Origin of the sequence: Vreelandella hamiltonii, assembly GCF_014651795.1 — a bacterium.
GTDB lineage: Bacteria > Pseudomonadota > Gammaproteobacteria > Pseudomonadales > Halomonadaceae > Vreelandella > Vreelandella hamiltonii.
The window spans coordinates 1-168227 of record NZ_BMXO01000008.1; the positions used below are offsets into that span (position 1 = coordinate 1).

A 168227-nucleotide genomic window follows, 5' to 3' on the forward strand; every position below is an offset into this window, starting at 1 on the left:
ACAAAGCAACAACAGCGGCGCCAGTTACCCACTCACTGTAAGCATTCCTCCTCTGACATCGGAGAAACAGCGTTACATTCGTCTTGGTATGAGTGCCCATGTGCACATCACGACCTACAGGAGCGACGTTGCCATGGTGGTGCCCCCAGAAGCGATCCGTCAAGACGAAAATGGCACCTATGTCGAATACCGTGCCTCTTCACAAGACGGACCCCAGAGAGTTGATATAGAAGTCGGCCAAACCACGCTCGGTGGCATCGAGGTCTTCGGCCTGCCGCAGGGGCTTGTCAGACTATGACCAAAATCAAATAAGAATGTACTCAATCGGAAGTGGTCCAATTGGAGCTGACACCCCGATAAGCCTCATAATGGGGGCAGTGGAAGTGTCCACTAGGCGCGAGGGCAACATTGCCACCGAGTCCGGGCCAACCTGGGTCGAGCAGAGGAAGCGGACAGGTCTCCCACGCCACTCGGTCGAATGCTTGCACGGAAAAATGTTTATGCTCGTGCTTAAGCCGACTCAATTCTTCTTTTGAAAGTCGCCTTTTCCTCTGTTGTTATCCCACGCGAGAGTGCATCCAGGTAGTCGGCATACCACTGCATCATGAAGCGGCGCTTCTCCAGATAGGCCGCCTGATTGTAGACACCGGCGATACCTTCTTCTTTGTGGGCAAGCTGCGCCTCGACGTGATCCTTTGGCCAGCTGTGCTCGCGAAGCAGTGTGCTCGCCGTATGGCGCGACCCGTGGCCCGTCAGCTTACCCTTGTAGCCCACCAGAGCGATGGCCTTGTTGATCGTGCCCTCACTCAGCACTGGATTCTTCGGACCCTGGCCAGGAAACACAAGCTGCTGCCGCCCGGTTTGCTGGCGGATTTCGCGAAGTGATTCTACTGTCTGTGTGGACAGCGGCACGATATGGTCTCGGCGTGCCTTCATCTTCTCCGCTGGGATGGTCCAAGTGGCCCCTTCAATGTCAATCTCAGACCACTGTGCATAGCGCACCATGCCTGGCCGTGATGCCGTGCGCAGCACCATCCAGACGGCCGCTTGAGTGATTTGGCGGCTGCGTGATCGTTGCAGAGCGCGAAGGAACCCAGGTAGCTCTGGCTCTAGCAGGTGTGGGTAGTGTGTGGTTTTCGGCGCTGCGGCAGCGACATGGCGCAATTCGCTAGCGGGATTCAGCTCACATTTCCCCTCTGCGATTGCCAGAGAGAACATCTGGCTAACCCACCCGCGCACTTTCTTCGCTATGTTGTGAGCGGCACGCTCCTCAAGACGCTTTTGCAGTTCAGTACAGTCCTGGCGTGTTATTTCATCCAGGGATTTTCGCCCCAGGGCGGGCAAAATATCCTTGTCGAGGTACAAGCGCATCTGTCTAGTGGTCCCGCCAGCACGGCCTGCATTGATCTTGCGCTGATACCAATCCTCGGCGACGTCGCGGAACAGGTAGCGCGGCTTTGCATTCTGGTCCACCGTGGATAAATCCACACCATCAGCAATGAGCCTTCGAAGGTCTTCGGCCTCGCGTCGTGCTCGCTTGCCGCTGACACCAGGGAATCCGCCGAGCCCTTTCCACGTCCAGCGACCATTTGGTCGCTTGTATCGCAGTTCCCAGGACTTTGCGCCATTGCGCTTTACACGGAAGTAGAGACCGGCGCTATCCAGTTCCCGATAATCCTTATCTTCGGGCTCCAGAGAAACCAGTACAGTGTCGGCGAGAGGTCGCCGTTTGATTTGTGAGCGCTTCATCGCCTGCCTGCTCCCTGAACGTGTATGCCTCCAACTACGGCATACACCGTTGAGCGAGTTGGAGGGGGTATTCTAGGTTACGTCAGGTGATAGAGTGGCGATAAAAGCCACTCGTAGCAAGGCTTGGATCACTGCGTGGAATACTCAAGGGGATTGAGTATGGTGCGGATGGGGAGACTCGAACTCCCACACCTTGCGGCACTAGAACCTAAATCTAGCGTGTCTACCAATTCCACCACATCCGCAGAAGACGCTGCGTATACTACCAATAAACGTATGAATGTCAATGCAATCATCCTGTTTTAAACCAGTTGGCAGAGGAGGTGGCTATGCGAATGGTTCAGTACGTGAACCAGTGGTTGTCGCGCCAATTACCGGGCTACTGTGCGTTTTGCCTATCGGCGGATTGCGGTGAGCAGGGGTGGTGCGCGCAGTGCTTCCGGGAGCTGCCCTGGAACACGTCGGCATGCCCGCAATGTGCCGAACCCTTGCCCGCTGGTGGGGGTGGACGCTGTGGCCACTGCCTGGTAGCGCCCCCTGCCTTTACGCATACAACGGCGGCACTCCGCTACCAGGAGTGCGTGGCAGAACTGGTGCATGACTTCAAATTTCATGGTTCCGCGCGAGCGGGAACGCTGCTGGTCGAGCTGATGCTCTCGACGCCTCCAGTGCAACTGGGGGGCGCGTTGCTGCCGGTGCCCATGCATCCTTCCAAGGCGCGCGAGCGAGGCTTCAACCAGGCCCAGTGGCTGGCCAGGCAATTGGGCAAGCGGCTATGCCTACCGATGCTGGGGGCTGAGTGTCACAAGCGGCTACCCTCGCAACGGTCACTGAATCGAGCCGAGCGTCAGCGTAACCTCGCAGGAGCCTACCGCGTGGCGGGTCCACTGCCAGAATGGGTCATCATCATCGATGACGTTGTCACGACGGGTGCCACGGGGCATGCTCTGGCGTTGGCGGCTCTGGCGGCGGGTGCCACGCGCGTGGACGTGTGGGCGGCGTCTCGCACGCCGCTGGAGAAGAGTTGATATACTGGCTGGCCCAATGAAAGGAGTGATCCATGGCGCACCCGTTTAGCAGCCTGTCGCCCGACCTGGTGATGTCGGCCATCGAGTCGGTGGGTATCTGGCCCGCAGGCGAGCCCTTTGCCTTGAACAGTTATGAAAATCGCGTGCTGATGTTTCGCGATGAAGAGGGCGAGCGCTGGGTGGTCAAGTTTTATCGCCCCGAACGTTGGGTGGATGCCGCGATTCAGGAAGAGCATGACTTCCTGAGGGAGCTGGCGCTGGCCGGTGTCCCTGTGATCGCGCCATGGTGCTCAGCTGATGGCGTTTCATTGCATCACTACCAAACTTTCCGCTTTTCGCTTTTCCCCCAATGTGCAGGCCAGGCGCCAGAGCTCGATAACCCGGCACACCTGTTTGCCTTGGGAAATGTCTTGGGGCGCTTGCATGACGTTGCCGCTCGCCAGCGGTTTCAGCATCGGGAGAGTTTGTCGCTCACGGATGGCGTTACCGATGCCGCGCAGCGAGTCCTGGCAAGCCCGCATTTGGATAAGTACCAGTCCCGGGCATACCAGACCGTGGTGGAAAAGTTGATGGAGCAGTTGGCGCGCGTGTCGCTAAGCCCCGACGCCTATCTGCGGGCTCATGGTGACTGCCATCTGGGTAATATTTTGGGGCGGGATGATGACTTTACGCTGGTGGATTTCGATGATTGCCTGATGGCGCCCGCCATCCAGGATGTCTGGATGCTGCTGCCTGTAGACGACCCTGAGCTTTGGCGTGGGCAGTTGGATGAGTTGATCGAAGGGTATGAAGAGGTGAGGGCATTCCCCGAGCTTGAGTTGGTGTTGATCGAACCATTGCGCGCCTATCGCTTGATTCGTCACGCGGCCTGGCTGGTATCTCGCTGGGATGATCCGGCTTTTCCTGCTGCTTTTCCCTGGGTGGCAGAACGGGGGTACTGGGATCAGCACATTCGTCTGCTCGAACAGCAGAGCCTGCAGCTGGAATCGCCTGTATGGCTTGCTGGCGGCAATCGTTAAGCTGGCCTGGCACCGCCAGGCCAGCCTGTTCACTCCGTTGCTAATGTCAGCTTATTGATTGCTTGTGGGCGCCTGGTCAGGGTCGGGGCGCTCGCTGGGGATAGGGTTGGCGACGCCATCCCCGTTGGCCTGCCTGCGCGTTGCATTGATTTCGGCGGAGGGGTTGTCCTGCGCATCGATACTGACGTTTTCATCCAGGGTCAGTAGAAAGGCCTCGCCTGGGGAGAGTTCACAGTTACCCGACGGGCACTCTATCCCGTATTGCCCATCCATCGCGTAGGCGCTGGCGGCAAACGTTCCCGAATAGATGGCGCTTTCACTGCCTTCGGTCTCGATGCAAGTAGCATCTTGCGTGGTGATACGTATCCGCTCGCCGCTCAGTTGGGCAGTAGCCACCATCAGGCAATACTCTGGCAGCTCGTGCGAGCTACCGTCGACTTGGGCAGGGTGTAGCAGAATATCATTGTGACGAGCATGCTGGCTGTCAAAACGCAGAGTCTCGATCACTTCTACACCCAGGTTGGCACCACTGGGCAGCGTCAGTTTGGGTTCTGCCGCTTGCAAAGGGCTGATGAATGCTGTGCCAAGCAAGGCCGTTAGCCAGTAGGCTGATGATTTAAATGACATAATGAGATCTCGATATAGTGCACCCGCCTGCCTGGCAGGAAATTGTGCCTTCATCATAGCACAGCACCGATAGGCACGAAGGGGGGAGCGTGTCACTCTGCCACAGCCACTTCATGTGCGTTAGAATACGTAACTGTATCGCTCTTGTTGTACATAAATTATTTTAGAGTATATTTCTTGTATAAGTTAGGGCTTTCGGCTTGCAAGACGATAAAGCGCCGCCCAGCACAGGGTGAGCCAACAATGAAGTGGTATGGCCGAGATTGACGTCACCATGCCGCACAAGACACATCAGTGTTCATGTCATGCCAGTTTCTTGCATGGCAGGTTGCACAAGGCGATCCAGTAAAAGCGAACACGTACCGAATATGAGGCCTACCATGACCGACGATATCGCCCAACATTACCGTCAAATTATCACCGCCCTGGGAGAGAACCCTGATCGCGAGGGGCTCCGCGATACACCCAAGCGCGCCGCAAAGGCCATGCAGTTCTTGACCGCAGGTTACAAACAGTCGCTGGAAGAGCTGGTAAATGGGGCCGTCTTCGAATCGCAAACCGACGAAATGGTGCTGGTCAAGAATATCGAGCTCTACTCCATGTGTGAGCACCATCTGCTGCCCTTCATTGGCAAGTGTCATATTGCCTACCTGCCCAGCGGCAAGGTTCTGGGCTTGTCCAAATTTGCGCGTATCGTCGACATGTATGCACGTCGCATGCAGATTCAGGAGAATCTGACCCGTGAAATTGCCGAGGCAGTGCAGCAGGTCACGCAAGCCAAAGGGGTGGCCGTCGTGATCGAGGCGCGCCATCTGTGCATGATGATGCGTGGCGTGGAGAAGCAGAACTCCAGCATGACGTCGTCGGTCATGTTGGGAGGCTTCCGTACCAACCAGGCAACGCGCCAAGAGTTTCTGACGCTGATCAGTTAAGGCCGACACGCACTCAGTTAAGGTACGATACGTACAAGGATTCCTGACGAGAACTTGGTCAAGACTGCCATTTCGTCTTAGCATGAAGAGGTCAATGAGCCTGAAAGGCCATCCTCTGGTCAGGAGTTTGTCATGGAAGCGCTGAGAGAAACACAGCTTTACTGCCCATTTGCCTATATCGACGGCAGTTGGGTAGCCGCCGACAGTGGCGAGCAAATCAAGGTGGTGAACCCCGCCACGGGTGAGCTCGTAGGGGATATGCCCAAGCTGGGCAAGGCAGAAACCGAGCGTGCCATCGATGCTGCGTACGCTGCACTGCCTGCCTGGCGCGGCATGACGGCGCAAGAGCGTGCCGACGTGTTGATGAAATGGCACGATCTGATGATGGAGCATCAGCAGGATCTCGCCATGCTGATGACCTATGAGCAGGGCAAGCCGATCAAGGAAGCCGCCGGCGAGATTGCCTATGCGGCCAGTTTTCTACGCTGGTTTGCCGAAGAGGCACGTCGAGTCTACGGCGAAACCATTCCTGCAGCCAAAGCCAATCAGCGTATCGTGGTGACCAAGCAGCCCGTGGGCGTTGTCGGTGCCATTACGCCGTGGAATTTTCCGGCGGCCATGATCACTCGTAAAGCAGGCGCCGCCTTGGCGGCGGGCTGTACCATCGTCGTGAAGCCTGCCAGCCAGACGCCGTTCTCGGCGACCGCCTTGGCGCTGTTGGCAGAACGGGCGGGCGTGCCGCGCGGTGTGTTCAACGTCGTGCCTGGGCGTGCGGCGGATATTGCCGAGGCGCTCACTCACTCTTCCAAGGTGCGCAAGATCACCTTTACAGGCTCGACCGAGGTGGGCAGCCAGTTGATGGCTCAAGCCGCTGAGCACGTTCAGAAGATTTCCCTGGAATTAGGTGGCAACGCGCCCTTTATCGTGTTTGAAGACGCCGACCTGGACGCTGCCGTCGAAGGCGCCATGGCTGCCAAGTTCCGTAATGCGGGGCAGACGTGTGTCTGTACCAACCGCTTTCTGGTGCAGTCCAGCGTCATCAATGCGTTCTGCGAGAAGCTGGCCGTGGCCATGAACAGCGAGCTGAAAGTCGGTGACGGGACGCGAGAAGGGATCAATATTGGCCCGCTGATCGATGAAAATGGCGTCAAAAAAGTCAGTGAACACGTTCAGGACGCCATCGACAAGGGCGCCGAGCTGTTGTTGGGGGGCCACCCACATCCATTGGGGGGGAATTTCTTCACGCCCACGTTGGTCAGCTTTGCCAACGACAGCATGAAAGTGGCCCAGGAAGAGACGTTCGGCCCCTTGGCAGCGGTGTTTCCTTTCGACGAAGAGGAGACGGCGGTCGAAATGGCCAACGATACGCAGTATGGTCTGGCCGCGTATTTTTATTCGCGTGATCTGGCCAGGGTGTGGCGCGTGGCCGAAGCGCTCGAGTATGGCATGGTGGGGATCAATACCGGGCTGATTTCAAACGCTGCAGCGCCCTTTGGTGGCGTCAAGGCATCCGGCCTGGGGCGTGAAGGGGGGCATCAGGGGCTGGAGGAGTACCTGGAAACCAAGTACCTGTGCATCGATCTGGGGTGACCCTCAAAAAAACCCCCTGCGAAGTGCTTCGCAGGGGGTTTTTAAAGGCTTAGTGGCGGAAGTGGCGCATGCCGGTGAAGACCATGGCAATGCCCGCTTCGTTGGCCGCATCGATGACTTCCTGGTCACGCATTGACCCACCAGGCTGAATCACCGCAGTGATGCCAGCCGCCGCGGCGGCATCGATGCCATCGCGGAACGGGAAAAAGGCATCCGACGCCATGACGGAGCCAGGAACCGTGAGCCCTTCATCGGCAGCCTTGATACCCGCAATTTTGGCGGAGTAGACGCGGCTCATCTGACCCGCCCCCACGCCAATCGTCTGACCAGCCTTGGCATACACGATCGCGTTGGACTTGACGAACTTGGCCACGCGCCAGGCAAACGCCAGATCACGCAACTCTTGCTCGGTGGGCGCACGCTCGCTGACCACCGTCAGCTCCGCTTCACTGACCATACCCTCGTCGCGCTCCTGGACCAACAGCCCGCCATTGACGCGCTTGAAGTCGTAGGCAGCCTGCGGTTGGCCTGGCCAATGTGCGCTGACATCCAGCAGGCGCACGTTCTGTTTTTCAGCCACGATAGCGGCCGCTTCATCGCTTACCCCGGGGGCAATGATGACTTCCACGAACTGACGATCAACGATGGCGCGGGCGGTGGCGGCATCCAGGGCGACGTTGAAGGCGATAATACCGCCAAAGGCGCTGGTAGGATCGGTGGCAAACGCTTTGTCGTACGCTTCCAGGGCGTTGGCGCCCACCGCTACTCCGCAGGGGTTGGCGTGCTTGACGATGACGCAGGCGGTGTCATCGAAAGCCTTGACGCACTCGAAGGCAGCATCGGTATCGGCCACGTTGTTGAAAGAGAGCGGCTTGCCTTGAAGCATGCGAGCGGTAGACACGCTGGGCTCGCTGGCCTCGGGGTCAACGTAGAAAGCTGCCTGCTGGTGCGGGTTTTCACCGTAGCGCATGTCCTGCTTCTTGTGCAGTTGCAGGTTGAACGTGCGCGAGAATGTGGTTTCTTCGCTGGCCACTTTGCGGCCCAGGTAGTCGGCAATGGCGCCGTCATAACCCGCCGTGTGTTCGAATGCCTTGACGGCCAGGTCGAAACGCGTCGGCTGAGTCACCTGGCCGCCATGCCTGGACAGCTCGTTCAACACGCGGGAGTAGTCGTCCGCGTTGACGACGATAGTGGTGTAGGCATGGTTCTTGGCGCAGGCGCGCACCATGGTAGGGCCACCAATGTCGATGTTCTCGATGGCATCTTCCAGCGTGCAATCCGGTTTGGCGATGGTGGCCGCGAACGGGTAGAGGTTCACCACGACCATGTCGATGGGGCTGATATCGTTATCGGCCATCACGGCGTCGTCCTGACCGCGACGGGCCAGAATGCCACCATGGATTTTGGGGTGCAGGGTCTTGACCCGGCCGTCCATGATTTCTGGAAAACCGGTATGTTCGGAGACTTCGGTCACGGGGACGTCGTTCTCTTGCAACAGTCGGTAGGTGCCGCCGGTCGAGAGCAGTTCGACGCCATGTTTCACGAGGCCCTGTGCGAACTCGACAATGCCGGTTTTATCGGAGACGCTCAGCAGGGCGCGGCGGACGGGGGTAGCGGTGCTATCAGCCATGGGAGTGCTCATGTATCAGGTCTAGGGTTGGAACAGCCAGGTTTAAAAACGGCAACGCCCCTTAAGGGGCGTCACGATCGATCAGTCCATACAGCTTGAGCTTTTTGCGCAGCGTGCCGCGGTTCAGGCCCAGCACGTCGGCGGCACGGGTCTGGTTGCCGTCGGTGTGCTCCAGCACGCAGGCCAGTAACGGCGCCTCCACTTCGGCCATCACCATGGCATACAGGTCCGATGCCTGACCTCCATCAAGGTGCTCGAAATAGCGACGCATGGCCGTTTCGACAGCTTCCCGCAGCGGTTGAGGCTGGGCCGTGGTCGCCGGGTCCGCCAGGGTGCCCGCCAGTGGTGATGAACTTTCGCTTGAGAGCAGGTCGCGTTCAGTCATGCGGCATGGGTTCCTTTGGCTAGCAAATGCTGGGAGGCGCTATGGGTCATGGCGTCATCAATCCATTGAAACTGCGCATCGGGTGATGCGAGTGCATTGAACTGCTGCTTCAAGCGGCGCTGCTCGGTTTGGGTAAAGCGTGTATCTTCATCGAGGTACCAGCCCACATGTTTGCGTGCAATGCGCACGCCCATGGTGTCGCCGTAGAACGAGTGCAGGGCGTGCAGGTGCTCGGTCAACACTTGGCGGCGCTCTGCCAGCTCAGGGGCGGGCAAGTGCTCGCCATGGGTCAGGTAGTGAGTGATCTGCTGGAAGATCCACGGGTTGCCCTGGGCACCACGACCAATCATGACCGCATCGGCACCGGTATGGCGCAGCACGCGGGCCGCCTTCTCTGGCGAAGTGATGTCGCCATTGGCAATGACGGGAATGGAGAGTCGTGACTTGATCTCGGCGATGGTGTCGTATTCGGCTTCGCCCGTGTAGCGCTGCTGGCGGTGGCGTCCATGGACGGCCAGCGCCTGTATGCCTGCCGACTCGGCCAGTTGGGCAATCCGCAGGCCATTGTTGGAGTCGGCGCACCAGCCCGTGCGGATCTTGAGCGTCACGGGAATATCGACGGCACTGACCACCGCATCGAGAATCTCGGCCACCAGGGCTTCATCGCGCAGCAGCGCTGAACCAGCGGCCTTGTTGCACACTTTCTTGGCGGGGCAGCCCATGTTGATGTCGATGATCTGCGCGCCCAGTTCGGCATTCAGGCGAGCTGCTTCGGCCAGCATCTGCGCATCGCCACCGGCAATTTGTACTACCCGAGGCGCCGGTTCGCCTTGATGATCCATACGCAGCTGCGATTTGCGCGTGTGCCAGAGCGAAGGATCAGACGTGACCATTTCACCCACCACCCAGCCCGCCCCCAGGCGCCGACACAGCTGCCGGAAAGGGCGATCGGTGACACCTGCCATGGGCGCAAGTATCACGGGGTTGGGCAGTTGATAAGGCCCAATCGCAGGGGGCTGGATAGTCATCATGGTCATGGCGGTGCACTTTGATAGGCATGAAAACGACGAATAGCGCGTTTCAAGGGAGCGTATGATACGCCTACTCGCCGCAGTAATGAAGGAAAGCGCAGCAAATTATGCGGGTCTCCAGCCGGTCAAGCGTACCCAGCCTTCACGCAGGGTTGGCTCTTCCATGATAAGTCCTTGGGCTTCATATGCTTCCAGCACATCGTTGGCCTGCTTGGCAAGAATGCCCGAGAGCGCAATGTGGCCTCCGGGTGCCACGTGGCTGGCAATCATGCCCGACAGTTCGACCAGCGGGCCGGCCAGAATGTTGGCCGTCACGATAGGGTAGGTCTGGTCATCGGCCAGTTGCTCAGGGTAGTAAAGTGACAAGGCCTGTTCGGCAATACCGTTGCGCTCCGCATTGTCGCGACTGGCTTGCAGCGCCTGCGGATCGATGTCGGTTCCGTCGGCGCTGGACGCCCCCAGTTTCAGGGCAGCAATGGCCAGAATGCCTGAGCCGCAGCCCACGTCCAGCACGCGCTGGTTGGTCAGAACGCCTTGCACGGCCAGGTGGTCGAGCCATTCCAGGCAGAGTGCGGTGGTGGGGTGCGTGCCGGTACCAAAGGCCAGGCCAGGGTCCAGGATCAGGTTGACCGCCTCTGCTTTGGGGGGCTCCAGCCAGCTGGGCACGATCCACAGCCGCTGGCCCATGCGCAGGGGAGTGAAGTCATCCATCCATTCCCGCTCCCAATCCCGGTCGGCCAGCAGCTCGTACTCGATGGTGGGGCAGGGTTCGCCGGGCATGTGTTCTGCCCAGGCGGCCTCGATACGCTCCAGCATCTCGCTGATGCCATCGAGGTCATCATACAGTCCCGTCAATACGGTATCTTGCCAGAGTGGCGTGGTGCCTCGTTCTGGTTCGAAGACAGGGTCGTCGTGGGCATCCTGGAGGCCGATGGCCGTAGCACCCTCGTCCAGCAGCAGCTCTTCAAGAAGCTCGGCCTGCTCAGGAGCAACGTGCGCTTTTAATTGCAGCCAGGGCATGAGAAGTCTCCACGGGGTCAGTGAATGGTCATGAAACGCTCACGGGGTGGCAATCGCCACCCCGCGTAGACAACCTGGCGTTACTCCGATGAGGAGGCGTCAGGTTTGCAAGCATCAGGTCACTACCTAGCTGCTCAGCTTCTTTTCCAGGTAATGGATGTTGACGCCACCTTGGCGGAAGTAGCTGTCTCGAACCAGGTCTTTCTGCAGGTCGATATTGGTCTTGATGCCTTCCACCAGCAGTTCGTCCAGCGCATTGCGCATGCGGGTCAGCGCGATGTCGCGATCGGCGCCCCATGTGATCAGCTTGCCGATCAGCGAATCGTAATGCGGTGGAACGGTGTAGCCCGTGTAAAGATGCGAGTCCATGCGAACGCCCAGGCCGCCGGGAGCGTGGAACAGCGTCACTTTGCCGGGAGACGGCATGAACGTACGTGCGTCTTCGGCATTGATACGGCATTCGAAGGCGTGCCCATTGAGCTGAACATCTTCCTGGCGAATCGACAGCGGCATGCCGGCGGCGATGCGCAGCTGCTCCTTGACGATATCCACGCCGGTGACCATCTCGGTCACGGGATGCTCCACCTGAACCCGAGTGTTCATCTCGATGAAGAAGAACTCACCCTCTTCGTAGAGGAACTCGAAGGTGCCGGCGCCACGATAGTTGATCTCGATACAGGCCTGACGGCAGGCTTCCAGAACCTTGGCGCGTGCCTCGGGGTCGAGGCCTGGCGCTGGGGCCTCTTCGAGCACCTTTTGGTGGCGGCGCTGCAGGGAGCAGTCCCTGTCGAACAGGTGAATCGCGTTACCTTGGCCATCGGCAAGTACTTGCACTTCGACATGGCGAGGCTTCTCGAGAAACTTCTCCATATAGACCGTGCCGTCACCAAAAGCAGCATGCGCTTCGGTGCGGGTCACGGTAATGGCAGACAGCAGGTGCCCTTCGGTATGCACCACACGCATGCCACGCCCGCCGCCGCCCGCCGCGGCCTTGATGATCACCGGGTAGCCAATGCGGCGCGCAGTGGCCATGTTGGTGGCATCGTCATCGCCCAGAGGGCCATCCGAACCAGGGACGGTCGGTACGCCTGCTGCCTTCATGGCCTCGATGGCGCTGACCTTGTCGCCCATCAGGCGAATGGTCTCTGCACGGGGGCCGATAAAGGTGAAGCCTGAGCGTTCTACCTGCTCGGCGAAGTTGGCGTTCTCGGAAAGGAAGCCATAGCCCGGGTGAATCGCGCTCGAATCCGTCACCTCGGCGGCGCTGATCAAGGCTGGGATGTTCAAGTAGGATTGCGCGGAAGCAGCAGGGCCGATGCAGACGGCTTCGTCTGCCAGGCGAACGTGCATCAGCTCGCGGTCGGCTTTGGAGTGAACCGCTACGGTCTTGATGCCTAGCTCTTTACACGCTCGCAAGATGCGTAGGGCTATCTCGCCGCGGTTCGCGATAAGTACCTTGTCCAGCATGGGAGAGTCCACCCGTATCGTAATGAAAGATTAAGCGAGGACGATCATGGGCTGATCGAATTCCACCGGCTCGCCATCTTCCACCAGAATGGCTTCAACCACGCCATCACGGTCGGCTTCGATCTGGTTCATCATTTTCATGGCTTCGACGATGCACACGGTGTCGCCTTGCTTCACGGTGTCGCCAACTTCAACGAAGGCCTTGGCGCCTGGGGCCGGACTGCGGTAGAAAGTGCCGACCATGGGGGAGTTGACGGCTTCACCGCGATAGCTGGCACCTTGGGGTTCCGCTTCGGCGCTGGGGGCGCTTGGCGCGGCAGCCTGTGGCGCGTATGCGGGCTGGGCGTATTGCGGCATTGGCTGTGGCTGCCAGCTGACTCCATTCGGATGGCGGCTGATACGAACCGATTCTTCGCCTTCCTGAATTTCGATTTCGCTGATGTTGGACTCTTCCAGCAGCTCGATCAGCTTTTTGACCTTACGAATATCCATCTATATAGCCCCAAACGTTAATCAATAAAACACAACGCAGCAGGTCGAACCTGCCTGCTTGCGTGCGGCGCAGTAAACCTGATTTTAAAACGAGGAGAACGCTGCACGATGGCGAACGTTACCCTTGTGTAAACGCTAAAAGATGAGCTTTTTAGCAAATATGGCTGCGGAGTTTGCCGAAAAAGTAGCGCACTGTCCAGTGATCGCCTCAGCCGTGACGAATTTTGCGACTTAAACGACCGTTTGACGACGTTGGCGACATAGCCTTAAAAAAATGGCCAGCGCACCGTACCGCGCTGGCCATGTCATTCAGACTAGTGCAAGGCTAACCTTGCTGCCACCGCTTGAGTGAATCGAGGTGCTGTGCCAATGCTTGTGCCGTAACTTCGCCTTGTATACGTGCGTCGCGCACTTCTTCGCCTTGGTGAAAGAACAGCAGGCTGGGCGGTCCAAACAGGTCGAAGTGATTCAGTAACGCCCTGCTGTCTGCGTTGGTGTTGGTAACATCGACCGCGACGCGTTGAAAATCGTTCAATTGCGCGGCCACCTGCGGGTTGGGATAGACGTCTCGTTCCATCAACTTGCAGGATATGCACCAATCGGCAGTGAAGTGCACGAATACCGGCTGGTCGGATTGAGCTGCTTGTTCCAGTTGGGATTGTAGTTCGCTCAGCGTACTGACCGTTTCAAAGGCCAGTGGCGTTTCGGCTGACGAGGTCGAGCTGCTGCCTAGCATCAATGGGCGTAGCGGATTGGTGCCGCCCTGAGCCGCTCCCAGCACCAGGGCTATCCCCCAGGCCAGCAGCATCAGGCCCAGGGTCTGGCGCGCCTTGGCCCAGCCCGAGGTGTGCTGGAGTGTCAAGGCGCCCAGCGTCAGGGCGGTACCGATGGCCAGGGCTGCCCAGAGTAGCAGGGCAAGAGAGGGGGCAACAAGACGTTCGATCATCCAGATGGCGACCCCCAGCATCAGCAGGCCAAACGCGACCTTGACGCCGTTCATCCAGGCGCCCGAACGCGGTAGCAGCGTCGTGCCAAAGGTGCCTACCAGCAGGAGCGGCACGCCCATGCCAAGGCCTAGTGCAAAGAGAGCTACGCCCCCCAACATGGCATCACCGGTGGATGATATGAACACCAGGGCGCCCGCCAGTGGCGCGGTGACGCACGGTGAAACCACCAGCACCGAAAGGGCTCCCGCCAGGGCCAGGCCTGCCGGGCCGCTGCGTTGGGCACGCGCCTGCCAGGCGTCGACGGTATTGGCGACTCGAGGAGAAACGCGCAGATCGAAAGCGCCGAACATGGCCAAGGCAAACAGAGTGAACAGTAGTGCAAACGTGATGAGCACCGGCGCCGACTGAAGGTGTGCCTGCAGGTTCAAGCCTGCGCCGAACAGGCCCATCAATACGCCTACCAACGCATAGGTGCTGGCCATGCCCAGCACGTAGCTGGCTGACAGCACGAAAGCCCGGGGTCTGGTCGGGTTTTGCCCTACCACGATGGAGGAAAGAATAGGAATCATGGGCAGGACGCAGGGCGTAAAAGTCAAACCGATTCCTGCCACAAAGAACAGCCCGAGCATCAAGGGCAGGCTGGCCTCACTCATCAGGTTGCGAAAACGGCTGTCCTCGCTTTGCGGAGCAGTAAAGCCGGAGGGTTGAGCGATGGAAGATTGAGCATCGTCTGTAAGCGCGGTATTGACGGGATCAGCCGCCCCTTGGCGTTCACTCCATTGTGCGAACTGGGCAGGTGGCGACGCTTGCGGAGCCTCCAGAGTGACCCGTTCGGGCGGGTAACAAAGTCCGGCATCGGCACACCCCTGAAACGTCAGCTCGATATGGGCCGGGCCAGAATGGGGCGCGGAAAAGGGTACTTCGAACACCAGGCTGTCGCGAAAGATATACACGTCACCCATGAACTCATCGTTGGTGAACGTTCCTTCGGCGATGATGGGGGCTTCCAGGCTGAGATCTTCTTGCAGGCTGGTGACCGCGAGCTGGTGTCGATAAAGATAATATTCGTCGGCAATGTCGATGCCGATATAGAGCATCTCTTCGTCATGCCAGGCGGTAGGTTGAAACGCCTCCATGACAGGCAGAAAATCGTTTTGATTACTGGACGAAAACCATTGGCCTTGCGCCAGCAACGGCAAGCAGGCAAGCAGGCAAAAAAGAGAGAAGCGTTTGAGCAGTAACACGAGGTTTCCTTACGCAGCGGTGTCTAGCCAACAATAGCACGCAGGATAGCGTAACCGTTCGCCCGGGCGTAGCGGCTGCGGTGACATGACGCGCTACTTCATGTTCGCTTAACCCAGTATGCAAAAGGCCGCCCGAAGGCGGCCTTGGACGAATCATGGCAGAACGTTTGCCACTTGAACGTCGACTCAGGACTTCTTGTAAGCCGCCACGGATTTTTCGATGGCCTTGCGAGCGGCTTCAACCCCTTCCCACGACTCTACCTTGACCCACTTGCCTTTCTCCAGGTCCTTGTAGTTCTCGAAGAAGTGGGCAATCTGTTGGCGCAGCAGTTCCGGCAGGTCGGTGACTTCCTGAACGTCGTCATAGAGCGAGGAGAGCTTGGCGTGAGGAACACATACCAGCTTGGCGTCTTCACCTGCTTCGTCGGTCATGTTCAGGATGCCTACCGGACGGGCGCGGATGACGCTGCCGGGGGCGACCGGGTAGGGAGTCACCACGAGTGCATCGAGGGGGTCGCCATCATCTGCCAAGGTGTGCGGAATGAAACCGTAGTTGGCCGGGTAAAACATCGGAGTGGCCATGAAACGGTCAACCAACAGTGCGCCCATGTCCTTGTCGATTTCATACTTGATAGGCGCGTGGTTGGCAGGAATTTCGATCGCCACATAGATATCGTTGGGCAGATCCTTTCCAGCGGGGATGTTATCGAAGTTCATCTTGAGTTCCTTGGCTTGGCTTATCTATTGCGATTGAGGCAGATGTCACACAATTGATGCATTGCATTAATAGGGCAGAATTATACGAACATGACTGCCAGATTACCAATGCGACATAGGTGTTTGACGTTGACCAAGGCAGCGGGTGGGGTGCTCTTTGATGGCCGACGCGACGTTTGGTGGGCATCGTTTCGGCGTCTCAGCGTGTATCATGTCGCCGAGTGATCGTGGCAAGGACCTTTATGTCCAGGAGGATGAGTTGGCGCACGCCCAGTTGCTAATCAGTTATGGTCAGGCTTTCGTTGCCCCGCAGCGCCGTCAGCATCGCAGCTCCATGTCGGTACGCCTGCCGGATGAGCCCGTATTGAAGGCGAAGGGCGGCTGTGCCGTCATCAGTGACTCGCTGTCGCGCAATACCATGGCCAAGCAGGCAGGCGATCTGAGCGTTCGTGGATTCCTGGCCGATTATTACTCGACCCCCGAGCACTGGGATACCAAGACCTCTGCCACGCGGGTCTTGAGAGCGCTCAACAGCTGGTGTTACAGCCAGAGCCAGCACGTCAAGGAAGGCGGTTTTGTATCATCGATGTCTGCGCTGGTGTTTCTGGGCCGCGAGGGGCATCTGTTTCATATGGGAGATACGCTGGTTTTTCGCCTGCGAGGGGCCGAGTTCGAACAGTTGACCCGTGACCATGTGACCGACGTGGGAGGCTATCGCTATCCCTCTCGGGCCTTGGGCATGGATGGCAGCCTGGATATCGATTACACCCACCTGCCGCTCAAACAGGGTGATTTTTTCGTCTTTACCACCCAAGCCGTGCGCGGCACGCTCATGCCGTCTGACTATGTGCGCTTGATTCGTGAAGATGCCAGTGATCTCGATGCAGCCTGTGAGCGCCTGGCCAGCGAGGCCAAGCAGCGCGCCCAGGAGCGAGGTTATGGGGGAGAGCAGTTCTGTTTTCAGATTCTGCGTGTCGATGAGCTGCCGGAAGAGCCCAGTGATACGCCCAGCATGCTGTATGGGGACTTGCCCATCCCCCCGGAACTGGCGGTAGGCGAGCGGCTGGATGGCCTCGAAATACAGGCGGTACTGTCGCGAAACGCGCAGTCCAGGGTCTACCGCGTACGCGATGTGCACAGCGACCGGATCATGGTCATGAAGGCGCCAAGCCCGGAGCTTTCGCTGCGCAATGCCTATCTGGAACACTTCCTGCTGCAGCAGTGGGTAGTCGAGCGGGTCAACTCCCCCTTCGTGGTCAAGGTCATGGAGCTGTCGCGTCCTCGCCGCTATCTGTACTATCTCATGCAGAACGTGGAAGGCGAGACGCTGCGTGAGTGGGCGCAGCGCCACCCTCAAGCCAGCTTGAACCAGCGTCTGGACATTGCCAACCAGCTGGGCAAGGCGGTACAGGCGCTGCACCACCGAGATATCATTCATCAGCAAATAAACCCGGATAACGTATTGATCGACCAGCACGGTAAAGTCGTGCTGACCGACTTCAGCGCCTGCCACATGCGCGAGGTGGATGGTCATCGCCAATCCGGCGACCTGCTGCGGCAGGTGGGGCTTTGCGAGCATACGGCGCCTGAGTATGCGCTGGGCGACACCATTGGCCGCCGCAGCGATCAGTATTCGCTGGCTTCGACCGTTTACTGGTTACTGACCGGCGAGCTGCCGTACCTGTTGACGCCTAACCGCCTGCGCAGCCATACCGATCTTGAAGAGCTGGCCTATCGCAGCGCGCGTACCACCAATCCTGAGATTACCCCGGAGCTGGATGAGGCGCTGCGTCGAGCCCTGGACCCCCAGCGAGCGCTGCGTTTTCGTCGCATGTCGGAGTTTCTCTACGCACTGCGTGTGCCCTTGGGGCGTTTGCCGGTACGCGAAGAGTCGCGCCCAGAAGCTCGGCGGTTCTGGCAGGGGGTGGCGGGTATTTTGCTGCTGTTGTTGGTGCTCTCCTGGCTGTTGCGCTAGATCAGAACGCAGAAGGGATGGCTTGGGCCATCCCTTCTATCTATCGCTACTGCGGGCCGTTCAGGCCGTATTACAGCGTGAATTTGGGCAGTTTCTGTGCCACTTTCGCCAGCTTCAGCTTGGCGACTTTGGGCAGGCCATTTTCGAAGGGCGGGAAGTCTTCGCCTTGAATCAGCGGGGAGAGGTAGTCGCGGCACTGCTGAGTGATGTCGAAGCCACTTTCGCTGATGAAGTCACGTGGCATGAACTTTTCCTGGTTGGCAATTTGCGCCAGGGGAGCAGAAATCACGTCCCATTGGTACGGGGTCTGAGAGATACGACGAATCGCGGGCATCATGGAGTTTTTGCCTGCCAGCGCGAGCGTCACGGCCTCGCGGCCCACGGCATAAGCCTGTTCCACATCGGTTTTGGAGGCCAGGTGGCGCGCCGCGCGCTGCAGGTAGTCGGCCACGGCCCAGTGGTACTTGTAACCCAGGTCCTGCTTGATCATGCCCGCCAAGGTGGGCGCTACGCCGCCTAGTTGGCGATGGCCAAAGGCGTCGGTATTGCCTGCGTCGGCCAGGAAAGTGCCGTCTTCGTAGCGCGCCCCTTCGGATACCACGATGACGCAGTAGCCGTACTTCTTGACGCTCTCATCGACCCTGGCCATGACCGCTTTGCGGTTGAATGCCACCTCGGGGAAGATAATGAGGTGAGGCGGTTCACCTTCGTCTTCCCCGGCCAGACCACCCGCCGCCGCAATCCAGCCCGCATGACGCCCCATGACTTCGAGCACGAACACCTTGGTAGAGGTGGCGCACATCGAGGCGATGTCCAGAGACGCTTCGCGGGTAGAAGTGGCAATGTACTTGGCCACGCTACCAAAGCCTGGGCTGTTGTCGGTGATGGGCAAATCGTTGTCGACGGTTTTCGGTACGTGAATCGCGGTCAGCGGGTAGCCCATTTTTTCGGATAGCTGAGACACCTTGAGACACGTGTCGGCGCTATCACCTCCGCCGTTGTAGAAGAAGTAGCGGATGTCGTGGGCCTTGAAGACCTCGATCAAGCGCTCGTACTGGGTGCGATGAGTATCGATATCCTTGAGCTTGTAGCGACATGAGCCAAAAGCACCGCCCGGCGTATGACGCAGGGCAGCAATGGCGTCGTCGCTCTCCTGGCTGACGTCGATCAGGTCTTCGGTCAGGGCGCCGATGATGCCGTTATGGCCGGCATACACCTTGCCGATCTGGTCGGGGGCTTGCCGACACGCTTCGATCACGCCGCAGGCGCTGGCATTGATGACGGCGGTAACGCCACCGGACTGGGCGTAAAAGGCATTGTGCAGGGCCATGGAACGTTTCATCTCCTGAACGAGTATCGTGTGACTAGCTAAATGAGCTTTCGGGTTTATCAATAAATGCTGCGGAGTTTAGCCTAAAGCCGTTGCCACTGCATTACACGCAGGGCAAGGCTGCTGGAGCTACTCCTCGCCTGCGTCCATGGCTTGCTCTTTCAAAGCCAGCCGCCAGCCGCCCAGATCCTTGTAGCGATTGACCATGGCGCAGAACAGTTCGGCGGTGCGCTCGGTATCATAACGGGCGGAGTGAGCCGATTTGTTGTCGAATTCGATACCCGCCGCCCGGCAGGCGCGTGCCAGCACGGTCTGGCCGTAAACGAAACCTGCCAGGGTCGCCGTATCGAAGCTCGAGAACGGGTGAAACGGATTGCGCTTGACACCGCACCGATTGGCGGCTGCGTTCAGAAACCCTTGATCGAAAGCCGCGTTGTGGCCGACCAGGATGGCGCGAGAGCAGCCATGCGCCTTGATGGACTTGCGGATGGGGCGAAAGATTTCTCCCAGCGCCTCGGACTCGCTCAAGGCGACCTGGCGGCGCAGCGGGTCATCCAGGTTGATACCTGTGAAATCGAGAGCCGATTGCTCCACATTGGCCCCTTCGAAGGGGTGAATGTGGTACGCATAGGTGGCGTCGGGCAGTAGATTGCCTTCCGGGTCCATGGTGAGCGTCACAGCGGCAATTTCCAGTACGGCATCCGTCTGGGCATTGAACCCGCCCGTTTCCAGGTCAATGACCACCGGCAGGTAACTGCGAAAACGCTGGGCCATCAGATCGCGGGCAATTGCCTCGCTCATGCAGCTCTCCTTAGTAAAGCGAGTAATCGAACACAGTGGCGGTCATGAGGAGTCGCCACGAATGTGCTGATTCTAGCAGCTTTGGGCCCGAGGCGTCGTTGACGGTATTCGCTGGGCATCGAGAGCGCTATACTGGACGCCAGGTGTAATGGATAGCGCCCGAGCGTGCTGTCGATTCTGGTGAACTGTGTTCTTATTCAAGAGGAGCAAAGAATGTCCGATGTCAAAAAGGTTGTGCTGGCATATTCAGGCGGCCTGGACACATCCGTTATCGTCAAGTGGTTGCAAGAGACCTACAACTGCGAGGTAGTGACCTTCACTGCCGACATCGGTCAAGGTGAGGAAGTCGAGCCCGCGCGTGCCAAGGCCCAGGCGCTGGGCGTCAAGGAAATCTACATCGAAGACCTGCGTGAAGAGTTCGTGCGCGATTACGTCTTCCCCATGTTCCGTGCCAACACCATCTACGAAGGCGAGTACCTGCTGGGTACCTCCATTGCTCGCCCGCTGATTGCCAAGCGGTTGATCGAAATCGCCAACGAAACCGGCGCCGACGCCATTTCCCACGGTGCGACCGGCAAGGGCAACGATCAGGTGCGTTTCGAGCTGGGCGGCTATGCGCTCAAGCCGGGCGTCAAGGTCATCGCGCCTTGGCGCGAGTGGGACCTCACTTCCCGCGAGAAGCTGATGGCCTACTGCGAAGAGCACAATATCCCGGTGGATTTCTCTAACAAGAAGAAGAAATCTCCGTACTCCATGGATGCCAACCTGCTGCACATTTCCTACGAAGGCGGCATTCTGGAAGATCCGTGGGCCGAAGCCGAAGAAGACATGTGGCGCTGGAGCGTTTCACCGGAAGCCGCCCCTGAACAGCCCACCTACGTCGAGCTGACCTTCGAGCAAGGCGATATCGTGGCCATCGACGGCGAGACGTTGAAGCCCCACGAAGTCCTCGAAAAGCTTAACAAGCTGGGCGGCGACAACGGTATCGGTCGTCTGGATATCGTCGAAAACCGCTATGTGGGCATGAAGTCGCGCGGCTGCTACGAAACTCCCGGAGGCACGATCATGCTGCGTGCCCACCGTGCCATCGAGTCGCTGACGCTGGACCGTGAAGAAGCACACCTGAAAGATCAGCTGATGCCCAAGTACGCCGAAGTGATCTACAACGGCTACTGGTGGAGCCCCGAGCGTCGCATGCTGCAGGCGGCCATTGACGAAACGCAGAAAAACGTCTCAGGCGTCGTGCGCATGAAGCTCTACAAGGGCAATGCCACGGTGGTGGGTCGCAAATCCGAGCAGTCGCTGTTCGACGAGTCCATTGCCACGTTCGAAGACGATGCCGGTGCCTACAATCAGAAAGATGCCGAAGGCTTCATCAAGCTGAACGCACTGCGCCTGCGCATTGCGGCCGGCAAAGGTCGCCAGCAAAGCTAGTCTCTTCCCTTGTGACCAGCCCCGGTGGGTTGGTCACTCTTTCCTGGAGTGGTCATGTTTAAAAAACTACTTGCGGGCCTGTTTGGGTCAAGCGATGAGCGTAAAAGCGTGTCGGGCACCAAGGCGGCAGAGCCTGTCGCCTACAAAGAGTACCTGATCATTTCACAGCCGGATGACCAGAGTGGCCAGTACCGTGTCAGCGGTGTGATTCGTAAAGCCATTGCGGATGATAGCGTTCAAGAGCACCGCTTCGAGCGTTCCGACATGCTGCCGGGGCGTGATGCCTGCGACGCGCTGATGGTCAGCAAGGCGCAGCGCTTCATCGATGAGGTGGGGGAGGCGATGTTCGAACCGGACCCCCGTCGTGAAAGCGGTACCCCTAGCTAAGCTGTGAATCCATCAAGGCACGCGCTTCAGCGGCCGCTTTCAGCATGAACTCTGCGGGCACGCTCGTCAGGACGGCGCCCTGCTCACAGGCCGCTATATCCACCAGCAGTTGCCCCAGTGCGCCGGCATAGCTTGCCAGCGCCTTGTGTATGCTCTGGCTCAGGGGCAGCTCCTGCAGCATGACCTCCAGTTCAATCCCCAGAATGACCGGCATGCGCGAAAACAGCCCGACGATAAAGGCTTCTTCTGCGTCCAGCCCACGCTGCTCCGCCAAGGCCTCACAGGCAAAGGCACGCGTCAGCCCATTGATCAGGTTGACCTTGCTGGCCGGATTGTTGCCCGCCAGCATGACGATCGATACCAGGGTGCGCAGCTCCTTCAACCCGATGATGTGAACACAATCCAGTAGCTTGTAGGCGGGACGCTGTGCGGCCTTTCCTGCGGAATTGGCGCGCTTGAATACCGCATTGAGCAGGTAGGGGTCGCGGGCAATCAGCGTGCTCAGCGCAGGCAGGCGAACTCGGTCGCTGTAAAGCTGCGCCAGTAGCTGCATCTGATTGGCGCGCGACGTGCTGTGGCGCTGGGTTCTGGTGGTCTGAATTTGTGGGCGTTGGTAAAAGTAGCCCTGGAACAGGCTGAAGCCCAGCGCTTTGCACTGCTCGAATTCATCATGGGTTTCGACCCGCTCCGCCAGCAAGGTGTAGCCTTGACGATGGAGAGACGTAATCATGTCGATGGGCAATCCCACCGAGATATCGAATTTGACGATATCGGCAAAGGGCATCAGCCCTTGATTGGCTGAGTTGGGCTCCACATCATCCAGCGCCAGTCGATAGCCCTGCTTTTTCAGCCGCCTGAGAGCGTCGGTCAAGGGTTCGCTGGGCTGCGTGTCTTCCAGAATTTCGATGACGATTTGATCCGCAGGCAGGCCAGCCAGATCGGGGTTCAGCAGCCAGTCATGGGAAGCGTTGATGAACAGCTGGCGTTGGCCGCAGAGCTTATCGAGACCGATTTCGTAGATGGCCACCGCGCAGGCGCGAGCCGTCGCCTGTACGGCGTCTAGAATCACGGCGTTACCTGCGCTGGCGTTTCCCCGATACAGCAATTCATCCGCGACATGCTGCAACTGCACGTTGACGATGGGCTGAATGGCGATCGTGTATTGGTCGCTCTCGACATCGTTAAGTTCTGACCCGCTCAACATGATACAGCTCCAGCATGGCGATATGACGGTGTACAAGGATCCAAAGAATAACGTACAAACACAGGAACATACCAGTTACATCGCAGCACAGTGCGTTGACAAAAAGGAGGAGTCATTTAAACGGTAGGGCGGGCAGTTCGATCCACATTCGCGTGCCCCCCAGGTCGGAAGCGTCTGCCCACAGCTTCCCTCCCAGGTGTTGAACGATGGCGCGACTGATCGGTAGCCCAAGCCCGCTGCCTTTTGGGCGTTGGGCATGAGGCTGTCCGCTACGCTGCAGCTGGTAGAATTTTTCGAAGACGTGCTCCCTTTCTTCCTCGGGAATACCAGGCCCGTTATCTTCCACACTCAAGCGAAACTGATCTCCGTGGGCCTCGACACGTAGCACTATCTCGGGATGGGTATGATGCGCAAACTTGCGCGCATTTTCCAGCAGGTTGATGATCACTTGTTCCAGCCGGTCGGGGTCGGCTTCCACCATGGCAGTCTCGGATTGCACCTCCAGCCGGAAGGTCAAGGCTGCTTCTTGATGCAAGCGGGCCAGTGCGTCGCTGCTTTGTCTGGCCAATGCCACCAGGTCGACGGGTTTCGGCGACATGGTCAGACGACCGCTTTCCAAGCGTGCCAAGTCGAGTATTTCCTCGATCAGCCGGGAAAGTCGTTCGCTTTCCTGCACCATGATGGCCAAGAATTGATGGCGCTTGTCATCGCTGATATCCGGCGTGTCGCGCAATATTTCGGCAAACGAGCGAATCGACGTCAGCGGTGTTCGCAGCTCATGGCTGACCATGGCCACGAACTCATCTTTCATCCGGTCCAGCTCGCGCAGCCGCTCATTGGCACTGCGCAATTCCTGGCCCACGCGGGCCAACTCCTGGGATTTCTGCTCGAGGCGACGGTTGTACTCCAGCGTCTGTGACGTGGTATCCAGAATGCTCAGCACCGAGGCGACGTCCAGCGCTTCACCGCGCAGCACCGAATTGATCAACACGCTGGCGGAGGCACTGCCCAGGGAGCCTGCCAGCGCCTGCTCGGCCCGCGTGATCAGCCCGCTGGAAGCAGGCTGTGTTTTGTTCAGCGGCTCATGTTGGGTAAACACGCGTTCGGTGGCCGTACTGCCCAGGTAGCGGATGAGCAGGGCATGTAGTGCCCCTTCGGTGGTTTCGCCTCGCCATAGAGAGGTCGTGTGCAGGCCCGGGTGCATGGCGCCGGTGAAGAGCGCTGCCTGGGTCTGTTCCAGCGGTGTGGGCCGGGTAAACAGCGATACACCTACCAGCAGTCCCACATTGCACAGCATGCTCCAGAACAGTGAGTGGGTATAAATATCCCAGCCAGTCAGGCCCAGCAGGGCATAGGGCGACAGCCACGATAGCCCCCATGGTCCTTGGGTGATCAGCGTGCCATCCAGCCATCCCGATTGGGCAAAGCCCGGCAGCAGCAGGGTGTAGAACCAGACGATAAAGCCTGCTACCAGAGCCGCGGCCGCCCCTTGGCGGGTGGCGCCGCGCCAGTAAAGGCCAATCAGCAGCGCGGGGGCAAATTGAGCGACGCCCGCAAACGAGACCAGCCCGATGGTGACCAGGCTGTAAGTGTCGCCAATCAGCGCGTGGTAGAGATACCCCATCAGCAGAATCACGAGGATGGCGATTCGGCGTATCCCCAGCAGCCAATCGGCCAGCTTGCCGTGGCTGCCGATATAGAGCCCTTTGACCTTGAGCAACAGCGGCATGACCAGCTGGTTGCTCACCATGGTAGAGAGCGCGATGGTTTCCACGATCACCATCCCCGTGGCCGCGGACAGCCCACCGATGAACACCAGCAAGGGCAGGCCCTCGAGACCTGCGGAGAGAGGCAGCGTCAGCACGAAGCTGTCCGGGTCTCCGGCATCCAGCAGCAGCCCCGCCAGGGCAATGGGAATCACGAACAGGTTGATCAGCAGCATGTAGAGCGGAAAAAGCCAGCTGGCGCGAATCAGGTGCTGCTCATCGACGTTCTCGACGACCAGTACCTGGAACTGACGTGGCAGGGTCAAAAAAGCCAGAAACGCGAGCAGCAGCATGCCCACCCAGCCGGTGGCCCCGCCGGGTACGCTCTCCAGGCGCATGGCGTTGGTCAGCTCCGGCATGGCCGCGGCCTGCGCGAACAGGGCGGCAGGCCCCTCGAACAGCACGAAGGTGACGAAGATACCCACCGCCAGAAACGCCACCAGCTTGACCAGCGACTCGACTGCAATGGCCGCGACCATGCCCTCGTGGCGCTCGCTGGCATCCAGATGGCGAGTGCCGAACAGAATGATGAACACGGCCAGTACCATGGCGATCCAGAACGAACGATCACTCCAGAATCGCTCGGTGGCCAGGGTCGCGTCGGCACTCAACGGGTAATTCATCAGCACCGCATGGCTGACCGTGATCGCCTTGAGCTGCAGCGCGATATAAGGCGTGATGGTGATCAAGGCCATAAGGGCCACCAGGGCACCCAGCAAAGAGCTCTTTCCGTAACGGGCACTGATAAAGTCGGCAATGGAGGTGATCCGCTGCTGAGCCGCAATGCGCACCATCTTGCGCAGCGTGAAAGGCGCCAACAGCATGGCCAGCGTGGGCCCCAGATAGATGAGCAAGAAGCTAGGGCCAAACTGCGCGGCCCGGCCCACGCTGCCGTAAAAGGTCCAGGCGGTACAGTAGACCGCAATGGAGAGCGCATACACCGTGGGCGAGCCAATCAGCGAGCGCCCCTGTTCGGCGCGGCGGTCTCCCCAGGCGGCCACCATGAACAGCAGCGCCAAGTAGCTGAAGGCAGCCCCAATCACCACCAGGTCGGTACGCATGCTCATCGTCGTCCGGGCGTTTCCACCAGCCAGGCGGTCATGCCGATCAGCGCGCCCCAGACCACGAACAGGTAGAGCGGCAGCCAACCCAATGAGGAGGGCAAACGGTCCATGATCAGCAGGGCGGGCGGACAAAACAGCAGCAAGGCCAGTATGATCAAGGCGATCAATCTTTCCTGACGTCGGGAGAGCGGGCGGGAGGTTTTCATGAGGCGCTGGCATCCTCACGGTCGAAGGCATTGGCCTGCAGGGCTAGCAGTTCCTCGAGGGTATCGATGCCTCTTGCCTCCAGTCGGGGCAGCAGCGCCAACCACAGCTCCGCCGTGACGCGGGCATCGCCCAGCGCCGTATGCCGCGTGCCGGGGGGGAAGTGCAGATCGTAGCGCTTGGCAAGGGTATCCAGGTCGTGACCATCCAGCGCTTCGTCCAGTGCTCTGGATATCAACAGCGTATCGAGCACCGGCATGTCAAAGCGAACGCCATGGCCGCTGATGGCCAGCATGTCGAAGGCGGCGTTGTGGGCCAGCAAGACGGCATTGTCCACATAGGCGCTGAACAAGGTCAGCACGCTGTCCAGTGTGGCAGCACCTGCAACATCGGCATCGGTAATGCCGTGGATGACCGTACTGGCCGCCGGTATGGGGCGTTGGGGGTCGACGTAATGGTTGAAAGCGTCACTGGCCAACAGCCGCCCATTGACGATACGGCACGCCCCCAGGCTGATCACCGTGTCGCCTCGACGCAGCTCCAGGCCGGTGGTTTCCGTGTCGAAGGAAACGATATCCAGGTTGCGCAGCCGACGACTGGCCAGCGCATCATCCGGGGCGGGCAACTGGGCAATGCCGAAGTCGTGGAATTCGGGCCGTGGCGGGGCGGGTTCACGGGGAGCGTCGGTACGCTCCAGGGTAGGTAGCGGCATGCGCAAACGCGCGTGGCGCTTGTCGCTGTCGGCAACGCTCCAGATATCGGCGGCGTGCTGGCGCAAGATGTCGGCCACCGATGGCCCCAGCGGCAGCGCCGTCAGCCGCTCTTCACGCCAGCGTACCAGCTCGCTCTCGGGCACGGGAGCACCTTGCCAGATCAGGTCGACGTAAACGCGTTTCTGATGATGGCTCAGCTCGCCCTCGAAGCCGCCGCTGGGCAAGTGGCTGTGTAAATAGCGCACCAGGGAGTCGAACAGCTCGATCAGGGCGGGAGCATCGCCCTTGAACCAGGCAGGCATGCCAATGGGGGTAATCAGCCGATGGGCAGGGTCCAGTCGCTCATCCAGGGATTGCCAGAAGTCATTGGACCACATGGGCCGCAAGCGCTCGCCGTGGTACTGCATGTCCTCGAGAAGCGTGGCCATTCTGGCGACCTGCTGGTTCAGGCCATGGCTCTCTTCCTGAATGACCTGCTCCAGGCGTTCTCGGAGTGCAGGGTCCTGGGGCAGGGTGGCCAGTTGCCGCATGACGTCCGCTGCACTGCCCAGGCTGGCAGAGTGCTGGCGTAGCGATGGCAGCAGACTACCCAGGTCGGCGCGCACGCCCATCTCGTTGTTCCAAGCCGTGGTGGCATCGCTGCACGTCACAAGGGTTTCTTTTTCGCTGCCGGGCACGCGTCGGATCACCACTTTCAGCCAGCGCTGTTCGCAGGGGGCCAGCAGTTCCCTGGGAGAGCCATCGTCCGGCAACTGGGCCAGGGCATGTTCAAGGCCAACGGTGGGCAGCAGCGTGTCGAGGCGTTTGCCAAGCCCCAGCCCCGTGTGCCCGGCAAAAAAATCCTCGGCGGCCTGGTTGAACAGCATGACCCGGCGATGACGGTCGCAGAGCAGCAGCGGCGTTTCCAGCACCTGCAGCAGTGTTTCCAGCTCCTGACGTATGCGGGTGGCGCTACGCGCACCCTCTGCATGAGCGGTGGCCAACCGCCCTCGGTCGGCGCGCCAGCTCTGGCTGAGGCGCCGCAAATCGGGGCCGAGCCCCTTCAGCCAGCCTTCGGGGGTGTTTTCGTCCTGGGCATCCGGATTGGCTACCCAGCGTGCCAACTGGGCCTGAAGGTGGCGCAGCGGGGTGAACAGCATGCGTTCGAGCAGCAGCCCAACCAGAAAAATCGTCATGCCGCCAGAGAAGCTGCCCAACCACAGCGCGGCGCGGGCAATTCCCGACAGGCCCAGCTGAGCATCGAGCCAGGCGGCAAAAATAGCCCCGCCAAGCAGGCTGATGCCGCTCAACAGCAGCCATACGCCCATGAGGCGCTGGCGTTTGGGTAACCCTTTGCCGGTCATGGCGTTCGCTCACCCAACAGGGATTTGACCTTTTCCATCAGTTGCTGAGTGGAAAAGGGTTTGGTCACGTAGTCGTCTGCTCCCAGCGCCAGGCCTTTCTCACGCTCTACTTCGCGGCCGTGGGCGGTCAGCATGATGACCGGCAGCCGCTGGGTCGTTGCTTGTTGTTCACGCTGGCGCAGCTGCTCGAGCACTTCGAAGCCGCTGATGCCGGGCAGGCTGATATCTAATAACAGCAGGTCGGGGGAGGCATCTTCCAGACGTAAAAGTGCGCTTTCTCCATCCTCGGCAGTCACTACTTCGAGTCCGGCATGGGACATCAAGAACTCCAGAGACAGGACAATATTGGGTTCATCGTCGACCACTAAGACTTTGGCCATGGAGGGCTCCTGATAACGCAACGTTATTATTGGTTCTTGAAGAAGTTTAGGTAGCCAAGCCGAGCCCGCCAAGACGACCTTCGATGAGTATGGCCATGACGTCTACAACTTTCGCAGTGGTTTAAAGCCATAAAAGGGCTTTTTCATGGACTTGCCAGACGTCTCATACCACTATGAAAACGCTCGAAGTGAGCAAGCGAGTAAGCCCAACAATAAAGCATCACCATTAAAGGAGCTGCGCTTATGAGTGCTATTTTCTTGCTGGTGGTGGGTCTTGGTGCAATGGCATTGGGGTACTTTATTTACTCCAAGTTCGTTGCTCAAAAGATCTACCAACTAGATCCTGACTTTAAAACCCCTGCCCATGAGTTCGAAGATGGCGTCGATTATGTGCCTACCAATCGGTTCGTGCTGTGGGGGCACCACTTTACCTCGGTGGCGGGTGCCGCACCCATCGTCGGGCCGGCCATCGCGGTGATCTGGGGCTGGGCACCGGCCTTCATGTGGGTGGTGTTCGGCACGATATTCTTTGCCGGGATTCATGATTTCGGCGCCATCTGGGCCAGTGTGCGCAACAAGGCAAAATCGGTGGGGGCGCTCACTGGAGATGTCGTTGGCAAGCGTGCCCGCAGTATCTTCATGATCGTCATCTTTCTGGTGCTGCTCATGGTCAACGCGGTGTTCGCGGTGGTCATTGCCGGTCTCATGATGAATTTCTCCAGCGCGGTCGTGCCGGTGTGGGGAGCCATCCTCGTGGCACTGATCATCGGCCAGTTGATCTACCGTCGGATCATGAGCTTGCCCGTTGTATCGGTACTGGGGGTCATTGCGCTCTATGCCCTGATCTTCATTGGCCCTTCGGTGCCGATCCAGATGCCCTCGGAAGTGGCGGGTATGTCCGGTAACGCGGTGTGGATCCTGATCCTGTTTGCCTACGCCGCCATCGCCTCCTTGCTGCCCGTCTGGATGCTGCTGCAACCCCGTGACTATATCAATGGTCTGCAGCTGTTCATCGGTCTGCTGGTGCTGTACGGCGCCCTGGTGTTGCTGAACCCGACTCTGGTAGCACCGGCGTTCAACAGCGATGTGCCTGCGGGTACGCCATCGCTCATTCCTTTGTTGTTCGTGACCATTGCCTGTGGGGCAATCTCTGGCTTCCATGGGTTGGTGTCTTCGGGGACCACCTCCAAACAGCTCAACAAGGAGACCGACGCGCGGTTCGTGGGCTATTTCGGCGCGGTAGGCGAAGGCATGTTGGCCCTGGCGGCGATTCTGGCGGCCACGGCAGGCTTTGCAACGCTGGGTGACTGGCAGGCCATGTACAGTGCCTTTGGCCAGGGGGGCGTCAACGCCTTCGTGGAGGGCGGAGCCTACATCATCCATAACGGCCTGGGGCTGCCTGAAGTGACGGCGGCGACGCTGCTGACGGTCATGGCGGCGCTGTTTGCCGGGACCACCATGGATACCGGGCTGCGGTTGCAGCGCTATATTTTCCAGGAGTGGGGCGATATCTATCAGCAGCCGTGGATGAAGAAACCTGCCATTGCCACCGGCCTGGCCGTGGGTAGCTGCCTGTTGCTGGCGTTTGGCGCCGGTGGGGCCGACGGCTCGGGTGGGCTGATCATCTGGCCGCTGTTTGGGACCACCAACCAGTTGCTGGCAGGCCTGACATTGCTGGTGATCACCGTGATGCTGGTGCGCCTGAAACGGCCCATGTGGTACACCCTGGCACCGCTGTGCTTCCTGCTGGTGATGACGATCCTGGCGCTGCTGCTGCAGCTGCGCACTTTCTGGAATCAGGGCAACATGTTCCTGCTGGTACTGGACATCGTCGTCCTGATTGCGGCCATCATGGTGGCCATGGAGTGTGCGGCCGCGCTGAAGCGCTCGCGTTCCGAAGTCGCCGAGCAGCAGCCTTAGCCGCTGCATAACCCTGGAGAAACCCCATGAGCGATGATCTGCATTCCGGGTCGTCGCGTCGAGAAACGCTCAGGGCCTGGCTCGACCAGGCCCGCTTCTTTACCGAAGAGGTGTACAGCGCCCGCTACCGGGGCGCCATCGCCAGAGCGCGACGCGATGAAGACGACCTGTTCATGCTGCTGGTGTTTGCCGAAATGATGGGCCTGCAGAATCCTGCTGCTTATTACACGCTTGAGCTGCAGCCATTGCTGCTCGAACGCTTCCATGACTGGCATCGACGCATGGGCATGGAGCACTCCCCACTGGATCACTTCCGCTGCTGTTGAGGCATTTGCCCAGCGGTAGCCCGCACATCAGGACAGACCATGCACGCTGTATTGAATCGACGCCTGCTATGGGTAGGTGGCAAAGGGGGCGTTGGCAAGACCACCGTGGCGGCCTCATTGGCCGTGCTGGCCGCCAGCCGAGGCAAACGGGTGCTGGTGGTCTCCACCGACCCGGCCCATAGCCTGGGCGATGTGTTCGACAGGCAGTTGGGCGATACGCCTCGCCGCCTGTTGCCCAACCTGGATGCCATGGAGATCGACCCCGACCGTGAAGTGGAAGCACACCTTGCCCGCGTCGTGGCCCAGATGCGGCGTTATGCAGCGCCAGAAATGATGCAGGAGCTGGAGCGGCAGATGCGCCTGACACGTCAGTCTCCCGGCACTCAGGAGGCCGCCTTGCTGGAGCGGTTGGCTCGTCTGATGGTGGACGATGAGGCCCCCTATGACGTGATCATTTTCGATACGGCGCCCACGGGGCATACCCTAAGGCTGCTGACCCTGCCCGAGGCCATGGCCGCGTGGACCGACGGGCTGCTGGCCCATAACCGCAAATCCGCCGAGTTGGGCAAGGTGCTGGAGCATCTGACCCCCAAGCGAGGCAGGGACGTGGCCACGCCCTTTGACGACCCCACCCAGGACCCGCTGGAAGACCTGGATGAACGCACCCGCGACGTGGCCAGCACGCTGATCGAGCGCCGCCGCCTGTTTCACCAGGCACGACGACGTATCGAGGATAAAAGCGCCTGCAGCTTCTTGTTCGTCATGACCCCCGAGCGGCTGCCGATCCTGGAAACCGATCGTGCGGTGAAAGCGCTGGAGGAAGTGCGTATCCCGGTGGCGGGGGTGCTCATCAATCGGGTGATTCCCGCAGACGCCGACGGCGAGTTCCTGGCAGCCAGGCGGCAGCAGGAGGCTACTTATCTGGCGCGCATCGAACAACATTTTCGCCACCTGCCGCGCCCCGTGCTACCTTGGCTGCCGACAGATGTACAAGGTATTGAGGTGCTGGAGCAGTTGGCTGCCCAGCTTGAACAGCAAGGATTTTGATGCGGGTATTACTGCTCTCCGCCTACGAGGCGGTCAGCCATCGTTACTGGGCAAACAGTTTGATGGCTGAACTGACGGATGTGGAATGGACATTGCTGAGCTTGCCACCGCGCCATTTTGCCTGGCGCATACGCGGTAATCCGCTGAGCTGGTGGTTGAAGGAACACGCTACCCTCAGCCAGCGCTTCGATGTGGTGCTGGCCACCTCCATGGTGGACATGGCCACGCTGGTGGGACTGTTTCCGCACCTGGGCCAGGCCCGCAAAATCGTCTATTTTCACGAGAACCAGTTTGCCTACCCGGAGTCCAGCGAACAGGTGCCCCAGGTCGAAGCCAAAATGGTCAATCTCTATGCGGCCTTGGCGGCGGATACCCTGGTATTCAACACCGCCTATAACCGCGACTCCTTTTTTACTGGCGTCCGGCAATTTCTGAAAAAAATGCCCGAGAACCTGCCGGCCGCCGCGCCGCTGGAGCGGCTGAGGCGTTCGGCAAAAGTGTTGCCGGTGCCCTTGCAGCCGCTGGCGCAGGGGCCCGACGTTGCACCGCCACCTCGCCGCATCGTCTGGAACCACCGTTGGGAGTACGACAAGAACCCCGAGGACTTCTTTGCGGTGTTGTTCAGGCTGAGTGAGGAGGGCGTGCCTTTCGAACTTGCCGTCATGGGCCAACGGTTTCGCGACGAGCCCGCCATCTTTGCTGAGGCGCAGGTGCGGCTGGCGCAGCATCTCGTCTGTTGGGGGCCTCAGCCAGAGGAGCAGTATCAGGCGCTGTTGAACGGCGGTGGTATCGTCGTGTCGACCACCTGGCATGAGTTTCAGGGGCTGGCCATCATGGAGGCTGCCCAGCGTGGCGCGTGGCCGCTGGTGCCGGACAGACTCTGCTTTCCGGAACTCTATCCTGACGCCTACCGTTACGATGGGACACGGGAGGGGCTCTATCAGCGCCTTGCCGCGTGGCTACAAGGCACGATGACCGCTCCTGAGCGGCTGGATACGTCGCCCTGGGAGTGGCCCCAGTGGCGTGAGGCGTATCGTCAGTTGCTGGGCTGAAGCAGGTCCAGACGCCTGGTAGGCCAGTGCACCACGGCCGTGTGAGGTCGCATCTTGCTGGCCAGCTCAGGATGACGCTGGCCGATCACCTGTGCGGCAAAGCGCGACAGGAACTGCGATTTCAGCTCTGCCCGCGCGCGATCGACGCCGCTGTGTTGATAAGGGGTCGAGGCCAGTAGCATGAAACCGTCGTCTGGAATGCGGCCATGGAGCATGTTGGCGGCGATGATATCCGCCGCCGTACCAATGGGTTCTGCCAGGTCGGGCCCGTAGGGGCCGATGATCAGTGCGGTATTGGGCAGGTGAAGAAAATCGAAACCTCGGCCAATGCAAATGACCCACTCGCGGTGTTCGATATCCAGCGCCCGGGCGGTGCCATACAGGCTAGTGACATGGGCCAGGTTACCTTCCAGTAGCGGTAGCAGGTCACGGCGTATGTCGTCAGGCATATCCGGGCAGACGGTGGCTAGGCGGATGGCCAGGGCCTCTGCCGGTTGGCCTACCCAGTCGCGAATGTCCAGGACCGCTCCTGCCTTGCCATGAATCACCAGCGCGTCGCTATCCGTTTCAAAGCCACACACCAGCGGGTACACCTGCTGGTGGTCTTTGCCAAACAGTTTGCCCGCCTGCTCGGCAATGCCGTATGCGTGAGCCCGGGCGGCCGCCGTATCGCAGCCGAAGCCTGCACAGCCCCGCTGTGGCTGTCCGGCGGAGTAGTGATAAGTAATGCACATCAAGGTGCCGCGCCCCTGCTGCGCTGCCGCCAGCACCGAATCGGTGAGCAGCTCACCCAGGTAAGGCCAGCCCAGGTCGAAAATACCCCCCAGGTTGCGAAACGGCGTGATGATGCCCAGCGGGGTGCGGGTGGCATGGGGAAGGTGGATACGGCCATCCATGCACTTCATCACCAGAAGTGAAGTAGGGTGCTGCGCCAGATAGCGCTGCCGTGCCAGCCACGCGTCAGGACTGCAGAAGTGCTCTGCGTGCTGGCGGGAGAGAGCCAGCAGCGCGTCGATTCGCTCGTGGATAGGGCGCTGGTGAAGCCTTGTGGCAGAGCTGTTGCTGGTACTTGAGATGGTACTTGAGATGGTACTTGAGATGGTACTGTGATCAGTGCTGGGCATGGGCAGCTCCCTGGGGCGGCCCAAACGTTCAGGCCAGCTCGGTTTTGTCTTTATAGTCGCAGAGATCCTCGATAATACAGCTACCGCAGCGTGGCTTGCGAGCGATACAGGTATAGCGGCCATGCAGGATCAGCCAGTGATGGGCGTCCTGCTTGAAAGCCTTGGGCACATGGCGCAACAGCTTCTGCTCCACTTCGACCACGTCCTTGCCCTTGGCGATGCCCGTCCGGTTGGAGACTCGGAAGATATGCGTGTCCACGGCGATGGTGGGCTGCCCAAAGGCGGTATTGAGAATGACGTTGGCGGTCTTGCGCCCGACACCCGGCAAGGCTTCCAGCGCCTGGCGGGTTTGCGGCACGTCGCTACCATGCTGGTTCACCAGAATATGGCAGGTCTTCATCAGGTTTTCAGCCTTGGTGTTGAACAGGCCGATGGTCTTGATGTACTCCTTGAGTCCCTCGATGCCCAGCGCGATGATTGCTTCGGGGGTGTTGGCCACCGGAAACAGTCGGTCGGTGGCTTTGTTGACGCCCACGTCGGTGGCCTGTGCCGAGAGCAGTACCGCAGCCAGCAGCTCGAAGGGGGTGCTCCAGTTCAGCTCGGTGGTGGGGTGCGGATTTTCCGCCTGCAGGCGGGCAAAAATCTCCTGCCGTTTCTGGGCATTCATGAACGTTTCTCCAGACTATTTGATGATGCCAGTGACCCGGACGCGGCGTTCGCTGCGCTCGTGGGTGGGGGAGGGCTGTGCCTTGCGCTGGCGCTGGTCGAGGACATTCTTGAGCGCGATCAGCAGGCCCGCAACGAAAAAGGCCCCTGGCGGCAACATGAAAAACAGAAACTGATAGTCGTCCATCACCGTTATCTGCCACTCGGCGGCCCTGGGGCCCAGCAGCAGATGCATGTTGTGGAACAGCGTCCCTTGGCCCAGCAGTTCTCTGATCGCTCCCAGCAAGACCAGCACCCAGCCGAACCCGAGCCCCATCATGAACCCGTCCAGCGCCGCAGGAAGTACCGGCTGGCGCGAGGCAAACGCATCGGCACGTCCCAGGATGGCGCAGTTGGTCACGATCAATGGGATGAAAATGCCCAGAATTTGATAGAGCGAATAGGCAAAGGCAGCCATCAACAGCTCGGCGCAGGTCACGAAGGCGGCAATGATCATCACGAAGGCGGGTAGCCGCACCGCGCTGGGCACCTGATAGCGAATCAGCGAGATAGTCGTACTCGCCCCGACCATGACCAGCAGGGTGGCCAGCGCCAGCCCTAGTGCGTTGACCACGCTGGCGCTCACGGCCAGCAGCGGGCAGAGCCCCAGTAGTTGCACCAGGGCCGGGTTGTTGCGCCAGAGCCCGTCCTGGGTCAGCTGTTGCCATGGGGTCATGTCTCGGGCTCCTCGATGGTGATGGGCAAACGGACCTCATGGGCATAGCGCAGGGCATCGTGAACGGCATTGATGACCGCGCTTGGGGTGATGGTGGCCCCGGTGAAGCCATCGAACGCGCCGCCCTGTTGTCGCACCGCCCAGCTTTCTGGGGGCAGACTGTGACGTGTCAAGCCATCGAAGCGAGTGATCCAGTCGCTGCGCTGGCGTTCGATGGCATCGCCTAGCCCTGGCGTTTCCTGGTGCCGAGTGACCCGAACGCCGCTGATACGGCCCTCATGGTCAATCCCCACCAGCAGGTGAATGGCTCCGCTGTAGCCCTGGTGGGTGATGACCGGCAGAACGACGGCAGCCTCGTCTGCGTGGTGAACATACCAGCCGTGTGTGGGCGCGCGGTGGCCCAGCCGCTCGGGCTCAGGCAGCTCGAAGGTGTCTTCCAGCAGCGATGCCTGTGAGTCCGTGACCAGCGAAGCTGGCAGCACTGCCTGCAGCTGGCGATATTGATAGGCCAGCTGGTGCTGCTCGATACGCTCGGCGGTCAGCGCCCGAGTCAATGCCACGCTGCCTGCCGTTACCAGCGCAAAGGTGCCCAGCGCCAGCGCCCCACGCCACATGGATTGATAGAGCGTCATGGGCGCTTCGCCTGGGGGCGGTGCCCTGTGGGACGATGCCCTGTAGGAACAGGAGCGCTGTAAAGATCCAGCAGCGGCACGCACAGGTTCATCAGCAGCACGGCAAAGGCGACGGCATCGGGATAGCCGCCGAAGGTGCGGATGATCATGACCAACACCCCGATGCCGATGCCGAACAACAGCTTGCCGCGCCGACTGGTCGCCGCCGATACCGGGTCCGTGGCAATGAAGAAGGCACCAAACAGGGTAGCCCCCATGGTCAGATGAAACAGCGGAGAAGCATACTGGTCGCTGTCCAGGCCGTAGAGCAGTGCCGCGATCAGTGCCATGCTACCCAGCATGGCAACCGGAATATGCCAACTGATCACTCGTTTGAACAACAGCAGCAACCCGCCTGCCAGCCACGCCAGCGCGATCATGCGCCAGGCCTGTACCGTGTCTTCCAGCGCAGCCGCCGCCCAGAACTCATCTGCCCCTGTCAGTCCTTTATGCTTGAAGGCATCCAATGGCGTGGCACCACTCAGCGCGTCCAGCTCGGCAGCGGAGAGGGTGCCGCTGACCTGGGCCCAGAGTGTCGCCATCGAACCTGCCTGGTGCGGCACTGGCCACAGCGTCATGTAGGTTGGAAACGATACCAGCAGCAGGGCGTAACCCACCATGGCCGGATTGAAGGGGTTGTGCCCCAGCCCTCCATACAGCTGCTTGGCGACCACCACCGCGGCGATGGCCCCTACCGCCAGCAGCCACCAGGGGCTACCGGGGGGCAGCGAGGCGCCCAGCAGAACGCCCGTCAGCAGGGCGCTGCCGTCGGTCAAGGTAGCGACCACGCGGCGACGGCGCAGGGCGAGTATGGCGGCCTCTGCCAGCATGGCAACGCCGGCGGCCACTGCCACGTTGGTCAGCACCCCCAGCCCAAAATAGAAGGTCATGGCCAGTAGCCCCGGCAGGGTCGCCAAAATGACCCAGCGCATGATCGATGCCGAGGAAGGGGCAAGGCCCAGCGTCGAGGCCTGGAGCATGCTCATGGTGTCGTTTGCTCCCGTTCGCGGGCTCTGGCATCGGCCAGTCGGGCATCCGCGGCGAGCAGGTTTTCCTGGGCAGTGGCCAGCTGCATCTCCAGATCCTCCTGGGATTGTTGAGGGTCTTCTGCCACGGCGCGAGCCAGCGCTTTCTCGGCTTTTTTGACCGCCGCCCTGGCCGCGGTCTGTGCGATGCGCAAGCTGCGCAGGTCAACGGCTGGCAGCTCTGCGGCGCGGGGCTCGGCACCCGATGACGACGGCTGACGCTGCTGGGCAAGCCGCGCCTGGCGGCGAGCCTGCTTCTCCGCCTCTTCCCGGGCCAGCCTGGCCTGGCGGAACTCGAAGCGGTGGCGAGCGTGCTCTGCCTTGGCGGTTTCGATGCGCTTCAAGCGGATCCGCTGTTTGGCCGTGCGGTATTCCGCCACCAGCGGGATATGGCTGGGGCATACGAAACTGCAGGCGCCGCATTCGATGCAGTCGAACAGGTGCTGTTTTTCCAGAGCCGCGTCATGGCCACTTTGCGCGTGCCAATGCAGCTGCTGGGGCAGCAGCTGCACCGGGCAGACGGTTTCGCAGGCACCGCAGCGAATACAGGGGGAAGCGTCTGGCGCCGGGGGCAGTTCCTGGCGGGTGGCGGCAATCAGGCAGTTGGTGGTTTTGATGACGGGAACGTCCAGCGATGCCAGCGCTTTCCCCATCATGGGCCCACCCACCACTACTTGATGCAGGGCATCCGGCGCCAGCCCCGCCTGCTGAAGCAGACCCTCTATCGGGGTGCCCAGACGTACCCAGTAGTTGCCTGGCCGTTCGATGGCCTCCCCTGTCAGGGTGACGATGCGCTCGACCAACGGTGTGCCCTCACAGATGGCCTGCTGTGCCGCCAGCAGCGTCCCCGGGTTGTGACACAGAACGCCCACATCCACTGGCAGGCCGCCGCTGGGTACGTCTCTGCCCAGCAGCTTTTTGATCAGCTGTCGCTCGCCCCCGCTGGGGTAGCGGGTTTCGATCACCTCGAGCGTCACCGGAATCGGTGATGGCACCTGGGGCAGCGCCGCCTGCAGGGCTTGGCATGCCTCGGGCTTGTTATCCTCGATACCCACGACGATACGCGACGCGTCACACAGGGTGGCCAAAATTGCTGCGCCTTCCAGCACCTGGGCGGCATAGTGGCGCAGCGTCATGTCGTCGGCGGTGATGTAGGGCTCGCACTCGGCGGCATTGACCACCAGCGTATCGATGGGGTGCTGCAGGCTGACCTGCGCTTTGACGTGAGTCGGAAAGCCCGCGCCACCCAGACCTGCCAGGCCGCTATCGTCCAAGCGTGCCACCAGCGCTGAAGGCTCCGCCCGCCGCCAGTCGAGCGGGGCCAGCCGCTGCCACTCATCGTCGCCGTCGCCTACGATCGTCACCGACTGAGGGCTGACCTCACGCACGGTGCCGCTCAGGCTGGCATGCACATTGGCCGATACCAGCCCACCTTTACGGGCCACCACAGTGCCCACCTTAACGCGCTCGCCTGCGGCCACGCAGGGCAGGGCGGGCTTGCCGACATGTTGATCGAGGGGCAACACCACTTGAGCAGGCAGCGGGGCCACCCTCAGCGGCGCGGTGAGTGAGCGCTGCTTGCGCTCGGGCGGATAAATGCCGCCGGGAAAATCATGACGGGACATGAGCACTCCCTGGCGTTGCGCGGTCGCTGATAATGGGCTCCCACTGACTCAACGGCTTGCGTCGTGGCAGCATGTCGATGCAGTCCACCGGGCAAGGGGCGACGCATAAATCGCAGCCGGTACATTCGTCTTCGATGACCGTGTGCATCTGTTTGGCCGCGCCGATGATGGCATCCACCGGGCAGGCCTGAATGCATTTGGTGCAGCCAATGCACTCGGCTTCGCGGATGAAGGCCACACGATCTTCGCTGGGGGCTTCGCCATCCAGGGGCGCTGGTTCGCGACCCAGCAGCTCGGCCAGGGCCACTACCGTGGCGTCTCCGCCGGGCGGGCACTTGTTGATGGCATCGCCCTGGTTGATCGCTTCGGCGTAAGGGCGGCAGCCGGGGTAGCCGCACTGGCCACACTGGGTTTGTGGCAGCAGCGCATCGATTTGCTCCACCAGGGGATTTTCATCCCCCTTGAAGCGCGCGCTGGCCAAACCCAGCAGCGCCCCGAACAGCAGGCCCAGAGTGGTCAATGCGCCCACGGCGCTGGCGACCCCCCACCATGACAATGATTCGCCCATTACGATGCCCCCTGCACCAGGCCGGAAAAGCCCAGAAACGCCAGCGACATCAGGCTGGCGGTCACCATGGCAATGGCGGCGCCCTGGAACGGCTTTGGTATATCGGCACCGGCCAGCCGCTCACGCATGGCGGCGAACAGCACCAGCACCAGCGAGAAACCTGCTGCCGCGCCCAGGCCATAGAGGGTGGTGTGGAAGAAGCTCAGTTCGCGGTTGAGCGACAGCAGCGCCACTCCGAGTACGGCGCAGTTGGTGGTGATCAGGGGCAGGAAAATACCCAGCACTTGATGCAGCAGCGGGCTCAGCTGGCGCACCATGATCTCGGTGAACTGTACGACGGCAGCAATGACCACGATAAAACTGATCGTTCGCAGGTAGGTAATGTCCAGCGGTACCAGCAGGCCGTGGTACACCACGTAGCTGGCCGCGGAGGCCAGGGTAAGCACGAAGGTGGTGGCCAGAGACATGCCCATGGCAGACTCCAGCTTGTTGGAGACACCCATGAAAGGACATAAGCCAAGAAACTGGACCAACACGAAATTATTGACCAGCGCGGTGCTGATCAGGATGACAAACAGTTCGTTCATGGCGGCGTATTGTGCGTGGAACTGGCGTCGCTGGCTAGCGGAGATGCAAATCGAACGGCGCGGTGTCTGCCTTGCGCCTTGGCCAGGTACAGCGCCTGGTCGGCGGTGCTCATGACGGCGCTTGGCTGAGCCGTCTGGCTATCCTGCAGCGAGCCAACGCCCACGCTGATGGTGACATGATGGCAGACGGGCGATGTTGCATGGGGTAGTGCAAGTTGGTCGATGGCCGCGATGATGTCCTGGCCAAGTTGCAGAGCTTGCGAAGGTTCCGTGGTGAGCAGCAAGGCGCTGAACTCTTCGCCACCGGTGCGGGCAATCAGATAGCCACGCCCAGCGGCACAGCGCTCGAATACCTGCCCAACTTGTTCAAGGCATCTATCGCCCTGCACATGCCCGTAATGGTCGTTGTAGAGTTTGAAATGATCGATATCCAGCATCATGACGGCCACCGGGTGTTGCTGGGCATCTGAGATGGCAGCCTCCAGGCGCTGGTCGAACAGCCGCCGATTGGGCAGGCCTGTCAGCGGATCATGGGTGGAGAGTGTCAGTAGCTCGGCGTTCAACCGATGTTGGCAGTCCAGCTGGTGGTGAAAGGCTCGTGACAAGGTGCCGATCTCATCTCGCCGCTCTACCAGGGTGAGCGTTGCCGCCTCTGCTGGCGCCAACTGTTGGGTGAAGTGGGTCAACTGGCGCAAGGGCGTCAGTACCAGCCGCTCCAGCACCAGCAGCACCAGTCCGATGACCAGGGACATCAGCACGGCCGTCCATATCAGAACGTAGTTGAAGGTCGTCAAACTGCTTAGATAGCCATGGCGATTGAGCTCGATTCCCAAGGCTAGCTGGCTGTCATTGCCTAGCGTCGGGAAGTATTGTTCGGCATAGGCCGTGTCGTCGGAGAAGGTCAACTGTGCTTCCGGCGGATGTGTTGCGTCCGTCACCGACAGTGCGATGGGCAGCCCTGTGTAATCCGCCATGAGGGCTTGCCATGAGTCGTTCAGCGCACGTATCTTGAACAGCCACCCCACGGCGGGGCCACTCTCGTCGGTTTGCAGGATAGGGCTACCCGCCAGCAAGGCTGGCCACCCTTCGATGGCGATGTGGACCTCGTTGGCATGGCCCTCCTCGATGGCCAGTTGCATGGTCTGAGTCCAAGGCGCCATCCAGGCGCACTCGCCGGTGGCTGAGGTACAGGTGCTGAACTGGCCTGTTTGCGGGTCGATGCCCGATAGCAGATACAGCTCACCGTCGAGAGTAAAAAGCACCATGAGCTGATAGCGCATGTCCTCGAACATTTGCGCGCTAAAATTCACCTCGGTGAAGCCTGGGTAATCCCCTTGCAGGAAACGATAGGTATCGTCCCAGTGTGCCCAGTCACGTACTTGTGCATGCAGCTGCTGTTGGCTCAAGACCAGGCCACGGGCGGTACGATCCAGCTCGCGGTGAGCGGCGTCCCTTTCTTCTGCCTGCAGAGCAGGAAAGATCAGCCAGTGACTCAGCGCCCCCAGTGCCAGCATGGCGCACAGCAATACGCTGCCCAGCAGGGCAAGAAAGCGAAAACGCAATGACAAAGGCCAGCGTTGAACCATGGGTGCACTCAGTCCTGTTGTCGCGATGAAGGTAGCGTCGTGAAGCCCCTTCACTCTCCTTGACTTTCATTTTCCTCAAACAGCAAGGGGCAGGCGGTTGGCTATGCCCCTTGCTGGCGTCTGCTGCGCGACTGATCAGGCCAGGCTCAGGTGACTCGCTGACCGGGCTCCGCGCCAGAGTCGGGAGACAGCAGATAGATGCCATCGTTATTGGCGGAAGCCAACACCATACCTTCTGACAGGCCGAAGCGCATTTTTCTCGGAGCCAGGTTGGCGACCATGACGGTCAGTCGTCCTTCCAGCGCTTCTGGAGAATAGGCCGAGCGAATGCCGGAAAAGACGTTGCGGGTCTCGCCGCCCAGGTCGAGGGTCAACTGCAGCAGCTTGTCTGCGCCTTCCACGTACTGTGCCTTGGCGATACGCGCAATCCGCAGGTCGACTTTGGCGAAATCGTCGAAGCTGATCTCGGCGGCGATGGGATCCTCGGCCAGCGGGCCTTTGGGCGTATTCTTGAGTTTCTGCTCTTCCACCAGATCCTCCTTGGAAGCGTCGATCATGGCGTCGATTCTGTCTCGCTCTACCCGAGTCATCAGCGGTTTGAATTTGTTGATAGCGTGGTTCACCAGAACGTTACCACGACTCTCCCAATTCAAAGTGTCAACATTTATAAACTCACGCGCTTGCTCTGCCATGCTCGGCACCACCGGCGCCAGATAGACCATCAGCTGGCGGAACAGGTTGATGCCCACCGAGCAGATTTCCAGCACTTCCTGTTCGCGTCCGTCCTGCTTGGCCAGTGCCCAGGGCGCTTTGTCAGCGATGTAGGTATTGGCTTCATCGGCCAGCTCCATGATCTTGCGCATGGCGCGGCTGAATTCCCGCGCTTCGAAATCGGCAGCGATATCCTCACCGGCCGAGATGAAGCGGGCAACCATGGCCGGTTCAGCGCAATGTTCGGAGAGCGTTCCGCCGCCGAGCTTTTTGACGAAGCCTGCACAGCGGCTGGCGATGTTCACGACCTTGCCGACCAGATCCGAGTTCACGCGCGCGGCAAAGTCATCGAGGTTCAGGTCGAGGTCGTCGACCTTGGAGGTCAGCTTGGCGGCAAAGTAGTAGCGCAGATACTCGGGGTTGAGGTGCTCGGCATAGGTGGCGGCCTTGATGAAGGTGCCACGGGACTTGGACATCTTGGCACCATCCACGGTCAGGAAGCCGTGACAGTTGACCGCCGTGGGCGTACGGAACTCTGCCCCATGGAGCATGGCCGGCCAGAACAGGGCGTGGAAGTAGACGATATCCTTGCCGATGAAATGGTAGACCTCCGCGTTGGAGTTCGGCTGCCAGAAGCTGTCGAAGTCGATGCCTTGGCGGTCACACAGGTTCTTGAAGCTGGCCAGGTAGCCGATGGGGGCATCCAGCCAGACGTAGAAATATTTGCCGGGCGCATCCGGGATCTCAAAGCCGAAATAGGGCGCGTCCCGAGAAATGTCCCACTCATTGAAGCCGGATTCGAACCACTCCATCAGCTTGTTGCGAATCTGGGGCTGAACGTGACCGTCGTTGATCCACTGTTGCAAGAACTCGGCGAAGTCCGGCAGCTTGAAGAAGTAGTGGGTCGAGCTACGCACCTCGGGCGTGGCGCCGGAAATGGCGGACACCGGATTGATCAAATCAGCGGGGGTATAAGTAGCGCCGCACTTCTCGCAGTTATCCCCGTACTGATCGTCAGCATGGCATTTGGGGCAGGTGCCCTTGATGAACCGATCCGCGAGGAACAGGCCTTTCTGGGGATCGTACATCTGCTCGATGTCGCGGGTCGCAATATGGCCCTTGTCGCGCAGGCGCTTGTAGATCAGTTCGCTGTAGTGACGGTTCTCTTCGGAGTGGGTGGAGTGGTAGTTGTCAAAGCCTACGCCAAAGCGAGCAAAGTCTTCCTGATGGTCCTGAGAGACTCTTTCGATCAGCGCTTCCGGGGAGATGCCTTCCTGCTCGGCCCGCAGCATGATGGCCGTACCATGGGCGTCGTCGGCGCATACGTAGTAGCACTGCTGGCCACGGCTTTTCTGAAAACGTACCCAGATGTCGGTCTGGATGTACTCAAGCAGATGACCCAGGTGGATGGCACCGTTGGCATAGGGCAGTGCGCTGGTCACCAGAATGTTGCGTGGAGCAGTGTTGGACATGGTGAAGGTTGATTCCGTCTAGGCAAAACAAAAATAGAGTGACAAAAGGGTGCGCTGTCGCTTGGCCGTCAGCCAGCGAACACTAATACAGCGCCTGCTCTTCCTGAACCACTTCGCGCAGCAGTTCCAGAAACAGTTTGTCGGCGTCGGAGTGCTCGGCCGGGTCTTCAGGGATATGCACGCTGGTGGTGTCGGAAATTTCGTTGGCAATGCGCGCCATGACGGCAGGGCTGCTACCTTCCGCAAGCTGCTGGCGGGCAATGGCCAGCGACTGCTCGAGGATTTTGGGATCCTGGAGAAGCTTGCGAATGAACCCACGCAGTTCGTTGATAATGCGCGTTTTTTGGATTTCTGATGCGGACATGGGAGTCTCCTTAAGACCACGCCAGGGCAGGTGCCCTGGTGGGACCAATGAATGCCTTGACCATAGCACTTTTTTGCATGTTGAGCATGCAAAGTCGCATGGCCTGCCCAACGCGATCAATGACTAACCGGGTTACAGGCTCAGCCTGCCGGCCTTGTGCTTGACGGGGTTGGCATACTGCTCCAGCCAATAGGGGCGTAGTGCTTCCGGTACTTCGGCAAGCCGCGCCTTGAAGCGCTCGCGGTCCTGGCGGGTGATCGACTTACGTGCCACCAGCTCCGGTGATTCACCCAGTGCTTCCAGGGCTAGGTAATGGCTCGGGAAAAGCCGATAGCCCCCGATGACCTGGCGGTCGATCTCGGCGGCGACTTCATCAGGGGTCTCCATGTCCGAGCCTACCGGGCTGCCAAAGCGCAGCTGAACGCGGCCTTTGGAGCCGGTGATGCCGGAGACGATGGAGCGAATGTCTTCGAATTCGCTTTTGGCATAGCGACCGTGGGTAGCGATGTCGTGCAGCTCCTGGGCTTTTTGCACGTCACAAGGGTCGTATTCATAGCTGATGGAAACGGGCACCAGCTTGAGTTCCGCTACTGCTTCACCAAAGACGATGTCGCGCTCGGCAAGGCGTTTGGCCATGATCAGCATCTTGATGATGGCGGGGTCGGTGCGGTCGATGCCGTTCTTGGCGCGACCTTCCCGCTGGGCCATCCAGATGGAGTGGTTGTCGTCGGTGATCGAGTGACGAATGTAGCCTGACAGCTGCTGGTAGGCAGCCAGCATGGCACGTTTGCCCCTGGCGCTGCGCGGCACGATGAAACTCTTGTTCAGGCGCATCAGGTCCGTGACGTAAGGCTTCTTCAGCAGGTTGTCGCCAATCGCGATACGCACGGTATCACGACCCGCCTGGTAGAGCGCATAGTTGACGAACGCCGGGTCCAGCGAAATGTCGCGGTGATTGCCGATGAAGAGATAAGCACTGTGCTCATCGAGCTTGTCCAGGCCTGAAACGTCAAAAGCCGTCGTGGTGGTGCGAATCATTCGCTCCATGTAACGGGCAATGCGCATCTGAAATTCATGCACGCTGGTCACGCCCTTGACCTCGCGACGTACTGCGTGACCGGCCAGCGCCCTGGCCAGCGGCGGTGCCCACTTGGCCATGCGTGGCAGGCGAAAGCGGGTCAGCGCATCCAGCAGCTCTGTGTCGTGAGAAAGTCGAGCAATAACTTCAGGAACCTCATGATCCATATAGGGGCGAATATCGGCCCAGGGGTCACTCGTGGTGTCTGCGTGAGGAGCGTTATTGTGTTGAGTCATGCGATCCGTAACGTGTCAGCAAGTAAGTGATCGATTCACCGAGAAGGTTGGGCGTGCCCATCTTGGGTGCCGGAGAGCGCACTTGGTTCCCGCTCAGTTTCACCGCCCAGCCACGCCATGAGGCGGCGAATGTCCTCGGACAGCGACTGTGCCATCAAAATGAAATCAGTTTCCAGGCGTGCCAGGGCGTCGTCGCCATCATCGGCGTGGTCGGCCTCTTCGATCAGCGCATCGCCAAAGCGTAGAGATTTCAGAGCAAGGTCGTCATGCAGTACGAAGCTCAAGCGGCCCTCTATCTGCATGGCCAGCTTGCTGGCCTGACGGCCGCTTTCGAGCAGCTGCTGTATTTCGTCGCTATCCAGGTCCACCTGGCGGGCGCGCAGTACGCCGTCATCGCCTTTCGCCTTCAGCTCTACCTGGTCACCCAACTGCAGGTCGGCGGGGCGGCTGGCGGGGTCACCCAGCCAGGTCGTCATGGCGCGTATCGGCAACGTCTGGCTGCTGAGCGGCGTTGCCTTGAGGCTGCCCAGGGTTTCCCGCAGCAAGTCCAGCACGTCTTCAGCGCGGGTGCGCGAGCTGGCGTTGATGCCGATCAGCTGATGCTGGGTGTCCCACCAGAGGTCGATTTTCTGGCTGCGCACGAAGGCGCGAGGCATCAGCTCTTCGGTGACCTGCTCCTTGAGAGCCGTCTTTTCCTTGCGCGTCACCTTGCGTCCTTCGCTGGCTTCGATGTCGGCGACTTTCTCATCGACCTCTTCCTTGACCACCGAGGCAGGCAGCAGACGTTCCTGGCGCAGTGCCGACAGCAGCCGATGTCCCTGAATCTCGTGCAGGCGCTGCCCGCCGCCCAGACGGCCTGCGGGCGCGGTCCAGCCTAGTCGGCGAGCATCCGCATTGCCCAATGGCTTGGCGGCGTGTTCATCCAGCGCGTTGGCCAGGGTGTGGCTGTCGAGCTCGGGCGCGCCGTGCAGGCGATATAGATGCAGGTGCTTGAACCACATGTCACCAATCCTGTTTAAAAGGTGGCACATTATGTCGAAAGCAGGCCTTTCCTGCCAGCACTCTGGTGTGCCGTCATGCTGTTGCACTAGTTTTAAACTTGTGTTTGATTTGTGTGGGGCATGTTGCCTGTCGCTGGCAGGTGCCTGCGCCTGCTGATCACTGTCATCAATAAAAGAGGTTGTCATGTCTGAAGCGATTTCCAGCGTTACCATGCGCGTGCGGGGCTACCACCTGGACGGCTATGGCCACGTCAACAATGCGCGCTACCTGGAGTTCATGGAGGAGGGGCGTTGGGCATTTTTCGATGAGCACCCGCAATTGATGAAGCAGCTACATCAGGCGAAGCGGGCGTTCGTCGTGGTGAATCTGAATATCGATTACCGTGCGGCAGCCTTGCAAGGGGACGATCTCACGGTGCAGACCGGCATCATCGATGTGAATGAGCGCAGCGCGCTTTGCCATCACCGCATCGTGCGTCAGGATGGCAGCGTGGTCGCTCAGGCGGATCTGACCTTCGTGCTGCTGGACATGCAGCAAAATCGCGCGGCGACCATCGAAGGCGACGTGCGTGAAGCGCTCATGGGGCTGCAGGTCGGCAAAGAGGCCTTTTTGGCTTAAATAGCAATGGAGGTGTCACCGACTGCCCTTGATGCGTATGCAGTGGTATGATGTGAGCGACTCTGCGCGCCGCCTTGCTGGTTAGCTAAAGGCGGCATTTTCAAGCGCTTTCAACTCTCGCAGTGCCAATGCAGTGCAAAGGATCTGACTTTCATGGGTGACATCGCCAGAGAAATCTTGCCCGTCAATATTGAAGACGAGCTCAAGCAGTCGTACCTCGACTATGCGATGAGTGTCATTATTGGTCGTGCGCTCCCCGATGTGCGCGACGGCCTCAAGCCGGTTCATCGCCGTGTGCTGTTTGCCATGCATGAGCTGGGGAATGACTGGAACAAACCGTACAAGAAGTCGGCGCGTGTCGTTGGCGATGTCATCGGTAAGTATCACCCGCATGGTGACATTGCAGTGTATGACACCATCGTTCGCATGGCACAGCACTTCTCCATGCGTCACGTGCTGGTCGATGGTCAGGGTAACTTTGGTTCCATCGACGGCGACAACGCGGCTGCCATGCGTTACACCGAGGTGCGCATGGCGCGCCTGGCCCACGAGCTGCTGGCGGATCTCGAAAAAGATACCGTCGATTGGGTCGATAACTACGACGGCACCGAACGTATCCCCGAAGTGCTGCCCACCAAAGTGCCGAACCTGCTGATCAACGGTTCCTCGGGCATTGCCGTGGGCATGGCCACCAACATTCCTCCCCATAACATGCGGGAAGTGATCGATGGTTGCCTGGCGCTGATCGACGACTACACCCTGACCGTCGATGACCTCATGCAGTACATCCCCGGGCCTGATTTCCCCACCGGCGGCATCATCAATGGCCGTGCCGGCATTCTGGATGCCTACCGCACCGGGCGTGGCCGTATCTACGTGCGCGCTTGTCACACCATCGAACACGATGACAAGACCGGGCGTGATCACATCATCGTCACCGAACTGCCTTATCAGGTGAACAAGGCGCGGCTGATCGAGAAGATCGCCGAGCTGGTCAAAGAGAAAAAGATCGAGGGCATTGCCGAGCTGCGCGACGAGTCCGACAAGGATGGCTTGCGTGTGGTGATCGAAGTCAAGCGCGGTGAGTCTGGCGAGGTCGTGGTCAATAACCTGTTTGCCCAGACCCAGCTTCAGAACGTCTTCGGTATCAACATGGTGGCGCTGGAAAATGGCCAGCCGCGCACGCTCAATCTGAAAGAGATGCTCGAGGCGTTCATCCGCCATCGTCGGGAAGTCGTCACGCGGCGCACCCTGTTCGAACTCAAGAAAGCGCGTGAGCGCGGCCATCTGCTGGAAGGCCTGGCCGTCGCTATCTCGAACATCGATGAGGTCATCGAGCTGATCAAGGCATCGCCCAATGCCGCCGAAGCCCGCGAAAAGCTGCTGGACAAGGTATGGCAGCCGGGCCAGGTGACGGCCATGCTGGAGCGTGCCGGAGCCACTTCCTGCAAGCCCGAAGACCTGGATGAAGGGTTTGGACTAAACCCCTCGGCCACCGAGTACCGCCTTTCGCCTGCTCAGGCTCAGGCGATTCTGGAACTGCGTCTGCACCGCTTGACCGGCCTCGAAACCGAAAAGCTGCTGGATGAGTACCTGTCGATTCTCGAAAAGATTGCCGAGTTCACAGAAATTCTTGCCTCTGCCGACCGCCTCATGGAAGTGATTCGGGAAGAGCTGCATGCGGTGCGCGACCAGTTCGGCGACGACCGTCGTACGGAAATTCAGGCCAGCCACCTGGACCTGTCCATCGAAGACCTGATTGCCGAAGAAGACATGGTGGTCACGGTGTCGCGTTCGGGCTACGCCAAGACGCAGCCGCTTTCGGACTATCAGGCCCAGCGTCGGGGTGGTCGCGGCAAGTCCGCCACGGCCATGAAGGACGAGGACGTCATCGAACACCTGCTGGTTGCCTCGACCCATGACACGGTGCTGCTGTTCTCCAACCGGGGCAAGGTGTATTGGCTGAAGGTGTACGAGATGCCCAACGCCAGCCGTGGTTCACGCGGCAAGCCGTTGGTGAACATGCTGCCGCTGGAAGAGGGCGAGTCGGTCAACGCCATCCTGCCTGTGCGTGACTACGACCCCGAGCACTATATTTTCTTCGCCACCGCCAACGGTACCGTCAAGCGCACCAGTCTCGAGCAGTTCTCTCGCCCGCGCAGCGTGGGCTTGATTGCCATCGATCTGGAAGAGGGCGACCGCCTGGTGGGGGCTGCGATTACCTCGGGCAGCGACCACGTCATGCTGCTCTCCTCCAATGGCAAGGCGATCCGTTTCGAGGAAAGCAACGTGCGCGCCATGGGCCGTACCGCTCGCGGTGTGCGCGGCATGCGCCTGCTGGACGACGCGGAAGTGATCAGCCTGATCATTCCCAAGAGCCAGCAAATTGATGCCGAAGCGGACGCCGATGCCGAGCAGGAAGCCCCGGCAGATGCCGCCGAGCTAGCGCAGAGTGATGGTCAGATCTACATCCTCACCGCCAGTGTGAAGGGCTATGGCAAGCGCACCCGCCTGGAAGAGTTCCCGCTGCGTGGTCGCGGTGGACAGGGCGTGATTGCCATGCAGACCAGTGAGCGCAATGGCGCCCTGGTGGCGGCCATGCAAGTGTATGACAGCGATGAAATGATGCTGATCACCGACCGTGGCACCCTGGTGCGCACGCGGGTGGAAGAAGTGTCGATCACGTCGCGTAATACCCAGGGCGTGATGCTGATTCGCCTGGGCAAAGAAGAGCGGCTGGTGAAAACCGTGCGTGTCGATGAGCCCGAAGATACGGGAGCGCCCGAGGCGGTCGAGCCAGACGAACAAGACAATGGCGCACAGGAACCGGGAACCGATGACACGTCATTATAATTTTTGCGCAGGGCCCGCGGCCCTGCCTGTTGCCGTACTGGAGCGCGCTCGCAGTGAGCTGCTCGACTATCAGGGGCGCGGTTTGTCGGTGATGGAAATGAGTCATCGCAGCGATGAGTTCATTGCCATTGCCGAGCAGGCAGAAGCCGATCTGCGGTCACTGCTGGGCATCCCTGATCAGTACAAGGTGCTGTTTCTTCAGGGCGGTGCCAGCATGCAGTTTGCCATGCTCCCCATGAATCTGCTGGGTGGGAGCGGTAGTGCCAACTTCATCCAGACGGGCATTTGGGGCAAGAAGGCGCTGAGCGAAGCCAAACGGCTCGGTTTTGCCTGCCATGTGGCGGCCAGCAGCGAGTCCAATGGGTATCTGGCGGTGCCTGACGAAGCTTCCCTGTCGCTCAGCAGCGACGCGGCCTACCTGCATTACACCTCCAATGAAACCATTGGCGGGCTGGAGTTCGACTACGTGCCAGACGTCACCCGTGCCGATGGCAGTGACGTGCCCCTGGTATGCGACATGTCCTCCAATATCCTGTCGGGGCCTATCGATGTCAGCGACTTCGGGGTGATTTATGCCGGGGCGCAGAAGAACATCGGTCCGGCGGGATTGACCATCGTGATCGTCCGCGATGATCTGCTGGGCAAGGCGCCTGCAAGCGTCCCTTCACTGTTCGACTACCAGATGCTGGCTGACGCAGGCTCGATGGTGAATACCCCGCCTACCTACGCCTGGTACCTCTCGGGCCTGGTGTTTCAGTGGTTGAAAAACGACATTGGCGGGCTGGACGCCATGGACCGCATGAACCAGCGCAAGGCGCAAAAACTTTACGCGGCCATCGATGGCAGTGACTTCTACAGCAACCCCATCGCCACAGCCAATCGGTCGCGCATGAACGTGCCGTTCGTGCTGGCGGATGACCGGCTGGACGGGGCCTTCCTCAAGGAGGCCGACGAGGCCGGGCTGCTGAATCTCAAGGGTCACCGTAGCGTCGGCGGCATGCGTGCCAGCTTGTATAACGCGGTGCCGGAAGATGCGGTGGATGCGTTAATTGCCTTCATGGCAGATTTCGAACAACGAAGAGGCTAACCCCCATGTCCGATACGCCGATCAATCTCGACGACTTGCGTCAACGTATCGACCAGCTGGATGGCGATATTCTGCGTTTGATCAGTGAGCGGGCCAACTGTGCCCAGCAGGTGGCTCACGTCAAGCTGGCTCAGGACAAGGATGCGGTGTTCTACCGTCCGGAGCGCGAAGCCCAGGTGCTGCGTCGTATCATGGCGTTGAACAAGGGGCCTTTGGACTCCGAAGAAATGGCGCGGCTGTTTCGCGAAATCATGTCTGCCTGCCTGGCGCTGGAGCAGCCGGTCAAGGTGGCTTATCTCGGGCCTGAAGGCACCTTCACCCAGCAGGCCGCGTTGAAGCATTTCGGTGAAAGCGCCGTCAGCCTCCCCATGGCGGCCATCGATGAAGTGTTTCGGGAAGTGGAGGCGGGGGCCGTCAACTATGGCGTCGTTCCCGTCGAGAACTCCACCGAAGGGGTGGTCAATCACACCCTCGACACGTTCATGGACTCTTCCATCAGGATTTGTGGTGAAGTGGTGCTACGCATTCACCACCATCTCTTGATCGGCGAGACCACGCGTCAGGAGAAAGTGTCACGCATCTATTCGCACCCTCAGTCGTTCGGTCAGTGCCGCAAGTGGCTGGATGCTCACTACCCTCATGCCGAGCGGGTGCCGGTCTCTTCCAACGCCGAAGCCGCCAAGCTAGTTAAAACCGAGTGGCACAGCGCCGCGATTGCCGGCGACATGGCCGCCAAGCTGTATGGCCTGGAGCGCATTGCCGACAAAATCGAAGATCGGCCGGACAACTCCACGCGCTTCCTGATCATTGGCAATCAGGACGTGCCCATGTCGGGCGAAGACAAGACTTCCATCGTCGTGGCAATGCGTAACCAGCCCGGTGCGCTGCACGATTTGCTGGAGCCCTTCCACCGCCACAGGATCGATCTGACGCGTATCGAAACGCGGCCCTCGCGTACCGGTGTGTGGAACTACGTCTTCTTCATCGACTTCAAGGGCCACCGTGACGAGCCCCAGGTGGCTGCGGTGCTGGAAGAAGTTCGCCTGCGCGCCTCTGAGCTGCGGGTGCTGGGTTCCTACCCTCAGGGTGTGCTGTGACGGTTCCACCTTCTCTTGCACCTCGGGTGGCGTGTGTCGAGCCGCGCATTCTGATTGTCGGCCTTGGCCTGATTGGCGGCTCGTTGGCCGCCGCATTGCGTGCCTCGGGCTACGCTGGCCAGATCATCGCCTGCGACCCCAATGAGCAGGAAGTGGCATTGGGCATCGAGCTGGGCCTGGTGGATGCCGGCGGTGTCGAACTCGCCAACTGCTTGAAGGACGTTTCCATGGTCGTGCTGGCGGTGCCGGTGCTGGCCATGGAGAGCGTGATGAGCAAGCTGTCGCGTTCTCTCGATCAGGCGGCTCCCGATGTCGTGATGACCGACGTAGGCAGTACCAAGGCCACCATACGTGACTGCGCCGAGCGCGTATTCGGCCGTGTCATGCCCAATATCGTGCTGGGTCATCCTATTGCGGGCTCCGAGAAAAGCGGTGTGGCAGCTGCCAATCCATCGCTGTACGTCAATCACAAAGTGATTCTGACGCCGGAGCCGGATGTCGACCCGGTAGCGCTGGCGCGGGTAGAAACCCTGTGGAGAGCCTGCGGCGCCGACGTGCTGCAAATGAGCGTCGAGCGCCATGATCAGGTGCTGGCGCGCACCAGTCACTTACCCCACTTGCTGGCATTTTCACTGGTGGACACGCTGGCGCGGCAGGACGAGCGGCTGGATATCTTCCGCTATGCCGCGGGTGGGTTTCGTGATTTTACCCGTATTGCAGGCAGTGACCCGGTCATGTGGCGCGACATTTTCGTGGCCAATCGTGACGCAGTGCTTTCTTCTCTGGATGATTTCGAAGCGGGGCTCAAGCGGCTGCGCCAAGCGGTGGAAAGTGCCGACAGCGATGCGATGATTGCCACCTTCGATCGGGCCAGTCATGCTCGCCACTATTTTGATACGTTATTGAATAAAACCAGTTATCAGGCGGAATATCATATGCAACCACACGGTCAAGTGACTTATCGCGTGCAGCCAGGCGGCCAGGCGCAGGGGCGTTTGCGGGTGCCGGGCGATAAATCCATGTCTCACCGCTCGATCATGCTTGGCGCGTTGGCCGAAGGGGTGACCGAGGTCAAGGGCTTCCTGGAGGGCGAAGATAGTCTGGCCACCTTACAGGCCTTTCGTGAAATGGGGGTAGCCATCGAAGGCCCGCACCAGGGGCGTGTGACCATTCATGGTGTTGGCATGCACGGCCTCAAGGCGCCGGCAGGCCCGCTGTATGTAGGTAACTCTGGCACTGCCATGCGCCTGTTTGCCGGGCTGCTGGCGGGTCAGGCGTTCGATAGCGAATTGACCGGTGATGAGTCACTCACCAAGCGCCCCATGGGGCGTGTGGCAGACCCGCTGCGCCTGATGGGAGCGACCATCGACACGGCAGAGGGTGGTCGTCCGCCATTGAAAATTCATGGCGGCGCTGCGCTGAAAGGCATTCATTATGATATGCCCATGGCCAGTGCTCAGGTGAAGTCGTGCCTGCTGCTGGCAGGGCTCTACGCCGAGGGAGAGACCCGCGTGCGCGAGCCAGCGCCGACTCGCGATCATACCGAACGGATGCTCAACGGGTTTGGCTACGCCGTTTCTCGCGAGGGCGACACCTGCTGGCTGCAGGGAGGCGGTCAACTGACGGCGGGGCCGATTGACGTGCCCTCCGATATCTCTTCGGCTACCTTCTTCCTGGTCGCCGCGGCCATTACCCCTGGTTCCGACATCACGCTGGAGCACGTGGGCATCAACCCGACGCGTATCGGTGTCATCAATATTCTGACCCTGATGGGCGCTGACCTGACGCTTGAAAACCAGCGCGAGGTAGGCGGTGAGCCCGTGGCCGACATCCGTATTCGCTATGCGCCGCTGAAGGGTATCGATATTCCTGTCGATCAAGTGCCGCTCGCCATCGATGAATTCCCGGCGCTGTTCATTGCGGCGGCCAATGCACAAGGCACCACGCGGCTGCGCGGAGCTGAAGAGCTGCGCGTCAAAGAGTCGGACCGTATTCAGGCCATGGCAGATGGTTTGGCGATTCTGGGTGTCGAGCATACGGTCGTGGAAGACGGCATCGACATCATCGGTAACGGTGACGAGAGCATGCCGAGTTACGGCGGTGGCCGCATCGATAGCCTCGGCGATCACCGCATTGCCATGGCGTTTGCGATTGCCTCCCTGCGCGCGGGTGCTGAGATCGTCATCGACGATTGCGCCAACGTGGCAACGTCCTTCCCTGGCTTCGTGACGCTGGCTCAGCGTATCGGTATGCGTGTCGATGTGGAGGACGTCCATGACCGCTAACGCTCCTGTGCTGACCATCGATGGCCCCGGCGGTGCCGGTAAAGGCACGATCAGCAGCCTGGTGGCTGAACGGCTGGGCTGGCATTTGCTGGATAGCGGTGCGCTCTATCGGTTGACGGCCCAGGCGGCCGTCAAGCATCACGTGGCGTTGGATGACGAAGCGGCGCTGGCCGATATCGCAGCAACCCTGGACGTTGCTTTCCCGGTGGAAGAGGGTCAGCCACGCACGCTGCTGGAAGGCGAAGACGTCAGTCGGCTCATTCGTACCGAGCAAGCGGGCGAGCGTGCTTCCCAGGTGGCCGCATTGCCAAAGGTACGCGCTGCGCTGCTGCAGCGACAGCGTGATTTTTGCCAGTTCCCTGGCCTGGTGGCGGATGGACGCGATATGGGCACAGTGGTGTTTCCAGAGGCGCCGCTGAAGATTTTTTTGACTGCCAGTGCCGAGGAAAGGGCGCGTAGACGGCATCTGCAGTTGCAGGAAGCAGGGGTGGATGCTAGTCTGTCGAGTCTTTTGAAGGAGATTCAGGCACGCGATGCACGCGACACGCAGCGCAGTGTGGCTCCGCTCAAGCCGGCAGATGATGCCATCACGCTTGACACCACGCGCCTGAGTATACCGGAAGTGGTTGATCGGCTAACCGAGCTGCTTGCCCAACGGGGCATGTTTGACGGCGCTTGATTCTCCCTTGCGGCGTTTTTGGAAAGGTGTCACGACGTGGCAGGGCGACAGTAATATCTTAGTGAGCCCGGTCAGGTCCAACCAGCGCTAACGCCTCCAGAAGCTGAATGACATTAGGCCCGTACTCGCTGGTGGTACGGAGAAGGCAGTTATGCCTCAACAACGTTGATCACGTAGGAAAACCATGAGTGAAAGCTTTGCTGAACTGTTTGAACAGTCCCTTAACGACATCAACATGGAGCCGGGCGCCATCGTTGCGGCTCAAGTTGTCGACATCGACGGTGACTGGGTTACCGTCAACGCTGGTCTGAAATCCGAAGGTCAGATCCCTGCGGCACAATTCCGTGACGAGAATGGTGAGCTGACCATCGCGATCGGTGACGATGTGCACGTTGCGCTGGAAGCCGTAGAAGATGGCTTCGGCGAAACTCGCCTGTCCCGTGAAAAAGCCAAGCGCGCAGAAGCTTGGAAGATTCTGGAAGCGGCCTTCGAGAAAGACGAAATCATCAAAGGCGTGATCAACGGTAAAGTCAAAGGCGGCTTCACTGTCGACGTCGACTCCATCCGTGCCTTCCTGCCGGGCTCTCTGGTTGACGTTCGTCCGGTTCGCGACACTGCGCACCTGGAAAACAAAGAGCTGGACTTCAAAGTCATCAAGCTGGATCCGAAGCGTAACAACGTCGTTGTATCGCGTCGTGCCGTGCTTGAAGCCGAAAACAGCGCCGAGCGTGAAGCGCTGCTGGCCACGCTGCAAGAAGGTCAGCAAATCAAGGGTATCGTCAAGAACCTGACCGACTACGGTGCTTTCGTAGATCTGGGCGGTGTCGATGGCCTGCTGCACATCACCGACATGGCGTGGAAGCGTATCAAGCATCCATCTGAAATCGTTGCCGTTGGCGACGAGATCAACGTCAAAGTGCTGAAATTCGACCGTGAGCGCAACCGCGTTTCTCTGGGTCTGAAGCAGCTGGGTGAAGATCCGTGGGTCAACATCAAAGACCGTTACCCGGAAGGCATGAAAGTGCAAGCAGTGGTCACTAACCTGACCGATTACGGCTGCTTCGCTGAGCTGGAAGAGGGTGTCGAAGGTCTGGTTCACGTGTCTGAAATGGACTGGACCAACAAGAACATCCATCCGTCTAAAGTCGTTCAAGTGGGCGACGATGTTGACGTCATGGTGCTCGATATCGACGAAGAGCGTCGTCGTATCTCCCTGGGTATCAAGCAGTGCACTGCTAACCCGTGGGAAACCTTCAACGCCGAGTACAACAAGGGCGACCGCGTTTCTGGTACCATCAAGTCCATCACAGACTTCGGTATCTTCATCGGCCTGGAAGGCGGTATCGACGGTCTGGTTCACCTGTCCGACATCTCCTGGACGGAAACCGGTGAAGAAGCGGTTCGCAACTTCAAGAAAGGCGACGAGGCAGAAGCCGTTATCCTGTCTATCGACCCTGAGCGTGAGCGCATCTCTCTGGGCATCAAGCAGATGGATTCCGACCCGGTTGCCGAATACCTGTCTGTCAACGACAAGGGCAGCATCGTGACGGGTCGCGTCGTGGAAGTTGACGCCAAGGAAGCTCACATCGAGCTGGCTACCGACGTCATCGCGATTCTGAAAGCCTCTGAAATCAGTGCTGACCGCGTTGAAGACGCACGTAACGTACTGAGCGAAGGCGACAGCGTCGAAGCGCGTATCGTCAGCGTTGACCGCAAGAGCCGTCAGATTGCTCTGTCCGTCAAGGCCAAAGAGCAGGACGACACGCGTCAGAACCTGAAGAAACTGCGTGAGCAAGAGCCGGAAGCTGCCGGTGGTCCGACCACGATCGGTGATCTGATCAAGCAGCAGATGGGCCAGGACTAATACTAGTCTTGTCTCGGAAAACGCCGCCCTTTGGGGCGGCGTTTTTGTTTCTGTCTGCTTGAAATAGGTTGTTGTTAAGGGGGTGCAAGCGTTGCTATAAGTGGTATGCGCAATTGTCACATCGCCTTTAATGGCATTAGAGTGTATAAAATTGTTTAGTAAAGGCGCTAAAATCAACTAGACTATTGTCAATCAGTGGATTTAAGGCAATAATGTGTCCGCATTCTGAAATAGTCGGTGTTGAGTTTCCCGGCTCAGTGCCAAGGTAGTTATCTTCACTCTAAAAGGACCTCCCATGTCTCTGTTAAATGATTACATCCAAAAAGAACAGCAGCTTAAGCAGCTTCAGGAAGAACTGCAGCGCTTGGAAAACGACCAGCGTCTGAAAAGTGAGCTCGAGTTTAAAGCCAAGCTGGAAGCGTTAATGACCGAGTTCGGCAAGCGCCCTGGTGATGTCATCGCTCTGCTGGACCCCGCTGCTGACCAGCGTGGCGCTCCCAAGGCACCGGCTGCTGCTACTCGCCGCAAGCGCCGCCTGAAGATCTACAAGAACCCGAACACGGGTGAAGTGATCGAAACCCGCGGTGGTAACCACAAAGGCCTGCGTAGCTGGAAAGACGAGCACGGCGATGACACCGTCGAATCCTGGCTCGTGCGCCTGGAAGATTAAGTGAACAACCGGCATTTCTCCCCAGAAGTGCCGGTTTTGTTTTAGCAGTATCAAAGTGTTGCCACCCCGGCCAGGTAATGCTCTCCACAATTTCCCAGCCTTCTCCCTGTATTGAGCAGTGATTATGTCAGGCGTTGCAACGGTACTTTGAGTTCCAGACGTCCCTTGCGCCACAGCACATGGGGTGTGTCCCCGCTAATGTGATAAAGGCTCTGGTGGTAGTGCAGTTGGCACAGTGTTGCCGTCAGCGCATCCGAGAGCTCGCTAAAGTCATCAAACAGCGTTACCGCATAGTGTTGTGAGGGAATGTCGATACGCCGATATTCAACCGGTAAAGCCACACTGTCGGTGCTCGCCTGGTTTTCGATATGCAGCCCGATATCGGTGCGTAGTTTATACTGCTTGGTCGTGCTGTCGAGTGCCAATACTTTGTCTGCTAGCAGGTCAGGGAGGGCCACGGCGGGGGTAGAACCGCCGAGTTGAGCTTCCAGGCATGCGAGATGGTTGGTATGGCGCTTATGATTACCCAAGCCGCTGATGGCGTGTGCCGCCTTGTAGATACGCATATAGACGGCTTGGCGGGGGCCGCCTTGCTTTATATCCGTGGTAAATGACTTTAGTGGCGGCTTCAGGTGATGCCTATCGTTGAGAGCCTGGCGATAATGCCTGGGCGACAGCTGGTAGCGTCGCTGGAAGGCGCGTGAAAAGGATGAGTGATTTACATAGCCGCACTGCGCGGCGATATGCGCTATATTTTGCTGGGTCAGCGATAGCAGTACAGCGGCACGCTCCAGTCTGCGCTGCTCCCGGTATGCTCGGGGTGACATGTTAAAGCACTGGCGGAACTGTCGCCGTACCTGTGAGGCTGAATATCCCAACTGCCTGGCGAGATCTTCGATACTCAGCGGTTGATCAAGCGAATCTTGTAGCCAGATTTCAGCTCGTGACATTGCATTGAACACTATCTGGCCTCCTATGCGGGTTCAACAGGTAGCTTGCGACTGACCTGCCTGTGCACTCTCCCGGTGCGTTTGGTGACTCATGACCTGGTAGGCCATCTCTGGTGGCAGTGCGTGCCGGGGCATGGAAATAGACAGAGTGGCCGTACCTTGCCAGCGATGACGTAAAAGGTATTAGCATAAATCACCTGTTCGGTTAGTCATTGTTACCGATGGTGAGATCATCGCGTTGCTGTCTTTATGCTTCCAAGCGGTAGCAAAGGCAAGTTTGCTCTTAAAGAATACGCGTTTGTGCACAGTTTTTGATTAAAATGGCCTGTTGCTCAGGCATGTCGACCATTTTCAGTAGGGTGTAGATGAAACATCAATGAAATATCACAAGGTTTCTAAACAGCTGGATGAGCGTGAAAAGCTACGCAAGTTTCGTGAGCTGGATGACGCCTTTGCCCAGGCGCTGCGTCAATTGGAAGACCCTGACAGTGATTTCGATATTCCCACCGGGCCGCCAGTGCGCTCTCTGGCAGAGCTAGAGGCAGAAGATCAGGCGGACCAACAGAAGCGGCGTGATGAGCTGTTCGGCGAGCGCCTGCATGCGCTGATGGCCGAGTACGACCAATCGGCAGGGGCGTTGCGCGAGTTGATCGATACGTTGCTCAAGTACAATGTGTGGGCGTTGGAGGACATACCCGGTGAGTGAAGGGGGCTGCTAACGGTAGCGGAAGACCCGCAGGCTGGGCAGAAACACCTCGCTCTCCAGCTTTTCATCCCGTCGCTTTGCGCGGGTGCGGGCTATGGGCGCTGTTTGTGGTGGCGTTTTGATATCGGGTAGACGCCCCTCTGGCGCAGGGACCACAAGGGGCATGGCCACGTTGAGCGCTCGACGCGTGTGGCCATCTGCCAGCGGTTCGGTGTAGAAAAGGTTGGCGCGCATCAGCGGGGCCTGGTTCTGTACCTGGGCCAGCACTTCCTGACTGGGGAGGCTGGCTAACTTGTGCAACTGGATGCGTACATGAGGCGCGTCGGTGTCCAGTTGCAGTAGCTTCTGCTCCGCTTCCTGAACGCTTATGCGTTTGATGGAGCGGCCGCTGGTGTACCAGGCAAAGCGAATTCTGGCGACAGGGGCTTCGGCGAGAGGGATCAGTCGCCAGCACTGCTTCAAATGTAGCCTGGCCAACCCGCTTTGACGCAGCACGCTGTCCAGGTCAGGGTGACGGCGAGGGAGCCGCTGCCTGGCTTCGCTCAATGCAGTAGGGTGGGCCTGTTTGATGTGCCTGAGCCAGTCACTGATCGCCTGCTTGGCATGATTGACGTCATGAAAGGCCTCCAGTAGTGCTTCGTCCGCCGCGATGACTCCAATGTAATTGCGCGTTTCACGCCCATCCTGGGCTTGCTGATGCCACATGTCCAGCAGCGCACGGCGTAGCCAGCCGGGATCGCTGAGGCCATCGAAGCGCCACATGGGCAACGGCTGGGTTTCATAAAGCGAAACGGCTTGTTCAATGGCTTGCATCAACCGATCGAAACGGTCATCCAGTTCATGCAGTAGGCGGTAGGCGGGCGAGGACGACATCGTGGGTCAGGCCTCAGGAGAGTGGGGCATCGCGATCCGCCTGGGCCAGCAGAGCGTCCATATCCGCTTCATCCATGGCCGACTCGCCGGAAATACGGTGTGACTCATCGGCCCAGGCACCCAGGTCGAGTAGTTGGCAACGCTGGCTGCAAAACGGTCGATAGGTGCTCTGTGTGCTCCACACCACCGGCGCGGCACACTGTGGGCAGGCGACTTCCAGGGGGGCGTCATTAGCAGCGCTCTTCATGCATCTCTCCTCTCATGGCTCAATCGTGCATTACTCAATCGTGCGCTATCGTGCAGTAGCGTCGATGCAGCGTGACGACCTGATGCTGCAGGTGTTCCAGGCTGCCGCTGTTATCGATCACGTCATGGGCACGGCCGAGCCGTTCCTGGCGCGATAGCTGGGCGGCGAGGATAGCACGCACCTGGGCTTCACTCACCCCGTCGCGCGCTAAAGTGCGCGATAGCTGCAGCTCCTCCGGTACATCGACCACCAGTGTGCGTTGCGCCAGCGCATCCTGGCCCGACTCGAACAGCAGTGGCGATACCAACAGAACATAAGGCGAGTTCAGAGCAAGCTCCTTTAGCCGCAACTGCAGGCGTTCACGAATGCGCGGATGGGTTTCGCTTTCCAGCCAACGGCGCTGTTCGGGGTCGCTGAAAACGATCTGACGCAGCGCGGCGCGGTTCAGGCCACCATCGGCATCGAGTATCTGTTGGCCAAAACGTTGTGCAATCGCTGCCAGTGCGGGCTCTCCGGGCATGACCACTTCGCGGGCGATATCGTCGGCATCTACCCAGCCCACCTCTAGTTCGCCAAATGCGCGTGCCACGGTGGACTTGCCGGAGCCGATACCGCCTGTCAATCCGATGATCATCATCGCCTCCGGTCAGAAGAGTGAGAGATAAAGGGCCATCAGCTCATTGCCCGCCAAAAGCCCTAACCAGCCCGCCAGGGCGAGAAACGGCCCGAAGGGCATCGGTTGGCCACGCAGTCTGGGCATCGTCGCTTGAAGCGTCAGCCCGATGATCGCGCCCAGGCCAGCTGAGACGATCAGTAGTAGAGGCAGCATTTCCCAACCCAGCCAGGCACCCAGCGCTGCCAGTAGCTTGAAGTCGCCAAACCCCATGCCTTCCTTGCCGGTGAGTAGTTTGAACAGCCAGTAGAAGCTCCAAAGGATCAAGTAACCCGCCATGGCGCCAATCACGGCACTGGGCAGCATCAGCGGTTGAAACAGCAGCTGGTACAGTAGCCCCATCCACAGCAGGGGTAGGGTGAGAATGTCCGGCAGCAGATAGGTGCGCAGGTCGATGACCGCCAGTACCAGCAGCGTCAAGCAGGCCGCGTACAGAAACAGGCTGGTCAGCGTTGGGCCATGCAGCTGCATGACGGCTACCGCCAGCAGCCCACCCATGAGTTCCACGACCGGGTACTGGGGGCTGATTCGTGTGCGGCAGTTGGCGCAGCGTCCACGGCGTTTCAACCAGCCCAGCAGGGGCAGGTTATCATGCCAGGCAATGGCGTGCTGGCATGAAGGGCACAGTGAAGCAGGGTATGCCAGGTTGAAGCGGGGGTGCGCTTCGGCTGGCTGTTCCAGCGCGACCAGGGCTTCGTTGCGCCACTGGCGCATCAGCATGACGGGCAGCCGGGTGATGACGACGTTCAAGAAGCTGCCGAAGCACAGCCCCAGCATCAGCGAGATAGCGAGCAGTAAGGTTGGCGATAAACCCATGGAGATCCTGAAGTGAAATAAGCGTGTCGATGGCCGAGCGATTAAAGCGCCGTGCCGATTTCGAAAATGGGCAGATACATGGAGACCACGACACCGCCTACCAGGGCGCCCAGGACCACGATGATAAGCGGCTCCATCAGCGATGTCAGTGCATCGACCTTGTTATCGACTTCTTCTTCATAATAGTCGGCCACTCGGTTGAGCATGGCATCCAGTGAGCCCGCCTCTTCACCAATGCTCACCATCTGCACTGCCAGCGCAGGGAAGCGATTGGTCATGCGCATGGCAAAGTGCAGCTGCTGGCCGGTAGTCACGTCCTGACGCACTTCGTTGATGGCCTTTATGTAAACACGATTATCGGCGGCACCCGCCGCCGTTTCCAGCCCTTCTACCAGCGGCACCCCGGAAGCAAAGGTCGTTGCCAGCGTCCGGGTAAAACGAGACACCGCGGACTTGTGCATGATGTCCCCGATCACCGGCAGCTTGAGCAGCAGGCCATCCAGCCGATAGGCGAGTTTTGGAGAGCGCCGGGCTGCCGCCTTGAGCAGCATCACACTGCCCACCAGGCCGCCGATGGCATGCAGCCAGTAGCGCTGGGCCATATCAGAGAGGTTGACGGTAAACTGCGTCAGCGCTGGCAACTCGGCACCAAACCCCTGGAACATGCTCTCGAACTCGGGAACCACCTTGATCAGCAGCAACATGGTCACCCCAACCCCAATGGCCATGACCGCCGTGGGATACCAGAGCGCTTTCTTGACACGATTTTTCAGCGATTCGACCTTTTCCTTGTAGCTGGCAATACGCTCCAGCATCTGGTCCAGCGCACCGGCCTGTTCACCAGCATCCACCAGGTTGACGAACAGACGGTCGAACTGCTTTGGATGCTTGGCCATGGCCGTGGAGAGGCTGTCGCCGGAAGAGACGTCTTCCATGATCTGCTGAGTCAGCGCCACCATGGCGGGCTTCTTGAGGCTCTCGGAGACCGCTTGAAGGGCCTGAAGGATGGGGATGCCTGCGCGTACCATGGTAGCCATTTGCCGTGCAAACACCATGATATCGACATTGTTGACCTTGCCCCGGCCGCTAAAGCTGCTGCGTTTTTGGATCTTGCCGGCGACGATCCGTTGCCTGGCGAGCTGATCGACGATATCGGCCTTGGTTCTGCCGATCAGCTCCCCCTTCATTGGGCGGTCCTGGGGGCCTTTCCCCGACCACTTCCAGCGGTGCAACGGGGCCGGTTTGGCGCGGCGCGCCTTGGCTTTGGCCATGCGAGGGGTCACTCCTTGCTGATACGGTTAACTTCGTCGAGGCTGGTACTGCCATCCAGCACGCGGCCGAGGCAACTTTGGTAGAGGCTGGGATGACCTTCGCGCCTGGCCTGCTGATCGATCTCGATGGCGTTGCCGTCGCGCATGATCAACTGGCGCATGTCGTCGCTGATGGGTACGACTTCGTACACCCCGATCCGGCCCTTGTAGCCTTGGGTACACTGCTTGCAGCCCACCGCATGATGAATGGTGGCATGGCGAATGTCCTGCTGGCTAAAGCCCGCCTTGCGCAGCGCTTCTGCGGGAATGTCGGCAGGTGCTTTGCATTGGTTGCATAGCTTGCGCGCCAGCCGCTGGGCGATGATCAGGCTCACCGAGCTGGCAATGTTGTACGTGGCCACCCCCATGTTGGCGAGGCGCGTCAAGGTTTCGGCGGCGGAGTTGGTATGCACGGTGGAGAGCACCAGGTGGCCGGTTTGTGCAGCCTTGACGGCGATTTCCGCCGTTTCCAGATCGCGGATCTCACCGACCATCACCACGTCCGGGTCCTGGCGAAGGAAGGCGCGTAGGGCGCTGGCGAAATTGAGCCCGATCTTGGGCAATACGTTGACCTGATTGATGCCGGATACCTTGATTTCCACCGGGTCTTCCGCCGTACAGATATTGCGCTGCACCTGATTCAGGATATTGATGCCGGTATACAGGGTCACGGTTTTACCGCTACCGGTAGGGCCGGTGACCAGGATCATTCCCTGGGGTTTTTTGAGCGCACTCTCGTAGGCGGTTTGCTGTTCTGGGGTGAACCCCAACTGGTCGATCCCCAACTGAGCAGACGTGGGGTCGAGAATCCGCAGTACGACCTTCTCGCCCCAGACGGTGGGCAGCGAGTTGACGCGGAAATCGATCGAGCGGGTGCGTGACAGCTGCAGCTTCAACGCGCCATCCTGGGGGAGGCGGCGCTCGGAGATATCGAGCCGTGACATGATCTTCAAGCGCGCAGCAATGCGATGTCGAAGGGCAAACGGTGGCCGAGCAATCTCCACCAGCATGCCGTCGATGCGAAACCGCACGCGATACTGCGTCTCGTAAGGTTCGAAGTGAATATCCGAAGCGCCCCGGCTGATGGCATCCAGCAGGATTTTATTGACGAACTTGACGACTGGCGCGTCTTCGCCGCTTTGGGTCGCCTTGTCCAGCGTGGTCTCGCTACCATCTTCGTGCTGGATGATGTTGAGCTCACTGACGGCATCATCCACATCTTCCAGCTCATCCAGCATGCTGCGTTCGTTTTGCGCCAGGTACTGCACCAGCGTGTCGCGCAGCTGATCCGCTGGCGCCAGTACGCCGTCCACACTGAGCCCCGTGGCAAACTGCAGCTCGTCCAGCTGGGTCAGCGTGGCGGGGTAAGGCACCGCCACGGTGAGGCGATGGCCGTGACGTGCCAGCGGTAGAATGCCCAGTCGCTCCAGAATCTTGACGGGGTAATCGTTGGCGGCAGGCAGGGCGGTGACGCGCAGGGCTTCCAGGTTCACCACTGGCAGGCCGTACTCCCAGGCGGCGGCGACGGCGGCCTCGTCGGCGGGGACCAAGCCACTATCGACCACATGCTGCAGCAGCGAAATCTGGAGTTCGGCAGCAGTACTTTCTGCAATGGTTGCCTGGGCATCCGTAAGCAGGCCGTGCTTGACCAGCCGTTTGGCGATGCCCCGCAACCCCCCGTTCAGGGCAGCATGGCTCAGCGTAGACTCAGGGGCAGGTTGGCTCATGGCATACTCGGCAGCGGGCAAATGAAACGGAATGCAATGCTGAGGGTTGTACCATATTTACTGTTCCTGAGGTACCAGCCACGTACAGGTTCCATACCATGAAATAAGCCGATTATCGGGGCATGTCAGGAGGATAAAGCTGGTTGCCAAGGGGGGGTGGGTAAGCTAATGTAATCAGCAAGCAAGGCTGATGTTCAGTAAGCTTTGGCCTGATGACTCCTACACTGCAAGGGAACCTCGCAATGCAAACGACCCAACCCAACCAACCCCGCCGCTTCAAGCAGCAGGGCTTTACCCTCATAGAGCTGCTGATTGTGGTGGCTATTATTGGCGTGCTTGCTGCTGTGGGTGTGCCTCAGTATGGTAATTATTTGGATCGCTCAGCTGTAGGTGCATGTACCGGAGAGCTATCTTCTTATCGAAGTGCAGTCATGTCTGAGTCTGCTCTATCAAATGATGATGCCTCAGCACTAGCAAGTAGAGTTGCTTTTGATTTTCAGGCTTGTGATCTTAATGACACGGGAGACCGCGAAGACGTGGTAGAGGCTTTTATCTCAGATGGCACCTCAGATCCGATTGAAACTCAGCGTGACCGTGGTAATGCGAGTGAGGTAGTTATCAGGATTCAAAGTGGACGTATTTTTGCAGGTGCGCCAGCTGATGCAAATGCCGGCACTTAAGGTGGTTAATTAATAATTATTTTGCGTTATGTTATGTATCAGGCCGCTTTTTCAGGAGCGGCCTTTTATTTGGCTCTACTATATGAAAACAGTATGCGAACCCTAGCCAGCGGTTTTAGTCTGATTGAATTGTTAATCGTGATAGCGGTGATAGCCCTTTTGTCAGGAATGAGCCTGCCCGCTTACTTGGCTTACCTGGACCGTTCCGCCTTCAGCGCCTGTCAGCAAGAGCTAAGCACCTTTAAAACACGCGTATTGGCAACGGATCACCTGGATGAGGTCCTTGAACCATACCACTTCGCAGCCTGTTCCGTAGGCGAAAGCGACCAGCCAACTCAGTTGGCTGTCGCCGATGCTTTGCGCGGCGTATTCGATGGCGATGGCACTTCCCTTGTGCTGAATACCCAGCGTCCAAACGTTCAGGCCCGCATCACGAGCCAAGGGATGGTCGAGCGCGTCATGGCACCTGAGTGAAGTAAGCCGTCTTATCACTTTACTTGCATACAAGTTCGCGAATTTTACACACTCCCTGCGTAATTCCCTCATACACTAGTGGCTTCTTCAGGCAACAATACTTCCGGGAGCCCATCATGAAACCACTTTCTCTTGCCGTGCTCCTTGGCACGCTGTGCTGGCACGGCCTGGCGAGTGCTCAGCCTGCGCATGCCCCCGCCCATGGTGCCCGCGGCCACCAGGAGCAGCAGGTGGGCCAGGGCGGGCGTGAGCATCGTCAGGAATATCAGCGGGAGCATCGCCATGAATATCGCCGTGATCGCGAGCATCGCTCGGAGCGCTATATCGATCTGCCGCGTATCAACGAGCGGGAGCTGCTCGGCCTGCTGCGCCAGTACGAAGCCCCCCGCGCCGAGCCGCTGCCGCCCGGCATACAACGCCAGCTGGAGCGGGGCAAGCCGCTACCGCCGGGGATCGCCAAGCGCTTCGATGGCCCCATTGCACAGCAACTGCCACGCTACCCAGGCTATGAGTGGGAGCGCGTCGGGGCAGACGTGGTGCTCATCGAAGCCGCTACACGGGTGGTGGTAGATATATTGGTGGACGCGCTGCGTTAACGAGCTTTTGGGGCGTGTTGAGGTCAGTCGCTTGAGCGAGCGTTCATGGTAATGCCATCGGCTAGCGCTTATGCTGATCTCTCTATTGACTCATCCATCGTTCGTTAGAAGAGGCAACCTGATGGCAGCGTATACCCTGGAAGCGCGCCTGGCGCTGGCAATTACCATCGCCGAAGAGGCGGGGCAGATGATCCGCGAGGCGCGCGAACAGCAGAACTTCGCCCAACGGCTTAAAGACGGCATGGAGCTGGTCACCGATGTCGATGTCGCTGTCGACCAGCGAATCAGCCAGCGCCTGGAAGAGCACTTTCCCGGTGAGGCAAGGCTTAGCGAAGAGCTGAGCCCCGAACAGGCGCTCTATCATCCCGCCGAGCAACTATGGGTCGTGGACCCTATCGATGGCACGGTGAACTTTGCCCAGGGCCAGCGCCATGTGGCGGTGTCCATTGGCTGGATCGAGCAGGGCGTGGGCAAGGTGGGCGTCGTTCACGCACCGTTTCTGAATGAAACCTTTAGCGCTGCCCAGGGGCTGGGGGCCTACTGCAACCAGCGGCCTATCCAGCCCAGCGGTGCCGAAACGCTGGCCAGCACGCTGGTCGGTACTGGGTTTCCCTACGACAAGCAGGCCCGCAAGGCTCTGCTGCCGCGTTTCGAAGCCGTACTGACCCACTGCCAGGACATCCGGCGCAACGGAGCGGCGGCGCTGGATATCTGCGACATCGCCTGTGGGCGCCTGGATGCCTATTACGAAACCGTATCCCCCTGGGATTTTGTGGCAGGTTGGGTGATCGCCCGGGAAGCCGGTGCACGCGTGGGGCATTTGGTCGAGGTGCCGGAAGGCATTCCTGCCGACCTTTTCCCTGAGCAGCTGTTGGTAACCGCCCCCGGCGTGTACGATGCCATGGCGACGCTGCTGGCAAGCGCGGATCGCTAGCCTGATGGGTGCTTTTCAGCGCAGCACGGCAAGCATTTGAAAAGAAAGCGCAAAAAGGGCTTTTCATTTGGCTGATAAAGCGCTAGTATACGCACCGTCCTGAAGCGAAAGCCAACGGGCATCGGAGTGTGGCGCAGCTTGGTAGCGCGTTGCAATGGGGTTGCAAAGGTCGCAGGTTCGAATCCTGTCACTCCGACCAATATCGAAAAAGCCGCTGCATTCATTGCAGCGGCTTTTTTCGTTGGTTCACTTTTTCTTCTTTCGATCATGGCGCATGAAGGGCAGTATTTTGGCCATGGTATCGGCCATCACCTGATCCAGCGGCTTATGGTCCACGCTGATGGCGGCGCGGGCCGCGGTATAGGTGCCTTTGTACTCACGCACAATGTCGCTGTCGCTCATGCTGTCGGGTAGGCCTTCCTTCTCTCGAATGATGTCGATGACCGCTTTCTCCATGCAGCACCTCCTCTGTGTGGCAATCCTTTGACGTACTCTGTGGGATGTGGCGCCGTCGGCGTTTGCTGTTGGGCTGCGTGACAGTCTAGTACAGCACTTTGCCAGGTTGCATGATGCAGATTAAATAGGCTGGCGTTTGGGTGCTCTTGATGCAAGTCAAGCTTTTAGCGGTGGGAGGCATCCTGCGTAGCTGGGTACGGTATGCTCTGGTGCAAGGTGAGATACCTACTCGAGAGCATCGACCAGGAGGCAGGGATGAGTCGCACAGGCAAGCAGGCTGCAACGCCCGAGGCATGGCATTGGCTATCGGTAGACGAAGCGTTGGCGCAGCAGTCGGCGACCCGTGAAGGCTTGAGCCGCGAAGAAGCAGCGGCGCGTTTGGCTCAGTATGGAGAAAACCGCCTGGAGCAGGCCCAGGGGCGCCCCTGGTACAAGCGGTTGCTGGCGCAGTTTGCCAATATCCTGATGCTGATTCTGGTGGTCGCGGCGGTGGCCAGCTCTCTGCTGGGCCACGTGATTGATGCGGCCGCCATCGTGGGCGTGGTGTTGATCATTGCCTTGATCGGCTTTTTCCAGGAAGGCAAGGCCGAGCAGGCGCTGGACAGTATTCGCAACATGCTGTCTCCCCAGGCAAACGTGCTGCGCGATGGCCAGCGTACCACGGTGCCCGCCGAAGCGCTGGTGCCGGGGGATATCGTGCTGTTCGAGAGCGGGGATCGCGTGCCTGCGGATGTTCGGCTGCTGGAAGTACGGCGCTTGAAAACCGATGAGGCTGCCCTGACCGGTGAGTCGGTGCCCGTCGATAAGCAGCCCGCGCCGCTGGCCCACGATACCGAGCTGGCCGAGCGTTCGAACATGGCGTTTGCCAGCACGCTGGTCGTGCAGGGGAATGCCCGTGGCCTGGTGGTGGCGACCGGAGGGCGCTCGGAAATTGGCAAGATTTCCGAGCTGCTGCGCAGTGTCGAGCAGATCAAGACGCCATTGCTACAGCAGTTGGATAGAGCTGGCCGAGTGCTGGCGGTGTTTATCCTGCTGGCCGCTGGGATCACGGCGCTGCTGGGTACCTGGCTGCATCAGCAGCCCTTGGGCGAGATGTTCATGGCGGCCGTGGGCCTGGCGGTAGCGGCCATTCCCGAAGGCCTGCCTGCGATTGTAACCATTGGCCTGGCGCTGGGCGTTCAGCGCATGGCCAGGCGGCGGGCCATCATCCGGCGGCTGCCCGCCGTGGAAACGCTGGGTTCGATTTCCACCATTTTCTCCGACAAGACCGGCACGCTGACCCGTAATGAGATGACAGCCCAGGCCATCTGGCTGCAGGATGCCCGTTTCACGCTCGAGGGTATCGGCTTTGCCCCGCATGGCAAGCTATGCCGGGAAGGAGCGGCCGCCGAGGAGCAGTGCAATGGACTGGCCCATGAGCCTGCCTTGCAGCGTTGCCTGTTGGCCAGCGTGCTGTGCAACGATGCCGAGTTGCACCAGGAAGATGAACGCTATCGCATCTTTGGCGACCCCACCGAAGGCGCGCTGGTGGTGGCTGCCGAGAAAGCGGGGCTCGACCACCTGGCGTTGCGCCAGCAGTACCCGCGTCTCGATGCGATTCCTTTTGAATCAGAGCACAAGTACATGGCCACGCTGCATGACCTTGAGGGTGGGCGGCGGCTGCTGGTCAAGGGCGCGCCGGATCGCATTATCGAAATGAGCAGCCATGTGATCACCGATGCAGGCGAAGCCCCGCTGGTGGCCAGCGAGTGGGAGGCGCATATCGAAGCGCTGTCATCGAGAGGCTTGCGGGTGCTGGCGATTGCCGAGAAGGCAATGGAAGAAGACGCTGAGCTCGACCACCCTCATGTGCAGTCGGGGTTGCGCCTGCTGGGGTTGATAGGGCTGTTGGACCCGCCCCGTGAAGAGGCCATCGAGGCGGTGAAACGCTGCCAGCGCGCCGGTATTCGCCCGGTGATGATCACCGGAGACCATGCTGCCACCGCCCTGGCCATTGCCCGGCAGTTGGGATTTCAGCACACCGAGCGGGCCTTGACCGGGCGTGAAATGGAGGCCATGACCGATGAGCAGCTCGAAGCGATCATTCTGGAGGTGGATGTGTTTGCTCGGGCGTCGCCAGAGCACAAGCTGCGGCTGGTCAAGGCCATGCAGGCGCGTGGAGGCGTGTGCGCCATGACGGGTGATGGGGTCAACGATGGCCCGGCGCTCAAACGGGCAGATGTGGGTGTCGCCATGGGCATTCAAGGAACGGAAGCGGCCAAGGATGCCTCTCAAATGGTGCTGGCCGACGACAACTTCGCCACCATCGTCCACGCCATCGAAGAAGGGCGTAAGGTTTACGACAATATCCGCAAGACGATTACCTTCATTCTGCCCACCAATGGTGCCCAGGGGCTGGCCATCATGCTGGCCGTGCTGGCGGGCACGAGCCTGCCGGTGACTCCGCTGCAGGCGCTCTGGGTGAACATGGTGGTGGCCATTACGCTGGGCCTGGCATTGGCGTTCGAATCTGGCGAGAAGGATCTGATGCAGCGCCCGCCCCGGGACCCAAAGGCGCCGCTGCTGGATCTCTTTCTGCTTTGGCGGGTGGTGTTCGTATCGCTACTGCTGCTGGTGGGCGTATTCGGTATGTTCAACTGGATTCTGGGGCAGGGGGGTAGCGAAGCGTTGGCTCGCACGGGCGCGGTCAACATGCTGGTGGCGGGCAGTGCCGCTTACCTGATCAACAGCCGCTATTTGCTCAACAGCACGCTGACCTGGAAAGGCGTGTTTGGCAGTCGGCCGGTGTGGGTTGCCATCGGGTTGGTCCTGCTGCTGCAACTGGGGTTCACCTACTTACCCTTCATGCAGTTCGTGCTGGTCAGCGAGGGGCTGGCTGCTCACCACTGGCTTGCCATTCTGGTGGGAAGCATGGCCGTGTATGGCGTGGTCGAGGTGGAGAAAAGCATCTTGCGCCGGAGGAGGTGAGTGCCACCGCCTGCCATGGGCAGGCAGCGGCAACGTCAGAGCGTTAAGAGGTGTTCAGTCACTCTGGGCTTTATGGTCGGCAAGGGCCGCTGTCACGGCTTCTTGCCACTGTCCTTCGGTAATGCCCCAGTGGTCGGCCTGGTCCTTGTCAGGACTGCCCGCCGCCGCCGCGTTCAGTTCTTCCGGGGAATAGCTTTCAAAACAGTGTTTGGCAAAGGCTTTGGCCTTGCCATCGCTCAACTGGTTGATCATTTCCATGGGTCGCTCCTTTCCTTGGTGCTGAAGTCAGAGATAAAGAGTCAAGAAGTATACATGACATGAATGCCGAGTACGGTTCGGCCGCGATCATGCCCTAGTATAGACTAGGCCATCAATGCATCCACGACGATCTTGATGGCAATCGTGGCCAACAGGCACATGATGAGCCTGTCGAACCAGCGATGCGGCAGGCGTTTGCCCAGCCTGGCGCCCAGGGGCATGGCTGCCAGAATGACCAGCAGGGCAGCCAGGCTGTACAACGAGCGCTCCCAGGTGAGAATCCCGGCGCTGAGCAGAGCCGGGATCTGTACCAGCGTGATCGCCACGAAGAACACCGAAATCGAGCCGATGAACACCGGGCGCTCCAGGCGCATCGCGTTAAGAAAGGTCACCGACGCCGGGGCGGACATGCCCGCCGCACCTTGCAGCACGCCTGCCACTAGCCCCACCGGCAACACGATGCGCTGCGCCAGTGGGAAAGGCAGCGTAAAGCTGCGGTTGGCCAGCTTGATGGCCAGGTAGAGCACGATGGCAGCCGCCACGCCCAGCGACAGCAGCGTGGGCGACAGCACCACCAGCCCCCAGGTGCCGATCACGATGCCCAGCCCACCGGAGAGGCCGAACCAGAGCAGAAAGCGATGCGGCAGCAGATGGTGGCGGTACTGCCAGACCTGCAGGGCATTGCTGAACAGGTTCGGGGCCACCAGCACGGCAATGGCCAGCTTGACGTCGTACAGCATGGTCAGCACGGGAATGACGATGACCGGTACGCCAGAGCCGATGGCACCCTTGATGATCCCCGCGGCCATCAGCGTCAGGAAAGCGACGATCATGCGGCGTTACTTAGATTACTTGAGTACATGGGCTTATGTGAGCACATAGCAGGGCGTGTAGGGCTGCCCGTCCAGTTTCATGCGGCCCTGGGCCACGAAAGAGCCGAGCAGGTCGTCCAGGCGCTGCATCAGCTCGGGCTCTGCGGTCAGTTCGAAAGGCCCGTGAGCCTCGATGGCCCGAATGCCCGGCTCTTTCACGTTGCCTGCCACGATGCCCGAAAAAGCGCGGCGCAGGTTGGCTGCCAGCTCGTGGGTGGGCTGCTGGCGGTGCAGCGCCAGGCTGCGCATGGCTTCGTGGGTAGGCTCGAAGGGTGCCTGGAACTCGCGGGCAATGGTCAGGCGCCAGTTGTAGTAGAACGCATCCTGGTGCTGGCGGCGGAACTCGCTGACCTGGTGGATGCCATCGCGCATTTTGCGCGCCACGGCCGCCGGGTCCCCGGTGATGATGGTGTAGAAGCGGCGGATCTCTTCACCCAGGGTGTAGACCAGAAACTCGTCGATCTTCTCGAAGTACGCGGCGGAACTGGCGGGGCCGGTGAAGATCAGCGGGAAGGGAGTGTCCTGGTTGCCGGGGTGCAATAGAATGCCCAGCAGGTAAAGGATCTCTTCGGCGGTACCCACGCCACCGGGGAACACGATGATGCCATGGCCCAGGCGCACGAAGGCTTCCAGGCGCTTTTCGATGTCCGGCATCACCACCAGCTCATTGACGATCGGGTTGGGAGCTTCAGCAGCGATGATGCCAGGCTCGGAAATGCCCAGGTAGCGGCCTTCCTTGCGGCGCTGCTTGGCATGCGCGACGTTGGCACCTTTCATGGGGCCTTTCATGGCCCCCGGGCCGCAGCCGGTGCAAATGTCCAGATCGCGAAGACCCAGGTGATAGCCGACGTCCTTGGTGTATTCGTACTCTTCACGGGAGATCGAGTGGCCGCCCCAGCACACTACCAGGCTCGGGTCGCGGCCCGGCTTCAGCGTGCCCGCCTTGCGCAGAATGTGAAACACGGCATTGGTGGTGCCTTCGCCAGTGCTGAGATCGAAGCGATTATGATGCTGGATCTCGTTATAGACGTAGACGATGTCGCGGATGATCGACGACAGGTGCTCACGAATGCCGCGTATCATGCGTCCGTCAACGAAGGCTTCCGCTGGCGCGTTGGTGAGCTTCAGGCGTATGCCGCGATCCTGCTGCAGCACTTCGATGTCGAAATCCTTGTAGGCTTCGAGAAGGGCCAGGCTGTCATCGGTAGGGCTGCCGCAGTTGAGCACGGCGAGGGCGCAGCGGCGCAACAAGTCATGCAACCCACTTTTCGAGGTGCTCTTGAGGCGATTGACCTCATGCTGAGACAGTACTTCCAGGCTGCCTTCGGGAGAAATAATGCTGGAAATGGTGGCGCGGGGTGCTGAAGGTTGCGTCATTGTATGGACTATCCCTGAGTATGATCATGACCAATCGGCATACTAGCATGCTGCTCTCTCACGTTCAGCTGCCTTGCCCTGCTACGGGCACCCGTGCCCGAGGCGGTCGTTTTTTATGCTAGGCTAGAGGCTTGGCGCCGGTAGGCATCCATTCCAGGCGCCCTGGTGATCCTCACTGTGACAGTGACCGTTAATGATGAAGTTGCCGGGAATCCATGTTCAACGCTCAATACTTTCGTACCTTTATCACGCTGGTGGAGACGGGCAGTTTCACGCGCACCGCACGACGCCTTGAAATGACGCAGCCAGGCGTCAGCCAGCATGTCAGAAAGCTGGAAACCTATCTGGATAAAGCGCTGATCGAGCGTCACGGGCGCAGTTTCACGCTGACCGAGTCTGGTCGTCGCGCCTATGACTACGCGCTGAAGCTGTTTGCCGAGCATGAACAGTTCAGGCATGGGCTGGACGATGATTCGCTGGATAGCGGCGAGTGCCGCATTGCCTCCCCGGGCAGCGTTGGGCTGATGTTCTACCCGTATATCCTGGGGCAGCAGCAGATGCACCCCAGCCTGACCGTCAACTACAGCTTTGCCTTCAATCATGAGATCGTCAACGACCTGTTGGAAGGGCGTTACGATATTGGCATCGTCACCGAGCAGGTCAACCATACCGAGCTTGCCTGCACCGTCTGGCACAAGGAGCCCCTGTGCCTGGTGGTGCCCGCCGACTTCGCGGGCAGTTCCTCGGCCGAACTGATGGGGTTGGGCTTCATCAATTACTACGATGGCATTAACCATGCCAACGCGCTGCTACGGGCCAATTTCCCCGACGAGTTCCGCTCCATGACGCATTTTCGCCACCAGGGGTTTACCAACGAAGTCAGCATGGTGCTGGACGCTGTGGCTCGGGGGTTGGGCTTTACCGTTGTGTCACGGCTGGTATTGGAAACTTCTCCCTGGCAGCGCCAGGTGAAGCCGCTGGCACTGCCGCAGGTCATTCACGAAGTGCTCTATCTGCTGCGGCGCAAGGATTCCGTGTTGCCCAAGCGTTACGAGAAGCTGCTCAAGGGTTTCCATGACCAGCGGCTACAAGAAACGACGCCTCTGGAACCCTGAACAGGGCCCCAGAGGCGCGAGGGGAGGCTTACCTAGAGGCGATATTCGTCAATGCTGGGGCACGAGCACACCAGTTGGCGATCACCAAAGACGTTATCCACTCGGTTGACCGATGGCCAGTACTTGGCGGCGGCGACGGCTTCGCTGGGGAAAGCCCCCAATTGGCGGTCATAGGGGCGCTGCCAGTCGCTGTCCATGACGTCGGCCTGGGTATGCGGCGCATTGACCAGCGGGTTGTTGTCCAGCGGCCACTCTCCATTCTCGATGCGCGCGATCTCTTCACGAATGGCAATCATCGCGTCGCAGAAGCGGTCGATCTCGTAGAGTGATTCGGACTCGGTAGGCTCGATCATCAGCGTGCCGGGTACCGGGAACGACATGGTCGGCGCATGGAAGCCATAGTCCATCAGTCGCTTGGCGATATCTTCTTCACTGATACCCGAGGCGCTCTTGAGCGGGCGGATGTCGATGATGCACTCGTGGGCCACATAGCCGTTCTGGCCGCGATAGAGAATCGGGTAGGACGGCGCCAGCCGTTTGGCGATGTAGTTGGCGTTGAGAATGGCGATCTCCGTTGCCTCGCGCAGCCCCCGCGCGCCCATCATTTTGATGTACGCCCAGGAGATGGGCAGGATCGAGGCGCTGCCAAAGGCGGCAGCAGACACTGCGCCACCGGGCTGTACGCCATCGATGGGCGTGACCACGTGGTTGGAAACGTAAGGAGCCAGATGCGCCTTGACGCCAATGGGGCCCATGCCTGGACCGCCACCCCCGTGAGGAATGCAGAAGGTCTTGTGCAGGTTGAGGTGCGATACATCCCCGCCGAAGTCGCCTGGGCGTGTCAGCCCCACCTGGGCGTTCATGTTGGCGCCGTCCACGTAGACCTGGCCACCGTGCTGGTGAATCACCTCACACACCTGACGAACGTGGGACTCGAACACGCCGTGGGTAGACGGGTAGGTGATCATCACCGCCGAGAGCCGCTCGCTGTACTGCTCGGCCTTATGGGTCAGGTCGGCCAGGTCGATGTTGCCGTTGGCGTCGCACTCGACCACCACCACCTCCATGCTCAGCATGGCGGCAGATGCCGGGTTGGTACCGTGGGCAGAGCTGGGAATCAGGCACACATCCCGGTGGGCTTCCCCTTGGGCGGCCTGGTAGCGGCGAATGGCCAGCAGGCCGGCATATTCGCCCTGAGCGCCAGAGTTGGGCTGCATGGAGATATGATCATAGCCGGTCACTTCCACCAGGAAAGCGGCCAGCTCGTCGATCATCTGATGATAGCCCGCCACCTGGTCGCGAGGCGCGAAGGGGTGCAGGTGCGCGAAGGCAGGCCAAGAGACCGGAAGCATCTCGCTGGTGGCGTTGAGCTTCATGGTGCATGAGCCCAGCGGAATCATGGCATGGGCCAGTGAGAGGTCCTTGTTCTCCAGGCGTTTCAGGTAGCGCAGCATTTCGGTTTCGCTGCGGTAGCGCGTGAACGTTGGATGGCTCAGGAAGTCGCTTTCCCGCTGGTACTCTGCCGGAATGCCTGTCAGCTTGCCTTGCACCACTTGCTCGTCGAGGGCGGCGACGGAAAGACCGTGCTCATCGCCGAGCAGCACATCGAACAGGGTCGCGACGTCATGGGCCGTCGTGGTTTCGTCGAGGCTGATGCCGACATCGCCATTGGCGAAATAGTGCAGGTTGATGTCATGGGTCATGGCGCGGCCATGGATCTTGCCTGCATCGACCTGGGTAAGGCGCAGCGTATCGAACCAGCTATCGTTGGCCAGCTGCACACCCGCCTGTTGCAGGCCGGTGGCCAGCAGGGTGGTCAGACGGTGAACGCGGCCAGCAATTTTGCGCAGCCCCTCGGCACCGTGATAAGTGGCATAGAAACCGGCAATGTTGGCCAGCAGCGCCTGGGCGGTACAGATGTTGGAGGTGGCCTTCTCGCGACGAATGTGCTGTTCGCGGGTCTGCATGGCCATGCGCAGCGCGGTCTTGCCACGGCTGTCTTTTGAAACGCCGATGATGCGGCCCGGAATGGAGCGCTTGAGCTTGTCGGAGGTGGCAAAAAACGCCGCGTGGGGGCCACCGAAGCCCATGGGTACGCCAAAGCGCTGCGAGCTGCCCACCACGATGTCGGCACCAAAGATACCGGGCTCTTTCAGCAGTACCAGGCTCAGCAGATCCGTGGCGACACAGGTCATGACGCCCTTTTCCTGGGCCTTGGCGAGCAGCGGCGCGAGGTCGGTGATGTTGCCGCTGGCGGACGGGTACTGAACCAGCGCGCCGAACACCTCCTCGTCTGCCAGTTGCTCCGCCGGTGCAATCTTCAGTTCGAAGCCAAAGAATTCCGCGCGGGTCTTGATGACGTCCAGGGTTTGCGGGAAGACGTCTTCAGCAACGAAAAAGGTGTTGGACTTGCTCTTCTTGTTGCCGCGCTTGCACAGTGCCATGGCCTCGGCGGCGGCGGTGGCCTCATCGAGCAGGGAGGCGTTGGCAAGCTCCATCCCGGTGAGATCCATGACCACCTGCTGGAAATTCAGCAGACCTTCCAGGCGCCCTTGAGAAATTTCGGGCTGGTAAGGCGTGTAGGCGGTATACCAGCCGGGGTTTTCCAGCACGTTGCGCTGAATCACGGCGGGCATGTGGGTATTGTAATAACCTTGGCCAATGTAGCTTTTGGCCACGCGGTTCTGGCGTGCCAGCTGGCTCAGGTAATCCAGGGCTTCTGCTTCACTACGGGGGGGGGCCAGTGCCAGTTCGCGGCCCAAGCGAATGTCGCTTGGCACGGTTTGCTCGATCAGATCTTCCATGCGCTGCAAATCGAGCGCTTTTAGCATGGTGGCGACATCGTCGGGGCTAGGCCCGTTATGGCGTTTGATAAAAGCATCGTGGTCGGCCAGTTCGGCCAAACGGCGTGTTTCAAAAGGCATGGGAAGGTTCCGAACGTGATGAGTAAACCGTGGGGTCTCAGGGCAGCCGGTTCAGCGTGGCTACGGTGCAGCGTGTCCAACCCGCCAAGGGGTAGGCGGCCGCGTGATGCATCAGGGTGTTAACGTGAACGCCTGCACGGAGGCAGGCGTTCGGGTAAAGCTTATCAATCGTCGGCGCTGAGCGACGCCTGATAGGCATCGGCGTCCAGCAGGCCTTCGAGGGCCTGGCCTTCGACGCGCACCTTCATGATCCAGCCGCCTTCGTAAGGGGCTTCATTGACCGTTTCAGGCGCATCTTCCAGCGCTTCATTGACCTCGATCACTTCGCCATCCACCGGCGAGTAGAGATCAGAAGCAGCCTTGACCGATTCGATCACGCCAAACTCTTTGCCCTTGCTGAGGCTCTGACCGACCTCCGGCAGCTCGACGAAGACCACATCGCCCAGCGCTTGTTGGGCGTGGTCGGTGATGCCGACGGTAACGGTGCCGTCCTGATGATCCAGTACCCATTCGTGGCTGGCAGCGTAGCGCAAATTAGCTGGAAGATTGCTCATGAAGGTTCCCTTGTTAAACAGTGGAGTGAACGACAGCATACTAGCGTCTGTCGGTCAGCTTGGCGACTGTTGGGCACGGGTTGTCTAGTGTGCCATGTGCTTATGGTACCTTGTTTCCAATTGGAAACAAGTTTCTCATCAGTGGCAAAAAGAGAAAAAATTGGACGCCATTCACTTTGGGGCGACGCGCGTTTGATTTTCCAAAAAAAGAGGCTTTCTCTGCTGTTTGGCGACATGACCATGGATGTTCACCAGTAAGATGGTATAAAACATGCCAATCTTGCGTTTTTTCAGCGTGCAGTAGACGCTATGGTAGGCAGGCGTAGGAGCTTCTTCCCTGAGCGTCATGGGGGAAGCGTGACCGGACCTTTATAATAAACTTGCTAATCCTTCGGTTAAGGAGAGTCGTGTGGAAATGTTAACGAACCTATTAGGGGCCATTAACGGCGTGGTGTGGGGGCCGTTGATGCTGGTGCTGCTGCTGGGGGTGGGTATCTACCTGCAAATTGGCTTGAAACTGATGCCGATACGCAAGCTCGGCATGGGTTTCAAGCTAATGTGGCAAGGCCGCGATGTAAAACCTGCTGACAAGAGCGCATCGAAAGCCAGCAGTGATGGGGAAATTTCGCCGTTCAACGCGTTGATGACGGCGCTGTCCGCGACGATTGGCACGGGCAACATTGCCGGTGTCGCCACGGCCATCGCGCTGGGCGGGCCAGGTGCTGTGTTCTGGATGTGGATCACCGCGTTAGTGGGCATGGCAACGAAATTTGCCGAGGCGGTCCTGGCGGTGCGTTACCGTGAAACCGACAGCACGGGCAACCACATCGGTGGGCCGATGTTCTACATCAAGAACGGCCTGGGCAAGAAGTGGCTATGGCTGGGTGGTCTGTTTTCATTCTTTGGCGCCGTGGCCGCCTTTGGTATCGGTAATACCGTACAGTCCAACTCGGTGGCGGATGCCATGGATGCCACCTTTGGCGTTCCCCATTGGCTGACGGGGGTGATCATCATGGTGCTGGCCGGGGCAGTGATTCTCGGTGGTATCAAGCGTATTGCCAAGGTGGCCGGTAAGCTGGTGCCCATCATGGGCATTGCCTATGTGGTGGCTGGGCTGCTGGTGCTGATCGTCAACGCGGGGCAAATTGGCGAGGCCTTTGGGCTGATCTTCTACTACGCCTTCAACCCGATTGCCGCTGCCGGTGGCTTTGCCGGTGCTGCCGTCATGGCGGCCATTCGTTTTGGTGTGGCCCGGGGTATCTTCTCCAACGAAGCGGGCCTCGGCAGCGCGCCCATCGCTCATGCGGCGGCGCAGACCCGGAACCCGGTTCGTCAGGGCTTGATCGCCATGCTGGGCACGTTCATCGACACGATCATCGTATGTACCATCACCGCGCTGGTCATTCTGACCTCTACGGTGTGGATCGATGGCGAAGCAGGGGCCTCTCTGACCGCGCTCTCCTTCGATGCGGCCTTGCCGGGCTTTGGTAATCAGATCGTGGCCGTGGCGCTGGCCGTCTTCGCCTTTACCACCATTCTGGGCTGGTCGTTCTACGGTGAGAAGTGCTGTCAGTTCCTGTTTGGCACGCGCTCCATCATGCTGTACCGCGTACTATTCGTATTGGCCATCCCACTGGGTGCCATCGCGCAGCTGGGCTTCATCTGGCTGATGGCCGATACCTTCAACGCGATGATGGCCATTCCCAACCTGATTGCGCTGGCGCTGCTGTCGCCGGTTGTGTTTAAACTCACTCGGGATTATTTTGCCGGTAAGGACATCCTGCCGGGTGAAGCCCTGGATCACGATAAATAAGCGTCTTTCACAGGCGGGAAGATAAGATCCACCAGAGCCGGGAAGCCTTTAAGGCTTCCCGTTTCTCTTTTGACCATTGAGGAAACCCATGACCGATCTTAAACGTACGCCGCTGCATGCACTGCACACTCAGCTAGGCGCGAAAATGGTGCCCTTTGCAGGCTATGAGATGCCCGTGCAGTACCCGTTGGGTGTGAAAAAGGAGCACGAGCATACGCGCCAGCAGTGCGGTCTGTTTGACGTGTCGCACATGGGGCAGATTCTGGTGTCCGGCGACGATGTGGCAGAAGCGCTGGAGACATTGATTCCCGCCGATCTGGTGGGGCTGAAGGTCGGCCAGCAGCGCTATGGCCTGTTTACCGGGACCGAGGGCGGAATCATCGATGACCTGATGGTGGTGAACGCTGGAGATCACTTCTACCTGGTGGTCAATGCGGCCTGCAAGGATCAGGATATTGCTCATCTACGCACCAACCTGGGTTCTACTCACCAGATCGACGTGCTGGACCGAGGTTTGCTGGCGCTGCAAGGGCCCCAGGCGCGTGATGTCATGCAGCGCCTGTGCCCCGCGGCCTGCGACATGACGTTCATGCAGCATGGTCGTTTCAGCCTGGTCGGTCACGAGGTGTGGATCAGCCGCAGCGGTTATACCGGAGAGGATGGCTTCGAGATTTCCGTGGCCGCAGAAGCGAGCCAGGCGTTGGCCGAAGCGCTACTCGCCGAACCGGAAGTGGAGGCGATTGGCCTGGGGGCGCGGGATTCCCTGCGTCTTGAGGCGGGACTGTGCCTTTACGGCCACGACATGGACATGACCACCACGCCGGTAGAGGCCAGCTTGATCTGGGCCATCGGCAAGCCGCGCCGCCATGGGGGAGAGCGCCCGGCAGGTTTCCCGGGGGCGGATATCATTCTGCATCAGGTGGATGCCAAGGTCCATACCCGCAAGCGGGTCGGTCTGGTGGGGGAAGGGCGTGCCCCGGTACGTGAAGGCGTCACGCTGGTGGATGAGTCAGGCCAGGAGATCGGTCAGGTAACCTCCGGCGGGTTTGGCCCCAGCGTCGGTAAACCCGTGGCCATGGGCTACGTGGAACGGCAATGGGAAGCGCCGGGCACGACGGTGTTTGCGCTGGTTCGGGGTAAGTCGCTGCCCATGACCGTTACGCCAATGCCTTTCGTGGAGCCTGGCTACTATCGAGGGTGAGGTACTTCTGTGCAAGCCCCCAAAAGCGGGGGCTTGCTCGATACCTTCTATCTCAACACCTGTCGCGGGTCGATGGGCTTGCCGCCCTGGCGCAGGTCGAAGAGCAGGTCATAGCGCTGCGTCGAGGCGCTTTGGCCGACTTCGCACAGGGCATCGCCAGCGCTCACCTGCTGGCCGACGTTGACCAGCAGTCGCTCGCAGAGCGCATATACGCTTTGCAGGTTGTCGGCATGATGCACGATCACCACCTCACCCAGCTGGCGCATGCCATCGGCAAAGCGCACTTCTCCAGGCGCCACGGCCTTGGCCTTGGCACCGGCCTGGGTGGCCAGCAACATCGGCTGTAGCGTGCCACGGCTATCGGCACCAAAGCGCCTCACGACCCGATAATCTTCCAGCGGCCAGGGCCAGCGGCGTGCCGACGCGGGCAGGCTGGCGCTGGGCGTTGTCGCAGGCGTCGCGGGTGCTGCCGATGAGCCGCTCGACCCGCCACTGCTGGCTGCGACGGCTCTGCCGCTGCCACTCAAGGGTACGCTGATGATTTGGCCCACCCGCAGTGCGGTGGCGGGGGTGCCAGGGTTGGCGCTTTGTATCCTGCCTGTGGTCGTGCCGAAATGGCGTGCAATGCCAGAGTAGGTATCACCCGCGCGTACCTGATAGCGGTAAGGCCCGCCTGAGGGGGCACGCTCCTGCTGGGTGGGAATCAATAGCCGTTGGCCGACGTTCAGGCGCTGAGCATTGACGCCCGGATTGAAACGCTCCAGACGCTCGATGGGCACATTGGCGCGAGCTGCCAACTGCCCCAAGGTGTCTCCTCGGCCTACCTCGATCCAGCCACCGCTCAATGCGCTGGCACTGCTGCTTTCCGAAGTGCGTTGGCTGGTCGCCGGTGTCGAGCTGGCACAGCCCGCCAGCAGGCTGACGACCAGGCAAGCGCTCAGCCAAAGCCCTAGTCGTGATCGCTGAGAGTGTCCAGCAGCGCGTCTTTTTCCTGCCACAGTGAATTGATCCATGCGTGGAAGCGTTCCTTGTGCTGCGAATCTTCGTGGTAGTTGGCATCCTGCATCCACTCCGGGATGGCAATCTGCCGGGCTTCGAGGGTAATGGGGGCTTCTTTGCCACATAGAAAGCCCATGAAGGTTGGCGTCGGATTGGCATAGCTGATGGTGACATCAAGGATACCATCCAATTGGTTGCCCAGCAGGCTAAGTACTTGTCCGATGCCGCCCGCCTTGGGGCGTAACAGATGACGGTAAGGGCTCTGCTGAGCGTCACGCTTGAGCGGCGTGAAGCGAGTACCTTCCACAAAATTGAAAATCGAAATGGGGGCGTGCCGTGCACGGCGGCAAGTTCGCTCGGTGGATTCTCTGTCGATCGTGGCCAGCTTTGGGTTTCTGGCAATCTGCTCGCGGGTAAAACGTCGCATGAAGGGGAATTCCAGTGCCCAAAAGGCCAGTCCGACAATCGGAATCCAGATCAGCTGATGCTTGAGAAAAAAGCGCGGCATTGGGATGCGGCGGTGCAGCGCCATGAACAGAATGAAAATATCGGTCCAGCTGCGGTGATTGGAGATGACCAGCCACCACTGCTCAGGCGTTAGGTTGTCAGGCACCTGAATGGACACCTGAGGCTTCAACCACAGGCGCATCCACCAGAGGTTCACGCCGATCCAGTTCAAGGCCACCGCGCACAGTCCTTTCAGCAGCCACTCCTTGGCTTTACGGCCGGGAGTGATGACCTTGAGCAGCGTCAAAATAATCAGGGGCACACCCCAAACCAGTGTGTTCAGCGTCAGCAGCAAGATGCTGACAGCCCCTTTGATGATTGGCATACCGCGGTCCTCGATCTACTGATGCTACGCACAGAGCGGCTGCCAGGGCTCCCTGAGGGAAGGCGCGCCAGGAGCACTCTGCGCCTGTAGGGACAAATGCTAATGGAACAAGCGCAGACTGCCCAGCATAACTTTGCCGTGCGTGGCGTGATCAGTGGCGCGCCAGTCCGGGAGTTTTAATGTTTTCGATGAGTACGTTACGTAACGCATGGGCGGCCACCGAGAGCTCCTGGTGAGTCAATATGCCCACTCGACAGGCAATGCCGGGCTCGGTCAGCGGCAGGCAGTGGGCGCCTAGCTCGTCCATTTGTTGAATGCACATGGAGGGCACGGCGCTGACGCCTAGCCCCGCCGCGACCATGCGCCCTACGGTCGAGAGCTGATGGCTTTCGAAAGCCACGGGAAGCTCGATACCTTGCCTTGCCAACTCCTGCTCCAGCAAGCGCCTTACCATGGAGGGGCGTTGCAGTGTGATCATGTCGTGGCGCAGCAGCGCTTGCCAATCCAGGCTTTGCCGATGGGCCAGCGGGGAGTCGAGGGGGACGACGGCCACGAACTGATCTTCGAAGAGTGGCGTAAAGCTCAAGCTGCCAGCGCCCTCGGGGGCGAACGCGATGCCCAGCTCGACCTGTCTGGAGCGCACCATGTCCATGACTTCCTCATTGATGACATCGTGCACGGTGACGTTGATTTTGGGATAGCGCTGGCGAAACTTGACCAGCGCTCCGGGTAGCAGATTACAGGCAAATGAGGGCATGGCGGCCACGCTCAGGCGGCCCAGCTGTAGCGTGAAGCGCTGGCGCAAGCGCTCTTCGGTATTGTCCCACTGGGCCAGCAGGTGCTTGGCCAACGGAAACAGTGACTCGCCTTCAGGGGTGAGGCGAACGCTACGCGTGCTGCGAATCAGCAGCTTGCCGCCCAGTGAGTCTTCGAGCCCCTTGATGGCCAGGCTAAGTGCGGGTTGGGAAAGATGCAGGCGTTCGCATGCCTGAGTAAAGCTGAGTGTTTGGGCCACGGCCAGAAAGGCCCTGAGCTGCTTGACGGTCATGAGGACTCTTTATAAGTTATTAAAATAAATTGATAAGAAAAACAAACTTAACAAATATATCATCAAGCACAACACTGACTCTATCGAAGCAACTGCATCCAGCGCGCAGCTTTTGTGCCAGACTGGTCAGCAACCACGTAACGAACAATATCCGATAACGTTTTACCAACCACGTGAGGCAACACAATGGCAGGATTCGACAAGCGTGTATCTTCCTATGAAGAAGCGATGGAAGGCCTGGAAAGCGGCATGACCGTGATTGCAGGTGGCTTTGGCCTGTGTGGCATTCCCGAAAACCTGATTGCTGAAATCAAGCGCCGTGGGGTCAGCGACCTGACCGTGGTGTCCAATAACTGCGGTGTCGACGGTTTTGGGCTGGGCATCCTGCTCGAAGACCGCCAGATCAGCAAGATCATTGCCTCTTATGTAGGCGAGAACGCGCTGTTCGAGCGGCAGATGCTGAATGATGAAATCGAAGTGGTGCTGACGCCGCAGGGGACGTTGGCGGAAAAGATGCGCGCAGCTGGCGCAGGTATCCCGGCGTTCTTCACGGCCACCGGGTACGGCACGCCGATTGGTGAAGGCAAGGAAGTGCGTGAGTTCGACGGTCGTCACTATATCCTCGAAGAGGCCATCAAGGGTGACTTCGCCATCGTCAAAGGGTGGAAAGCCGATCGTTACGGCAACGTCGTGTACCGTCACACTGCCCAGAACTTCAATCCCATGGCCGCCACTGCTGGCAAGATTACCGTGGTAGAAGTAGAGGAGATCGTTGAGCCAGGCGAACTGGAGCCCAGTCAGATCCATACTCCCGGCATTTATGTGGATCGCATCATTCAGGGCACGTTCGAGAAACGTATCGAGCAGCGCACCGTGCGCAGCTAATCAGTTTGCCTATTTTCCATTACTGCTCAACGACAAGAGGTGGCACCATGGCTTTGACACGCGAACAAATGGCACAGCGAGTGGCTCGTGAACTCCAGGACGGGTTCTATGTGAATCTGGGAATCGGCATTCCCACGCTGGTGGCCAACTATATCCCCGACGGCATGGATGTCATGCTGCAGTCGGAAAACGGCTTGCTGGGCATGGGGCGCTTTCCTACCGAGGAAGAAGTCGACCCTGACATGATCAATGCGGGCAAGCAGACCGTGACGGCGCGTCCCGGCGCGGCCATTTTCTCGTCAGCCGAATCCTTCGCCATGATTCGTGGTGGGCATGTGGACTTGACCGTGCTCGGCGCTTTCGAAGTGGACCAGGAGGGCAATATTGCGTCCTGGATGATTCCCGGCAAGCTCATCAAGGGCATGGGCGGCGCCATGGATCTGGTGGCGGGCGCAGAGAACATCATCTGCACCATGACTCACGCTTCCAAGCATGGTGAGTCCAAGCTACTGGAAAAATGCTCGCTGCCGCTGACCGGTGCTGGCTGTATCAACCGTGTTCTGACCGACCTGGCTTATCTTGAAATCAAGGACGGCGCGTTCATTCTCAAGGAGCGTGCGCCTGGGGTCAGCGTCGAGGAGATCGTCGAAAAGACCGCGGGCAAGCTGATCGTCCCCGACCATGTGCCAGAAATGACCTTCGACGCATGACGTGGGTGGCGTGGGTCAACGCGACTCACGCCATTTCGCAGCGGGCATGGAACGGCAGCAGAATTTCCGCTAGCCGTTTGTGATCATCTTCCACGTGGCGTTGTGTCAGTGAAAGCCCCCCGAGGCAAAGGCGGTGCTCATCGCCTTCGCTGAAGACGATTTTCTGCGGCATGGCGGGATAGAAGCGATGATCCAGCAGGCTGGACACCGAAAATACCCCGTTTTGTTGGCTATCGAGGGCATGCAGCCCCACGTGTTCCAGCTGTAGGCCCAGTGCGTCCAGCGAGGCATCCAGCGTGGCGCAATCGAATCCGGCATGATGCAGGCGTGGTCCCATGACGGCCAGCCAGGCAGCCAATGGGTGTGCCGTATACAGCTGTTGATAGAGTGCCCAGCTTGGCATGGGCCACGGACGCCCTCGGCACAGCAGGTTGTGGCCCTTGCAGTCGGCAGGGTGGCTCTGCTGTATCAGAGCGGTCAGGGCTTCTCTGGGTGTTCTGGAGAGCGCCCCGACCTGCAGCTCCGCCAGCACCAGCCAGCTACTGTCATCGTTGGGTGCCAGCAGGTGAATCAGTAACCCTTTGTCAGCCATGGCGTAGTGGCCAACGGAACGATAGCCCATTCTGGCCAAGGGGGCGCTAAGCGCACTGGTAGCGAAAGGGCCATGGTTTAGCGTTACCAGCGTCAGGTATTCTGCGCTGGTGCTGATGGGCCATAGCCTGAGTGCACCGATATCCGGATGATTGTGGATATAGTCCAGCCAAAGCTGTTGTAAAAACTCCTCGCGCTGCATCGGTATTCCTCGCCGCCTACTGGCCTGGGTAAAACGAACACGGTTATCGAACGCTTAGTATAGGCAAGCGAGCCTTGGCGGCTTCAACGCGAATCGATGGAGGTTTTAACGCCGGATGATCAGGCAGGGTCAGGAGGCAAGCAGCTGCTTGTCGCGAACGAACTGGTCGAACTCGGTGTAACCGCCCACGTGCTGCTGGTCGATGAAGACTTGCGGCACGGTGTGGATGGGCTTGCCAGCCGTTTTGGCAATATCTTCCTTGGTAACGCCTTCGGAAGGCATGTCGACGTAGCGATAGCCTTCGATCTTGCCACTGTTTTCCAGATGCTCGGCAAGCTGTTTGGCGCGTACACAGAAGGGGCAGGACATACGCCCAAAAATAACCACGAACATGGTAATGACTCCGTTGAATGAGGTATGACTTGTACAGTAGCGCCCATTGTGGCGTAGCCCGGCGTGTTTCGCCAATAGCAGCACACTACGCTATCCATAAAGCTCTACAATGGACGTCACGCGATTGGTGCATTTACAGGAGCATGCTTATGCAAGTCTTGCAGGCCCGCGACTATGGCTATCTGGCCGAGTTGGCGATCAGCTATCGAGACGCATCGTTAGCGGCGCTGAAAAAGGAGGCCCATTACAACCCTCGATTGAGCGTCGATGCGCTGTGTTTTCAATACGGCGAGGTGCGAATCAACGGCGCCAGCACCCTGGTCGGTGCGCTGATTACCCCATGTGCATTATGGATGCTGGTGGTGCCCGAACAGGCAACGCTGTCGGCCCCCCTGGAAGAGAGCCTGGTGGTGTCCTTGCCGTCTGGCCGTTATCGGATGACGCTCGAGCGCTTGCCGAACGGTATCGAATTCTATCAGCGATGCATTCTGAACGACCTGAGCGAGCTGGAGAGCCTGCAAGAGGCGTCTCGGCTTGCCCAGCGCATGATGGAGCAGTTGATGTCACCTGCTACTCTCTGAGTTTACTCGGTAGAAGGCAGAAGCCCGAGACTGCACCTATAATTTTAAGCGTTTATACCTTCATTTCAGTCGATTCGATAAAAGGAAGCCTGCATGTCAGCAGATAAAGCGTCAACGCCCCGTGTTGCAGTCGTCACCGGTACCAGCAGCGGTATTGGTGCCGCCGTGGTCCAGCATTTTTGCGAGCAGGGTCACCAGGTCTTGGCAGTGGATTTCAATGAGGCAGGTCAGGAGGTGGCCGATCAGGCCGGTGCGGCGTTCTACAAGGCCGATTTGACCGACCCGGACGCCTGCCGTGGTGCCATTGCCGACGCCGTGAAGCGCTTTGGTGGCGTGGATATCCTGGTGAACAATGCCGGTATTCAGCACGTGGCGGCCATCGAGTCTTTTCCAGAGGAGAAGTGGCGGCAAATCATCGACCTGATGCTCACCGCGCCTTTCCTGCTGACTCAGGCGGCCTGGCCGCACATGCGTCAGAAAGGGTGGGGGCGAGTCATCAATATCGCCTCTATCCATGCTCAGGTGGCGTCACCCGGCAAGGCCGCCTACATCAGTGCCAAGCACGGCATGATCGGTCTGACCAAGACGGCGGCCCTCGAAGGGGGTGAGCAGGGCATCACGGCCAATGCCATTTGTCCGGCCTACGTCAAGACGCCGCTGGTCGACAATCAGATTGCCGACCAGGCAAAGCTCAATAATATGGGTGAGCAGGAAGTGATCGAGAAGATCATGCTGAAAAACGCCGCGGTAAAACGCCTGATCGAGCCTTCCGAAGTGGCCCAGCTAGTCGCCTATCTGGCGTCGGATGCTGCGGGCGCAGTGACCGGTGCCAGCTGGAACATCGACCTGGGCTGGACCGCCCACTAACGGCGTACCGGGCGCTTCTGCAGCTTGCGCTGAAGCGTCCGGCGATGCATGCCAAGGGCTCTTGCCGTGGCCGAAATGTTGCCATCGTGCTCCTGTAGCACTTTCTGGATGTGTTCCCAGGTAATGCGGTTGATCGAGGGCGGGTTGTCGGCCAGCTCCACGTTGGGGTCGGCTTCCGGGTGCTCGAAGGCCGCCATGACGTCATCGGCGTCGGCGGGTTTGCACAAGTAGTTGATGGCTCCCAGCTTGATGGCTTCGACGGCGGTGGCAATGCTGGAGTAGCCGGTGAGTACGACGATACGGCAGCCCGGCACGGTGTTGAGCAGCTCGGGCAGCAGTTTGAGCCCCGAGCTGTGCTCGAGCTTCAAATCCAGTGTGGCCATGGTGGGCAGGAACTGCGCGGCGGTCGCCATGGCTTGGTCGGCGTCATGGGCCACCATCACCTCGAAGCCACGGCGCGTCAACGCGCGGCTCAGTACGTGACAGAGCATTTCATCATCATCCACGATCAACAGGCGCTGGTCTTGGTTCTGCATGGCATCCTCGATGGTCTGACTTGGCACTGATGGCAGGCTAGCCCGGTGCGGAGCAGCGTGGCAGCGTCACTTCCGTCAGTGTTCCCCCTTCCGGGTGATTATACAGGCTGACACCGCCACCAAACCGATTGATCGTGGCGTGCGTCAAAAAAAGCCCGATGCCCATTCCCTTGCTCTTGGTCGACACGAAGGTGTCGCCCAGCTGGTCGGCAATCGACATGGCGATACCGGGGCCATGGTCGCGGATATCGATCACGACGCTTTCCTCGTGCCAATCCAGGCGAATGGCGATGTGCTCGGGGTTGGCGTCGGCGGCGTTGTTGAGCAGGTTGGTGAGCGCCTGATCGAGGGTGGCGTCCACGGCAATCCACGGCCGTCCCCGCCGCTCGGCCACGTCGAAATGGTGGTTGACGTCAGGACGAATCACCAGCCAGCGCTGAACCACGCCGGCCAGCCATATCTCGGCATCGAGGATTTCCGGTTCGGCCATGCGGCGTCGGTCGGCGTTGTTGACCAGGTGCTGCAGCCGGGATTTGCAGATATCCACCTGCTGACGCAGCAGTGCGATGTCATCGGCGAGCGCAGAGCCTTGCGCTACATCGGTCTGCATCTCCTTCAACAGCACGGCCATGGTCGACAGCGGCGTGCCCAGCTCATGGGCGGTGCCAGCGGCCTGAGTGGCCACTGCCAGCACCTGCTCGTTGCGTAGCGCGGCTTCCCGGGTGCGTGACAGTGCCTTGTCGCGGCTGCGTAGGGCATGGGCCATCTTGTAGATGAAAAAAGTCACGAGCCCTGCCGACAGGCCAAAATTGAGCCACATGCCCAGCACGTGCAGGCTTAAAGGGCCGTCACTGCTGATATGACCTAGCTGCGGAATGGGGTGGTAGAAAAACATCAGGAAGGTATAGCCGCCCATGGCACAGGCAGCAATGATCCAGGCATGTCGCCACGGCAGCGTGGCAGCGGCAATGGTCACCGGCACCAGGTAGTAGGTGATGAAAGGGTTGGTAGACCCCCCGGAAAAATAGAACAGCAGCGTCAGGCCGGTAATGTCTGCCAGCAGGTGGGCCAGATACTCGATATGGGTGACCGCCCTGGGGCGGCCCAGCCGCCACCAGGTGGCAATGTTCAGCATGCCCATGGCAATGACTACGCTGACCACCGCCGTGACCGGCAGATTGAACGCCAGCAGCTCGATGCCGACGATGATCGCCATCAGAAAGCCCGTCCAGGTAATCCCCCGGACGATGGTCAGCCGGACCAGATTGCGGTTGGGCGTGGAGAGCGGTAGGGGCAGGGCGGTAGCCATGGACGATTACTTGTTCGATGTCTTGACGCTATGAATCACGAACTTGATGAATAGCGTCATGACGAAGGTTAACCAACCCGCCGATGCCAGCAGGTTGAACAGCAATATCTTGGGTGGCAGCCAGGCACTCCCCAACAGCGTTTCCAGCAGGATATGGAAAAACATGGCCAGCAACAGGGGCAGGGCCAGGGTATGCATCCACATGTCGGTGCGCCGCTTGCGGATATGGTAACGCATCAGCAGGTAGCGCAGCGGTCGGTGTGCCCAACTGAACAGCAGCAGCGCGCCTACCACGAACAACATGGCCAGCGTCGGCTCGGTACTTTGTTGATACATGGAAATGGAGATCGACCAGGCAAGGCCTAGCCACACCAACCCCTCTATGCTGGCAATGACATCCGCATAGCGTCGTACGTTCTGCATAAACAACAGCATCCTTGGTCTTACAACGTGGCGTCATGATACGACACTTGGCTGGGCCTGTGGGGGTCGTGTGCAGATTTATCCCGCGGGGCGATTGGGTATACTGTGCAGCCGTGACACCCCTCTTTCACTTTCAAGACAGGACTTGCCGTGGACGCTATCACGATCACTCGCCCCGACGATTGGCACCTTCACCTTCGCGACGACGAGGCGCTGAATGCGGTGGTAGGCCATACCGCAGCCCAGATGGGGCGGGCCATCATCATGCCCAACCTCAAACCGCCGGTGACCACGACCGAGCAGGCCATGGCCTATCGTGAACGTATCCTGGCGGCCTTGCCGGCGGGTAGTGCGTTCGAGCCGCTGATGGTGCTATACCTCACCGATACGACGCCCGCAGAAGAGATCGAACGGGCTGTCGCCAGCGGTGTGGTCAAAGCGGTCAAGCTCTATCCGGCGGGGGCAACGACCAACTCGGCTTCCGGCGTCACCAATATCGCTCATTGCGACGCGGCCATTGCCACCATGGCGCGGCTGGGAATGCCGTTGCTGGTCCATGGCGAAGTGACCGACCATGATATCGACATCTTCGACCGTGAAGCCGTGTTCATCGAGCGCGTCATGAAACCTCTGTTGGCTCGTCACCCGACGTTGAAGGTCGTGTTCGAACACATTACGACGCAGCAGGCCGCTGAATTCGTCGCTGACGCGTCGGACAATGTCGCAGCGACCATCACCGCTCACCACCTATTGTTCAATCGTAACCAGATGCTGGCCGGGGGCATTCGTCCTCACTACTACTGCCTGCCAATCCTGAAACGTGAGCAGCATCGTCAAGCGCTGTTGAAAGCGGCCACCAGCGGCAGTGCGAAATTCTTCCTGGGAACCGACAGTGCTCCTCACGCCAAGGGTGATAAGGAGTCAAGCTGTGGCTGCGCCGGCGCCTATACGGCACCTGCCGCTATCGAGCTTTACGCCATGGCGTTCGAGTCGGTTGGGGCACTGGACAAGCTGGAGGCCTTTGCCAGCCTGAATGGGCCGCGTTTTTATGGGCTGGCGCCCAATGGCGACACGATTACGTTGGTGCGCCGTGATTGGCAACTGCCGGAAAGCTACCCTTATACCGCAGGGCAGACCATCGTGCCTTTGCAGGCGGGTGAAACCCTGGCGTGGCAGATGGAGGCGTAAGAGGTCAGTCCCCATCGCCTGGCGGCGATGGGGGTTTCAGAGTCATTCGCTGGCCAGCTTCGACAGCATCTGGTTGACCATGCGTGAAGAGTGGTCGGCGGCCACTTCGAGGAACTGCTCGAAAGAGAGGTGGTTGTCACCGCTGCCCGGGATGTCGGACAGGGCGCGAATCACCACGAAGGGGCAGCCATACAGATGACAGGTCTGGGCAATGGCGGCACCCTCCATCTCGACCGCCAGCATGGTGGGGAACTGGGCGCGGGTCCTGGCTACCCGCTCCGGGTCGGCCATGAATGAATCGCCGGTGGCGACCATGCCTTCTCGCACCGTCACTTCGCCCAGGGCTGCAATGGCGCTGCGTGCCACGCTGCGCAGGTGTTCGCTGGCCGGGTAAGCCTCGGGCATGCCGGGCACCTGTCCCAGGGCATAGCCAAAGACCGTGGCATCTACGTCATGGTGGCGCACTTCGTCCGAAATGATCACATCGCCAATGGCCAGGTCTGTGGCAAACCCGCCTGCAGACCCGGTGTTGATGATGGCGTCTGGCTGGTAGCGTTCCAGCAGAATGGCGGTTCCCACAGCGGCGTTCACCTTGCCGATGCCGGATTGGAGAATGACCACCTCCAGGCCATGCAGCGTGCCGGTATGAAACACGAAGCCTGCATGCTCGGCACGCTCAGCGCTCGCCAGTTGGCTCGCCAGAATGTTCACTTCTTGCGCCATGGCGCCAATGATACCAATACGTTGCACCGTGATATTCTCCGCGGGTCGGTGGGGATAAGGCGTTCGTTGCCGGGTTCAATGCTGCTGATCGTGTCGCTCAGCGGCTTCCAGCGTGTTTTCGAGCAGAGTGGCTACCGTCATGGGGCCTACGCCGCCGGGCACGGGAGTAATGTAGCTGGCGCGCTCGACCGCTGCGGTAAAGTCCACGTCGCCAATCAGACGGCCATCGTCCTGGCGGTTGATGCCCACATCGATGACGACCGCGCCGGGTTTGATCCATTCACCCTTCACGATACCCGGTTTTCCGACGGCGACCACCACCAGGTCTGCACGGCTGACGTGGCTTGCCAGGTCGCGTGTAAAACGGTGGCAGACCGTCGTTGTGCAGCCTGCCAGCATAAGTTCTAGCGCCATGGGGCGACCGACGATATTGGAGGCGCCGACGACCGTGGCATCCATGCCGCGTACGGCAATGCCGCTTTGCGTCAGCAGGGTCATGATGCCCTTGGGTGTGCAGGGGCGTAGAGAAGGCAGCCGCTGGGCCAGGCGGCCAAGGTTGTAGGGGTGGAAGCCATCTACGTCCTTGTCGGGCCGGATGCGCTCCAGAATGGGGCCGGCATCGAGATGTGCCGGCAAAGGGAGCTGCACCAGGATGCCGTCGACGCTGGGGTCGGCGTTGAGTTCGTCTACCAGCGCTTCGAGGGCGGATTGTGAGGTATCCGAGGGCAGGGCGTGTTGGAAAGAGAGAATGCCTGCCTGCTCACAGGCGCGGTGCTTGTTATTGACATAGACATGTGAGGCTGGGTCCTCGCCGACCACGACCACGGCTAGTCCGGGCGCACGCACACCTTCCTGCTGACGTGCCTGAATGCGGGCGGCAACGCGTTGACGGACATGAGCGGCGATGGCTTTACCATCGATGAGTTGGGCGGTCATGTAGTGAGATCCCTATTGAAAATGGAGAAGCGAACAAAAGATATGGCTCGGCAAGCGAGCAATTCGGCTGTGCAATTTTCGCATGGCCGGGCGGTCAGGCAAAGCATCGATCGAATCAAACGCTTTAAGTGTTGACTTTAGAATCAGAAATAGTAATATATGCCTCGCTTGAGACGGGACACGCAGCAGCGTTCAAGGCAAGTATCGGGATGTAGCGCAGTCTGGTAGCGCGCCTGCTTTGGGAGCAGGATGTCGGGGGTTCGAATCCCTCCATCCCGACCATTTACTTGAAGCCGATTACTTGAAGTTAAAAGTAACACTGCTTTCCAGGCTTTGGTTGTGGTCAAGTGCTCATCGGTATCTTTGGATACATTATGTGCGCCCATAGCTCAACCGGATAGAGCAACGGCCTTCTAAGCCGTAGGTTGCGGGTTCGAGTCCTGCTGGGCGTGCCATCAAGAATGCGAAATCGTATTCTCCTGTCGTTATTATCAAGCATCTGTTTTGTCATGGTGGGTGTAGCTCAGTGGTAGAGCCCCGGATTGTGGCTCCGGTGGTCGTGGGTTCGATCCCCATCATCCACCCCATCGACAAAACGTTCTGCAGTATCCAGGTTGTGGTGGGTGTAGCTCAGTGGTAGAGCCCCGGATTGTGGCTCCGGTGGTCGTGGGTTCGATCCCCATCATCCACCCCATTAACCTGATCATGTTTCTTCCTCGAAATTCTCGTTCTACTCTTCTCGTTGTTTTCAATCATCCGCCTATCCTTCGTCGCCTACTGTGGCACGATTATCTTGGCATGACTTTGATGTTACTTCCCTCCGCGCGTGTTATTTCCATGGGTGTGCCCAAAAGATAGCCTTGCGCATAGTCGATGCCCAGTTCGTGTAGCTTATCCAGGGTTTCCTGCGTTTCCACGAATTCAGCCACCGTTTCAATATGCAGGGCCTTGCCCACGGCGTGAATAGCTTCCACCATGGCGCAATCAATGGGGTCCTGGTGCAGATTGCGGATGAAGCGGCCATCAATCTTGAGATAGTCGACCGATAGCTGTTTGAGATAGCCAAACGACGACAGGCCGGTTCCAAAATCATCCAGCGCAAAATGGCAGCCCATCGACTTCAAGGTTTGAATCAGCTCGCTGACTTTCGAGAGCTGCGCGATGGCAGCGCTTTCGGTGATCTCGAAGCACAGAGTGCCAGGGGGTAATTTGGCGGCGCGTACCTGGCGAATCAGCTCATGACAGAAATCGCTGTCGGACAATGAATCGCCAGACAGGTTGATCCCCCAGCGACCAACGATATCGGGTTCGGCACTGCGGCAGCGGTCACTTAGCCAGGCCAGCGTGTTGCGAATGACCCAGCGGTCGATGCGCGGCATGAAATGGTAGCGTTCGGCGGCGGGTAAAAAGCTGCCGGGGGTAATCAGCTGACCATGCTCTTCCAAGCGTATCAAAATCTCCTGATATCCCTTGTGAGGGGCGCACACAGGGTAGATTGGCTGTGCAAACAGGCGGAAAGTGTCGTTGTCCAGAGCATTTTGCAAGCGCTGTACCCACTGCAGTTCCCCGTGTCTTTCCAGCAGCAGCTGGTCGTCGGGCTGGTAGCAGTGGATCCGGTTGCGGCCTGCCTCCTTGGCGCTGTAGCAAGCCGCGTCGGCCGCATGCAGCGTGTCGGCAAGGCGCATGGGGTGGGCTGAGGTAATGGCGACGAGCCCAATGCTGACACCGATGCCGAAGGTGTGCTCCTGCCAGGCAAAGCGGAACTGCTCTATATCGCTGCGTAGCGCTTCGCAAATTAGTTGGGCCTTTTCCAACGAGCAGTCGGGCAGCAGCAGCGCAAACTCATCGCCCCCCAGGCGCGCCACGGTATCGCTACTGCGGACATGCGCTTTCAGCTTGCGCGCCACCTGACGAAGCAGCTCATCACCTGCCTGGTGGCCGCAGGTGTCATTGACGATCTTGAACTGATCCAGGTCCAGGTAGCAAAGCGTGTGGTCGCCTCCCGGCTGTGCCAGTAGTTTGCCGAGCAGCGATTCGAAGGCGCGGCGATTGACCAGTTCGGTCAAGTTGTCGTGGGAGGCCTGATAGCTGAGCTGTTCGGAGAGCTTGCGCGTCAGGCTGACATCCTGAAAGACCACGACAGCACCCAGGGTGATGCCGCTGCGCGAGCGAATAGGCGATGCGCTGTGCTGGATCGGGTAGCGCTTGCCATTGCGGTGCAGCAGCATGCTGGGGTCGGTGTATTGAAGTGGACGATGCTGGGTCAGGACATGGCGGGCGGGATTGTTGATTGGTTCGTCGCTATGTTCGTCACGCAGCTGATAGATACGGTGAATCGGTTTGTTCGAGGCTTCGCTGGCGTCCCAGCCGGTCAAGCGCTGCGCTTCGCTGTTCATGAAGGTAATGTTGCCACTGGCATCGCAGGTGATCACCCCGTCGCCAATGGAGGCGAGCGTGGTGCGGGCAAGATCGCGCTCTCGATTCAGCTGCTCCTGCAGCAGTTTGCGCTCGGTGATGTCGCGCACCATGCCTGAACGTTCCGAGTGTGACCCCTCAGCCCCCTCGCTGACCTGAATTTCGAGATAGCGTACCTGTTGGTCTTCGGTGCGTCGCTTGATTTCCAACCGTGTGCCAGGCGTCAAGGAGCGGCGGGGTAACAGCGTGCTGATGGGCTGCCCAATGAGCTGTTGGGCTTGTACGCCGAACAAGGCCTCGGCGCCAGGGTTGAGGCTGGTAAGCGTGCCATCTGCCTGCCAGGTCAAGACGCCGTCACGCAGGTTACGCAGCATGACGCGGGTGTGGCCTACGGCGCGCTCCAGGGCGGCGGATACTCGATTGTAGCTGGCAGCGATTTCCCCTACCTCGGTAAACGGGTCGGCGTCGATACGCTGGCGCATGTCGCCCTGGCGTTCATGTTGGCGCATGTGTTCGAGGAGCTGATGCAGCTCATTCTTGGCGCCATGTTCCGCCAGGTTGAGTCCCATCTTTTCGGCATCGGGTGAAACTCGCAGAGGCATGAGACGCTTGCTCAGCTTTAGCAGTAGCCAAGCGATGCCAAAGCTCCATGCGCCGCACACAATCACCCCCATGAGCTGAACATGAAACTGCTCCCAGCGGCTCAGCGAGGTGCCCAGCGCTTCCAGGTTAGCCACCCAGGGCAGTGCCAGCGTGCCCCAGATGCCGGTGACAAGGTGGGCGGGAATGGCGCCTACGGCATCATCGACGCGTTTTTTGAGCAGCCACTCACTGGCGGCCACCATCAGTACGCCGCTAACGCTGCCCAGCATGAACGCAGCGTGCAGCGACAGGGCGTGAGCACCTGCCGTGACCGCGACCAGACCTGCAATGGCACCGTTGATCGCATACATGACGTCGGCATAACGACGAATACGCCAGCCCATCAACATGGCCGATAGAATGCCGCCTGTCGCGCCCAGCAGGGTGTTGGCGATAATGCCAGGAATGGCACTAGTCAATGCCAGGGTGCTGCCACCATTGAAGCCAAACCAGCCCAAAATCATGAACAGTGCGCCCAGCATGGCCAGCGGCAGGTTGCCCGCTGGAAAAGGGTTGGCGTTAACGCCGTCGCGAAAGCGCCCGGTGCGGGGGCCAATCACCAGAACGGCGGCCAGGGCCACCCAGCCGCCCACGCTATGCACTACCGTGGCTCCGGCAAAGTCGACGAACCCACGAGCGGCCAGCCAGCCAGGCGTGCCACCGAGTAAGCCCCCCCACGCCCAGTGGCCAAACACTGGGTAGATCAATAGTGCTATCCAGAAGGCTGTCCATAGGTAGCCCAGGAAAGGCATGCGTTCAGCCACTGCGCCCGCCACGATAGTGGCTGCGGTGGCGCAGAACATGGCTTGAAAGATGAACACGGTCATCAGCCAGGCGTTGCTGGCCTCCATCTCCCAGCCGAATAACGACAGCCCCAACCAACCCCCTTGGGAAACACCGAACATCATGCCAAAGCCGATCAGCCAGAAAACCGTCACCGAAACCGCAAAGTCGGCCAGGTTTTTCATGGCGACGTTAATGGCATTCTTGGTGCGGGTAGTGCCTGCCTCCAGGCACAGGAAACCCGCTTGCATGACGAACACCATGGCGGCGGCCCACAGCACCCATAAGGTATCGAGAAGCCTGGTCTCCAGAATCATTGCCATGTGCGGGTCCTTGTTGGTGCTTTTGTCGCTGCCTGGTGCAGGGTGTGCACTGCATTGGTGCTTCGGGGGTGGGTAAATGCGTCACTGTCGGGTGACGAGAGCAGGAATCCCTGTCGCCGTGACGAACGCTTTCAGCACTGCTAATGTGAATCAAGCAAATGTCATGCCGTGGCTAGTGAACTCCTCCTTATTTTGGTTTTTTACGTGATTAAAAACTGAAATATAGGTAAAAACGGTATTTATGACTGTGCAATTGCTCTTTGAATGGTGATATTTTTCAATTCACTGAAGTGCTGCCGGGGAGGGTCTGGTAGCATCATCATCTTTCGGAAAGGAGTGCATCAAAATGGCGCGTCAAACAGTGGTTTTAGGGGCAGGGATGGTCGGCGTCAGTATTGCCTGGCAACTGCAAAAGCGCGGTTTTCAGGTCACCTTGATCGATCGCCGCCAGCCTGGTCGTGAAACCTCGTTCGGTAACGCGGGCATTATCCAGCGTGAGGCGGTACGGCCGTATCCGTTTCCTCGCGATATGAAAACCATTTTGAGCGTGCTGCCTAACCGTCGTGTCGATATTCGCTACCGGCCCACCGGCATGATCAAGGCGGCCTCTCCGCTGCTCAGTTATTGGCACCACTCGTCGTCGCGGCTCTACAAGAAGATCGCCCCGGAGTACGCCTCGCTGATCCAGCTGTGTCTCGACGCCCACGCGCCGATGATCGAAGCGGCAGGTGCCGATGCGTTGGTACGTCGCGAGGGCTGGCTGGAGATCTATCGAACCCCCGAGAAGCTGGCCAAGCGTGTCAAGGAAGCAGAGGAAGCCCGCGATCTCTATGGTGTGCAGTTTGCGGTGCTCGACCGCCAAGGGGTTGCCGAAAAAGAGCCCCAGCTGGGAGAGCAGATCATTGGAGCTATTCATTGGCTGGACCCCTGGACCGTTGCTGACCCCGGTGGTCTGGTAGCGGCCTACGCCGAGTCGTTCGTTGCTTTGGGTGGCCAGCTGGTACAAGCGGACATCACCGACGTCAGTCAGCAGGGGGCGCAGTGGCAGGTGACCACCGCCACCGATACCTTCACGGCAGATGATGTGGTGATGGCACTGGGCCCTTGGGCGGGAGAGTGGATGAAGTCGCTGGGCTACCACTTCCCGACGTTCGTCAAGCGTGGCTACCATATGCACTACGCCACGCAACCGGACACCAGGCTGCATTATTGGCTGATGGATGCAGAAGTCGGCTACCTGCTGGCGCCCATGAACGCTGGCGTGCGGCTGACCACGGGGGCGGAGCTGGATCGCCTGGAATCGCCGGCCGATGAAGAGCAGCTAGGGGCGGCAGAGAGCGTGGCGCGGACCATTTTTCCGCTGGCCGATCGCAAGGACGAGCGTGCCTGGAAGGGCGCGCGTCCTTGTCTGCCGGACATGAAACCGGTGATTGGCCCGGCGCCACGCCATCCAGGCTTGTGGCTGGCATTCGGTCACGGCCACCAGGGCTTTACGCTGGGGCCTGCTACCGGCCAACTGCTGGCTGACATGATGGAGAATAAACCGACAGCCATCGATATGGCACCGTTCCGCGCGGACCGCTTCTAGGCTTTGTGCGAAAACTGCCTACGCTCGCCCATACGGCGTTAAAAATCGGCTTAAAGTACTCATTTACACCTTGTAAACTCCGTCTTTTCGCCGATTTTTGCCTTGTCTGGCCATCGCTCGCCGACTTTTCGTACAAAGCCTGGATGCCAGGTGGCGTTCCGGTTTGTTTGGCACCCGGAAGGGATGTTTGCTAGGCTGTAGATGAAATTCCGCTAGATGGAGGTTCCACAATGGATGTCGCAGTCAGTAATACGGTGAGCACGGCGCTTTACATGAACCAGGCGCAAACTGTGGAACAGGCGCAGATGCAAATGTTCAGAGATGCGCTGGAGCAGCAAGCCGATCAGGTCACGGAAGTATTGGCGTCGGCGGATTCGGCAGCGCAGCCCGAGCTTGCTCAGGAAGGTAGCGTCGGTACGCAAATCAATACCTTCGCTTAACCCCCGCTGGAACAACGCCTTTCTCAATACCCAAACGCCGACCTTGTCGGCGTTTTTTGCTTTGGTATGCCGCAGGCAGGGAGTTGCGTTACCATAGGCGCACCCCGCCACTGGTCTGGCGCTTTTTTGGTTATTACGCAGTCCCCCTATTTAGAGAACTCCATGTCTGACGCTCAATTAGCGCGCGAAGCAGAGCTACGCCGCACCTTTGCCATTATTTCGCACCCTGACGCCGGTAAAACGACTATCACCGAAAAAATGCTGCTGTTCGGAAACGCCATTCAGATGGCCGGTTCGGTGAAAAGCAAGCGCAATGATCGCCACGCGACGTCCGACTGGATGAAGATGGAGCAGGAGCGGGGTATCTCGGTGACCACGTCGGTCATGCAGTTCCCCTACGGCGGACGCATCGTCAACCTGCTGGACACTCCAGGACACGAGGACTTCTCGGAAGACACGTACCGCACCCTGACCGCCGTCGACTCTGCACTGATGGTCATCGATGGGGCCAAGGGTGTCGAAGATCGCACCATCAAATTGATGGAAGTGTGTCGACTGCGTACCACGCCCATCCTCACCTTCGTGAACAAGATGGACCGCGATATTCGTGACCCCATTGAAGTCATGGACGAAGTGGAGACGGTGCTCAACATCCAATGTGCCCCGATGACCTGGCCCATTGGCATGGGGCGGCACTTCAAGGGGGTCTATCATCTCTACAACGACGTGATTCACCTCTATACCCAGGGGCAGGGCAGCCGTATCCCTGACGACAAGCGTATCGAAGGGTTGGACAACCCGGAGGTGGATGCCATTCTGGGCGAAGAGCAGGCCGAAGAGCTGCGCATGGAAGTCGATCTGGTGCGCGGCGCCTCCCATGAGTTCGACCTGGAAGCCTATCGTCGTGGCGAGCTGACTCCTGTCTATTTTGGTACCGCCATGGGTAACTTCGGTGTGCGTGAAATGCTCGACGGCTTCGTCGAGTACGCGCCATCGCCGCAGCCCCGCGAGACCGATACTCGAGAAGTCACGGCCCAGGACGATCGCTTTACCGGTTTCGTTTTCAAGATCCAGGCCAACATGGACCCGAACCACCGTGACCGCATTGCCTTTCTGCGGGTGTGTTCCGGCAAGTACGAAAAGAACATGAAGATGCGCCATGTGCGCATTGGCAAGGACGTCAAGATTGCCGATGCGCTGACCTTCATGGCCTCGGACCGCTCCCACGTGGAGGAGGCCTGGCCCGGCGATATCATCGGCTTGCACAACCACGGCACCATTCAGATTGGTGACACCTTTACCGTGGGTGAAGACATGCGCTTCATGGGCATCCCGCACTTTGCGCCGGAGCTGTTCAAGCGCGTGCGCCTGAAAGACCCGCTGAAGATGAAAGCACTTCAGAAAGGCCTGCAGCAGCTATCGGAGGAAGGGGCTACTCAGGTCTTCATGCCGCTGGATAACAATGACCTGATTCTTGGCGCAGTAGGTACGCTGCAGTTCGACGTCGTCGCACACCGCTTGAAGGAAGAGTACAAGGTCGATTGTCTCTACGAAGGTGTCAACGTGCAGACGGCTCGCTGGGTCTATTGTGACGATGCGAAAATGCTGGAAGAGTTCAAGCGCAAGGCAAGTGCTAACCTGGCGATCGATGGCGGTGGCTACCTGACCTATATTGCCCCGACCCGGGTCAATCTGCAAATGACCCAGGAGCGCTGGCCGGATATCCGTTTCCAGCCGACCCGAGAGCACTAATCTCAAGACTCGCCTCAAGAGGCCTACCCAAACGAGAGCGCTTGCCATGCTCATTGACGCCCACTGCCACCTGGATGCCACGGAGTTCGATGAAGACCGAAAGGCCGTCATCGCCGCGGCCAGGGCCGTGGGCGTCACCGGTTTCATCGTGGCTGCCACGGTGCGCCAGCGCTGGCAGAATGTGCTGGCGCTGGGCGAGAGTGACGGGGTCAGCATCTGCCTCGGGCTTCACCCCTATTTCATTGCTCGGCATCACGCCGATGACCTGGCGGCGTTGGAGGCGCTGGTCAAGCAGCAGTTGACCCGCCCGGAAACCGCCCTGGTGGCGATTGGCGAGTGTGGTATCGATGGTCGCTTCAGCGAGAGTCTCTCGCAGCAGTGGGAGTATTTCGATGCCCAGCTCGGTATCGCGAGCCGTTGCCAGCTTCCCCCTGTCGTGCACTGTGTGAAGGCCAACGATGACGTGGCCAAGCGGCTTCATCAATGGGCACTGGCGAGGCCCGGCATGATCCATGCCTTTGCCGGTTCCTACCAGCAGGCCGCAAGGTTTCTGGATGCGGGGTTTGTACTGGGGCTGGGAGGCGCCGTCACCTACGCTCGTGCTCAGCGCCTGCATCGCGTGGTGGCCAAATTGCCGGATGATGGCTTCGTGCTGGAAACCGATAGCCCCGATATGCCGCTGAGTGGCTTCCAGGGGCAGCGCAATGAACCTTCGCGCGTGAAGCACGTCGCTGAGCAGGTGGCTAAGCTGCGTCAGCAATCGCTGGAACACGTCGCAGCGCTGAGCAGTTCCAACGCTGCACGTATTTTTGGCCTGTGAGTGCTGCCCCGCTGGCGTTAGCTCAATTGAGCCGCTAGCGCCTCAGGGTCCAGGCGCTCAATGGGGTAAGGCAGCGCGTGCAAGGTCACTGGCTGCGCTTGCCAGTAGACGGAGATCTGTTCCTCCGCCACTTTGGTATTCATGACCGCCAGCAGTTCTACCTGCTGTTCGTCACTGAACGCGCTGTTGACGACTTCACCCAGGGCTTTCCCTTCCTTATCTACCAGGCTGTCACCTATCTGGGGTAATGCGCTGGCGCTCACGTGCGCATGCACCAGGCGTTTTTTGACCTGGCCGCGAAAGTGCGCCCGAGCGACGACTTCTTGCCCGGTATAGCAGCCCTTTTTGAAGCTGATGCCGCCCAGCGCTTCCCAGTTGAGCATTTGTGGCAGGAAGTGATCCTGCTGTGCCGCCGTCAACCAGGCGAGGCCGCTACGGATGTCTGCCAACTGCCAGGCTTGCTGTAGTGTCTCTTGCGAAGCCTTCTCTGGGGGTGTCTCTTCCAGCATCAGCATCAGCAGCCAGCGGGCAGTGCCCGGCATACGCAGGGCGGTGCCCAAGGGGCTGGTATGATGCGTATAGGCCTGATCGGGCAACGTCACGCCTGCCTGCTCGAGTAGCGAGGTGTCCGGGGCGCTGCTGCCCACGAACGTTACGGATGTGGCAATCGTCAGCTCGGCCTTGTAGAAAGCGGCAAACTTTTTCAAATGGTTGGCCAGAGGCTCGGCCAGCGAGGCGTCGAGAACCAGCCGATAGTGCTGTGGCGCCAGGCGCAGCAGCTGGGCATTGGCCAACATGCGCCCTTTGGGGGTGCAAAAGCACGTCAGAGGGGCGAAGTGTCCATTGGCGAGGCCGACCTGGGCGCTGGTTTGACCCTGGAGAAATTTTTCGGCATCAGGACCCGTGACGTCCAGCGCTGCCAGGTGCGTCAAATAAACGGTACCGGTGAAGGGGTGAGTCTCGGCGGTGGCCATGGTCTCTCCTGAAGATGAAAGCTGCGCGACATGAAGTGAAAGGCGCGGCAATAGGTTACGCTAGGTGCGGGCAGTGGGCTGCAATTGCAAGCGCACTTGCGCGTGCTAAACTTCAATTCCGCGTATCGGTCTTGCACAAGAATTTTTGCGTCGTATCGCCGATTGATCCCGCTAGCATATACTTAACAAGACTCATTAACACATAAAAGGGCAGCGCATGGCAGTGCAATCACTCAGTTTTCAAGGGGTTTCCAACGCTGATCAGGTGAACAAGATCACCACGGCATTGATGATGCTGGATGGGGTGGACAGCGCCGAAGTAGGGCGTCATGGCGCCGAAGTGGAAGGACGCGCCAAGCGCGACGCGCTGATCAAGGCGGTCGAACAGCTCAAACTACCCATCAAGGTGTCGTGAATGCATCCGCCTATCGTGGTGATCAGTGAGCGCAACCGAGCGTTTCGCCAGCGTATCGAGGTCAATGGCCTGGAAGACCTCTACGCAGACGTGCCCGCAGTGGTGGGTGGCGATGAAAGTGCGCCGGACCCTCACGACTATTTCGATATCGCTTTGGGAACCTGCAAGGCCATTACCGTACAAATGTATGCCAAGCGCAAGCAGTGGCCGTTGGAAGGCATTACGGTCACGGTGCAGCGAGACGACCAGGATGAAAAGAAGGGCGTTTACCGGCTGGCCGTTCAGCTCGAACTGCACGGTATCAGCGACCCTGAGCAGAAAGCCAAGCTGGAAGAGATCAGCCACAAATGCCCCATTCAGCGGTTGATGACCCAGGCCACCATCGAGATCACCACTTGCACCGAGTGACCACCCCAGGAGCCATGATGAGCAAGGAATTTCGTCTGCAGTCAAAATTCAAGCCTGCGGGCGACCAGCCCACCGCGATCCGCAGCCTGGTAAGCGGCCTGGAGTCGGGCCTGGCCCACCAGACGCTGCTGGGCGTGACCGGCTCCGGCAAGACCTTCACCATGGCCAACGTGGTGCAGCAACTACAGCGGCCGACCATCGTCATGGCGCCCAACAAGACGCTGGCGGCCCAACTGTACGGCGAATTCAAGGCGTTCTTTCCCGACAACGCCGTCGAATATTTCGTCTCCTACTACGACTACTATCAGCCGGAAGCGTACGTGCCTTCCTCGGACACGTTCATTGAAAAAGATGCCTCGATCAATGATCACATCGAGCAGATGCGGCTGTCCGCTACCAAGGCGCTGCTGGAAAGGCGTGATGCCTTGATCGTTGTGTCGGTATCGGCGATCTATGGTCTGGGTGACCCGGACCAGTATCTGAAAATGCGCCTGCACTTTACCCGCGGCGAGCTGATCGATCAGCGTGCCTTCCTGCGCCGATTGGCGGAGCTGCAGTACACGCGCAACGACATGGACTTTCGTCGCGGCACCTACCGTGTGCGTGGTGATGTAATCGATATCTTTCCGGCCGACGCCGATGAAGAGGCCGTGCGTGTCGAACTCTTCGACGATGAGATCGACTCCATTCGCCTGTTTGACCCGCTGACGGGGGATATACGTGGCCAGGTACCGCGCATGACGATCTACCCGAAGTCGCACTATGTCACCCCCAGGGAAACCATCCTGGAGGCCATCGATGCCATCAAGGGAGAGTTGAAAGAGCGGCTCGAGTGGCTGAGAAAGCATGAGCGGCTGGTGGAAGCCCAGCGCCTGGAGCAACGCACCCTCTATGACATCGAAATGATGCTGGAGCTGGGCTACTGCAACGGCATCGAAAACTACTCGCGCTACCTGTCTGGACGAGCCCCTGGCGAGCCGCCGCCGACATTTTTCGATTACCTGCCGGACGATGCGCTGCTCTTCATCGATGAGTCCCACGTCAGCGTGCCCCAGGTGGGTGGCATGTACAAAGGTGACCGCTCCCGCAAGGAGACGCTGGTGGAGTATGGCTTCCGCCTGCCTTCCGCGCTGGACAACCGGCCGATGAAGTTCGAAGAGTGGGAGTCGATTTCGCCACAGACCATCTTCGTATCGGCCACCCCGGGGCCTTATGAAGCAGAGCATGCCGGTCAGGTGGTCGAACAGGTGGTGCGCCCCACGGGGCTGCTTGATCCGCAAATCGAAGTGCGCCCTGCCAGCACCCAGGTCGACGATCTGCTGTCCGAAATCGGCTTGCGCACCGCAGTGGGCGAGCGCGTGCTGGTGACCACGCTGACCAAGCGTATGGCCGAGGATTTGACCGACTATCTCGACGAACACGATATTCGGGTGCGCTACCTGCACTCCGATATCGACACTGTCGAGCGGGTGGAAATCATCCGCGATCTACGGCTGGGCAAGTTCGATGTGCTGGTGGGGATCAACCTGTTGCGCGAAGGGCTGGATATTCCAGAAGTGTCGCTGGTCGCCATTCTGGACGCGGACAAGGAGGGCTTCCTGCGTGCCGAGCGTTCGTTGATTCAGACTATTGGCCGCGCGGCGCGTAACGCCAATGGTAAAGCGATTCTCTACGGTGACCGGATTACCGACTCGATGCGCAAGGCCATCGATGAAACCGAGCGCCGCCGCGCCAAGCAGATGGCCCATAACGAAGAGCATGGCATCACGCCGACCACCGTGACGCGTTCGGTGGCCGACATTCTCGAAGCCGCCCAAACGCCCGGCAAGAAGAGCTCCCGCCGACGTGGCAACGAGCGCAAGGTGGCCGAGCCTGAGGGTAGCTATGACGTGGCGTCCATGAGTCGGCAAGACCTGCTGGCGGCCATCAGCAAGCTGGAAGACGCCATGTTCGAGGCCGCCCAGAACCTGGAGTTCGAAGAGGCGGCGAGATTGCGTGATCAGGTGCACCGCATGAAAGAACAGCAGCTGGCGCTGGGATAGGCGATGCCTGAAGGCCCTGAAATCCGGCGTGCCGCGGATCGTATCGAGAAGCAGCTTAGTTATACCGTTATCTTGTCTGTTGATGATTCGTCAGACCAAAGCCTTACGCTCAGATCAGTAGCGTGGGCCTGTATTGGCTGCCGTGGCTGTTTCAATACGGTATACTTCCCGCACACTTAGACGACCGAGAAGGTCGCGCTCAGCACGATAACCGAGGAGCTGTTCATCCATGACCGTGATTCGCCAGGACGACGTGATTCAAAGCGTTGCCGATGCTCTGCAGTACATCTCTTACTATCATCCCAAGGATTTCATCGATGCCATGGCAGCCGCTTATGAGCGCGAAGAGAATCCGGCGGCCAAGGATGCCATTGCTCAGATCCTGATCAACTCACGGATGTGCGCCACGGGCCATCGCCCCATCTGCCAGGATACCGGCATCGTGACGGTATTCGTGCATGTCGGCATGAACGTGACCTGGGACGCGGATCTCAGCCTGGATGACATGATCAACGAAGGCGTACGCCGGGCCTACCAGTTGCCCGATAACGTTCTGCGTGCATCGGTCCTGGCGGACCCGGATGGCAAGCGCCAAAACACCAAGGACAATACGCCCGCCATCATCCATCACAAGATCGTGCCTGGCGACAAGGTCGAGATTCACGTGGCAGCGAAGGGCGGCGGTAGCGAGGCAAAATCGAAGTTTGCCATGCTCAACCCTTCCGACAGCGTGGTGGATTGGGTCATGGAACAGTTGCCCAAGATGGGTGCTGGCTGGTGCCCGCCCGGCATGCTCGGTATCGGGATTGGTGGAACCGCCGAAAAGGCTATGGAAATCGCCAAGGAAGCGCTCCTCGATCCGATCGACATCCAGGACCTTCAGGCACGTGGCCCCAGCAACCGGGCAGAAGAGCTGCGTCTGGAGCTGTTCGACAAGATCAACAAGAGTGGTATCGGTGCCCAGGGCCTGGGCGGCTTGACCACGGTGCTGGATATCAAGGTCAAGGATTATCCCACCCATGCGGCCAACAAGCCGGTGGCCATCATTCCCAACTGTGCGGCGACGCGTCATGCGCACTTCACTCTGGATGGTTCCGGTGCCGTCTCGTTGCCAGCTCCCAAGCTGGAAGATTGGCCGGAAATCACTCGTGAAGCGGGTGATAACGTCAAGCGCGTGAATCTCGATACGGTCACTCCTGAAGAGGTCAGCACCTGGCAGCCAGGCGACACGCTGCTGCTCAACGGAAAACTGCTGACCGGCCGTGATGCGGCGCACAAGCGTATGGTCGACATGATCTCCAAAGGTGAGCCGCTGCCGGTAGACATGAAAGGTCGCTTCATCTACTACGTTGGGCCAGTAGATCCGGTAGGTGATGAAGTCGTTGGGCCAGCTGGGCCAACGACCGCCACTCGTATGGACAAGTTCACCCGTACCATGCTGGAAGAGACCGGGCTGCTGGGGATGGTGGGCAAGGCTGAGCGTGGCCAGGCGGCCATCGACGCGATTCGCGACAACCAGGCCGTCTATCTGATGGCGGTCGGGGGCTCTGCCTATCTGGTGGCCCAGGCCATCAAGAAGTCTCGTGTAGTAGGCTTCGAGGACCTTGGAATGGAAGCCATCTATGAGTTCGAGGTGGAAGACATGCCGGTCACGGTCGCTGTCGATAGCCAGGGCACGTCGGTGCATCAGACGGGGCCTGCCAAGTGGAAAGAAATCATTGCCCAAAAGGCCTGATGGACGATTGGCAACCTGTGTGACCAGATGAGTGATCGGAAGCCCCGTCCCAGGCGGGGCTTCTCCGCATGGTCGCTATAGAAAAACAGCAAGATGTCCTGATGATGACGAGGAAGCGTTAATGGCCTCATGGCTGCTAGGCACGGCGTTCATGATGATCCACGTTCTGGGGATGGTCTCGGCAGTAATGGCGTTGATGTCCAGTCGGACACCCCAGGGTGCCGTCGCGTGGATCATTTCACTGCTGACCTTTCCCTATATCGCTTTACCCGCCTACTGGTTTTTTGGACGCCCCCGCTTCTATGGCTATGTGACCGCACGCGGTGCAAGAGATACGGTGCTGCGCAGAGTCTTGGTGCGCTATCGCCACAACATCAAGCCTCACGTGGTCGAGTCCACCAATACCGATATCAAGGCCGTGGAGCAGCTGGCGATGATGCCGCTGACCCGAGGTAATCACCCACAGCTGCTGATCGATGGGCAAGCAACGTTCGACAGCTTGTTCGAAGGCATCGCCCAGGCTCGGCACTATCTGTTGCTGCAATTCTTTATCGTGAGGGATGACGCACTGGGACGTGAGCTGCAGCAGCATCTCGTGAGCGCGGCAAAACGTGGTGTGCGTGTCTATTTTCTCTACGATGAAATTGGCAGCCGCAAACTGCGAGACGGTTATTTCAAAGAGCTGAAGCAGGCAGGTGTCGAAGTGACCCCGTTTCGATCGTCGCGTGGCATCAAACACCGCTTCCAGCTCAACTTCCGCAACCACCGCAAGATTGCCGTGGTGGATGGGGAGCAGGGGTGGGTAGGCGGCTTCAATGTCGGCACAGAGTATCTGGGGCAGAGCAAGAAGCATGGCCCTTGGCGTGATACTCATCTGTTACTGCACGGTCCTAGCGTACTCGGCCTCCAGGAGGCGTTCTGGGAAGATTGGCACTGGGCCACAGGGGAAGTGATTACGCTGAACTGGCACGCGGCACCCGCCGCGGGGCATGACCAACAAGTGGTTATCGTGCCGTCGGGGCCTGCGGACAAGCAGGACACGGCAGGACTGCTGGTGCAGCAGCTGATTCACAGTGCCAACGAACGTTTCTGGGTCACCAGCCCGTATTTCGTGCCGGACCAGAGCGTTCAGGATTCATTGAGATTGGCGGCCATGCGCGGTGTAGATGTGCGTGTGATGATCCCGGAGCGGCCGGATCACTTGCTGGTCTTCCTGTCGGCATTCTCGTTCTTGCCCGACATGCTCAAGGCAGGTGTGAAAATATACCGTTATCAACCTGGCTTTCTACACCAAAAAGTCATGCTTATCGACAACAGCTCATCTGCCGTCGGTACGGTCAATCTGGATAATCGCTCGTTCAGATTGAATTTCGAGATTACCGCCTTCATACCCAGCGCTGATTTTACCCGACAGGTGGCCGAGATGCTGGAAGCCGATTTCGCCCAGTGTCGACGCGTTACCCTCGATGAAGTCAGCCAGCGACCAATGTGGAAAAAAGTCGTATCCCGCGCCGCGTACCTGATGTCACCCGTCCAGTAGCCGCTGGGCCAGCCGCGATCACAAAGAACCAATAAACAAAGGGAGTGTTGGGTGAATCTTGAAACAAAATGGTTAGAAGATTTTGTGGCACTGGCCAACACGCGCAGTTTTTCTGCGTCTGCCAGGCAGCGCCATGTGACCCAACCTGCCTTTAGTCGTCGCATCAGGGCGCTGGAACAAGCGGTGGGCGTCACCCTGGTGGACCGCTCGACGACACCCATAGGGCTCACCTCGGAAGGCCAGCTTTTTTTGGTCACTGCGCGCAACCTGGTAGAGCAACTCAATGAATCACTCAGCCATTTGCGTGGCCTCTCGATTGCCAACGAGGCGCTGGATATCGTGGCCGCGCACTCCTTGGCGTTGAGTTTTTATCCGCCCTGGATCTCGCGGCTGCAGAAGGGTTTGGGCGAACTGCCGACGCGGTTGGTGGCCATGAATGTGGGCGAGGCGATTCACGTTCTGCGGGAAGGCAACTGTGACCTCATGTTGGCTTACTATGACCCGTTTGCCACCATGCAGCTGGACGCCGAAGTGTTCCCGTCTTTTTCGATTGGCAAGGTCAAGATGTTGCCCGTGTCGCTCCCTGATGAGCAGGGCAAGCCGCTGTTCTCGCTGCAGCGTGATCAGTCGATTCCCTACCTGGCCTACACACAGGGTGCTTTCCTGGGGCGTAGCGTGCGCATGCTGCTGAAGAACGATCCGCTACGCATGAAGCTGCGCACGGTGTACGAAACGGCCATGGCCGAGGGCCTGAAGGGCATGGTGTTGCAAGGAGTCGGCGTGGCCTGGATTCCCGATTTCTGCATCCGTGAAGAGCTGAAGAGCGGTCGGCTGGTTCGGGCAGGAGATGAGGGGTGGGATATTCCTCTGGAAATCCGTCTGTATCGTTGCTCGCTGGTGCACAAGCCCGGGGTAGAGCGCCTATGGCGGCAAATGATGAAGCTGCCGCGCGATTTTCTGCAGGGCTAAACGCCACCCAGGTTGGCCGGTAGCCCTAGAAAGTTCTGAACGATGAAGAAGTGGTCTTCAAACAGACTTTCCGGCTCCAGGTCGGCCAACGCCACCCAACGGGCATGCTCGCCGCCTTTGACCGGCTTCAGGCGAGGTAGCTGCTGGTCGGGGGTCAGCGCAAAATAGAAAGCTTCGGCGAGCGTTCGCCCTCGCCAACTGCGGTGTGGCTCATCGAACAGACGCTGGCCGCGTAGCGAGCCCTTCAGCACCGGTTCCGGCACTTTGAGCCGCAAGCGTTCGCGCAGCTCGCGCAGGCAGGCATCCAGCAAGCGTTCGTGAGGGTTGATGAAGCCGCCGGGCAGCGCGAACAGCCCCTTGCCAGGGGCGGCAGTGCGCTTCACCAGCAATACATGGCCAGATTGCACCACCACGGCATTTACCGTCACGAAGATGGGCGGGTAAGGGGCTTTTGCCCAGGCCTGGCGATACTGGTCCAGCAAATGCTGCTCCTCCAGCAACTGATGATAAGCATCACCCTTGCAGAACTGTCCTACGCTTCTGACCACCCCCGGGGGAAGATCATGATAAGCGCCAGTGCTCAGATAGTCGCCGGTGGCGTCCGGGGAGCGAAACAGCCGTTCTCGAATCTGGCTGGCTGAAATGCCTTCCACCAGCGGAACGCTGACCGACTCCCACTGAGGAAACAGCGAAAGATAGTAGCTCGATTGGCCACGGCTGGCTCCGATCAGTCCGATACGTGGCAGACGAGCCTTGGCGGGGGTAGTCAGGTCACGCACCTTGCGTTGCACATCCCGCACCCAGACATCGTCATTGTAAAGGGCATCCAGCAGGGGCGTGATTTCCAGGCGGCGGTTCTCGGCTTCGTCGAATCCCGAGCGGATCATGGCTTGGCGTTCATTGAAGTGCCAGGGATTGCGTAACGAACGCGCTTGCCACGAAGAGCCGACCATGACGATGACCTGACGCGCCTGTTTGAGCGCTTCGCGGATGATGGCCAAATGCCCCAGATGTGGCGGCTGAAAACGACCAATGAAGACTAGGCAGTCAAACTCATGGTTCGAAGGGGGGAGGGCAGCATCCGGTGTCATGGGGTGTCCTTGCGCGCTGGTCAGTTGGCCATCAGGCGTGGCCATTATGGTCAGTGAGTCACTTCTGTGCAATGCATCAAACCCTGCGCTCAACGGTTTCATTCGGTATGCTTACCTATTGATAGTGATAGTGGCGTTATAAAAAAGGACGCTGGGAATGGTTTTAAAGGGAATAACTATGCTGAAGCGCACGCTCGTTTTCTGGTGGAACGTGGTACAAGATGCAATCTCTCTATGGCTGGAGCGCAATGCCTTCAGCTACGCTGGTTCGCTGGCGTTCTATACGCTTTTTTCGCTGGCCCCGACGATCATCATCGCTGTCACTGTGATCGGGGTGGTGCTGGGGGAAGATGCTGCTCAAGGGCAAATCGTGGCGCAGCTTCAAGGCACGTTAGGGGCCGAGGCGGCCCAGGCGGTGGAACAGGCGGTTGCCCAGTCGCGTATCGAAGAGTCCGGGCTTCTGCCTACTGTTTTAGGGGTGGTTGCGCTCCTGGTGGGTGCCACCACGGTCTTTGCTCAGATGCAGTTTTCACTCAATACCATCTGGGGCGTCACGGCCAAGCCTACCAGCAACAGCGCCTTCATTTTCATCAAGACGCGCCTGCTGTCGCTGACCGTCGTGCTTTCGATTGGCTTCATTCTGCTCGTTTCTCTGGTGCTGGGCGTTTTCCTGCGCAGCATGCTGCACGCCACCAGTGACCTGCTGCCCATCGCGACTATCGTCACCACCACTGCCGAGTCGCTCATTTCGCTGGCCATGGTGACCTTGCTGTTTGCCACTATCTTCAAAGTGCTGCCCGATGTGGTATTGCGTTGGCAGGACGTGCTGATCGGCGCGCTGGTGACGGCGATTCTGTTCACGATAGGCCGCAGCCTGATCGCCATCTATCTGGCCTATACGGCCACCGCATCTACCTATGGTGCCGCGGGCTCGGTAGTGATGATCCTGCTGTGGGTCTACTACAGTTCCTTGATACTGTTGTTCGGTGCATCGTTTACCCGTTCGCTGCTGCTGCGCCGAGGGCGCCCTCTGGTGCCCCGCAACAGTGCGGTATTGGTACGCCAAGAATTGCTTTGATGAACAGGAGGTTGCCATTGTCGCAGTGCTGTCTGCGTGGAATGGTGCCTGGGAAGGTTCAAGGGGCCAGGGTGACCCACGTATCAATGGAACCCCTGGCCCTACATCACGCTTCTGGTCATTTTGCGACGTTTTGACGTATTACCGCCTCAGGCGGACTGCTCTGCCTGCCAGTCAGTGATGTTTTTCGCCGACAGCAAGACGATGTTCTGACGCGCTTCGGGGGTGATCCAGGCGTTGTGCGGCGTGACGATCAAATTGAGCGGCTCTCCTGCTGCCAAGGCATCCAGCAACGCATGCCCCTGGCGGGGGGGCTCGGCGGGCAGCACGTCAACGGCCAGCCCGCCCAGCGCTCCTTTGCGCAGCGCCTCCAGAGCGGCCTCTTCGTCGATGATGCCGCCGCGCGCGCAGTTGACCAGCAGCAGTGAAGGCTTGGCCTTGGCCAAACGCGCTTGATTGATCAAATGTCGTGTGTCGTCGTTCAGGGGGCAGTGCAGGCTGATGACATCGGCGTTGGGCAGCAGGTCGTCCAGAGCCGGGCGCTTATCGGCGGCTTCGTTGCCAGGACGCGCGGCGAAGGTCACTTGCATGCCGAAGGCCTCGGCCAGACGAGCGACTTCCGAGCCCAGTTCGCCACTGCCTACCATGACCAGTTGCTTGCCAGCCAGCTGCAGCGTCGGGTGGTTCTGAAGGCAGAAGAAATCACTTTTCTGCCAAGCTCCTGCGGCGATATCTGCCTGATAGCGCGGCAGGCGATTGGCCAGTGACAGCATCAGCATCAGCGTGTGCTGAGAGACACTGGCCGTGCCGTAGGCGGAGACGTTCTTGACGACGATGCCATGAGCCTTGGCTGCGTCAAGATCGATATTGTTCAATCCCGTGGCCAGGACGCAGATCAGCCGTAGCGAAGGCAACTGCGACAACGTGTCGGCGTCCAGTGTGACCTTGTTGACGATGGCGATATCCGCGTTTTTCAGGCGCTCGCGGGCCTGCTCTGGGGTGCTTTGTTGATAGGTTTCCAGGTGATCGACGGCCTCACGAATCGGCGTCAGGTCGATATGGGGGCCCAGGCTTTCTGCATCCAGCATTACCGCATGAGGCATGTTGTTTTCTCCATTGGCTGCCAAGTGGCGCTTGGCCTTGCCCGGCAGGGGGCACAAAAGGGTATAATGTTCGCGCTATCAACCGCAGTCTTGGAATTTATCCCAGCAGGCCACATATTGTCAGCTCGGCGGCCTAGTCGTTCGCCACTTTTCTGTAAATATCAGTCTGTTGACGTTGTGCTTTTCAGGAGCCCTCAACATGCCTATCTATGAGTACGAGTGCAAGGCCTGCGGCCATCGCATGGAAAAACTACAGAAGGTCAGCGCTGATCCGCTGACTCAATGCCCCGCTTGCCAGCAGGATGACCTCGAACGGCTGGTGTCTGCGGCAGGCTTTCGTCTGGCCGGTGGCGGCTGGTACGAAACCGATTTCAAAACCGGTAGCAAAAAGAACCTTGCTGCTGGCGGTGGCTCGGCTGGCTCCTCGTCCAGCGACACCAGCACGCCATCTCCCAGCAAAGGCGCCGCGGCTTAGCCGCGGCGGTCAGCCGAGGTAGTTGGCGACCCCTTACATAGTCACGCAACAGAACAGGAAGAGACATGCGCAGCCATTATTGCGGCCAGCTGAACGAAACATTGGTGGATCAAACGGTCACCGTCTGCGGTTGGGTACATCGCCGTCGTGATCACGGTGGGGTTATCTTTCTCGACATGCGCGACCGCGATGGGATTGCGCAATTCGTCGTCGACCCCGATACCGCCGAGGCGTTTGCTAATGCCGACCGTGCGCGCAGTGAATATGTTCTGCGTATTACAGGGCGTGTTCGCCTGCGTCCCGAAGGCACTCAGAACCCCAACATGCCGACTGGCATGATCGAAGTGCTGGCCAAGGAGGTCGAGGTGCTCAACACTGCCCTCACGCCGCCTTTCCAGCTGGACGAGCACGGCAAGGTGGGTGAGGAGGTGCGCTTGAAGCATCGTTACATCGACCTGCGCCGCCCGGACATGATCGAGAAGCTGCGCCTGCGTTCGCGTATTTCGCACAGCGTTCGTGCGTTTCTCGAAGGCCAGGGGTTTCTGGACATCGAAACGCCCATCCTGACCCGCGCGACACCCGAAGGTGCCCGCGACTACCTGGTGCCGAGCCGCACCCATGCGGGTAGCTTTTTTGCACTGCCGCAGTCGCCGCAGCTGTTCAAGCAGCTGCTGATGGTGGCGGGCTTTGACCGCTACTACCAGATTGCCAAGTGCTTCCGTGACGAAGACCTGCGTGCCGACCGTCAGCCAGAGTTTACCCAGATCGATATCGAGGCCTCGTTCGTCGAGGAAAACGATATCATGGGCATCACCGAAGCCATGATCCGCCAGCTGTTCCAGGAAGTGCTGGATGTCGAGCTGCCGGAGTTCCCGCGCATGACTTGGCAGGAAGCCATGGATCGCTTCGGCTCCGACAAACCGGACCTGCGCATTCCGTTGGAGCTGACGGATGTCGATGACCTGATGCAGCAGGTGGATTTCAAGGTGTTCTCTGGTCCTGCCAGCGCGGAAGATGGCCGTGTAGCTGCCTTGCGTGTGCCGGGTGGAGCCAAGCTGTCGCGCAAAGAGATCGATGAATACACCAAATTCGTCGGTATCTACGGCGCCAAGGGCCTGGCCTGGATCAAAGTCAACGAGCGCGCCAAAGGGCTGGAAGGCCTGCAGTCGCCCATCGTCAAGTTCATGGAGAACGTCGTCGAGGAACTGCTCGATCGCGTGGGTGCAGAAGATGGCGACATCATCTTCTTCGGTGCCGACAAAACGCGCATCGTCAACGAAGCCATCGGCGCACTGCGTGTCAAGCTGGGCGCTGATCTGGCCATGTATACCCAGCCCTGGGCGCCGCTCTGGGTGGTCGATTTCCCGATGTTCGAAGCCGATGATCAAGGCCGCCTGAGCCCGCTGCACCATCCCTTCACGGCGCCTTCCTGCACGCCGGAAGAGCTCAAGGCCAACCCGGCCGCCGCGCTATCGCGTGCTTACGACATGGTATTGAACGGTACCGAGCTGGGCGGTGGTTCCATTCGTATCCACGATCAGTCCATGCAAAGCACCGTATTCGACATTCTGGGGATTGGCCAGGAGGAAGCGCAGGAGAAATTCGGCTTCCTGCTGGATGCCTTGCAGTACGGTGCACCGCCCCATGGTGGTTTGGCTTTCGGTCTGGATCGCCTGGTCATGCTGATGGTCGGTGCCAAAACCATCCGTGAAGTGATCGCCTTCCCGAAAACGCAAAGCGCTGGCTGCTTGATGACCGACGCCCCCGGCGAAGTCAGCCCTGAGCAGCTCAAGGAGCTGAGCATTCGACTGCGCCAAAAGGCCAAGGCGGAGACCACAGGCGAGTAAACGCTCTGTCGCCTGCCAGAGGTAGCCAACACCGACGCTCTGCGTCGGTGTTTTGTTATGTGTCACCTTATCTGCCATCGCGTTACCAGGAGTCAGTACATGGAAGGACATCAGTCCGTGGCAGTCGTTCGAATCATGGGTATCGACCCTGGGTCACGGATTACCGGCTACGGCGTCATTGACCTGATCGGCATGAAGCCTCGCTATGTGGCCAGCGGCTGTATACGTACCTCTGATGGGGCGCTGGAGCAGCGTTTGGCGCAGATCTATGCCGGGCTCGGGGAAGTGATCGGCCTGTATCGACCTGAAGCAGTCGCGGTAGAGCGTGTGTTCATGGCCAAGAATGCCGACTCGGCGCTAAAGCTGGGCCAAGCCCGAGGCGCCGCGCTGGTATGCCTGGCCAACCATGGGCTGAGTGTTTCCGAGTATGCGGCTCGGCATATCAAGCAGGCCGTCACGGGGCATGGTGGTGCCGAGAAAACACAGGTACAGCACATGGTGACGACGCTGTTGCAGTTGACTGCCACGCCTCAAGCCGATGCGGCCGATGCGTTGGCCATTGCCTTGACCCACGCGTTCACCGGAAGCAGGCGTGTGCCCTCCGAGGCCAAGCAGGGCACACGACGCTCTTCAGGGCGCTGGCGGTTATAGCCGTTACTGGTCATCTGTACAGAGTCGCTTTATAGTGGCTTACCGTTTTCACTATCCGCGAGCACTCCTATGATTGGTCGGTTAACTGGTTTATTGGTCGAAAAGCATCCGCCCTGGATCGTGGTGGATGTCCATGGCGTAGGCTACGAACTGGAAGCCTCCATGAACACGCTGGTGGCGCTGCCTGCGCCAGGTGAAAACGTCTCGTTATATACGCACTTGACCATTCGCGACGATGCCCATTTGCTGTATGGCTTCGGCCGTGAGCATGAGCGTGCGCTGTTTCGCGCCTTGATCAAGGTCAGCGGGGTAGGCCCCAAACTGGCGCTGGCGATTCTATCGGGCATGGATGAAGACGCCTTCATGCGCTGCGTGCGCGACGATGACAGTAAAGCACTGACCCGTTTGCCGGGCGTGGGCAAGAAGACGGCCGAACGGCTGATCATCGAAATGCGCGATCGCTTTCCCGATTGGGAACAGCGCCATGCCCCGCTGGCCTTGGAAGCGACCAGCGGTCGCCCAGCCCCGCGCGACAGCCTGGCCGACGCCGAAGCAGCGCTGGTCAGCCTTGGTTACAAGCTGACAGAAGCCGCTAAAATGCTGGCCGATGTAGATCCCAACCAATCCACCGAAGCGTTGATCAAGGCGGCGTTGACTCAGCGCATGAGCGGCTAAACAGGCTCCATGTGGTAATCAGCAGCGTGCCGGATGTCGTTGAGCGCCGGCGTTGATCAGACCCAGTAGAAGAGTTGCCATGCTAGAACATGACCGATTGATTGCCGCTGAACCGGAGCATGGGGAAGTGCGCATCGATCACGCCATTCGTCCCAAGCGCCTGCAGGACTACATTGGTCAGTCCCGAGTCCGTGAGCAGTTGGAAATCTTTATTGGCGCGGCCAGATTGCGGGAAGAGAGCCTTGACCACACTTTGGTGTTTGGCCCACCAGGCCTGGGCAAAACGACGCTGGCCAATATCATTGCTACTGAAATGGGCGTTGGGCTGAAGTCGACCTCTGGCCCGGTGCTCGAGCGGGCCGGGGATCTGGCTGCGATGCTGACCAACCTGGAGCCGGGTGACGTTCTGTTCATCGATGAGATACACCGCCTATCCCCCGTGGTGGAAGAAGTCCTCTATCCGGCCATGGAAGATTTTCAGCTCGACATCATGATTGGTGAAGGGCCTGCGGCGCGCTCCATCAAGCTCGACCTGCCGCGCTTTACGCTGGTGGGGGCGACCACGCGAGCAGGGTTGCTGACCTCGCCGCTGCGCGATCGCTTCGGTATCGTCCAGCGTCTCGAGTTCTACAATCTTGAAGAGCTAACGGAAATCGTCGCTCGTTCGGCACGCCTGCTAGGCGTGGAAACCAGTCGAGAAGGTGCGGTGGAGGTTGCCCGCCGCTCGCGGGGAACGCCTCGTATTGCCAATCGCCTGCTGCGTCGCGTACGTGACTATGCCGAGATCAAGGGCAACGGGGTGGTCGATGTAACGCTCGCCGATGCGGCCCTGAACATGCTCAACGTCGACCATCATGGCCTGGACCATATGGATCGTCGCTTGCTGCTGGCCATGATCGACAAGTTCGACGGTGGGCCGGTCGGGGTCGACTCCCTCTCCGCCGCGATTGGCGAGGAGCGGGATACCATCGAGGACGTTATCGAGCCTTATCTGATTCAGCAGGGCCTGATGATGCGTACACCACGGGGGCGGGTCGTGACGCGCCAGGCGTGGCAACACTTCGAGCGGGTGGTGCCCGACAGCGCCATGAGTGCAGAAGGGGAGCGGCGACCATGAGCGATGGTTTTGCGATGCCAGTGCGCGTTTACATAGAAGATACTGACGCGGGCGGTATTGTCTACTACGTTAACTATCTGAAGTTTATGGAACGCGCCCGCAGTGAATGGTTGAGAGAATTGGGCTTGAATCAGCAAACGCTGCTAGACGAAGGGACGCAGCTAGTGGTATACCGCATTGCCTGCCGCTATGCCAAGCCAGCACGTCTCGATGATGCGCTGACCGTAACGGCCACCATGGCCAATCAAGGCCGCTGTCGAATGACATTCGAGCAGCAGGTGTGGCGAGACAAGGAACTCTTGTGCTCCGCCACAGTCGAGATAGCCTGCTTGAGTGCTGATACCTTACGGCCCAAAGCGTGGCCAGTATCGCTCGATCTTTCTGTGTCGGCTCATTAGTCCGCAGGCAGCGATATCTCGTAATGCTAAACCCGGTGAAATGACCACCGCTACCCTGTCGCCATGGCGACACTAATAGATTGAAGAGGGCAACTGTGAACGATAACACCATGTCCATACCCCACTTGATAATGAGTGCCAGCACCGTCGTGCAGCTCGTCATGTTACTGCTGGTGGTGGGGTCGATCCTCTCTTGGGTGGTGATTTTCCAGCGCAGCATGGCATTGCGTCGTGCCAAGCAGGAGTACAATCAATTCGAAGAGTCATTCTGGTCGGGTGTCGACCTCAATGAACTGTACCGTGAGATCCCCGCCGATGATCCACGTCACGGCGCAGAGCACATCTTTCAATCCGGCTTTCGTGAATTCAACCGCCTGATGTCCAGGACGCGTAACGCGGACACGATCCTCGAAGGCGTCCAGCGCAGCATGCGCGTTGCCTGGTCGCGGGAAGAAGACCGCCTTACCCAGCACCTGGTTTTTCTGGCCACTGTGGCATCGGTCAGCCCTTACGTCGGCCTGTTTGGTACGGTGTGGGGCATCATGGGCTCGTTCCAGTCGCTTTCCATGACCCAGCAAGCCACCCTGGCCACCGTGGCGCCCTGGATTGCCGAAGCCCTGATCGCTACTGCCATGGGCCTTCTGGCAGCGATTCCTGCCGTTATCTTCTATAACCGTCTTTCCAACGAAGCCGCTCGCCTACTGGGCAGGTACGAAAATTTTGCTGAAGAATTCCATGCGATCCTGCATCGCAATTTGCAAGGCCGCGATGGCAAGCCGCAAGCCTGATGCCCGCTAAAGGAGTTCGTTATGCAAGGTTCGTTTAATCGCGGCGGCAAGAAAAAGCCCATGGGGGAGATCAACGTCGTCCCCTTCATCGACGTCATGCTGGTGCTGCTGGTCATTTTCATGATCACGGCCCCCATGTTGACACAAGGGGTGCAGGTGGATTTGCCGCAGGTCTCCTCGGAGCCTATTGAAACTCAGGAAGATAGTGATCCGATCATTATTTCGGTGGATCGTGACGGCGGCTATTTCATTACCCTGGGTGAAGACACCAGCAATGTCTCTCTGGAGCAGATTTCCGAACGCGTCATTGCCATTCTCCAGCGTAGGCCCGGCACACCTGTCATGGTTCGCGGCGACCGTAGCGTGCCTTATGGCCAAGTCGTCATGTTGATGAGCACCCTACAACGCTCTGGTGTGGCGAACGTTGGGCTGCTCTCAGAGCCGCCGCAAGATGGCTAAGGGCGAGTCACCGATGGCAGTGAAACCACCACGCGACCCCCAGGATGTCGGCTATACCTTGCCGACGCTTCTGGCGATTGGTGTGCATCTCGTCGTGATTGCGTTCACGCTGATTCGGCTACCCAGCACGCCTGCAGAGCCCGACTCCTCATCGATCGTGCAGGCCACTTTTGTCAGTACGGAAACCTTCACCGATCAGGCGCAGCAAATCACCGAGCAGCAGGCCGCGCTGAACAGTGCGACTGAGCCGGCCGAGAGCGAGCCAGCACCTGAAGCACCCAGCCCCGCAGAGCAGGCAGCTGAAGCAGAGGCTGCCGCGGCGGCACAGCGCGAGGCAGAAGCCGCAGCCCGTGCAGAGCAGCAAGCCCGTGAGCTGGCCGAAGCCCAGGCCGAGGCCGAAGCAGAGGCCCAACGACGCGAGCAGGAAGCTCAGCGGGCAGCAGAAGAGCAGGCCGCTGAGCAGCGCGCCCGAGAAGAAGCAGAAGCTCAACGCCAAGCCGAAGCCGAAGCCCAGCGCCAGCGGGAAGCCGAAGCCGAAGCTCAACGCCAGCGGGAAGCCGAAGCCGAAGCTCAACGCCAGCGGGAGGCTGAAGCCGAAGCCCAACGCCAGCGGGAGGCTGAAGCCGAAGCCCAACGCCAGCGGGAAGCCGAAGCCGAAGCCCAACGCCAGCGGGAAGCCGAAGCCGAAGCCCAACGCCAACGGGAAGCCGAGGAGCGTCGGGCTGCCGAAGCGGCAGAAGCGGCCATGCAGCGCCAGTTGGCCGGTGAGGCTGAGGCGGCCGCCAATGCTCAGCAGGCCCAGCAGGCGGCAAACAGCTTTATTAATATCGTGCGGCGAGCCGTTGAGCAGGCCTGGGTCATTCCGCCGGGAGCAAGTAACTCGATGAGTGCTACCATACAGGTAAGGCTTGGACCATCGGGCGAACTGCTAGCCACATCGGTGGTCACTTCAAGTGGTGACAGCGCCTTTGACCGGTCAGCGATGCAGGCGGTCGAACATGCAGCACCGTTTGGCGAGTTACGCGACTTGCCAGCGGATCAGCAGCGCAATTTACGTCAATTTAATCTGCGATTTACCCCGGGGGATGTCCGCTGATGCAAACGTTGAGCAAAGTGTGGCTTTTTTGCGTACTGCTATTGATCAGCAGTGTGGCAAGCGCAAACCTGACCATTGAAATAACCCGTGGCAGTGACCGTGCGCTGCCCATTGGTGTGGTTCCGTTCGAGGGTGGCGAAGGCTTGCCCGAGGACGTGGCTCAGATCATCCAGGACAACCTCGAGCGCAGCGGCTTCTTTTCACCGCTGGATAGAGGCGCCATGTTCGAGCGCCCCAGCCAGGCCAGCGACGTTCAGTTCGGTACCTGGCGTTCACTGGATGTCCGCTATCTGGTGGTAGGCCGGGCGCGCCAATCGGGCAGCGGCTATGAGCTGCAGTTCGACCTGATGGATATCAGTGGTCAGCGTCCTATCCTGAGTGAAACCGTCACCGCCAACAGTAATGATCTGCGTGGTGCGGCGCACTATATCAGCGATGAGATCTTCGAAGCGATCACCGATATTCGTGGCGCATTCTCCACGCGCATTGCCTATGTGACTGCGCAAGGCGTGGGCGACAACATGCAGTTCGGCCTCTACGTGGCCGATGCCGATGGCCGCAGAAGCCAGCAAGTGCTGACCTCTGACCAGCCCATCATGTCGCCAGCATGGTCACCGGATGGCCGTAAACTGGCGTATGTGTCTTTCGAATCTGGCAAGGCGGCCATTTACATTCAGGACGTGGCCACCGGCCAGCGTGTGCAGGCGACCTCGTTCGACGGGATCAATGGCGCGCCAGCATGGTCACCGGATGGCCGTCGCATTGCCATGTCGCTATCCAAGGATGGTCAACCGGAAATCTACATTCTGGATGTGGCCAACCGCTCCGTTGAGCGTGTCACTCAAAGCAACAGTATCGATACCGAGCCCGCATGGTCACCCGATGGCCGCAGTCTGATTTTCACTTCTGACCGCAGCGGTGGGCCGCAGATTTATCAATATTCGCTGGGTAGTGGCGAAACTAATCGCATTACGTTCACAGGTAACTATAATGCCCGTGCCCGCTTCTCTCCCGACGGTGAAGAGATCTTCTTCATCCATCGTTCGAGCCGGGGATATCAGGTTGCCAAGCAGGATCTTGGGGGTGGTCGCTTAGTGGTGTTGAGCGAATCAACAAGAGATGAATCTCCTAGTGTTGCCCCGAACGGTACCATGGTAATCTTCGCTACCCAGCAGGGTGGTGCGGGAGTGCTCAGTGCCGTGTCAGCCGATGGCCGTTCATCGTTCAGGCTGCCAGCAGCGCAAGGCGATGTACGTGACCCTGCATGGTCACCTTTCTTAAATTAATGAATGAACAGCACTAATCTCTGTTTTCAGGCAAGGAGTCTGATTATGCAACTTAAGCCGTTGGCTCGCTCATTGGCTGTAGCGTTATCTATCGTGGTTATCGCTGGCTGTTCCAGCACCGGCGGATCCCAGGACGGAGACGCTTACGGCAGCCAGACTGGCAGCAGCGTGGGCACGGGTACCTCAGGTGCAGGTGCGGGGGGTCAGTATGGCTCTACTACTGGCTCGGGTGCTGGTCAGCAGGCTGACTCGCGTATTCCTGAAGTGCGTACCATCTATTTCGACTTCGACCGCGATACCATCAAGAGCGAATATGAGTCCGTCGTCATGGCCCACGCTCGCTACCTGCGTGCCAACCCGAACGCACGCGTCGTTCTGCATGGCCACACCGACGAGCGCGGTACGCGTGAATACAACATGGCCCTCGGCGAGCGTCGTGCCGGAGCCGTGCAGCGCTTCCTGAACATTCAGGGCGTTTCTCCTTCACAGATGAGCGTTGTCAGCTACGGTGAAGAGCGTCCGGCAGTGAGCGGTCAGAGCGAAAGCGCTTACTCTCAGAACCGTCGCGTAGTCTTCAACTACTGATAGCGTTGGCGTGCCTGTCATCAGGCACGCCAATGGCCTTTCGGAGCTATCAATGAATCACAGTCTCAAACGCTATTTTGAGAGGCTGTGCGGTGCGGGAGCCTTGGTGCTCCCGCTGTCCGTATTGCCCTTATCCCTGTTTACTGCCTCCGCCGTTGCTCAGCAGCCGCTGGTGCAAGATCTCTCTTCTGGTTCTTCGGGCTTCTACCAACAGACACAGCGTCAGGAGTCCTCGGGTGGCAACCTGGTGCTGTTCAATCAGGTTCAAGAGCACCAGCAGGAAATCCAGCAGCTGCGGGGGCAGATCGAAGAGCTGCGTCACCAGTTGGAACAGCTGCGTAGACAGTCTCAGCAGCAGTATCTGGATATCGAAGACCGCCTGATGAGCAGCGGCCCCAGTCAGATCGAGCAGTCCACGCCCCAAGTCGAACCGGAAGTTGCCGAGCAGGTAGCCCAGGCACCATCGACCCGCAACGTCAGTGACGACGCTCAGGCCGATTACCAGGCTGCCTTTGCTCATGTGCAGGCGCGCCAGTTCGGCGATGCCATTGCGGCTTTCGAATCGTTCGTGGCCGACCACCCGGACAGCAGTCTGACTGCCAATGGCCATTACTGGCTGGGCGAACTGTACGCGGCAGAAGGTGAGTTGGACGCGGCAGATCAGGCCTTTACACGTGTCATCGAGCAATACAGTGGCAGCTCCAAAGTGCCTGATGCGCTTTACAAGCTGGGACTGGTCAAGGCGCGTAAAGGGGAAGCGGCACGCAGTCGTGAGCTGTTGGAGCAAGTGCGTGACGACTACCCGCAAAGCAGCGCTGCTGGCCTTGCCAATGATTTTCTCCGTCAATCAGCCGGTTAATCGGCTTTCTTGGATCAAGGAATCCTCATGAACTGCAAAATCGACTATCAACCAGCGCCTGGCTTGCTTGAAAACCGCGTCGTGTTGGTAACCGGTGCGGGCGATGGCATAGGGCGTGTTGCAGCGCTTGAGTATGCCAAACATGGGGCAACCGTGATTTTGCTTGGTCGTACCATTGCCAAGCTGGAACGCGTTTACGATGAAATCGAAGCTCAAGGCGGTCCTCAGCCAGCCATTTTCCCGTTGAACTTCGAAGGCGCTACATTAAAAGACTTCCACGACATGGCCGAGACGTTGAACAACGAGTTCGGTCGGCTGGATGGTTTGTTGCACAATGCAGGGCTGTTGGGCCGTATCACCCCCTTCGACCAGTACAATCCCGAGCTGTGGGAACAGGTCATGCAGGTGAACATCAACGGCCCCATCTGGATGACGCAGGCGCTGTTGCCGCTGCTGCAGGCGTCTGATGACGCGTCGGTGATCTTTACCTCCTCTAGCGTCGGTCGTAAAGGTCGTGCTTATTGGGGCGCCTACTCAGTCTCCAAGTTTGCCACCGAAGGGTTCATGGAAGTGCTGGCAGACGAGCTCGAGAATCAGCCGCATGTGCGGGTGAACACGCTCAATCCTGGTGCCACGCGAACCCAGATGCGGCGTTCGGCCTATCCTGGCGAAGACCCGCTGACGCTGCGCACGCCAGAAGAGATCATGCCCACCTACCTATGGCTGATGGGCCCGGACAGCCAAGGGGTCAGCGGCCAGAAGTACGATGCCCAGCCGCCGCGTAGTTGATATGCCTGAAGGATGCAGCAAGGGCGCCATCGGCCCCATGGGCCGATGAGCATGTCACTGGGAGCGGTGGTCGTCTAACGCGGCCACTAGCTCCTCGCACGTCGCAAACCAGACATCGGCAGGCCACTGCTGGTAGTCGTCCTCTTCGCTGATGTAGCCATAGCCCACCGCTACGGCAAGCATGCCAGCCGCTCGCGCTGCCTGCATGTCCCTGACATGATCGCCTATGTACCAACAACGCTCGGGCGCTACGCCCAACCGCTTGGCAGCTTCCCATAGAGGCTCGGGGGCGGGTTTCTTGACGCTCAAGTCATCGGCACACAGCAGTGCCCCAGGTGTGAGTTCCAAGGCATCCAATAACGGAACGGTATAGCGCCGTGGCTTGTTGGTGACGATTCCCCAAGGGCGAGCGCGTTCTTGCCAGGCATGCAGCCACACGTCCAGCGGAGAAAACAGGCGGCTGTGTACGGCGACTTTCTGCTCGTAGGCATCGAGTAGAAAGTCACGCGCCTGCTCATGCTCGTCACTGCCGCTGTCAAGACCCAGAGCCAGCGTGACCAGAGCACTGCCACCATTGGAGACCTGCCCGCGAATCTGTTCGAAGGGCAGGGCCGCGAGGCCATGATGGGCTCTCAAGGCATTGGTGGCGGCGGCCAGATCTGGCGCTGTGTCCACCAGCGTGCCATCCAGGTCGAAGATCACGGCATGGGGGGCAGAAGGGCGCATCTATTCGTTCACCTTGCGACAGTGCATCATGTAGTTGACCGATACGTCATGGGCCACCAGGCGGTAGTGTCGTGTCAGCGGGTTATAGGTCAAACCGCTCTGCTCACGCACTTCCAGCGAGGCGCTACGCGCCCAGTGGGCCATTTCGGAGGGGCGAATGAATTTTGCATAGTCGTGGGTGCCACGGGGAAGTAGCTTGAGCAGGTATTCGGCACCGACGATAGCGAAGGCGTAGGACTTGGGCGTGCGGTTCAGCGTAGAAAAGAAAACGTGGCCGCCTGGCCGCACCAGTTGACTGCAGGCACGGATGATAGAAGCCGGGTCTGGCACGTGCTCCAGCATCTCCATGCAGGTGACCACATCGAACGTGCCAGGCTGCTGGGCAGCCAGTGCTTCGACACTGATGTGCTGGTAGTCGATAGCCACACCACTCTCTTCAGCGTGCAGTCTGGCCACTCCCAGCGGTGCTTCGCCCATGTCGATACCGGTCACGCGTGCGCCACGGTGCGCCATGGCTTCGCTCAAGATGCCGCCCCCGCAACCTACATCCAGCACTTGTTTGCCTGCCAGGCCAGCGCGAGCATCAATGAAGTCCAGTCGTAAAGGGTTGATGTCGTGCAGTGGCTTGAACTCACTGTGAGGGTCCCACCAGCGGCTGGCAAGTGCTTCAAATTTGGCAACTTCTGCCGCATCAACGTTGCCCTGTAGGCGGTCAGTGGTGCTATCCTGAAGAGTCGATGACATGGTATGGCTCCCTGAGCAAGTCGGCAATAAAGCGGAGAGGGCAATGCCTTGCCCATCACCCTTCTATCGTTGAGTATGGGAGTATTCTAACCACTCCCGGAGCGGAACGCATGAAAAGGAGCGAGGCATGATGCCCAACCCCCTATTTTATCGACGGTTGTTTGCCATGGAGAGCCTTTGAATGCGGGTATTACTGCACGGTAGCGAGCTGAGTGCCGCCACGGCGGCTGCCGCCCTCGCCTGGGTAGGTCATCAGGTGGACTGGCTGTTGCACGAAGACATGCCCTGGTCATCGTTGGCTCAGGTCGACTGGCTGCGCCGTGAGCCTTCGCTCATGGCGCAGCTGGAACAGGCCTTGGCGTCGGGGCAACTGCGCGTCATCGAAACACTCGACTCGTCTCACGCGCCCGATGTGGTCTGGCTGGCTCTGTCACCTAGCCAACGTGATTCAGCGCGCCGTCTGCTCAACAGTTCAACGTTTGCTGATTATCAAGGCGGCGTGCTGATCAACAACTCGACTTTCCCTGTGGGTGAAACCGAGCGCCTTCATGCGTTGATGGGCCATCAGCATAGCCGTGTAGCGCTGCCTGACACGTTGGAAGAAGGCCGGGCATGGTCCGCTTTCACTCGGCCGGTGCGTTGGCTACTGGGCTGTGATGATGCTCACGGTGAGCAGGTCACGCGTGAGTTGTTGCGGGCCTTCAATCGCCGCAGCGAAGTGTTTCAGCGTATGCCCTGTCGAGCGGCTGAACTGACCAAACTGGCCATCAATGGTATGTTGGCCACGCGTATCAGCTACATGAATGAAGTTGCTGGCTTGGCGGATACCTTGGGTGTGGACGTGGAGCATGTGCGCCAGGGGATGGGGGCGGATAGCCGAATCGGTTTCGAATATCTCTATCCCGGCTGTGGTTTTGGTGGCCCCAATTTCTCCCGTGATCTGATGGGCCTGGCCGATGTTCAATCGGCGCATGGCCGTTACTCCGCTTTGCTGGAGCAGGTCATGGATATCAACGAGCAAAAGAAAGAGACCTTGTTCAGAAAATTGTGGGCGTTTTTCGATGGTAACCTGGCAGGCAAGACGATTGCCGTGTGGGGGGCTGCCTTCAAGCCGGGAACGGCACGAATCGACCACGCCCCTGTGCTGACACTGCTGGAAGCCCTTTGGGCGCAGGGCGTAACGGTCAAGTTGCATGACCCGGCAGCACTGCCGGCCCTGCATGAAGCCGTCGGCCAGCGCGATGACTTGATTACCGTCCAAGGCGACCCTTACCAGGCGTGCCAAGGGGCAGATGCCTTGATGCTGGTGACGGAATGGAAGACTTACTGGAACCCGGATTGGCATCGCCTGGCGACGCTGCTGGGAGAAAAACTGGTACTGGATGGCCGCAATATTTATGACCCTGCTTTTGTCGCCAGCTGTGGCCTACACTACCGGGGAATTGGACGACGCGCCGACCCGATGTTGCCCTAAGGAAAAATCATGTCTGACGCCACCTCATCACCTCGTATCGTGCCGGATGTCGACCAGAGCTTCACTGCGCAGCACTTGCGGCATCGCAAAGGCCCAAGGCTCTGGCCATTATGGTGTTTCCTGATGCTGCTCGTCGTGGCCTTGGCCGGGGCATCGGTGCTGTTGTGGTACGAGCGTGAAGAGCTCCTGCGACAAGTCAACCGGGTGAGTGGCGAGGTCTCCAATCTTCATGCGAGATTGGACTCGGGTGACACCGATGCTCAGGATGAGATAACCTTTGTACAGGCTCAAATGGCCACACTGTTCCAGGAGCAGGAGCAACTTGCCATTGCGCTCTCCACCACGCGTGAAGAGTTGTATGGCCTGCTCACTGACCATGAGGCCAGTGCCTCCAGTGATGCGCTGAACTCCGTCGCTCAGCAGTTCGAGCGTCTGGAGGAGCAGGCTGCCATGCGAGACAACCAGCTGGCAGCGATCCGTGCCTCGCTGAATGCGCTAGAGCAGGTAGGGGCTTCCGGTAGACAAAATCTGCTTGAAGAGGTGTCTTATCTGGAACAGTCCTTCGGCCAACGACTCGAGCAGCTGGAGCAGCAACTGGCCAGCGAGCAGGCTGTCTTGGCCGAGCAGCAGCAGTGGCGTGATACCATGGAGCAACAGCTTGCCCAGCTCTCTGAAGCGCTGGAGGATGACACCACCGCCACGTTTGCAAGCCAGTCCGAGCTGGCGTCACTGGAAGCCGAGTGGTCGCAGCGGTTGGCGACCCTCGAAAGCGATGTACGACAGGTGCGGCAAGCCCAACTGGCCTTTAGCGCACAAATGGAGATGCTGCGTAACTAGCACGCCACACGCCGATAATTTGGGGTTAGGGATAAAGACGTATGGGAAGACAACGGCAATGGCCTGGCATGGTGCGCATGGCTTGTGCACTACCGTTATTGGCGGCTTCGGTGTCGGTATGGGGGCTGGAAGCCAACATCAGCGGTGTCGATCAGCAAGTGCGTAACAATATCGATGCCTATCTGGAAAACATCGACGCCGAACAGTACACCGATGTGCGCTTGGAAGGTGAAATTCGCCAGCGCACTCAGGAAGCCATGCGGGTATATGGCTATTACCAGCCCGAGGTGCGTGTCTCTCTCGAAGAGACTCCGATTGCCGTTCGTATCGAGCCTGGGCCACGGGTGACGATAGACGTACTCGAGATCAACGTCACTGGCGATGCGGCGGATGACCCCCCCTTCCAGGAAGCGCTAGACGACTTTCCGCTCAAAGTGGGAGACCCTTTGCGTCACGCACCCTGGGACCGACTGCGCAACCAGTTTTCCGGGCTGGCCATCGAGCGCGGCTATTTCGACTGGGGGTTTTCGAACCGCCGTATGGAAGTACGTCCCTACCTGGAAAGTGCCAGACTCTACATGGGGTTCGATAGCGGGCCTCGCTACCAGTTCGGCAATACGCTGATTACCGGTAGTCACATCGACCCTGAACGCCTGCGACAGATGCAGACATTCGACGAAGGCGACCCTTACCTGGCGGAGTCCCTGGCCCTCTACAACCAGCGCCTGGCCGAAACCGGCTGGTTCAGCTCGGTGTCGGTGCGACCACGCCTTGAAACCGCTCGGGAACTGATCATTGCGCCGCCAACGGGAGGCTCCCCCTGGTGGAGCGAAGCCGTGGCCTCACAGCCTGTTCGGCCGCGTATCAGCGGTGCGGCACTGGCCAGCGCGCTGAGTCTTCATAGCCGCGACGATACGCGCCTTCCTGTTGATGTCAACGTGCAACCCGCCGACCGCCATCAGTACGAGGTGGGGATAGGGTTTGCCACCGATGTAGGCCCCAGGCTGCGTTTTGGCTGGCGTCAGCCGTGGATCAATTCGTTGGGCCACAGTCTGGAACACAATCTCTACCTCTCAGCGCCGGAACAGCGCTTCACCGGGGTGTATAACATTCCGCTAGAAGACCCGATCCGCGATAACTATCGCCTCCAGTACGGCGTGCGCAATATCGATGACAGCGATACCCGCTCACTGCAGGGTACGGTCGAGGTAGCGCGTCGCTGGGAGTTCGAGAACCGCTGGGTGCAAACGCTTTACTTCAGAACCACCTATGAGGACTTTACCCAAGGGGGTCAGGCCGACCAGGTATGGCTTTTCTATCCCGGCATTCAATGGTCGCGCACACGGACTCGCCCCCAGCGCTTTCCCCTCTGGGGGGATCGCCAGCAGCTGTCACTGGAATACTCCGACAGTGCCTGGGGCTCCGATGCCGACTTTGCCCGTCTTACGGGAGACACCGAATGGATTCGTATGCTGGGCAGCGACAACCGCTTCGTGGCTCGCCTGAGCATCGGGGCTATCGAAACCGATGACTTCGACAAGCTGCCCCCATCGCTGCGCTTTTTTGCCGGAGGGGATCGCAGCGTGCGCGGGTACTCCTACGAAAGCCTATCGCCCCGTAATGAGCAGGGTCGTTTGCGCGGCGGTCAGCAGATGCTGACGTCCACCCTGGAATATCAGCGCCGTGTGACAGGCGACTGGTGGGGCGCTACCTTCATCGACAGCGGTGATGCATTCGATAACTGGGGCCCCGAGGAGCTGAAAACCGGGGCAGGGGTAGGTGTGCGCTGGGTATCGCCGGTGGGTCCAATACGTTTTGACGTTGCGCACCCGTTCGACAACGACGATGACTACCGAGTGCACTTTTCGATCGGACCAGAATTCTAGGAGAGCTCTTTGGCCAAGGTTGATGTAACGACACCCCCAAACCGCGAGATGCTCTCTACCCGGCGTCGTCTGTGGCTGACGCTGTGGAGTCTGCTGAGGCTGGCCATATGGCTACCCCTTTGGGTGCTGGGCCTGGTAGCGCTGCTACTGGGGACGGCGCTTTCCCCCTGGGGGACAGGGCAGCTGTTTTCGCAAGGCGAGCAGCGTGGCTGGTTCAGCTACGAGCAGCAAGAAGGCGCGCTGCTGGAGAGCTTCCGACTTCAGGGCTTTCACTTGGCGATGGGCGGCACTCGGGTGACCCTGGATCAGGTGGAGCTTGTCTGGGCAGATGACTGCCTGCTATCGGGAAGGCTATGCCTGGAAAGGTTGCATCTTTCAGGTGCCGATATCCGCCTGACTGCCAGCGATGCATCTGAAGAGCCCGACAGTGAATCGGCACCGCTCTCGCGCATTCATTTGCCATTCCCCATCGAACTGCGCGATATCGATCTCAGCGACGTTCAGCTGCACTTGGCCGATGGCACTCATGTGGCTTGGGAGCGCTTTACTACCTCCATCTCCGCCGCGCAGCAGCAGGTCATCATCGAACCGACTCGCCTCGAACGCTTGGCCGTTCATCTGCCGCTGTCTCCAGGTGGGCAGCTTACGGAGGATATCGACACTCCGCTGACAGCCGTTGGTATCGATAGTGCCATCCAAGTGAGTCAGCCCCACGACGAGGATCCAATAGCGGGTTCCCTGGCACCGCGTGAACGGCTGTCGCTGCCTGCCATCGAGCTCCCTATTGATGTCGCCATTACGTCGTTGCTGGTCACTGATATCAGCGTGGCCGGTGCGTTTACCTACAATGTGGAGCGGGTGCTGCTGGCTGGACATGCAGAGCGTGACAACGTGGTGCTTTCTACGCTTGAGGTGGATACCCAGGATGCCACGGCGCGGTTGATGGCGGATGTGACGCTGGCAGACGATTACCCGTTGGAAGCCGAGCTGCACAGCGTGCTTCTGCTGCCGGAACTCTTCCCGGCCTTGAGCGGAGAAACGCTGACGCTTCGGCTTTCTGGCTCGCTGGCGGATCTGTCGGCGGAGCTGGATGTGTCGGGGCAGATCAACGCGACCTTGGCGGCCGACGTCGATGTCCTGGCGCCTGATGTGCCCTTTACCGCGAGGCTGCAGAGCGAACGCGTCGAGTGGCCGCTGGAAAGCATGGAGCGTGATCCCGACGCCACCTACGTGGCACAAGATGTGGAGTTGACCGTCAACGGTAGCCTGGACGCCTACGCCGTGCGGCTGTTGGTCGACGCGCAGGCGCCTCAGGTGCCGGATACGTCGATAGACCTGACCGGCGATGGTGACATGACCTCCTTCCGCTGGGCGCCCCTCAACCTGCGTATCGAAGAGAGCCGCTTGACCAGCGAAGGACAAGTGAACTGGGCCGACGCGCTGCGCATCGATGCCAGTGTGCAATTGAGCAGTGTCGACCCCTCGCTATTCGTCGACCAGTTGGAAGGTAACCTGAATGGGCGCCTGACTGCCAACGTTCAGCAGCAGGGAGAGCGTTGGGACATTGCGCTCCCAGAGCTGGCCATCGACGGTGAGTTGCAAAAGTATCCTCTGACGCTGGAGGCCGCGCTGGAGGCCAACAGCGACCTGGAAGTCGCTATCGAACGACTGCTGTTCACGCAGGGGAACAACCGCCTGACGGCTTCCGGCCAGGTGAGTGAACAAGCCATGTCGCTGCAGGCGGATATTGCGCTCACCGAACTGCAAACGCTGCACCCGGAGCTGGCAGGGCGCCTCAATGGTGACCTGCGTGCCACCGGCAGCTTCAGCGCACCCGCGCTGGTGGCAAGGCTGACCGGCAACCAGCTGAGATTTGCAGAGAATCGTATCGACAACCTGGGTCTGGCAGCCAATGTACAAGGGATAGATGATCCCACCTTGCGTATCGAACTCGATGCTCAAAACGTCAATGCCGGTGGTCAGGCGTTATCCAATCTGGCCATCAATCTGAACGGGCGCTTGTCCCAGCACACCCTGAACGTCACTGTCGACGGTGCGCCAGGCAACGTGCTCAGCGCCGCATCGCTCGCCCTGAGCGGGCGCTTCAATCAGGCCGCCGAGCAGTATCAAGCCCGGCTGATGCCGCTGGAGCTGGACAGTGAGGCGGGCAGTATTCGCCTCGAAGCGCCGCTAGATATCGGCTACAACCTGGCCAATGGCCAGGCGAGACTGTCGCCATTCTGCTTGCGGCGGCTGGAAGGTGGCCTGATCTGCTCGGATGACCCCATGACAGCGTCGGCAGAGCAAGGGCAGGCCAGCCTCCGGCTCAGCGAAGTTCCCATGGAGATGCTCGAGCCTTTCCTGCCCGAAGAGTGGCGTTTCGAGGGTGCCACGACCGCTGAGCTGGCGGCCAGCTGGCGTCAGGGTGGTGCGCGCTGGCAAGCCGACGTGCAGGTGCTCAGTGAGCTGGCGATTACCGCCATCAACGATTACGGCCAGCCGGTGGCCCTGCCGGTATTGAGCCTGGATACCCAAATCGAGGCCAATCAATCACAGGCGGATGCCAACCTGTTGCTTTCGCTGTCCGAGGCCGGAGAAATAACCCTCGATCTCTCCGTTAACGACCCCTTGGGTCAAGGAGCCTTGGCAGGCGAACTGCGTGCCAACAATGTCTCCCTGGAACCCTATCGTCCGATGATGCTGGGCATGGACCGCCTCGAGGGGGCGTTGAACGGCAGCGTCCAAATTGGTGGTAGCACACAGCAGCCCGACCTGCAGGGGCAGCTCGCCTTGCGTGGCCTGCGAGTACATGGCCCGGACATCCCGGTGGATGTTCAGGACGGTGAATTCGGCATCATCTTCGATGGTGAGCGGGGGGATATCGACGGCTTCGTCGCTGCCGAAAGAGGCCGGTTGAACATCAGCGGCGAAGCTTATTGGCCAGCCAGCGATGCCTGGCGGATCGGGATAGATCTCAATGCCACTCAGGAGCCCCTGCTGGTGGTACTGCCCCAGTTCGGCCGCATGGAAGCCGCACCAGACATTCGTGTACGCATTACTCCAGAGCGTTTGCAGGTCAGGGGCAATGTCGACTTGCCCTGGGCGCGGCTGGAAATAGGCGATCTGCCCTCGTCGGCCACTTCACCCAGCCCCGATGAGATCATCATTACCGAGCGTGATGATCGAGAAGCCGAACAGGCGCGCCAGCGCGCCATCGAGGCGGGTGAAGACCCCAGCGCTGCCGAGGAACTGGCGGCCACGGGAATGGCCATCGATGTCCTGATTACCTTGACCCTGGGTCGCGACATGCAGATTTCCGCCTACGGCCTCGAGTCTGGTTTAGGGGGTAGCCTGGAAATACGCCAGGAGAGCGGGGTACTGCAGCTGTTTGGCGACGTAAACCTGGTGGATGGCCGCTTCCAGGCCTTTGGGCAGGACTTGCTGATTCGGCGTGGCCAACTGCTCTTTAGCGGTCCGCCCGGCTTGCCCGTGCTGGATTTCGAAGCGATTCGTAATCCGGACATCACCGAAGACGAAGTCATTGCCGGGCTGCGGGTCTCGGGCAACGCCGAAGAACCGAACGTGTTGATCTTTGCCGAGCCCTCCATGGACGAGACCCGAGCGCTTTCGTATCTGTTGCGTGGTCGTGCTCCCGACGCCTCGGGTGGCGGTATCGATAGTGCTTTGACCACGGCACTGATCGGCATGTCATTGGGTCGGACCGGTGGGGCTGTCGGATCTCTGGGACAAGCCTTCGGGATCGATGACCTGACGCTGGATACCACGGGGGCTGGCGATGAAAGTCAGGTTGCCGTCAGTGGTCAATTGACCGATGACCTGCGCATCAGCTACGGGGTAGGCATTTTCTCACCCATCGCTGAGCTGACGCTGCGCTACACCCTGTGGCGGAACTTGTACCTCCAGGCAGTGTCTGGTGCGAATCAAGCGGTTGACCTGATTTACACCTTTACCCGCTCGGGAGATCCCTACGTCTATCCGCAGCAATAGGAGAACATCGATGTCGTTTTTTACATCTCGCCAGACGGCACCCGAAGGCCGCAGCACGCCTATCGAGACCAGTGAGGTGCATACTGTGACGGGAGCGTCGCTGCATCCGCCATTTCCGGCTGGCTGCGAGGAAATCGTGCTGGGGATGGGCTGCTTCTGGGGCGTGGAGCGCCTTTTCTGGCGTCAGCCCGGTGTGGTCGTCACGGCTGCCGGTTATGCGGGCGGTACCACTCCCAACCCTACTTATCAGGAGACCTGTACCGGGCTTACCGGTCACACGGAAGTCGTGCGAGTCGTTTATGATCCGAGTGTGATTGGTCTGGAAAAGCTGCTGCAGATTTTCTGGGAAGAGCACGACCCTACTCAGGGAGACCGTCAGGGCAACGATATCGGCAGCCAGTACCGTTCAGCGATCTTCACCACCACGGCGCAGCAGTTGGCGCGTGCCCAGCAGAGTGCCGCTGAGTTTCAACAAGCGCTGGAAGCGGCGGGCAAAGGGCGTATCACCACCGAAATCAAACCGCTGGATACGTTCTACTATGCCGAGGCGTATCACCAGCAGTACCTCGATAAAAATCCCGGCGGCTACTGCGGGTTGAAGGGTACGGGTGTGACCTGTGCCATTGGCTAGCCCACGATATCCGTTTGAACAGGAAACTAACGATGCGGCAGCGTAGACGCAATGATGTATGGCACAGCAGCCTGGCAGGGTGCGCACTTTTGATGATGGGCTCCATGGCTCAAGCCAGCCCGTCGGATATGCCGACCTCGGCAGAGGGCACGCCTTTTGCCAGCGAACGAGACGCCGTCATTTGGCGTCAGGACGAGCTTAAGGATCTGGAGCGGCTATTGCGTCAGCTGCGTTTTGACCTGGTCAATAATCGTGATGCTCGTGGGGCCGAACCTCGCCTGGAGGAGCTGCAGCAGAAAGCCACGCAAGCGCACTTCTTGCCTGCCTTCATCGAAGGCACCCATGGGCGTGGTTCCGATGCTCGGCCGGAAATATGGCAGGAGTGGGAAGATTTCTCAGCGGGCTTCGTTGACCTGGAAGAAAAAGTAGCCGACCTGGTGGAGGCTGCACAGCAGGAGGATTACCGTGCCGCTACGCGGGCCTTTTCGGACGTGAGTCTCAGCTGCCGGAGCTGCCACCGCGCTTATCGCTACAACTAGCGCGATGGCCTATGCTCAATCGCCCGACTGAACGCGGTCGATGCGGTAGAGGGTTTCGACCTGTTCGAGCCCGCTTATGGTGCAATCGAGGTCTTTCACCCGGCCGTCGTCCAGGCCATATACCCAACCGTGCACCGAGATCTTCTGGCCACGCTGCCAGGCGCGCTGGAGGATCTTGGTGCGACACAGGCTGTTCACTTGCGCCTGTACGTTGAGTTCACACATTCGATCGATTTGCGCGTCGAGAGGCAGGGCTTCCAGCGTTTGGCGGTGCTGGTTGTACTGCTCACGCACCGAGTGCAGCCAGTAGTCCACAACGCCGCACTCGCCTCCGGTGACGGCGGCCTTGATGCCCCCGCAGCCGTAGTGGCCAACGATCATGATATGACTGACCTTGAGGACGTCGACGGCATACTGCACCACCGACAGGGCGTTCATGTCGGTATGGTGCAGCAGATTCGCGACGTTGCGGTGAACGAACACTTCGCCAGGCGGCAACGCGATGATCTGATTGGCCGGTACGCGGCTATCGGAGCAGCCAATCCACAAGTAGTCTGGCTTTTGCTGGCTCGATAGGCGCTTGAAGTAATCAGGGTCTTCCTGACACATCCGCTCAGCCCAGGCGCGGTTGTTTTCCAGCAGCGTGGCAATTTTATCGGACATTGAGTCTCCCGGGAGAACGTATTTCATCGAAAGTGGCAGCATGTCAATGCAGCCAAGGGCATACAGAGTAACGAGTTTTATTCATCTCGTCAGTTCCAGATCAACCGGGGGCTGCCTATCAAGTGCGGCAGCTTCAAGCAAGGAGTAGAAGCAACCATGTCAGAAACGATGCCAGACACCGAGTCAGCCAAAACGGCGCATGATTACGATTTACTGGTGATTGGGGCGGGATCGGGAGGCGTGCGTGCCGCGCGCATGGCCGCCGCGACGGGCGCTCGAGTAGCGGTGGCTGAGGATCGTTACCTGGGCGGCACCTGCGTCAACGTGGGCTGTGTGCCCAAGAAGCTTTACTCCTACGCTGCGCATTTTCACGATAGCTTTGACGATGCGGCAGGTTTTGGCTGGCAAATGAGTGCGCCGCCGACCTTTGACTGGGCCACCTTGCGCGACAACAAGACTAGCGAAATCAAGCGTCTCAATGGCATTTACCAGCGTATGCTGGAAGGTGCGGGCGTTACGCTGCTCAATGGCCGTGCACGGTTGGAAGGGCCGCACCAGGTTGTGTTGACCCAAGAGGGTCAGGAAATCACTTACAGTGCCGAGAAGATCCTGCTGGCGACGGGCGGTTGGCCATGGGTGCCCGAGTTTCCGGGCAGCGAACTGGCGCTCACCTCCAATCAGGTGTTTGATCTCGAACGCTTCCCTGAGCGTTTCCTGGTGCTGGGGGGCGGCTATATCGCGGTGGAGTTTGCCAGCATCTTCAATGGGCTGGGGAGCGACACCCACCTCATTTATCGCGGTGAGATGTTCCTGAAAGGGTTCGATCAAGAAGTTCGGGAGTTCACCCGCGCGGAAATGGCCAAGAAAGGCGTCAATCTTCATTTCGGTGTCAACATCGTTCGTATCGATGCGCTGGAGTGTGGCGCGCTCCGAGTGGAGCTGACAAACGGTGACGTATTGAAAGTAGACGCTGTGCTGGCAGCGACGGGTCGAAAATCCAATACGGCAGGACTGGGGCTCGAGGCGCTGCAGATCGAGCTTGATGCGGACGGCAAAGTACCGGTAGACGCTCGATTCCAGACCCGTGTGCCCTCCGTTCTGGCGCTGGGAGATTTGACCGCGGGCCCAGAACTGACGCCCGTCGCGCTGGCAGAAGCCATGCAGCTGGTCGACATACACTTTCATCAACGTGCTCCGCGACCTCTGGATTACCACACGATACCGACCGCCGTTTTCTGTCATCCCAATATCGGCACGGTAGGGCTCTCCGAAGAAGCCGCCAGAGAGCAGTTCGACGGCATCCGAGTCTATCGCACCGATTTCAAGCCCATGAAGCACACGCTCTCGGGGAGCGATGAGCGTGTGTTGATGAAGCTGATCGTCGACGATGCGACTGACGTCGTGGTGGGGGCTCATATGGTAGGTGAAGAGGCGGGGGAGCTGATCCAGGGTATTGCCATTGCCGTGCGCGCAGGGCTGACCAAGGAAGACTTCGATCACACCGTAGGGATTCACCCGACGGCTGCTGAAGAGTTTGTCACGTTACGCACTCCATCACGCTATTGAACGTTGCGCCACCAGGATAACAGTGCAAAAAAGAGAGGCGAGCTGATGCTCGCCTTTTTTGTCTCGCGCATCCGTGAGGGTGTTCTAGACTCAGTGAATCCTCAGTGAATCGTGATCGTGCAGGCCAGTCCTGTGAGCGGCAGGGCCACTTTGATAATCCTGGATTATGGAAAACCTTCGGATAAATAATATGATTTTTGAATTGCTCATAATCAGCTGTTATAATGAAGCTCAAATTCGCTACAGCGAAGCATAACCATGAGTACGCCTATCAAGCCTTTTACACCCTCAGCAGAGCTCGCCAGACCCACCGTGGCCGATGCCGTCGTGGGCCATGCCGAAGCGCCGCTGTTCATTCGCAAGCCCAATGCCGATGACGGTTGGGGCATCTACGAGCTGGTCAAGGCGTGCCCGCCGCTGGATGTCAATTCCGCATATGCCTATCTTTTGCTGGCAACCCAGTTTCGAGATACCTGTGCAGTGGCCACCAACGAAGAGGGTGAGATCGTCGGCTTCGTCTCAGGTTATGTGAAAGACAATGCCCCTGATACCTACTTCCTGTGGCAAGTCGCCGTAGGCGAGAAAGCACGCGGTACAGGGCTTGCACGGCGGCTGGTAGAGGCGATCATGTCGCGTCCTGAACTGGATGACGTGCACCACCTCGAAACCACCATCACCCCTGACAATCAGGCATCCTGGGGGCTCTTTCGCCGCTTGGCTGCCCGCTGGCAGGCCCCGTTGAACAGCCGTGAATACTTTTCGACCGAGCAGCTCGGTGGAGAGCACGATCCGGAAAACCTGGTAAGAATCGGCCCGTTTCAAACTGGCAGTCTCTGACAGCTTGCAAGGTTAACGGTTTTCCCGCTTGTGTTGCCCCGGCTGCCACTTTTTGCCGATCAGGCCAACCAGACCCGACTGATAAGGAGGTCGCTTATGCAGACCCAGACGCTCGAACGCATGGAATCCAATGTTCGTACCTATTCACGTTCTTTTCCTGTCGTCTTCAAAAAGGCCCAGAACGCACGCCTGACCGATGAGAATGGGCGTGAGTACATCGATTTTCTTGCCGGTGCCGGAACGCTCAACTACGGTCATAACAACCCGCACTTGAAGCAGGCAATGATCGACTATCTGGCTACGGATGGTGTCGTACATGGCCTGGACATGTGGACCAGCGCCAAGCGTGACTACCTCGAAACGCTGGAAAACGTGATCCTCAAGCCACGTGGTCTGGACTACAAGGTGCATCTGCCTGGGCCTACCGGCACCAACGCAGTGGAAGCGGCCATTCGCCTGGCCCGTGTTGCTAAAGGTCGCCATAACATTGTGACCTTCACCAACGGCTTCCACGGTGTGACCATGGGCGCACTGGCCACCACCGGTAATCGCAAGTTCCGCGAAGCCACCGGCGGTATTCCCACTCAGGGCGCCAGCTTCCTGCCGTTCGATGGCTACATGGGCGAGCACGCCGATACGCTGGATTACTTCGAGAAGCTGCTCAACGACAAGTCGGGCGGTCTCGATGTTCCGGCCGGCGTCATTGTCGAGACCGTGCAGGGGGAGGGCGGTATCAACGTGGCGGGCCTGGAGTGGCTCAAGCGCCTGGAACAGATTTGCCGTGCCCACGACATTCTGCTCATCGTGGACGACATTCAGGCAGGCTGTGGCCGTACCGGCAAATTCTTCAGCTTCGAGCATGCAGGCATCACGCCAGACATCGTGACCAACTCCAAGTCGCTGTCAGGTTTTGGCTTGCCGTTCGCCCACGTATTGATGCGCCCGGAGCTCGACAAGTGGAAGCCAGGCCAATACAACGGTACGTTCCGTGGTTTCAATCTCGCCATGGTGACTGCCACGGCGGCGCTGAAAAAATACTGGTCCAACGATACCTTCGAACGCGACGTTCAGCGTAAAGCGCGTATCGTCGAAGAACGTTTCAAGGCCCTGGCAGCGCTGCTCAGCGAGAACGGCATGCCTGCTACAGAGCGCGGTCGTGGCCTGATGCGTGGTATCGATGTGGTCTCGGGTGAGATTGCCGACAAGATCACCAGCACGGCTTTCGAGGAGGGTCTGATCATCGAAACCAGTGGCCAGGATGGCGAAGTAGTCAAATGTCTGTGCCCGCTGACCATTCCGGATGCCGACCTGCTCGAAGCGCTGGATATTCTGGAAGCGTCGGTCAAGAAAGTCATCAACGCTTAATGGAACGGCAGCCGCCTTGGCTGCCACGTTATGGAGTACGCCCATGATCGTTCGTAATATCGAAGAAGCTCGCAAGACCGACCGTCTCGTCACGGCCGAAAACGGCAACTGGGATAGCACGCGCCTGGTATTGGCCAATGACGGCGGCAATTTCTCGTTCCATATCACGCGCATCTTTGAAGGGACCGAGACTCATATTCACTACAAGCATCACTACGAATCCGTCTACTGCATCGAAGGCGAAGGCGAAGTGGAAACCCTGGCAGATGGCAAGATCTGGCCCATCAAGCCAGGTGACATCTACATCCTCGACCAGCACGATGAGCACTTGCTGCGTGCCCACAAGACCATGCACTTGGCCTGTGTGTTCACGCCGCCGATTACCGGCAACGAAGTGCACCGTGAAGATGGATCCTACGCACCCGCTGACGACTGATCGTCGGACGTAGGTGTTTGCGGCCTGGCCTGGTGCCAGGCCGCTTTGCGTCAGTCGTCGGTTGGCGCCACTTGCTCGAAAACCAGGGTAATTTCACCCAAAGTAAGGCCAAACTTGCGCATGGAGGTACGGTTGATCAAGCGACCGTCCGGCTGCAGATACATCCAGTCATCCATGGTGAAGCGAATGGAACGGCCGCTAACCTCGATCTCCAGTGGGTAGCGCATGTGGAAGACATGCCCATATTGACGAGCTTCGACCTGGCCTTCGACGTCATTGGCGGTACCGATCCAGCGGTGCTCATCGATACGGGTGAGCTGCCAGATTCGGCGGTCGGTTTCGCCGTCGTCGAACACGAAAGCTTCATCCAGCGTCAGGGTATTACCTTCGTAAGTGCCTTCGATATCTACCGTGAAGCGGCGCTGCACCTCACCGCTGTAATCCTGCACCATGCCCCAGGCGCGTGTTTGTCCGGTGAAGTAGTCGGCAATGTCCAGTCCAGGCGTCGTGCCAGCGTAGTCTTCGACCTTTACACTGGAGCATCCGGACATCAGCAGGGTACTGGTGACCAGGATGATAAGGAGCATGGGCCATCGGTAAAGACGTTTCATTGTGGGTTACCTGTATGGTCTTGGTTTTTGGTATGACTCTTGTAAAAGAATTTAGCATGGCGAACGAGTTCTGCCTATGAGCGTTCATCCACGTCTTTTCAGGCCACATGGGTTCGCATAACATATATTATGTTAAATAGGATGCCACAAACACCTTGCGAGCCCATGAAAAGCCGCCGTGACGTTGGACAAGCAGATACCCTTCTCCTTATCATTCGTGCTCTTATTGTTTAAGGATATCCCTCGTTATGCGCTCAGGTGTTTTATGGCTAATGGCCGGTTTGTCGATGTCGCTTGCAGGCTGTGCAGTGACACAGCCCGAATCGAATGAGCCCCCGCCACTAAGCGAGGCGTCGTTCAACACGCGTATCCTTGAACTCGAATCCAGCTTGCAGCAACAGTGTCAGGCTTCTTCGGCGCTCAATGAACAGCAGCTTGCCCAGCAGCGCACGCTGACCGCCGACGTGCGCGAAGTGGGAAGCCTACTGCGCCTGCTGCGTGACGATGTCGCCAATCTCGAAGCACGTGGCGAGGAGCCCGTGATCATTCGTGAAGAGTGTCCGACAGAAGCCATCGAAGACGGCAAGACGCTGCTTGGGCGCAGCGAATGGGTCGGCTTTCCCGGCATCGGTACGTACCTCAAGGCCCGAGTGGATTCTGGCGCCAATACTTCCTCGCTGTCCGCCTCGGACATTACGCGCTTTGAGCGTGACGGTGAAAACTGGGTGCGCTTCAAGCTGGCACTCAATGAAGACGATGTGGTCGTAGATCGCGTTCGGGACGAGTGGATCGAGGCGCCCATCCAGCGTCGTGTCAGAATCGTGCAAGCTTCTGGCGAAGAGTCGCGTCCGGTGATCTCGCTGCTGATGACTCTGGGGCCGATCCGCGAGAACGTCGAGTTCACCCTGAACGACCGTACCCATCTGGATTTTCCGGTGCTGCTGGGTCGCCGCTTCATGATGGACATTGCCACTATCGACGTGGCGGAAACCTACCTTCATGAACGCCCCGAATTTCCAGGCGGTGAACCTTCTGAGCAGGCGGCTGATGATGAAGCGGCCGATCAAGACGATACCGAAGAGTAATATCACTCCCCTGCCGCTTTACGCTGAAAGGAATCATCATGTCCCGGTTACCATTTTATTTTATCGTTGGGTTGCTGCTGTTGGCGGGTATTGCCACCAGTGTGCATAGGCATCTGCAGTTCGAAATACCCTGGTTTCCGGGTGAACAGCGGCAGGTATGGGAAATCGAAGCCGTCATCAATTTCAATGCGCAGAACGGGCCGGTGCAGGTAGACTTCGCGCTGCCTTCTCATCAGGCGGGTTACCGCGTATTGACTGAAAATACTGCGTCTTCCGGCTATGGATTGGCGTACCAGGCCGATGAGATGGGTCGTCAGGCGCAGTGGACCATTCGTGACGCGGCCGGTAGTCAGCAGCTTTACTATTCCGTGCAGATGCTGGTATCCCCCGACGCTCGCTCTCCCATTCAAACGCCACCAGGGATCCCCAGCATTACCCCTTGGGAAAGCCCCTATGACACGGCCGCCAGCCAGCTCATCGAGCGTGCCTGGGCGCGTAGCGCCAACAACGCGACCTTTGCCCGCGAGCTCATTCTCGACATCACTGGCGAACGCCAAGGGGAAAATGCCCGTCTATTGCTGACCCAGATGCAGCCCTCTGCGCTGATCGTGCGCCTGCTCAACCAGGCGGGCGTTCAGGCCCGTGAAGTGAGTGGCCTGCTGCTCGAAGATGGACGGCGTCGCCAGAACCTGAGTAGCTGGATCCAGGTATTCGACCAGACCGCCGAAGAGTGGGCGTTGTTCAATCCTGCCACCGGCGAGCGCGGTCGCCCTGAGAACCTGCTGCTCTGGGAAACCGGCGGGCGTGCCGTGCTCGAAGTACAGGGCGGTACCAACTCGCGAGTATCGTTCTCCATGCTGACCCACAATCAGCCCGCTTCAGCGGCGGTTCGCAACCACTACTCCGATGATACGCTGCTCAACTTCTCGATCCACAGCCTGCCCCTGGAAGAGCAAGCGCTGTTCCAGACGATTCTGCTGATCCCGATTGGCGCGCTGGTGGTGGTCTTCTTGCGCGTGCTGGTGGGTGTGAAAACGTCGGGCACCTTCATGCCCGTGCTGATTGCCCTGGCCTTTATCCAGACCACCCTGTTGACCGGTCTGATCGGTTTCCTGCTGATCGTCAGCGTTGGTCTGATCATCCGCAACTACCTTTCCTACCTCAACCTGCTGCTGGTGGCGAGGGTGTCGGCGGTGATCATCACGGTCATCGCGATCATCTCCATCTTTACGGTACTCGCCTACCGCATGGGCCTGAGTGCGGGCCTGACGGTGACCTTCTTCCCGATGATCATTCTTGCCTGGACCATCGAACGCATGTCGATCCTCTGGGAAGAGGAAGGCCCCAAGCAAGTACTGATCCAGGGCGGCGGCAGCCTGCTCACGGCGGTGCTGGCTTACCTGGCCATGAACAACCCCTGGGTGCGCCACATCACCTTCAACTTCCTTGGCGTACAGCTGATTCTGATGGCGTTCATTCTGCTGCTGGGCAACTACACCGGCTATCGCCTGCTGGAACTGCGTCGCTTCAAACCCATCGCCGATGACGAGAAGCCCTCATGAGTTGGTTCGAAAACTGGACCTGGCCGACCAGGCTGAGGGATAAAGGCATCATTGGCATGAACCGGCGCAATATTCGTTATATCGGCCGATATAACGCGCGCCATCTTTATCCGCTGGTAGATGACAAGCTCAAGACCAAGCTGCTGGCCGAGCAGTACGGCATTACCACGCCCAAACTGATCGGTACCGTGACCACGCAATTCGGCGTCAAGCACATGAGCGAGATGCTGGTAGGTCACCACGGTTTCGTCATCAAGCCCGCCAAAGGCAGCGGCGGCAAGGGAATACTGGTGATCGAGCGCGTCGAGGATGGCCTGTTCTTCAAGCCCAGCGGCGCTTCCTTGACCATGGAAGATATCGAGCGACATGTCTCGAACCTGCTCTCGGGGCTCTATTCGTTGGGGGGCTCCCCTGACGTCGCGGTCATCGAAACGCTGATCAACTTCGACGAGAGCCTGCTGGAGTATACCTACGAAGGCGTGCCGGACATTCGCGTCATCGTGTTCAAGGGGTATCCGGTCATGGCCATGATGCGCCTGTCCACGGCGGCCTCGGATGGCAAGGCCAACCTCCACCAGGGAGCAGTGGGTGTAGGGCTGAACATCGCCACGGGAGCCGCGCTGCGCGGTGTGCAGTTCGACCGCCCCTGCTTCAGCCACCCGGACACCGGGCATGATCTGGCTAGCCTGGTGGTACCTCAGTGGGAAACGCTGCTGCACCTCGCAGCGGGCTGCTATGAAATGACCGGGCTGGGGTACCTCGGCACCGATATGGTGCTGGATAGGGAGCATGGCCCCATGCTTCTGGAGCTGAACGCGCGCCCTGGCCTGGCCATCCAGATGACCAATGGCGAAGGCCTGCGCCGCCGCCTGGACTTGATCGAACGGCAGCCAGATAACGTTCCAGTTGCCAAGCGCGTTGCGTTTGCCCAGCATCACTTTGCGCGACGAAGCGAGCTGGTGGAAACGCCTGACACCTCTTCGGCAAGCGCGTAGACTAGGCCCATGATGTTCAACGAGCTGTCCAATGACTGAAGCCAACACGTTACTGCAACAAGCCGAGTCTCAGTGCCACACTCGCGGCGTACGCTTTACCCCTATCCGCCGCCGGGTGCTGGAGTTGATCGCCGAAAATGGTGGCGGCCTGAAAGCCTACGACCTGCTGGATCAGCTCTCCACGGAGCATGCCGCCGCACGGCCACCGACGGTGTATCGGGCGCTGGAGTTCCTGATCGACCAGGGGCTGGTGCATCGCATCGAGTCGCAGAACGCCTACGTTGCCTGCGCCTGCCCGGAGCACGTCCACGGCTTTCAGCTGTTGATTTGCCGTCAGTGTGGCTATGTGGAAGAGCTTCATCTGGACGAAATCAGCGACCAGCTGGCTGCGCTGGCCAAGCGCCAGGGCTTTCATGTAGAGCGCCAGACCATCGAGCTTCAGGGCTTGTGCCAGGCGTGCCGACCTGCGAGTAACGCGTGATGTCCACAGTCAACCAGTACGACGGCGATCTGTTCAAGTCGCTGGAGTCCGCCTCCCCTTCAGACACGCTGCCCGATGTGGCGACCATCCTGGCCTCGGTGCGCTTCAATTCGGATGGCCTGCTGCCTGCCATAGCACAGCAGCACGACAGCGGCGAAGTGCTCATGATGGCCTGGATGAACCGGGAAGCGCTGGAAGAAACGCTCACTACCCAACGAGTATGCTACTACTCTCGCTCTCGTCAGGCGCTCTGGCGCAAGGGTGAGACATCCGGCCAGCAGCAGCATCTGAAAAGCGCTGCGCTGGATTGCGATGGCGATACGCTGCTGCTGCAGGTAGACCAGACGGGGCCTGCGTGTCATACCGGCAGGCGCAGCTGTTTTTACGTGGCGGTGGATGCCCACGAGGCCGCCATCACCAGCCAGCCCTTGATCGACCCCGCCACGCTGTATGGCAAAAAAAGCCCTTGAAGGCGCCCTCTTGAAAGCGCTGAAGGTGGTAAAGAACGCGTTGATCAAGGGAGTGTCACTATTGATGGTCGGCCTGGTTCGGCTTTATCAATATACGATCAGCCCGCTCTTGGGCCCCCGCTGTCGCTACTGGCCCAGCTGCTCGTCCTATGCCATCGAAGCCATCCAGGTGCATGGCCCTTTCAAAGGGGGCTGGATGGCGCTCAAGCGCATCCTGCGCTGCCACCCCGGCAGCGCGGGGGGCATGGACCCGGTACCGGGCGGCCGCAGCGAGCAGCTTTGCAAGGAAGATGATGGCTGCTGCTCAGGCTCCTCCTCCAAACCTTCAGAGCATTAGCAAATTGCTTATCTAATGCTGCTTAGCCACCTGATAGATGCGCTCCAGCATGGCATGCAGGCCGTTGCTCCGGGTGGGTGACAGGTGCTTGTCCAATCCCAGATCTGCCAGAAAATGCGGCTCCGTCTGCTGGATTTCCTCGGCCGTGCGCTCGCTATAAATGCGCAGCAGCACCGCGATAAGCCCAGAGACGATGGCAGCGTCGGACTTGGCCTTGAAGATCAAGCGGCCGCCCTGCTCTTCATGGCACATCCACACGTTTGACTGGCAGCCTTGAATCTTGAATTCGTCGGTGATTTTGTCAGCGGGAAACGCCGGGAGCTGCTTCCCCATATCGATGATGTACTGGTAGCGATCCATCCAGTTATCGAACATTTCAAACTCTTCGACCAGCTCTTGTTGGGCGAGCTCGGCACCGGAAGTGGTCATGGTGGTTCCTTTTCAGGGTGAGTGCGTTGAAGGCCAACATTATAACGGTTCAAGGCTGTTCTGGGGGTGCTGTTTTCAAGCGATGCCGCTGCTGCTGCTCATGCCACTCATGGGCTTCGGTGTGCAGGTATCGGCTGGTGGTATCCAGTCTTGAGTGGCGGGCGTTTTCTGCCAGGTAGCGCAGGCTGACACCCGCCTGGGCTTGATGGGTAATCGAAGTGTGGCGTAGCCAGTGGGGCGTAGCCTTGCGTAGCGCATCGATATACTCCCTCTTGCCCTCTTCTGCTTCAAGGGCCAGAGCCGCATCACCGAAGGCCTCCTTGATCAAACGATAGAGCTGGTTGTCGCTGATGCCGCGCTGCTTGTCCAGCGCGCGGATCAGCGGGCCATGTTCGCTAACACCGGGCAGGCCCGCTAAGCCCAGCGCCTGGCGCCACTGTTGCAGGCACGCCTGCATGTCCTCGGGCAGCGGTATGCGCGCTTGCTTGCCGCCCTTGCCAATCACATGCCACCACCAGCGCCCTTCACTGACCCGAAAATCGGCCATGGTGGCGTTGGCCATCTCATGGATGCGCGGCGCCAATAGGTAGGCAAAGCCGAAAATGAAGCGATGCCGCGCATGCTCATAGCGGCCGCGTGCATCCGCGGGCATGGGCCGTGTATTCAGCCACGTCCATAGCCAGTCCCATAGCGGTCGCTCCAAGTAGCGTTCGATACGTTGGGTCTGATTATTGAGGCGGCGCGATTTGTCGCGCATCAGCACGAATGGGTTGTGGCCTACCCACCCTGCTTCCACGAGCCAGCCAAACAGCCCTTGCAGGATGACGAGGGTCTGGCGTCGGCTTGCCGGTGACAGCCCGCCGCGAAACGGCCGCCACGCCGGATGGTGGCGTGGTTTGGAAGGTCCTACCCACATCTCCCTGGGCTGCGGGTTTTCCAGAAATGCCTCGAAGTCCCGCATCGTTTCACGGTTCACCTCCCTTAGCCCGCGCCCCTGGCTGGCCAGCCAGAGCAACAGCCGCTCCGCTTCACGACGATAGCTCTTCAGGGTTTGCGGGCTGTCTCGGTACTCCGCCAGCCAATGCGCAACGGCCTGATAGTCGGTGTCGGCCGACACATGGAGCGTTGCTGAATCGGTGGTTGTTAGCCTGCTCCCGATATCGGGAAACACGTCGCCACTGCCCTTCCGCTCGGCTATATCCAGCCCGTTGGCGAAGGTCGCAAGGTGCGTTGAGTCGTAGAGCGGCACAGGTGGCTTGGTCATGAGGGTAACTCGCGCTATCAGAGGGCTCAGCATCGCCTTTTTGGCATATAAATTCAAGATAATGTGGGTAATCTTGAATTTATAGGTTTTAAGATAAATAATATTACGCTTTATGTAATACGTAATAATTGAGTTGAGTCCGTTTTTACACGACAATGGCGCACAGCAAATATCCATCCTGAACATTTCAGGCGCGACTCACTTCAAGGATTCAAACAGGCATGGCTCGGAACGGCATTCAGTACAGTGATGTACAGCAGGCAATCGATACGCTGCTGTCTCGTGGCGACACTCCAAGCGTGCAGCGCATACGCGATGTACTGGGAACCGGCAGCTTCACCACCATCAGCGAACATTTCCGCACCTGGCGGGCGGCACGTGAGCAGAATCGTGACGTTCCCCCACCCAAGGGCGTCCCGGAAGTGGTGGCCAATGTGGCGAGTGAACTATGGAGTGAAGCGCAGGAGCTGGCCAACGAGGCACTGTCGCACTATCGCGAAGATGCCAACAAGCAGGTAGAAAGCGCTCAGCAGGAAGCCGCCGAAGCACGCCAGCAGGCCGCCAATGCTGAACAGCGAGAAAGCGCCCTGGCCGAGCACCTTCGCCACACCGAACAGCGCCTGGAACAGCTGCATCGTGAACTGGCAGAGTGTCAGGCCCGCGAGCGGCATTGGCAGCAGCAGGCTCAGCAGGCCACAAAGCATGCCGAGCAGCACCTGGCTGACCTGCAAGGCGCCCAGCGCGCCCTGACGGCTGCCGAGGAGGACTTCACTATGCAACTGGAGGCTAAGCAGCAGGCATGGGAGGAGCGCCTCGCACAGGAGGAGCAGCGTAACGAAGCCGCCGAGGCACGGTTGATGGCGCTGCTGGACACCTTGCGTCAGGAGCGTGCCAACGAAGAGAAAGCGCTGCAGAAACGTCTGCAGCAGTGGGAAAAGCGTAGCGAGACGCTGGAGCAGGAGCTGCGCAATAAAAACGATACGGTTAGCCGTTTGCAGGTGGACAACGGCAAGCTCGAGCAGCAGCTGCAAACGCATCAGGGGCACCAGGAAACACTGGAGGTGGCACTGGAAACCGCTCAGCGTAATCTCGATCAGGCAAGGCAGGCGTTAGCGGCGGAGCAGCAGCAATCGGCAAGGCGTGAAGAGTGGCAACAACAATTGTGGCAGCGAATGGAGGCTATGCAGGCACAGCTGGCAGCGCTACCGGAAGCCATGACCTCTAGGTCACAGGAATAGGCCACAGAAATAAGCCTTGCGGTTGTCCCGATAAGAGAGACGCAACAAGATAAACCTTACAAGATGAATCCAATGCAAAACGCCACCTCCAAGGAGGTGGCGCTCGCCAGCGGTTGGGTCATCCCTTGTCGGGAGCACCGCTCTCTTCAGGCACCTCCCAGCTACCCTCTTCTGTCCAAGGGTCGTTTTCCGGGAATTCCTCGATATTGATTTCCGGCTCATCGTAATCTGGCTGGTAGCGCAGGTCATAATGCGCTGCCCTAACCATCGATACCATGAGCAGTACGGCAATGACCAGCAGCGGCAGACCGCTGACGATACTGGCAGTTTGCAGCGTTTGCAGGCCGCCCAGAAACAGCAAGGACATGGGTAACAACGACAGCGTAAAGGCCCAGAACAGTCGGTGCCAGCGGGCGGGCTCCTTGTCCAGCTTCTTTTCAGCGGCAGACGACAGAATATAGGCAATCGAATCGAAGGTTGTGGCAGTGAATATGGACAGCAGTACCACGACCAGCAGCTTGACCAGCCAGGCAAACGGAAGCTCTCCCAATACAGCAAAGAAGGCAGCGTTGGCGGATTGTTCATTCATGACCTGGATGACATCCAAAGTGCCTGAAAGCTGCAGATAGAGGCCGTAGTTGCCCAGAATCATGAAAAACAGTGCACAGCCCATGGAGCCGAAAAAGATCGACCCGGCCACCATGGTCTTGATGCGCCGGCCTTTCGAAATCCGCGCGATGAACAAGCCCACCGTAGGAGCGAATACCAGCCACCAGGCCCAATAGAAAATGGTCCACGACTGATGAAAGCCGGTTTCTTCGAAGCCGCTCAAACTGCCGAAAGGTTCGGTCCAGGTAGCCATGCGAACGATATTGCTGAGCATCAGGCCGATCGAGTTCAGGCCGGTATCGAGGATGAACACCGTTGGCCCCATGATCAGGATGAAGAGCAGCAGCCCCAACCCCAGCCACATATTGATGTCCGACAGAACCTCGATGCCACCCTTCAAGCCGCGCCAGGCGCTGACGGCAAACAGGGCTGTCGTACCCAGCAGCACCAGTACCTGGCTCAGCGCGTTGGGCGTGAAGCCCAGTAGCTCGCCCACCCCTTCATTGACCAGCGGCACCAGAATGCCCAGCGACGTGGCACCGCCACCCAGCATGCCGAAGATGAACAGCACGTCGATGATGTTGCCCAGCCAGCTTCTGGCCAGCTTTTCACCCAGCACTGGGCGAATGGCTTCGCTGATTCTCAAGACCTTATGCTTGCGTACGTGCAGGAAATACGCCATGGGTAGCGCAGGCACCAGGTAGATCGACCAGGCGATAGGCCCCCAGTGAAACATGCCGTAGGTGGCTGCCCAGGCCGTCGCCTCTTCCGAGAAAGGCTCGAGATGAAATGGCGGTGCTTGCAGATAGTACATCCACTCCACCATGCCCCAGAACACTACCGAGCCACCGATACCTGCCGCAAAGAGCATTGCACCCCAGGAAAACAGCGAGAATTCGGGTTCGGTATCCACATCCCCCAGCTTGATCTGGCCAATGTCGCTGAACACGATGTAAAACATGAAGCCCAGAGAAGCTAGCCCCATGGCCAGGTAGAGCATACCGAAGTTGGTGGTGACGAAGCCTTGCGCCGCCATGACCCATACGCGTCCCATGTCTGGAAACAGCACCAGGGGGATCGTGACGGCCAGCAGCAGGCCCAGTGAACCAAAGAAGATGGGTTTATGAATGTTGGAAAAAGCGGATGACGTTTTGATGATCGATGCTCCCTGTTGTCGTTTCTCCTCTACAACAGTTATACACCTAGGGTCTGTTTCTCGCTATTTGCTGGCTAACATTTTTTAAACCGTGCCGCTATCTTGCCGTTGCAAGGTCATGAACAAGAGAGCCCGACAGTTGCCTGCCGGGCTCTAACACGCTTGCTACATACATCCAGACAAACAAATCAGCCTGGATTCAGCCCCTTTTCATGGGGCGACTATTTGTCAGCGGTAGTAGGCGTTGCTGGTATCGGTGTGGTCGGTGACGTCACGAATACCCGCCAGCTCGGGGATGCGCTCAAGCAGCGTTTTTTCGACGCCATCCTTGAGGGTCAGGTCGACCGCGGCACAGCCCTGGCAACCGCCACCAAAGGCCAGAATGGCCATTTTGTCTTCGGTCAGCTCGACCAGCTTGATCTCACCGCCGTGGGCCGCCAGCCCGGGGTTGATCTCGCTGTACAGGATATAATTGATGCGGTCTTCCAGCGGGCTGTCCGCATTGACCTTGGGCATCTTGGCGTTGGGTGCCTTGATGGTCAGCTGCCCACCCATACGGTCGGCATTGAAGTCCACCACGGCCTCTTCAAGAAACGCCAGGCTGTTCTTGTCGAGAAACACGTTGATCTTGTCAAGCTCGAGCTTGACGTCGGTGGGCTCTTCTTCACCCGGGCGGCAGTAGGCCAGGCAGGTTTCTGCATAAGGCGTGCCCGGCTGGGTAATGAAAATACGCACGGCAATGCCTTCGACGTTCTGCTTTTCCAGCAGCTCGGCGAGGTAGCCCTGTGCGCTATCAGTGATGTCAATGCCCGGCGCTTCGATAGTCGTGGTCATAAGGGATGTTATCCTCCCGTGGTAGTGGCGTTGCCACTTCACATGTCATTTGTGCCTATGGTAAGCAAAACCACGTTGCGACACAATCCCGACCGTTTTAGTCGGCTATTGGGCGAGCGGCATGGCTTACTTGCTGCCCTTGCGAGCACCCTTTGGTATGATAAGCGCCGCTCACCCATGACGACGACAACAAGAATATCCTTTTCGACCGAGACGCTGGAGAACTTCCCCTGCCATGGCCGCTAGTGATTTGACTGCATCCCTTACCCAACGCCTGACCCAACGCATCCTGATTCTGGATGGCGGTATGGGTACCATGCTGCAGAATGCCCAGCTCAGTGAAGAGGATTTTCGTGGCGAGCGTTTTCACGACTGGCCTTCCGATCTCAAGGGCAACAACGACCTGCTGGCCCTGACCTGCCCCGACGTGGTGGCCCGTATCCACCGCGACTACCTGCTGGCAGGCGCCGATATTCTAGAAACCAACACCTTCAACAGCACACGACTTTCCCAGGCCGACTATGGCATGGAAGACCTGGTGCCCGAGCTGAACAGGGAGTCTGCCCGGCTGGCCAGAGAGGTGTGTGATGCCGTGGCCGCGGAAACCGACATCCCCCGCTATGTGGCAGGCGTGCTGGGGCCTACCTCGCGTACCGCATCGCTGTCGCCGGACGTCAACGACCCCGCCAAGCGCAACGTGACCTTCGACGAGCTGCGCGAGAATTATTACGAAGCCGCCAACGCGCTGATCGAGGGTGGTGCCGATCTGATCATGATCGAGACCATTTTCGACACGCTCAATGCCAAGGCCGCCATTTACGCACTTGAAGAGCTTTACGAAGACCTGGGCCGTCGTTTGCCGATCATGATTTCGGGGACCATCACCGATGCCTCCGGGCGCACCCTGTCAGGGCAGACCACCGAAGCCTTCTGGAACTCCATTCGCCATGCCCAGCCCCTCTCGGTGGGCCTCAACTGTGCGCTGGGCGCCGAGGAACTGCGCCCTTACCTGGAAGAGCTGGCCACCAAGGCAGATACCTTCGTGTCGGCACACCCCAATGCGGGCTTGCCGAACGAGTTCGGCGAGTACGACCAGACGCCAGAAGAGATGGCGGCCATCGTGGGCGAGTTTGCCCAGAGTGGCTTGGTCAACATCATTGGCGGCTGCTGTGGCTCGACGCCGGAACATATCCGCGCCATTGCCGAGGCCGTTCACAGCATGGCGCCCCGTCAGGTGCCCGAGCGCCGTCGCGCCTGCCGCCTGGCGGGCCTGGAGCCTTACAACATCGAGGCCGACTCGCTGTTCGTCAACGTGGGTGAGCGTACCAACGTGACCGGCTCGGCCCGCTTCAAACGCCTGATCGTCGAAGAGGACTTCACCACGGCGCTGGAAGTGGCGCTGGAGCAGGTCGAGAGCGGCGCGCAAATCATCGACATCAACATGGACGAAGGCATGTTGGAGTCGCAGGAAGCCATGGTGCGCTTCCTCAACCTGATTGCCGGGGAGCCTGACATCGCCCGGGTGCCCATCATGATCGACTCCTCCAAGTGGGACATCATCGAGGCGGGCTTGAAGTGCGTGCAAGGCAAGGCGGTGGTCAACTCCATCTCGCTCAAAGAGGGTGAAGCGGCGTTCCGCGAACAGGCCACCAAATGTCGCCGTTTTGGTGCGGCGATCGTCGTGATGGCCTTCGACGAAGAGGGCCAGGCCGATACCTTCGCCCGCAAGGTGGAAATCTGTGAACGCGCCTACCGCCTGCTGGTCGACGAGATAGGCTTCCCGGCGGAAGACATCATCTTCGACCCGAATATCTTCGCCATCGCCACCGGCATCGAGGAGCACAACAACTACGCCGTCGATTTCATCGAGGCCACCCAGTGGATCCGTGAGCACCTGCCCCATGCGATGATTTCCGGCGGCGTCTCCAACGTGTCGTTCTCGTTCCGTGGCAACAACCCGGTGCGGGAAGCCATCCACTCGGTGTTCCTCTACCACGCGATTCGCGCCGGGCTCACCATGGGCATCGTCAACGCCGGCCAGCTGGCGGTTTACGATGATCTGCCCGCCGAACTGCGTGACGCCGTCGAAGACGTGGTGCTCAACCGCCGCGATGATGGCACCGAACGGTTGCTGGACATCGCCGACAAATACAAGGGAGATGGCAGCGGCGCAGCCAAGAAGGAAGATCTGGAGTGGCGCAGCTGGCCGGTCAACAAGCGCATCGAGCATGCGCTGGTCAAGGGCGTGACGGCGTTCATCGAGGAAGATACCGAAGAGGCCCGCGCCCAGGCTGAACGCCCCATCGAGGTCATCGAAGGCCCGCTGATGGATGGCATGAACGTGGTCGGCGACCTGTTTGGCGCGGGCAAGATGTTCCTGCCCCAGGTGGTCAAGTCGGCCCGCGTCATGAAGCAGGCGGTGGCGTATCTGATCCCGTTCATCGAAGCGGAGAAAAGCGCGGAGACCCAGGCCAAGGGCAAGATCGTGATGGCCACGGTCAAGGGCGATGTCCACGATATTGGCAAGAACATCGTCGGCGTGGTGCTGCAGTGTAACAACTACGAAGTGATCGACCTGGGCGTCATGGTGCCCACCGAGAAAATTCTCCAGGCCGCCATTGACCACAATGCCGATATCATCGGCCTGTCGGGCCTGATCACGCCTTCGCTGGACGAAATGGTCCATGTGGCCAAGGAGATGCAGCGACGTGGCATGAACCTGCCGCTGCTGATCGGCGGTGCGACGACCTCCAAGGCGCATACCGCCGTCAAGATAGAGCCCCAGTACGACCACCCGGTCATCTACGTCACCGACGCCTCCCGCGCCGTTGGCGTGGCCGGCAAGCTGCTGGCGCCCAACCTCAAGGCGGCCTACGTCGCCGAGATTCGTGAAGAGTACGAAAAGGTCCGCGAGCGCAACGCCAAGCGTCGCCCCAAAGCCGCCGACCTGGACTACACCCAGGCTCGCAAGCGGCGCTTCCGCACCGACTGGGCCACGCATACCCCTGTGGCCCCCCGGCAGCCGGGTTTGATGACCTTCGACGATTACGACTTGAACGAGCTGGTGGAGCGCATCGACTGGACGCCCTTCTTCATGAGCTGGCAACTGGCCGGCAAGTACCCGAAGATTCTCGACGACGAGATCGTGGGTGAAGCGGCGCGCAGCCTGTTTGCCGACGCGCAGTTGATGCTGCGCAAGCTGATCGATGAAAAACGCGTGCAGGCGCGGGGTGTGATTGGCCTGTGGCCTGCCAACAGCGTGGACGACGATGTCATCGAAGTCTATGCCGACGAATCCCGCACCCAGGTCGTCGAGCGCCTGCATCATATACGTCAACAGACCACCAAAGGCCGTGACGGCATCTGTTACAGCCTGGCTGATTTCATCGCCCCCAAGGAGAGCGGCAAGGACGACTGGATCGGGGGCTTTGCGGTCACCACGGGCCATGGTGTGGATGAGCTTTCCAAAGCCTATGAAGCGGCGGGAGATGACTACAATGCCATCCTGGTACAGGCACTGACCGATCGTTTGGCGGAGGCCTTTGCCGAGCGTATCCACGAGCGGGTACGCAAGGAGTTCTGGGGCTACGTGCCGGAAGAGACGCTGGACAACGAGGCCTTGATCGCCGAGAAGTACCAGGGCATCCGCCCTGCCCCCGGCTATCCTGCCTGCCCTGATCACACCGAAAAAGCCACGCTGTTCCGGCTGTTGGAAGCCGAAAAGAATACCGGGCTCGTGCTGACCGAGAATTTTGCCATGTGGCCAGCGGCGGCGGTGTCCGGCTGGTACTTTGCCCATCCGCAGTCGAAGTACTTCTCCACCGGCAAGATCACCCGTGACCAGGTCGATGCGCTGGCGCAGCGCAAACAGATGTCGCTGGAAGAAATGGAGCGCTGGTTGGCGCCCGTGCTCTCCTACGATCCGAGCTGATGTCGCCGGTTCGTCGTCAGAGCAAGGTCATGCGCCTTGCTCTCCCGGTTATGCTGGGCATGCTGTCACAGAGCATGCTCAACCTGGTGGATGCCGCGCTGGTGGGACACTTGGGAGAGGAGGCTCTGGCGGGCGTGGGGCTGGGTGGCTACGCCATGTTCATGATGACGGCACTGGTGTTCGGCCTCTCGTCCAGCGTGCAATCCCAGACCGCTCACGCTTTCGGAGAAGGCCGCACCGCGCCCACTGCCTTGCAGGCCGGGCTGCTCATCAGCCTGGGGGTAGGGGTTCCCTTGACCGCCTGGGCATGGTGGCAAGCCCCCTGGTGGATACAGCTGATCGCTCCCGCAGATGATGTCTCGCAGGTGGCCGTCGACTACTTTCGCTGGCGGGTGCTGTCGCTTGCGGTGATCGCCATGACCCTCTGCCTGAGGGGCTACTGGAACGGGCTTCAGCACACCCACCTGTATTTGCGTATTGTCGTAGCGGTGCATCTGGTCAACGTGCTGCTCAGCGCGGGGTTGATCTACGGGTTGGCAGGCTTGCCTGCGCTGGGCACCAATGGCGCGGCCCTGGGCACCAGCCTTTCACTGCTGCTGGGCCTGCTGGCCTGGGCCTGGGTAACGCTGCGGGCGCGCATTACGTGGCAGCCCTTGCCGTTGGCGGCCTTATGGCAAACCGTCCGGCTGGCCTTCCCCCACTCACTTCAACAGCTCTGGTTTGCCGCGGGCTATGTGGTGCTGTTCTGGCTGCTGGGGCGGTTAGGTACCTCCAGCGTGGCGGTAGGCCATGTGCTGGTGAACCTCTCTCTGCTGCTGATTCTGCCTGGCGTGGGTATTGGCGTGGCTGCCATGAGCCTGGTGGGCGAAGCCCTGGGGCGTGACGATCAGCGCGAGGCACATCGCTGGGGGCTGGACGCCCTTCGCGTCGCGGCCATGATGTTGAGTATACTGGCGCTCCCCATGCTGCTGTTTCCCGTGCAGATTCTGGGGATCTTTTTTACGGGTCCGGCGCTGCTCGAACTGGGGACACTGCCGCTACGCATTACCGCCGTGATGATCGTGCTGGATGCGGCTGCCCTGGTGCTGGCCCAGGCGTTGATGGGAGCGGGCGCACAACGTACCGTGATGTTGTTGACGCTGGGCATGCAGTGGCTGGTATTTCTGCCCTTGGCCTGGTGGGTCGGCATCGTCATGGGCTACGGGCTGGTCGGCGTATGGCTGAGCCAGCTATGCTATCGGCTGCTCAATTCCGGCAGTTTTTTATGGGTTTGGCAGCGACGACGCTGGCTGGCCCACGGCCTCAAGGCGAATGCCTGAGCGCTAACGCATTAATAGCATTTAACGATAAAAAGATAATTATATATTCTTTTGTAGAATATGACGCCCGCGTTAAGGTGGCGGCACAATACCGTCCGTCCCGACGTGACCATTTCGCTTTTAGCAGGATCGTGCCACATGTACCGTTATGATATTCACGACCAGACACTGGTCGATGAGCGCGTCGCTCAGTTCCGCGACCAGATGGAACGCTACCGCGCAGGGCGTTTGGGAGAAGAAGAGTTCCGCCCCCTGCGGTTGCAGAACGGGCTCTACATCCAAAAGCATGCCCCGATGCTGCGCATTGCCATTCCCTACGGCATGCTGGCGGGCTATCAGCTGCGCGCGCTGGCGGAGATCACCCGTCGCTACGACCGCGGCTATGGCCACTTCACCACGCGCCAGAATCTCCAGCTGAACTGGCCCGCCCTGGAAGACGTGCCGGACATCCTGGCAGAACTGGCCAAGGTGCAGATGCACGCCATCCAGACCAGCGGCAACTGTATCCGTAATACCACCAGTGACCAGTTTGCGGGTATCGCCAACGATGAAGTGGAAGACCCGCGCCCGTGGTGCGAGCTGATTCGCCAATGGTCGACGCTGCACCCCGAATTCGCTTACCTGCCGCGTAAGTTCAAGATCGCCGTCACCGGCGCCGCTCAGGACCGTGCAGCCATTCAGGTGCATGATATTGGCCTGCGCCTGTGGCGCAACGATGAAGGTGAGCTGCGCATTTCGGTACTGGCAGGCGGTGGCCTGGGACGTACGCCGATGATTGGTGACGTGGTCCGCCATGACCTGCCCTGGCAGCACCTGCTGACCTACCTGGAAGCCTGCGTGCGGGTGTACAACCAGTTTGGCCGCCGCGACAACAAGTTCAAGGCGCGCATCAAGATCCTGGTCAAGGCGCTGGGTATCGAAGAGTTCCGTCGCCGCGTCGATGAAGAGTGGGCCCACCTGAAGGATGGCCCGCAAACGCTGAACCAGGCCGCCGTGGATGCCGCCAAGATGCACTTCCCGGAGCCCGAGCGCCGTCCTGTCAGCGAGAGCGCCATCGACGCCTACGAACAGCTGCGCGGTGAAAACCGCAGTTTTGCGCGTTTCGTCACCAACAACGTGACCGACCACAAAGTGCCGGGCTACAAGGCCGTGACGCTGTCGCTCAAGCGCCGTGAGCACGCGCCTGGCGACGTGACCGCCGACCAGATGGACGCCGTTGCCGACCTGGCAGACCGTTACAGCTTCGGTGAAGTACGTGTTACCCATGAGCAGAACCTGGTGCTCTCGGACGTGCCCGTCGACGAGATCGAAGCACTCTGGAACGAGCTGGACGCGCTGGGCATGGCCAACCCCACGGTAGGCACGCTCAACGACATCATCTGCTGCCCCGGCGGTGATTACTGTGGCCTTGCCAATGCGGTGTCGATCCCCATCGCCCAGGCGCTCCAGGAGCGTTTCGAGGACCTCGACTTCCTTTACGACCTGGGGCCGCTGGACCTGAACATCTCCGGCTGCATGAACGCCTGTGGTCACCACCACGTTGGCCATATCGGCATTCTGGGCGTCGACAAGAAAGGCGAAGAGTATTACCAGATCTCGATTGGCGGTAACGCCACCGATGATGCTTCGTTAGGCAAGATTCTCGGCCCCTCCTTCTTCCGCGAAGACGTGCCGGGTGTGGTCGAGAAAGTGCTGGAAGTGTACGTGGCCGAACGCCACGAAGACGAGCGCTTCCTGGATACCTACCGTCGCATTGGCCTGAAACCCTTCAAGGAGCGTGTTTATGCCCAGCAATGACACTCAAGCCGAAGCGCTGCCACAGACGCCGGTGCACGTGGATCACCTGATCGAAGAAGGTGAATTGGCCGCAGAGAATGCCTGGTGCGTTTCCTACGATGCCGACGCGCTGCCCGAGCAGCGCCCTGCGTTCGTGCCGCTGGCGCTCTGGCAGGCAAACAAGGAAGATGCGGAACTGGCCCCCCTGCTGGCCAGTGATACCGAGCTGAATGCCGAGCTGGCCAGCACGCTCGATAAAGCACCTGCCGTTGCCGTCGATTTTCCTGCCTTTACCGATGGCCGTGGTTACACCATTGCCCGCCTGCTGCGGGAGCGTTACGGCTTCACGGGGGAAATTCGTGCAGTGGGTGACGTGCTGGTCGACCAGCTCGATTACATGCGCCGCTGCGGGTTTTCGACCATGGCCCTGCGGGATGATCAGCACCCCGAAGACGCCCTGCGTGCCCTCAACGCCTTCAGCGTTCGCTACCAGACGGACGTCGAAGAGCGTCAGGCGCTGTTCGAGAAGCGTTTGACCGCCAGCCACTAGGCGCGGCCATACGTTAAAAAAACGCCGACCGGGGCAGCCCCTGTCGGCGTTTTTGCGTTCAGCCGCGCCGTTTCTGCTGGCGCTCTCGATTGTGGGCCTTGGCGCGATCGCTCTTGCGCAGCATCACCCAGGTGGCGCCCAACCCGCCCTCCGACGGCTGGGCGGAGACATACGCCTGCACTTCGTCGAACTGGGTCAGCCACTTGGCGATATAAGAGCGTAATACGTTGGCTGGGCTATCCAGCTCGCGGCCACGACCATGCACGATCAGCACCGAGCGCAAGTCGTGGGCATAGGCCTCCTGAATGAACGGAAACAGCATGCGCCGGCACTCCGCCAAAGGTCTGCGCAGCAGGTGAAGCTGAGCTTGAACGCTGTAACCGCCGTGCTTCAACTTATCGACCACGCCTTGCTGGGTCCCCTCGCGGCGAAACTCGATGGGGTCGAAAGGAGGCAGCAGATCGACAAAATCATCGGACAGAAAATTGCGCTCATCGAAGCGCTGAGCGGCGCTCTCACGTCTGGCCAGCTGCGCCTCGGAGGGCGTTTGCCGCCGAGGGCCTGTATCGGCACGGTTTCGCTTGGCCAGCGGCGTTACCTCGCCGACCAGCGAACGGAAATCCAACTCATCCCGAAGTGACTGACTCATATCAGGCTCCTTTCGTCAGCTATAGAGTGCCACGCTATCTTCTACCATCGTAGCAAACCCCGCGATATTGCTTAAGACTTGTCTTGTGTCGTCACGCCGTTCAAGCTGAGAGATTTGCAACCTGAGGAGTCATGCCCATGGTTTGGGTCAAACGCGGGCTGTGGCTCATAGCGCTACTGCTGATCGGCATGGCCGGGTGGCTGTGGCTGACCATGCTGAGCCCCTGGTTTTATGAGCGCCCCGATACCGTGGCCGAGGTCGAGCCGCGCACGCATCAGGTGTTCGTCTACGGCACGCTGCGCTACTGGCCGGTGCGCTGGGTGGTCATGGGTGCGTCCGGCAATCCAAGTGAAGCACGGCTACCGGGCTTCGAACGCCGGGGCCTCGACCTGTCGCCCAACCCGGCGGCCCACGTGGAGGGGCTGCTGTTGACCGTGACGGCAGATCAGTTGGAAAGGCTGGACCGCTACGAACGGCTGGGAGTGCGCTATAACCGCATCAAACAGCCGCTGGCCAACGGGCAGCAGGCCTGGGTATACGTGCGCTTGCCAACCCTCGGGCAGCGTTGGCTTGCCCCTCCTGTCGACCTGGCCGCTCTGGTAACATACCCCACATCTTTGACGACGCCGCCAACCCCAGGAAGCGTCCTTACCCACTTCAGGCCCCTTCAGGAGCGACCATGAGCAGCGATGCTACTCCTTATGTATTGATTCTCTACTACTCTCGCTCAGGCGCGACGGCAGAGATGGCACGACAGCTGGCCGCAGGCGTAGAAAGCGTGGCAGGCATCGAAGCGCGCCTGCGCACGGTGCCGCCAGTATCGACCACCTGCGAGGCCGTCGACCCCGAGATTCCGCAAGAAGGCGCGGTTTACGCCACGCTGGACGATGTACGCCACTGCAGCGCGCTGGCATTGGGCAGCCCGACCCGCTTTGGCAACATGGCCGCCCCTTTGAAGTACTTCCTGGACAGCACCAGCAACCTCTGGATGAATGGTGCACTGATCGATAAACCCGCCTGTGCCTTCACCTCGACCTCCAGCCTTCACGGTGGCCAGGAGAGCACGCTGCTGAGCATGCTGGTGCCCCTGCTGCACCATGGCATGGTGTACGCAGGCGTACCCTACAGCGAAACCGAGCTGCTGAGCACCCAAAGCGGCGGAACCCCCTACGGGGCGAGCCACGTGGCTGGGGCTCGCAGTGACCGTCCGGTGGATGCCGACGAACGTGCGCTGTGCCAAGCACAAGGCAAGCGCATTGCCCGTCTGGCCCTGGCACTCGAAGCAATGCGCCGCAAGGAGGCATCATGAGACAGTGGCTGGATGGTCTGGAACAGCGCCATGGGCTGGATACGTTGACCCGTTACTCTCGCCAGCTGGTACTGGGGAGTTTCGCGCTACTGCTGCTGTTGGTCATCTATCGCGGGTTTTTCATTCAAGGGGACGACTTCAACTGGCGGCCGGTGGTGGCATTCATTCTGCCGCTGATACTGTTTCTGCCCTCGATCATTGGCCAGCGTGCGCGCGGCCATGCCTGGTTGGCCTTCGTCAGTCTGCTCTATTTCACCCAAGGGGTCATGCTGGCCACGCTGCCAGGGCAAGGTCTGCGCGGCGTTCTCGAAGCCATCGTGGCACTGGCGCTATTCACCGGCTGCATGGGCTACGCGCGTTTCCGTAGCCGTCAGCAGCATCTGAAAGGCTGATCTTACGCAAACCACAGCCAACCACTGACACCCGCCGCCACCAGCAGCGCACCGACGGCACACAGCCGTTGAGTAGTCGCCGAGTGAACGGCGGGTGCTTCATCCACAGGCGGCCGGGCAAAGCGTTTCACGCCGGTGACCATGGCCGCCATCAGCCCTTCCCCCTTGGCACCATGCAGCGCCACCCCCGCCACATGCACGCCGATCAATATCAACAGCAGATCACTGTTCAAGGCGTGTAGCCTGGCGAGATCGCGGCTCAGGTCACGTTCGACCCAGCCGTTCAGCGGCCCCTGAAAAAAGATGTCGTCACTCAGGAACAGGCCGCTGAGGGCTTGAAATCCCAGACTCAACAGCAGCAGCACGACCATCCAGCCGCCCAACGGGTTGTGGCTGGCATAGCGAGGCTCCTGGCGCTTCATCAGCGCACGGACATAGTCGGTGGTGCGCGTCGGTGAGTAGAGAAAGGTCGAGAAACGAGCGTAGCGGCTGCCCACCAGGCCCCACAGTACGCGGAAGACGACCAGTCCCAGAATCACGTAGCCCGCCTGCGCATGTACCTCGATGGGAAACAGAAACGGGGCTCCGTCGGTTTTGGTCGTGTAAAAGGCCAGGGCGACGGCGACCAGCAAGGCCAAGTGGCACAGGCGTATCAGCACATCCCACACTGCAATGCGTCTTGTCTGCTTCTGCATTCCCCGTTCCTCTGTCATGGTGCTGGCAAGGTGTCTCATTATCCACGTTGGTATCACAGTCACAAGCGTCGGAATCGGAGCGAGCCATGATCAATGCTTGAGCTTTACGCACAGACCAGCGAACATAACCTGCATACAACTGATGAAAGCAAGGGAGATCCACTCATGACACGTAACATTGCCGATGTCAGGCGCGACTATGAAGGTGGACGTCTGGAAGAGGCTGCCGCCCCCAGCGACCCGTTTGTACTGTTCGATGAGTGGTTCAGCCTTGCCCTGGAACAGGAAGGCCAGGATGGCAACGCCATGACCCTGGCCACGGTAGACAGCCAGGGACGCCCCCATGCTCGCGTGGTATTGCTCAAGGGCTTCGATGCCCAGGGCATGGTGTTTTTTACCAACTACCACAGCCACAAAGGCAGCGAGCTCAACAACGTGCCTTACGCGGCACTCACCTTCTGGTGGCCGTCGCTGTCACGGCAGGTGCGTATCGAAGGGCCTGTCCAGCAGGTTCCCGCGGCAGAGTCAGACGAGTATTTTGCCAGCCGACCTCGCGGCAGCCAGCTGGGCGCCTGGATCGCTACCCAGAGCGTGGTGATTCCTGACCGCAACTGGATCGAGGAGCGTCAGAAGCGTTTCGAGCAGGCATATGAGGGCCAGACGATTCCACGCCCGATTCACTGGGGAGGTTATCGAGTCAATCCTGAAATGATCGAGTTCTGGCAAGGCCAGCCAAGCCGCCTGCACGACCGCCTGCGCTACGAGCGCCGCGACGGTGGCGAGTGGAGCCGCTTCCGCCTGGCGCCCTGACGTTGCTTTCCATGTAACCTTGCCTGAGGAGGCCGCTCCTCAGGCAGTACCCGCCCTTAATCCGGCAGGCTCTCCAGGCGGTGGCGCTGCCATTCGCTATCTGGCTCGTTGAGTCTCAGCACGGCATCGATTACCTGCTCTTCCATATTATAGCGGCAGCGGAACCCCAGGTGCTTCATCAGCGCCCGCATGGGGTGGTTGTCCACCATGATCTTGCCGATCATTTCCAGGGTGCCGATGCTGGTGCAGTAATCGATCATTTTCTTCATCAGCAGGCTACCGATCCCCAGGCCCTGCAAATCATCGCGAATGATGATCGAGAACTCGGTGCGAATGTTGTCGGGATCGTTCCACACCCGCACCACCCCCAACATCTCCTTGCTGCCATCGTCGTGCTGATGTTCGGCAATGAAGGCCATCTGCCGATCATAATTGATATGCGAGAGAATCGAGAGGTCACGCTGAGTCAGGCTGGACTTGTTGTGAAAATAGCGAAAACGGATGCTCTCCTCCGACAGCTGCCGGTGAAAGGCGGTGATCAGCGGAGCATCTTCTGCGCGAATTGGCCGCACTTCCACCTGCCAACCGTTTTTCAGGGAGACCCATTCCCGCAGCTCTTCCGGGTACGGCATGATGGCGAACCGGGCGGGAGTGCCCAAATCCATGGCAAAATCCACCGCCAGCATGCCGTCACGGTTGAGCAACAGCGGGTTGAGCTCCAGGCCGCGCAGATCGGTCAGGTCGGAGGCCATCTGTGACAGCTTGACCAGCAGCTGGCAGAGCCGCTGGATGTCCCGCTCGGGGTCGGCAGAGTGTTCACGGATCAGCGAGGCAGCATGGGTGCGGCCAACCACATCCGAGGCCAAACTCATGTTCAGCGGTGGCAGCGCCACCTGCCTGTCCGCCAGCACGTTGACCTTGTAGCCCCCGATACCAAACACGATCAGCGGGCCGAACACCGGGTCTCGGGTGATGCCGGCACATATCTGCATGGAGTGCTTGCCCCGCTGCATGGGCTGAAGGCAGTACTCACGCACGCTGTGCTCGGGAAATTTCTCGCGGACCTTGTCTCCCAATTGGCGCACGCCATCGGCCACCTGCTGAGCGCTTTCGAGGTCCTGCAGCAGGCCTGCCGAAATCTTGTGGGGATGCTTTCGATAACGATAGGGCCGACAGTTGCCGTCGTGAATCACTTTCAACGCCTTGGGGCCCGGGAAGCGCTCTGCTACCTGCAAGGCTTCTTCCGGCGACTGAAGGTAGACACTTTCTGCCGTGGGGATGCCGTAGGCTTCCAGTACCCGGGCGGTTTCCGAGTGGGTCAGCGTTTGCCGCCCCTGCTCCTTGGCGTGTTTGATCAGGGCACGGCACTCGGCGCGAATCGCCGGACTGGTGGAAAACGGTAGACTGGGCGGAATTTCATGCAGCAGCGCCTGCACCCGCTGATAGTCGACCATGTGCATGAAAGCCTTGACCGCTTTTTCCGGTGACGTATAGGTAGGAATCCCCGCCAGATTACAGACATGGCGGGCGTTGAGGGCTTCCTTGAGCCCCATCCAACTGGTCAGCAGGTTGCGCTTGAAGGATTTGCGGTGATCGATCAGCGCCTGGGCAGTGGTCACCGAAGGTGCAAGCCGAGTGGGGGCGTGAACCACCAGTACCGCATCGACATTGGGGTCTGCAGTGACGATTTGCAGCGCCTCGACGAAGCGCTCCGGTGTGGCGTTGCCCCCCAGGTCTACCGGGTTTTCCCCCGGCTTGCTCATGTCGACCTGGCTCTTGTGCAGAGCCGCCTGGGTGTCGGCGTCGAACTCGGCCAGCGTTCCTCCGGCACTGATCAGCTTGTCGATGGCCAGCATGGCAGGGCCCAGGCCGTTGGACACGATGGCCAGGCGGTCTCCCCGCAGTGGTTTCATGCGTGACAGCGTTTCCAGCGCATCCAGCATCTCGTCCGAATCATTCACCCGTACCACCCCCGCCCTGGCAAAGGCAGCGTCGAACACTACGTCACGGTTCGCGATTCCTGGCGTCGGCGGCATGCCGGAAATATCCGATTGCGGGGTTCGGCCACTCTTGATGGCCACCACCAGTCGGTTGCGCGAGGCATCCCGCACGGAGGTCATGAAATGCTGGGCGTCGGTGACCCGTTCGAGGTGCAGCAGGATGGCCTGGGCCGGTGAGTACTGGTTCACGTAGTCGATCAAATCGGGCAGCAGCACATCGACGCTGTCACCCACGGTAATCAGATGGGAAAAGCCCACGTCCCGCCCCGCCGCCCAGTCGATCATCGCATTGGCCAGCATGCCGGACTGGCCCAGATACGCGACTCGCCCGGCCTTGATGGGTTGGCTGGCATAAGAGGCATTGAGTTTTTTACCTGGCACGATCAGGCCCATGCACTCCGGGCCCAGCACTCGGATGCCGGATTCCCGAGCGGCCTGCAGCATGCGTTGACGAATCGACCCCTTGTCGCCCTCCTCGCGGTCCAGATAGGCGCCGCCTGACAGTACCAGCGCGGCCTTGGCGCCGAACTTGCCCAGCTTACGGATCAAGCGAGGCACGCCCTCGATAGGCGAGCAGATGACACACAGGTCAGGGACTTCCGGCAGCTCGTCGACATTTCTGACGCATTTGACCCCAAACACGCTGTCGTAGCCTCTCAGGTTCACCGCCCATAGCGCACCTTTGAAGCCCGCCTCCTGCACGTTGCCCAACACGAGCCCACCCAGCGATTCAGGCTTTTCAGACGCCCCAAAAACGGCAATGGAGCGAGGCTCGAAAAAATGGTGCAGAAAGCGTGTGCTCACGAAGGCATCTCCTCTGACATGGGTCCCTACTGTGTACGACTTATTGACACTGTCGCGCAAGCCCCCGGGGCGATTAAGGTGGCTTTACCGTCACCGGAGCACTTGCATGATTACCGCCTACCTTACCCACCCCCATTGCGTATTGCACCACATGGGGCCGGAACATCCCGAAAGCCCTGAGCGATTGGAAGCCATTCGTGCACGCCTGTCGTTGAGCGGATTGCTGCAACAAACCATGCAGGGGGATGCCAAGGAAGCGGATGACGAAGCGCTTGCGCGGGTGCACCCCCTGCGCCACCTGAAAGCGCTGGAAAAGTGCGTGCCCGATGAAGGTATCGTGACGCTGGACAGCGATACCATGATGAACCCGGAGAGCCTGAAAGCGGCCAGAGTGGCGGCCGGAGCGGTGATTCGTGGTGTCGATCAGGTTTACAAACGGCAGGCAGACAACGTGTTTTGTGCGGTCCGACCCCCTGGGCACCATGCGGAAGCTGCCGACGCCATGGGCTTCTGCTTCTACAACAACGTGGCGGTGGGCGCTGCCCATGCCCGCGCAAAATATGGCGCTCGGCGTATCGCCATACTCGATTTCGATGTCCATCAGTGCAACGGCACCATCGATATTTTCAAGAATGACCCCGATGTGCTGGTCTGTACCAGCTTCCAGTACCCCTTCTATCCATGGCGTTACCTGCGTAGCGAGTGGCAGAACGTGGTCAACACCCCGCTGGAGGCCGGTACCGACAGCGCGGCGTTTCGCGGCGCCATAGAACGTCAGTGGCTACCGGCGCTGCATGCGTTCAAACCGGACCTGGTGATGCTCTCGGCGGGGTTCGATGCTCACCGCGAGGACCCCATGGGCGACCTATGCCTGGAGGACGAGGACTTTTACTGGGTGACGCACCTGGCCATGGAGATAGCGGCCCTGTATGCCGACAACCGCGTGGTCTCCGTGCTGGAAGGCGGCTATAACCTGACCTCGCTGGCCAGCAGCAGTGAAGCGCATCTCAAGGCCTTGTTGGGGTTGCCTTTCACCGATACGCCCTAGGGCGCCACCGCGCCCCTTTTGCCTGTGGTACCATGCGGCTTTCGTTGACGTTCTCTCTCATTGACGCTCTCACTACGTGACCTTTATGACCGCGACTTCCGAAGAGCATGCCGCGCTGCGCATTGCCTCAGGGCGAAAACCTTTTGTCGAACCGCTGCGCCTGGGTGAGCGGTTGAAGCAGATTCGTCTGGCCAACCAGTGGACCCTGGAAGATGTGAGCCAACGTACCGGCATTGCCCGTTCGACGCTGTCCAAGATCGAAAATGATCAGGTTTCGCCTACGTTCGGGGTGGTTCAGAAGCTGATCAGCGGTTTGAATATCGACCTGCCGCAGCTGTTTACGCCGCCCAAGCGTGAGCGTTACACCATGGGGCGTCGCGATCTTACTCGCAAAGGCAAAGGGCAGCTGCACCCCACCCCCACCTACGAACACGAGCTACTGGGGCATCAGTTGGCTCAAAAGCGCATGATCCCGTTCAAGACCATCGTGCGCGCCCGCAGCTTTGACGAATATCATCAGTGGGTGCGTCACGACGGCGAAGAGTTTTTGATGGTATTGCACGGCGATATCATGCTGTACACCGAGTTTTATGCCCCGTTGGTACTGGCAGAGGGTGACAGCATCTATTTCGATAGCGACATGGGCCACGCGCTGGTGTCGACCAGCCAGGACGATGCCGTGGTGCTCTCGGTCTGTACGCGTGGAGATCTGGTATAGCGCCTGCCATGGTCAGCAGGCGCATGCTCATAGGCAGTTGGTGGGCTTGGGCAAGCCGGCAATCCGCGCAATACGTTTCGGCGGGCTGCCAGGAAAGAGCGTCATCAGATAGATCGAGCGCCCTTTTTCTGCCCCCAGCGCCTGCGTGGTGGCCTTGACCAACGGTCGCATCGCAGGTGCCATCTCGTAACGGGCGTAGAAGTCTCGTACCACATGGATGATTTCCCAGTGTTCCGCTGTCAACGACATGCCTTCGTCGTTCGCCAGCCACTCCGCTACTTCTTCTGACCACTGGCCTTGCTCTACCAAGTAGCCCTCAGGGTCGAGTTGGATTGTTTTAGCTGAATCAAGATAACGGTATAAATCTTCATTACTCATATCAATACCACGTCAAGATCTGCGGGTGCTGTTCGGTCAAGCTGACAAACATTGGCATATCCGCCAACGGCTTGTCAGATGCATATCCACTCAACCCGCGGGCTACCACATCGTCATGCAGCGCCAGCACCTCCACGCCTTCCATGCGCCAGCCCTGCCAGGCATCGTGCAGCACGGCCTGAACGGCGTCTTCGATGAGCAGCACCGTGTCACCCGGGGAAACGACTGCCAGCATCTGGTGTGCGGCGCTGTGCTCAGTTGGTTTGTTGACTATATGCAGCATCGTATGTCGCCCATTAAAAGGTGAGTACCTGTTCATGACGTGCCAACAGCGCAGGCAGCTCCGCTGCTGGCAAGCACTTGACCCCTTCCCGCAGGTGATCGGGCGTCAGGCTCAGCTCGTCCAGCGCTTCTTGGGGCACCCACAGGTCGTTGATGTCGTACATTTCCAGCATGTTCATCGTCGGCAGCGTCGCTTTTTGGCCCGGCGCGCCAGCGCCCTGCTCCTTGAGCAGCGCAAACACCCCCTGCCCCATGAACAGCAGGCTTACCTCTTCACCAAATGCCGCCGCCACCAGGGCCACATCCAGCCCTTCACGCAAGGAGTTGGACGCATGGGGCCCATGACGAATGATCACCAAACGTTGAGAAGTGCTCATCAATGGCTCCTAGGGTGCGTTAACAATTGCTGATGGAGATCGGGCTGATTTAGAATATCAGCATTTTTCGGTGATCTATGCCTCGGCTAATGCTACGTGATGACCAATGG

The 168227-nt window shown here is 59.5% G+C and carries 156 protein-coding genes and 6 tRNA genes; 90 read left to right on the forward strand and 72 right to left on the reverse strand.

Annotated elements, in window-relative coordinates; genetic code table 11:
• Positions 1 to 298 (forward strand): efflux RND transporter periplasmic adaptor subunit (locus IE061_RS18075; protein ID WP_230478430.1); only part of this gene is annotated, 298 nt, incomplete at its 5' end.
• Between the two features lie 212 nt (positions 299 to 510).
• Here IE061_RS18075 and IE061_RS09440 read toward each other — a convergent pair.
• A complete protein-coding gene (locus IE061_RS09440) occupies positions 511 to 1749 on the reverse strand; it encodes a tyrosine-type recombinase/integrase (protein WP_189464026.1) in 1239 nt (412 codons plus the stop codon).
• Between the two features lie 160 nt (positions 1750 to 1909).
• Positions 1910 to 1994 (reverse strand) — tRNA-Leu (locus IE061_RS09445).
• Positions 1995 to 2078: 84 nt separating this feature from the next.
• Between IE061_RS09445 and IE061_RS09450 the strand changes: the two genes are divergently transcribed.
• On the forward strand, positions 2079 to 2777 hold the full coding sequence (locus IE061_RS09450) for a ComF family protein (protein ID WP_229800860.1): 699 nt from the start codon (positions 2079 to 2081) through the stop codon (positions 2775 to 2777).
• A gap of 32 nt (positions 2778 to 2809) precedes the next feature.
• Complete coding sequence (locus tag IE061_RS09455) at positions 2810 to 3796, forward strand: serine/threonine protein kinase (RefSeq protein WP_096923070.1); 987 nt, start codon at positions 2810 to 2812, stop codon at positions 3794 to 3796.
• Positions 3797 to 3847: 51 nt separating this feature from the next.
• On the opposite strand, the gene IE061_RS09460 is transcribed toward IE061_RS09455, so the two are convergent.
• Entirely contained in the window at positions 3848 to 4423 is a 576-nt protein-coding gene (locus IE061_RS09460; protein ID WP_096923069.1) for a hypothetical protein, read from the reverse strand.
• Between the two features lie 380 nt (positions 4424 to 4803).
• Between IE061_RS09460 and folE the strand changes: the two genes are divergently transcribed.
• Both folE and IE061_RS09470 read left to right on the forward strand, forming a co-directional pair.
• Positions 4804 to 5355 carry a GTP cyclohydrolase I FolE gene (folE, locus tag IE061_RS09465; protein ID WP_039178202.1) on the forward strand — a complete coding sequence of 184 codons (552 nt, stop codon included), beginning with the start codon at positions 4804 to 4806 and terminating at the stop codon, positions 5353 to 5355.
• A gap of 132 nt (positions 5356 to 5487) precedes the next feature.
• Positions 5488 to 6945: an NAD-dependent succinate-semialdehyde dehydrogenase gene (locus IE061_RS09470; RefSeq protein ID WP_039178199.1), complete on the forward strand. Its 1458-nt coding sequence runs from the start codon at positions 5488 to 5490 to the stop codon at positions 6943 to 6945.
• 49 nt (positions 6946 to 6994) lie between these two features.
• Here the strand turns inward: IE061_RS09470 and purH are convergent, their stop codons facing one another.
• From purH to ppa, 8 genes are all read right to left on the reverse strand, one after another.
• Positions 6995 to 8575, reverse strand: a complete 1581-nt coding sequence (gene purH, locus IE061_RS09475; RefSeq protein WP_039178194.1) for a bifunctional phosphoribosylaminoimidazolecarboxamide formyltransferase/IMP cyclohydrolase — start codon at positions 8573 to 8575, stop codon at positions 6995 to 6997.
• 61 nt (positions 8576 to 8636) lie between these two features.
• On the reverse strand, positions 8637 to 8960 hold the full coding sequence (fis, locus tag IE061_RS09480; protein ID WP_016913715.1) for a DNA-binding transcriptional regulator Fis: 324 nt from the start codon (positions 8958 to 8960) through the stop codon (positions 8637 to 8639).
• Positions 8957 to 9997, reverse strand: a complete 1041-nt coding sequence (dusB, locus tag IE061_RS09485; protein WP_193461510.1) for a tRNA dihydrouridine synthase DusB — start codon at positions 9995 to 9997, stop codon at positions 8957 to 8959. Before dusB ends, fis begins: the two co-directional genes overlap by 4 nt.
• Positions 9998 to 10096: 99 nt before the next feature.
• The gene (gene prmA / locus IE061_RS09490) at positions 10097 to 11011 is read right to left on the reverse strand and encodes a 50S ribosomal protein L11 methyltransferase (RefSeq protein WP_039178189.1); all 915 of its coding nucleotides are present in this window, start codon (positions 11009 to 11011) and stop codon (positions 10097 to 10099) included.
• A 126-nt stretch (positions 11012 to 11137) separates the two neighbouring features.
• Positions 11138 to 12478 (reverse strand): acetyl-CoA carboxylase biotin carboxylase subunit, encoded by a 1341-nt coding sequence (gene accC, locus IE061_RS09495; protein ID WP_039178186.1) that lies wholly within the window; start codon positions 12476 to 12478, stop codon positions 11138 to 11140.
• 30 nt (positions 12479 to 12508) lie between these two features.
• Positions 12509 to 12970, reverse strand: a complete 462-nt coding sequence (accB, locus tag IE061_RS09500) for an acetyl-CoA carboxylase biotin carboxyl carrier protein (protein WP_039178182.1) — start codon at positions 12968 to 12970, stop codon at positions 12509 to 12511.
• Positions 12971 to 13295: 325 nt separating this feature from the next.
• On the reverse strand, positions 13296 to 15161 hold the full coding sequence (gene dsbD, locus IE061_RS09505) for a protein-disulfide reductase DsbD (protein WP_193461511.1): 1866 nt from the start codon (positions 15159 to 15161) through the stop codon (positions 13296 to 13298).
• Positions 15162 to 15347: 186 nt separating this feature from the next.
• Complete coding sequence (ppa, locus tag IE061_RS09510; RefSeq protein WP_039178176.1) at positions 15348 to 15878, reverse strand: inorganic diphosphatase; 531 nt, start codon at positions 15876 to 15878, stop codon at positions 15348 to 15350.
• A gap of 259 nt (positions 15879 to 16137) precedes the next feature.
• Between ppa and IE061_RS09515 the strand changes: the two genes are divergently transcribed.
• Positions 16138 to 17853: a bifunctional protein-serine/threonine kinase/phosphatase gene (locus IE061_RS09515; protein ID WP_039178470.1), complete on the forward strand. Its 1716-nt coding sequence runs from the start codon at positions 16138 to 16140 to the stop codon at positions 17851 to 17853.
• A gap of 70 nt (positions 17854 to 17923) precedes the next feature.
• On the opposite strand, the gene IE061_RS09520 is transcribed toward IE061_RS09515, so the two are convergent.
• Both IE061_RS09520 and rnt read right to left on the reverse strand, forming a co-directional pair.
• The gene (locus IE061_RS09520) at positions 17924 to 19183 is read right to left on the reverse strand and encodes a 6-phosphofructokinase (protein WP_189464030.1); all 1260 of its coding nucleotides are present in this window, start codon (positions 19181 to 19183) and stop codon (positions 17924 to 17926) included.
• Positions 19184 to 19312: 129 nt separating this feature from the next.
• Complete coding sequence (gene rnt, locus IE061_RS09525; RefSeq protein WP_016913724.1) at positions 19313 to 19984, reverse strand: ribonuclease T; 672 nt, start codon at positions 19982 to 19984, stop codon at positions 19313 to 19315.
• Positions 19985 to 20197: 213 nt separating this feature from the next.
• Here rnt and IE061_RS09530 point away from each other — a divergent pair, with 213 nt between their 5' ends.
• The gene (locus tag IE061_RS09530; protein WP_096923063.1) at positions 20198 to 21418 is read left to right on the forward strand and encodes an argininosuccinate synthase; all 1221 of its coding nucleotides are present in this window, start codon (positions 20198 to 20200) and stop codon (positions 21416 to 21418) included.
• A 54-nt stretch (positions 21419 to 21472) separates the two neighbouring features.
• The gene (locus tag IE061_RS09535; RefSeq protein ID WP_189464021.1) at positions 21473 to 21805 is read left to right on the forward strand and encodes an HlyU family transcriptional regulator; all 333 of its coding nucleotides are present in this window, start codon (positions 21473 to 21475) and stop codon (positions 21803 to 21805) included.
• Here IE061_RS09535 and IE061_RS09540 read toward each other — a convergent pair.
• The 5 genes from IE061_RS09540 to IE061_RS09560 form a co-directional block, all read right to left on the reverse strand.
• A complete protein-coding gene (locus IE061_RS09540; RefSeq protein ID WP_144982660.1) occupies positions 21798 to 23009 on the reverse strand; it encodes an EAL and HDOD domain-containing protein in 1212 nt (403 codons plus the stop codon). The two genes, IE061_RS09535 and IE061_RS09540, sit on opposite strands and share 8 nt — an antisense overlap.
• Before the next feature lie 112 nt (positions 23010 to 23121).
• Positions 23122 to 25836, reverse strand: a complete 2715-nt coding sequence (locus tag IE061_RS09545; RefSeq protein WP_189464029.1) for a sensor histidine kinase — start codon at positions 25834 to 25836, stop codon at positions 23122 to 23124.
• Between the two features lie 2 nt (positions 25837 to 25838).
• Positions 25839 to 26045, reverse strand: a complete 207-nt coding sequence (locus tag IE061_RS09550; protein WP_039178157.1) for a hypothetical protein — start codon at positions 26043 to 26045, stop codon at positions 25839 to 25841.
• Positions 26042 to 28099, reverse strand: a complete 2058-nt coding sequence (locus IE061_RS09555) for a 3'-5' exonuclease (protein WP_144982663.1) — start codon at positions 28097 to 28099, stop codon at positions 26042 to 26044. Before IE061_RS09555 ends, IE061_RS09550 begins: the two co-directional genes overlap by 4 nt.
• A complete protein-coding gene (locus IE061_RS09560) occupies positions 28096 to 28479 on the reverse strand; it encodes a response regulator transcription factor (protein WP_189464020.1) in 384 nt (127 codons plus the stop codon). The genes IE061_RS09555 and IE061_RS09560 overlap by 4 nt, the downstream gene beginning before the upstream one ends.
• A gap of 243 nt (positions 28480 to 28722) precedes the next feature.
• Between IE061_RS09560 and IE061_RS09565 the strand changes: the two genes are divergently transcribed.
• The 4 genes from IE061_RS09565 to IE061_RS09580 are packed head-to-tail and all read left to right on the forward strand — an operon-like array spanning position 28723 to position 32824.
• Positions 28723 to 30399, forward strand: coding sequence for a carbon starvation CstA family protein (locus IE061_RS09565; protein WP_039178148.1), 1677 nt, complete (start codon positions 28723 to 28725; stop codon positions 30397 to 30399).
• Between the two features lie 26 nt (positions 30400 to 30425).
• Complete coding sequence (locus tag IE061_RS09570; RefSeq protein WP_016913733.1) at positions 30426 to 30725, forward strand: cory-CC-star protein; 300 nt, start codon at positions 30426 to 30428, stop codon at positions 30723 to 30725.
• Between the two features lie 39 nt (positions 30726 to 30764).
• A complete protein-coding gene (locus tag IE061_RS09575) occupies positions 30765 to 31772 on the forward strand; it encodes an ArsA family ATPase (RefSeq protein ID WP_096923058.1) in 1008 nt (335 codons plus the stop codon).
• Positions 31772 to 32824, forward strand: coding sequence for a tRNA-queuosine alpha-mannosyltransferase domain-containing protein (locus tag IE061_RS09580; protein WP_189464019.1), 1053 nt, complete (start codon positions 31772 to 31774; stop codon positions 32822 to 32824). The genes IE061_RS09575 and IE061_RS09580 overlap by 1 nt, the downstream gene beginning before the upstream one ends.
• Here IE061_RS09580 and IE061_RS09585 read toward each other — a convergent pair.
• The 13 genes from IE061_RS09585 to IE061_RS09645 form a co-directional block, all read right to left on the reverse strand.
• Positions 32809 to 33948 (reverse strand): carboxysome shell carbonic anhydrase, encoded by a 1140-nt coding sequence (locus IE061_RS09585; protein WP_229800859.1) that lies wholly within the window; start codon positions 33946 to 33948, stop codon positions 32809 to 32811. The genes IE061_RS09580 and IE061_RS09585 overlap by 16 nt on opposite strands.
• A 28-nt stretch (positions 33949 to 33976) precedes the next feature.
• Entirely contained in the window at positions 33977 to 34615 is a 639-nt protein-coding gene (gene nth, locus IE061_RS09590; RefSeq protein ID WP_039178135.1) for an endonuclease III, read from the reverse strand.
• Between the two features lie 15 nt (positions 34616 to 34630).
• Positions 34631 to 35329, reverse strand: coding sequence for an electron transport complex subunit E (locus tag IE061_RS09595; RefSeq protein ID WP_096923055.1), 699 nt, complete (start codon positions 35327 to 35329; stop codon positions 34631 to 34633).
• Positions 35326 to 35961: an RnfABCDGE type electron transport complex subunit G gene (locus IE061_RS09600; protein ID WP_189464018.1), complete on the reverse strand. Its 636-nt coding sequence runs from the start codon at positions 35959 to 35961 to the stop codon at positions 35326 to 35328. Before IE061_RS09600 ends, IE061_RS09595 begins: the two co-directional genes overlap by 4 nt.
• Positions 35958 to 36986 (reverse strand): RnfABCDGE type electron transport complex subunit D, encoded by a 1029-nt coding sequence (locus IE061_RS09605; protein ID WP_189464017.1) that lies wholly within the window; start codon positions 36984 to 36986, stop codon positions 35958 to 35960. The genes IE061_RS09600 and IE061_RS09605 overlap by 4 nt, the downstream gene beginning before the upstream one ends.
• Positions 36983 to 38650, reverse strand: coding sequence for an electron transport complex subunit RsxC (gene rsxC, locus IE061_RS09610; protein ID WP_189464016.1), 1668 nt, complete (start codon positions 38648 to 38650; stop codon positions 36983 to 36985). The genes IE061_RS09605 and rsxC overlap by 4 nt, the downstream gene beginning before the upstream one ends.
• The gene (rsxB, locus tag IE061_RS09615) at positions 38637 to 39218 is read right to left on the reverse strand and encodes an electron transport complex subunit RsxB (RefSeq protein ID WP_039178126.1); all 582 of its coding nucleotides are present in this window, start codon (positions 39216 to 39218) and stop codon (positions 38637 to 38639) included. Before rsxB ends, rsxC begins: the two co-directional genes overlap by 14 nt.
• On the reverse strand, positions 39218 to 39805 hold the full coding sequence (gene rsxA, locus IE061_RS09620; RefSeq protein WP_016913743.1) for an electron transport complex subunit RsxA: 588 nt from the start codon (positions 39803 to 39805) through the stop codon (positions 39218 to 39220). Before rsxA ends, rsxB begins: the two co-directional genes overlap by 1 nt.
• Positions 39802 to 41391, reverse strand: a complete 1590-nt coding sequence (locus tag IE061_RS09625; protein ID WP_189464015.1) for a diguanylate cyclase domain-containing protein — start codon at positions 41389 to 41391, stop codon at positions 39802 to 39804. Before IE061_RS09625 ends, rsxA begins: the two co-directional genes overlap by 4 nt.
• Before the next feature lie 146 nt (positions 41392 to 41537).
• Positions 41538 to 43574, reverse strand: a complete 2037-nt coding sequence (gene metG, locus IE061_RS09630) for a methionine--tRNA ligase (RefSeq protein ID WP_193461512.1) — start codon at positions 43572 to 43574, stop codon at positions 41538 to 41540.
• 82 nt (positions 43575 to 43656) lie between these two features.
• The gene (locus tag IE061_RS09635) at positions 43657 to 43938 is read right to left on the reverse strand and encodes a hypothetical protein (protein WP_016913746.1); all 282 of its coding nucleotides are present in this window, start codon (positions 43936 to 43938) and stop codon (positions 43657 to 43659) included.
• Between the two features lie 132 nt (positions 43939 to 44070).
• The gene (locus IE061_RS09640) at positions 44071 to 45252 is read right to left on the reverse strand and encodes a 1-acyl-sn-glycerol-3-phosphate acyltransferase (RefSeq protein ID WP_026001677.1); all 1182 of its coding nucleotides are present in this window, start codon (positions 45250 to 45252) and stop codon (positions 44071 to 44073) included.
• 35 nt (positions 45253 to 45287) lie between these two features.
• On the reverse strand, positions 45288 to 46253 hold the full coding sequence (locus IE061_RS09645; RefSeq protein ID WP_016913748.1) for a recombination-associated protein RdgC: 966 nt from the start codon (positions 46251 to 46253) through the stop codon (positions 45288 to 45290).
• A gap of 184 nt (positions 46254 to 46437) precedes the next feature.
• On the opposite strand from IE061_RS09645, the gene IE061_RS09650 reads away from it, so the two are divergent.
• The 8 genes from IE061_RS09650 (at position 46438) to IE061_RS09685 (ending at position 57407) form a co-directional block, all read left to right on the forward strand.
• Positions 46438 to 46872: an acyl-CoA thioesterase gene (locus IE061_RS09650; RefSeq protein ID WP_016913749.1), complete on the forward strand. Its 435-nt coding sequence runs from the start codon at positions 46438 to 46440 to the stop codon at positions 46870 to 46872.
• Between the two features lie 153 nt (positions 46873 to 47025).
• Complete coding sequence (gene gyrA / locus IE061_RS09655; RefSeq protein ID WP_016913750.1) at positions 47026 to 49725, forward strand: DNA gyrase subunit A; 2700 nt, start codon at positions 47026 to 47028, stop codon at positions 49723 to 49725.
• Positions 49709 to 50812: a 3-phosphoserine/phosphohydroxythreonine transaminase gene (gene serC / locus IE061_RS09660; RefSeq protein WP_193461513.1), complete on the forward strand. Its 1104-nt coding sequence runs from the start codon at positions 49709 to 49711 to the stop codon at positions 50810 to 50812. Before gyrA ends, serC begins: the two co-directional genes overlap by 17 nt.
• A 5-nt stretch (positions 50813 to 50817) precedes the next feature.
• Positions 50818 to 51909: a prephenate dehydratase gene (gene pheA, locus IE061_RS09665; RefSeq protein WP_193461514.1), complete on the forward strand. Its 1092-nt coding sequence runs from the start codon at positions 50818 to 50820 to the stop codon at positions 51907 to 51909.
• Positions 51906 to 54194, forward strand: coding sequence for a bifunctional prephenate dehydrogenase/3-phosphoshikimate 1-carboxyvinyltransferase (locus tag IE061_RS09670; protein ID WP_230478431.1), 2289 nt, complete (start codon positions 51906 to 51908; stop codon positions 54192 to 54194). The genes pheA and IE061_RS09670 overlap by 4 nt, the downstream gene beginning before the upstream one ends.
• The gene (gene cmk / locus IE061_RS09675; protein ID WP_081135448.1) at positions 54184 to 54873 is read left to right on the forward strand and encodes a (d)CMP kinase; all 690 of its coding nucleotides are present in this window, start codon (positions 54184 to 54186) and stop codon (positions 54871 to 54873) included. The genes IE061_RS09670 and cmk overlap by 11 nt, the downstream gene beginning before the upstream one ends.
• 184 nt (positions 54874 to 55057) lie before the next feature.
• Positions 55058 to 56737, forward strand: coding sequence for a 30S ribosomal protein S1 (gene rpsA, locus IE061_RS09680; RefSeq protein ID WP_193461515.1), 1680 nt, complete (start codon positions 55058 to 55060; stop codon positions 56735 to 56737).
• 295 nt (positions 56738 to 57032) lie between these two features.
• Complete coding sequence (locus tag IE061_RS09685; protein ID WP_039178096.1) at positions 57033 to 57407, forward strand: histone-like nucleoid-structuring protein, MvaT/MvaU family; 375 nt, start codon at positions 57033 to 57035, stop codon at positions 57405 to 57407.
• A 122-nt stretch (positions 57408 to 57529) separates the two neighbouring features.
• Here the strand turns inward: IE061_RS09685 and IE061_RS09690 are convergent, their stop codons facing one another.
• A complete protein-coding gene (locus IE061_RS09690) occupies positions 57530 to 58369 on the reverse strand; it encodes a helix-turn-helix transcriptional regulator (RefSeq protein WP_193461516.1) in 840 nt (279 codons plus the stop codon).
• 364 nt (positions 58370 to 58733) lie between these two features.
• Here IE061_RS09690 and IE061_RS09695 point away from each other — a divergent pair, with 364 nt between their 5' ends.
• On the forward strand, positions 58734 to 59063 hold the full coding sequence (locus IE061_RS09695) for a hypothetical protein (protein ID WP_193461517.1): 330 nt from the start codon (positions 58734 to 58736) through the stop codon (positions 59061 to 59063).
• A 9-nt stretch (positions 59064 to 59072) separates the two neighbouring features.
• Here IE061_RS09695 and IE061_RS09700 read toward each other — a convergent pair whose 3' ends face one another.
• The 6 genes from IE061_RS09700 to pilB are packed head-to-tail and all read right to left on the reverse strand — an operon-like array spanning position 59073 to position 64709.
• Entirely contained in the window at positions 59073 to 59936 is an 864-nt protein-coding gene (locus IE061_RS09700; RefSeq protein WP_193461518.1) for a DNA replication terminus site-binding protein, read from the reverse strand.
• A gap of 13 nt (positions 59937 to 59949) precedes the next feature.
• Positions 59950 to 60183, reverse strand: coding sequence for a DNA gyrase inhibitor YacG (gene yacG / locus IE061_RS09705; protein WP_081135456.1), 234 nt, complete (start codon positions 60181 to 60183; stop codon positions 59950 to 59952).
• A 34-nt stretch (positions 60184 to 60217) separates the two neighbouring features.
• Entirely contained in the window at positions 60218 to 60817 is a 600-nt protein-coding gene (gene coaE / locus IE061_RS09710; RefSeq protein ID WP_193461519.1) for a dephospho-CoA kinase, read from the reverse strand.
• A 12-nt stretch (positions 60818 to 60829) separates the two neighbouring features.
• Entirely contained in the window at positions 60830 to 61672 is an 843-nt protein-coding gene (locus IE061_RS09715; RefSeq protein WP_081135461.1) for a prepilin peptidase, read from the reverse strand.
• A 41-nt stretch (positions 61673 to 61713) separates the two neighbouring features.
• The gene (locus IE061_RS09720; RefSeq protein WP_193461520.1) at positions 61714 to 62943 is read right to left on the reverse strand and encodes a type II secretion system F family protein; all 1230 of its coding nucleotides are present in this window, start codon (positions 62941 to 62943) and stop codon (positions 61714 to 61716) included.
• A gap of 8 nt (positions 62944 to 62951) precedes the next feature.
• Positions 62952 to 64709, reverse strand: a complete 1758-nt coding sequence (gene pilB, locus IE061_RS09725; RefSeq protein ID WP_189463020.1) for a type IV-A pilus assembly ATPase PilB — start codon at positions 64707 to 64709, stop codon at positions 62952 to 62954.
• A 242-nt stretch (positions 64710 to 64951) separates the two neighbouring features.
• Here pilB and IE061_RS18240 point away from each other — a divergent pair, with 242 nt between their 5' ends.
• The 5 genes from IE061_RS18240 to IE061_RS09750 all read left to right on the forward strand — a co-directional run bounded on the left by IE061_RS18240 (position 64952) and on the right by IE061_RS09750 (position 67592).
• On the forward strand, positions 64952 to 65389 hold the full coding sequence (locus IE061_RS18240) for a pilin (RefSeq protein WP_189463021.1): 438 nt from the start codon (positions 64952 to 64954) through the stop codon (positions 65387 to 65389).
• Positions 65390 to 65422: 33 nt separating this feature from the next.
• Entirely contained in the window at positions 65423 to 65863 is a 441-nt protein-coding gene (locus IE061_RS09735; protein WP_229800770.1) for a pilin, read from the forward strand.
• A 116-nt stretch (positions 65864 to 65979) separates the two neighbouring features.
• The gene (locus tag IE061_RS09740) at positions 65980 to 66459 is read left to right on the forward strand and encodes an anti-virulence regulator CigR family protein (protein ID WP_189463022.1); all 480 of its coding nucleotides are present in this window, start codon (positions 65980 to 65982) and stop codon (positions 66457 to 66459) included.
• Positions 66460 to 66580: 121 nt separating this feature from the next.
• Complete coding sequence (locus IE061_RS09745) at positions 66581 to 67393, forward strand: inositol monophosphatase family protein (protein ID WP_189463023.1); 813 nt, start codon at positions 66581 to 66583, stop codon at positions 67391 to 67393.
• A gap of 122 nt (positions 67394 to 67515) precedes the next feature.
• Positions 67516 to 67592 (forward strand) — tRNA-Pro (locus IE061_RS09750).
• 47 nt (positions 67593 to 67639) lie between these two features.
• On the opposite strand, the gene IE061_RS09755 is transcribed toward IE061_RS09750, so the two are convergent.
• Positions 67640 to 67849, reverse strand: a complete 210-nt coding sequence (locus tag IE061_RS09755) for a hypothetical protein (protein WP_189463024.1) — start codon at positions 67847 to 67849, stop codon at positions 67640 to 67642.
• 255 nt (positions 67850 to 68104) lie between these two features.
• Between IE061_RS09755 and IE061_RS09760 the strand changes: the two genes are divergently transcribed.
• A complete protein-coding gene (locus tag IE061_RS09760; RefSeq protein ID WP_189463025.1) occupies positions 68105 to 70816 on the forward strand; it encodes a cation-translocating P-type ATPase in 2712 nt (903 codons plus the stop codon).
• Positions 70817 to 70870: 54 nt separating this feature from the next.
• Here IE061_RS09760 and IE061_RS09765 read toward each other — a convergent pair whose 3' ends face one another.
• The 3 genes from IE061_RS09765 to ppnN all read right to left on the reverse strand — a co-directional run bounded on the left by IE061_RS09765 (position 70871) and on the right by ppnN (position 73323).
• Complete coding sequence (locus tag IE061_RS09765) at positions 70871 to 71074, reverse strand: hypothetical protein (protein WP_039178069.1); 204 nt, start codon at positions 71072 to 71074, stop codon at positions 70871 to 70873.
• Between the two features lie 104 nt (positions 71075 to 71178).
• Positions 71179 to 71907, reverse strand: a complete 729-nt coding sequence (locus IE061_RS09770; RefSeq protein WP_081193248.1) for a sulfite exporter TauE/SafE family protein — start codon at positions 71905 to 71907, stop codon at positions 71179 to 71181.
• Positions 71908 to 71940: 33 nt separating this feature from the next.
• Positions 71941 to 73323: a nucleotide 5'-monophosphate nucleosidase PpnN gene (gene ppnN, locus IE061_RS09775; protein WP_308428117.1), complete on the reverse strand. Its 1383-nt coding sequence runs from the start codon at positions 73321 to 73323 to the stop codon at positions 71941 to 71943.
• A 215-nt stretch (positions 73324 to 73538) separates the two neighbouring features.
• On the opposite strand from ppnN, the gene IE061_RS09780 reads away from it, so the two are divergent.
• Positions 73539 to 74438, forward strand: coding sequence for a LysR family transcriptional regulator (locus IE061_RS09780; protein WP_193461521.1), 900 nt, complete (start codon positions 73539 to 73541; stop codon positions 74436 to 74438).
• Positions 74439 to 74470: 32 nt separating this feature from the next.
• On the opposite strand, the gene gcvP is transcribed toward IE061_RS09780, so the two are convergent.
• Both gcvP and gcvH read right to left on the reverse strand, forming a co-directional pair.
• Positions 74471 to 77362 carry an aminomethyl-transferring glycine dehydrogenase gene (gcvP, locus tag IE061_RS09785; protein ID WP_193461522.1) on the reverse strand — a complete coding sequence of 964 codons (2892 nt, stop codon included), beginning with the start codon at positions 77360 to 77362 and terminating at the stop codon, positions 74471 to 74473.
• A gap of 164 nt (positions 77363 to 77526) precedes the next feature.
• Positions 77527 to 77916: a glycine cleavage system protein GcvH gene (gene gcvH / locus IE061_RS09790; protein ID WP_016913775.1), complete on the reverse strand. Its 390-nt coding sequence runs from the start codon at positions 77914 to 77916 to the stop codon at positions 77527 to 77529.
• A 409-nt stretch (positions 77917 to 78325) separates the two neighbouring features.
• Between gcvH and IE061_RS09795 the strand changes: the two genes are divergently transcribed.
• Both IE061_RS09795 and gcvT read left to right on the forward strand, forming a co-directional pair.
• Positions 78326 to 79729, forward strand: a complete 1404-nt coding sequence (locus IE061_RS09795; RefSeq protein WP_193461523.1) for an alanine/glycine:cation symporter family protein — start codon at positions 78326 to 78328, stop codon at positions 79727 to 79729.
• Between the two features lie 88 nt (positions 79730 to 79817).
• Positions 79818 to 80930, forward strand: a complete 1113-nt coding sequence (gcvT, locus tag IE061_RS09800) for a glycine cleavage system aminomethyltransferase GcvT (protein WP_193461524.1) — start codon at positions 79818 to 79820, stop codon at positions 80928 to 80930.
• A 47-nt stretch (positions 80931 to 80977) separates the two neighbouring features.
• Here gcvT and IE061_RS09805 read toward each other — a convergent pair whose 3' ends face one another.
• The 3 genes from IE061_RS09805 to IE061_RS09815 all read right to left on the reverse strand — a co-directional run bounded on the left by IE061_RS09805 (position 80978) and on the right by IE061_RS09815 (position 83809).
• Positions 80978 to 81760, reverse strand: coding sequence for a LysM peptidoglycan-binding domain-containing protein (locus IE061_RS09805; protein WP_193461555.1), 783 nt, complete (start codon positions 81758 to 81760; stop codon positions 80978 to 80980).
• Positions 81761 to 81879: 119 nt separating this feature from the next.
• Complete coding sequence (locus tag IE061_RS09810; RefSeq protein WP_081135537.1) at positions 81880 to 82761, reverse strand: acyltransferase; 882 nt, start codon at positions 82759 to 82761, stop codon at positions 81880 to 81882.
• 151 nt (positions 82762 to 82912) lie between these two features.
• Positions 82913 to 83809, reverse strand: a complete 897-nt coding sequence (locus IE061_RS09815) for a LysR family transcriptional regulator (RefSeq protein WP_081135540.1) — start codon at positions 83807 to 83809, stop codon at positions 82913 to 82915.
• 186 nt (positions 83810 to 83995) lie between these two features.
• Between IE061_RS09815 and IE061_RS09820 the strand changes: the two genes are divergently transcribed.
• Complete coding sequence (locus IE061_RS09820) at positions 83996 to 84694, forward strand: CoA transferase subunit A (RefSeq protein ID WP_081135542.1); 699 nt, start codon at positions 83996 to 83998, stop codon at positions 84692 to 84694.
• 47 nt (positions 84695 to 84741) lie between these two features.
• Positions 84742 to 85404 (forward strand): CoA transferase subunit B, encoded by a 663-nt coding sequence (locus IE061_RS09825; protein WP_016913783.1) that lies wholly within the window; start codon positions 84742 to 84744, stop codon positions 85402 to 85404.
• A 25-nt stretch (positions 85405 to 85429) separates the two neighbouring features.
• On the opposite strand, the gene IE061_RS09830 is transcribed toward IE061_RS09825, so the two are convergent.
• Together IE061_RS09830 and IE061_RS09835 are read right to left on the reverse strand one after the other, a co-directional pair.
• Positions 85430 to 86197 (reverse strand): VOC family protein, encoded by a 768-nt coding sequence (locus IE061_RS09830; RefSeq protein ID WP_016913784.1) that lies wholly within the window; start codon positions 86195 to 86197, stop codon positions 85430 to 85432.
• Positions 86198 to 86326: 129 nt separating this feature from the next.
• On the reverse strand, positions 86327 to 86590 hold the full coding sequence (locus IE061_RS09835; protein ID WP_016913785.1) for a GrxA family glutaredoxin: 264 nt from the start codon (positions 86588 to 86590) through the stop codon (positions 86327 to 86329).
• Positions 86591 to 86739: 149 nt separating this feature from the next.
• Here IE061_RS09835 and hybE point away from each other — a divergent pair, with 149 nt between their 5' ends.
• Positions 86740 to 87171 (forward strand): [NiFe]-hydrogenase assembly chaperone HybE, encoded by a 432-nt coding sequence (gene hybE, locus IE061_RS09840; protein ID WP_193461525.1) that lies wholly within the window; start codon positions 86740 to 86742, stop codon positions 87169 to 87171.
• Between the two features lie 93 nt (positions 87172 to 87264).
• Positions 87265 to 88038, forward strand: coding sequence for a 3-hydroxybutyrate dehydrogenase (locus IE061_RS09845; RefSeq protein ID WP_016913787.1), 774 nt, complete (start codon positions 87265 to 87267; stop codon positions 88036 to 88038).
• On the opposite strand, the gene IE061_RS09850 is transcribed toward IE061_RS09845, so the two are convergent.
• The 3 genes from IE061_RS09850 to IE061_RS09860 are packed head-to-tail and all read right to left on the reverse strand — an operon-like array spanning position 88035 to position 90306.
• Positions 88035 to 88574 carry a response regulator transcription factor gene (locus IE061_RS09850; protein ID WP_193461526.1) on the reverse strand — a complete coding sequence of 180 codons (540 nt, stop codon included), beginning with the start codon at positions 88572 to 88574 and terminating at the stop codon, positions 88035 to 88037. The two genes, IE061_RS09845 and IE061_RS09850, sit on opposite strands and share 4 nt — an antisense overlap.
• Positions 88575 to 88611: 37 nt before the next feature.
• Positions 88612 to 89883 (reverse strand): ATP-binding protein, encoded by a 1272-nt coding sequence (locus IE061_RS09855; protein ID WP_016913789.1) that lies wholly within the window; start codon positions 89881 to 89883, stop codon positions 88612 to 88614.
• 6 nt (positions 89884 to 89889) lie between these two features.
• Positions 89890 to 90306, reverse strand: coding sequence for a hypothetical protein (locus IE061_RS09860; protein WP_016913790.1), 417 nt, complete (start codon positions 90304 to 90306; stop codon positions 89890 to 89892).
• A 150-nt stretch (positions 90307 to 90456) separates the two neighbouring features.
• On the opposite strand from IE061_RS09860, the gene pyrC reads away from it, so the two are divergent.
• The gene (gene pyrC / locus IE061_RS09865) at positions 90457 to 91494 is read left to right on the forward strand and encodes a dihydroorotase (RefSeq protein ID WP_016913791.1); all 1038 of its coding nucleotides are present in this window, start codon (positions 90457 to 90459) and stop codon (positions 91492 to 91494) included.
• Positions 91495 to 91536: 42 nt separating this feature from the next.
• On the opposite strand, the gene mtnN is transcribed toward pyrC, so the two are convergent.
• Together mtnN and folD are read right to left on the reverse strand one after the other, a co-directional pair.
• Entirely contained in the window at positions 91537 to 92244 is a 708-nt protein-coding gene (mtnN, locus tag IE061_RS09870) for a 5'-methylthioadenosine/S-adenosylhomocysteine nucleosidase (RefSeq protein WP_016913792.1), read from the reverse strand.
• Positions 92245 to 92292: 48 nt separating this feature from the next.
• Positions 92293 to 93153, reverse strand: coding sequence for a bifunctional methylenetetrahydrofolate dehydrogenase/methenyltetrahydrofolate cyclohydrolase FolD (gene folD / locus IE061_RS09875; RefSeq protein ID WP_016913793.1), 861 nt, complete (start codon positions 93151 to 93153; stop codon positions 92293 to 92295).
• A gap of 205 nt (positions 93154 to 93358) precedes the next feature.
• Here folD and IE061_RS09880 point away from each other — a divergent pair.
• From IE061_RS09880 to IE061_RS09895, 4 genes are all read left to right on the forward strand, one after another.
• A tRNA-Pro gene (locus IE061_RS09880) sits at positions 93359 to 93435 on the forward strand.
• A gap of 96 nt (positions 93436 to 93531) precedes the next feature.
• Positions 93532 to 93608 (forward strand) — tRNA-Arg (locus IE061_RS09885).
• 57 nt (positions 93609 to 93665) lie between these two features.
• A tRNA-His gene (locus IE061_RS09890) sits at positions 93666 to 93740 on the forward strand.
• Between the two features lie 32 nt (positions 93741 to 93772).
• A tRNA-His gene (locus IE061_RS09895) sits at positions 93773 to 93847 on the forward strand.
• A 94-nt stretch (positions 93848 to 93941) separates the two neighbouring features.
• Here IE061_RS09895 and amt read toward each other — a convergent pair.
• Positions 93942 to 97316, reverse strand: a complete 3375-nt coding sequence (amt, locus tag IE061_RS09900; protein WP_016913794.1) for an ammonium transporter — start codon at positions 97314 to 97316, stop codon at positions 93942 to 93944.
• A 346-nt stretch (positions 97317 to 97662) separates the two neighbouring features.
• Between amt and IE061_RS09905 the strand changes: the two genes are divergently transcribed.
• The 4 genes from IE061_RS09905 to IE061_RS09920 all read left to right on the forward strand — a co-directional run bounded on the left by IE061_RS09905 (position 97663) and on the right by IE061_RS09920 (position 101916).
• Positions 97663 to 98904 (forward strand): NAD(P)/FAD-dependent oxidoreductase, encoded by a 1242-nt coding sequence (locus tag IE061_RS09905; RefSeq protein ID WP_193461527.1) that lies wholly within the window; start codon positions 97663 to 97665, stop codon positions 98902 to 98904.
• Positions 98905 to 99134: 230 nt separating this feature from the next.
• Positions 99135 to 99344, forward strand: coding sequence for a putative motility protein (locus IE061_RS09910; protein WP_016913796.1), 210 nt, complete (start codon positions 99135 to 99137; stop codon positions 99342 to 99344).
• A 162-nt stretch (positions 99345 to 99506) separates the two neighbouring features.
• Complete coding sequence (locus IE061_RS09915) at positions 99507 to 101096, forward strand: peptide chain release factor 3 (protein ID WP_081135561.1); 1590 nt, start codon at positions 99507 to 99509, stop codon at positions 101094 to 101096.
• A 46-nt stretch (positions 101097 to 101142) separates the two neighbouring features.
• Positions 101143 to 101916 carry a TatD family hydrolase gene (locus IE061_RS09920; RefSeq protein WP_100730650.1) on the forward strand — a complete coding sequence of 258 codons (774 nt, stop codon included), beginning with the start codon at positions 101143 to 101145 and terminating at the stop codon, positions 101914 to 101916.
• Between the two features lie 17 nt (positions 101917 to 101933).
• Here the strand turns inward: IE061_RS09920 and ygfZ are convergent, their stop codons facing one another.
• Entirely contained in the window at positions 101934 to 102890 is a 957-nt protein-coding gene (gene ygfZ, locus IE061_RS09925) for a CAF17-like 4Fe-4S cluster assembly/insertion protein YgfZ (protein ID WP_193461528.1), read from the reverse strand.
• A 217-nt stretch (positions 102891 to 103107) separates the two neighbouring features.
• Between ygfZ and IE061_RS09930 the strand changes: the two genes are divergently transcribed.
• From IE061_RS09930 to IE061_RS09955, 6 genes are all read left to right on the forward strand, one after another.
• Positions 103108 to 103305 (forward strand): hypothetical protein, encoded by a 198-nt coding sequence (locus tag IE061_RS09930; protein ID WP_016913800.1) that lies wholly within the window; start codon positions 103108 to 103110, stop codon positions 103303 to 103305.
• Complete coding sequence (locus IE061_RS09935; protein ID WP_081193228.1) at positions 103306 to 103713, forward strand: OsmC family protein; 408 nt, start codon at positions 103306 to 103308, stop codon at positions 103711 to 103713. It abuts the gene before it with no gap.
• A gap of 17 nt (positions 103714 to 103730) precedes the next feature.
• Positions 103731 to 105755 (forward strand): excinuclease ABC subunit UvrB, encoded by a 2025-nt coding sequence (uvrB, locus tag IE061_RS09940; protein ID WP_081193226.1) that lies wholly within the window; start codon positions 103731 to 103733, stop codon positions 105753 to 105755.
• 229 nt (positions 105756 to 105984) lie between these two features.
• Positions 105985 to 107490 (forward strand): fumarate hydratase, encoded by a 1506-nt coding sequence (locus IE061_RS09945; RefSeq protein WP_193461529.1) that lies wholly within the window; start codon positions 105985 to 105987, stop codon positions 107488 to 107490.
• Positions 107491 to 107611: 121 nt separating this feature from the next.
• On the forward strand, positions 107612 to 109030 hold the full coding sequence (cls, locus tag IE061_RS09950; protein ID WP_193461530.1) for a cardiolipin synthase: 1419 nt from the start codon (positions 107612 to 107614) through the stop codon (positions 109028 to 109030).
• Between the two features lie 51 nt (positions 109031 to 109081).
• Positions 109082 to 109999, forward strand: a complete 918-nt coding sequence (locus IE061_RS09955) for a LysR substrate-binding domain-containing protein (RefSeq protein ID WP_039178001.1) — start codon at positions 109082 to 109084, stop codon at positions 109997 to 109999.
• Here the strand turns inward: IE061_RS09955 and IE061_RS09960 are convergent.
• Positions 109996 to 111090 (reverse strand): bifunctional nicotinamide-nucleotide adenylyltransferase/Nudix hydroxylase, encoded by a 1095-nt coding sequence (locus IE061_RS09960; protein WP_193461531.1) that lies wholly within the window; start codon positions 111088 to 111090, stop codon positions 109996 to 109998. The two genes, IE061_RS09955 and IE061_RS09960, sit on opposite strands and share 4 nt — an antisense overlap.
• A gap of 178 nt (positions 111091 to 111268) precedes the next feature.
• On the opposite strand from IE061_RS09960, the gene IE061_RS09965 reads away from it, so the two are divergent.
• Positions 111269 to 112168 carry a YihY/virulence factor BrkB family protein gene (locus IE061_RS09965; protein ID WP_039177997.1) on the forward strand — a complete coding sequence of 300 codons (900 nt, stop codon included), beginning with the start codon at positions 111269 to 111271 and terminating at the stop codon, positions 112166 to 112168.
• Between the two features lie 149 nt (positions 112169 to 112317).
• Here the strand turns inward: IE061_RS09965 and IE061_RS09970 are convergent, their stop codons facing one another.
• Positions 112318 to 113271, reverse strand: coding sequence for a D-2-hydroxyacid dehydrogenase (locus tag IE061_RS09970; RefSeq protein ID WP_039177995.1), 954 nt, complete (start codon positions 113269 to 113271; stop codon positions 112318 to 112320).
• A gap of 199 nt (positions 113272 to 113470) precedes the next feature.
• Between IE061_RS09970 and IE061_RS09975 the strand changes: the two genes are divergently transcribed.
• From IE061_RS09975 to IE061_RS10035, 13 genes are all read left to right on the forward strand, one after another.
• Complete coding sequence (locus tag IE061_RS09975) at positions 113471 to 113746, forward strand: FmdB family zinc ribbon protein (RefSeq protein WP_016913811.1); 276 nt, start codon at positions 113471 to 113473, stop codon at positions 113744 to 113746.
• A 65-nt stretch (positions 113747 to 113811) separates the two neighbouring features.
• Entirely contained in the window at positions 113812 to 115593 is a 1782-nt protein-coding gene (aspS, locus tag IE061_RS09980; protein WP_039177993.1) for an aspartate--tRNA ligase, read from the forward strand.
• 99 nt (positions 115594 to 115692) lie between these two features.
• Positions 115693 to 116244 carry a crossover junction endodeoxyribonuclease RuvC gene (ruvC, locus tag IE061_RS09985; RefSeq protein ID WP_193461532.1) on the forward strand — a complete coding sequence of 184 codons (552 nt, stop codon included), beginning with the start codon at positions 115693 to 115695 and terminating at the stop codon, positions 116242 to 116244.
• Positions 116245 to 116313: 69 nt separating this feature from the next.
• On the forward strand, positions 116314 to 116919 hold the full coding sequence (gene ruvA / locus IE061_RS09990; RefSeq protein WP_081193214.1) for a Holliday junction branch migration protein RuvA: 606 nt from the start codon (positions 116314 to 116316) through the stop codon (positions 116917 to 116919).
• 79 nt (positions 116920 to 116998) lie between these two features.
• Positions 116999 to 118036 carry a Holliday junction branch migration DNA helicase RuvB gene (ruvB, locus tag IE061_RS09995; protein WP_100730657.1) on the forward strand — a complete coding sequence of 346 codons (1038 nt, stop codon included), beginning with the start codon at positions 116999 to 117001 and terminating at the stop codon, positions 118034 to 118036.
• Entirely contained in the window at positions 118033 to 118434 is a 402-nt protein-coding gene (ybgC, locus tag IE061_RS10000; RefSeq protein WP_016913816.1) for a tol-pal system-associated acyl-CoA thioesterase, read from the forward strand. The genes ruvB and ybgC overlap by 4 nt, the downstream gene beginning before the upstream one ends.
• Positions 118435 to 118544: 110 nt before the next feature.
• A complete protein-coding gene (gene tolQ / locus IE061_RS10005) occupies positions 118545 to 119222 on the forward strand; it encodes a protein TolQ (protein WP_230478432.1) in 678 nt (225 codons plus the stop codon).
• 21 nt (positions 119223 to 119243) lie between these two features.
• Entirely contained in the window at positions 119244 to 119681 is a 438-nt protein-coding gene (tolR, locus tag IE061_RS10010; protein WP_081135593.1) for a protein TolR, read from the forward strand.
• Between the two features lie 13 nt (positions 119682 to 119694).
• A complete protein-coding gene (gene tolA / locus IE061_RS10015; protein ID WP_193461533.1) occupies positions 119695 to 120777 on the forward strand; it encodes a cell envelope integrity protein TolA in 1083 nt (360 codons plus the stop codon).
• Positions 120777 to 122063, forward strand: coding sequence for a Tol-Pal system beta propeller repeat protein TolB (gene tolB / locus IE061_RS10020; protein WP_193461534.1), 1287 nt, complete (start codon positions 120777 to 120779; stop codon positions 122061 to 122063). The genes tolA and tolB overlap by 1 nt, the downstream gene beginning before the upstream one ends.
• A 45-nt stretch (positions 122064 to 122108) precedes the next feature.
• A complete protein-coding gene (gene pal, locus IE061_RS10025) occupies positions 122109 to 122648 on the forward strand; it encodes a peptidoglycan-associated lipoprotein Pal (RefSeq protein ID WP_193461535.1) in 540 nt (179 codons plus the stop codon).
• Positions 122649 to 122700: 52 nt separating this feature from the next.
• Positions 122701 to 123507 carry a tol-pal system protein YbgF gene (ybgF, locus tag IE061_RS10030; protein WP_039177973.1) on the forward strand — a complete coding sequence of 269 codons (807 nt, stop codon included), beginning with the start codon at positions 122701 to 122703 and terminating at the stop codon, positions 123505 to 123507.
• Between the two features lie 27 nt (positions 123508 to 123534).
• Positions 123535 to 124296: a YciK family oxidoreductase gene (locus IE061_RS10035; RefSeq protein ID WP_016913823.1), complete on the forward strand. Its 762-nt coding sequence runs from the start codon at positions 123535 to 123537 to the stop codon at positions 124294 to 124296.
• 54 nt (positions 124297 to 124350) lie between these two features.
• On the opposite strand, the gene IE061_RS10040 is transcribed toward IE061_RS10035, so the two are convergent.
• Together IE061_RS10040 and ubiG are read right to left on the reverse strand one after the other, a co-directional pair.
• Positions 124351 to 125022, reverse strand: a complete 672-nt coding sequence (locus IE061_RS10040; protein ID WP_193461536.1) for an HAD family hydrolase — start codon at positions 125020 to 125022, stop codon at positions 124351 to 124353.
• Positions 125023 to 125766, reverse strand: coding sequence for a bifunctional 2-polyprenyl-6-hydroxyphenol methylase/3-demethylubiquinol 3-O-methyltransferase UbiG (gene ubiG / locus IE061_RS10045; RefSeq protein WP_193461537.1), 744 nt, complete (start codon positions 125764 to 125766; stop codon positions 125023 to 125025).
• A 181-nt stretch (positions 125767 to 125947) separates the two neighbouring features.
• Between ubiG and IE061_RS10050 the strand changes: the two genes are divergently transcribed.
• From IE061_RS10050 to IE061_RS10075, 6 genes are read left to right on the forward strand one after another with little or no spacing between them, the layout of a single operon-like run.
• On the forward strand, positions 125948 to 127240 hold the full coding sequence (locus IE061_RS10050) for a nucleotide sugar dehydrogenase (protein WP_039177964.1): 1293 nt from the start codon (positions 125948 to 125950) through the stop codon (positions 127238 to 127240).
• Positions 127241 to 127249: 9 nt separating this feature from the next.
• Positions 127250 to 128077 (forward strand): hypothetical protein, encoded by an 828-nt coding sequence (locus IE061_RS10055; protein WP_193461538.1) that lies wholly within the window; start codon positions 127250 to 127252, stop codon positions 128075 to 128077.
• Positions 128078 to 128118: 41 nt separating this feature from the next.
• Positions 128119 to 129963, forward strand: coding sequence for an autotransporter assembly complex protein TamA (tamA, locus tag IE061_RS10060; RefSeq protein ID WP_193461539.1), 1845 nt, complete (start codon positions 128119 to 128121; stop codon positions 129961 to 129963).
• 9 nt (positions 129964 to 129972) lie between these two features.
• A complete protein-coding gene (gene tamB / locus IE061_RS10065) occupies positions 129973 to 133971 on the forward strand; it encodes an autotransporter assembly complex protein TamB (protein WP_444542707.1) in 3999 nt (1332 codons plus the stop codon).
• A gap of 10 nt (positions 133972 to 133981) precedes the next feature.
• On the forward strand, positions 133982 to 134602 hold the full coding sequence (msrA, locus tag IE061_RS10070) for a peptide-methionine (S)-S-oxide reductase MsrA (protein WP_016913830.1): 621 nt from the start codon (positions 133982 to 133984) through the stop codon (positions 134600 to 134602).
• A 32-nt stretch (positions 134603 to 134634) separates the two neighbouring features.
• Positions 134635 to 135141, forward strand: coding sequence for a c-type cytochrome (locus IE061_RS10075; RefSeq protein ID WP_189463050.1), 507 nt, complete (start codon positions 134635 to 134637; stop codon positions 135139 to 135141).
• A gap of 15 nt (positions 135142 to 135156) precedes the next feature.
• Here the strand turns inward: IE061_RS10075 and can are convergent, their stop codons facing one another.
• Complete coding sequence (gene can / locus IE061_RS10080) at positions 135157 to 135804, reverse strand: carbonate dehydratase (RefSeq protein WP_081193195.1); 648 nt, start codon at positions 135802 to 135804, stop codon at positions 135157 to 135159.
• Positions 135805 to 135960: 156 nt separating this feature from the next.
• Between can and gorA the strand changes: the two genes are divergently transcribed.
• From gorA to IE061_RS10100, 4 genes are all read left to right on the forward strand, one after another.
• Positions 135961 to 137370, forward strand: coding sequence for a glutathione-disulfide reductase (gene gorA / locus IE061_RS10085; RefSeq protein WP_193461540.1), 1410 nt, complete (start codon positions 135961 to 135963; stop codon positions 137368 to 137370).
• 258 nt (positions 137371 to 137628) lie between these two features.
• Complete coding sequence (ectA, locus tag IE061_RS10090) at positions 137629 to 138207, forward strand: diaminobutyrate acetyltransferase (protein ID WP_039177953.1); 579 nt, start codon at positions 137629 to 137631, stop codon at positions 138205 to 138207.
• 96 nt (positions 138208 to 138303) lie between these two features.
• Positions 138304 to 139572 (forward strand): diaminobutyrate--2-oxoglutarate transaminase, encoded by a 1269-nt coding sequence (gene ectB, locus IE061_RS10095; RefSeq protein WP_016913835.1) that lies wholly within the window; start codon positions 138304 to 138306, stop codon positions 139570 to 139572.
• A 43-nt stretch (positions 139573 to 139615) separates the two neighbouring features.
• The gene (locus IE061_RS10100) at positions 139616 to 140008 is read left to right on the forward strand and encodes an ectoine synthase (protein WP_016913836.1); all 393 of its coding nucleotides are present in this window, start codon (positions 139616 to 139618) and stop codon (positions 140006 to 140008) included.
• 50 nt (positions 140009 to 140058) lie between these two features.
• Here the strand turns inward: IE061_RS10100 and IE061_RS10105 are convergent, their stop codons facing one another.
• On the reverse strand, positions 140059 to 140595 hold the full coding sequence (locus IE061_RS10105) for a DUF3833 domain-containing protein (RefSeq protein ID WP_193461541.1): 537 nt from the start codon (positions 140593 to 140595) through the stop codon (positions 140059 to 140061).
• A 272-nt stretch (positions 140596 to 140867) separates the two neighbouring features.
• Here IE061_RS10105 and IE061_RS10110 point away from each other — a divergent pair, with 272 nt between their 5' ends.
• The 6 genes from IE061_RS10110 to yidD all read left to right on the forward strand — a co-directional run bounded on the left by IE061_RS10110 (position 140868) and on the right by yidD (position 145549).
• Positions 140868 to 141704 (forward strand): ATP-dependent zinc protease family protein, encoded by an 837-nt coding sequence (locus IE061_RS10110; protein ID WP_039177948.1) that lies wholly within the window; start codon positions 140868 to 140870, stop codon positions 141702 to 141704.
• A gap of 38 nt (positions 141705 to 141742) precedes the next feature.
• Positions 141743 to 143266 carry an inactive transglutaminase family protein gene (locus IE061_RS10115; protein WP_193461542.1) on the forward strand — a complete coding sequence of 508 codons (1524 nt, stop codon included), beginning with the start codon at positions 141743 to 141745 and terminating at the stop codon, positions 143264 to 143266.
• Positions 143263 to 144261 (forward strand): alpha-L-glutamate ligase-like protein, encoded by a 999-nt coding sequence (locus IE061_RS10120; protein WP_039177944.1) that lies wholly within the window; start codon positions 143263 to 143265, stop codon positions 144259 to 144261. Before IE061_RS10115 ends, IE061_RS10120 begins: the two co-directional genes overlap by 4 nt.
• Positions 144262 to 144292: 31 nt before the next feature.
• Positions 144293 to 144742 (forward strand): transcriptional repressor, encoded by a 450-nt coding sequence (locus IE061_RS10125; RefSeq protein ID WP_039177943.1) that lies wholly within the window; start codon positions 144293 to 144295, stop codon positions 144740 to 144742.
• Positions 144742 to 145212, forward strand: coding sequence for a phosphoribosyl-AMP cyclohydrolase (hisI, locus tag IE061_RS10130; RefSeq protein ID WP_193461543.1), 471 nt, complete (start codon positions 144742 to 144744; stop codon positions 145210 to 145212). The genes IE061_RS10125 and hisI overlap by 1 nt, the downstream gene beginning before the upstream one ends.
• A 64-nt stretch (positions 145213 to 145276) precedes the next feature.
• A complete protein-coding gene (gene yidD / locus IE061_RS10135; protein WP_230478436.1) occupies positions 145277 to 145549 on the forward strand; it encodes a membrane protein insertion efficiency factor YidD in 273 nt (90 codons plus the stop codon).
• A 12-nt stretch (positions 145550 to 145561) separates the two neighbouring features.
• On the opposite strand, the gene IE061_RS10140 is transcribed toward yidD, so the two are convergent.
• Together IE061_RS10140 and IE061_RS10145 are read right to left on the reverse strand one after the other, a co-directional pair.
• The gene (locus tag IE061_RS10140; protein WP_016913843.1) at positions 145562 to 145978 is read right to left on the reverse strand and encodes a SufE family protein; all 417 of its coding nucleotides are present in this window, start codon (positions 145976 to 145978) and stop codon (positions 145562 to 145564) included.
• A gap of 49 nt (positions 145979 to 146027) precedes the next feature.
• Positions 146028 to 147242 carry a tyrosine-type recombinase/integrase gene (locus IE061_RS10145; RefSeq protein ID WP_193461545.1) on the reverse strand — a complete coding sequence of 405 codons (1215 nt, stop codon included), beginning with the start codon at positions 147240 to 147242 and terminating at the stop codon, positions 146028 to 146030.
• A 221-nt stretch (positions 147243 to 147463) separates the two neighbouring features.
• Here IE061_RS10145 and IE061_RS10150 point away from each other — a divergent pair, with 221 nt between their 5' ends.
• On the forward strand, positions 147464 to 148480 hold the full coding sequence (locus tag IE061_RS10150; RefSeq protein ID WP_193461546.1) for a DNA-binding protein: 1017 nt from the start codon (positions 147464 to 147466) through the stop codon (positions 148478 to 148480).
• A gap of 118 nt (positions 148481 to 148598) precedes the next feature.
• Here the strand turns inward: IE061_RS10150 and IE061_RS10155 are convergent, their stop codons facing one another.
• Both IE061_RS10155 and nfuA read right to left on the reverse strand, forming a co-directional pair.
• Entirely contained in the window at positions 148599 to 150287 is a 1689-nt protein-coding gene (locus tag IE061_RS10155; RefSeq protein ID WP_084123766.1) for a BCCT family transporter, read from the reverse strand.
• Between the two features lie 186 nt (positions 150288 to 150473).
• Positions 150474 to 151079, reverse strand: coding sequence for a Fe-S biogenesis protein NfuA (nfuA, locus tag IE061_RS10160; RefSeq protein WP_016913846.1), 606 nt, complete (start codon positions 151077 to 151079; stop codon positions 150474 to 150476).
• Positions 151080 to 151314: 235 nt separating this feature from the next.
• Here nfuA and metH point away from each other — a divergent pair, with 235 nt between their 5' ends.
• The 4 genes from metH (at position 151315) to IE061_RS10180 (ending at position 158655) form a co-directional block, all read left to right on the forward strand.
• Positions 151315 to 155010 (forward strand): methionine synthase, encoded by a 3696-nt coding sequence (metH, locus tag IE061_RS10165; RefSeq protein ID WP_193461547.1) that lies wholly within the window; start codon positions 151315 to 151317, stop codon positions 155008 to 155010.
• A gap of 29 nt (positions 155011 to 155039) precedes the next feature.
• Entirely contained in the window at positions 155040 to 156329 is a 1290-nt protein-coding gene (locus IE061_RS10170; protein WP_230478434.1) for an MATE family efflux transporter, read from the forward strand.
• Positions 156330 to 156467: 138 nt separating this feature from the next.
• Positions 156468 to 158126, forward strand: a complete 1659-nt coding sequence (locus tag IE061_RS10175; protein ID WP_193461549.1) for a nitrite/sulfite reductase — start codon at positions 156468 to 156470, stop codon at positions 158124 to 158126.
• Positions 158113 to 158655 carry a DUF934 domain-containing protein gene (locus IE061_RS10180; RefSeq protein ID WP_039177925.1) on the forward strand — a complete coding sequence of 181 codons (543 nt, stop codon included), beginning with the start codon at positions 158113 to 158115 and terminating at the stop codon, positions 158653 to 158655. Before IE061_RS10175 ends, IE061_RS10180 begins: the two co-directional genes overlap by 14 nt.
• Before the next feature lie 58 nt (positions 158656 to 158713).
• On the opposite strand, the gene smrA is transcribed toward IE061_RS10180, so the two are convergent.
• Entirely contained in the window at positions 158714 to 159304 is a 591-nt protein-coding gene (gene smrA / locus IE061_RS10185; RefSeq protein WP_016913852.1) for a DNA endonuclease SmrA, read from the reverse strand.
• Positions 159305 to 159441: 137 nt separating this feature from the next.
• Between smrA and IE061_RS10190 the strand changes: the two genes are divergently transcribed.
• From IE061_RS10190 to IE061_RS10200, 3 genes are read left to right on the forward strand one after another with little or no spacing between them, the layout of a single operon-like run.
• On the forward strand, positions 159442 to 159987 hold the full coding sequence (locus IE061_RS10190) for a gamma-glutamylcyclotransferase family protein (RefSeq protein ID WP_193461550.1): 546 nt from the start codon (positions 159442 to 159444) through the stop codon (positions 159985 to 159987).
• Positions 159984 to 160613, forward strand: a complete 630-nt coding sequence (wrbA, locus tag IE061_RS10195; RefSeq protein WP_039177921.1) for an NAD(P)H:quinone oxidoreductase — start codon at positions 159984 to 159986, stop codon at positions 160611 to 160613. Before IE061_RS10190 ends, wrbA begins: the two co-directional genes overlap by 4 nt.
• Complete coding sequence (locus tag IE061_RS10200) at positions 160610 to 161005, forward strand: DUF2069 domain-containing protein (RefSeq protein WP_039177918.1); 396 nt, start codon at positions 160610 to 160612, stop codon at positions 161003 to 161005. Before wrbA ends, IE061_RS10200 begins: the two co-directional genes overlap by 4 nt.
• A gap of 2 nt (positions 161006 to 161007) precedes the next feature.
• Here the strand turns inward: IE061_RS10200 and IE061_RS10205 are convergent, their stop codons facing one another.
• A complete protein-coding gene (locus IE061_RS10205; RefSeq protein ID WP_096922984.1) occupies positions 161008 to 161700 on the reverse strand; it encodes a cytochrome b/b6 domain-containing protein in 693 nt (230 codons plus the stop codon).
• 165 nt (positions 161701 to 161865) lie between these two features.
• Between IE061_RS10205 and pdxH the strand changes: the two genes are divergently transcribed.
• A complete protein-coding gene (gene pdxH, locus IE061_RS10210; protein WP_096922983.1) occupies positions 161866 to 162510 on the forward strand; it encodes a pyridoxamine 5'-phosphate oxidase in 645 nt (214 codons plus the stop codon).
• 56 nt (positions 162511 to 162566) lie between these two features.
• On the opposite strand, the gene IE061_RS10215 is transcribed toward pdxH, so the two are convergent.
• Positions 162567 to 165314, reverse strand: a complete 2748-nt coding sequence (locus tag IE061_RS10215) for a bifunctional acetate--CoA ligase family protein/GNAT family N-acetyltransferase (protein WP_039177913.1) — start codon at positions 165312 to 165314, stop codon at positions 162567 to 162569.
• 106 nt (positions 165315 to 165420) lie between these two features.
• Here IE061_RS10215 and IE061_RS10220 point away from each other — a divergent pair, with 106 nt between their 5' ends.
• A complete protein-coding gene (locus IE061_RS10220) occupies positions 165421 to 166362 on the forward strand; it encodes a histone deacetylase family protein (RefSeq protein ID WP_193461551.1) in 942 nt (313 codons plus the stop codon).
• An 85-nt stretch (positions 166363 to 166447) separates the two neighbouring features.
• Positions 166448 to 167080: a helix-turn-helix domain-containing protein gene (locus tag IE061_RS10225; protein WP_039177909.1), complete on the forward strand. Its 633-nt coding sequence runs from the start codon at positions 166448 to 166450 to the stop codon at positions 167078 to 167080.
• A gap of 27 nt (positions 167081 to 167107) precedes the next feature.
• On the opposite strand, the gene IE061_RS10230 is transcribed toward IE061_RS10225, so the two are convergent.
• Genes IE061_RS10230 through tusC form a run of 3 tightly spaced genes read right to left on the reverse strand, consistent with a single transcriptional unit; the run spans position 167108 to position 168117 of the window.
• The gene (locus IE061_RS10230; RefSeq protein ID WP_096922980.1) at positions 167108 to 167458 is read right to left on the reverse strand and encodes a TusE/DsrC/DsvC family sulfur relay protein; all 351 of its coding nucleotides are present in this window, start codon (positions 167456 to 167458) and stop codon (positions 167108 to 167110) included.
• 1 nt (position 167459) lies between these two features.
• A complete protein-coding gene (gene tusB / locus IE061_RS10235; RefSeq protein WP_193461552.1) occupies positions 167460 to 167741 on the reverse strand; it encodes a sulfurtransferase complex subunit TusB in 282 nt (93 codons plus the stop codon).
• Between the two features lie 13 nt (positions 167742 to 167754).
• The gene (gene tusC / locus IE061_RS10240) at positions 167755 to 168117 is read right to left on the reverse strand and encodes a sulfurtransferase complex subunit TusC (RefSeq protein WP_193461553.1); all 363 of its coding nucleotides are present in this window, start codon (positions 168115 to 168117) and stop codon (positions 167755 to 167757) included.
• Positions 168118 to 168227 lie beyond the last annotated feature (110 nt).

Coding starts and splice junctions, on each gene's coding strand:
- IE061_RS09625 (WP_189464015.1), bottom strand. CDS start 41,391: ATGGTTCAACGCTGGCCTTTGTCATTGCGTTTTCGCTTTCTTGCCCTG.
- IE061_RS10170 (WP_230478434.1), top strand. CDS start 155,040: ATGCGCCTTGCTCTCCCGGTTATGCTGGGCATGCTGTCACAGAGCATG.
- tusB (WP_193461552.1), bottom strand. CDS start 167,741: ATGCTGCATATAGTCAACAAACCAACTGAGCACAGCGCCGCACACCAG.
- yacG (WP_081135456.1), bottom strand. CDS start 60,183: ATGAAGAGCGCTGCTAATGACGCCCCCCTGGAAGTCGCCTGCCCACAG.
- IE061_RS09470 (WP_039178199.1), top strand. CDS start 5,488: ATGGAAGCGCTGAGAGAAACACAGCTTTACTGCCCATTTGCCTATATC.
- pdxH (WP_096922983.1), top strand. CDS start 161,866: ATGACACGTAACATTGCCGATGTCAGGCGCGACTATGAAGGTGGACGT.
- rsxA (WP_016913743.1), bottom strand. CDS start 39,805: ATGAACGAACTGTTTGTCATCCTGATCAGCACCGCGCTGGTCAATAAT.
- rpsA (WP_193461515.1), top strand. CDS start 55,058: ATGAGTGAAAGCTTTGCTGAACTGTTTGAACAGTCCCTTAACGACATC.
- IE061_RS09645 (WP_016913748.1), bottom strand. CDS start 46,253: ATGTGGTTCAAGCACCTGCATCTATATCGCCTGCACGGCGCGCCCGAG.
- smrA (WP_016913852.1), bottom strand. CDS start 159,304: ATGAGTCAGTCACTTCGGGATGAGTTGGATTTCCGTTCGCTGGTCGGC.
- IE061_RS10075 (WP_189463050.1), top strand. CDS start 134,635: ATGCGGCAGCGTAGACGCAATGATGTATGGCACAGCAGCCTGGCAGGG.
- coaE (WP_193461519.1), bottom strand. CDS start 60,817: ATGATCATCGGATTGACAGGCGGTATCGGCTCCGGCAAGTCCACCGTG.
- IE061_RS09755 (WP_189463024.1), bottom strand. CDS start 67,849: ATGGAGAAAGCGGTCATCGACATCATTCGAGAGAAGGAAGGCCTACCC.
- IE061_RS09455 (WP_096923070.1), top strand. CDS start 2,810: ATGGCGCACCCGTTTAGCAGCCTGTCGCCCGACCTGGTGATGTCGGCC.
- IE061_RS09720 (WP_193461520.1), bottom strand. CDS start 62,943: ATGGCCAAAGCCAAGGCGCGCCGCGCCAAACCGGCCCCGTTGCACCGC.
- IE061_RS09715 (WP_081135461.1), bottom strand. CDS start 61,672: ATGGGTTTATCGCCAACCTTACTGCTCGCTATCTCGCTGATGCTGGGG.
- IE061_RS10140 (WP_016913843.1), bottom strand. CDS start 145,978: ATGACCACTTCCGGTGCCGAGCTCGCCCAACAAGAGCTGGTCGAAGAG.
- IE061_RS09605 (WP_189464017.1), bottom strand. CDS start 36,986: ATGAGCATGCTCCAGGCCTCGACGCTGGGCCTTGCCCCTTCCTCGGCA.
- cls (WP_193461530.1), top strand. CDS start 107,612: ATGGCCTCATGGCTGCTAGGCACGGCGTTCATGATGATCCACGTTCTG.
- IE061_RS10150 (WP_193461546.1), top strand. CDS start 147,464: ATGGCTCGGAACGGCATTCAGTACAGTGATGTACAGCAGGCAATCGAT.
- IE061_RS09595 (WP_096923055.1), bottom strand. CDS start 35,329: ATGACCCCATGGCAACAGCTGACCCAGGACGGGCTCTGGCGCAACAAC.
- IE061_RS10110 (WP_039177948.1), top strand. CDS start 140,868: ATGCGCTCAGGTGTTTTATGGCTAATGGCCGGTTTGTCGATGTCGCTT.
- tolB (WP_193461534.1), top strand. CDS start 120,777: ATGCAAACGTTGAGCAAAGTGTGGCTTTTTTGCGTACTGCTATTGATC.
- IE061_RS10205 (WP_096922984.1), bottom strand. CDS start 161,700: ATGCAGAAGCAGACAAGACGCATTGCAGTGTGGGATGTGCTGATACGC.
- ectB (WP_016913835.1), top strand. CDS start 138,304: ATGCAGACCCAGACGCTCGAACGCATGGAATCCAATGTTCGTACCTAT.
- IE061_RS10175 (WP_193461549.1), top strand. CDS start 156,468: ATGTACCGTTATGATATTCACGACCAGACACTGGTCGATGAGCGCGTC.
- IE061_RS10230 (WP_096922980.1), bottom strand. CDS start 167,458: ATGAGTAATGAAGATTTATACCGTTATCTTGATTCAGCTAAAACAATC.
- tolR (WP_081135593.1), top strand. CDS start 119,244: ATGCAAGGTTCGTTTAATCGCGGCGGCAAGAAAAAGCCCATGGGGGAG.
- IE061_RS09965 (WP_039177997.1), top strand. CDS start 111,269: ATGCTGAAGCGCACGCTCGTTTTCTGGTGGAACGTGGTACAAGATGCA.
- IE061_RS09640 (WP_026001677.1), bottom strand. CDS start 45,252: ATGACTCAACACAATAACGCTCCTCACGCAGACACCACGAGTGACCCC.
- IE061_RS09845 (WP_016913787.1), top strand. CDS start 87,265: ATGTCAGCAGATAAAGCGTCAACGCCCCGTGTTGCAGTCGTCACCGGT.
- aspS (WP_039177993.1), top strand. CDS start 113,812: ATGCGCAGCCATTATTGCGGCCAGCTGAACGAAACATTGGTGGATCAA.
- IE061_RS10100 (WP_016913836.1), top strand. CDS start 139,616: ATGATCGTTCGTAATATCGAAGAAGCTCGCAAGACCGACCGTCTCGTC.
- IE061_RS09550 (WP_039178157.1), bottom strand. CDS start 26,045: ATGAAAACCTCCCGCCCGCTCTCCCGACGTCAGGAAAGATTGATCGCC.
- ppnN (WP_308428117.1), bottom strand. CDS start 73,323: ATGACGCAACCTTCAGCACCCCGCGCCACCATTTCCAGCATTATTTCT.
- IE061_RS10115 (WP_193461542.1), top strand. CDS start 141,743: ATGTCCCGGTTACCATTTTATTTTATCGTTGGGTTGCTGCTGTTGGCG.
- IE061_RS10105 (WP_193461541.1), bottom strand. CDS start 140,595: ATGCTCCTTATCATCCTGGTCACCAGTACCCTGCTGATGTCCGGATGC.
- IE061_RS09820 (WP_081135542.1), top strand. CDS start 83,996: ATGGCAGGATTCGACAAGCGTGTATCTTCCTATGAAGAAGCGATGGAA.
- hisI (WP_193461543.1), top strand. CDS start 144,742: ATGTCCACAGTCAACCAGTACGACGGCGATCTGTTCAAGTCGCTGGAG.
- gcvH (WP_016913775.1), bottom strand. CDS start 77,916: ATGAGCAATCTTCCAGCTAATTTGCGCTACGCTGCCAGCCACGAATGG.
- folD (WP_016913793.1), bottom strand. CDS start 93,153: ATGACCGCCCAACTCATCGATGGTAAAGCCATCGCCGCTCATGTCCGT.
- IE061_RS09935 (WP_081193228.1), top strand. CDS start 103,306: ATGCATCCGCCTATCGTGGTGATCAGTGAGCGCAACCGAGCGTTTCGC.
- IE061_RS09600 (WP_189464018.1), bottom strand. CDS start 35,961: ATGACGCTCTATCAATCCATGTGGCGTGGGGCGCTGGCGCTGGGCACC.
- nfuA (WP_016913846.1), bottom strand. CDS start 151,079: ATGACCACGACTATCGAAGCGCCGGGCATTGACATCACTGATAGCGCA.
- pheA (WP_193461514.1), top strand. CDS start 50,818: ATGTCCGATACGCCGATCAATCTCGACGACTTGCGTCAACGTATCGAC.
- IE061_RS09565 (WP_039178148.1), top strand. CDS start 28,723: ATGAGTGCTATTTTCTTGCTGGTGGTGGGTCTTGGTGCAATGGCATTG.
- IE061_RS09575 (WP_096923058.1), top strand. CDS start 30,765: ATGCACGCTGTATTGAATCGACGCCTGCTATGGGTAGGTGGCAAAGGG.
- IE061_RS09975 (WP_016913811.1), top strand. CDS start 113,471: ATGCCTATCTATGAGTACGAGTGCAAGGCCTGCGGCCATCGCATGGAA.
- IE061_RS10200 (WP_039177918.1), top strand. CDS start 160,610: ATGAGACAGTGGCTGGATGGTCTGGAACAGCGCCATGGGCTGGATACG.
- IE061_RS09915 (WP_081135561.1), top strand. CDS start 99,507: ATGTCTGACGCTCAATTAGCGCGCGAAGCAGAGCTACGCCGCACCTTT.
- ppa (WP_039178176.1), bottom strand. CDS start 15,878: ATGAACTTCGATAACATCCCCGCTGGAAAGGATCTGCCCAACGATATC.
- IE061_RS09860 (WP_016913790.1), bottom strand. CDS start 90,306: ATGCAGAACGTACGACGCTATGCGGATGTCATTGCCAGCATAGAGGGG.
- IE061_RS09695 (WP_193461517.1), top strand. CDS start 58,734: ATGAAATATCACAAGGTTTCTAAACAGCTGGATGAGCGTGAAAAGCTA.
- IE061_RS09780 (WP_193461521.1), top strand. CDS start 73,539: ATGTTCAACGCTCAATACTTTCGTACCTTTATCACGCTGGTGGAGACG.
- IE061_RS09535 (WP_189464021.1), top strand. CDS start 21,473: ATGTTTAAAAAACTACTTGCGGGCCTGTTTGGGTCAAGCGATGAGCGT.
- ruvB (WP_100730657.1), top strand. CDS start 116,999: ATGCTAGAACATGACCGATTGATTGCCGCTGAACCGGAGCATGGGGAA.
- IE061_RS09830 (WP_016913784.1), bottom strand. CDS start 86,197: ATGCAGCGCGAGGAGTTTTTACAACAGCTTTGGCTGGACTATATCCAC.
- IE061_RS09700 (WP_193461518.1), bottom strand. CDS start 59,936: ATGTCGTCCTCGCCCGCCTACCGCCTACTGCATGAACTGGATGACCGT.
- IE061_RS09960 (WP_193461531.1), bottom strand. CDS start 111,090: ATGACACCGGATGCTGCCCTCCCCCCTTCGAACCATGAGTTTGACTGC.
- rsxB (WP_039178126.1), bottom strand. CDS start 39,218: ATGGGCGAATCATTGTCATGGTGGGGGGTCGCCAGCGCCGTGGGCGCA.
- IE061_RS10055 (WP_193461538.1), top strand. CDS start 127,250: ATGTCTGACGCCACCTCATCACCTCGTATCGTGCCGGATGTCGACCAG.
- ybgC (WP_016913816.1), top strand. CDS start 118,033: ATGAGCGATGGTTTTGCGATGCCAGTGCGCGTTTACATAGAAGATACT.
- IE061_RS09530 (WP_096923063.1), top strand. CDS start 20,198: ATGTCCGATGTCAAAAAGGTTGTGCTGGCATATTCAGGCGGCCTGGAC.
- IE061_RS10225 (WP_039177909.1), top strand. CDS start 166,448: ATGACCGCGACTTCCGAAGAGCATGCCGCGCTGCGCATTGCCTCAGGG.
- IE061_RS10190 (WP_193461550.1), top strand. CDS start 159,442: ATGGTTTGGGTCAAACGCGGGCTGTGGCTCATAGCGCTACTGCTGATC.
- IE061_RS10180 (WP_039177925.1), top strand. CDS start 158,113: ATGCCCAGCAATGACACTCAAGCCGAAGCGCTGCCACAGACGCCGGTG.
- IE061_RS09770 (WP_081193248.1), bottom strand. CDS start 71,907: ATGATCGTCGCTTTCCTGACGCTGATGGCCGCGGGGATCATCAAGGGT.
- accB (WP_039178182.1), bottom strand. CDS start 12,970: ATGGATATTCGTAAGGTCAAAAAGCTGATCGAGCTGCTGGAAGAGTCC.
- folE (WP_039178202.1), top strand. CDS start 4,804: ATGACCGACGATATCGCCCAACATTACCGTCAAATTATCACCGCCCTG.
- IE061_RS09970 (WP_039177995.1), bottom strand. CDS start 113,271: ATGCCTCATGCGGTAATGCTGGATGCAGAAAGCCTGGGCCCCCATATC.
- gyrA (WP_016913750.1), top strand. CDS start 47,026: ATGGGTGACATCGCCAGAGAAATCTTGCCCGTCAATATTGAAGACGAG.
- metH (WP_193461547.1), top strand. CDS start 151,315: ATGGCCGCTAGTGATTTGACTGCATCCCTTACCCAACGCCTGACCCAA.
- accC (WP_039178186.1), bottom strand. CDS start 12,478: ATGCTGGACAAGGTACTTATCGCGAACCGCGGCGAGATAGCCCTACGC.
- IE061_RS09810 (WP_081135537.1), bottom strand. CDS start 82,761: ATGCCAATCATCAAAGGGGCTGTCAGCATCTTGCTGCTGACGCTGAAC.
- prmA (WP_039178189.1), bottom strand. CDS start 11,011: ATGCCCTGGCTGCAATTAAAAGCGCACGTTGCTCCTGAGCAGGCCGAG.
- IE061_RS09520 (WP_189464030.1), bottom strand. CDS start 19,183: ATGGCCCTGCACAATGCCTTTTACGCCCAGTCCGGTGGCGTTACCGCC.
- tolA (WP_193461533.1), top strand. CDS start 119,695: ATGGCAGTGAAACCACCACGCGACCCCCAGGATGTCGGCTATACCTTG.
- ybgF (WP_039177973.1), top strand. CDS start 122,701: ATGAATCACAGTCTCAAACGCTATTTTGAGAGGCTGTGCGGTGCGGGA.
- metG (WP_193461512.1), bottom strand. CDS start 43,574: ATGTCCAACACTGCTCCACGCAACATTCTGGTGACCAGCGCACTGCCC.
- IE061_RS09545 (WP_189464029.1), bottom strand. CDS start 25,836: ATGCGTACCGACCTGGTGGTGATTGGGGCTGCCTTCAGCTACTTGGCG.
- cmk (WP_081135448.1), top strand. CDS start 54,184: ATGACCGCTAACGCTCCTGTGCTGACCATCGATGGCCCCGGCGGTGCC.
- ectA (WP_039177953.1), top strand. CDS start 137,629: ATGAGTACGCCTATCAAGCCTTTTACACCCTCAGCAGAGCTCGCCAGA.
- dusB (WP_193461510.1), bottom strand. CDS start 9,997: ATGACCATGATGACTATCCAGCCCCCTGCGATTGGGCCTTATCAACTG.
- serC (WP_193461513.1), top strand. CDS start 49,709: ATGACACGTCATTATAATTTTTGCGCAGGGCCCGCGGCCCTGCCTGTT.
- IE061_RS09920 (WP_100730650.1), top strand. CDS start 101,143: ATGCTCATTGACGCCCACTGCCACCTGGATGCCACGGAGTTCGATGAA.
- IE061_RS09855 (WP_016913789.1), bottom strand. CDS start 89,883: ATGGCTACCGCCCTGCCCCTACCGCTCTCCACGCCCAACCGCAATCTG.
- IE061_RS10145 (WP_193461545.1), bottom strand. CDS start 147,242: ATGACCAAGCCACCTGTGCCGCTCTACGACTCAACGCACCTTGCGACC.
- IE061_RS10050 (WP_039177964.1), top strand. CDS start 125,948: ATGCGGGTATTACTGCACGGTAGCGAGCTGAGTGCCGCCACGGCGGCT.
- rsxC (WP_189464016.1), bottom strand. CDS start 38,650: ATGTCCCGTCATGATTTTCCCGGCGGCATTTATCCGCCCGAGCGCAAG.
- gorA (WP_193461540.1), top strand. CDS start 135,961: ATGTCAGAAACGATGCCAGACACCGAGTCAGCCAAAACGGCGCATGAT.
- IE061_RS09460 (WP_096923069.1), bottom strand. CDS start 4,423: ATGTCATTTAAATCATCAGCCTACTGGCTAACGGCCTTGCTTGGCACA.
- tamA (WP_193461539.1), top strand. CDS start 128,119: ATGGGAAGACAACGGCAATGGCCTGGCATGGTGCGCATGGCTTGTGCA.
- IE061_RS09930 (WP_016913800.1), top strand. CDS start 103,108: ATGGCAGTGCAATCACTCAGTTTTCAAGGGGTTTCCAACGCTGATCAG.
- IE061_RS09585 (WP_229800859.1), bottom strand. CDS start 33,948: ATGCCCAGCACTGATCACAGTACCATCTCAAGTACCATCTCAAGTACC.
- IE061_RS09765 (WP_039178069.1), bottom strand. CDS start 71,074: ATGGAAATGATCAACCAGTTGAGCGATGGCAAGGCCAAAGCCTTTGCC.
- tusC (WP_193461553.1), bottom strand. CDS start 168,117: ATGAGCACTTCTCAACGTTTGGTGATCATTCGTCATGGGCCCCATGCG.
- IE061_RS10220 (WP_193461551.1), top strand. CDS start 165,421: ATGATTACCGCCTACCTTACCCACCCCCATTGCGTATTGCACCACATG.
- IE061_RS10120 (WP_039177944.1), top strand. CDS start 143,263: ATGAGTTGGTTCGAAAACTGGACCTGGCCGACCAGGCTGAGGGATAAA.
- IE061_RS09945 (WP_193461529.1), top strand. CDS start 105,985: ATGACCGTGATTCGCCAGGACGACGTGATTCAAAGCGTTGCCGATGCT.
- IE061_RS09745 (WP_189463023.1), top strand. CDS start 66,581: ATGGCAGCGTATACCCTGGAAGCGCGCCTGGCGCTGGCAATTACCATC.
- pal (WP_193461535.1), top strand. CDS start 122,109: ATGCAACTTAAGCCGTTGGCTCGCTCATTGGCTGTAGCGTTATCTATC.
- IE061_RS10125 (WP_039177943.1), top strand. CDS start 144,293: ATGACTGAAGCCAACACGTTACTGCAACAAGCCGAGTCTCAGTGCCAC.
- IE061_RS09650 (WP_016913749.1), top strand. CDS start 46,438: ATGTCTGAAGCGATTTCCAGCGTTACCATGCGCGTGCGGGGCTACCAC.
- IE061_RS10040 (WP_193461536.1), bottom strand. CDS start 125,022: ATGCGCCCTTCTGCCCCCCATGCCGTGATCTTCGACCTGGATGGCACG.
- hybE (WP_193461525.1), top strand. CDS start 86,740: ATGCAAGTCTTGCAGGCCCGCGACTATGGCTATCTGGCCGAGTTGGCG.
- IE061_RS09835 (WP_016913785.1), bottom strand. CDS start 86,590: ATGTTCGTGGTTATTTTTGGGCGTATGTCCTGCCCCTTCTGTGTACGC.
- IE061_RS09635 (WP_016913746.1), bottom strand. CDS start 43,938: ATGTCCGCATCAGAAATCCAAAAAACGCGCATTATCAACGAACTGCGT.
- yidD (WP_230478436.1), top strand. CDS start 145,277: ATGGTCGGCCTGGTTCGGCTTTATCAATATACGATCAGCCCGCTCTTG.
- IE061_RS09540 (WP_144982660.1), bottom strand. CDS start 23,009: ATGTTGAGCGGGTCAGAACTTAACGATGTCGAGAGCGACCAATACACG.
- IE061_RS09555 (WP_144982663.1), bottom strand. CDS start 28,099: ATGACCGGCAAAGGGTTACCCAAACGCCAGCGCCTCATGGGCGTATGG.
- IE061_RS09450 (WP_229800860.1), top strand. CDS start 2,079: ATGCGAATGGTTCAGTACGTGAACCAGTGGTTGTCGCGCCAATTACCG.
- nth (WP_039178135.1), bottom strand. CDS start 34,615: ATGAATGCCCAGAAACGGCAGGAGATTTTTGCCCGCCTGCAGGCGGAA.
- uvrB (WP_081193226.1), top strand. CDS start 103,731: ATGAGCAAGGAATTTCGTCTGCAGTCAAAATTCAAGCCTGCGGGCGAC.
- can (WP_081193195.1), bottom strand. CDS start 135,804: ATGTCCGATAAAATTGCCACGCTGCTGGAAAACAACCGCGCCTGGGCT.
- IE061_RS09760 (WP_189463025.1), top strand. CDS start 68,105: ATGAGTCGCACAGGCAAGCAGGCTGCAACGCCCGAGGCATGGCATTGG.
- IE061_RS09905 (WP_193461527.1), top strand. CDS start 97,663: ATGGCGCGTCAAACAGTGGTTTTAGGGGCAGGGATGGTCGGCGTCAGT.
- IE061_RS18240 (WP_189463021.1), top strand. CDS start 64,952: ATGCAAACGACCCAACCCAACCAACCCCGCCGCTTCAAGCAGCAGGGC.
- IE061_RS09910 (WP_016913796.1), top strand. CDS start 99,135: ATGGATGTCGCAGTCAGTAATACGGTGAGCACGGCGCTTTACATGAAC.
- tolQ (WP_230478432.1), top strand. CDS start 118,545: ATGTCCATACCCCACTTGATAATGAGTGCCAGCACCGTCGTGCAGCTC.
- purH (WP_039178194.1), bottom strand. CDS start 8,575: ATGGCTGATAGCACCGCTACCCCCGTCCGCCGCGCCCTGCTGAGCGTC.
- IE061_RS09740 (WP_189463022.1), top strand. CDS start 65,980: ATGAAACCACTTTCTCTTGCCGTGCTCCTTGGCACGCTGTGCTGGCAC.
- amt (WP_016913794.1), bottom strand. CDS start 97,316: ATGGCAATGATTCTGGAGACCAGGCTTCTCGATACCTTATGGGTGCTG.
- IE061_RS09570 (WP_016913733.1), top strand. CDS start 30,426: ATGAGCGATGATCTGCATTCCGGGTCGTCGCGTCGAGAAACGCTCAGG.
- IE061_RS09735 (WP_229800770.1), top strand. CDS start 65,423: ATGTATCAGGCCGCTTTTTCAGGAGCGGCCTTTTATTTGGCTCTACTA.
- pilB (WP_189463020.1), bottom strand. CDS start 64,709: ATGAGCCAACCTGCCCCTGAGTCTACGCTGAGCCATGCTGCCCTGAAC.
- ruvA (WP_081193214.1), top strand. CDS start 116,314: ATGATTGGTCGGTTAACTGGTTTATTGGTCGAAAAGCATCCGCCCTGG.
- IE061_RS09580 (WP_189464019.1), top strand. CDS start 31,772: ATGCGGGTATTACTGCTCTCCGCCTACGAGGCGGTCAGCCATCGTTAC.
- IE061_RS09560 (WP_189464020.1), bottom strand. CDS start 28,479: ATGGCCAAAGTCTTAGTGGTCGACGATGAACCCAATATTGTCCTGTCT.
- ygfZ (WP_193461528.1), bottom strand. CDS start 102,890: ATGGCCACCGCCGAGACTCACCCCTTCACCGGTACCGTTTATTTGACG.
- IE061_RS09825 (WP_016913783.1), top strand. CDS start 84,742: ATGGCTTTGACACGCGAACAAATGGCACAGCGAGTGGCTCGTGAACTC.
- rnt (WP_016913724.1), bottom strand. CDS start 19,984: ATGAGCGAGGCAATTGCCCGCGATCTGATGGCCCAGCGTTTTCGCAGT.
- msrA (WP_016913830.1), top strand. CDS start 133,982: ATGTCGTTTTTTACATCTCGCCAGACGGCACCCGAAGGCCGCAGCACG.
- IE061_RS09685 (WP_039178096.1), top strand. CDS start 57,033: ATGTCTCTGTTAAATGATTACATCCAAAAAGAACAGCAGCTTAAGCAG.
- IE061_RS09850 (WP_193461526.1), bottom strand. CDS start 88,574: ATGCAGAACCAAGACCAGCGCCTGTTGATCGTGGATGATGATGAAATG.
- gcvP (WP_193461522.1), bottom strand. CDS start 77,362: ATGCCTTTTGAAACACGCCGTTTGGCCGAACTGGCCGACCACGATGCT.
- IE061_RS10035 (WP_016913823.1), top strand. CDS start 123,535: ATGAACTGCAAAATCGACTATCAACCAGCGCCTGGCTTGCTTGAAAAC.
- ubiG (WP_193461537.1), bottom strand. CDS start 125,766: ATGTCATCGACTCTTCAGGATAGCACCACTGACCGCCTACAGGGCAAC.
- gcvT (WP_193461524.1), top strand. CDS start 79,818: ATGACCGATCTTAAACGTACGCCGCTGCATGCACTGCACACTCAGCTA.
- wrbA (WP_039177921.1), top strand. CDS start 159,984: ATGAGCAGCGATGCTACTCCTTATGTATTGATTCTCTACTACTCTCGC.
- fis (WP_016913715.1), bottom strand. CDS start 8,960: ATGACTGAACGCGACCTGCTCTCAAGCGAAAGTTCATCACCACTGGCG.
- IE061_RS09440 (WP_189464026.1), bottom strand. CDS start 1,749: ATGAAGCGCTCACAAATCAAACGGCGACCTCTCGCCGACACTGTACTG.
- ruvC (WP_193461532.1), top strand. CDS start 115,693: ATGGAAGGACATCAGTCCGTGGCAGTCGTTCGAATCATGGGTATCGAC.
- IE061_RS09815 (WP_081135540.1), bottom strand. CDS start 83,809: ATGACCGTCAAGCAGCTCAGGGCCTTTCTGGCCGTGGCCCAAACACTC.